Below are 230,686 nucleotides of genomic sequence, written 5' to 3' on the forward strand. Positions count from 1 at the left end.
TGAAAGTCATCGTCAAAAATAACTGATTAAATTTTCCAGAGGAGAATAAAGATAAAATACTACTTTCATCTTCATCCTCTTCTCCTTTAATCCACATTTTCACACCTAAGTAAAGTGGTAAAAGTCCAAGTAGTCCGATAACCCATTGCTGAGGAATTAAATTTACAACCCCCTGTGCAACTAAAAGACTTGCTCCTATAACAATTGCAGTCCCTATATATTGTCCTATCCAAATATGTTTCACCTGACCTTTTTTTACTTGCGAAAACAAAAGAATTAATATAACGAGATAATCAATTCCTGTTGCTACATATACCGCAGCTGCTGTAAGTATCGTTGCGATCATTTTTCCATCTCCAATATTTTATATTTTAGGGGTAGGACTTTTCTTCAAATTGAAAAGCCCCCTTGAATTGCGCACAGCGTGACCTTACTATTCTGTTTTCTACCTATTTATCCTTCACTCTCATCAGTCGTAAACTATTTAATGCTACCAAAATAGTAGCTCCCATATCGGAAAGAATCGCTATCCAAAGGGTTAACCATCCCGGGATAACTAATAGTAAGGCAATTATTTTAATTCCGATAGCAAAAGTGATGTTAGCTTTAATGATATTTAAAGTTTTTCGACTGAGTCTTACTGCAAATGGAAGCTTACTTAAATCATCTCCCATTAATGCAATATCAGCTGTTTCAATTGCAGTATCCGTTCCAGCACCGCCCATTGCAATTCCAACAGTAGATGCAGCAAGTGCTGGAGCATCATTAACGCCATCGCCAATCATAGCTACATTATCATACTCCGATTGCATTTTTTTAATATAATCTAATTTATCCTGTGGCATCAATTCAGACTGAATATCAGAAACGCCTACATGTGTACCGATTGCATTTGCAGTACCTTGATTATCACCTGTCAGCATAATTGTTTGCTTGATACCTAACTGATGAAGTTTTTGAATCACATTTTTACTTGTTTCACGAACCTCATCTGCAACGGCAATTACGCCGAGAATTGTTTTTTCCGTTCCAATAATCATGGCTGTTTTTCCTTGGTTTTGTAGGATTTTCACATTGTTTTCAAACCCAAGGCTAAAATCGGAAACATTTAATTCCTTGAAAAGTTTTGGGCTTCCAATATAGTAAGTAGTTCCGTTTACAATCCCTTTTATACCTCGCCCAGTAATCGAAGTGAATTCTTCCACTTGTACATTAGAATAAGGGATATTATCTTGCTCTGCCTTTTTCATTATTGCTGAAGCAAGTGGATGTTGTGAACGATATTCTAAAGCTGTAATGGTAGAGAATAGCTCTTTTTCTTCCACTTGGTCATTTAATACTTCAAAATCTGTTACCACTGGTACACCTTTTGTCAGTGTTCCTGTTTTATCAAATGCGACTGTCTTAATGGCTCCTAATTTCTCGAGATAGACACCACCTTTAACCAACACACCTTTTTTCGCTGCATTTCCAATTGCCGAGACAATCGAGATTGGAGTAGAAATAACTAATGCACAAGGACATCCAACTACAAGAACTGCTAATCCTTGATAAACCCATGTATCCCAACTGCCACCAAAGAATAGGGGTGGAACGACTGCAACCAAGGCTGCAATAACCATAATGATCGGAGTGTAGTATTTCGCAAATTTATCAACGAATGCTTGGGCTGGAGCACGCTCCCCTTGTGCTTCTTCAACAAGATGAATAATCTTGGCAATGGTTGTATCTTCTACGTATTTGGTGATTTTTACTTCAATTAGTCCCTCTTCGTTAAGCGTACCTGCAAATACTTCGTCATCTACCGCTTTGGAGACGGGAACAGATTCTCCTGTTATAGCTGCCTGATTGACAGCCGACAAGCCATTCACAATGATTCCATCCATGGCAATTTTCTCCCCTGGTTTGACAATCATGATATCACCCACAGCGATATCGTCCACATGGATTATTATTTCCTGACCATTTCGTCTAACTAGTGCTTCTTTTGGGGCGATATCCATCAATGAACGTATGGATTGTCTTGCTCTGTCCATAGAGAAGCGTTCAAGTGCTTCACTGATTGCAAAGAGAATAACAACAATAGATGCCTCTGCCCATTCACCAATAATGGCAGCTCCAATAACGGCAACGGTCATCAGGGTTTTCATGTCGAAATCAAAGCGTATCAAATTTTGAAAACCGACTTTAAATAATGAATATCCGCCAATTACAATAGAACCTACAAATAACATGGAAGTTACGAGGTTATCTTCTCCATTTACAAAGTGAGAAAGGTAACCAAAAGCAATTAGTAGTGTGGCAAACAGCAATGTACTATGTTTTTTATAAAATGGTGTTTTCTCTTCTTTATGAGCCTTAGTGTCATCTTTAACCCTTTGTATCGTTTGATTCGCTAGTTTTTCAGGAGATACTTTTAGATTCTCAAAAGCACCTGCTTTTTCAAGTTCTTCAACCGATGCATTTCCATATACATCAATTTTAGAAGCGCCAAAGTTTACTTTTGCATCCTCAACTCCAGCTATTTGTTTTACATTTTTTTCAAACTTCCCCGCACAATTTGCGCAGGAAAATCCTTCCACACGGTAAACGTTTTTATCTTTAATTACCACAGGTTCTACCCGTCTTTTAGGTTTCTCTGGTGCCACTTTAAGATTTTCAAAAGCACCAGCCTTTTCTAGTTCTTCAACAGTTGCACTGCCGAAGACATCAATTTTTGAAGCTCCAAAATTTACTTTTGCGTCCTGAACGCCTGGAATCTTTTTAACATTTTTCTCAAACTTTCCTGCACAATTTGCACATGAAAATCCTTGGACCCGATAGACGTTCATTTCTTCTTCCATTAGTTTAACCTTTTGTTCAGACATTGACCTTCACTTCTTTCTTATGTGCTAGGGCGATCATCATTATCTGCCTGATATGTTCATCATCTAAAGAATAGAAAGCTAGTTTTCCTTCTTTTCTAAAGTTGACCACCCCTTGCTTATAAAGCGTACGTAAATGATGAGATGCATTTGCTATCGTAATACCTAAGATATTTGCTATATCACAAACACACAACTCTTCATCCTGACACAGAGCGTAAGTAATTTTTGCTCTATTTTCATCGGCAATAGCCTTTAACATTTGGCTAACACCAGAAATATCAACTGTTTGTAAATCCCCTTGTATTCGATTAACCTTTTCTTCGTCATAACAAAAAATTTCACAAGTATCTTTCTTTTTCATATTATCATCCCATCTTCATTCAAATATTTATTTGAATATATTATAACCATTTTCGACTCATCATGCAAGCAAATATTTGAATGAAAATAAAAGAAGTAAGTAGGGCATAAAATTCTAGTCTCAAAAACGAACAAAAAAAGAAAATCGAAACCCATACAAATGAAATTGTTGAAGAAATTCATGCTAATAATAAAAATAGAAATGAATTAGATGTTCTTTTAAGCAAGAAACTAGTGACGGGTGATAAGTTATATATTACGGATTTATGTATACTTGCAGATTCTACGAAGCATTTAGTAGATATATTAGATTATCTTTCACAAGAGGAAATATCTTTATATGTAATCAATTTAAATCGATATATTTATAAAGATATCAAAGGGGAATTTCTAGAAATATTACATAATATTACAGACTTTCAAAGTGACATCGTTAAATTTAGAACACGAGCAGGATTAGAAAATTACGCAAAAAAAGGAAAAACTTTAGGTAGACCCAAACGCGATGATAATAACCTTAGAGATGCTATTGAGATGTATATGAGCAAAAAATACACTTTAGATGAGATAAAAGAACAGACAAATATAAGTAGAGCAACCTTGTATCGTCATCTAGATAAATAAGAGGTGATGAACGTTGTTAAAACAAGATTTAGTGTATAATGTACTGTTATCGATTAGAGAAGAATAAAGTGTAGATTTTAAAACTTTAGATGTAAGCGAAAAAATTTTTTATTAGCACTTGAAAGCATAGCGAGGCAAGATTTAGCAAAAAATATAGAGTTATTCTACAATGGGTGTTTTCCTATATGTGGCACAACAATATATGCAGAACTAACAGAAAAAGGTAAGCAGCAAATATCATTATATAAAACAGAGGATAAGCACATATAACAATGCTTATCCTCTGTTTTTGAATTTTATATTAACTTAATTATCATAAAATTGCTTGATCTTTTGACCTATTTCATCTCTTACACGTTGAAATTCTGACCAAGATTTACCTGCCGGGTCATCAAAGCCCCAATGTTCTTTTTTTACATTAGGCGGGATGACTGGACAATTCTCATCAGCATCACTACAAAGTGTAACAACTAGGTCTGATTGTCTTAAAATTTTATTATCAATTAAATCAGAAGTATGGTTTGATATGTCAATATCCACTTCTTTCATAGCTTCTATCGCCTTAGGATTTACGCCATGCGTTTCGATACCTGCTGAGTAAACATTCCATTCTTCGCCGAGTATTTCTCTTCCCCAGCCCTCAGCCATTTGACTACGACAAGAATTACCAGTACATATAAAGTAAATTGTTTTCTTATCCATTTATTATTACCTCTCTTTTAAAAAATTATTAGTGTTAAATATAGACCTAATAGGGTTACAAATAAAACAGGGATTGTGATAATAATTCCGGTCTTAAAATAGGTTCCCCAAGAAATCTTGACACCTTTTTGAGTTAGTACGTGTAACCAAAGAAGTGTGGCTAACGAACCAATTGGTGTTATCTTAGGCCCCAAATCAGATCCGATAATATTCGCATAAATCATACCTTCTTTTAATATTCCTGTAGCACTCGATTGACCAATTGCTATTGCATCTATTAAAACGGTTGGCATGTTATTCATAATAGAGGATAGGAATGCAGCTACAAAGCCCATACCCATAATGCTGCTAAATAAGCCATAACTTGAAATGTTTGTTAGTACATCACCAAGAAGTGTTGTAATGCCCACGTTTTTCAAACCAAATACGACGAGATACATACCAATAGAGAATAAAACAATATTCCATGGCGCACCTTTAATTACTTGTTTCGTATGCACGGCTTTAGATTTACGCGCTAATAATACAAATATTAAAGCAATGATACCAGCAATAATGGATACTGGAATATTTATAAACTCACTTATTAAATAACCAATGAGTAATATACCAAGTACGATCCACGAGATGTTAAAAAGTTTTTTATCTTTAATCGCTTCTCTTGGTTCTCTAATGTTTACTGCATTAAATGTTTTTGGAATAGACTTTCTAAAATATAACCATAAAACAAGAATACTTGCGATCAATGAGAATATATTAGGTATAATCATTTTACTGAAGTATTCAATAAATCCAATATCGAAATAATCTGCGGAAACAATATTAACTAAATTACTGACAATGAGCGGTAATGATGTAGAATCAGCTATAAAACCACTAGCAATAATAAATGGAAATATCGCTTTTTTATCAAATCCTAAACTACGAACCATAGCTAAAACAATAGGAGTAAGTATTAAAGCTGCTCCATCATTTGCGAAGAAAGCTGCTACAACTGAACCTAATAGCATGATAAAGATAAACATTTTCAATCCGCTACCTTTTGATGCTCTCACCATATGTATAGCAGACCATTCAAAGAAGCCAATTTCATCTAATATGAGTGAAATAAGAATAACTGCAACAAAAGTTAAGGTCGCATTCCAAACAATTCCAGTAACTTCTAGTACGTCTGAAAAGCTTACAACCCCAGTGATTATAGCAACTACAGCACCAATTAATGCAGTAATACCAATATCTAGACCTTTAGGTTGCCATATAACAAAAATTAACGTTAATACAAATATTGTGATTGCTAATATCGTCATCATTAACACTCACCTTTCTCTACTGTTTCACATATACATGGGACAGTACTGGAACTCAATAGAGTCAGTCGTGATGTAACGTCATCCAATACGTCATGATTCAATTTGTATAAATTTTTATTACCATCTTTTCTGGATGTAATTAAATTATTGTCTTTTAATACTTTCATATGATGACTTAATGTGGGTTGAGAAAAAGAAAAATGCTCTAATAAATCACAAGCGCATAATTCACCACAAGATAACAAATCTAATATTTCAAGACGGCTACTATCAGCAATCACTTTCAAGTATTGTGATATCTCATTATAATTCAATTTTTCTTCTCCCTTTCTACTTGAAATCTTTTATATCGTTGATAATTTTTATTGCCACCTGATAAATTATATACTTGTTTAAAGCCTAAATTAATAAGTACGTTTTGTGCAGCATTACCAGTAGTACCTTTATTACAATAAGTCACGATTGTTTGATTTTCATCTAACGTTTTTGCATAACTTCTCAACGTTTTCAATGGGACGTTAATCGCTCCATCAACATGATCAACTTCAAATTGCTTTGGAGAACGTACATCTAAAATCAATAAATCATTTTTTTGTTTTACGACTTCTTCAGGCGTTATAATTTTACGTCCCCGAGTAATATTGTGACCAATCATCCCTGTATAAATAACAGGATCTTTAGTTGTAGAAAAAGGAGGTGCATATGCTAAATCTAAATGAAATAAATCTTCTGCTTTGGCACCAAATGTTATAGCAGTAGCTAGTACATCAATTCTCTTGTCTACGCCCTCATACCCAACTATTTGCGCACCAAGTAATTTAGAATTATTTTTATCAAATATAGCTTTAATTACCATTTCTTGACCTTGCATATATTCTGGACGATTCGGTTTCACATTGTGTAATACATCAATATCAATTTCTAACTCAACAGCTTCTTTTTCGGTTAAACCTGTCTGGGCAATTGTCATATCAAAGATACGGACAATGCCTGTGCCTAAAATGCCTTTATGTTCTAGATTTCCACCAGTTAATCGATCTCCTAAAATACGACCCATTTTATTTGCTGTAGAACCTAGCGGTCTATATATAGGATTACCAGTAATTAAATTATAACTTTCTGCTGCATCACCAATTGCATATATATGAGGAATATTTGTTTCCAAATACTTATTGGTTTGTATTGCTCCAGATTCTCCAATATTAATACCAATTTCTTTAGCTAATTTAGTATTTGGTGTGACACCAATCCCAATAATGATTAAGTCTGTATCAATTAATTCGCCAGTTTTTAAGCTGACTCTATTTATCGTATGATTCTCATCATAATCAATAATGTCAATTTCATTATAGGTATATACGTTAGCTTTATCTTCAATATATTCTTGAATCATAAAACTCATATCGTAGTCTAAATGAGGCATAAAAGTGTTACGTTGAACAATTGAAGTGTTGTAATTAGATAATTGTTCTAACATCTCTAAACCAATAAATCCACCGCCAACGATTGTTATATTCTGAACATCATGGTCATTAATATAATTATAAATTGCTTTGGCATCATTAATATTTTTAACTTTAAACACATTATTATATTCTTCGCTATTTAATTGAGGGAGTTCTTTAGGCGATGAACCTGTTGCTAATACTAATTCGTCATATTTTTGAATCATCTTTTCATCATTTACTAAATTAGTAACTGTTATTGTTTGATCACTATCATTTATCTTATTCACTTCATATTCTGTATAAATATCTATATTAAAGCGTTCTTTAAACCATTTAGCATTTCGTGGCGTGAGTTCATCAATATCAGATACATTACCTCCTATATAGTAGGGGATACCACATACGGAATACGAAATATCACTACCTTTATCAAAAACGGTAATTTCAACATCTTCACTATTTCTTCTTGCTTTAGCCGCGACACTCGTACCGGCAGCAACTGAACCAATGATAACAATTTTTTTCATTATTCTAACCCTCCATAAGGTATGACAAAGTAATTATTAAGACTTTCATTTTTAATCTTGTTTATCCAAATCGATTCATCTTCTTTTTTGTTACTAAAAAGGTCATCACGTTGATTTAGCGTAACTAATGATTGATTAACGACCCACCAATTATGTCCTATATCGGCTCTATTTAAATCTTCTACTAAACGTTTAGATTCTAAATAAGGTGTTTTTTCTGCTAGTGTTACGATTATCATCTGTGTTAAATCTTGATTTTGAATTTTAGGTAATAACGTTTCAACATTACTGGTAGTTTGAGTTGATTTTTTCTTTAGTTCTTTATGGTGATTTTCACTAGAATCAAGTAACAACAAGGTATGGCCTGTAGGAGCTGTATCTACAATTACGTAATCCATGTCTTCTTGATTCTCCATAATGTCACTAAAGGCTTTGAAAAATGCTATTTCTTCTGTACAAGGTGATTTTAAATCTTCCATAATATAATCAATATCGTCTTGTGGTGTATCATCATTCACTGTGGCTAATATTTCTTTTTTATACTTTTCTAATGCTTGTTCTTCATCAATATAAGCAGTATTTAAATTACTTGTGGTTTCAACATTAATTTCTTTAGTAGGGTCAGTCGTTGCTAAAAGAATACGATGTCCTTTATTAGATAATTCTGTAGCTAATTGCGTTGCTACTGTCGTTTTACCAACGCCACCTTTTCCCATTGTAAATAAATATTGAACTTTACTATTTTCAATTTCATCTATTAATTTATTGAATTGCGGATGATCTTCAACAATAAAGTCATCATTTTCAATTAAGTTATCATCATTTAATAGATTAGTTAAACTTTCTATACCTTCTTCTTTCTGCTTTTTATATGGAACGTAATAAGCATGATTGTTATTTAACCATTCAGTAAAATGATTAATGTTTTTATCTTGTTCTGATTTCATCTGACTCGAAATTAAACCGTGACTTTCTTCTATATAGTTGTTAATGACTACTTTGAATTTAGAAATTGATAGTTGTTGTAATTCTTGTTGCGCTCTTTGAATTTCATATATAGAAGAGTGGTTAGGTTTCGCAACTAAGATCATGGTCGTATCGTCTTGGTTACGTAGTTTTTCAAGTGCTGAATTATATTTACCTCTATTTTCATTTAAACCCGATAATTGACCTAAGCAAGAAGCGTCATTACTCGTTGTATTTAAATAATCTGTCCATGCAGAAGGTAATTCAAGCATTCTCAAGGTGTGACCTGTTGGAGCTGTATCAAATATAATGAAATCAAATTCTTGTTCTAAAGTTTTATCGGATAAAAAATTTGTAAATTCATTAAATGCTGCTACTTCAACTGTACACGAACCACTTAACTGTTCTTTCATCTCAGAAAGCACATCTTCTGGTAGAATACCCTCATAAGGTTCTATAGCTTGTGCTTTATAATCGTCTGCAGCAGCAATCGGGTCAAAATTGGCTATAGAGAGATTAGGTATAGGTTGATATGTAGTTAATTTATTAGATAATTCCATTTGAAATACATCTTGTAAATTACTAGCTGGATCAGTACTTACTAAAGCTACTTTCTTTCCATTCTCTGCTAAGTTTAAAGCAATAGAACTTGATATCGTCGTTTTGCCTACGCCACCTTTACCAGTAAAAAACAAATATTTTGTTAACTCAACATTATCTAAATTCAATTTATTTAAGTATTTAACAGCATCCATCTCCACCACAGCATCCTCCATTTCTCATCTGATTAACCGTAATAATTTCATCGGCTTCTTCTTGGGTAATATAAGTACCCGTTTTAGCTATATTGCCTTCTATAAAAGTGATTGGTAAAACTTCATTACCTTTTTCTTGAATTAAACGAATAGCTTCTTTATTTTTAATAAATTCATTCGGATTATTACTCATATTATAACGTTGAACTTCTATTTGATTTTGTTTTAAATATTCATTGATTTGGTTCGTCTTTATTAGTGTTTCATCCGGTTCTGGACCACATACGCCAGTAGAACAGCACATAGCTTCTTCGTATATTTCAATATTTAACATTATACTCACCTCATTAATTATTTTACTACCATAGATTAGCATCTATATAGATCAGTGTCTATGTATTGATTTGGATTTTTAAAATTTAACTTAATTTGAGTTTCTAATAATATAGTTAGGAAGAAAATATTTTTACTATTGCTGTGAAGCATGTCTAAGTTTATGTGAAATTATAGTTTTTTAATCTTGCAATAATGTATATATTGATTTATATTTAATATATCAAAAAAATTGATATATTAAATGGAATAAAATTATTTAGACAATAAGGAGGTGTGCCTGATTGCGAGTAAACCACGCAAGTACTTTATCTGTTGGTTACTTTGTAAGTTATTTAAATCTTGTTATGGTATCAAGAGAAGTCACTTTAAAAGAAGCTACAATATATATGGAGAAGGAGTTCTTTAAAGGTAATATTCATCAGTATGGTGAATCAACAGAAAATAACTACAAACAAGCAATACAAGAATTGAAATAAAAATAATATAAACTCTAATCAAATATTATAAAAAAGAGGTGTTCTTTTTATGGAAGTTATTAAAGCAAAAACTGATATGAATGAAGATGAACAATTAGCTTTTTATGAAAGCATGTTTAATGCACTTGCTGACAAAAATAGATTAAAAATACTTAATCAAATTAGTCAAAGCCCTAATAAATCACTATGTGTATGCGACTTAGAGGAGTTATTAGATTTAAAACAATCTAAAATTTCATATCATTTAAAAAAACTAGTAAGTGCACAGATTTTAATACCTGAAAAATACGGTACTTGGAACTACTACAAAATCAATGAAGCACAAATTCAAGTTGTATTAACTGAAGATACTTGCTGTAAAATATTATAGGATTTATCTTATTACACATCATATTAATCAACTTTTTTTAATTTATATATCAAAAAAAGTTGATTAAATAAATTCAGAGGAATTATACTAATGACAGATTCAATCATAGAATTCATAAAAACATTTTTAATGTTATTTTTTGAATTGTTAGCATTATTTATAGTTGTAAGTTTTATTGTAAGTTTAATTCAACAAGTAGTATCAGAAGATAAAATACAAAAGCTTTTAAGCAAACCAAATAAAGCAACCAACTATGTATTAGGAATGATTTTTGGTGCTATAACACCATTTTGTTCTTGTTCTACTATTCCTATACTTGCAGGTTTGTTAAACTCTAAAGTTCCGTTTGGTCCAGCTATGAGTTTCTTAATCGCTTCGCCACTCATGAATCCACTCATGATATTTATGCTATGGATTTTATTAGGGTGGAAAGTTGCTGTTGTTTATTTTGTTGTATTAGCGATATTCAGCATTTTAACTGGCCTTGTTTTTTCAAAAGTGAATTTAGCAGAGAGTTATAAAGGCGTTAATGTCAAAGGTGATGGATTTTTCACTAATAAATCAGGATCTCGTGTTAAGCAAGCGCTAAATGATGCTTGGGCTTTCCTATATCCAATGTTACCTTATTTAATTATTGGTGTATTTATCGGTGCATTTATTTATGGATTTATTCCAGAAAGCTTTATAACACAATATGCGAGTGGCGATAGTATTATCTCTGTTATTATTGCTTCTGTTATTGGTATACCTATGTATATTAGACCAGAAACAATGCTTCCTATAGCTGAAGCTTTAGTATCTAAAGGGATGTCACTGGGAACAGTCGTAGCATTAATTATAGGTGGCGCAGGAGCAAGTATTCCTGAAGTTGTATTGTTATCTAAATTATTTAAAAAGAAATTTGTAATATCTTTTGTTATAGCAATTTTAGTCGTAGCTATTGCTACTGGTCTAATTGTTAACTTAATCATTTAAGGAGGTGAAGTAAATGGGTATCAAAGACGCATTAAAAAAATTAAAACCTCAAGAACAGTCATGTTGTTCAGTTGAAATTGAAGAGAAAACAGACAAAAAAGACGAAAATAATGAGAAAAAAGAAAATGGTAATAAAAATTGTTGCTAACATTAAAAAAGTTCTGTTTGATTTTGCATTTATTAACATAATCGATGATTATCAGAAGTACAAAATAGACTCCTTTATGCATAAGGAGTCTATTAATCGTTTCAAAATGAAATGTTGTTTTAATAAAGAACGATTTTTCTAACTAGAATTTTAATTATAGACATAAATTTACACTCTTTGTAATTCTAGGCTAGTTATTTTATGAATTAATCATGAAAATGTAGATTAGTATTCTTATAAAATAATTAACTCATAATCAGTATTTAAAACAAGCTGAACTCTATTTTTTCTTTGTTAGTGTTAACTGAACAAGCAAAGTATCAACTAATGAGATGATATAAAAAATACGATTATTATAAGAATCATTAGCATATTTTATGATTAAAAAGCATTTTGTTAAAGAAAGACCTTACTATTAACTATCTTATTTTTCATTCATTTTATTACTTTAAATAAACTGTAATTCATAAATGTTCTTATCTTCGTAGTTATTGAATTCATCTATATGCCCTTTTAAAAATATTTCTTGTTTTTTTCTACTCACATTATGATAATAGGATAACTTAATATTCATATTGGATTCGTAACCGTTATTTTTTATAGTATCTTCTAATTCATCAAATACTGTCTTATTTATAGGTAACATATAACCTTCTTTACTAGGTAACATATTAACATACTTTTTTTGAATAACTTTATCTTCACCTAATAAAACTTCAATGGTGATTTTTTTTGCTGCACCGCCTCCTAAATTATATAATTTCAAATAATCTTCATTTTCTTCCACATTGGAAGTGGTGTTTTTTAAAATTAATTTTTGGTCTTTATCTCTAATTAATAAAATCTGATTAAATCCTAATGCAGGAATAAAACTTATTTTCATTTGGTAAAGTTGAACTGATACTGATACAAAATAAAATAACGCCATAATAAATGTTCCAAGCGATCCTATCGCTGATATAATATTAATCATATTTAGCTCCTTTTCTTTTTTAAGAAATAGTAGTAGGAAATTAAACATAGCATAAAACAATTTATATTCAACAATCTACGAATATAAATTTCATATTAACTATATAAAAACGAGCATTGGATACCAATTTTTTAGTATTGGATAAGAACTTCCCTTAGCACTTATAATTAGTCCAGCTCTCAACGTAGTTACTGGCACACCATATGCTCCTAAAATGTCTTTACACTCTATGCGACTTCTTAAACATGGTGGTAATTCATTCGTATTTGGAATTAGGTCACTCATAAATATGATATGTTTAACTTTATTAAAACCTTGATGCTTTAGCAAAATTATCTGCTAATATTTCATCTATATCTTCAAACCTTGCTTGTGTTAACTTAGATGAAGGTATGATCGAATGAACAAGATATATAGCGATATCTACGTTTTTCATTATTTCTGTTATCTCATTTAAATCAAATAAATCTGAAGATTTCCATGTAACATTTTGTTCATTAGACTTATTTTCTATATATGCTGAAGCACCTGTTAATAGAATTTTTTCGTAAATTTAGCCTCCAATTTTAAAACGAGCAGGTACATGCTTGCCTCAGCTCATCTTTTTCATAATAAGCTAAATTGCTCATTACAATTAAATTAATTTGATATAAGTGTGGCAAGAGTTCCACGTCTCTTAATAAATAATACCCAATTTTATTGATAAATGAACTTAAATTTAAAATTAAATTGATGAGTATCAGAAGTACGATTCACATAAAAAGGTACGACAAGTTTATGAGCTTGTCGCACCTTTTTAATTACAATTAGTTACTAACAAACGACTCCAAAAGCCTTTTTCAGTTGTGTTTATTCACCCTTTTTTCTTCCTGATGTTGATTAATATTTACAGCGTCTGTAGTATATGATGCTTCTTACACATCCACGTTTTATCTATCATTAGTAGGTGTATCAAAGGAATAATTAAGCAGCCTCTCTTCCTCTAATTGATTTTTGAATCTTTTTTATTACTCTCTAACGCCAAAACTTGCTGATTCTTAAGCAATCTTTAATCTTTCCTGCAACTCTTTTCTATTCTGGCTCATATATGCGTTTTAAGAAACAAATGTAATTGAATAGGTTAAAAATTATATATTTTTAAAGTTTCCTTTAAACCAACTGTTAAAGTGTATAATAAGGATATTGGATTACCATATGTAAATTTGTTTTTAGCACGACGTTTTTTAGGTGTGTAAGTGTGCCTTTAGATATAAAAATAAAAGTCAACCTAGAAAAAGTAGATTGACTTTTTCTTTTGATGCAGTATCGTCAATGTAAATCTAAAAATTATGGCTATAAATCTACATCACTTTTCAAAAATGTAGTAGTGATATTCAATACTAATTAATTTTTATAACTACTAGGAAATATCTCAAGGCGTTTCTTTAAATTAAAAATACTCCACAAATAAATGTGGAGTATTAAAGTGAATTATCTTTTGTAGGTTTTATTCCAGATTAGCATGATTTTGCTGCATTGTTTCTTCATCAACGTTTATCTCATTCATTAAATCTAAAACAATACTATCTAAAAACACTTGTGATGCTTGTTCAAATAAGCTACCTAGAGGTTGTGCTGAACCTTCAGCATCATATTTCGTTCCCGCCGGTAATTCAATCACTGCATTTGCAAGTTCACCAATCTTTGACGTTGGATTTGTTGACAATAATACAACTTCTGCACCTACAGCTTTAGCTTTATCTGCTAATAATCTTAAATGCTCTGTCGAACCTGAGCCAGAAAGGATAACAAACAAATCTTTTTCGGTAATGGAAGGTGTAGTGGACTCGCCAACTACATGTGCACCCTTCCCAAGCTGATTCAATCTCATCGCAAAACTATTTGCTACAAAACCCGAACGTCCTTTTCCAGATACAAAAACTTGCTCTGCTTTAATAATTTGCTTTAAAAACGTTTCGGCTTCACTGTCTTTCACATGTGATAATGTGTTGTCTATTTCATCTAGTATTAAACGATAATTTGTGATTTCTGTCATCATTATTTTCCTTCAATCGCAGCTCTACATTGTTTAGCAGCTTCTACAGGATCATCAGCATTTGCAATGCCGCCACCAACAATAATTAAATCAGGATTTTCTGCAACAATATCTTTAATTGTATCTGGTTTAATACCACCTGCAACTGCTACTTTAGAATTACTAATTACAGATTTAACTTTACGTAAACTTTCTAAAGGAGATTGACCTTCAGCTTGTAAGTCATAACCAGTATGAACAGCGATATAATCTGCGCCTAAATCATCTAAATCTTTCGCACGTTTTTCTAAATCTTGTACTGCAATCATATCTACTAATAATTGTTTGCCATGTTTATGTGCTTCATCAACTGCAGCTTTAATTGATGCATCTTCTGCAACGCCTAAAATTGTTACTACGTCTGCACCAAATTTAACTGCTTGGCTTACTTCGTAATCGGCAGCATCCATAATTTTTAAATCTGCTAATACTTTTACACCATCAATATTATCATTTAAATGTTGTACAGCTGGTAATCCTTCATTTATAACAATTGGTGTTCCAATTTCTACGATATCTACATAATCTTTAACTTTATTTGCTAATTCTGCAGCATCCTCTTTATTTAATAAATCAATTGCTAATTGTAATTCCATATGTTATTACCTCCTATATATTATATATTCATTATGCTATAATAACTTAGGAAATACAATACTGACAAATACGTCACTGAGGAGAAGAAATTGTTAATAGAATATAATAATAAATTATTTTACACTTCTAAAGATTTAGCTTTATCAGTAATTGGTGGTAGATGGAAAATCCCTATTATTTATCATTTATTACAATCAGAAGTACTTAGGTTGAGTGAATTAGAAAAAAAATTACCAGATATTAATCAAAGAATGTTAATTAGACAATTAAGGGAGCTTGAAAAGGATATGATAATAAAAAGAACTATATATCCAGTAGTCCCTCCAAAAGTTGAATATCGATTAACTAGTGTTGGTTTGTCTCTCGACAATGTGGTCTATGGTATTTGTGAATGGGGAGATGAATATTTGAAATTAATTAATAATGAAAATTAGTTAATTTTTTAAAGAAGAAAAATTGAACCGAACTTTATATAATCTCTTTCAGGAATATTGATATGTTTTTATATTGACTAGTAGATTGATATAAATAGAGAACGACTCAGAGACATATAAGTACACCCTAATCATACGTATATAGCTGTTGAATTTATAGCAACTTGCCATTGCTATATGAGAATGTTTTAACTTTATAAATAAGAAATTTGAATAATTGCAATAATAATTAAAATACTGATGATCCACTTTTGTACAAAACTAGGTACTTTTTTACTTAATCTGAAACCTAAAGGAGTGAAGATAATACTTCCTATTATTAAAAATAACGCGTCTTCTAAAGGAATGTAACCTTGTATGAGTTTAATAATAAAGGCGCCAATTGAAGATATAAAAGCAATTACTATACTATTAGCAACTACCATATTCATTGGTAATTTGAATAAAACTAGCAATATAGGAATAATAATAAAAGCGCCGCCTGCTCCAACTATACCCGAAATGATACCAACGAAAAGACCAACCATAACTAATAATGGTTTGTTAAAGGAAGACTGATTTAAATTCGGTTTTACGTTAATAAACATTAAAATTAATGCGATTAAAGCAATGATAATATATATTGCATTTACAAATTCAGCATTAAATAAATTTGCTAGGAGTGCGCCTAACATGCTCCCTGTAATCATACCTCCACTCATATAAATAACTAATGGTGGGGAGAATTCGGTTTTTTTTCGCGCTTTTAATGACCCAGTTAAAGTACTGAAAAAGACTTGACTGGAAGTAAGTCCTGAAGCGATGTATGCACTGTATGCAGGAACACCAAATAGTGGTGGTAATAATAAAATAGCTGGATAAATAATGATAGAACCACCGATACCTACTAGACCCGAAATAAAGCCTCCGAATACCCCAATAAGTAACATCATAATAACAGTTGAAATATCCATTATTTACTTTTTACCAATAAGTTAACGGCTTCATTAATCAATTCTTCAGAATTTTCACCATTATCCTCTGCTGTCTTTACACATTCTATTAAATTTTCACTAATGATAATCCCCATCAAACGTTGGATTGAACTTTTTGATGCACTGATTTGAGTAATGACATCTTTACAATCTTTTTCTTCTTCCATCATTTTAATAACTCCATTGAGTTGACCTTGTATTCTATTAATACGATTAATCATTTTTTTATCATAATGCATAGTTATTTCCTCCACTTTTAATTGAATAAAGTCATAATAATAGATAGAACCAAAAATGTCAAATACCCCATTGGGTATTTGACACGCTATAAAAAATCAGTTAATATACCCCTATAGGTATTTATTAGGAGGATATTATGAAACAATATAACGAAAAGCATATCAACAAATTCAGTAAACAAGAATTAGAAAAATTAGGTGCACAAGGTCAACTGATTGACGTAAGAACAGAAGAAGAATATGAGCTAGCACACATAAATGGTGCGACATTACATCCTGTAGATAAGATTGAATCGTTTAATAAAGATAAAAACACAACCTATTTTGTACACTGTAAAAGTGGTACCAGAAGTACTAAAGCGAGCGAGTATTTAGCTGAACAAGGCTACGATATCGTTAATTTAGACGGTGGCTATAAAGCATATGAAGCAAAAAACGAAGATAATAATACATTAGAAGAAAATACAAATGTAGAAATTAAAGCAGAGCGTAAACAACTTAACTATAGTGGTCTTCAATGTCCAGGTCCAATTGTAAACATCAGTAAAGAAATGAAAAATATTGAAGTAGGCGAGCAAATTGAAGTTACAGTGACTGACCCTGGTTTCCTTAGCGACATTAAAAGCTGGGTGAAACAAACAGGACATACGTTAGTTGAATTGGATGAAAGTAACAATGGAATTAATGCTATCATTCAAAAAGAAAAACCAAAAGACTTACAAGTGAATCATACTGCTAAAGGTACGACAATTGTACTATTTAGTGGAGAGTTAGATAAAGCAGTGGCAGCAATGATTATTGCAAATGGCGCTAGAGCTGCAGGAAGAGATGTAACTATCTTCTTTACTTTTTGGGGACTTAACGCGTTGAAAAAAGAGCAAACAGTTAACGTTAAAAAGAAAGGCATTGCAAAAATGTTTGATTTGATGTTGCCGAAAACACCTTTACGCATGCCACTTTCTAAAATGAATATGTTTGGTTTAGGTAATATCATGATGCGCTATGTAATGAAGAAGAAAAATGTTGATTCATTACCATCGCTTATCAATCAAGCTATCGAACAAGATATCAAATTAATTGCTTGCACGATGAGCATGGATGTTATGGGCATTCAGAAAGAAGAGCTCAGAGACGAAGTTGAGTACGGGGGCGTAGGTACTTATATTGGTGATACAGAAAATGCGAATCATAATTTATTCATCTAATTAAATCTATTAAAAAAGGAGTTTCAACATGTTTTTTAAACAATTTTACGATAATCATTTATCTCAAGCATCTTATTTAGTTGGCTGTCAACGTACAGGAGAGGCGATAGTAATTGATCCTGTTCGTGATTTAACAAAATATATGGAAGTTGCAGATAGCGAAGGGTTTAAAATTACACAAGCTGCAGAAACACATATTCACGCTGATTTTGCTTCTGGAATTCGGGACGTGCAAGAACGTTTAAACGCCAATATATATGTATCTGGCGAAGGTGATGATCAATTAAGTTATAAAAATATGCCGGAACATACAAATTTTGTTAAAAATCAAGATATTATTCAAGTAGGTAATATTAAATTAGAAGTCTTGCATACACCTGGTCATACCCCGGAGAGTATTAGTTTCTTACTCACGGATGAAGGTGGCGGCTCAAGTGTTCCAATGGGTTTATTTAGTGGTGACTTTATTTTTGTTGGTGATATCGGTAGACCTGATTTACTAGAAAAATCAGTACAAATGGAAGGTACTACAGAGATTGGTGCAAAACAGATGTACCAATCTATAGAAGGTGTTAAAAATTTACCAGATTATATTCAAATATGGCCTGGACACGGTGCTGGAAGTCCTTGTGGTAAAGCATTAGGTGCCATACCAATGTCTACGCTAGGTTACGAAAAAATTAATAACTGGGCATTTAATGTAACAGATGAATCTAAATTTGTTGAAACATTAACATCAAATCAACCAGCGCCACCCCATCACTTTGCACAGATGAAAAAAATTAATCAGTTTGGTATGAACATGTATCAACCATACGACGTTTTTCCTAGTTTAGATAATGCAAGAATAGCCTTTGATCTTCGTAGTAAAGAAGCCTTTCATGGTGGTCATACTGAAGGTACAATCAATATTCCTTACAACCAAAACTTCATTAACCAAATCGGTTGGTATTTAGACTATGAAAATAGTATAGATTTAATTGGTGATAAATCTACCGTTGAACAAGCAGCGCATACTTTACAATTAATTGGCTTTGATAATGTAGCAGGTTATCGTTTACCAAAATCAGAAATTTTAACCCAATCCATCCATAGCGTTGATATGACTGGTAAAGAAGAATATATACTTGACATACGTAATGAAGAAGAGTGGAATAATGGGCACTTAGATCAAGCAGTCAATATTCCGCATGGTAAATTATTAAATGAAAATATTCCATTTAATAAAGAGGATAAAATATACGTACATTGTCAGTCAGGTGTTAGAAGTTCAATCGCCGTGGGTATCTTAGAAAACAAAGGATTTGAAAATGTCGTAAATATTAGAGAAGGCTATCAAGATTTTCCAGAATCATTAAAATAATTTAAGAGTGTACAGAAAATAACTATTTTCTGTACACTCTTGTTTTATGTCTAAATAAGTAAGTATTACATAGAATTATGTGTTCAAAAACCCAACAAAAAATCTATGTTCACAAAAGACCTCGTAATCAAGTTATGGTACACTAAAGGTGTATATAGGAGGTCTGTATTTTGAAAATAGGTTATGCAAGAGTTTCAACTGGATTACAAAATTTGAATTTACAGGAGGATCGATTAAATACATATGGTTGTGAAAAGATATTTAATGACCATATGAGTGGTTCAAAAAGTAAGCGACCTGGTTTAGATAAAGCAATTGAATTTGCGAGGTCAGGAGATACGATTGTTGTTTGGAGATTAGATAGACTAGGACGGAACATGGAGGATTTAATCACGTTAGTTAATGAACTTAACGAACGAGGTGTGAGTTTTCATAGTTTAGAAGAAAATATAACGATGGATAAATCAAGTTCTACAGGACAATTATTATTTCATTTATTCGCAGCATTTGCAGAGTTTGAACGTAATTTAATTTTAGAGCGATCTTCAGCCGGTCGAATTGCAGCACGTGCTAGAGGCCGATATGGAGGTAGACCTGAAAAATTAAATAAACAAGATTTAAACTTACTTAAGACACTTTATGATAATGGTACGCCAATTAAAACAATTGCAGAGCAATGGCAAGTTTCACGTACAACTATTTATCGTTATCTCAATAAATTAGAGAGACAAGAGAATAAACACAAGTAGAGTAACCAATCAATTTTATGAAAAAGAATCTAGTAAATAATTATATATATCGTTAACATATAAAACACCTTGTTTCAATATTGTTCGATGCAAATGAAGCCTTCTCTCAGCGTCTAGAAAGCTTGTATTGTTGTTAAAACGATATTTTATATATAAAAAGTAAGCTGAGCAATTTTTGGCTCAGCTTTTAAAATTTTCATCATCTAGCGACAAGTGAAACTTTAATACATTTATGAAATTATAAGTAACTTTAGTTTTACATAATACTTTATTTTTTATGTTATTTTAATAATAATTCTACCGGCATCGCCATTTGCTAATTGATCAAAACCTTTATTTATCTGATCTAATGAGATGACATCACTAATTAATGGATCAACATTGAGTCTGTTTTGACGGTATAAACTCACGAATCTTGGTATATCACGATTAGGAACACAACTTCCGACATATGAACCTTTAACCGTTCTCTCTTCAGCAGCTAAAGTTACTTGTGGAAATGAAAATTCTGCTTTTGGATCAGGTAAACCTGTCGTCACTGTTGAACCACCACGTTTTGTTATCGCGTATGCTACTTGCATTGCAGGTACTACCCCTGCTGTTTCAAACACATATTCAGCGCCACCTGTTATATATGCTTTAACATCATCAATCACATTTTCATCACTTGAGTTAAACACTGCTGTTGCACCTAAATTTTTAGCAATTTCAAATTTATCTTCGTTAATATCTAAAGCAATAATTTCATTAGCTCCAGCCAGTCTCGCACCTATTATAGCGTTGAGACCAATGCCACCAAGACCCACTACTGCTACATTACTACCTGGTCTAACCTGAGCTGTATTTATAACAGCACCTATGCCTGTAATGACAGCACAACCAAACACTGCTGCCCGTTCATAAGGAATTTCTGGGTCTATTTTCACTATTGAATTTTCTGAGACAACAGCATATTCTGAAAATCCAGAAACACCTAAATGATGATGTATGCCATCTTCTTCTTTAGATAAACGTAACCCACCTTCTATCATTTCGCCTTTCTCATTGGAAACTGCACCATTTTCACATAATGCAGGTCTTCCTTCACGACATGGTATACATTTACCGCAGCTAGGGATAAAAGTACAGACAACGTGATCTCCAACTTCAAAATCACTAACGCCTTCACCTAATTCTATAATTTCCCCTGCAGCTTCATGGCCCAGCGCCATAGGCATTGGTCTTGGACGACTCCCATTAATCACTGATAAATCAGAGTGACATAAACCCGCGGCATGAATTTTAATTAGCACTTCATTTTGTTTAGGGGCATCAAGGTTTAAAGTTTCTATTTTTAAAGGCTCTGTTTTTTCATATGGCCCTTCACTACCCATCTCATATAATACTGCAGCTTTTGTTTTCATTGCTTCACACATCCTTTACTCATAATAACCATCCGTAGACTTTCTAAAAGATTCAAATTGGTTGCCATCATGGCCAAACCAAATTTCTGCATTCTTTTCTTGGGCAAGTCGCTTAATATATTCCACTGAATTTGCCCAACCAACTGAATCATAAAGAATACCAGGCGGTTGTAATTTAGGTTCCATACTTTCTTGTGTGTAAATGGCATCAGAAGCTAAGATGAGTGTCCCTAACTCTTCAGTTTCAATTTCCAAACCAATCATTCCCCAGGCATGTCCACTACCAAAGTTGAGTACTTTCACACCATCTACAAGGTTTAGATGTGCTTGATCTCGCGCTATAGTTTGCCAAGTCAAATCATTTTTAATCCAAGCATCGATATCACTCCAAATGTACGCACCTTCTTGTTGATTACGAGCATAGCACTTCATCGCACCACTAAATTCATCATCATGAACAATAACCGTTGCGTTTGTAAAATATTCTAAACACCCAGCATGATCAAGATGTAAATGGGAAGCCACTACTATATCTACATCTTTAGGATGAATACCTAATTGTTCTAGTCTATTTGGTAAGTGACATGATTCATCAGAAAAATAAGGAAAAGCTTTTTGTGTTGAATTAATCCATCGCCCTTCCTCGCCCATTGAATTTGGATTACAAGCAGTATCAAATAATATCTTAGCATCAGGATGATCTATAAAAACAGTATAAATCGGAAATTCATGTAGTTCATTTTCTTTATTTGGATTATCTAATGTCGCTTGGTTTGAATTTGCAATCATTAAATTTTTGTCCATTTTCATTTGCCCATTATCTAAAACATAAATTTTCATTCGTTCTTTTTTTATATTCAGCATATATATATCACCTCAAATGTAACTTTACACTTAAATGGAAAGGTTTTCAAATTTTAATAATAATTAGATTAATTTGCAAAAGATAGAAGATAAAAGTGATTTTCATCTTCTACCAATTATAGAAAAGCTAAATATTTGGGTATATAAAATTCTTTATTATTATATTTAATTAACAACAAAACATCTTTAATTTATATAGTGACAAAAATGTCAGTATTGTTATTTATCGTAAATAATACCATAATGAATATATAATATATAGGAGGTAATAACATATGGAATTACAATTAGCAATTGATTTATTAAATAAAGAGGATGCTGCAGAATTAGCAAATAAAGTTAAAGATTATGTAGATATCGTAGAAATTGGAACACCAATTGTTATAAATGAAGGATTACCAGCTGTACAACATTTAAATGATAATATTGATGGTGTAAAAGTATTAGCAGATTTAAAAATTATGGATGCTGCCGATTACGAAGTAAGCCAAGCAGTTAAATTTGGTGCAGACGTAGTAACAATTTTAGGCGTTGCAGAAGATGCATCAATTAAAGCTGCAGTTGATGAAGCACATAAACATGGCAAACAATTATTAGTAGATATGATTGCAGTACAAGATTTAGAAAAACGTGCGAAAGATTTAGATGATTTAGGCGCAGATTATATCGCTGTTCATACTGGTTATGACTTACAAGCTGAAGGTCAATCTCCTTTAGAAAGTTTACGTAAAGTTAAATCTGTAATTAGTAATTCTAAAGTAGCAGTTGCAGGTGGTATTAAACCAGATACAATTAAAGATATTGTTGCAGAAAATCCTGATTTAATTATTGTTGGTGGCGGCATTGCAAATGCTGATGACCCTGTAGAAGCTGCTAAACAATGTCATGATATTGTAGATGCCCATACAAATGCATAATCAGTTACAATTAATATTAAATAAGATTAAACTAAACAGATAAAAATGCACATGTAGTTGGTGAAAAAATTAGAAACCATTTTATGTTTAAACCTCCTTATTCTAGTGTATATAATACTTAGGTTTTAAAATATAATTGAAAGGTATGTTGTATTATGACTAAAAAAGTAGCAATCATTTTAGCAGATGAATTTGAAGATATAGAATTGACTAGTCCAAAAGAAGCATTAGAAAATGCTGGATTTGAGACTGAAGTTATTGGAGATACAGCAAAACATGAACTTGTTGGCAAACATGGGGAGAAAGTAACTGTAGATGTTAGCATTGCAGATGCGAAACCAGAAAATTATGATGCATTATTAATTCCTGGCGGATTCTCACCCGATCATTTACGTGGTGATGAAGAAGGTCGCTATGGTACATTTACTAAGTATTTTACTCAAAATGATGTGCCTACATTTGCGATTTGTCATGGTCCACTTCTACTAGTTGATACTGATGATTTAAATGGTCGCACAATAACTGGCGTTATCAATGTACGTAAAGATTTATCTAATGCTGGTGCACACGTTGTTGATGAATCAGTTGTAATAGATGACAATATTGTAACGAGTCGTGTCCCAGATGACTTAGATGATTTCAATAGAGAAATTATTAAAAAGTTAAAAGCATAATTTTATAATATCAATCAGTATTTATTATCTAAGAGACTAACAGCAAAGTTTATAACTTTGCTGTTAGTCTCTTGTTGTTAGGTTTTTATAAAAATAAAATGAACTTAACTTCATTAAGATAACTTATAATCTACGATAAAATATTAGATATTCTACATACTGTTTTTGTAATGTAACCTATTTCGAAATTCTACTAATCTTTTAACTTCATCTATACTATTAATTGTTAAAAATTACAATGGAGGGCAATTTAATTTATGAATGATATTACCATTATAGGAGCTTCACAAAATAATTTGAAAAATATAAATATAACTATACCTAAACATTTAGTTACAGTATTTACAGGTCGTTCTGGTTCAGGTAAGTCATCACTGGTTTTCAGAACAATAGCTGCTGAATCTGAACAACTTTTAAATGAAAGTTATTCTAGCTACATTCAATTTCATTTAAATAAGCAGCCTAAACCAAAAGTAAAAGCAATTAAAAATCTTCCTGTAGCAATGACGATTAGTCAAAAAAGATTTAATGGTAATTCTCGATCTACTGTAGGTACAGTATCTGATATATACGCCTCTGTTAGATTGTTATGGTCAAGGATAGGTGAACCTTTTGTCGGTTATTCAGATGCCTTTTCATTTAACAGTCCCAATGGTATGTGTGAAACATGTGAAGGATTAGGTTACATTGAAGACATTAATTTAAATGAGCTCTTAGATTGGAACAAATCTTTAAATGAAGGTGCTATTAATTTTCCATCTTTTGGACCTGATAAAGAAAGAGGGAAAGCTTATCGTGATAGTGGTCTGTTTGATAATGATAAAAAATTAAAAGCATATACAAAAGAAGAATTAGATTTGTTTTTGTATCAGGAGCCAATAAAATTAAAAAAACCACCTGAAGAATGGCGGAAATCAGCAAAATATGTGGGACTTATACCTAGGTTTAGAAGAATATTCTTGGGAGATAAAGAATTTAACAAAAAACGTTATGCTAAACATCTTAAAAATGTTGTGGAAAATAAAATTTGTCCAACTTGTAACGGTCAACGTTTAAATTCGAAAATTTTGAGTTGTAAAATTATGGGGAAAAATATTTCAGATTTTACACAAATGACTGTAAAAGAAAATTTAGCATTTCTTAATAAATTAAATAATTCAACAGCCCAGTTTATTATTGAACCACTCCGAAAACAATTAGAAGCACTTGATTATATAGGATTAAGTTATTTAACTCTTGACCGTGTAACCACTTCTTTATCAGGTGGAGAAGCACAACGGCTTAAATTAATACGACATTTAAATAGTTCGCTATCTGATTTGGTTTATATCATTGATGAACCAAGTGTTGGTTTACATCCAGAGGATATTGCAAAAATAAATGAAATTTTGAAATCTTTAAAACATAAAGGTAATACAGTATTAATTGTAGAACATGATCCTGATGTAATTAAAGAAGCAGATTATATCATTGATATGGGACCAAGTTCAGGGGCGCAAGGTGGAGAGATAACGTTTAAGGGAACATACAAAGAATTATTGTCTTCAGATACATCTACTGGGGAAGCACTACGTATCAAACATCACTTAAAAAATGAGATACGTGAAGCAAAGAGTTTTTATCATCTTGGACCAGTGACCCAAAACAATTTGAATAATGTGACAGTTGATATACCCAAGTATGTTTTGACAGTATTAACTGGAGTAGCAGGTTCTGGGAAAAGTTCACTTGTTAAGGCAGGTTTTGCAAAAAATGATAATGCAGTATTTATGGATCAAAAAGCGATACAAGGTTCCAATCGGTCTAATTTACTAACTTATTTAGGTGTTTTTGACAGAGTCAGAAATTTTTTCAGCAAAGAAACTGGATTAAATAAATCTATGTTTAGTTATAATTCGAAAGGAGCTTGTGCCAATTGTGGTGGTAAAGGTTATATTGAAACAGAACTTGCATTTATGGGTGAATTTTCACAAATATGTGAAGTGTGTCACGGTAAACGTTATAAGCCAGAAGTGTTGAATGCAACTATAGATGGCTATTCTATTGCTGATTTCCTTGAATTGACTGTTGACGAAGGTATAAGATTTTTTGATAAAGAAAATGAAATTCAGTCTAAGTTACAAGCTATAAGTAAAACTGGATTAAATTACGTAACCCTTGGCCAACCTCTATCTACATTATCAGGTGGTGAAATTCAACGCGTTAAATTAGGCCAATATTTAAATGATGATGTTACAGATAGTATTTTTATATTTGATGAACCTACGACAGGTTTACATGAAGCTGATATTCCTATATTGATAAACTGTTTTAATGATCTTATTGAACAAAATAACACTGTTATTTTAATTGAACATAATTTATCAATTATGTGTGATGCTGATTGGATTATAGATGTAGGGCCAGGCCCTGGTCTAGATGGGGGTAAAGTACAATTTAGTGGCTATCCTATAAACTTTGTTAAAGAGAATAAAACATTAACATCTAAGCATTTGAAACTTTATATAGCAAATGATTAAAATTGTTTCATATTTTCATATAGCATTGGTTAGATTTAGAAATTTTGTAACTTAGCGATTCTGAAAATTATCACATGAAATTAATAAAGAAGTCTATATACTGGTTATAATCTGTATATAGACTTCTTTATATATTTATTATTATGGTTTTAGAATTACTTTAATATTATTATCTTTTTTCTGATCGAAAATATCATACGCTTGTTTTGCATCTTCTAAAGGCATTGTGTGAGTTATAATTTCTGTTGGATCAAAAACTTCATTTTTAATCATTTCATATAATTTTGGCATTTGATGAATAACTGGCGCTTGTCCACTTTTTACTTGGACATCTCTATTAAAAATTAAATCTATTGGATAATTGTCTGCAGGTGTACCGTAAATACCAGTTAATTGAATCGTTCCAAATTTTCTTACTGATTCAGCTGCTGTAATAATTGGACTAATATTACCTCGTTGTGCTGAATTTGAACTTATCTCTAAATCATCTTGAGCAACTTGTCCATCCATTCCAACACAATCTATAACGACATCTGCACCACCGCGTGTGCTTTCACGAAGTAATTTTCCTATATTATCTTCTTTAGAAAAATTATATACTTCAGCGCCATTGGATTTTTTGGCATGGTTTAATCTATGTTCTACATTGTCAATGGCAATCACACGTTCAGCGCCTTTTAATTTAGCAAATTTTTGTGCCATTAAACCGATTGGGCCACAACCAAGAACAATAACGGTATCTCCAGATTTTACGCCTGCATGTTCAACACTCCAATAAGCTGTTGGGACAACATCAGATAAAAATAATACTTGTTCGTCTTTCAAATCACTATCTGGAACTTTGAAAGAGGAGAAATCGGCAAATGGGACTCTTAAATACTCTGCTTGACCTCCCCAGTGGTTTCCGTGCATGCCACCAAAACCGAAAAGTCCACCATTATCCATTTTCCAACTTGCCGGTGATGGGTTAGAATTATCACACTGAGACTCCATTTCATTATTACAATAGAAACAATCGCCGCAACCTATGTTAAAAGGTATAACTACTCTATCTCCCTTTTTTAAGGTTTTAACGTCTTTTCCTACTTCTTCTACAATTCCCATTGGCTCATGTCCAATAACAAAACCAGGATCCATAAATAAATCGCCTTGATGATAAAGATGTAAATCAGAACCACATATACCTGAAGCTGTTATTTTTATTATTGCATCCGTTGATTCTTCTATTATTGGATCATGTACTTCACGAACTTCCATATTTTTATGACCTTGATAAGTAACTGCTTTCATTTAAACCACACTCCTTTAAAAAACTTTACCCTTGATATTATAATGTAAACTCAGAAGAATAAATTGATTTATTACTCTTTTTAGAAAATTGTTAGTTTATATGTTGCAAAATACCAAACATCGCATTTATTTAGCCAAAATTAATAAAAAAGTAATTATAGATAAGTTTAATACACGTAAGCAATATACTATATTAGAATAAAATTAAAGATTTATCTAAAAGTAACTATACAGTTTTGAACTATTTATAAGTAACTGCTGATTTTAAAGAAGAATTTGTGCGTGTTTTCTTAAACCGAAATAAAAATCTGAAAAAGCAAAGGATTTTGATGTTTATTGCTTTTAAAAGCTAGTAATTTAAATGAACATTATGTTATTGCTACTTTTTGGGAAATTAAGTTACTTACAAACTATGGCAAGATTCTCGAAAATATAAAGTATCTCATAAGAAAAGAGAGATAAAAAATGTATAGATCAAGATATATTCGTTAACGAGCATGTTTTGAAATGATTAAGACACTCTTTATAAAGAAGTATCTTTTTTATACTACTTTATAGCTTAAAAATTTTGAAAAATTTGTTTAATTTTCATACTTACTTTTTTCGGTGTAGTTAAAGCTACGACAGCTATAATAATAAATAGTCCGCCTACTAGTTGATAGTATCCAAAGGATTCATTTAACCAAGTAATTGAAATGATGATGGCAACAAGAGGTTCTATACTGGATAAAATGCTTGTTTCAGATGGGGATAAATACTTTAAACTTCCGATATAAAGAAGAAATGAAAGAGTTCCACTTATAATCACACCTAATAACATAACAGTTGTTGTGATTGTTAAGCCTTCAATAAAACTTTGAATACTTAAATTTAAATTTAATAAAAAGGAAAATACACTTGCGATTAACATCCCCCACCCAATTACAAGAATGACGCCCCATTTTTTGATTAAAGAAACCGGTTGTATAGTGTAAAATGTAAAACCTAGCATTGTAAGAAGTCCAAAAATAATACCCTGTTTGGTTAGAAGAATGTTTTGATACGAACCATTTGTGATTAAAAAATAGAGACCAATTAAAGCTATAACTATAGAGATAAATTGTCTGGCAGTTGGTAGCTGCTTGATTTGTATGGATACATAAATTGTAATAAGGATTGGAGCAAAAAACTGAAACAACATAGCCGTGACAGCATTGCTTACATTGATTGTCTCGATAAAAAAGTATTGAGCACCGAGCATACCAATAGCGCCAAATAATATGAGTTGAAATCTGTGACCTGGGTACTTCCAAATTTCAAAGATTTGTTTTTTTGAAAAAGAAAGATACAAGAGAAGAAAAATTCCAGCTAATAGTAAACGAAAAACAAGAAAATCTATGGATGAAATGCTGGAATGTTGGAAAAGCCACTGTATCATCGGACCCGATAGGCCCCAAAGAGTTGCTCCACTAATAATCATAATATATCCTATATGTTGATTTTGCTGATTCATTTTAACCCTCCATTGTTAGTATTATTATTGCTATGATGTAAAAATTGTACTCTTAAGGTATTATAGTGAATATCTGACTCTTTTATAAGCGCCAGTATTTTATTAGTAGAGGGGACCAGATTTAATGTTACAGTTAACACCGAATTTTGATATTCAAGACAAAGATCCGATTTATATCCAGTTATATTCGTATATTAAACAAGAGATAAAGAAAAAAAGATTATTACCTGAAATGAAGTTGCCTTCAAAACGAAAACTTTCTCAGCATCTTTGCGTTAGTCAAAATACTGTTGAATCTGCCTATGGGCAATTAGTTGCTGAAGGCTACTTAAAAGCGCTTCCTAGAAAAGGATATTATATTTGCGATATTGAAGAAAAGGATTTTAATATAAATTATCAAAATCCCAAGTATGTGGAGGAAAAATTAAATAACAACGATGGTTATACCTATGATTTTGCATACACTGGTGTTGATCCAGAATCTTTTCCTTTTAACCTTTATAGAAAGTTGGTAAATGAAGTATTTCAAAGTGATAACAAACAAATATTACAGTTAGGCCATCCTCAAGGAGAGCTATATTTACGAAGAGCAATTGCGGATTATATTTACGAAGCAAGAGGAGTAAAATGTTATCCAAGTCAAATTGTTATCGGATCTGGCACACAAACTTTAATGAAGATACTTTTTCTATTATTACCAAAGAGCAAATTTGCTGTTGAAGACCCTGGATATCATAGGAAAATGATGTTATTTGAAAAAGAAGCAAATCAAGTAGAATTCATTCCAATCGATTCAGAAGGTATGCTTGTTTCTCATTTAATTAAATCTGATGCAAATGTAGCAATTGTGACGCCGTCCCATCAGTTTCCTAGTGGTATGATTATGCCGGTTTCAAAACGCTTACAAATATTGAAATGGGCAAAAGAACAAAAAGACCGTTATATTATTGAAGATGATTATGATAGTGAATTTCGATATAGTGGTAAACCAGTACCTGCGCTTCAAGGGTTAGATACCGGAGAAAATGTAATTTATATGGGTACTTTCTCCAAATTACTATTACCTTCTCTGCGTATTAGTTATATGGTTTTACCAATTTCTCTAATCAATATCTACCAAGAAGACTTTTTCTTTTATGCTCAAACAGTCTCTCGCATAGACCAAAATATCTTAAAAGAATTTTTAAATAGAGGACATTGGGAAAAACATATTCAAAAAATGAAAGTGGTTTATCGAAAAAAAAGAGATGTTTTAATTACAGCTATTTCAAAACATTTCCCAGAAAGTGTTGAAGTTATAGGCGAAGACTCTGGTTTGCATTTAACCCTACGTTTAAATAATGGTATGACAGAACAAGAGGCTATTGATCAAGCAGCAAAATTTGGTGTAAAAGTAAATTCTGTTTCTGAATACGGGGAAAATGATGGCCAAACCGTCCTCCTTGGCTTTGCAGTACTATCCATAGAACAAATAAAAGCAGCAGTTAAACTGCTTGAAAAAGCATGGTTTGAAAAAAATACAAGTAATCATTATTAAGATTTTCTTTTTCAATAATGACTCTAAAGGTAAGTATATACAAAGTATTGTATATAAGAATGATGCTAAAAGAGACTTTTGTTACTCATACTGTGATATCAACAATAGTTTCGATAGCAAGGTTAGTATTTATACTAATATTCCATTATTTTTAATATTAATTTTATTATAAAGATTAACTTAAAGCGAAGTATAATTATACTTCGCCTTTTTAAATATATAATCTAATGACCCTATATACACTATTAATATCAGAAAAAATATTTTGTATGTTTAGAGCGTACCTTAAAAATACATAAAATACAATTTCTCAATTAATTATGTCATTTTAATTGCTCTATGAGAAATATATTACCTGATAAATTAGACAATTTTAATATTAAAAAATCCTTCCTTTATATAAAGGAAGGATTACATAAAATAATTATTAATATAGAAAACAGGGGCTATTTATTAAAATCTATAACAATTTTACCAAACGCGCCTTCCATTTGATGTTCATATGCTTCTTTTGCTTGGTCAAATGAATAAAACGTATCAATTACAGGATCTATATTTATTTGATCTAAAGCTTTATTGAAATCTTCAAATGCTCTATGGTGTCCTAGATTGATACCTTGGATTCTTACTTGTTTAGCAAGTAATGCGAATAAATTAACATTTGCTTCCATATTTTCAAGAAATCCAACAACATATATATGCCCTTGAAAAGCTAAAGCATCTATAGATTTAGCAATACTTGACCCACCAACCACTTCTACAATATGTTCTACACCTTTACCATTTGTTAATTTTTGCACTTCTTTTTCCCAATCAGGGTGTGTTTTGTAGTTGATTACTTTAGAAGCGCCAAGTTCTTTGGCTTTTTCTAATTTTTCGTCACTGCTACTTGTTGCAATAACTTCTGCTCCTAATGCTGATGCTATTTGAATTGCAAATATAGAAACGCCACCTGTGCCTTGAACAAGAACTTTATCACCTGCTTTAATATTTCCATACTCAACTAATGAGAACCAATTCACAAATGCTGCTACTGGCAAAGTTGACGATTGATTATCTGTAAGTGTTTCAGGAGAGAATACAGCTGCATTTTCATTCAATACCATGTATTCTGAAAGTCCACCATCTACTGTAGCACCTAAGGCATGTGATTGTTCATCGCTTTTAGGTTTTCCATCTAGCCACTTGGTAAACATATGTGAAGTAACACGATCACCTTTTTTAAATTTGGTAACTTTTGAGCCGATTTCTACAACTATTCCTGAAGCATCTGAAACAGGAATAAACGGAAATTTTAATAATTCAGGCGTATATATACCTTCGACAATTGCAGTATCTCGATAATTAAGTGAGACAGAGTTAACTTTAATTAAAATTTGATCTTCTGCAATTTCGGGTTTCTCTAGTTCAACTTGTTTAAGGTTATCTAAACCAAAATTTTCTAATTGCCATGCTTTCACTATTAAAACTCCTTTTTATTAGTATTATGGAAAAATTTACAAAACACTCAAATCGTCATATCGTTAAACGACGATATATAAGTATGAAAAAAGAACTAAATTATAGTTCTTTTTTCAATTACTTTACGTATATTTTTAATGACTTGTTCATTCCTCTTTTAAATAATACCCTGAAACCATAAGTTTTACGCACTATTTTTAAAATCGAAATCAATTTGCACAATTGATGAAAAATTTTAAAAGTTAGTAATCAAATAAACAAACGTATGTGGTTCATTATAAGTTTGTTTATTTGATTAATCGTTTGCGATTGATTATTCTTTAATGAGAATAGGAGTGATTAAATTGATTGATGATGAAATGAAATTGGCACACCAACTATGCTTTTCTGCTTATAATGTTAACAAATTATTCAGCAAATTTTATGAAAAGCAATTAAGTCAATTCGGTTTAACTTTTTCTCAATATCTAGTGCTATTAACATTATGGGAAGAGAACCCTCAAACTTTATTATCCATTGGTAAAAAGTTGAATCTAGCAAGTAATACCCTAAGCCCATTACTAAAAAGACTTGAGAAAGCTGGCTGGGTTCAAAGAAATAGAGATGAAAGCGATAAACGTAACCTTATCATAACTTTAACGATAAAAGGTCTAAATGAGCAAGAAGCAGTACATGAAACTATTGCTAAATGCATTTCTTCACAATTTGATGTAGATGAATATATGAAAGCCAAAAGTATTATGGATAATTTAGAAGAAACGTTGAAAATTATTACAAAGGATGATTCAAATGAAACAATATGATGTTGTATTTTTAGGTAGTGGACACGCAGCTTGGCATAGTGCGCTGACTTTAAACAAAGCGGGGAAATCGGTTGCTATTGTCGAAAAAGATCGTATAGCAGGTACTTGTACAAACTATGGGTGCAATGCCAAAATTTTATTGGAAAACCCTTATGAAGTACTAGAGCAAGCTTCACACTATCCCAACATAATTAATACTGAAGCATTATCAGTGAATTGGGAAAACCTTATGTCTTATAAACATAAAATCATTGACCCTATGGCAAATACTTTGAAAGGTTTATTTGAACAACAAGGTATTGATATTATTGAAGGAGCAGGAAAATTAGTAGATGAGCATCACCTCGTAGTAGATGGTGAACAATATTACGGTGAAAACATAGTTATTGCAACAGGTCAACACAGCAATAAGTTAGATATTGAAGGGTCTGAATATACACACGATAGTAGAGACTTCTTATCCTTAGAGCAAATGCCAAATAGTATCACATTTATAGGTGTAGGTATTATTAGTATTGAATTTGCTAGCATAACAATTAAATCTGGTGTAGAAACTCATATGATTCATGTTGACGATGAACCGCTCAAAGGTTTTTATTCAGCACATATTGCTAAATTAATGGATAAATTGGCAACAGAAGGAGTTCAATTCCATATGAATGAAAATACTACTGTAATTAAAGAGCAAGGTGACAATTATACTGTATCAACAGAATCAGGATTAGAGATTACTACTAACTATGTGTTAGATGCTACTGGACGTAGACCAAATGTCAACGGTATTGGACTTGAAGAAGCTGGCGTTAATTTCACTACTCGAGGTATACAGGTAGATGAATATTTACGTACAAATATCCCTAATATTTATGCTAGTGGTGATGTGTTAGATAAAGTAATTCCCAAATTAACACCTACTGCAACATTTGAATCTAACTATATTGCTGCGCATATTTTGGGTATGGATAAAAATCCTATTACCTATCCTACAATACCTTCAGTTTTATATACACTACCAAGATTGTCTAATATTGGAGTTTCTGTAGATGAAGCTAATACTAGTGAGGACTATAAAGTGATAGATATTCCTTTTGGTAAACAAATGGTGTTTGAATACAAAAATGAAACTGAAGCTGAAATGACAATTGTATTAAATAATGATAAACAATTAGTGGGAGCTGCTATATATGCTGATGATGCACCAGATTTAGTTAATTTATTAACTTTCATTGTAAACCAAAAATTAACGGCTCAAGATTTAAATAAAATGATTTTTGCTTTTCCTGGATCATCAAGTGGCGTTATAGATCAATTAAAATTAGCAATGTTATAAAAGGAGTGCTATAAAATAACTAATAATATTTATGGTTCTGTTGCAAAGTAAAAAATATAGCTAACCACTAATTTATCATGTCAGTGTTCGCTTAACTTGCTAGCATGATGCTAATTTCGTGGCATGGCGAAAATCCGTAGATCTGAAGAGACCTGCGGTTCTTTTTATATAGAGCGTAAATACATTCAATACCTTTTAAAGTATTCTTTGCTGTATTGATACTTTGATACCTTGTCTTTCTTACTTTAATATGACGGTGATCTTGCTCAATGAGGTTATTCAGATATTTCGATGTACAATGACAGTCAGGTTTAAGTTTAAAAGCTTTAATTACTTTAGCCATTGCTACCTTCGTTGAAGGTGCCTGATCTGTAATTACCTTTTGAGGTTTACCAAATTGTTTAATGAGATGTTTGATAAACGCATATGCTGAATGATTATCTCGTTGCTTACGCAACCAAATATCTAATGTATGTCCCTCTGCATCAATGGCACGATATAAATAGCTCCATTTTCCTTTTATTTTGATGTACGTCTCATCAATACGCCATTTGTAATAAGCTTTTTTATGCTTTTTCTTCCAAATTCGATATAAAATTGGGGCATATTCTTGAACCCAACGGTAGACCGTTGAATGATGAACGTTTACACCACGTTCCCTTAATATTTCAGATATATCACGATAACTCAATGCATATCTTAGATAGTAGCCAACGGCTACAGTGATAACGTCCTTGTTAAATTGTTTATATCTGAAATAGTTCATACAGAAGACTCCTTTTTGTTAAAATTATACTATAAATTCAACTTTGCAACAGAACCAGTTATAAGCTAGAAGACTCAACATCATTCTTACCTCGTTCACTTGAAAAAAATGACTATTCATTTGATCGAATTTGAAACCATTCTTGGCCTCCTTGATATAGTTCTCCATCGTCCCTCTTTTTTGATACGCACGGACGATATCTTTTGGAGAAAAGGCAACTTCTAAATTGGTCACAAAAAATGTTATGTGATATATTAATGGATGAAGTTTCTAATTTGAGGAGGAGGTAGAAAAATGGTTAATGTAGCGCTATTGGTTCGACTTGAAGCAAAACCTGGAAAAGAAGAGGAAGTTGAAAGCTTCCTACGTGGGGCCCTACCTGTGGTTCAGGAGGAGTCAGAAACGATCGCATGGTTTGCGATCCGACTTGGACCTACGACATTCGGCATCTTTGACGCATTCCCGGACGACACAGGTCGTCAAGCACACCTTTCTGGTCAAGTGGCTGCGGCATTGACGGAGAAATCTCCTGAACTTTTCGCAGAGCCACCAGTGATTGAAAATATTGACGTCCTTGCTTCCAAGCTTCCTAAATAAAGTGGTTCTGTTGCAAAGTAAAAAATATAGCTAACCACTAATTTATCATGTCAGTGTTCGCTTAACTTGCTAGCATGATGCTAATTTCGTGGCATGGCGAAAATCCGTAGATCTGAAGAGACCTGCGGTTCTTTTTATATAGAGCGTAAATACATTCAATACCTTTTAAAGTATTCTTTGCTGTATTGATACTTTGATACCTTGTCTTTCTTACTTTAATATGACGGTGATCTTGCTCAATGAGGTTATTCAGATATTTCGATGTACAATGACAGTCAGGTTTAAGTTTAAAAGCTTTAATTACTTTAGCCATTGCTACCTTCGTTGAAGGTGCCTGATCTGTAATTACCTTTTGAGGTTTACCAAATTGTTTAATGAGATGTTTGATAAACGCATATGCTGAATGATTATCTCGTTGCTTACGCAACCAAATATCTAATGTATGTCCCTCTGCATCAATGGCACGATATAAATAGCTCCATTTTCCTTTTATTTTGATGTACGTCTCATCAATACGCCATTTGTAATAAGTTTTTTTATGCTTTTTCTTCCAAATTCGATATAAAATTGGGGCATATTCTTGAACCCAACGGTAGACCGTTGAATGATGAACGTTTACACCACGTTCCCTTAATATTTCAGATATATCACGATAACTCAATGCATATCTTAGATAGTAGCCAACGGCTACAGTGATAACGTCCTTGTTAAATTGTTTATATCTGAAATAGTTCATACAGAAGACTCCTTTTTGTTAAAATTATACTATAAATTCAACTTTGCAACAGAACCTTTAATAGTATATCAATTTAATGATTTTGCATTCCTAACCACTATGATGTTATAATGCAATTAACAAAGATGTCGTGCATGTATGCACCAAATCCCCTAACTATGCCAGTAGTTAGGGGATTTTTTGGTGTGACTAGTCGCCTATTTATCATTGCGTTTGCGTAGCCAGTTCGCAAATAAAGCAACGATGCAACCACTTGCTGCTGTGGTCATGATGTTTACAAAGATGTCGGTCATTGCGTATGCACCTCCTCTCTACGTCAAATTGACGCCAGAGATAGGCGACTCTATTATTATATCATTTGTAAATACATAAGCATATTCACTTCCGATAAGTTGAACTATGTTAATTAAAGCTCCAAACTATTAACACAAACTGCTAATACAAAAGGAATAAACACTCTAAGTAGATCAGAAAAAAACTTAATAAATCAATTTAAAATAATAAAGAGTACTTAAAAAGTGTGAAAATCATAATTTAATATTTAATTGCAAAAAGTGCTTCTTAAAATTTTAAGATCATTCTAGAATTAAAATAAAAACTACTGCTAGCAATTAATGCTAACAGTAGTAAGTGTGAAACAAAGAGTTAAGCCGAGGTGGCTATTATATTAATACCTTTAATTTATTTAAGTAAACAAATTAAGATGATTAAGTAAAGGAAAAGCTTTAACCTGTTTTGACCAAGCCCTTTAATAGTGTTATATAAAACATAAGTTTTTTTATTTTATAGAATATCAAGTCCAGAAGAAAATTGTTTATACTCGTTTCAAACACAACAAAAATATTCTAGAAATGTAACCCCTTTTACTCATGAAAAATACGAATTATTTTTTGTTCAACACTTTTCTTAAATAAATAAATTCCATTAACAAGCATCATAATAAAATAACATTCAACAAATTTCCTAATAAAAGTTTACTCAATGAAAACTCCTTTTTATTTAAACTTTTCGAATTATTTTTTATCAAATTCAACTGCATATTTAAGTCCCTATCCGATAGTTCGATTCATATTAATATGAGCTAACCAAATCAATCCAATTTCTAATAAAAAAGCTTAAATATATTTTAAAATAATTTGAAATTATCCCACTTTGGATAATAAATTCTTATATTTCACTTTATACTTTTTGAAATTATTAAAGAAGAAATTCCAAATAAACATATATGTAAATCCCTTTATTGATCGATGCAAATAATACTATTTTTTTGTTTTTACTATGTTGCACAATGTGTGCAACAATACCATTTAATGCATTTCATATGTTTTAACTTTTTATTTTTGCTAAAATTTAGTCAATAGCGTTAAGGAGGAATGAAATATATGTTCATAGCACAAGCCAATTTTACAGCTTCTTTAGAAGATAGAGCGATTTTGGATAACAAAATAAGCCATGCTAAAGATGATTTTTCAGGATATGATGGTTTAATAGACGTAGAAATTTGGAAAAATGAAACAAAATCTAAAATTTCATACTCTATTGTATCGAAATGGAATGAAAAAAAGGATTTCCAAGCATGGGTGTCACGTCCAGCACATGTTGAAGAACATAAAAATATGCGCAAGGAAGAAAAAGAAAATACTAAACCTACAAGTATTGAAAAACAAATAAAACAATTTGAGTTAATAGATATATAAAATATAACCAATAATTATCATAAGAGACACAGTTTCTGACTGTGTCGGCATTTTTTGCACGTTTTTCTTAGGACCAGATTCTGTAGTATTAGTATAGTGCTTTATTAACTGTTCAGAAATAAATATGAAGTGCTTTCTATATCCGTATTAATTTCTAGTAATCACTTACTACGTATAGTAGAAACTATCTTATATTTAATTTTCATTATTTAAAAAGTATATTTATCCCCATCGTTTGGTACTTTAAGTTGTGAAGAAAATTGTTTTTCTTTTGCGAATTGCTTTAAATACTCTCTTGAAAGGTTCCAATGATTTACAGCTTCCATATGAACAACGATGATCTCAGATGATGGCATTAATTTAGCCACTTCATAAATATCATTTTCATCCATAACCAACGAACCGCCTTCATTAAATTGGTTATCTCCACCATTAACAACTATGATTTCAGGGTTAAAAGTTCTTAAAGTTTTTTCAACTTCTTCATACCAAACTGTATCCCCAGCAATGTATAATGATTTTTCATTATCATGTTGAAATATCAAACCACACACTTTACCTGCAATTTTCACTATATCACCACGACCGTGTTGACCTGGTGTTTTAATCACTTGGATATCTCCGATTTGATTTGTATCTTCTAAAGCTTCAACATCTGTGAACCCAACATTTTTTACTTCTTCAGCATCTTCACTGTTCTGTGTGTAAATTTTAATATCTATAGGTAATGATTTTTGAGCCGCTTCATCGAAATGATCTAAATGTAAATGGGTCAAAATGACTGCATCTGCACCTGTAATGATTTCATTTACTGACATAGGTAATTCTATTAAAGGATTATTTTGATTATCTCTAGGTGCATTTGGAAATGGTGGGAATGATCCTTTTTCTCCCAACATTGGATCTATTAGAAATTTTTTATCTGCGTATTCAACAATAAGTGTCGCATTTCTTACATGAGTTATATTCATTACAATTCCTCCTTTATGTGATACTTTTATTCTAATGGTATAAGTATCAACAATAAATAACTTAGTGAAAGAGTTTTATCGTATTTAATTGATATTTGAAAAAGGAGTAACTAATATGACTATAGACAATACTGATAAGATGATTATTAATGAGCTACAACAAAATGCAAAAATCACAATGAAAGACTTGGGTAAAAAAGTGAATTTAACTGGTCAAGCTGTAAATACAAGAGTCTCTAAATTAGAAAGTGATGGTGTTATTCAGAACTACACAATTCAAGTAAACCAAGAAAGTTTAGATTGTGCTATCCACGCTTTTATAAATATTTACATGAATAAAATATCACACCTACCCTTTTTAGAATTTGTCGATACAAAAAGTAGCTATATCCTACACAATTATAAAATAATAGGCGACGGATGTTATTTATTAGAATGTCGATTCCCTAATAATAAGCATTTGAATACATTTTTAGAAGACCTAAATGTTTTTGCTAACTATAATATTTCTACTGTTCTATAAGTTATAGAAATATTTAAGTTTTATTTTTTTATTCTCAATAATTATAAGTAGACATGTTAAGAAGAGACTGCTTTTTTGTGTCTCGTAAACTTTAAGTTAAAAAAACATTAGCAAAAAGGAAGTTCTATTTTTATAGAAATCACTTAATCATTTAATATATCATTAAGCTTTTCAGAGAATATTGGTGTATACAAATATCGGTAACCCTTTTGTGGTGGATGGGCATCATCTGCCATCATCGTTTTATCATCTTTAGCTAGTTTGTTTATTATTTTGTCTCCCCATACATCAATAATATGGATATCCCATTTATTTTTTATTTCTAATAGTTTGTTAATCAAAAATTCATAATAAGGGTCTTTATCACGTATACAAGTATAAAATACAATAGGACAATCCCAATTTTCTTTAATATATGAAATAATAAATTCGATGGCACCTATGATTGTTTCCGTATCAAAATCATTAATACTATAAGAGTCACTAATTGATCCTATAGGCTTGTTGAATCTTGCGTCATTTGTAGATAACTGACATACAAAGGCATCTAATTTGTTATCTGTAGAAACATTGCTTTTTAATCTTTCTACATAACTTGATTTTTGTTTACCAGCTAGTGTTGTACCTGATTGAGCTTCTTTAATTGTATCCACACCATATTCTTTATTTAAAAATGCTACAAATGAATTACCTTTAGCTGCAGCACCATAAGTAATTGAAGAACCTAAAAACAATATTCTTTTATTATTCAAATTACTGTTTTTATCTAAATAACTTTCATTTGGTCCAAATTCATCTTTGTTACCTTTAATTATATTCGGTGTATTTTTGATTAAAGAGACTAATGTGCCTGTCGTCTGCAAAATTGTTCTGAGTTTATTCATCTATATGCCTCCTATTTTTCCTGCTATTGTTCTTGAATTTCCTTTTTTATTACTTTGTCGTTAATTTCTGCTGAATGCACTAGCTACTTTCTTCGTAGAAAAAAACACCTCCGCATAAATTCATTTTAAGATGAATTCAGCGAAAGTGTCTTTTTTTACTGCCACTCATTGGAGTCCGTTCACATCACCAAATAATATACACATATACCGGTCTCAGTAGTCAGTAATTTCCGACCCTGTTTCTGCACCAATAACTCATACTTTTTATTTTGTACAAAAATAATAAATCCATTCGCTATATTAAGCACATATGTAAATCCTACACAAGTAGCGTTAATATCAAGCACTCCTGCATTTTTATCTAGTTTAGCTTATACATATGAACCCTGTGCAGTTATTTTGGCAATTTACTTTATTAATAAGTACCCATGATAGCATCTTTGACTTTTTCTTTGTAAAAGTTTTTAATTTTTAAATTTTCGTCCTCTGTGAAAGATTTAGTATCTAATGCCTCTAAATTTTGTTTCACTTGTGTCACATTTCTAAACCCTGGATTAATATAAGATATTTCTTTAGCATCTAAAATCCATCTTAATGCTGCACTTGCCATGGAAGAACGACCTTCTTTAATCCATGTTAGTTGATCGGATAATTCGACCCCTTTTTGAAAACCTAGTCCAGAAAATGTTTCACCTACATTAAAAGCTTCGCCATTTTCATTAAATTTACGATGATCATCTTCAGCAAATTGAGTTTTCGTTGTAAATTTTCCTGTCAACAATCCACTTGCAAGTGGCACTCTCGTAATGATGCCTACACCTTGTTGGTAAGCTTTAGGAATTAATTCCTCTAATGGTTTTTGGCGGAACATATTAAAAATAACCTGCAAGCTTGCTACATTAGGATATTCTAAACATATTAAACCTTCTTCAACTGACTCAACACTCACCCCATAATGTCTTATGAGACCTTCTTCTTTTAATTGGTCTAATACGTCAAAGACACTACCCTCTTTTAAAATTTCAGTAGCAGGGCAATGGATTTGAAACAAATCAATTGTATCTCTGTTTAATCGACGAAGACTATCTTCACAGTATGACTTTACCGTTTCATAACTATAATTTTGTGGGTCAGCAATATCCCCTTGTCGACAGAATTTTGTTGCAATATAAATTTCATCTTCTTTGCCAGCAGTCGCCTTAGCTAATAATTCTTCACTATGACCATCTCCATAAACATCAGCTGTATCAAAGAAATTCACGCCTTGATCAATTGCATATTCTAAAGCACTTAATGCATCTTCATCATTTGTTTCACCCCATGCACCACCTATTGCCCATGTACCAAAACTAACTTCACTGATCATCATACCTGTATTACCTAACTCGCGATATTTCATAAAATTTTCCTCCCCTTAAAATAAAAAAATAGTTCACCATCTCTATTTATATGCTTAATTTCATTTTTGTATAATTCTATGTTTTACACATGTTCTTTACCCTTTATTAGTAAAAGTAATAAGTATTAACTATTATTTTATATCTTTGTATAAATTAAAGTTATATTGTATTTTTTAAAGTATGATACATTAAATTTTGAAAAACAGACAATATAATTTGAATTACTAGATATATAAAATACAAAAGGCGCTTCTTTTAAAAGAAGCGCCTTTTGGTTATTTATTAATATCTTGGTACAACGACTCTCCAACCTTGTGGGTCTTCAAGTTTACCACTTTGGATACCAGTGTAGTTGTTATATAAATCTTGCGTGATTTTACCAGTTTCATTGTTATTAATTACAATTTCAGTTTCGCCATATTTCAATTGTCCTACTGGAGAAATGACTGCTGCTGTACCTGTACCGAATACTTCAGTTAACTCACCTTTATTATGTGATTCAATCAATTCATCAATTGATACACGACGTTCTTCTACTTCATAGCCTAAATTGCCAGCTAATTCAATGACTGTTTTACGTGTAATACCAGGTAAAATACTACCGTTTAATTCTGGCGTTACAAGTTTGCCATTCTCTACGAAGAAGATGTTCATACTACCTACTTCTTCTACATATTTTTGCTCTACACCATCTAACCAAAGCACTTGGTCATAACCTTGTGCAGAAGCATTTGTTTGTGCTAATAAACTTGCCGCATAGTTACCTGCGACTTTAGCGTGACCTACGCCACCACGAACGGCACGTACATATTCATCTTCTACATAAATCTTAGTTGGGCTTAATGACTCGCCACCATAATAAGAGCCTGATGGTGATAAAATGATAAGTAATTTATAAGAGTATGAAGGACGTACGCCTAATATACCTTCAGTCGCGAAAACGTATGGTCGTATGTAAAGTGATTGACCTTCACCCTCTGGTACCCAGTCACGTTCGATATCTACTAATTGTTTTAGACCTTCTAATACAACTTCTTCATCAACTTTCGGCATATCTAAACGAGATAAAGAGTCATTAATACGTTTAAAGTTCTCAGATGGACGGAACAAATCAACTTCGCCATCATGTTTATATGCTTTTAAGCCTTCAAATACAGCTTGCCCATAATGAAGTGCTTGAGCTGCTGGAGAAAGTTCAATTGGACCATAAGGCACAATCTTTAAATCATGCCATCCTTGATCAATATCGTAGTCGAAACTTAACATATAATCTGTGAAGTATTTTCCAAAACCTAAACCACTTGGATCCGGTTTTTCTTTAAGTGTTTCTCGTTGTACAAATTCAATTTTTTCTGACATGATTTTTCCTCCTAATGTTATTTCCTTGAGTATTACTTTAAATTATACCAATCCACAGGGCACTGTTCAATAATTTTCAAATAATTTAAAATATACTAAAAATGCACACTACTTACTTTCAAAAGTATTTTGTGATTAATAATATCCCAATATGTCTATAAAGCACTCGTATATCAACAATACCTATGCAAATATTGATGAATAATTTTTGTTTTAAAAAATGGCAGAGATTTGGGTCTACTCTTGCGTAAAAGCACTAAGCGAAGACTACAAGCTTAAAGCCCCCACTACTGTATGAGTGAGGGCTTTAAATTAGATTATCTTACTGTTTCTTTATCTTCTATAGCCTTTAACATCGTTTGAGTCATTTTAGTTAAATCATATTGTGGATTGAATCCCCATTCTGCACGTGCACAGCTAACATCTATACTGTTTGGCCAACTATTCGCGATAGACTGTCTTATTGGGTCTACATCATATTCTAATTGAAACTCAGGATAAAATTCTTGAATTGCTTCTTTCACCATTTCTGGTTCAATACTCATTGCACTTAAGTTATATGCATTACGATTAATTAATTTAACGCCGTCCGCTTCCATAAGTTGAATAATGGCATCTATGGCATCTTCCATATACATCATATCCATATATGTGTCTTTTTCGATAAAGCTAGTATAACGACCTTCTCTCACAGCTTTGAAATAAATATCTACCGCATAGTCTGTCGTACCGCCACCTGGTTCTTTTATGTGAGAAACTAAACCTGGGAATCTCACACTACGTGTATCGACACCAAATTTATCGAAATAGTACTGACATAATAACTCTCCAGCAACTTTATTCACTCCATACATAGACGTTGGTCGTTGAATCGTCACTTGTGGTGTATTCACTTTAGGTGTTGAAGGTCCAAATGCGCCAATTGAACTTGGTGTAAAGAATTGCAAGTTGTGTTCACGTGCTGTTTCTAAAGCGTTCATTAAACCACCCATATTTAAATCCCAAGCAAATAATGGATTTTTTTCAGCAACGCCTGACAATAATGCTGCCATATGCATCATTGTGTCTGGCTTAAATGTCTCAACTAACTCAAACATACGCGCTTTATCAGTAACATCTAATATTTCAAACGGCCCATCTACAATCGCTGAATCTGCTTCTGGTTGTTTAATATCTGTAGCTAAAACATTATCATTTCCATATAACATTCTACATTTCACTACGAGTTCGGTTCCAATTTGTCCTAAAGCACCTGTAATCATAATTTTTTTCATATTTCTATCTCCCCTTGTGCATTACAGAAACTGTAATGTTTTTCTAGTGCGTACACAGTACTTATTTTCAACTAAATTATACAATAAAAGCGCTTTATTGTATACATTGAGTGTACAATTTTTAAATGTTTTAGTATTTTAAATTTAAAATAAACTTATTCAAACGTAAAAACCCCCTTGCTACCATTAATAGCGAGGGGGTAATGCACAAATGTCTAAACTATATTATTGGATTAAACACACAGTATAATTGAGTTCTGTTCATTAGCTATGCAAACATAAGGTTGAGTACCTGTTAATATAGATATTTTGATCATCTATACCACTTTCACAAAATTCATCTCAATAACAAGTACTTTAATGTATATTTTGGTCAATAACTGATATTATTAATAAATAAATATGCAGTGAGAGGGATGACATAATGACTTATTTAATCATTATTTTATTCGCTGTTTTAATCATGTCATTAGTTTTAAGTTATTTTTGTTTTAAAGAAAGTAAAGCTGAAATTGACCAAAGTAAACAAGCGAAACGTAGTGAAAACGAAAGAATAGGTGTAAAGCAACAGTCACATAAAGTACTAACCTTAGGCATCGTGTTACTTGTTTTCAGTGTACTCGTTTTAATAGGTATTATTTGGATTCTAATAGCAATGTAGATTCATTTATAAAAATTTAAAATGATTTAAATTTCCAAATATATTTAAAAAGACGACCTTTTAGTTATAAGATCGTCTTTTTTGTATGCGATAAGCAGCTTTTTCACTTGTCATTTTCTAGTTTTATTTGTGCTTCGATAGCTTCATTTTTACTATTAAAATCATAATCTCGAGAATTGAGCGGTTTCCCCGTTTCTACAATACTTTTTATACTTTCCATATGGAATTGCCAACCTGCAAAATCTATGATGATGTGTGGAAATTCAAATGGTAAATATTCAATAAATGTTAGTTCCGTTTGTTGAACTTTGTTATTTAATTCAAACTTCACATTCCCAATATCCCATGTAAAGCCAATTGTCTTATTTTCTTCAAGATGTGTGATTGTCATTTCTAAATCGTCTTCTTCCTCTAAATGGAAGTACATTTTGCCATTCATTTCTCTTTTTTCAAATGACAATTGTGGAAACCATTGCTGTATTCCTTCAGTAGTACTCAAATAATTAAATATTGTTTCCTTATCTCCATCTATATCTATTTTCAATGTTTGATAAACACCTTGTCCATCTTTTGAATATTGTGTTTCCATCTTTAAAGTTCTCCTCTCAATTCAAAGATTATCTAGGAAAAATTTAAATTTCTAATTCTTCATACTAATTTACCTAGACTCATTTAATTCGTTTTACCCTTTTTCGTTATAAACTATTACTGATTCACATATATTTATTATATGTCTTAAGCAAATTTAATATGAGTAATAAAAACTGAAATAACGCTATCTATGATCATTTATTTAGCTGCAACAGAGAATTAAATTCACCTACATTTTCCTGTTTAAATCCTTATTCAATGCGTTTTTTGCATTTTCAAATTTCTCATTATTTTAAATTTTTCAATTTTTTGTGTATAAATGTTTGTAAATTTCTATTTATTTATATACACTTAGTGAAATACTGGTGAGAGTATGTACTCTATTTTCAACTTATTCAGTAAAAGAAAGTTAGGTGTATATGGAAAAAGATAAGAAAAAGATGTTGAACAAAATGGTAAAACCTTTCGCAAAAACTAACTACACGAAAAGTACAATACAAATTATAAATACATTACTTCCTCTTATTGCAATTTTAGTAGTAAGCGGACTTTTATATAATGTGCATTGGTCATTAGCAATTATTAGTAGTATATTCGCGTCTATATTTTTAATTAGAACATTCATCATTTTTCACGATGCTTGTCACGGATCATATTTAAAAAAAACAAAAGCACAATGATTTACTCGGAAACGTAACTGGTTTCCTTACGCTGTTTCCTTACAGAAAATGGCGTAGAGAACATTTAATTCACCATGCTGGTAGCGGTAATTTAGAAAAACGTGGTATCGGTGATATCTGGGTTATGACAGTAGAAGAATATACAGAAGCATCTAAATTCCAACGTTTAACGTATAGAATTTATCGTAACCCACTTGTGATGTTTGTATTAGGACCGTTCTTCTTAGTATTTATTTCTAATCGCTTTAATTCTAAAGACGCTAAAAAGAAAGAACGTATCAATACTTGGATGAACAACATTTTATTATTAGTCGTATACGGTGGTCTAATTTATCTATTAGGCGTAGGTCATTTCTTTGCAGTATTTGCACCAATGATCTTCATTGCTGGCATGTTAGGTATTTGGTTATTTTACATCCAACATACATTTGAAGATTCTTATTTCGAAGAAGCTTCTGAATGGGACTATGTAAAAGCAGCAATTGATGGTAGTTCGTACTATAAATTACCAAAAGTACTACATTGGGTTACAGGAAACATAGGTTATCATCATGTACATCATTTGAATCCTAGAATTCCTAACTACTCTTTAGAGGAAACACATGAAACTGTTACACCTCTACACCATGCAACATCTATTACGCTTAGAGAAAGTCTGACATCATTAAAATTCAAATTATATGATAAAAGTCATAAACGCTTTATCACTTTTAAAGAATTTTCACTTAGAAATAAACAACCATCATAAACACTTAATATTTAAACAAACAACAAAGGAGAAGTGCTTGTTAAGGCACTGAACCCTTAAAATGGGAATTTAATAAAAACACTGTTTTCTAAGCTGCTGATTTCCTGAATTCTATAGGAGCTAAGTAGCCTAGTTTTTGTTGAATTCTAACTTTATTATAGTTTTCAATGTAATTTTCGACAATATCTATTACAATGTTATTAGAGCTCTTGAGCTCTTTGTTTAAGTAGAATGTTTCAGACTTTAGTGAGGAATGAAAACATTCGATCGGGGCATTATCGGCTGGCGTTCCCTTACGGGACATGCTTCTGGTAATGCCTTTTTCTTTGCACAATTCATAATATTCATACGACGTATAAACACTACCTTGATCAGTATGAAGAATACAACCATCAGGAATTTCCACTTGATTAAGCGTATCGTTTACTAAACTTTGATTTTGGTGATTATCTATAGAATAAGCTATAATTTCTCCGTTATAGACATCCATAATTGATGAAAGATACAACATTGTATTACCGAAAGGTAAATAAGTAATATCAGTTACAAGTACTTCTAATGGACAGTTTGCGTTGAAATTTCTCTGTAGTAAATTATCTGTTTTATAAAATGGATTACCTGGTTTTTTAGATTTCTTAGGTTTAACGCGACAATTCAATCCATTTTCCTGCATAATTCTTTGTACTTTTTTGTGGTTAACTATTATTTCGCTAAATTTATTTAATTCAGCAGTTACTTTCCTATAACCATAGGTATAGTTGTGTTTATGACAAATATATTTAACTTTTTCTTCAATTGAATCTAATTCATAATTTTTACATTTCCAACGATAATAAGTGGATTTGGGAATCTTAAAAACATCTAATATTACCTTAACTGGGTACCTTGATTTCAACGCATTAACCACTTGTATTATTACTTTTGGCGCCACTTCCTTTCCAATTCCTTGTACTTTTTTAAAACATCAATTTCAGCTTGTTGACGTCTAATTTCTAATTTCAATTTCTCTTCATTACTGAATTCTTCAATTCCCTTTCCATATGAATATTGTTTTCCGACTTGTTGAGGAAACCTGTTGCTTTCACCATCTCTATACCATTTCCACCATCTTTGTACTTGAGTCTTATTTTTAATATTTAAAATGTCCATAATATGTTTAGTAGAATAACCTTGAATTTTCATTTCTATTACTTTGTTTTTAGTTTCTACTGAATATGCTACTTTTTTCATAGAAAAAAACACCTCCGAATAAATTCATTTTAATATGAATTCAACGAAAGTGTCTTTATTTTACTCCCATTAATTGGGGTCAGTTCAGTTAACCCAAGCACTTCTCCTTTTTCTATTTTGAAACTTCAATTTTAGTTAACTCATGCTATGTCTAATTTTTTTAATGTCCTCTGGTGTTGTTTGACAACATCCCCCTATAATTTGAACACCTTCCATTAACCACTTCGGAACTTGTTCAATAATTTCATCACTGTTAGCATCATTTTCCCATTTTTTGCTATCCGCATTATAATGAGAACCTCCATTAGGATACAACGCAATTGTCTGACTCAAACTAGCTAATCCTTTGTCTAATGATCGATTGATTCCTTTAACTGAAGAACAATTAATACCAAAAATTGGAATAATAGTGCCCTTCTGTTTAATATAATTTATTAGTTTCTCGAATTCTGTTCCATCTGATAAATTTCCTGTGTCATCGACAGTTACAGAGAGCCAAAATGTTTGGTCTTCAGTATAACTCGGTATAATATTTTCTATAATTGCTTGAATCTCTTCAAAATTAGGAACAGTTTCAAACACAAAATCATTTATCCCTCTTGAAATCAAAGCGTTTATGCGTTGTTCATGAAATTTAAAATAGGCTTCTCGACTTATTACATAATTCCCTGTATATTCTGAGCCATCGCTTAAATATGCGCCATATGGACCCAAACTACCTACAACCACTTGATTATTATTTGTTGCATCCATAACTTGCTCTACCGCTATTGTAAAAAGGTCATCAATTTCCTCATTCTGCATTCCTATATCTGTAAATGTTTGATAACTTGCTTGATATGTACTTGTTAAAATAATGTCGGCACCCGCATTTGTAAAATCTTGATGGGCTTGCTTTATTTTAATTGGTTGATGTCTAAGTACTTCGCTAGACCATAACGAAGAATTCAAATCACAACCAGCTTGTTCTAATGTAGTTGCTAGTCCGCCATCTAAGACAATTGGAGATTGTGTTTTCACTTTTTCTAACAGTCTCATCTATACTCCTCTTTTCTTATTAAATTTAACAAAATAATAAAGTAACGCAATCGCTGCAAACGGTAGCCCGAAATAAAGTGCAGGTGCTTGATTAGGGTCAAAAAGCATTCCAACACAAGAAATTAAGCATAATATAAACCCAATAATTGGAATCGATTGGTGTACTTTTAAGCTTCGGTCAATTTTTTTAGCATTAAAATATGCAATACAGATACTCATCCACACGATAACAACTGCTAAACCAGCAATTGAAACTAGAATTACATATAATGAATCTGCTACATACACGCTAGAAAATAAAGCCAATAAGCCACCAATCATGCTAAATAATGTTGCATTCACTGGCATATGATGTTTATTTAGTTTTCCAAACCATTTAGGAAACACACCTTCATTCGACAAACTCCAAATCATTCTGCTCGCAGCATATAATCCTGAATTAGCCGCAGATAACAAAGCTGTTATAATCACTAAATTCATAATGTCACCTGCATAAGGGATTCCCATTTTTTGAAAAATAACAACAAATGGACTTTCTAATGACTTACCTTGATAACTTGGTATTAAAATAGAAATAATAACCATTGTACCTATAAAAAAGACAATAAGACGCCATAACGTTGCTCTAATCGCTTTGGGTATTACTTTTTCAGGATTCTCTGTTTCACCAGCAGCAATGCCGATTAATTCAGTGCCACTAAATGCATAATTCACAGCTAGCATTGTTAAAAACACAGAACCTATACCATTAGGAAAAGTAGGATTCGTATACCTATCTGCAATTGTGTTTAAACCTTCATAACCATCGTAGTGAATAAATCCGATAATTACCAAAAGACCTAAAATAATAAATACGATAATCGCAATAACTTTTACTAAAGAAAAATAAAATTCAACTTCTGCATAAAACCGTGTCGATATAATGTTAAATAATAAAATTAATATAATTGCAATCGTAGCAAAAATATAAACGGGGGTTTCAGGCATCCATTTCTGCATCAAAATACCCACTGCTGTAAATTCAGAACCTAATGCTACGGTCCAAGTTAACCAATAAAACCATGCTACGATATATCCAACAGATGGATGAATGTAAAGACTTGCATATGTATGAAATCCACCTGTAACAGGATGTTTGATCGCTAATTGCCCTAGACATAACATAACGAGATAAACTAAAATTGAGCCAATTAAATAAGATAGTACCGTTCCAAATGGACCTGTTTGTTGCAAAGTATATCCAGAACTTAAAAATAATCCTGTTCCAATAACACCACCAAAGCTAAGTAACATAAGATGACGTTGTTTCATTGCACGTTTAAATGATGGTTGTTCCATTAATGTTCTCCTTATCTTCAAGTTCTACACTTTTTAAATATAATTATTCATTCTATTAATTTCTGAAAATTTAGTCAATGTATTTTTTTCTCAATTCACTTCCCGCTCATATATATTGTCTTTAATGATTCTTTCGTTTTCAAAGAGAATTTCATCTATTTATTCACTGAATTTTCAAATTTTTATAAAAATTCAATCTCTAGTATTGATTTTCAGTCGTAAAGTCTATAACATTTATAGATAAGTAAGTACAAATATTATAAGTAATAGATAGAGGGGAAAATATAATGACAGAACATAATGACTTAGTGAAATCTACCCAAGAAATTACAAAAGAAGCATTACATAAATTAGGCTTTGACGATGGCATGTATGATTTAATCAAAGAACCTTTAAGAATACTAGAAGTCCGTATACCCGTCCGCATGGATGATGGTACTGTTAAAACTTTTACCGGTTACCGTGCGCAACATAATCATTCTGTTGGTCCTACTAAAGGTGGCGTACGTTTCCATCCTGATGTAAATAAAGAAGAAGTTAAGGCACTTGCAATGTGGATGACGATGAAATGTGGTATTACTAACTTACCATTTGGTGGCGGTAAAGGCGGCGTCATCTGTGACCCACGTCAAATGAGTAATCAAGAGCTTGAAAATCTATCTCGTGGTTTTGTTAGAGCTATATCACAATTCGTAGGTCCTGCGAGTGATATCCCAGCACCAGATGTTTATACTAATCCACAAATCATGTCTTGGATGATGGATGAATATAGTAAAATTAATCGTTCAAATGCTTTTGCCTTCATCACTGGTAAACCACTCTCTTTAGGTGGTTCAGAAGGTCGTAACCGTGCCACTGCGCTTGGTGCTGTAATTACTATTGAAGAAGCAACTAAACGTAGAAACATTGATATCAAGGGGTCTCGTGTTGCGATTCAAGGATTTGGTAACGCTGGTAGTTTTATTGCCAAAATCTTACATGATATGGGAGCAAAAATTGTAGCTATTTCTGAAAGTTATGGCGCTTTACATGATCCAGATGGTTTAGATGTTGACGAGCTTGTAGAGCTTAAAGAAAAACATGGCCGTGTTACACACTTATTTGAGGGCGTCATCCCTAATAAAGAATTATTTGAAGTCGACTGTGATATTCTTATCCCAGCTGCATTATCAAATCAAATTACTGAAGAAAACGCACATGACATTAAAGCAAGCATCGTTGCAGAAGCAGCAAATGGTCCTACGACAAAAGAAGCGACACGTATATTAACAGAACGTGGTGTGTTACTTATACCTGATGTACTTGCGAGTGCTGGTGGTGTAACTGTTTCTTACTTCGAATGGGTACAAAATAATCAAGGCTATTATTGGTCTGAAGAAGAAATAAACAGTCTACTCCGTGAAAAAATGGTAGAAGCATTCAATAAAATCTATGACTTAGCTGAAAGTAGAAAATTGGATATGCGTTTAGCTTCCTATGTTGTAGGTATCAAACGTACAGCTGAAGCTACACGTTTCCGTGGTTGGGCATAAATTTTCACAATATATCAATGTGATAAACATTGTCTTTTCAAAAGCTACACCTTCATTGGTGTGGCTTTTTATTATTATATTTATCTATACAGCTTCCAACAATTCTTCCTAATCCTTTTCACCCACCCTTTCCTCTTCATAATCTAATAAAAATTTATAAATAATCCTCTAATTCATATGTATTTTGAATTATTCAATCAGTGAATTTTCTGATTTATTTGAAAAATAAAAAAATACTCTATATAATTATCTACAATAAAGGGGAGGATATAAATTATGAAAAATAACATTTATGGGAATACACCATGTTTTTTAAATAGTAAAAATTTAAATCAATCAAATACTTTAGATACAGATGTAATTGTATATGGAGTACCTTTTGAAGGCGAAAGCACTTGGGGAGATTATACAGGTGTAGAACTTGGTCCAAAGCAAATTAGACTGTCCTCTGCACGTTACAGTCAATATCTACCAGAACTAAACCACATTGATATTAGTGAACACTTATCTATGGGGGACGTCGGTGATGTGCCATTTGTCGCTCATGACAATAAAGAAAGCTATGATAACATTACAGATTTCACTAAAAAACTATGGGAAAGTGAAAAATTCTTAGTTGGCTTTGGCGGCGAACACGGTGTCACTTATCCTATTCTTAAATCATTAACAGAAACTGGTAAAAAAGTCGGCATCATTCATTTAGATGCACATTATGATAATATGCCAGATTATGAGGGTGAAGCTTATGCCCGTAATACACCTTTCATGAGACTTTATGAAACAGACGGTGTACGTAACGAAAGCATTATTCACACTGGTATTCACGGCCCGAGAAATCATCCATCAACAGGACGTTACGCTGAAGAAGCTGGTGCCGTAACGATAACAATCAATGATATCCGTGAATCAAATAATATAAAACAGTTTGCCCGTGACATCTACGCTCAAGCAAGTGCCGATGTAGATGTCGTATATTTAACAATATGTAGTGACGTATTGGATTTCGCTTATAATCCAGGTGGACCTGTCGATGGTAATGGTCTAACGTCCTATGAATTATTAACGATGATTCACGAATTTGGTGCGCTCGGCCTATGTGGTATGGATTATGTAGAAGTTTATCCTATGAAAGATGCCAATCAGAATTCTGCCCATTTCGTTTCTACAGCAGTATTATATGTACTTGCTGGCCACGTCGCTTATTTAAATAAATTAAAATAATCTGAGGAGTGGTTAAATGTTTAAACACGCGGGTAAGATTTTACGATCGCTTGGCCCTGGTATGATTATCACTGCTTCATTCATTGGCCCTGGTACAGTAACAACCATGACTCAAGGTGGCGCAGGATTTGGCTATAGTTTACTATGGGCAGTTGTCTTTTCAATCATCGCCACGATCGTGTTACAAGAAATGATTATTCGTTTATCTCTCGTTACACGTGAAGGCTTAGGTGAAGCAATTCAAGATTTATTTTCTAATAAAATTGGTAAGCTAATCATCGTGTGGTTCACACTCATTGCTGTAACCATTGGGTGTGCTGCCTATATTAGTGGTGACTTGATTGGAACCTCACTTGGGGCATCTTACTTACTTAATTTACCTGAGAATTGGGTTGCTCCAGTTATCGGCGTTATTATATTACTCATTGGATTATTTGGTAACTATAAATTTTTAGAAAAAGTTATGCTTGTACTTATGGTTATCATGGGCGCAATATTTATCACTACGATGATTGTTATAAAACCAGATGTTATGGGCATTTTAAAAGGTGCCTTCATTCCAACAATACCAGATGGTTCTATTCTTACTGTTATCGCTCTAATCGGTACAACCGTTGTGCCATATAACTTTTTTATCCACTCAACAGCTGTACACGAACGTTTTAATGGTGTTAAGGAGTTGAAATTTGCACGTTGGGATACAATTATTTCAATTACTGTCGGTGGTGTGATTTCTGCTGCAATATTAATTTCAGCAGCCACTTTAATTAAAGGTGAAGAAGTATCAAGTGTCATTCAACTTGCTGGACCGTTAGAACCTGTTCTTGGCGATGCTGCACCTATAGTGATTAGTGTTGGGTTATTCGCTGCAGGTCTGTCATCAGCCATTGCTTCTCCAACGGGTGCCGCTGCAACAATTAGTAGTCTACTCGGTTGGAAAGGCGGCATGCAAAGCAAGAAATACAAACTTGTCTTTGTTGTGATTATCATTATTGGAATTATTACTTCAGCACTTGGTTTTGAACCGCTTCAAGTCTTACTTATTGCGCAAGCGTTAAATGGTATGATTTTACCTATTATTGCAATACTTATCTTTATTATTATTAATAAGAAAAATCTAATGGGCCGCTTTGTAAATACACTTTGGCTCAATATTATCGGAGGACTCGTTGTTTTAACCGTTTCCTTCTTAGGTATCTATAGTTTTATCGATGCTATAACAAGTTTCATTTCAGGCTAAATTTATTTATAACAATAACCCAGATGTAAAGTATCATCACTGATATATTACTTCTGGGTTATTTTAATTAAACATTTAATTCTCTTACATCAATTTTGCAACATCACGCATAATGCTCGCTTTTTTATAGCCATGTAAGTCATGCAGTGATTGATATGCGTTAAATAACTTTTTATAGATTTCCACTTTATCCGGTTGAGGTTCAACAGTATATAATACGGGTTCTTTCATTGCTTCGACCGCCTCACTAAAGTCCGTATGCGCCCCACCACATATTGCGCCTAAAATAGCTGCGCCAATTGCTGGTGCATATTCGCTATCAATAACCGTCACTCGTTTGTTCAGCACGTTCGCATAGATATCCATGAGTAATGTATTCTTTTTAGGAATACCACCACAAGCAAATACATGATCCACTTCCATATGCCATCCTTCATACTGTTGCATAATCATTTTAGTACCAAATGCGGTTGCCTCCATGTACGCACGATAAATTTCTTCATGTTTCGTATGTAATCCCATGCCAAATAAGCAACCTTTCAAATTACTATCACTAAGTACACTTCTATTGCCGTTGTGCCAATCTAATGCGATAAGTCCACTTTCGCCAGGGTATAGTTTAGCGGCCTTTTCATTTAATAATTCAAAAATTGAAATATCGCGTAACTTCGCCTCTTTGACATCATCATACGGCGTTTGTTTCGCCACGTACTCAAATAAGTCACCTACAGCAGTTTGTCCTGCCTCGTATGCATAAAGTTCTGGAATAATGGCACCTTTAACTGAACCAGAAATACCAGGCACCTTATGTTGTTCTTTATTAAGCATTAAATGACATGTACTTGTGCCCATAACCATAGTCATTTCTTTATCTCTTTCTGAACCTATCCCTAATAAGCTTGCATGTGCATCTATAATAAATGGACTAACTTGCGTTTCTGGTGAAAGTCCCAGTTTATCTGCCATTGTCTGACTAACCTTACCTACAGTTTCACCTATATTAACGACCGGTGCTTCCACTTTCTCTCTTACAATAGTAGATAAATCATTATCTACTTTATCAAACAAATCATAATGGAATCCTGTGTCCGCTTCCCAAAACGATTTAAACCCTAAGCCACAATTTGATCTGACGTTTTGATCAGTGAGTCGATTGACAATCCAGTCCCCCGCCTCCATGATATACGCACTCTCAGCTATCACTTCAGGCGCCTTATTGTTTACTTCCATAATCTTAGGTATCATCCACTCACTACTCACATTAAAGCCATAAAAGCCTAACCAACGATTCTTCTCTTCAAGTGCAGTCTTAAATAATACATCTGCCTCGTCTTGCGCACCATGATGCTTCCATAATTTAACGTAAGCGTGTGGATTATCTTTAAATCCTTCCTTATTATGAATAGGCTCCATATTTCCATCCACAAATACCACAGTTGACGATGTAAAATCTATACCGATACCGACAATTTCGTTTGGCGCAATTTGTGTTTTTGCTAAAATAGCTGGAATGCCTTCTTCAATGACTTCCATATAATCATTCGCATTTTGTAATGCATAACTTTGAGGTAGTTTTTGACCATCAAGTTCTCCTTCTATCGTGCCATGTGTATATGTTTTAATAAATTGCTCTACAATTTCACCATTCTCTGTATTTATAAGAAAGGCTCTACCTGAACCTGTTCCAAAATCTATCCCTATACTGTAAGCCATACTTTAACCCTCCAGATCTTCCCATACGAAAGAAAGCGCTTTCTTAAATCATAATTAAGATTCTCTAAAAATACAAGGGAGTGGGATAGAAATCATAATTTGATTTCTATCCCGCCCCCATAACACTCACTATTATAATCACATTAAAACATTTTAAAACGTTTCAACTTCATTAAACTGTGATAAATAAAGTTGTTTATAGTGTCCATCTTGTTGCATTAATACTTCGTGACTACCTTCTTCTAAGATTTCGCCATCTTTGATAAAGATAATACGGTCTACATCTTTAATTGTTGATAAACGATGCGCAATAATGAGCGATGTTCTATTTTCAGACAGCTTTTTAAATGCCAATTGAATTTTATTTTCTGTTTCTATATCTAACGCACTTGTAGCTTCATCTAAAATAATAATAGACGGGTCTTTTAAAAACATTCTAGCGATGGAAATACGCTGTTTCTGTCCACCAGATAATTTCGTACCTCTTTCACCTACGAGTGTATCCAAGCCAAAGGGTAAGTCCTCGATAAATGTTTCTAATTGCGCATTTCTAACTGCGTCCCATATTGCAGTTTCGTCAGCTTCTAAATGACCATATACAATATTATCTCTTAAAGTACCAGAGAAGAGGAATACATCTTGCTGTACGACACCAATTTCTGCACGTAGTGATGCTAACTGAATCGATTTGATGCTTTGGCCATTAATTAAGATATCACCGTCATCTACTTCATAAAATCTCGGCAATAAAGAACTGATTGTCGTTTTACCACTACCACTTGGTCCAACCAATGCAATCTTCTCACCATGCTGAATATCTAAATTTAGTTTTTTTAGAATTGGTGTTTCGCCATATCCAAATGTTACATCTTTATATTGAATCGTCTTAGGATCACTCGGCATTTGAATCGCATCTGGTGCATCCTGTATTTCTGGAGTAATGCTTAATATTTCGCTAAAGTTTTTAAATCCTGCAATTGCTTTTGGAAATAGCTCTATAATCATATTAATTTGTTGTAATGGTTTAAAGAGTACATTCGTAATCATGATAAATGCAACGATACCACCATAAGATAAATCACCATTCAACACAAAATAACTTCCGACTACTAACACAATAATTAATGTCAGATTTTGGGCAATATGACTAATTGTAATATTCCAAGACATATAATTATATGCTTTTAATTTTGTAGCTCTAAAATTATCGTTTATATTTCTGAATTTCGTTTGCTCATGTTTTTCATTTGTAAAGGCCTGTACAAGTCTTATGCCACCCACATTATCTGCGATTAATTCATTAAAACGTGACACATTTGTAAATAAGTTCTTAAATGCACGAGACATTTTTTGGCTGAAAAATATAGCCAAGATAAAAACAATAGGCACCACACAAAACGTAATGAGTGCTAACTTCACATCAATCGTTAACATGATGACAAATGCACCAATCAGCGTCATGATAGATAAAAATACATCTTCTGGGCCATGATGGGCAGCTTCACCAATATCCATCAAATCATTCGTCAGTCGACCAATGAGCTTTCCGGATTTTTGGTTATCAAAATACTTAAAATTCAATTTCTGAATATGACTATATAAATCATTACGCATATCACGCTCTATATTCGTACCTAACTTATGTCCCCAATATGTCACGATAAATTTAAGTACCGCTACAATTCCAAAGACAAACAGCAATGCAATTCCAAAAATCACTATGAGATTCCATTGATTAGTAGGTAATAAACGGTCAATATATATACTTGTAATAAGCGGGAAAATTAATTCCAACAAACCTACAACAATTGCCGAACCAAAATCTAAGAAAAACAAACCCTTATATGGTTTGTAATAGCTAAAAAATGCTTTCACAACACCCCACCTATTCTATAATTCAATATTTTATTTATTCTTTACATATACTTTATATTATGGAGTAATTGATATGGATTATCAATAACATTCAAATCATATTTGTGACATTTTAAAAAGTGAATTTATAACACTTAAATAAATTTTTATTTCATTCCTTTTCATCTTTACCATATAAAATAGCAACAAAAAATAAACTCCTTAACCAATGTTGAATTAAGGAGTTTATTTTAAATTTTATATCTATTCTATACGCCAGAATAAGACGAGAAGCCGCCATCTACAGGAACGACGATACCTGTAACGAATCCGCTTAATTCTTTATCCATCAACCAATAAAGTGTGCCTAGAATATCTTCTGGTACACCGAAACGATTCATTGGTGTTTGTGAGAGAATTTTTGAAGCACGTTCTGAATAAGAACCATCTTCATTTCTAAGTAAAGCTTTATTTTGAGCTGTTTCAAAGAATCCAGGTGCAATTGCATTCACTCGAATGTGACCGGCAAAGTAAGTGCTCAACCATTGCGTAAAGTTACTTACAGATGCTTTTGCGCCACTGTATGCTGGAATCTTAGTCAGTGGTGTAAATGCGTTCATTGATGAAATATTAATAATTGTACCTGCCTCAGATGAAACGACATCTTTACCAAATACTTGAGACGGTAAAAATGTACCTGTGTAATTTAATTTAAATACTTTATCAATACCATCTTCTGTTAAATCAAAGAATGTTTTATCACCCTGTTCATCATACATTTCATCATTTGTTGTGGCATTCGGGTTATTACCACCTGCGCCATTAATCAGAATTGTAACTGCACCAAATGTATCGTTATATTTAAGTTTCGCTTGTGTTAAAGCATCTTTATCCAACACATTTGCCACTAATGCGACTGTTTGTTGTCTTTCTTTATCAATTTCATCTTGTAACTCAACAATTTTATCTTCAGAACGTCCTAAAATACCTACGTTGGCACCTTTTTCTACAAGGCCTTTGACGAACGTTGATCCAATAACACCTGTTGCACCAGTGATTACTACATTTACTCCTTCAAATTGTCTTGACATCATTTGCTCACTCCTTCAATTAAACCATTAATATAAGTTGCGCCTAATGCTCTATCGAACAATCCATAACCCGCTTTACCTGTTTCGCCCCAAATCATACGTCCGTGATCTGGTCTGATTGTGCCCTTGAAGTTAATATCTTGCAGTGCTTCTACCACTGCTTTCATATCTACTGAGCCGTTTTTAGATAAATGACCTGTTTCCAAGAATGAATGTGAATCTAGTCGTTTCACGTTACGCATATGCACGAAATGGATATGCTCGCCAAACGTTCTAATCATGCTTGGTAAATCATTTTCAGCTAATGAACCTAAAGATCCAGTACAGAAACAAATACCATTATTTTTACTATCATTTATAGAAAGTAAACGTTCATAGCTATCTTTATTTTTAATGATACGTGGAATACCAAATATAGGCCATGGTGGATCATCCGGATGTATCGCCAAATCAATGTCATGTTCTATTGCAGTTGGTAATACACCATCTAAGAAGTACTTCAAGTTCTCCCACAATTGTTCATCTGATATTTCACGATAAGATGTAATTAAATGATTCATTTCTTCTCTCGAATAACTTTCGTCCCAACCTGGTAAGTTTAAATCGGTAGTTAATGGATCAATATCTTTTAACTGATCATGTTTATAAATCAACGTATTAGAACCATCAGATAATTCATAGTCTAATTGTGAACGTGTCCAATCAAAGACAGGCATGAAGTTATATGTCACTGTCTTAACACCATTTTCAGCTAAATTCACTAATGATGTCTTATAATTTTCAATCAGTTCATCACGTTTATCTGTACCTAATTTAATTTCTTCACCTACAGGTACATCATAAATTGCAGAAACGATATGCTTCATGTCTGGAATTTGTTTAATGTTCTCTAATGTAACTGGATCATCTTCACCGTACCAACGAAATGATAATTCCATCGTTATACCTCCTTAACGCCTTCTATTTTGAATAAATTCACTGCATTGTTATAGCAAATATCTTTTAACATTTGTTCAATTGTTGCATCTGATAAGGCAATCTCACCTTTTTCAATCTTGTCTCCTAAGAAATTACATAAAATTCTTCTGAAATACTCATGGCGTGTATAAGAAATCATGCTACGTGAATCTGTCAGCATACCTACAAATTTAGCTAATAAGCCGACGTTCGCATAATCTACTAAGTGCTGTTCCATGCCTTCTTTCGTGTCATTAAACCACCATGCAGCACCTAATTGCACTTTATGCTCGCTGTTAGTAAAGTTACCTGCAGTAGCTTGAACCATAAGATGATCATTACCATTATTAGGATAAATAATCGTATCTGATAGGGCATTGTGTTGTTCAAGGTGATCTAGCATCGCGTTCAATGTTTTAGCGCTTAGTTGTTCACCTACACTATCGAACCCACTGTCAGTACCTGCGACTTCTAACATTTTCGAATTATTATTTCTAGTTGGTCCTAAATGGAATTGTACGACCCAATTTAATTCTTTATATACTTTACTAATTTCAGTTAGAATGTAACCCGCTAATTCGTATTGTTGCGTTTCGGAAACTGCTTCACCCTTCATCATGGACTCATAGATTGCCGTAGCTTCTTCTGTTGTCGCATACATTAATGGTGCTTTTTCAAAACTTTGGTCAGAACTTCTTGCACCTTGTCTATTAAAATAATGAACGCGTGTTTTAAGTGCTTCGATATAACTGTTTAAATCTTTAATTTCACCGTCAATCGTTTGATCAAGCTGCTTAATCTTGTCTTTAACTGTTGTTTCACTTAAGAATACGTAACTATCTGGTCTGAACGTAGGAATCACTTTAAATGTTACTTTTTTATCTTGATTTAATAATTTGTGATATTCCAAATCATCACATGGGTCATCCGTTGTACAAACTACAGAGACATTACTTTGTTTAATTAAGTTTTGAGGTGTATGTGATGATTTCGCTAATTTACGATTTAAAGATTTATATAGCTTTTTAACATTCACTTTATCTAAATCAGCTTCTTCGTTAAAATAGCGTTTTAATTCAAGTGAACACCAGTGATACATTGGGTTAACGATTGAATAAGGCAACATGTTCATAAATGCTTCAAATTTATCGAAATCATCTGCATCACCAGTAATTAATTCTTCTTCTATACCGTATGCTCTCATTAAGCGCCATTTGTAATGATCTCCGGCTAACCACAATTGCGTAATGTTTTCATAGTTTTTATTTTCATAAATTTCTTTTGGGTCTAAGTGACAGTGAAAATCATAAATTGGTAGATCTTTAACCTTTTGATATAACTTTACTGCTGTTTTATTATTTAATAAAAAATTGTCATTAATTAATGCCATGTTATTGCCCCTTTTCTATAATCCTAATAATTTAGGAAGGAATAATGAAATTTGCGGAATGAACGTTACGATTAACAATAAAATAATGAGTGCGATAAAGTAAGGCACTAAATATTTGAATACTGATTCCACACGAACACCGCCGACACTCGCACCAACAAATAATGCACTACCAACTGGTGGCGTGATATTACCAATACATAAATTAAATGCAATTAAGATACCAAAGTGAATTGGATCTAAACCTAAAACTTCTGAAATAGGTAAGAAGATCGGTGTGAAAATCAATACTGCTGGTGTTATATCCATAAATGTTCCGATGACTAATAAAATTACGTTCATCATCAGTAGTAAAATGATTGGATTATCTGTCATTGATAGAATGCCATTTGAAATGGCTTCAGGTAGTCCTGTATAACTCATTACGAGTGAAAATAGTGCAGAAGCTGTAATCAAGAACAGAATCATACCACTAATTTCTGCCGTTTCTTTGATGACGTTAGGTATTTGTTTGAGTGTCAGACTTTTATATATTAGTGATAACACTGTAGCGTATAACACTGCTACTGCTGCACCTTCTGTTGCTGTGAATATACCTGACACAATCCCGCCAATGACTACGATAATTAAAAATAGACTTGGCAAAGCATCTAATGTTAAAAATAATTTATCTTTCCAACTAATGCGTTCAGATACTCTGTAACCTTGTTTCTTCGCCATAACATAAGCCACGATCATACAAGCAACGCCCCATAAGATACCTGGTATATAGCCTGCGATAAATAGTGCTGCTATTGAGGTGCCACCACTCACAAGTGAATACACAATCAATAGTGAACTTGGTGGAATCAATAAACCAGATGGCGCAGATGCTATATTTGCCGCTGCAGAGTATTCTTTTTTATAGCCTTGTTTTTCTTCCATTGGTCCCATGATGCGTCCCATTGCGGCCGCCGCAGCGACACTAGAACCAGAAATAGAACCAAATAGCATATTACCTACAATATTCGTATGTGCCAGTGAGCCAGGTAATCTACCTACTAACACTTTGGCAAAGTTCACTAATCTAAAGGCGATACCACCGTTATTCATAATAATACCTGCCAAGACGAATAACGGAATGGCAAGCATTGTAAAATCATCAATGCCCGTAACCATACGCTGTGCTGCCGTTATAATCGTTACATCGAATGGTAATATCATTAATAACGTTATGATAGAACTCAAAATAATAGCCAATGCGATAGGCAAGCCGAATATCAAGAAAGCGAAGAATGTGATGAACAATACTAAACCTGCTGCAAGTGTCATACACGCTCACCCCCGTCTTCTTGATTGGCTTCTTTAACTGCTTCAAGTTCTCCTTTATCTAACAAGTTATATATTGCGTAGAAAATGATAAAGATGCCCGAAACAGGTAATGCGCCGTACATCGCTGCCATAGATAAGCCAGTAGATGGTGCAATTTGTGACCATGTTAAATTCACAACTTCATAGCCACCCCAAATCATGAGTACGAGTGCTACGATAATGATTATGACGTCTGAAGTCTTTTCCATAATAAGTTGTATTTTTCAGGAAATCTTTCTCGAATAAATAAAATGGCTATATGTTGTTTTACACCAAATACATAACTGGCACTGAGCAAACCAAACCAAATCAATAAGAATCTAACGATTTCTTCACTCATTGTACTTGGACTATTCAAGATAAAGCGTGTAGCAACTTGATAAACGGATAATATAACCATTACAAAAAGTGCAATACCGGCTAACGTGAGGAGGAGTTTATCAATGATCTTTTTTGCTTTCTTCATAAAGCTGCTCCTCCTTCTCGATTAGTTTATAATCATCTTTTGTATCTGGGTTCTCTTTAAATTCATCTTGTAGAGGCTGAGAAGCTTTTTTGAAAGAAGATTTATCTACGTTATGGAATTTCACACCCATGTCTTCTTTGGCTTTCTTTTTAGCCTCTTTCACTTCTTTATCCCAAATTACTTCATGTTTTTCAGTAGAATAAGCTGCTGCATCTTTCAACCATTTCTGCTGTTGTTTCGTTAAGTCATCATACGTATCTTTGTTCATAATCAAGATATCTGGAACAATTGCGTGTTCCGTATAATGATAATTTTTAGCAACTTCACCGTGGTTGTTTGTTGTGAGTGAAGTTTCATTATTCTCAGCTGCATCAATCACACCCGATTGTATCGCTGTATATACTTCACCGTAATCCATTGGTGTCGGTGTGCCGCCTAATGACTTAATTAAATCAACACTCGTTTTGCTTGGTTGAACTCTTATTTTCATACCTTCTAAATCACTATTATCTTCAATTTTTTATCTTTCGTGTATATATTACGCACGCCAGCGTCATAGTATGTGATCCCTAGAAACCCCTTATCTCCAGTGGATTTGAAAAACGCATCTTGTACTTCTTGTTTTTTCATAACATGACGATAATTCTCTTCTGATTCAAATAGATAAGGCATGTTAAACAATGAATATGTTGGAGAAAAGCTTTCCAATGCAGCCGATGACACTTTAGTCATTTGTATTGCATTGGTCTGCGTCATTTCAATTGCTTCACGTTCACTACCTAATTGACCATTCGGATAAATATTAACTTTAAGTTGACCATGAGATGTTTCTTCTAATCTTTCTTTAAAAATCTCAAGTGATTTATGAACCGGATGGCTCGTCGGTTGATTATGCGCTAACATAATTTCTTTTTGCTTCTCTTCCGCATTAACATAACTATGAGGAAGTGATAAAGCTAACATTCCCGCTATAAAGAATGCGCTTACAAATAGTGTTAAAAATTTTTTCATATATCTCTTATGCCCCTTTGTTTAAGGTTCTATCGACTAAGCCCACCGAAATGAGAGGATAAATTATGCACATCGCTTTCTTCTACACTTAATGCATCCTCGTTTGTCGTATGTTGTAAGACTGAACATTTCGTCGCAAAATCTATAGTCTCGTCTAATTGCCAATTACGAATCAGTCCATGTAAGACACCAGCCATAAATGCATCACCGGCTCCAATGCGATTCAATACCGTATATTGATAAGCTTGGCCTTCAATATAGCTTTGTTGCGATAACATAATACCTTGTAATGTACTTTGCTCAATATCTCTATTACTGGAAGCCATTAATGGTATCTCATATTGTGATTGAATCGTTTCAGCACATGTCTTCATATCATCTTCTTCAGAGTTTGTCTCAAGTAAATGCGTCGCATCCTTTTTACCAAAGAAAAGTACGTCAACAAGTGGCAGTATCGACTTGATTACTGGTACGGCTTCTTCTTTAGACCACAAGTTACTTCTGAAATTAATATCAAATATGATTTTAACGCCTTGTTGCTTTAATTTAGATAGTGCATCAACGATATGTTGTCGTACTGTTGTATTAACTGCCAATGTAATACCAGTCAATACAAAGTAATCACCACTTTGAATTGGTAAGTCATCGATGACGCTTGACCCATATTCTGCGAAAGTTGAATGTTCGCGATCATAGATGACTTTACCACTTCGGAAGTCAAAGCTCTCTTCCATATAATATGTGCCTATTCTACCGTCTTGTTGTTTCAAAAATGTTGTACCTACTTGTGTCTGATACAGCTTTTTCATAGCTAAATTGCCTAATGCATGTTGTGGTAATACCGTTAACATTTCAGTAGCGTGCCCAAATTGAGATAAGGTCACGAGCGCATTTAATTCTGCACCTCCAACATTAACACCAAAGGTATTGGCATCTTTCAGTTGTTTGTAATCAGGTGGAGTATAGCGTAGTAATACTTCTCCAAATCCAAATACCGTCATAGTTATACCTCTCTTTTTAGTTCAGAAATATATTGCACTAAAGCTTCTTGTCCTTGTTGTTGATAAATTTTTGTAATTTCACTGCCAATGCCTACTGCAAAACTACCTGCGTCTAACCATTCTTTTTGATTATCTTTACCCACGCCACCAGTTGGAATAATCTCAATTTGTGGTAATGGACCTTTGAAATCTTTGATAGATTTAGGTGAAAATTGTGTTGCTGGGAATAGTTTCAATACTTTACAACCATAGCGTAACGATTCAACCATTTCTTTAACCGTCATACATCCTGGAATATAAGGAACGTCATACAAGTTAGCGATTTTAGCTGTTTCCTTATCAAAAGATGGACTTACAATAAATTTAGCACCGTTTAAAATCGCTGTACGTGCTGATACACTATCAAGTACAGTACCTGCACCAATGAGCGCATCTTCTCTCTTAGATAATTCAGCAATAATTTCTATCGCGTTTGGTGTCGTTAACGTTACTTCGATAATATTAAGCCCTTGTTCTATAATTAGATTCGAAATATCTAAAAACGTCTCCGGGTTGTCTGTACGCATTACTGCAATGTGTTGACCTTCTTGAATATACTTCATCGTATCTCTTGAATTCATCTTTACATCTCCTTATAAATTTCATCTTTTGTGTTTGACTTCTAAAAATAACAACGTTGTTATTAAGATTCAAAAAAATATTCTAACGCTTATCTCTATGGTATAATTAATTCTAACTTAAATCAATCTATTTCAAGGAGAACTTTTATGGCTGTTACTTTAAAAGACGTTGCCGAAGCCTGTGGTGTCAGTTATTCCACGGTCAGTAAAGCATTAAAAAATTCCCAACTCGTTAAACCAAAAACAAAACAAATGATTCAACAAAAAGCGCTTGAAATGAATTACATACCTAATCATTCGGCCCGAGCACTCGTTTCTAAAAGAAGTGGCACGATTGGATTAATCTGGCCTTCCGTAGATCGTGTTGCCGTGACCCATCTCATTTCAGAAATTAATAGAGCCATTAAATCACTCGGTTATGTCATGTTTGTTTCAATCGATGACGTTGCGGCCGCTTCAAAGAAATTTGTTGAATTTGGCTGTGATGGTATCGTTATCTTTGACGAAGGTGACAATTCAAACTTACCGCCTGAAATTTATAATAACGTACCGGTAGTCGCATATGGTGTAGATAGAGATATTCCCTACCCGATTATCAATGTCAATCATGCAGAAGCGATGATTATGGCTATTAACGCCTTATTAGAACAAGGTATTCAAACGATTGATTACATAGGCGATATTAATACAAATGATGCCCGTCAAATCGCTAAAAAAGATGCGATTACTGATTACTGCAATGCACAAAACATTACCTATCGTATTATCGATTCTAATGGATTGAACGCGATAGAAGCAGAAGCATCCGTGAAGCAACATTTAAAAACCGACACGCTTTCTCCTGGCGTGATTTGCGGAAGTTACGATATTACTGTAGGGACGATTAATGCCATTGGACCTGAGAATCAACCAATGATTTACTCTTACGATAATATTCCACAAATTAAAAAATTAGATTATCCTGTCAATGCTATCGGTGTTCCTACATCTGAAATCGCTCAACAAATCGTGACTACGTTAGATAAAGTTATTAAAAATGAACCAACCGATGCAGCATATCATTTACATCCATCATTACAGAATAATATTTAATACATGCAAATTTCATTAAATTAACAAAGCGACCCTAGCTACATTGGACAGTGTAGTTAGGGTCGCTCTTGTTTGAGAGATATTTATCTAGAGGGTTATTACTTTTTAATATTACTTCAACTGAAGCATAAGCTTTCTTAAATATATGAAGGCATCTAGCAAGTGATTTTTATAATCTAGGAATGCCATTACCAAATTGCATGGTGCCTGTCTTGTTGTCTGTTATACAACATCGCGTACACCTATCACTTTATAATGCAATGACATGCTACTTGCTAAAATACCGTTAATATAACGCGCGCTTTATATATTGCTTGCAAGTCACGTGTTACAACACATCTTGTTTGTACAGAAAAAAGTTAACCAATATTTAGAGAGATAGGGGTTGTTTTCAGTTTTTTAATGGGAGAACTGATGAATTTTATTGGTTTTAACTATAATTTCTAAAACACGCGACTGTGCAAGCATTGGTTAACATACGATACATTTGTATCTATATTACAAATGCATCACGTATCTAATCCTACTTTCATCTCTGATTAGTACGTTATGATTACCATCTTTATAAAATTTGAGGACTCCCTTAGTTATCTTCTGCCGTTATGAGTCCTGAGTTGAATTATCATTTATTATAAAAGCTATCATATATTGATTGTACGTGGATATTCATACATATTGAAAACTCAACTTATAATCATTTTGCAATGATCAGTTAATCAGTACTCATAACCCTCTACAACTTCTATTATATTACGCCTTTATCTATGATTAAAATACATAGTTGGAATATTTGACATTCCTTAGTGGAATACTTTAACTTTAATGACACTTTTTTATTTCAAATCCTTTAAAAAATTAATCCATTCATGCGTAACGTGATTCATATAACTTTCTTTCTTCCATATAACACCTAAATTCCACGCTACATCAGCACCACTTATTTCAATGCCGACAACACCATCATTTAAGATATTGACGATACTTTCAGGTAATATACTCACGCCAATACCATCACGAATCATATTTTCTATAAAAGTAATTTGAGACATTTTAGCTACTGTTTTAGGATGAAATCCTACTTTTCTACAGCTTTCTATAATTTGATCTTTCAGGTAATAGTCATCATGAAACATAATAAAGCTCTCATCTTTCAAATCACCTAAATAGATAGATGATTGTTGGGCTAACTCAGAATTTTTATCAACGATAAGTAATAACTTCTCCTTATATAGAGGTACCGCATGATAGATATCCTCATCCACTGGTAAAGTTGTAATACCGACGTCAATTTCATCGTTGTTCAAATAAAATTCGACCGCTTTCCCGCCGCCTTCAATGACTTCATATGTCACATTAGGATACTGGGAATGAAACTGGTTTAAACTTTCCGTAAACAACCTGACATTCATAATTGCCGATATGCCGATGCGGATATGACCTCTTTCTAAATTCGTGACGTCGCCCATTTCTAATGATAAATCATCTAAGACTGCTAATGCTTCAACACACTTATCATAAAAAATCTGTCCTATATCCGTTAGAATAATATGTTTTTTTCTTCTATCAAACAAAGTAATATCAAATTCGTTTTCAATGCTTTTAATATTTTTACTAATTGTAGACTGTGCGATATATAAATGTTCTGAAGCTTGTGTCATTCCACCATTTCTCACAACTTCTACAAAATATTTCATTTGTTTTATTTCCATATTCTGCTCCTCTTAATAGCCCTATCATCATTTTATCAACTTAGCGTAATTGCGCAATTGCTTCTTCAGCAGCATCTGCGATCACTTTATCATCTGGCTGACCATCTTTGTCATCTTGTTTTGTATAAATTGCAAGAATGATTGGTTTTTTATGTTTATCTGGATAGATAAATGCCAAATCATTACGCGTAGCATATGTTAAGCCCTGACCACTTTTATCTCCAACGATATAGTTGTCTGGTACACCTGCTTTAATTAAACTATCGCCTGTTTCATTTTCAATCATAACTTGTTTCAGTAAATCTAAATTCCCGTCATTTATTTGGTCACTTGTTAAAATTGTATTTAATGTCTGTGCTGCAGCTCTAGGTGTTGTAGTATCGGCTGTACTATTTGGATCATAAAGATTTAACTCCGGTTCTAAGCGTTGTGGATTAGATATATTGTCACCCAATTGCTTCAACTCATGTTTAAAGCCTTTAACGCCACCAAGTTCTTCCATTATTTTATTATTAGCCGTATTATCACTTTGTAACATAGATGCTTTAATTAAATCTTTAAGTGTCATCTGTTTGCCTATGTAATTTTCAGTTACAGGTGAATATTCTACAATATCTGCTTCATTAATTGTTATTTTTTTATTTAAATCTTTTTCAGAATAATTATTTAATAACACACCGCTCGCGATGGATTTAAAAGTAGAAGCAAATGCAAAACGTTCATTCGCATTGTGTTGAACTTTTTTACCATTCTCAGTATTAATACCATATACCCCAACTGTTGTATTATTATCTTTTTCTATTTTATCAAATTCATTCGCTGATACCGTACCATTGCTCATCATGAAAAATAATGCACTAAACACTAAAACCCAAAAAAATTTTTTCATAACTATCCATCTCCCCTTAATTTAAATATACCCTTATGCTTATGCTAACTATAATTATTATATTACAAAAATACAATTATTTATAAATCCCTAAATTTTTGCTTCTACAATAAAAACCCCTCATTGTCATAATCACTAACAATGAGGAGTGAACGAGTCATACTTTATAATAACTGTAACTCATTATTCTGTATGGCTATTGGCTTATAGTCATTTCCATTAAATTATCTTTTGTATCAAAGAACGCTGTGTAGCTGCCTTCATTTGTTTTATATTTTACAAACGTGCCATCCTCGTTACCAAGTTTTCCTTCTTCAGTTATTTCATTAGAACTGTGTGCATCTTTAAACGTATCCTTTGAAACTGAATCTGGTTTAGTGAAGAAAGTTGTTTGAACAACTTCATCATCTTTATTAAATGATGCTGTTGTATCATAAGTTGTTTCGTTATATTCAACTTTAGAGCCTGCTTTTGGATCTACTTTATAGCCATCGATTGAGACATTATCATATTTTAACGCTCTTACAAAGTTGTAATCTTGTGTAAATGAAGCATCATATGTTGTATAACCTTCGTAGTTATACCATGGTGTTTCAGCTTTTAATTCTACACCACTCGCACTACTTTCAGTGTTGGCACCACTAGCGCCACCTTCACCGTGCCCCCATTTCTGTACTTGCTCTGACTGCGCTTTGACTTCTTGATTATTACTCGTGATATACGCTGCGGAAGAACCTACGACAAGTGTTGATACTATGACTGTGGAAGATAGTAACTTTACTACTTTATTCATAATAAATCACTCCTATTTTGTAGTTTCCCTTTTGGCAAGTGTAATTATTCACCTTCATCATACTCCAAATCATGTTAATTGCAAGGATTTTCTCTTTTATATATTAAAATTATTATCAGAATTAAATTAGATTTTTTAACTTAAGCAGTTGAAATTTTACCAGTATACGAATTAAACATGTATAGTGAATATATGATTATGAAATTAGAAAGGATGATTTTTTATGGTACATATCTTACAAGTCGATTTTCCTTTAGATGGTCCGTTTGGAGATGAAATGGCACGACAATTCGAGGATTTAGCAAAATCGATTAATGATGAACCAGGATTTTTATGGAAAATTTGGACCGAGAACGAAACAGCCAAAGAAGCAGGTGGTATTTACGCCTTCGACAGTAAAGCGCATGCTGAAAGTTACTTAAATATGCACAGCGAACGACTCAACGCTATGGGAGTGACGGAAATCAACGCCAAAATATTCACTATAAATGAAGGATTAACACAGATTACACACGGTCGTGTTGAGTAGATTTTTGACAATAGCGTATTAAAAATACCCCAGCAATAGCATCACATGAAAAGTGTGCGTATTGTTGGGGTATTTTGTGTGAATTTTAAAATTTCCTAGGTAATAACTTTAATACATCTTTGCCATTTCTTCTGTAAATGTTCGGTAAGTTATTTCATTCTTAGATAATCGTGCTACTAACATATACATTTGTTCACTCTTTGTATATTCTTTTTTATATAATAAATGATCTGCTTTCTTTTCATCTGGTAACGGGTCTTTAATGTTGTCACCTTGTGAAAATGCTGCATAATATCGCATACCGAATAAGCGCTGTGACTGGGCATCGATATGAATCTCATCAGGATTGGCTGTTAAACCTTGTGCCGTTACGTAAAAACAGTTATCTTTTGCTTCTGCTACAGTTTTAATCACTTCATTAATTTGAGTGTATTCTGATGCACTTTGACCAAACGCTGCTTGGCCTAAGAAGTCTCCTAGCAAGCCCATTACGAATGGCAGTTGAGGTGCATTAAGCGCTTGTCTAAAATGATCCACAACTTGATTTAACTTAATTTCGTAGTCAAGATGCTTACCTTCTAAACTATCACTTTCACCTTGATGCCATAATATACCGATAAGTTCACTGCTTTCCATCGCAAATTCAGCTTCAGAAATCGCATGTCGTGTTAACACTTGATCCTCTGCCCAATCATCAATCGTTGTACCACCATCTGCACACGGGATTAAGCCAATTGTTTCATCTGGATGATCATCTAACCACAATTTAGCAAACGATGCTGCGGGGCCTATACCTGCAACAGAACGATCACTATGTATCGGTTCGTCCATCATTTGCCATCTACCATTTTTCAATACTTGAATGCGCTCATCTAAGATTGGCTTCACGCTATCGATAAAGCCACGCCCGGCCATATTAGACTGCCCTATAAGTAAAATTGATTTCATATAAATTTCCCTTTCCGCTTTTGGAATGTATGTACTATTAATCATAAATATCATATCGTATGTATGTATTTGATTGAAGTAAAAAGGGGTTTTAGTATGTATAGACATAAAAATGACTACCAAATTAATGATAGTCACTTTTATTTTATTCGTTTTGTTGTTTCAATAATTTTTGATAAAAGTAATTGGCTACTACGATATCAACGATGGCTACGCCTACAGATTTGAAAATTGTAATTTCATCTTCAGATAGTCTGCCTTCTAATTTTGCAGAAACAATGTTCCCGAGTTCTCCGTATAAACCATCTGCTTTAAATACACCTTCTGCTACCGGGTTGATTAAGTCTCCTGTTTCTTCCATGACCGCTTCTACGGCTTCTACAACAACCTTGTCTGCATCTGCAATGGCTTGAGATGGTAATTCTTGCATATCTGGTTTAAAGGAACCGACAGCATTTAAGTGAACGCCTGGCGCTAAACGCTTATGAAATACTGGTTCTGATGCATTGGTAGCAGTTACAATGACATCCGCGTCTTCTATGGCGTCTTCTATGGCCTCGTCTACGTTATCAAACACTGCTAAATCTAGATTTGGATATACACTTTGTACTTCTTCAGCAAAGGTCACAGCTTTTTCATACGTGCGATTGTAAAACTGTATACGGTCAATCTGTCTTACTGCAAGGACTGCTTTAATAAGACCATCCGCTTGATCTCCTGTGCCTATGACACATAATGTTTTAGCATCTTCACGTGCAAGGTATTTCGTTGCCACACCTGATATCGCACCTGTACGTATCTTCGTTAAATAAGAGCCTTCGAGTACCGCTAGTGTTTCACCTGTTTCATAATTAGATAAAATAACAGATCCTACAATGGTTTTCTTACCGACTTTAGTATTATTTGGTGCCACGGTCACTGTCTTAAGTCCGACAATCTTCAATTCATCTGACAATGCCGGCATCACGAGATAACGGTTATCCTCGTTAAAAGGTAACGAATAGCGCAAAGGTGTATCAGTCTTGCCCTCTGAATATGCACGTAAAGATTCCGCTACTGCTTCAACAATTTCTGACATATCTAATAATTGTGCTTGTTCTTTTGCGCTTATAAAAAGCATAAAACACCTCTATTCCATATCATTTGTTTCAATAATGTCAGTTTTCTTTTCAAATTTATTCTCAAATAGTATTAAGAGTCCAAATAAAATGACGATTATCAATAATATAAGCAATGCCAAACTATTTTTTATAAATAAAAAGTCAAAAAAGATTGCTGCCATCAGTCCATAACCAATCATATCTTTAATGTATAAAATCCAATAGTCAGCTTTCACACTAATAAACGTGTTTATATTGTTATCTTGTGTTTGTATATCATATAAAGTCACTTTCAATCTACGAATTACAATAAAAATCAATATTAAAATCATAACTGCAGTGAGCATTTTATTATACAAACTATTTTCTAGTATTTCCGACATTGCAAGACAAGCAATGGTAAAAATAATAGATACCCAACTTGTATCATTTGCGTCTGGACCTTTCATCAGTAATTCACCCTCAAGTCATCAATATATTAAGTTATCTATAACGTAACATATTTTTATTGAAAATTATCACTGAATTAAGATTAAATATTTTTTATATTTTTTGTTTATTGAACAGTATAACCACCATCTATTAAAACAGCCTGCCCGGTGACACTTTTAGCGCTGTCGCTACACAAGAATAATGCATATTCTGCGATATCTTTAATATCTAATAAACGTTTTTGTGGAATCAACGGATATAATACGTCTTCTAACACTTGCTCTACCTCGACGCCTCTACCTTTAGCTAAATCTGCCATTTGATTACGTACGAGTGGGGTATCTATGTAGCCAGGACAAATCGCATTGACTGTAATGCCTTCCGACGCCGTTTCCAAAGCTGAGACTTTTGTTAAACCGATAATGCCATGTTTAGCGCTGTTATACGCTGCTTTTCCAGCAAAACCAATCACGCCATTAATTGAAGCCATATTTAAAATACGACCAAATTGTTGTTCTTTCATAATCGGCAATGCATATTTTGTACCAATAAAACTGCCAGTTAACATGATATCAATCATTTGTCTGAACTTGTCAGTTGGGAATGATTCGATACTTTCAACATGTTGTAAGCCTGCATTATTAAATAAAATGTCTAAACGACTATACTTTGCTACAGTTACATCTACCATATTCTTAACTGCTGCTTCGTCAGTGACATCTACTTGAACTGGCATGCAATCGTAACCTTGGTCTTTCAAATCATGTGTTTCCTGAGCTAATTTTTCATTGTTTAAATCAGCTAACACGACTTTAGCGCCATTTTCTAAAAATACTCTAGCAATCCCTAAACCGATGCCACTTGCTGCACCTGTAATAATGACTACTTTATCTTTGACCATTCTACCCACCTACTTCAAATGATTTTCAAATTGCGCTTCTGTATTGGCTTCAACTTCTTCCAAAGTAACACCATCTTGTAATTCAATAAGCTTCATCACTCCGTTTTCAAATTGAAATACTGCTAAATCTGTAATTAATGTATTGACGACGCCAGCACCAGTGAGTGGTAATTCACATTGTGCTTTAATCTTAGATTCACCATGTTTATTCACGTGATCCATGATTACGACGACCTTTTGTGCGCCGACGACTAAATCCATCGCCCCACCCATACCTTTGACTAATTTACCTGGAATCATGTAATTGGCTAAATCTCCTGTTTGTGAGACTTCCATGCCACCAAGGATTGCTAAGTCGATATGTCCGCCACGAATCATAGCGAAGGATTCCGCATTATCAAAATACGACGCACCTTTCGCAGCAGTTACTGTTTCTTTACCTGCATTGATTAAATCGGGATCCACTTCGGCGTCTGTTGGATAAGGTCCGATACCTAGCAATCCATTTTCAGATTGGAAAAAGACATTCTCTACGTGGTCATTGATTTCATTGGCCACAAGCGTAGGCATACCGATACCTAAATTAATTACCATATCGCTTTTAATCTCTTGTGCGGCACGTTGAATAATCTTCTTACGTTGTAATTGTTTATCCATGATTAGCCTCCTTTACAGTGCGTTTCTCAATGCGTTTTTCAAAATGCTTTCCTAAATAAATATAGTCGACGTAAACGCCTGACATATGTACTTCATCCGGATCAATTTCGCCAACTTCAACTAATTCTTCAACTTCAACGACAGTCGTTGTGGCAGCCATTGCACATAATGGATTGAAATTACGCGCAGTTTTTTCAAAAACTAAGTTACCAAAGGTATCTGCTTTCTGTGCTTTTACAATACCAAAATCACCCTTAATCGCACGTTCCATGACATACGTTTCACCATCAAATTCACGCGTTTCTTTACCTTCAGCGATTAACGTACCGACACCTGTTTTCGTATAAAAAGCAGGTATACCTGCACCACCTGAACGTAATTTCTCAGCTAATGTACCTTGTGGTGTTAATTCTACATCTAATTCACCATTAATTAATTGTTGTTCAAATATTTTATTTTCACCCACGTAGGAACTAATCATTTTATCAATTTGTTTTTTCTCTAATAAGCGGCCCAAACCAAAATCATCTACACCACAGTTATTACTTACTACTGTTAAAGCTTTCGTACCCTTCGTACGAATTGCTTCGATAGCATGTTCTGGTATGCCACATAACCCAAAGCCACCAGCTAGTACAGTCATGCCATCCTCTAATCCATCGAATGCTGTATGTATATCATTAATTACTTTCGACATAAATAAACCTCATTTCTATCTATTGTTTTAATACCTAGTACTAAAAACGATTATACTTGAAACTGCTAGTGAAGTCTTTTATTTATGTTTGCGGTTACATTTAAATTTATAGTTCAATTAGCAATAAAAAAATGAGTCTGAGACAACATACATGTTTCAGACTCATTTATTAAATTGGCAGTGGCTGATTGAATTGAAAATGCGCTTATATCAAGCTTTTAAAGAAATACTACTTCATTCATGAAGACAAGTAGTTCTTATGCAAGAACTTCAGCGCTTGTATTCCATTTTCTAGTCAGCTTTGTCAGGCTGGCTCATACGACGAAATGTTGTTGAAAAATAGATTGCTATCCTACTCTCATCTATCCTTACTATAATTGCTATGTTTTATTTATTTAATAACATCTTATTCAACAGCATTAACTGCTCTGGTATACTATTTCTAGAAACGTCTGGATGACTTTTAATATGCTCATCAACTCTATTGATTTTATTAATGTTATTTCCTTGAATCTTAGAAATCATAGAAAAATTAAATTCAACATTTTCAGAACCAATTATATGTTTTTCTTTTGTACTCTGTTTTGATAAATTATTGTTAATATCTTCGCTAATATCTTCTTTCCTTAATCCCTTTAAGAAGTGATCGTCTTTAACGTTATATTCGCCCAAGCTTATAATTGGGTCTATCGCTAAACATTTCAAATCTAATTTAGCACCATAATATAACGAACCTGTACCGCCTTTTGACGCCCCATATAATACGATATCATCTTCTTCAATACCTAATTCATCTTTTACGCGGTGAATTGCATTTGAAATATCCGTTTCCAAATCGTGATTATTAGTACTATTTATATAATGAGAACCATGTGAACAATTTAAATCCATAATTCTCATAGTATGAACATTCTTCACCAAACTTCTTTCTATACCGTTAAAGAATTTCGGAAACATTCTGTCCGTCATTAAATAATTATCATAGACATCTGCTGCTGGCATACATGTGAAAATAACAAGTAATTTTTTATTATCTTCGCTCTTATTATCTTTTTTATCTTTGGGTTCATCTAGTGTGTAAAAACTACTACCTTGTTGCATTAAATCATTTCTTCTCCATAATTCCTTTACATAACTTCTCTTGTATAATTTAGAAACACCTTCAGTGTGAAAATACAAAATATAATCATTCGCCAATAAATCTTTATATAGATGATAAGCGTCTTCATTTTTTCTAGCTAATTCAATGATATTTTTCTCGGAATTTAAAATAACTTCAACAACTTTAGTGTTTAAAATTTCATATTCATCATCTAAATACATTCTTTGAATTGTTCTATGACCTTCTTTTAATATTGCATCTTTTCCTTTATGGTTTTCCACATTTTTAATTAGTTTATTTAAAAATGCATTATAAAATTTATCTTCATAATGTAAGTAATATGGCCCCCACAAATGGTCTTTATTGAGGAAATATTGTTGTTCTGTCATATCTAACTCAGAGACCTTATAGTTATTAATAATATAATTATCTAAGCTATCCCACACTTTATTCATCTCACTAAATGCTTGTAGCGCTATTCCTTTTTCTTCTCTCATTTTTGTTAATGAAGTACCATCTGTAAACACGTCAGAGAATCTAGCTTTCACTAATATGATTTCACAGTTAGGTACTTCTGTCTTCATGAAGTCAAAGAATTTAGCCACCGCTTCTTTCCAAATATTAATATATGCTTTGTAGTTCTCAATTATATTGATATGCTCTAGATTTTTAAATTGTGGTAAATCTTTAAAGTTTGGGTTAGCAGTTATATATTGATTATCTTCTATTTTTAGTAATCCAAACTTAACATCGGGATCTAAATCCATTAATAAATAATCTGGTTCTTTTTCTTTTAATATAGATAAGAACTCTTTACTGTACTCCTTATATAATAAACTTTGCACATAGGGTGATTTATCTAAAAATGCTTTATTTACATTAAGCTCTAACTCATTAGACATTAAACTCGGTAACGTAGTCTGATTTTGGTGCGCTATTACATCAAAGTAGCTTTTATAATTAGGGTTGAACTTTGTATTAAAGTTATCTCTTGTAATACATGAACCAATAGTTGCTATTTTCACAGTCATTTTATCACTTACTTTCGTTATATAGTATGTAATAAACCAGCCTGATATAAATACCAGACCGATTCTTGATAAATAATATCGAATCATTCTATTCTTTAAGCATCGTTATTTAAATAGTGAATTCTAGTTTTCACTTGGACTATTTGTACTATTTTCATTATCAATAGAGTCACTAAATACTTCAGACAATATATTTTGCCCACTACCTACCTTATCGTTTGTCATTAAGCGATCAATCAAATTTGTATAATCTATGTGGTCAATACTTTTAATTTGAAGTGCTAATTTATATTCGTCTAACGATGCAATTGGGAAATTTCCTAATTCAAAAATATCGAAATAAAAACCAATATCTTTTTGGTATATTTCTGCATCTTCTTGTAAAAGTAATATAGGTTTATTTAAATGTGCAAAGTCGAAAATTGTTGAAGAATAGTCTGTTATCATAGACTCACATAGTATATAAAGCTCTTGTATATCTACAAATTCATTATAAAAACAGTGAATTCTAGCATCTAAATTATTATATTTACTTCTCAACATCCCTTCATTAGGATGGAGTTTAATGATAATTTCATATTCTTCAGGCAAGTGACTTAGTAATTTTTTTAAATCAATACTTGTCAGATGCTCTCTTTTATCTTTTCTCCAAGTAGGACAAAATAAGACATATTTTTTATCGTCATTAACTGTAAATAAATATTTTCTTTGTAATCTCTTTCTTTCTTCATAATTATTATTTTCAATTAAATATTCATTTCTAGGTGCACCTTGTTGTAAAATATTTAAATTTGGATTTTCTTCCAACGGAAATGCAGATTTCAGAAGCATTGTATTAGTATTTGAAGAAGTAATTAAGTAGTCCCATTTCATCATACGAGGTCTAAATTGCATTAATTGCGTTGTCTTTTCAATGTCATCACTTAAATCTTTGACCATTTTTTTCAACGGAAAACCATGCCATGTTTGAATAAACACTTGGTCATTATGCTTATACACTTTATCCCATGAATTACCGTTCATAAAAATATACTTAGAATTTCTGAATTTTTCAATATAATTTTGAGTGCCAAATCGTACTGGTGTGAAACCACAATTTCTAATTTCAATATCTACTAATGAGTTAGAAGAACTCACAAAAATTTCTTTATCGTTATAATATTTCTGAATACTTAAAGCAATATATTTAGGGTCACCGCTAAAATTATTACCATGAAATGACTCAATAAACACCTTGTTCTCTTGAGGTTTAATGTTATCTAATAATTTCTTACTTAGATTTTCTTTTCTTTTTTTATAATAATTTTTAAATCTTCTGAAGAAAAATTCATTTTTAAAGATTCTACTTAAAAACGGCTTTTCTTTTAACTTTTTATATAATACTTTACCGCTATTCAGTTTCTCTATTTTATTTTTAGATTTAAAAGTATATTTGCCCTTATATTTTTTAATATCTAATGAATGACCTTTTGCCGCTTGGTTAAAATTAGCTATATATTTTTCACTATATTCACTATCAATAAATTCTTTATTTAAATTATCAAAATCAATATCTCTTTCTTGTTGCGTATATTTACTATCAATTAATGATATTAATTTTTCACTATCATCTATAATATTTTTTTCTAAAAATCGAACTGCATAGTATTTTGAATAAACATCTTTTAAGACATTATCATTACCAGGATAAACTAATGCTCTATTCCCATGAGCAATTGTTTCTAAAATAGAATAACCTAATGTTTCATAAGGAGATGAAGATATATAAATATAGTTAAACGGTTCTTTCTCATTAATATGAACATTGCTTTGTAAATTGTAATACTTCACAAGATTTTTATATAAAATCTCTGACGGACCGTAACCTATAATATAGAGTTGTATATCATTTCGTTTTGAATTTTTAACGATATAATTCATTAGCTTAATCACATATGATATATCTTTAATACTATCTTCAAATCTAGCTTTAATTAAGAAATTTCTTTTAGTATTGATCGGTTTTTCCTTAATATCTATGTGTTCTGCATTAACATACTGAGAGAATACCGACTCATAATTATATTTATTGATAAATTTGTTCTTTATCCCTTCGGTACTAACTCTAATACTATCAATGACATCTAAAGATAAATCTAAAGTTTCATCTATATACTCTAACGGACCATGTATTTCTCCAATAATTTTAATGTCCTGATTTTTATTTTTAACGTCTTTAGCACAAATGAATAATTCTTCTCTCGTAATAATCAACATATCTCCATCTGATATTTCATCTAAATTACCAAATTTCAATATATTTAAATTCGTATTATCAATGTTTTCATGGATAATTAAACGCGTTATTTCATCATCTTTAAAATCTAATTTATTGAAATAATTTATATGATGGCCATTATTTAAAAATGACTTTATCAAGTTTATGTTACTTCTTGATGTTCCTCCTTTGGCAAAAATATTATGCCCTAAAATATTAATATTCATTCTCTCACCTTTCATTCACTCAGTATTCCCCACTTGTTCAACTGTAATTCAAGTCGTTATTTTCCCTTGCCGCTCATATAAAAACTAGGACCATTATACTTCACTAAAATATTTAAATCTATACTACTTAAATAATAATCAGATTAAGTTATTATTACATATAAATACAAAATTCATTTTATTAAATATAAATACTTAGCAAGCACAAAATCAAAGTATTTCGTCATTATATTCTTATTAATATAATGTGTTTTTGCACAACAAAAAAGAGCGTAATAAATCACGCTCTTCATTGAAATTACCCATTAACTATTTTTATTTTAAATTGTCTTTGTAATCTTTTAATATTTTTTCATTATCACCTGGATAGAAATAATAAAGCCCATCATCACCCATTGTATTTTCACCTTTTAATGTATGACGATTTACAGTCTCTTGTGCTGATTGATAATCAGATCTAATATCATTAAGTTCAGTTAAACTTAAATCTGTCATAATATTATCTTCTACTGCATCAAATATAGTGTTAATTTTAGGTATAGAACTTGGTTTAAGTGATTTTTGGGCAACCGCTTCTATTACCAGTTGTTGACGTGCTTGTCTTCCCTCGTCACCACCTGCACCTGCTTCTTTTCTACTTTTCATAAAGGCTAAAGCCTCTTTCCCATCCATATGGTATTTTTCACCTTGTTCAAAATTATAATTACTTTTTGTAAAATCACCATTACTAACGACATCTACACCATTAATTTCATCGATAAGAGTAGAAACACCATCCATATCGATTGAAGCGTAATGGTCAATAGGTACGTCCATCAATTTTTCTACTGATTTCACTGCCATATCTGGACCACCATAAGCATATGCATGGTTAATTTTTTCTTCTGTATCTTTTCCAACAATTTCAGCATGCGTATCTCTAGGTACACTAATCATTTCTGTTTTTTTGTCTTTCGGATTTATAGATAGTAACACAATAGAATCTGATCTTTGTCCACCATTCTGTTGCTTCCTATCTTCATTATCATCAATACCAAAGAGTACAATTGAAATTGGATCGCCTTTCTCTCTCGGCTTATCTCTTAGTTCTGAATGTTCTCTATCTAGCGGATTATTGATAGAGCTATTTAAAACAGTTAGTTTATAAAATATAAATGCTGCTGTAAAAATTATAACTAAAGCTAGAAAAATTAATACTGCAATAACAATTTTAAAGGTTAAAGACTTTTTCTTTTTTCTCTTTCTCTTCATAACACACTACTCCCTACCGCTTGTCCTGCAATTTTTTTATTATTTGAATAACTTTCTCTTGGTCTTTATTTTTCATATCAGACCCCGATGGTAAACAAATACCTTGTTCAAATAAATATTTAGCATTATCTTTATCAGCAGAAATAAACTCATATTGGCTGTACAATGGTTGTAAATGCATAGGTTTCCATACTGGACGAGCCTCTATATTCTCTTTACCTAAAGCATCAATTACGTCATTTGCTGAAAAACCAGATTGTTTTTCATCTATCGTTAACGCAGTTAACCATCTATTTGACTTAGAATTTGGCAATTCTGGTTGAAATTCAATACCTTTTATATCTTGCAAGTTTTTCTTGTATTTATCGAAAATAGCTCTTCTTCTTTGAACACGTTGATTTAGTACTTCCATTTGTCCTCTACCAATACCAGCAGATATGTTACTTAATCTGTAATTATAGCCTATTTCACTATGTTGGTAATAAATTGCTTTATCTCTGGCTTGTGTTGACAAGAATAAGGCATGTTCTCTTGACTGTTTATCATTAGTTACTAACATGCCCCCACCACTAGTAGTGATAATCTTATTGCCGTTAAATGAGAATATTCCATAATCACCAAAACTTCCACTCATTTTACCTTGATATTCAGAGCCTAATGATTCTGCAGCATCTTCAATTAAGGTAACTTGATAGTAATCACAAATTTTTCTAATTTCATCTAACTTTGCTGATTGGCCGTATAAATTGACTACAATAACTGCCTTAGGCTTTATTGACTTTTCAGCGTATGCTTTAAAAGCTTTTTCAAGAGCTTGAGGAGACATATTCCAAGAGTCTAATTCAGAATCTATAAATACTGGAATTGCTTTTTGATATAAAATCGGATTAGATGTTGCACAAAAAGTTAATGATGTACAAAAAACAATATCTTTTTCAGTAACTTCACTTTCGATTAAAGCGAGATGTATAGCAGAGGTACCACTACTTAAAGCCAATGCTTCATCAATATTGATATAATTTTTTATAGTATTTTCAAACTCCGTTACGTTTTCTCCTAATGGTGCAATCCAATTCTGTTCAAATGCTTCATTGATATATTTTTGTTCACTTCCACCCATATGTGGTCTAGATAAAAATATTCTTTCATTTTCCAATTTTGCTCACTCCTTAGGTTTCGCTGGTGTACCAATAACAGTAGTATTTGTTTTAACGTCACTAATAACAGTAGCTCCCGCTCCGATTATACAATTTTCGCCTATAGTTGTTTGTGGCAAAACTGTAGCACCTATTGCAATATGTGATTTTAAATCAACCATTACTCCACCTGCTAAAGTAGCATTAGGTGAAATATGTACATAATCTGAAATCATATTATCATGTTCAACTACGGCACCAGAATTAACAATTACATGATGGCCAATTTTAGTATCCGCATTGATTGTCACATTTGGCATGACAACCGTACCTCGTTCTATAGTTGCACTTGTGCTAATTGATGCCGTAGGATGTATTAGTGTTGGAAACCTCTCAATTTCTATATTTAATTCTTTAAAAATATTCTCTCTCACAAAATTATTACCAATAGCTATATTAAAGTAATATTTATTCGCATATTTGTGATAGTTAGTTAAATTATCATAAAATAGCCCTTCACTTTCATAATATGAATCAATTTTATTATCTAAATAACCTACAAGTTGATATCTTTGTTGTTCCAGAATAATATCTTTAATAACTTTTGAGTGACCGCCTTTACCAATTAGTATAATCTTTTTCATCATGCGTTACCTTTGAACTTCTCAGTTGTAACATGAGATTGTGCGCTTACGTCTTTTTTTCGAAGAACATTTTTAATAGTTTTATATAGGATATACATATCTAATTGGAAAGATTGGTTTTCGACATATAAAACATCTAATTTAAACTTTTGGTCCCAAGAAATTGCATTTCTACCATTTACTTGAGCCCAACCAGTAATTCCGGGTTTTACATTGTGTCGTTTTTTCTGCTCATCACTATAGAGTGGTAAGTATTCCATCAATAAAGGTCTTGGTCCTACCAGACTCAAATCGCCTTTCAAAACGTTAATTAATTGCGGTAATTCATCAATACTTGCGCTTCTTATATTTGAGCCTAATTTTGTCATGCGGTTTTCATCAGGTAACAAGTCGCCGTTTACATCTTTATCATCAGTCATTGTACGGAACTTGTATATTTCAAATGGTTTTGCATGTTTACCTGGTCTTGTTTGTTTAAATAAAACAGGTGTTCCTAATTTTTTGGAAACCAAAAAGTATGTCCCAATTAAAATTGGAGCAGTAAGTACTAACCCAATAAAACTAATTAAAAAATCAAATAAACGCTTAATCATTGAATAATACACCACACTTTCTTAATACTTAACTTTATTAAATATATCTAATTGCTTTTGAACAACATTAATCTCATTATAGTTCTTTTTAGCTCGTATATAACCAGATTCTTTAAATTTATTTAATTTATTTTTATCATTTACTAATTCGTCAATTTTATTTGCTATATACATACTTGCTTGTAAAGGGACTAAATAACCTGTTTCATTGTTGATAACTTCTTCTCTTGATCCTCTAATATCAGTTGCAATAACAGCATTTTTCATAGACATTGCCTCTATTATTGATCTCGGCATTCCTTCTCTATATGAAGGTAAACAATAAATGTCACTGATAGCTAGGTACTCATTAATATTAGTAACTTGACCAGTGAAAATTATATTTTCTTCTTTCCTGTATTTACTTATTAGCTTCACGGTCTCATTATCTCTTTCACTTTCAGGTAAGTCACCAATAATAATAAATTTCACATTCTCAGAAACGAGTTTATCGTATGATTCTAAAAGATCAAGAATGCCTTTTTCTTTTACAAGTCTTCCAATAAAAGATACTACGATATCATTAGATTTTATATTTAATTTTTGTTTTAATTGTTTTGTTTTTCCTGGGTCTATTAATTCAATATTAAATTGTCTATCCATATCTATTCCGTTGCTAATATGAAGATAATTATCTTTTTTAGAAGCTTTCAAAAATTTATATTGAACCGCAGTGTGATAATCTTCTTCACTTTGAGTGAAGATATAATCTGTAAAGTATCTTCCAATAAGTTTCTCGACATTAAAATAGAACTGATATTTTCTTAATGACATACCTTCATGAAAATAAAAACCATGAGCAGTATATATAATTGTAGGTACTCCCGCAATTTTTGCGGCAATTCTACCTAATACTGCCGCAACTGGCGTATGAACATGAACAAGGTCTGGCTTGATTTTTTTGAATAGTTTAACCATTTGTAAAATTGATTTAAAATTATTAACAGGATTGATTTTTCTATCAATTTTTATATTATGATAATATACTCCTTGATTTTCCACTTCCTTTTGTTGAGTACCGAAAGTACTAACACAGTGAACTTCAAACCCTTGTGCAACACTTGACTCGTTTAAAGCTTTTAAAAGTTTTATATGTGTCATTTCAATTGCAGCAATTTGGACAATCTTCAACTTTATAGCCTCCAAAGTCCTTGATTTGACGTTAATTCATCCTTATTAATATTTCCTTTAATATCAAAAACAACACCCTTATCTTTCACTAAGTTCAAATATTCTTTTTTATTATCTAAATATTCTCTATGTGGAACAGCAAATAATAAAGCATCTGCTTTATTTAACTCTTGTTTACTTTGTAAACTAAAACCAAATAATTTTTCTGCTTCACTTCCATCAGCTTCTACATCGTTTACATTTACATTTAGCCCATAATCTTTTAGTTCTTCTACAATGTGAATGACTTTTGTGTTTCTAAGATCAGGACAATTTTCTTTGAATGTTAAACCAAGCACATTTATTGTTGCACCCTGTACTTCTAATCCTTGTTTTAGCATTTCTTTTATAATCGTAGATGCTATATGTTTTGACATATTATCATTTATTCTTCTACCTGCTAAAATTACTTCAGGATGATGACCAACTTCTTGTGCTTTATGAGTTAGGTAGTAAGGGTCTACACCTATACAGTGTCCGCCTACCAATCCTGGTTTAAAATTCAAGAAATTCCATTTAGTTCCTGAAGCTTTTAACACTTCATTTGTATCAATATTAAGTTTTTCAAAAATAATTGCTAACTCATTCATTAAAGCAATATTAACGTCACGTTGTGTGTTCTCAATAACTTTTGCAGCCTCTGCTACTTTAATTGACGAAGCTTTATGAACACCTGCTGTTACTACTGAACTATACACATCAGCTACGATATTTAAAACTTCAGTTGTTTGACCAGATACGACTTTCGTTATTGTTTCAAATGTGTGTACTTTATCTCCTGGATTAATTCTTTCTGGAGAATAACCTACAAAAAAGTCTTTACCACATGTTAAACCTGAATGTCTTTCTAATACCGGCACACAATCTTCTTCTGTTGCACCCGGATACACTGTAGATTCATATACAATTATTGTGTCTTTCGTAATTACTTTCCCTACTGTTTCACTTGCTTTTAATAAAGGAGTTAAATCAGGTTTATTGTTTTTATCAATAGGGGTTGGTACTGCAACAATAATAAAATCCGCTTTTTTTAAATCATTTGAATCAGAGGTGAAATCTATACTAGTTTCCCCTAAATTTTCAGAAGTCACTTCATTTGTTCTATCGTATCCATTTTTCAATTCTTGAATTCTTTCTTCATTAATATCAAAGCCAATTACTTTGTGTTTATTTCCAAATGTAACTGCAACGGGTAATCCCACATACCCCAAACCGACAACTGCTATATTTCTTCCCATAATAACATCTCCTAATTTTATTTATAATATTCTAAATACCAATCAACAAATTTATTCACGCCATCTTGTATAGTTGTTTCTGGTTTAAAGTTAATGTCTCTAAATAAATCATCTACATTTGCGTATGTTTCTGGTACGTCACCTGGTTGTAAATCCATATAGTTCTTTTTAGCTTCTTTGCCAAGTTTGTTTTCTATAGCTTCAACAAATTCCATTAATCTAACAGGACTGTTATTACCAATGTTATAGACTTTGTACGGGGCGTAAGATGACCCAGGATCTGGATTTCCACCAGTCCATTCTGGATTTGGTGTAGCTGGTTTTTTAACTAAACGGCTTATTGCTTCAACAATGTCATCTACATATGTGAAATCACGCATCATTTTTCCGTGATTATAAACATCAATAGTTTCATCCTTAACGATGGCATCAGTAAATTTGAAAAGTGCCATATCAGGTCTTCCCCATGGACCATAAACAGTGAAAAATCTTAACCCTGTTGTTGATAGGTTATATAAATGGCTATACGTATGTGCCATTAACTCATTAGATTTTTTAGTTGCGGCATATAAACTTAATGGATGATCAATATTATCTGAGGTGCTAAATGGTTTTGAGGTATTGGCTCCATATACAGAGCTTGAAGAAGCATAAATAAGATTTTTTATATTAAAATGTCTACTACATTCTAATACATTCATAAAACCTACAATATTAGAATCTATATAGGCTCTTGGGTTTTCTATACTATATCTCACACCTGCTTGTGCTGCTAAATTGACTACAACTTCCGGTTGTTCATCTGTGAATATTTTTGTTAATTCTTCATAATTTTCTAACTTCGTTTTATAAAAAGTGAAATTATCATTACCAATTGACGCTAAGCGGTCTTCTTTTAATGTCACTGAATAATAGTCATTAATACTATCGACACCAACAACTTCGTGTCCTTGACTAATTAATTTTTTTGCTAAATGAGATCCGATAAATCCTGCAGTACCTGTAATTAAAATTTTCATATTATATCTCCTTCACTTTTTTTATTGGTACGCCAACATACACACTGCATTTTTCAGTATCTTTATTTACAACAGCTCCTGCACCTATTACACATCTATTTTTTATAATACTTCCACCAAGAACCCTAACTCCTGCTGCTATCCATACATCATCTTCTATTATTATTTTTTTAGGCTCGACAGGATTATACTTGATAGGTAAGTTGCAGTCTTTCCAAGTATGGTCAGACGAGATTAACGTGCTATGATTTGCAATTGAAACACTATTACCAATAGTTATTTGACCATATGCATCAATATAGCTATAAGCATGAATGCTTACATCTTTACCTATAGATAAGGCATGTATATTCTTTATAGAAACATATTTACCAATAAATACATTATTTCCAACGCTCTTAGCATACTTCTTGATATATAAATAGCGAGATAATATTGCTACTTTAGATTCACTAACTGATAATGTATCCCACAATATATTACAAACTATTTTCGGTAAAAAATCATACGGTTTTTGCATTAAGTTTATAATATGGTGCAATTTATTTTTACCTTTCATAACTATACCTTCTTTCGAAAATGGATTTTATAATATACGTAAAGCATTGCTGAAAGTGGCAAACAAAGTAATGAAGCTAGTAAAGATATCTTGTTCTTAAATTTAAAATCAGGATTCAATTTAGTGTCAATCCAAGAAATATCATATAATAAAATGTTTTTAAGTTTCTCAGAAATATTTGGTAATTGACTATGTGCGAATTTTCTATATTCACAATAATTTTCAGCAGATTTAAAATAATTTACTTTTACTTTACTACTAATTCCATCTTCTAAATATTCAACATATTTAGTTCTTACATTTGCTAAATGACACACATAAATTTTACTAAAATCAAATAGTTGATATGATGGTGGCATATGCTGAGAATTACCGTGTTGTGGAAACGTCATGTGCCGAACTATTGAAGTTCTAAAAACGTAACATTTGTCTCCTTTAACTGCATGTTTATACCTTAAATCAACCCAATTTACTGTCGCTGTTTCTGGCAACCTTTCACCTACAACAATTCCATTTTCAAACATATCTAAAGTAATCAATGCATTCATTTTTGAATTATTTTTGAATTTTCTAAGAAAATATTCGACTGCTTCAGTATGGAACCAATCATCACTATCTAAGCAAGTAAATAATTCACCTTCAGCACTTTTTAATCCTAGATTAGTCGCCACATGCTTTCCTTGATTCGCTTGTTTAATATATCGTATTCTGAATTTATTTGTTTTAAAAGTTGAAACTAATTGTTCTGTATCGTCCGTTGATCCATCATCAACAATTAGCCATTCAAAATCATGACTTGTTTGATTGATTAATGACTGAAAAAGTCTAGATAATGTATGCGCCCTATTATATGTAGGCGTAAATATAGTTAAACTACTCATTTTTCATCTCCAATTTTATGAATCAATTTTAGGAACTCTTCACCTTTGTTTAGTTGTGAATTTTGACTATTCTCAAGATTATTTTTGATTTCGAAATAGAGTGTTTTATTTTCATATAAATTTTTGATTGATTCTGCTATTTCTTTACCGTTCATATTTACAATAAAGCCATTTTGACCATCTTCTATTTGTTCATAGACTGTTTCAAAATTAGTTGCAATAACTGGTTTTTGATAAAAAAGCGCTTCATCAATAGTATTTGATTTGCCTTCAAAGCGAGAAGGATGTATTAACACATCCATTTTTTTCAAAATACTACCAGTATTAAATTTAAAGCCAAGAGGTATTACTATTTGACTTAAATCATTTTTGTGAATTTCTTCATGTAACCAATTTTCAAGCTTTCCAGTACCTACTACGTACCATTTTATATTTAGTTCATCCTCTTTCAGACATTTAGCGGCGTCAATCAGCAAATCTAATCCTTTACCTTCGTCCAATCGACAAATAGTACACAAGTTTGTAGCATTTGGATTATAGTTAAACTTATCTTCTTCTATATTTTCATATAACTTAATTGGCAAACTATTATAAAATACAAATGGCTGAATTCCAAATAACTCATTAAAACTATTCGCGGTCATATTAGATACTGCTAACATACCATTCATATACTCAAAATATTTCTGATCTAAATCATTATCTCTTTTTAAAACTTTATAATCGGTTCTAATCCACCCAATTTTATTTTCAGCTTTAATATAGTCTTTAATAAAATAAATAGAATGTCCTCCAGATACACCAATTGCATAATCATAATGTCCGGAAAATTCATTCGATTTCCATTTATTTTTCAACCAAAATTTTTGTTTGCTTTTCGTATTATCGTGTAATTTCAACTGACTTTTTATTATAAATAATAAAACTTTTATATTTAATATTGGTTTTTTTAAATTTTTAAGCATTTTTGATAGCAAGTTATTTTTATCTAGCATTAATAACGAGTATTTATCAGGCAATGGTATAACATTTACATAACGTGGTAAATATTCACTAAGTTTATCTTGTTGATTCATAATCATTAAATCTACTTCTACATCTTGTTCTTCAAGTTCATAAAGTAAATTCACTAAACTTTTTTGCGGCCCACCAAAATTAAAATTATTTACTACAAATAGTAATTTCATCATTCCACTCCTTTGGCTGGTATGCCAACTACAGTCGTCCCCTCGTCCACGTCTTTCAATACTAAAGTCATAGCACCTATTGTCACATTATCTCCAATTTTTACATTTCCAATGATAGTTGATCCAGCACCGATGAACACATTATCACCTATAATTGGTGTGCCATGTTTACCTCGTCCACCAATAGTTACGTTTTGTTGTATTTTACAGTTTTCACCAATAATAGCACTAGAATGTATAACACATCCTAATCCACTATGGGCAAATATAGTATTTGCCCCAATTTTTACACTTCGTGGAATATCGCATGCAAATACTAACCTATTAATCTGTTGCATCAGTCTTGGTATAACTGGAATATTCTTAGCATAAAGTTTAGTCATTATAGTAATAGATTTATTCATTAATGATTTCTTTATCATGCTTATCACTCCTTATATCTTTAATAACATATAGAACCCAGTACCAGTTGTTGTGTACTAACTGTATAACTAGAAGTGGCAATATTAAAATCAATAAACTACTTTCGAAAACTTGTAACGCTATAATTTGAACTACTACTGTTAATATTGCTGATATAATAAACTGTCTATAGTGAGGTATTTTATTTTTAGTAGTTAAAAATGTAGTGAATAAAATTTGGTTATTATATAAAAATCTATAAATAATTATAATTAGCATTGGCGCTAGCGTTAATAGTTTATAGTCAGCACCTATGATGTCTAAAATAAAATTTCCTAATAGTAAGAAGAGTGCGAACGCCACAATATTAAATATATAATTAGTTATCATTGATTTTGTGAATAACTTTATTAATTCATCATATTGATTTTTTATTCTTAGATAGTTAAATTTCGATAAATATGTATTAAAATACGAATTAGATAACGTTAGTATTAAAGTTATAATTTGATTTATCAAACCAAATTGTCCCGAGATTTTTAAGGATAAAAAATATGAACACAGTATTATAGGAAAGTTAACTATTAAATAATTAGCTAAAGACAGTATTCCTGTTTTTATTGTATTCGGAATTAAAGCTGTAAATATTTCTTTATCATAACTGAACCTGATTTTACTTCGAGTTTGTTGAGTCTCAGCTGAATATTTGTAATAACAAACTGATTGTAATACTCTATTCACAATTACTGATAATAAATAAGCAAGAGATACACCTATCAATCCATATCCCCACACTAAAAATAGCACTGACATTACGAGTTGAACAACTTTTGTAACGACAAGAATTTGGTTATACGTTTTTATTGCCCCAATACCTTTTAATATTGCATTCCAAAATGAAAATGAAATATTTAGTACTATTGACAACATATAGAACGCCCAAGCTATTAGAGCTGTCTGCACGTCAATTTCTCCATTGGTGATTTCAAGCAAATAAAGTGTCCCTAAACTGATAAATAATAGAAATATTATAAGTCCCATCACATAATAAATAAATTTAACTGTAGATAACACTTTTATAAAATAATCCAAGTGTATACCTGAGGGTTTAATTTCACTTGCGTCAAAACCTTCACTTTTAACACTTTTTGCTCCTGACCATAAATAACTAATATTTCTAGATATAACTGTTTGAAAACCAAAATCAATCAACATCGCCAAACCATAAAGTGATGTAAAAGTGTACCACAAACCTAATTCTGAAGAATTCAAGTAATTAAGTATAACTGGTAGCAATAATATATTTACACCTTGAACCATCGCTAAGCTAAAATAGCTCCATGCCACGTCCTTTTTTCCAATATTCATTTCTTACCCCTCTTTAATATTAACTTTTTATTTAAATAGCTTATAACCAATAAGATTACAAAGAAGTTAGTAAAGAATGATATTTGAATTGTTGCATTAGCCATATAAAACAAAGCAAATTTAATGCATAAATACGCCATAATATATACTTTGAATACGGAGTCACCATTAAAAATTTTCTTATCTAGTAACATAACAATTAAAATACTAATTACTGAAAATAAAGGAGCCAAGTAAGGTCCAAAATATAAAAATCCTTGGCCTATCATAGGCAAAATTTGATCTGATACTAAACTTCTATTATAAAATGTCCCATTAAAATCACTTAGTGCGCTTTGATGGTCACCAAATAATGAATTCAAGAAAACAACAGATCTAAACAACTCTGATACTATTGCATCAAATTGAAATGGAGAGTAAACATGACTTGTATTAATGGCATGAGTAACATTTGCAACACCAGAAAAATACAACTGTAAATCACTATTTAAGCTTTCAAACATACTGCCTGAAGCATCTAATGCTCCAGGACCATTAGATGCAATTGTATTCTGTTTTAGTAAGGTTGATACAAATATTAATGCTAAAGTCATAATTACCGAAACCATCATAATTATCTTTCTATAATTTTTATACAAAATAAAAATTGTAAAAAGCCCTGTAGCTAGAGGGAGGATTACACTAAACCTACTTGTTCCCGTAATAAAAGATGAAGAAATACCAACTACTATAAAAGAAAGTATTAAAAATACAATACTTTTTCTTTTTTCGTAAAATTTATAAATCCAATTTATAAGTCCTATTGTAAATACAATTTGTGCAAGTTGTATAAATAAGAAAAATACTGAAACAGATTCAACTACATTCTTACTTTTAAGTTCTGAAGCAGTCCATATAAATGTATACCTTCCTAAAATTTCTGGATTAAATAATAATATTAAAATACTGAAAGCAACAAAAATCCAACCGAATAAGTTAGGTTTTGATTCTATGCTTTTAAAGTTATCAGTATATGAATAAAAGCGCTTATGAAATATGCAGAATGTAATAATTACCGCAGCCATTTCAAATAACATTAAATTCACTGCTCTACCTTGGGTTACTATTGATGTTGACATCCCAGTATTTAAATTTACACCATATATTGACATCAAAAACGGGGAAATCACATATCTTATTAGCATAGTTACATTAACTATAGTTATACCAATGTTTGTAAACATAAATTTACTGAACATAGGAAGTAACAAAAATAAACATATAAATAAAAGAGGTAAAGCTATTAAGTTTTGTGGGATTTGTGCTTTACTTATCAAAATTGAAATAATACTTATGATAGATAAAGCAACTACTGTAATTCTATAAAAAAATGTCATATTAAAACTTCCTATTAGCAAATTGTATTAATTTTTCTTTAGATTTATCTTTATTAGTTAACAATTCTTCAATGATATTTCTTAATTCTTCGCTAGAAACTTTGGTTGCTTTTCCGCGATATATTTTTTTGTATACTTGTTCAGAATGAACCTCATTTTCATTTAATAATTCTTCAAATAACTTCTCACCAGGTCTCATACCAGTAAACTCAATACCTATATCTTCTTCTTTCTTGCCACTTAATCTAATTAAGTTTTTGGCTAGATCAACAATTTTTACTGGTTCACCCATATCTAATACAAATATTTCGCCCCCGTTAGCTAATGCACCAGCTTGAAGCACTAATCTTGAAGCTTCTGGTATTGTCATAAAATAACGTGTCATCTCTGGATGAGTTACAGTTACAGGACCTCCACCTTCTATTTGTTTTTTAAACAAAGGTATAACTGATCCTCTTGAGCCCAAAACATTACCAAACCTTACTGCTACAAGATCTGTTTCTGAATCGTTGCTGTTCAAATTTTGGATAATCATTTCAGCTACTCGTTTTGTAGAACCCATCACATTTGGAGGATTTACTGCTTTATCAGTAGAAACCATCACAAATTTATTCACTTTCGCCTTGATTGCAGCTTGAGCTGTGTTTCTAGTACCTAAAATGTTATTTCTTATTGCTTCTAACGGATTATACTCCATTAAAGGTACATGTTTATGTGCTGCAGCATGATATACAACATAAGGTTGATATATTTCCAGAACTTCTTGCATTCTCATTTCATTTTGAACATCTGCAATAATTGGAACAATTTCTATTTTCCCTTTATATAAGTTTGATAATTCTTGATTTATTAAATAAATACTGTTTTCTCCATGACCTAATAAAATTAGTCTCTTAGGTTCAAACTTACAAACTTGTCGACAAATTTCTGAACCAATTGATCCACCCGCCCCAGTGACCAATATAGTCTTGTGTGATAATTCATTAGATATCATCGCCATATCAAGTTCAACTGGCTCTCTTCCTAATAAATCTTCAACATCAACTTTGTTAAGTTGATTTACTTCCAAATCTCCCGAAAGCACATCTTCAATATTTGGCATTTTAAACAGTTCTATTCCTTCAATACCACAAATATAATTTATTTCCTTAAGTCTTTTTGCATTTAAAGTTGGTATTGCAATTATAATTTTCTTTATTTCAAATTTATTGACTAATTCTGGGACATCTTTTATATACCCCTGAACTTTAACACCTTCTGATATCGCAATTTTTTGTTTATTATCATCGTCATCAACTGCTAACACTGGCTCTAAGTTCATATTAGGACTTCTTAGCATTTGTCGAATTAGTAAAGAGCCACCTTGGCCTGCACCAACTATTAAAGTAGGTTTCTTTTTAATTGATTTTCCTACTATATATTTTCTATAAACTCTCCAAAACAAACGGGAACCACCAATTAAAATTAAGTGCATCATCCATGTAATGAAATACAAACGAAAGAATGGATTACTCCAAGTGATTAATGAAACTATTATTATTGTTGCTATTATAGAGCTAGTTACCGCTTTAACAACTAACATTAACTCATTAACACTTGCATATTCCCAAGCTCGATGGTATAAGTTGAAAAACCAAGCAAAAATATGATGTGAAAGTAATAATACAATTGATGATAAAACTAATAAATTGAAAGTATAATTTGCAAAATATGGTTCTAAAATATAATATCCCAAAAACACTGAAAACGTTACTATTAGTGAATCTATTATAATCAACATTAATAATCTTGATTTTGAAGAAAACTTCGTCACTTATCATCCCTCATTCATTTTTCTATAATAATCCAAACCATTTTTTTTGATTATAATTTTGTGTCGGTATTTGTTTGGAGATTTTCCCATCTTGAATAACTGATTTTGCATTTCCCATAAGCGTATTTATTTCATTTTGAAAGTTCTTCAACTTTTTATCATTAATTAATGACTTCATTAAAAATGGTCTATTAATATGATTATGTGCATCTGAGGCAATAAAATGTGTTAAGTTATTTTCTATCATTTGTATCGATACCTTTTTTGTATTTTTCCCAAAATTCCCACTTAGTGATGAAGATGTTAATTGACTTAACGCTCCTCCATTTATTAAATCATGCAGTAAATCTAAATTTTGACTAATCGCTTTATTTCTTTCGGGGTGAGCAATGATTGGTGTATACCCCATTGTTTGTAGTTCATAAAACAAATTTTTTGTGTAATGTGGAACTTCGTTCGTTGGTAATTCTATTAATAAATATCTAGAATCGTTAATACCGACAATATCTCCATTTTTTATATCTTGAACCATTTGATCAGTAATCCTTATTTCTTGTCCATGGTATAACCTGACATTAGATTCTTGAAATTCAACTATCGCTTGTAGTTCTTGTATCTTTTCTTTTACTTTTTGTATTGGATTATTGTATCTCGTGTGCAAATGATGAGGTGTAACAACTATTTCACTAACACCTTCTTCTTTTGCTTGTTTAACCAATTCAATTGCATCTTGATTGGTTTGAGGTCCATCATCAACGTCTATTAATAAATGATTATGCAAATCTATCATTGTTATTCATCTCCATAATAATAGTAATAATTAGACCCTTTATCTATGGTTGCTTTATTAAGCACTGCGCCTATTACTTTTCCTCCAGATTTCTCTAGTAATTCTTTTGCTTTTTTCACTTCACTCTTATCATTCGCTGTAATGTCAATAATTAGTATGCAATCTCTAACATTTTGTGCATATAATTGTGCGTCCGTTACTGTCGTTACAGGAGGTGTATCAATTAAAATACAATCAAATTCTTCACTTAATTTATTAAATAATTCCGTGAATTTTTCAGAGGTAATTAATTCTGATGGATTTGGTGGTACTGGACCTGAAGTTAAAACACTTAAATTTTCAATATGTGTTTCTTTTATTGCATCTTTAGATAGCGCTTTACCAATAATGAAATTTGAAAGTCCATTAAAATTTGTTAAATCAAAAATATATTGCTGAGTTGGTTTTCTCATGTCTCCATCTATGATTAAAGTTTTATATCCTGCTTGTGCATATGTAGTTGCAATATTAGCAGTTACTGTACTTTTACCAGAAGATGGTTTTTCAGATGTAATTAGCAAAGATTTAATTTCACTATTTGCATTTGAAAACATAATATTAGAACGAATTCCTCTGAATTTCTCACTGATAGTTGATTTCGGATTATCATGAACATACAAAGGTGATATTACCTTATTTTTTTATTTTTTTTAGCCAATATAAATCCTCCTTATTTAAATTTTTGTATTGTACCTATTACTGGTATATTTAGTTCTTCTTCTACATCATGTTCAGTTTTTATTCGAGTATCGAAAATTTCTTTTAATATAATAATAATACTTGCTAAAACCAAGCCTAAAATTAAGCCTAAAAGAGCGTTCACAATTATTTTCGGTTCTGTTTGAGTTGATGTCCCATCAGCTTCGGATAAAATTGAGACATTATCAATATTCATTATTTTCGGTGTTTCATCACTAAAAACATTAGCGAAAACGTTTGCAATTTTTTCCGAATCATTCTTATTTGGACTTTCCACCGCAATATTTAGTATTTGGGATTCTGTTTCATTTGCAGCACTAATCATACTTGATAGTTCTTTTGCCGAATATGCATTATCTAATTCTTTCGAAACTTCATCTAGCATACGAGGACTAGTTGCAATTTCAGCATATGTATTTACTAATTGAATGTTACTCTGTACTTCTTGTGGTCTTGCTGCCGAATCACTTTCATTTTGGTTCACTAGCACTTGAGTAGATGCTTGATATTTTGGTTGTACTAAAACTAATGAAAACAAAAGTCCAATAATCAATCCTAATATTGGTAAAATTAACAAAAACTTCAAGTTATTTTTAATAATTTTCCAAACTTTTAATAAATCTATCGAGTTTTCCATGTAATCCTCCTAAATTTCAATAATCTATACCATTATAAAAATAAAAAGCGTAAATTACAACATCTTTTAATAATTGTAAAATAAACTTAACTTATAATTTACAACTAGAAAATATTACACAACATTTTAATTTGTCAAGATATATAAAATTTCAATATTATTACCATACAAAAAAGAGAACGTAATAAATTACGTCCTCTTCTCTCTAAATCTTATTCTATTATTATGCTATCTCAATCTGGAAACGGCGTATGACTGTACCATCATCCAACGTGGATGGTTCGATTTCTTCGCCACCGTTATGCTTAATTACTGCTACGGAAACTTCATTATCTTGATCACAAGTAATTAAAGCTTCTTGAACACCAATTCTTGATAAGTAGTCTAAAGATTTCTTCAACAACTTGTTGCCAAAACCTTTGCCACGGTATTTTTTGCGAATGCCGTAGCCAACATGGCCGCCGACTTTTTTCAGTCTATCGTTTAAGTTATGACGAATATTGGCAGCACCGATGATTTCATCATCATCTATTAAAAACAATGTCGTATTATCTACAGTTTGATCGTGTGACTTGTTATCTGCTAATTCGTGAACTATTTCTTCAAAATTACTATATTTTGTAATATTTGTAATCTCGGGTACTACCTTTTCATCATGATCAATCCATTCTCTCATATAATCACAATATAATGCTTCGTCACCCATTGTTAATTCTCTAAATTCAACCATGTTGACACTCCTTCCTTCTAAGTTATTACTCATCTATGATTTCGTTGTGTGTATTTAAATAGTACACATAATGATCTGTCCATTCGCCATTCTCAAATATGAAACCTTTGCGTACACATTCAAATTGAAAGCCTACTTTTTCAATCAAACCAATTGAGGGCACATTATCTATATTGATATGTGCTTCAAGTCTGTGAAAATGCAGTGTATCTCGTGCTTGCTTAACTAATTCTGTTACTGCTTCATAAGCAAAGCCTTGATTCCAATACTGATTGTGAATAAAATAACCAATTTCAGCCCACTGAAAATTGTCGCGGCTCAAGTTCTTAATATCAAGCATGCCTAAATGATTCATCTCTTTATCAAAAATCCCAAAGATATATAAATCATCTGCTTCAATAGCTTGTTGTTGCCTTACTATAAGTGCTGCAAACCACGGTTCAGTCGATTCTGACATGTCTACTTGACCTTTATCATATTTAAATTGAGACGGCTTGCGGTTTACAAAACCACGCAACCATGTTTCGTAATCATTTTCTTCCAACGGTCTAATGATAAGGCGTTGTGTAGTAAAATGCAACCCTAAATTTTTTGTCATCTAAAATCCCCTTCATACCGCTATCTATTATCTAAACTATAACATTTTTCACCATGAAAGCGTATCTTTCACTACGCTTTATACCTTAGTGCTTGTTACGATATTAGCTCTATAGTTCGTTGTCTATTATTTTGATCATGATATTTGAAAAACATCGCACTTCTTCTTAAGTAAAACTTGCTCATTTTGAAGTTATTTTTTCTAACTTTAACGACTTCTTTTACTAATGAAGTTACATCATAAGTTACAGGGCCAAATCCATTTTGTACATAGTTGAAATAGCCTGGAGTATACACTGAATATGTATAAATTTCATCAATATCAAATTGATAATAAATGATTGGTTTTCTTAAATAAGCAATATCAAATGCGATAGACGATACATCAGTTATTAATAAGTTAGTATTGCTAATGATATCTTTATAACTAAAGTGATTAGGGATGTTGATATATGTAATATGCTTAAAAAATTTCGAAAATCGGTCTTGCATTCTCGGATGTAAGCACAAATTAATTTTATTGTTTTTATGTTTGGCTATTTGTTGAATCTTAGGATGAGTTAAAAATGCATAAATGGATTTATAAAAATGACTTTCTACGAATTGTTTATCACTTACTTCAAGTAGATGAGGTCTCCAAGTAGGCATGACGGTTATCACTTGCTCAGTGCTTTTTTTATTGTGACTTAATAAATCGAACCTAGATAATCCTGAAAGTATCACTTCTTGTTCACTAAAACCGTATTTTTCTATAATTTCTCTTTTCTCTGCTTCAGCACTTGTAATAAAATAATCTATTGGTTTGTTCCGTTTATGTAATAACGTAGATAAGTCATTCTGAATGACACCATGTTGTAAAAATATGAATTCAAAGTCTAAAAGCTCTCTGATAAATTTCCCATTGATGCCACCAAACGGATTAAACAGATATGCTTCTGAGTGTGATGTAAAAAATTTGTTTGTTTTAAACATGAGTATATGGTGTCTTTTACTATTAAATGCAACAATCTTATCTCCATATTTTTCACGTAACTTTACAAAGTCTGGGCTAGAAGGATAAATAAGAAAATATGCTTTAACGTCAGGTTTGTTTTTTACCACAAAATCAAATAATGCTTCTGCGTTATCACCTGCCTTATCTAATCTATCGACGAATAACCATACTTTGTCATTGCTTCTTTTTTTATTAATAGTGCCTATGATTTTATATATAGCTGACTTTCTCGTTTTTTTATTTTTTAGTAAGCCAAGTATATTTTTCCATATAATAAAACGCTTCTTTTTGATATTGAGAATCTTCTTATTATCTTCAATTCTTAACATTCTATTAGCATATTGTTTAAATGGAATCCTCGTATTACTAAAATTCGTATGCCTTGTTTTACTGACTTGGTTAATCTTTTCTAAGCTGCTATGATTCACAAGATATTTTAATTCTATCTGCTTAATGTCGTCATTTAAACTTATATCAAATCTGTAAAATTTATTATAACTGATGTTTTTATTCAAAAATTTTTGTGATGTTATTATCGATTCTTGAACAGGTCGAACGATTTCTTCTTTATTAATGATTGCTAGTGGAATAACATCAATATTCATATTAATATTTGGTAGACTATATCCGCACTTTAATAGTTTATTTTTTTCATAAAGATATTCTGTCTTTAAATACATATCACTCACATTTTTAATGAAAATCTGGTTTGAATATATTTTATATTCTCCGTTTTCATGCTTTATATTTAAATTTGTCCCTTCATATTTCACTGATAAAATAGCGATTTGATACACAGCATTAATTTGCTTTAGATGCGCATTAGAGATTACGTCGTCATCCATTCGTTTAAGTAACTGAATGATTTGGTTTGTATATTTTTCTAGTTGTTTACTGTTCAGGGTTGAAAGCGTAATATTTTGATAACTTAATCTATATTGTAAATCATATAAAATCATCATTTGTACGTACTTAGGAATATTATTGTCACGGTTGTCATTGATTAAGTAATTATGAAATTTTTCGATGGTTGGACTATAAAACGTTGGGTTAGATAATGCTTTATCTATAGCTGATGATTCGTCTCTTCTTTTCCTATACCAATAACAACCTTGCGTGTAGCTCATTAAACCAATTTTAAAAGTTTGTTTAATGACATTGTAAACAAATTTAGCATCTTCACCATATTTTAATGAAGTATCAAAAGTTACATCTTTAATAGCTGACGTTCTAAAAAATACAGAAGCAACATTCATTTGAATATGATCATAATCTTGTTTTAAATCTACGACTTTATTTACTTTATTTTCATATTTAAAATTCAAGGGATGTTCTCCAACAATATTGTCAAAAAACCTTAACCTTGTAGAAATAACTTTAAGCGTAGGATTCATCTCAAAATAATTATATACATGCTTTAAAGTTGTAAGTCCCCATTTGTCATCCGAATCAAGAAAGTTTACATATTTACCTCTTACATACTTTAAACCTGTATTTCTAGCGATAGAAACCCCTTCATTTTGTTTACTTATATAATAAATATTATTAGGATACCTATTTCTATATTTAGTTAATATAGCCTCTGAATTATCCGTCGATCTATCATTCACAAGAATAATCTGTATATCCTCTAAATTCATATTTTGTTTAATGATACTTTCTAATGTTTCTTCAATGTATTGCTCTGTATTATATACAGGTATTACAATACTCATTTTAAAATCATATCTTTCATATAAAAGTTCATTTAAGCTTATAATTTGAAAATCTTCAGTTTCAAATATAGCCAAGTCACTTAAATTTTTATATTTTAGTACGAGGTCAATACCATGACTGTTTTCAATATCAGCTTGTATCATAGATTTTATATGATAAGCTATAATAATTTTTTTATATTCATCTCTACAATGTATTACGATTGCATCAACTTCCTTCGTTGATGAAAAACTACCATAAACCACTAATTTCTTCATATTTTAGCCGCTCCTGAAAATTCGACAATAGCTCCAATGTTTGATAATTCCACTTTAACAATTCATCATTAAACAGAGCACAGTCTAATACAATATATTACAATTATATTAAGAAAAATATGTGTGGAGGTAAATATAAATTTATTAATATTTTTGTCTAAAAATCGACTCCTTAATGCTAAAAGTATAGTTTTATTAATTATATTGAGAGTGATTCTTAAAAATTAATATTTAAAAGTACTTTCTTGTTATTAGAAAAATCATCAATCCATAGTGTAAAAATACTATTTTATGGGTATATGAATAAGTGAAAGCATTGGATGAATTATATTGTACTTAGCCATTTAGAATTACCTCTAGTAAAAACACATCTCTTAACTATAAGATGACATGGGTTTGGTATCTTAAGGAGGTTGTTACTATGACTCATAATAGATCTAAAAAATTATTTTTGTTGTTTGGTGTACTGGCATGGTTATCAGTAATAATTTTATTCATTCTACCAATCTTAGCGCCCTATCAAAATTTTATTGAATCTGATACTGGTTTGGCGCTCGGTTGGATTATTGTACTACTTGCCTTTATCACTCTATTTTATGTGGCTATTGTCATACTAGATATATATAGCCCTATCGCAACACAAGTATTACAATTTGTACTGTTAACAGTAGTGATTATTTGTGCAGTACCGTCTATCACTGCGTTTATTCTGGCATCATTCGTTGTAGATATTAGTATAGTTGAAATATTTATTCCAATTGTACTTGTTATATTAGCAAGTATGCTTCATATCTTATGGTTCACAATTCCATTTATCCAAAATAAACAAACACGTAAACGTTTAAAGTCTAAAGCAGGACTTTAAACAACAGTGAAAACCCTGCTCATTTTCACATAATTATGTTTGATAGCCATGTTACTAAAAAGTAGCATGGCTATTTTAGTTATTTACTATTTCTTCCCTTTTCTGGTCATAAAAAAACGGGAGTGAAAAAGAAATCAAAATTTGATTTCATCTTCCAACTCCCATAATGGTTGAGTCTGAAACACGTGTTGATGTGTCAGACTCAAGTTTAAATCATTACTATTTAATTGTTCCTAGTTCTTTGCCTACTTTTTCATAAGCAGCTAGTGCTTGGTCTAACATTTCTTTCGTATGCGCAGCTGTTGGCATGTTACGCACACGTCCTGTGCCTTTAGGAACTGTTGGGAAGACAATTGACTTCACATAGATGCCTTCGTCTTTCAAACGACTACTGAACGCTTGTGTTTCCTTTTCATCCCCAATAATAACAGGTGTGATTGGTGTTTCTGAGTTACCAATATTAAATCCTAGATCTTTTAATCCAGCTTTTAAATAATTACCATTATCCCAAAGTTTATCGTGTAACTCTGTAGATGCCATTAATTTTTTCACTGATTCAGTGATTGCTTTCGTATCTCCAGGCGCTAATGATGTAGAGAATAAAAATGGTCTTGATTGTACTTTTAACCAATCAATTAATGATTGTGTTCCAGCTACATAACCACCTACAACACCAATCGCTTTTGATAACGTACCCATTTGGAAATCAATCTTGTCTTGCAAGCCAAAATGTTTTACTGTGCCTGCACCTTTACCCATCACGCCTGAACCATGTGCGTCATCAACATAAGTAATTAAGCCAAATTCTTCAGCGATTTCAACGATTTCTGGCAATTTCGCAACATCACCGTCCATGCTGAATACACCATCAGTAATGTACATAACTTTATTATATTGACCTGACTCCACTGCTGCTTTTGCTTTTGCGCGTAAGTCTTCCATATCTGAGTGGTTTACACGAATAATTTTCGCTTTAGATAAACGACAGCCATCTATAATAGATGCGTGATTTAATTCATCTGAAAGTATCGCATCATGTTTATTCATAACAGCAGAAATTGCTGCCATATTACAGTTGAAACCTGATTGATACGCTACTGCTGCTTCTGTCCCTTTAAATTCAGCTAATTTTGCTTCTAATTCATCATGTAAATCTAATGTCCCATTAATCGAACGTACTGCACCCGCACCAACACCATGTGTATCAATTGCATCTTTCGCAGCTTGCTTTAAATCTTCATCTGTTGCTAGTCCTAAATAATTGTTCGAAGATAAGTTAACGTAATTCTTTCCCTTGATATTAATTTCAGGCCCATTCGCACCTTCAATTGTATCGATTTCATTGTATAAACCGTTATCCTTTAAATACTGAATATTTTCATCTAAAAAGCCATGTAGTGATTGTACCACTGCAAGTCCCCTTTGGATTGTCTTTGTGTTTAAGTTAATCATAACCTATTTTTAAAATACATGGAAGTAGAATAATGATTAAAAAGAAAGCGTTTTCTACAATTGAATTTGTGCGTTAATAATTGGTGGTACAGTTAAGTTATTTTAAATGGTATACTGGATAAAAATGACTAAGGAAGAAGGGTTGAAGTTGTTTGATTGGTTTCAACTAGCGCAAGAAAAAGAAAGTAAAATGATACAAGTACGTCGTTACTTACATCAATATCCCGAATTATCGTTCGAAGAATACCATACTCATGATTATATTCAAAATCAATTGAGTCAATTGTCATGTGAAATACGTACACCCGTAGGTCGCAATGGTATCGTGGCGACTTTTAAAGGTCGTGGCGATGGGCCAACAGTAGCATTACGTGCAGACTTCGATGCACTACCTATAGAAGAACTTACAGAAGTAGATTACAAATCTAAAAATCCAGGTGCCATGCACGCATGTGGTCATGATGGTCACACCGCAACTTTATTAGGCGTGGCGGAAATTATAGAGCATCATCTACAATTTTTAAATGGTAACGTGGTACTCATCTTCCAATATGGCGAAGAAGTAATGCCAGGTGGCTCTCAAGAAATGGTAGACGATGGTTGTTTACAAGACGTAGACAAAATATACGCTAACCATTTATGGAGCGGTTATCCTACAGGTACGATTTATTCTCGTGCTGGTGCAATGATGGCTTCACCGGATGAATTCAATATTACAATTCAAGGTAAAGGCGGACATGGTGCCAAACCACACGAAACCATTGATCCTGTAGTAATCATGGCTGAATTTATTATGAGTGCACAAAAAATCGTTTCAAGAACGATTGATCCTGTCAAACAGGCAGTGATAAGTTTTGGTATGGTCCAAGCAGGATCTGCAGATAATATCATCCCTGACACTGCATTTTGTAAAGGCACTGTACGTACATTCGATACAGAAGTTCAAACTCATGTCATGACTAAAATGGATAAACTCTTACAAGGTCTTGCTGTGGCAAACGACATCACATACACAATGGATTACATTAAGGGCTATCTACCTGTCCATAACAATCCAAATAGCTATGAAGTTGTTAAACAAGCAGCAAACGATATTAACTTAAGATTCAACGAGTCAGAATTAATGATGATTGGTGAAGACTTCTCTCATTACTTAAAAGTTCGTCCGGGCGCTTTATTCCTAACAGGATGCGGTAATCCAGAAAAAGATACAACACACCCACATCACAGTCCAAACTTCAATATTGATGAAAAAGCAATGAAATACACCGTTAGTCAATTCCTCAAAATTCTAGAACTCGAAAATGTGATTGTTAGCGCCACTTAGGAATGAAATGAGTTAGTGGCGCTTATGCATGCGTGTCAACGCAGGCGTTCCTCTCCCACTTCGTAATTTTATTACGTTAGTGGTTTTTATGCATAAAGACTTACTTTCCAATTCATTTGGATTAGTAAGTCTTACGCATATGCTTCAGCATATGTGATCTACTACAACAGCTCAGGCGTTCTATTATTACTTATACAAACAAGCACAATGTCGTTTTGACATTGTGCTTGTTTGTTTTCATTATTATTTTTATTTTCGTTAATTCAATTATACTATTTGCTTAAAACGGCAGTTATTTTCGCTGATACCTGCGGGAAGACTACAATATGGAGACAACAAGCTAGGGCGATGTCCGCGTAAATAATGATAAAAAAGTGCTAAAGAAAATTATATTAAGAAGCCCTAATCCATTTCAGGTTTCTATGGTTTACAATAGCTTTGCTATTGCATTAAGAAGCCCTAATCACTTTTTGTGATAAGGGCTTCTATATAAAAAAAGAGCCTCCATAAAGGAGACTCCTAAAATATCTATCAAAGATAGAAATTATTTATTATTTAATAATTGAAGTTACAACGCCTGATCCAACAGTACGTCCACCTTCACGGATAGAGAAACGAGTACCATCTTCGATAGCGATTGGTGAAATCAATTCAACTTGCATTTCAACGTTATCGCCAGGCATAACCATTTCAGTACCTTCTGGTAAAGTAACAACGCCTGTTACGTCAGTAGTACGGAAATAGAATTGCGGACGGTAGTTAGTGAAGAATGGAGTATGACGTCCACCTTCTTCTTTTGATAAAACATAAACGTCTGCTTTGAAGTTAGTATGCGGTGTAATAGTACCAGGCGCAGCTAAAACTTGTCCACGAGAGATGTCATCACGTGATACACCACGTAATAAAGCACCAATGTTGTCGCCAGCTTCAGCGTAGTCTAGTAATTTACGGAACATTTCAACACCTGTAACAGTTGTCTTAGTTGATTCCTCTTGCATACCGATGATTTCAATTTCAGCACCGACTTTGATTTGACCACGTTCAACACGGCCTGTAGCAACAGTACCACGACCAGTGATTGAGAATACGTCCTCAACTGGCATCATGAATGGTTTGTCAGAATCACGTTCTGGTGTTGGGATAAATTCATCAACAGCGTCCATTAATTCTAAGATTTTGTTTTCATATTCTTCAACGCCTTCAAGCGCTTTTAATGCTGAACCAGCGATTACAGGAACGTCGTCGCCAGGGAAGTCATATTCGCTTAATAAGTCACGAACTTCCATTTCAACTAATTCTAATAATTCTTCATCGTCAACCATGTCAACTTTGTTTAAGAATACAACTAATGCTGGAACACCAACGTTACGTGATAACAAGATATGTTCACGAGTTTGAGGCATTGGACCATCAGCAGCAGATACTACTAAGATACCGCCGTCCATTTGAGCAGCACCAGTGATCATGTTTTTCACATAGTCAGCGTGACCTGGGCAGTCAACGTGAGCATAGTGACGAGAATTAGTTTGGTACTCGATATGTGAAGTATTAATTGTAATACCACGTTCTTTTTCTTCTGGAGCGTTATCAATCATGTCATATGATTGAGCTACAGTGTCACCATTTTTTGCCATTACAGTTGCAATTGCAGCTGTTAAAGTAGTTTTACCATGGTCAACGTGTCCGATAGTACCAATATTGGCATGGGTTTTTGAGCGGTCAAATTTTTCTTTAGCCATTATAAAATCTCTCCTATTCGTTAGAAAATTATTTTTTTAAATTTATCTCTCATGACAGTTACTCACTGTCACGAGAAGAATATTTGTTACTTGTAATAAAGGACTATATAGTACCTTTATAATGCATTTCAGCTAAAAAATCAATTGATAAAACTGTAAGCTACATAATTAAGCATTACATGCAATTAACAGATAGACTGCTATCTTACAAAATAAATTTAATTACTCTGCTGAATTACCACTGTTTTTCTTGATAATTTCTTCAGCAACTGATTTTGGAACTTCTGCATAGTGGTCAAAGTACATAGTATACGTACCGCGACCTTGAGTGTTAGAACGTAATGATGTTGCATAACCGAACATTTCTGAAAGTGGTACAAAAGCATTAACAACTTGTGCATTACCACGAGGTTCCATACCATCAACACGTCCACGACGAGATGTTACGTCACCCATGATGTCACCCATGTACTCTTCAGGCATTTCGATTGTTACTTTCATCATTGGTTCTAAGATAACTGGGTTACATTTTTTAGCAGCTTCTTTAAGCGCTAATGATGCAGCAATTTTGAAGGCCATTTCTGATGAATCGACATCATGGTATGAACCGTCATATAATTTAGCTTTAACATCAATTAAAGGATAACCAGCTAATACACCGTTTTCCATTGAATCTTTAAGTCCGGCTTCAACTGATGGAATGTATTCACGAGGAACTACACCACCAACGATAGCGTTTTCGAATTCAAAACCGCCACCAGTTTCGTTAGGCGCGAATTCAATCTTAACGTCACCATATTGACCACGACCACCAGATTGACGAGCGAATTTACCTTGAACTTGAGCTGATTGCTTAAATGTTTCACGGTATGAAACCATTGGAGCACCAACGTTACATTCAACGTTAAATTCTTTCTTCATACGGTCTACTAAGATATCTAAGTGAAGTTCACCCATACCACCAATGATAACTTGTCCAGTTTCATCGTCTGTGTGTGCATGGAATGTTGGATCTTCTTCTTGTAACTTAACTAAAGCTGTAGTCATCTTGTCTTGGTCAGCTTTAGATTTTGGTTCAACAGATAAGTGAATAACAGGTTCTGGGAAATCCATAGATTCCAAGATAATGTCATTCTTCTCACCACATAAAGTATCACCAGTAGCAGTATCTTTAAGACCTACCGCAGCAGCGATATCTCCTGAGTATACAGTGTTAAGTTCTTGACGAGAGTTAGCGTGCATTTGTAGTAAACGACCTACACGTTCACGTTTGCCCTTCGTAGAGTTCTTAACGTATGAACCAGATGACATATGTCCTGAATAAACACGGAAGAATGTTAACTTACCAACATAAGGGTCAGTCATTACTTTGAACGCTAAAGCAGCGAACTCAGCATCGTCATCAGCTTTTGCGATAACTTCTTCTTCTGGATCATCAGCACGGTGGCCAACAATTGGTTTAACGTCTAATGGTGATGGTAGGTAATCAATTACTGCATCAAGCATTAATTGAACACCTTTGTTTTTGAATGCTGTACCAACAAGAACTGGATAAAATTCAATATCATTTGTTGCTTGACGGATAGCATCTTTCAATTCAGCAACAGAAATATCTTCGTCAGCTAAATATTTTTCCATTAATTCATCATTACTTTCAGCTACAGCTTCAATTAATGCTGAACGAGCTTCTTCAGCTCTTTCTTTATGATCTTCAGGAATTTCAATTTCATCAATTTCAGTTCCTAAGTCATTGTTGTATTTGAAACATTTCATTTCAACTAAGTCGATAATTGCTTCAAATTGATCTTCAGCACCAATTGGTAATTGAATTGGTTGTGCATTAGCTTGCAAACGGTCATGAATAGTGCTAACTGCATATTCAAAGTTAGCGCCCATTTTGTCCATTTTGTTTACGAAGACAATACGAGGCACACTATAAGTTGTTGCTTGACGCCAAACTGTTTCAGTTTGCGGTTCAACACCTGATTGTGCATCAAGTACTGTTACTGCACCATCAAGTACACGTAATGAACGTTCAACTTCAACAGTGAAGTCTACGTGTCCTGGTGTATCGATGATATTTACACGGTGATTATCCCATTCCGCTGTTGTTGCAGCAGAAGTGATTGTGATACCACGATCTTGCTCCTGTTCCATCCAGTCCATTTGTGAAGCTCCTTCATGAGTTTCACCAATTTTGTGGATGCGTCCAGTATAGTAAAGAATACGTTCTGTCGTAGTTGTTTTACCAGCATCGATGTGGGCCATGATACCGATATTACGAGTTCTGTCTAAACTAAAATCTCTAGCCATGTATTTTTCTCCTTCCAGTATAACTGCGAATAAATACTATAAATATGGCGATGCCCTAAGCACGCGCCGTAGATAGTAAACTATCAATGTGGAACATGCTCAGGGATAAAGCTACTATCCTACCAACGATAGTGAGCGAAGGCTTTGTTAGCTTCAGCCATTTTGTGAGTGTCTTCACGTTTCTTAACTGCGCCACCTGTATTGTTGGCTGCATCTAAGATTTCGTTAGCTAAACGCTCTTCCATAGTTTTTTCACCACGGTGACGCGAATAATTAACTAACCAACGAAGTCCTAAAGTCGTACGACGTTCTGGACGAACTTCAACTGGTACTTGATAGTTAGAACCACCTACACGGCGAGCTTTAACTTCTAATACTGGCATGATATTGTCGATAGCTTCATCGAATACTTCAACAGCTTCACGACCACTACGTTCTTGAACTAAGTCGAAAGCAGAATAAAGAATTCTTTGAGCTGTCCCACGTTTACCATCTAACATGATTTTGTTGATCAATTTTGTAACTAATTTAGAGTTGTGGATTGGATCCGGTAATACGTCTCTTTTTGGTACTGATCCTTTACGAGGCATAATGTAAATCCTCCCTTCCTATTATAGTATATTTTTTAAATTTATTGCGAAAATTTACGGAATCTTAAACTTATTTCTTAGGTTTTTTAGCTCCGTATTTTGAACGGCTCTTTCTACGTCCATCTACACCTGAAGTATCAAGCGCACCACGTACAACGTGATAACGTACACCAGGTAAATCTTTTACACGTCCACCACGTACAAGTACAACACTGTGTTCTTGTAAGTTATGTCCGATACCAGGGATATACGCATTAATTTCGATACTGTTTGACAAACGTACACGGGCATATTTACGTAACGCGGAGTTAGGTTTTTTAGGAGCCATAGTACCTACACGAGTACAAACACCACGTTTTTGTGGAGAGTTTAAACTAGTGTATTTTTTCTTTTTGCTGTTAAAGTTTCTGTTCAAAGCTGGTGAACCATATTTTTTTGATTTGCTTTGTCTAGGTTTACGTACCAATTGATTAATAGTTGGCATTGAATGTTTCCTCCTCTCATCATTTATAATCCCACACATCCAGGTGGTTCATTTCAAGGGCAAATAAAATTTAGTAAGAATAATTCTTACTAATCTCATTTTAATAACGCAACAATTGTTGCATTAACGTTAATACCTACATATTCTCCTAAAGCTTGCTTGCTTTTGAAAAATGAAACAGGTATTTGTTTATGATTGATTTGACTTAACACGCGAGTCAGTAAATGAACTTCAACGTCTTCAGCAATAATCAATGATGTAACTTGGTTCTTATCCAAAGCCTTAAGCGTTTGTTTAAGTCCAATAACATGATGTTGTTTGTTAAAGCGTGCAACTTTTTCATTAGACATTAAAATATCCTCCAAAGTTCTGCTTGCATCAACCTTAATAATAATAACATCTTAGCTACTGTTGAGTCAACTTTAAATACGATAAATTCTTCAAAAAACATAAAAAACAAGTGATCGAAATATAATATCTCGATCACTTTGTTTATTCAATAAAAAGAATTATATCTTAGTTGTCTCTGATTCTTCTGAAACTGTTGTATTTGGTGCAACTGTGTCGTATTTAACGTCTCTGTAACGTCTCATACCAGTACCAGCTGGAATTAATTTACCTATGATAACATTCTCTTTAAGACCAAGTAAGTTATCGCGTTTTCCTTTAATTGCAGCATCTGTAAGTACACGTGTTGTTTCTTGGAACGAAGCTGCTGATAAGAAGCTTTCTGTTTCAAGAGACGCTTTCGTAATACCTAGTAAGACTGGTTTAGCTGTTGCTGGACGTTTACGTTCTTTAAATGCGTCACGGTTTGCATCAGTAAAGCTGTGAATATCTACTAATGAACCTGGAAGTAACTTAGTATCTCCAGCTTCAATAATGCGTACTTTACGTAGCATTTGTCTAACCATAACTTCAACGTGTTTATCATCAATTTCTACACCTTGCATACGGTAAACTTTTTGAACTTCTTTTAATAGATAACTTTCTGTTGCATTTAAACCTGATACAGATAAATAGTTCTTAGGCTCGATTGAACCTTCAGTTAGAACTTCACCACGTTCAACGCTTTGACCAACCTCAACTTTCAATCTTGAAGTACCTGAAGCTAAATATGATTTAGATTCGTTAGCACCTTTAATAACGATTTCTTGTTGACGGTCTTTCGCAATCTTGATGTCATCAACGACACCTTCGATTTCTGTAATCACGGCTTGACCTTTAGGATTACGTGCTTCGAAGATCTCTTGAATACGTGGAAGACCTTGCGTGATATCACTACCTGCTACACCACCTGTATGGAATGTACGCATTGTAAGCTGTGTACCTGGTTCACCAATTGATTGTGCAGCAATTGTACCAACTGCTTCACCAACTTCAACTTTTTCACCAGTAGCAAGGTTTTTACCGTAACATTTTTCACAAACACCGTGACGTGTATTACATGTAAATGCTGAACGTATATACATTGATTCAATACCAGCGTCTGTAATTTGTTTAGCAATGTCTGCAGTTACTAATTGATCTGGTTTTACAATTACTTCATCAGTCTCTGGATGACGGACAGTTTCTTTAGAATAACGTCCTTCAATACGTTCGATGAATGGTTCGATCATTTCTGTACCTTCTTTGATATCAGAAACAAGTAGACCACGGTCAGTACCACAATCTTCATCACGAACAATAACATCTTGAGCAACGTCAACAAGACGACGAGTAAGGTAACCTGAATCGGCTGTTTTAAGTGCTGTATCGGCAAGACCTTTACGCGCACCATGGGTAGAGATAAAGTACTCTAACACTGTTAAACCTTCACGGAATGAAGAAGTGATTGGTAATTCAATAATCTTACCTGATGGTGCAGCCATAAGTCCACGCATACCTGCTAACTGTGTAAAGTTAGATGCGTTACCACGGGCACCAGAGTCACTCATCATAAAGATTGGGTTTGTTTTATCAAGTGAGCCCATTAATTTTTGCTGAATTTGGTCTTTAGCGTCAGTCCAAATTTCAACGACAGCGTTATAACGTTCAAATTCAGTGATTAAACCACGATTAAATTGTTTCGTAATTCTCTCAACTAATTTTTCGTGTTCATCTAAAATTTCTTGTTTATCTGGTAATACTACGATATCAGATACACCAACAGTGATACCTGCTTTAGTTGAGAATTTGAATCCTAAGTCTTTCATTCTGTCTAACATCATAGAAGTATCTGTGATGCTGAAACGATTGAAGACTTCTGCAATAATATTTCCTAAGAAATTTTTATTGAAAGGTTCAATTAATTCTTGATTATCGAAGTATTCTTTTAATCCGCCTTCACCTAATTCAGTAGCAGATATGAAATATCTAGCTGGTGTTTTATTTTCTAAATTAGTTTGTGTTGGTTCGTTAATATATGCAAATGAATCCGGAATGATTTCATTGAATATAACTTTACCAACTGAAGTTAACAAGATTTTTTTGTTTTGTTCTTCAGTAAATGTTGGATTATTAAATGATTTAGCATGTACACCAATACGTGAATGTAAGTGTACGTAGCCATTCGCATAAGCTTTTAACACTTCATTTGTATCATTAAAAATCGCACCAGTATTCACTGATTCTTTACGCTCTAAAGTTAAGTAATAGTTACCTAGCACCATATCTTGTGAAGGTGTTACAACTGGTTTACCATCTTTAGGGTTTAAGATATTTTGTGCTGCAAGCATTAACATACGTGCTTCTGCTTGAGCTTCTTTAGATAATGGTACGTGAACCGCCATTTGGTCACCATCAAAGTCAGCGTTGTAAGCTGTTGTAGCAAGTGGATGTAGACGAATTGCACGACCTTCAACTAATGTAGGTTCAAATGCTTGAATACCTAATCTGTGAAGTGTTGGTGCACGGTTTAAAAGTACTGGGTGTTCTTTGATAACATCTTCCAATACGTCCCAAACTTCATCATCCATGCGTTCAATCTTACTTTTCGCATTTTTAATGTTTGTAGCAATTTCACGTTGAACTAATTCTTTCATGATGAAAGGTTTGAACAATTCTAATGCCATCTCTTTAGGTAGTCCACATTGGTACATTTTCAAGCTAGGTCCAACTGCAATAACTGAACGACCTGAATAGTCAACACGTTTACCTAATAAGTTTTGACGGAAACGTCCTTGTTTACCTTTTAACATATGAGAAAGAGATTTTAATGGGCGGTTACCTGGTCCAGTAACTGGACGGCCACGACGACCATTATCGATAAGTGCATCAACAGCTTCTTGTAACATACGTTTTTCGTTTTGGACGATGATGCCTGGAGCACCTAAGTCTAATAAACGTTTCAAACGGTTGTTACGGTTAATAACACGACGATACAAATCATTAAGATCACTTGTAGCAAAACGTCCACCATCTAATTGAACCATTGGTCTGATTTCTGGTGGGATAATTGGAAGTACGTCTAACACCATCCATGCTGGATTATTACCTGAATGTCTGAATGATTCAACTACTTCTAAACGTTTGATTGCACGTGTAAGTCTTTGACCTGTTGCTGATTCTAACTCATCTCTTAGTTGTTTAAGTTCAGCGTCTAAGTCGATTTCTTGTAGTAATTCTTTGATACCTTCAGCACCCATTTTGGCGTTGAATTTACCTGGGAATTTATCATAGTACTCTCTGAATTCTGCTTCAGATAATAATGTCTTTTGCTCTAAACCAGTTGGACCTGGGTTAACAACAACATAAGAAGCGAAGTAAATAACTTCTTCTAACGCTCTTGGCGACATATCTAATAAAAGACCCATACGACTTGGAATACCTTTGAAGTACCAAATGTGTGATACAGGCGCAGCTAATTCAATATGGCCCATTCTTTCACGGCGCACTTTTGACTTAGTTACTTCTACTCCACATCTGTCACAAACCATACCTTTATAACGTACACGTTTGTATTTACCACAACTACATTCCCAGTCTTTCGAAGGTCCAAATATTCTCTCACAGAATAGACCATCTTTTTCTGGTTTTAAAGTACGATAGTTAATTGTTTCTGGCTTTTTAACCTCACCAAAAGACCATGAACGGATTTTTTCGGGTGAAGCAAGTCCTATTTTCATATAATGGAAATTATTTACATCAATCAAGGAGCCTACCTCCTTCAATTTAGATTAGCTGTGCAAATTGATTGATTGCTCTATATCAATAATGGAATAACCAAGATTAAGGCAAATACGAACAAGTATTGTACCTTAACTTGGTGTATTCTTTTATAAACTTAAATGCAATTAGTCTGTAATTTCTTTCTGTGATTGTGGCGCTTCTTTTTGTTGAAGATCCACTTTACGTTCAACGACATCATCATCTTCATTGTCTTGCATGTCAATTTCATTGTCATGCTCGTCCATAATCTTAACGTCTAACCCTAAACTTTGTAATTCTTTCATCAATACTCTGAATGATTCAGGAACACCTGGTTTAGTGATGTTTTCACCTTTAACAATAGATTCATATGTTTTCACACGACCTACTGTATCATCGGATTTGTAAGTTAAGATTTCTTGAAGTGTATATGCAGCACCGTATGCTTCAAGTGCCCATACTTCCATCTCACCGAAACGTTGTCCACCAAATTGTGCTTTACCACCAAGTGGTTGTTGCGTAACAAGTGAGTAAGGTCCTGTTGAACGTGCGTGTAATTTATCGTCAACCATGTGAGCAAGTTTCAGCATGTACATTACACCAACTGAAATTCTGTTATCAAATGGTTCACCTGTACGTCCGTCATATAATACCGTCTTACCATCACGAGCCATACCAGCTTCTTCAATTGTTGACCATACATCATCATCACTCGCACCATCAAATACTGGTGAAGCAACGTGAATACCTAAGTTTTTAGCAGCCATACCTAAGTGTAGCTCTAATACTTGTCCGATATTCATACGTGATGGAACACCAAGTGGGTTCAACATGATATCGATTGGCGTACCGTCTGGTAAATAAGGCATATCTTCTTCAGGAACAAGTTTAGAAATTACACCCTTGTTACCATGTCGACCACACATTTTGTCACCAACGTGTATTTTACGTTTTTGAACGATATACACACGAACTAATTGGTTAACACCTGGTGATAATGTGTCGTCTCCTTCTTCACGGTTAAAGACTTTAACATCTAGAACAATACCACCTGCACCATGAGGTACGCGTAATGATGTATCGCGAACTTCACGTGCTTTTTCACCGAAGATTGCATGTAGTAAACGTTCTTCTGCAGTTAATTCTGTTACACCTTTAGGCGTTACTTTACCGACTAAGATGTCACCATCATTAACTTCAGCACCTACGTATACAATACCGCGGTCATCTAAGTTTTTAAGTGCACTATCTGAAACGTTAGGAATATCACGAGTGATTTCTTCAGGTCCTAGTTTTGTATCACGTGCTTCAGATTCATACTCTTCAATATGAATAGAAGTGTATACGTCATCTTTAACTAGACGTTCACTCATGATTACGGCATCCTCGTAGTTATAACCGTCCCAAGTCATGAAACCAACAACTAAGTTTCTACCTAATGCCATTTCACCAAGTTCCATTGAAGGACCGTCAGCTAAAATTTCGCCTTTAGTCACTACATCGCCAGTAGCAATGATAGGTCTTTGGTTATAACATGTACCAGTATTTGAACGTTTGAATTTAGCTAATGGATAGCGATCTAATTCGCCTTCATATTCTTGACCATCTTCTTCAATAAGTCGACGTACAAGAATTTCATTAGATTCAACGTGTTCAACACGGCCTTTATGTTTTGCAACAATTGCTGCACCAGAGTCACGTGCTGCCACGTGCTCCATACCAGTTCCTACGAATGGTGATTCAGGATTCATCAATGGCACTGCTTGACGTTGCATGTTTGCACCCATCAATGCACGGTTAGAGTCATCGTTTTCTAAGAAAGGAATACATGCTGTCGCAGCAGAAACAACTTGTTTAGGTGAAACATCCATGTAGTCCATTTTTTCTTTAGCCATAACTGTGTTATTACCACGGAAACGACAAACAACTTCGTCTTCTACGAAACGACCATTTTCATCTAATACAGAGTTTGCTTGAGCTACTACATAGCTGTCTTCTTCGTCAGCTGTTAAGTAGTCAATTTGGTCTGTTATTGAATGTGTTTCAAGATCTACTTTACGGTAAGGTGTTTCAATGAAACCAAATTCATTCACACGCGCATAACTAGATAGTGAGTTGATAAGTCCGATATTCGGACCCTCTGGTGTTTCGATTGGACACATACGACCATAGTGAGAATAGTGAACGTCACGTACTTCCATTTGAGCACGTTCACGTGTTAAACCGCCGGGTCCTAATGCTGATAAACGACGTTTATGTGTTAACTCGGCTAATGGGTTAGCTTGGTCCATGAATTGTGATAATTGAGAGCTACCAAAGAATTCTTTAATAGATGCAATAACAGGACGAATATTGATTAATTGTTGAGGCGTAACAGAATCAGTGTCTTGGATAGACATTCTTTCACGTACAACACGTTCCATTCTTGATAAACCAATACGGAATTGATTTTGTAATAGTTCCCCTACTGAACGTAGACGACGATTACCTAAATGGTCAATATCATCTGTAAAGCCAATACCACTTAACAAGTTAAAGAAGTATGACATTGATGCAATAATATCTGCTGGTGTAATACATTTCACTTCTGAATCAGGGAAAGCATTACCAATCACTGTAGTTGTACGTCCTTCTTCATCGTTCGGAACGTATACTTTGATTGATTGAATCTCAACAGGTTCATCAATAACAGTACCTTCTAATTCAAAGACTTCACTATTTGCATTTGCTTCTAGTACATCCATAACCTCATCTAAGTTACGACGATCTAAGACTGTACCTTCTTCAGCTACAATTTCACCTGTTTCAGTATTAACAATTGGTTCAGCTAATTTCTGATTGAATAAACGGTGTTTCAAATGAAGTTTTTTATTCGCTTTGTAACGACCTACACTAGCTAAGTCATAACGTTTCGGATCAAAGAAACGAGAATATAATAAGCTCTTAGCATTTTCAACTGTAGGCGGTTCGCCAGGGCGTAAGCGCTCATAAATTTCTAATAATGCTTGATCAGTATTTTCAGTACCATCTTTTTCTAAAGTATTACGTAAGTACTCGTTTTCACCTAAAAGATCAACAATTTCTTGATCAGTTGAGAAACCTAAAGCACGTAATAATACTGTTAATGGTAATTTTCTTGTTCTATCAATACGTACATAAACAACATCTTTCGCATCAGTTTCATATTCTAACCATGCACCACGGTTAGGAATAATTGTTGCATCGAAGTTTGTACGACCATTTTTATCTAGTTTTTCATTGAAGTATACGGATGGTGAACGAACTAATTGTGAAACGATTACACGTTCAGCACCATTTATTACGAATGTACCTGTATCTGTCATTAATGGGAAATCGCCCATAAATACTTCTTGCTCTTTCACTTCGCCAGTTTCTTTGATGATTAGACGTACTTTTACACGTAGAGGTGCAGAATACGTTGTATCACGGTTTTTTGATTCTTCTAAATCATATTTCGGTTCTCCGAGTCTATAATCTACAAACTCTAAAGAAAGATTGCCTGTGAAATCTTCAATCGGAGAAATGTCTCTAAACATTTCTAATAAACCTTCTTCTAAGAACCACTCGTAAGACTCAGTCTGAATCTCAATTAAATTCGGTAATTCTAATACCTCTGAAATTCTCGCATAGTTTCTACGTTTACGATGTCTTCCATATTGGACAAATTGACCTGCCAAACAGATTCACCCCTCAAAAATTGCGTGTTTACTTTTACTAAATGAGCCAATATAATGAGATAAAAAGAAAACGGTAGCATACCAAATGACACCATTTTCCATTTTACCTCATATACATTGTTCATTTACACGTAAAAGTACACACTTATTGAACATAAATTTTTACATTCTATTACTATATCAGATTGATACTTTTAAATCAAGCTTTCGTGCTTCTTAAAATGTAGTAACCTTTGTCTTTTGCTAAGACTTCTACATTGTTAAAAGTGTCTTGCATTTTTTGCTTTGCTGATGGCATGCCTTGTTTTTTTTGAATTACGACATACAGCGCGCCACCTTGCTTTAATACCTTATATGCGTCTTCTAAAATGCTGTGAACGACTTTTTTTCCTGCTCTAATCGGTGGATTAGTCAGCATAAAATCATAAGCGTCGGCTTCTACCTGCGATAAACCATCACTTTCTTTGATTTCCACGTTGTCTATACGGTTCTTTTTTCTGTTTTTTCTTGATAATGATAGTGCACGCTGATTAACATCAACCATCGTCACTTCATGATGTGGGGAAGTTTTTGCAATCATTAAACCGATAGGGCCATAACCACAACCAACATCCAAGATGCGTTTAGTAGGGCCAGGAGGATATGCTTTCAAAAAAGTTTTTACTAATAAATCTGATCCAAAGTCAATCTTTCCTTTTGAAAAGACGCCTGAATCTGTTACTAGCTCTAATTTACAGTTATCGTAGGAGTACGTAAAAAGCAACTCATCACTTTCTACTTCAGGATTTTCATCATAATAATGACTCATGACTACACCTCTTTTAATCTAATTCTTCTTAGATTAATACTATACCCATGTTATATGTCACATTGTGGTCGAACCACAGTAACGACCATAGATATAGATCAAATAAGAGAAAACCCCGTTATACTAATAACGGGGTTTTCATTTCTCAAAGATTTCAGATAAAATACATTTCACTTAAAATCAGCGTACCGAAGTAGCGATGCATTAAGCTGCTTGTATCATCTTCACTATATAATTATTAACTGTTAGACAGCAAAAATTATTTGATTTCTACTGTAGCGCCAGCTTCTTCTAAAGTTGCTTTAAGTTCTTCAGCGTCTTCTTTAGCTAGTCCTTCTTTGATTACTTTAGGAGCATCGTCAACTAAACCTTTAGCGTCTTTTAATCCAAGACCAGTTGCTTCTTTAACAGCTTTAACAACTTTGATTTTAGATGATCCAGCTGATGTTAATTCAACGTTGAATTCAGTTTGTTCAGCTTCAGCGTCTCCGCCACCTGCTGCGCCTGCTGCTGCTACTGGAGCTGCTGCAGTTACACCAAATTCTTCTTCAATTGCTTTTACTAAGTCGTTTAATTCTAAAACTGACATTTCTTTGATTGCTTCAATGATTTGTTCTTGATTAGCCATTTTAATATTCCTCCATTAATTGTTATTAGTTTATGCGCAATTATTCAGCGCTTTCTTCTTTTCCTTCTTGTTCTTCTCCAATTGCTTTAACCGCATAAGCGAAGTTGCGTACTGGAGCTTGTAATACTGATAAAAGCATAGAAACAAGACCGTCGTGTGATGGTAATGTACCAACAGTGTTAACTTGCTCTGCTGAGATAACATTGCCTTCCATAACACCTGTTTTAACTTCTAATGCTTTATGTTCTTTAGCGAATCCCGCGATTACTTTCGCTGGAGCAACTACATCTTCAGTTGAAGTTGCGATTGCTGTAGGACCTACTAAGAATTCGTTTAACCCGTCAATACCAGCTTGTTCAGCTGCACGGCGAACCATAGTGTTTTTGTAAACTTTATACTCAACACCAGCTTCACGTAATTGCGAACGTAATTCAGTTACTTCAGCAACGCTTAGACCACGATAGTCAACGATAACTGTAGATACTGAGTTTTTAAGTTGTTCTGCAATGATATCAACTTGTTGTTGTTTTGCATCGATGATAGCAGACATTTAGACACCTCCATAGATTTAGTTTGGTGCTTTTTATCTTGAGTTATTGTCCTTATAAACATTACTCAATAAAAAAAGCACTTTCTACCCGTGGCAAAAAGTGCTTGAAAGATCTAAATTCTTCACGTTCAAGTCAATTTTAGCCTCGGCAGGATATAATTTTAAGTTATCACTAACTCCTACTGTCTTAGGTAAAATAATACATTAACCAATATAACTGGTTTCATGTGTTATGTCAATATTTATTTAAGGCTGAAAGCAAGACTTTCAGCCTTAAAATATTTTATGTTAAAAATTATAGTTTAAAGCCTGATGTGTCAACTTTAACTCCAGGACCCATTGTTGTTGTTACAGCAACAGATTTGAAGTAAGTACCTTTAGCTGATGCAGGTTTTAATTTAGTTAAAACGTCTTGTAAAGTTCTGAAGTTTTCAACTAATTTTTCAGTATCAAATGATGTTTTACCAATTGATGCATGAACGATACCTGATTTTTCAGCACGGTATTCAACTTTACCAGCTTTGATTTCTTCAACTGCTTTAGTAACATCCATAGTTACTGTTCCAGTTTTAGGGTTTGGCATTAAACCTTTAGGTCCTAATACGCGACCAAGTTTACCAACTTCGCCCATCATGTCTGGTGTAGCTACTACTACGTCGAAATCAAACCAACCTTGTTGGATTTTTTCTACGTATTCACCTTCACCAACGAAATCAGCACCTGCTGCTTCTGCTTCAGCTGCTTTTTCGCCTTTTGCGAATACTAATACACTTTGTGATTTACCAGTACCGTTTGGAAGCACTACTGCTCCACGGATTTGTTGATCATTTTTACGTGTATCAATACCTAAACGGAATGCTACTTCAACTGATGCGTCAAAGTTAGCAATGCTTGTTTCTTTAGCTAATGCAATCGCTTCTTCAACACTGTAGTGTTTTTCACGATCAATTTTGCTAGCTACTTCTTGATATCTTTTGCTTTTTTTAGCCATTTCATGTTCCTCCTTCAGTGGTTTTAGCGGAATTCCCTCCCACATTTACTTGTTTTCACAAGTTAAGAGCAGATAACAGAGAGGTTTAATTGTATTTTATCGTTGGAATGAACTTCCTTAATAAATGACATTTATTCCTCATATTACGACAATATTGAATGCTGTCATCATGTTTGTCTTTTCTGTCATCTGCTTCTATCGTCAATCTATGTTTTCATTACTAATTTTTAATTATTGAACTGTAATACCCATACTACGAGCAGTACCTTCGATAATACGCATAGCTGCTTCTTCGTCTGCAGCGTTTAAATCTTGCATTTTTTGGTTTGCAATTTCACGTACTTGATCTTTAGTTACTGTTGCTACTTTGTTTTTATTAGGTTCGCCTGAACCTTTTTCAACGCCAGCAGCTTTTTTAAGTAGTACTGGAGCCGGTGGTGTTTTTGTAATAAATGTAAATGAACGATCTTCATAAACACTAATTTCTACCGGTATGATTAAACCTACGTCTTCTTGTGTACGTGCGTTGAATTCCTTACAGAATCCCATAATATTCACACCTGCTTGACCTAATGCCGGACCAACTGGTGGTGCTGGATTTGCTTTACCTGCAGGAATTTGTAATTTAACTACTTTTTCTACTTTTTTAGCCACGATGTGCACCTCCTTGATATCGTGATGTGGTCACAGGACTCAATTTTGTCCTCCCACTCTTCTACATTTCGTGACGAAATGAACGCTCTATGAGCGCGACCACAGTATTATACCATTAACCCGTTTGATAACGCAATGGTAAAGTGTAACTTTTTTTAAAGAAGACCTTATCAATTTCATTGATTAGGTCTTCTTATGCATGAGCTTTAGCTCAGGTAATCCTCAAAACTTTTATCACTTTAGTGATTAGATATTGTTATGCATGAGCTTTAGCTCAGGTAATCCTTTTACTAGACCTTATCAATTTCATTGATTAGGTCTTCTTATGCATGAGCTTTAGCTCAGGTAATCCTCAAAACTTTCATCACTTTAGTGATTAGAGGTTCTTAATGCATGTAAAGTGGCTCTTCTCGCTTTAGCGAGATTAGTGCCACTTATGCAAGTGCCTTAGCACTTGTAATCATTTACAGTTTTTCAACTTGATCAAATTCTACTTCTACTGGTGTTTCTCTACCAAACATGTCTACGAGAACAGTAAGTTTGAATTTATCAGCCTCAATTTCTTGAACTTCGCCAACTTGATTAGCGAATGGACCTGATTTAACTCTCACTTGTTCACCTAAATCTAATTGAACATCAATTGTTTTCTCTTTCATGCCCATTTGTTTAAGAATGAAACGTGCTTCATCTGGAAGCAATGGGTTAGGTTTAGATCCAGAACCAGCCGAACCAACAAATCCTGTTACGCCAGGTGTATTTCTCACAATATACCATGACTCATCTGTCATCACTAATTCAACTAATACATAACCAGGAAATGTTTTTTTAGTTAATGTTTTGGCTTTACCATCTTTAACTTGTGTTTCTTCCTCTTCCGGTATAACTACTCTGAATATTTTTTCTGTCATATTCATAGATTCAACACGTTTTTCTAAATTCTTTTTAACTTTATTCTCATAACCAGAATAAGTATGCACAGCATACCAACGCTTTGCGTCAACTTCTTCAGACATGTCGTCACTCCTATCTATTTAATTAACTCTATAATTCTACCAATTCCTAAGTCTAAGGCATAGAAGAACACTAAGAAAAATACTACTGTAGCTACAACAATGACTGTGTACTTAAATAATTCTTCTTTCGTTGGCCAACTTGTCTTTTCCATTTCTGACTTTACGCCTTGGAAGAAATTTTCTTTTTTAGCCATTAACAAGACCTCCGTATTATTTCGTTATTCCTTATTTGCTTATTCCATACAACAAATCAAGCAAATACAATACTCTCAACTTAGTTGGAAAGATATATTCACTCAACTGATTACTTAATATGTCATCTTATTATTTTGATTCCTTGTGCATCGTATGTGCATTACATCTCGTACAATGTTTTTTTAATGTCATTCTAGATGTAAGGTTACTTTGTTTCGGAACATTATAATTTCTACTGCCACAGACTTCACAATTCAGCGGTACTTTTTTCATTAGACTTCACCTTACTCATTATAATACCAATCTACTATACAGAACTTCTGAGTCAATTGTCAATTGTCAGCAATCCATTCAAACATGCTATTTTCGTGATACTGGCACTACATACAACTTGGTTTCAATACATATTTTCATTTTTCCAAACAACGTCTTATCTTTATTTTACAACGATGTATGGCATTGTAAACTACTTTGGTGTTTAAATTTAAAATTTGTGCAATTTCCTGTGGTTTATAGTCTATTAAAATATAACTTATAATACGTTGTTCTAAATCGGTTAGTCTTTTCAAGCACTGCTTTAATTGCGAAGATATTTCCCGTGCAATGATGTATTTGTCTATAGGTTGTTCAGATTTTGAATTATTATAAGTAACTATAAATTCATTCACAAGCACTTCTTGACGGCGTTGTGTATACATTTTTTTGCGTATATAATCATTTTTTACATTTTTTATGACGCAATTGACATAATGTTCTAAAGGCGTCGCTTCTGTAAAATCAAAACGGCTTAACACACTATACAATTTCAAAAGTACTTCTTGGCATAAATCTTCTTTGTCACTCGGGTGAACTGAAAAATGATTTAATCTTTTATTAATCAATGGTGTCATTTCATCAATAATTTGTTCCACATCAATTTCATTTTGTAATCGATTCTTCGAATAAGTTGTACATTCTTTGTTGTGAATTCTATCAAACATGTCCGTAATCCTTTCCTTAAAGTAAGCATAGGATACAGAGTTTGCTATAAAAAAATCAAGGTGCAAAATAGTTATTTGTGATTATCTCCGCGTCTTAATTTTTCAAATTCTTTAAGAATCTCATGAGAGAGCTCGATTCGTGTTCGTGGCTTTTGTTCGTTGAAGCCATCGAGCTCTTTAGATACAGATACTTCGTTCTCTCTTAAGTCTCTCCACATCTCTCTTGAAGATATACGATAAGCTCCCGCACCGAATATCGCATGCTGTTCACTCATATCACTCGTGACAACCGTAATATGTCTAGTATGTTTCTCGTATAAATCATAGACATAACGTTCTATATAACTGTCTGCCGTTTCTTTTTCTTTTGTGAATATCGTTTTAACCCCGTGGTACATATATTCTGTAGGTGGGCCGGATTGTTCATAAGCATCAAAAACGCAGACAACTTCATCAGCTATTACAGCATTGTAATTCGCTATAGCTGTAAGTAATTGATCACGTGCTTCCTCGAGATTGTCTTTTGCTATTCGACTTAAGTCCTGCGATTGCCCTATCATATTATAACCATCAATGATTAAGTAACGATCCTTCATCTCTTATCTCCAATCTGATGACGTTTGCGGTAAACCTCATACATCATCAGACTTGCTGCTACTGACGCATTTAAACTATTAACATGACCAACCATAGGAATATTGATATAGAAGTCACATTTATCTTTTACTAAACGGCTCATACCTTGTCCTTCGCTTCCAATCACAATCGCTAAAGGCATAGCTGCATCCATTTCTCTATAATCCGTTGAATTCTCCGCTTCAGTACCAACAACCCAATAACCATTGTCTTTTAAAGTATCAATCGTATTAGCTAAGTTCGTCACACGAATAACAGGTATGTGCTCTATTGCACCTGTAGAGGCTTTAGCTACCGTTTGTGTTAGTGCAACTGAACGTCTCTTTGGAATGATAACTGCATCCACACCTGAGGCATCAGCCGTTCTTAAAATCGATCCTAAATTATGCGGATCTTCTAAACCATCTAGTATAAGTACTGTAGATAATTTGTCTTGTGCTTTTTGCGTAACTAAAAATTCGTCGAAATCTGCATATTCATATGGTGCAATATATGCTGCAATCCCTTGATGAGGTGACTCTGACAATCCGTCTATTTTAGATTTCGGCACTGTTTGTACAATGATTTTTTGGCTATTTGCTTTTTTTAAAATTTCATTTATTTGACCTTTTTTGATAGTATCTTGAATTAAAATCTTATTAATTGTATGTCCTGAGACAATCGCTTCTTTAACTGCATGGCGACCGACTATAACTATCTCTTCCACAGTACCACTACCTTTCATCTACATTTTTTACGATACATTCTAACAATGATGTTAAACGTTCATGTTCTTTTTCTAGATATAAAAAACCAATGACGGCTTCTAATCCTGAACTTTTACGATATGTTTGTATATCTGTATTCTTCGCTTTTGTATAACTTTTAGCATTTCTACCGCGACGCACAATATCTTGTTCACTTTCAGTAAACCAATTGTTTTCCATTAAAAACTCAAGTGTCTCTGCCTGACTCTTAGCAGACACATAGCGTTTTGCTTCTTGATGTAATCGGTTAGGTTTAGCTTTCAATTTCAACACGATATATTCTCTCACGTGTTGATCTAAAACAGCATCGCCCATATATGCCAACGTCAAAGGATTCAATAATTTGTTATCCATATTAGCCACGTTTAAATCTCACACCCTGCGCTGTATCTTCTAAAATAATATTTTGTGCTTTTAAGTCATCACGAATTTCGTCTGCACGCGCAAAGTCTTTATTTTGTCTCGCCTTGTTTCTTTCTTCTATTAACGCTTCGACTTGTTCATCTAAAAGCATGTCGCTCTCTTTACCTTTAAGTGGCACACCAAGTACGTCGCTGAAAATTTCATATACTTGTTTAAAGCGTTCAATTACTGTTGTAGAAGTAGTGTTTTCTAAGATGTATTTATTAGCTAGTTTTGCTAAATCATACCATGCAGTAATTGCATTGGCTGTATTAAAATCATCATTCATTACTGTTTCAAATTGTTTTAAAATATCATCAATTGCTTCTACATATGCAGATTGATCTTCAATATTTGTCGCAATCGCTTCACGTTCTTCAATCGCTTGATAACTGTTACGTACACGCTCTAACCCACTCTTAGCTGCTTCAACAAGTTCAACATTATAATTAATTGGACTTCTATAATGTACACTGATCATAAAGAAACGTAATACATCAGGGTCGATTTGTTTTATAATATCGTGAACAAGCACGAAATTACCTAACGACTTACTCATTTTTTCATTATCTATGTTGATAAATCCATTATGCATCCAATAGTTAGCAAACGGTGCATGGTTATGTGCTTCTGATTGTGCAATTTCATTCTCATGATGAGGGAATTGTAAATCTGTGCCACCCGCATGAATATCAATTGTTGCTCCTAGTTCATGATATGCCATTACAGAACATTCAATGTGCCAGCCTGGTCTACCTTTACCAAATGGACTATCCCAGCTTATTTCTTCTGGTTTTGCTTGTTTCCATAATGTAAAATCCAAAGCGTCTTCTTTTTGTTCACCTTGTTCTATACGAGCGCCTACCTTCAAATCATTCAATGATTGATGACTTAATTTACCGTAGTCTTCAAATTTACGTGTTCTGAAGTATACATCGCCACCGCTTTCATAAGCATTGCCTTGATCTACAAGTTCTTTAATAAACTTAATAATATCATCCATATGGTTCATGACACGTGGATTAGATGTTGCTTTTTTAACGTTTAGTGCACCTACATCTTCGTAAAAGGCATCGATATAACGATCTGCTATCGTTTCTACAGATTCACCTAATTCTTTAGAACGCTTGATTAATTTATCGTCAACGTCAGTAAAGTTCGACACATATACCACTTCGTATCCTTGATATTCGAAATATCTTCTTACCACATCGTAATTAATTGCAGGTCTTGCATTACCAATATGAATATAATTATATACTGTTGGTCCACAAACATACATTTTAACCTTACCTGGCTCAATAGGCTCAAACGTCTCTTTTTGACGTGTTAACGTATTATATAATGTAATCATCTTGTATCTCTCCATTTCTTGTTTTCTCAAGTTGTTTTTCTAATTCTTTCAATTGTTCATAAACAGGATCTGGTAAGTTACGGTGATCGAACGTTTTACCAATACGTCTACCATCTTGCTTAACGATATGACCCGGTATACCTACGACTGTTGAATAACTTGGTACAGAATTTAACACAACTGAGTTTGCTCCTATGTTCACATTCGAATCAATTTTAATATCACCTAGTACTTTGGCGCCCGCAGCTATTAATACATTGTCCCCTATATCAGGGTGACGTTTACCTCGTTCTTTACCAGTACCGCCTAATGTAACACCTTGATAAATCGTGACGTTATTTCCTATATTACATGTTTCTCCAATAACAACACCCATACCGTGGTCAATAAATAAACGTTTGCCTATTTTAGCCCCAGGATGTATTTCAATACCTGTGAAAAAGCGTGCAACTTGCGAAATTAATCTTGCTAATATATATTTCTTCTTTTTATATAATTCATGCGCAATCAAATGACTCCACACTGCATGTATACCTGCATAAGAAGTGACAACTTCCAATGTAGTGCGCGCAGCTGGGTCTTGTTCAAACACCATGTTTACATCATCTTTTATTCTTTTCAATATCTTAAACAAGGTTGCTACCTCCTTATTAAAAAAGCACCTCTAACTGACTTGTTAGAGGTGCTTTGCACGGTTCCACTCTTATTTTTAAATATAAGTTGATTATCTTAACCATAAGTATGGTTAAAAATATAAAACAACTTATCTTCACTCATTAAAGTTTATTTAGTTCATTAACACAAAGGTGCATTCAGCAATTTCAGTGGTGTGCTCACAGCAACCGCACACTCTCTTGACACATTTCATCGCTTACTAATCCTAAGGCCATTTCAATTTTAATAATAGGTGGTTCGATGTAATTTTTCAAGTATTTTCATCTTGAGACAATATCATCGCACGCAACCCTCTTTATTTAACGTAGTTTTTCAAACGTAGTAACACTTTTTCTTTACCTAATACTTCAATTGTATTTGGTAATTCTGGTCCATGCATTTGGCCTGTTACAGCAACACGAATTGGCATGAATAGTTGTTTGCCTTTAATACCAGTTTCTTTTTGAACTTCTTTGATTGTTTTTTTAATTTCTGCCGCTTCAAATGGTTCAAGTGCTTCTAACTTTCCATATAAGTGGTTCATTAGTTCTGGCACTTGTTCACCCTCGATGATTTCTTGTTCATCGTCACCTAAAATTTGTTCGTCACGGAAGAATAGCTCAGATAAAGGAACGATTTCTCCAGCATAACTCATTTCTTTTTGATAAAGCGCAACAAGTTTACGACCCCATTCCAAATCTGCTTCGTTTGGATTTTCAGGTAGTAATTCTGCTTTGATAAGGTGTGGTAAAGCTAATTCGAATACTGTTTCAGTATCTTTTTGTTTCATATATTGGTTATTCACCCATGCTAATTTTTGCTTGTCGAAAAATGCAGGTGATTTAGATAAACGTTTTTCATCGAAGATTTTAATGAATTCTTCTTTAGAATAAACTTCTTCTTCGCCTTCTGGTGACCAGCCTAACAGTGTAATAAAGTTAAATAATGCTTCCGGTAAATAACCTAAATCACGATATTGTTCGATGAATTGTAGAATTTGTCCGTCGCGTTTACTTAATTTTTTACGTTCTTCATTAACGATAAGTGACATATGCGCAAATCTAGGCGCTTCCCAACCAAACGTTTCATAAATCATTAATTGTTTTGGTGTATTAGAAATATGATCATCGCCGCGAATAACATCTGAAATTTCCATGTAGTGATCATCAATAGCTACTGCAAAATTGTACGTAGGTACACCATCTTTTTTAACAATAACCCAGTCACCCATATTATCTGAATCAAATGAAATTTCACCTTTAACCATATCTTCAAAAGTGAACGTTGTGTCTTTAGGAACACGGAAACGAATGGCAGGTTGACGACCTTCTGCTTCGAATTGTTGACGCTCTTCTTCAGTTAAGTGTGCATGTTTCCCACCATAACGTGGCATTTCTCCACGTTTGATTTGTTGTTCACGCTCAGCTTCAAGTTCTTCTTCAGTCATATAACATTTATACGCTTTGTCTTCATCTAATAATTGCTGAATAAGCGGATTATAGATCTCGCCACGTTCTGATTGGCGATAAGGGCCATAACCTTTATCTTTATCGACAGATTCGTCCCAATCGATGCCTAACCATTTTAAATTATCAAATTGTGAAGATTCGCCATCAGTTAGATTACGTTTACTGTCCGTATCTTCTATACGAATTACAAAATCTCCATCATAATGTTTAGCAAATAAATAGTTGAATAATGCAGTTCTTGCATTACCGATATGCAAATAACCTGTTGGACTTGGGGCATATCTAACTCTTACACGATCACTCATTATGTTCACTCCCGTTTTTAATATTAATTAGTAATGTTTTTATAGCGTTTTATGTTTCATCACTTGTTACGTTCATACACACATCAAAAAAAGCTGAACGTGTATCAACTTAACTTTATGTCGTTAACAATAATAATGACGCTCAACCATTAATAAGTTTGTTATTCTACGCTTATTAATAATACCATAGCTTATAATTTTTAAAAGTATCACTATCCAAAAAACTGTGTACTTTCACACACATGCTACACACTCGTCATTCCTTTTATAGTAATACAATTTCGCTATCTATTGTAGCACTTTAAAGCTTAATATGAAATCACTGTGCTTAAATCCAAAGTGATCAGCACACAATTTTTATAAAAATTATATTCAACTATCAAAAAAAGGTTTCATGTGAAACTGTAACAATTTTAGCTACATTTCATATAAAACCTTTAGTAGTTTATTTAATTAATCTTTTTTGCAAAAATAATTCTTCCTGATGACGTTTGTAATAAACTGATTACTTCTAAATCAATATACTCACCGATATGTTTCTTGGCATTATCTACAACAACCATTGTTCCATCATCTAAGTATCCAACTGCTTGTCCTGATTCTTTACCCATTTTAGTAAGTAATAAGTTAAAACGGTCACCTTGATGTACTGAAGGTTTAATCGCTTCGGATAAATCATTAACATTTAACGCTTGAATACCTTGCACATGACACACTTTATTGAGGTTGAAATCAGTAGTGATAATATGCGCTCTGTAGTGCTGTGCTAACTTAATTAACATTGCATCGATGTCACTATGAGACTTCGTCGGATGAATAATACGCGTAGGATGATTAGTATCATATAGTGAATTCAAAATATCTAACCCTCGTTGACCCTTTTCACGTTTCACACTGTCATTTGCATCAGCAACAACTTGCAATTCATTGATGACACCTTGTGGTATGAGTATTTCACCATCAATAAAACCACACTCTATAATATCTAAAATGCGACCATCTATAATAGCACTTGTATCAATAATTTTTGGCACTGCATTACGTGCGTTAATAGACATCGAGCGCGCCATATTTTCCGGGAAGAATAATAACATTTCATCACGTTTGCGTAAGCCAAATTGAAAACCGAAATAACCTAAAATAATTGTAACAATGATTGGCACAAAATGGTTCAACACATTATTACCTATAATTTGAAAAATAAATGATATCATAACAGAAATAACTAAACCGATCATCAGTCCAATTGTAGCAAACAAAATTTCTACAGCACTTTGACGCATTATAGTTTGTTCTAATTCTTTCAACGATAATGTCGCTTTTTTAATAAACCAACCAAAAATTAAAAAGAAAATAACAATACCAAGTAGTCCATTGAAATAGTTATTAGTTAATAACATATAATCACTTAACCCAGTATCCACAGCAATTTCTGGAATAAGGTATACGCCTAAACTAGCGCCTAAAATAACATAACACAAAATAACAATGATTCTTATCATGTTCAAGTTCTAACACCCCTTTCTCTATAAAGTTATACAGATTAAATGTTTTCTCATCTGTAAATTTTGGGAATTTAATTTATTGTTTTGTCAAAGCGTATTTTAAGGCTTCGTGAACACTTTTCACGCCAATGACCTTAATATCACTAGGGAATTGCCATCCGCCAATATTGGATTCTGGAATAATAATACGTTTAAATCCGAGTTTCTCTGCTTCCTGTACACGTTGCTCTATACGAGATACGCGTCTCACTTCTCCAGTCAGTCCAACTTCTCCTATAAAGCAATCTAAACCATCTACTGTTAGATCTTTAAAGCTTGAAGCAGTTGCCACAATGATACCTAAATCAACAGCAGGTTCTGTTAATCTTACACCACCTGCAACTTTAATATACGCATCTTGTTGTTGCAGTAAATAATTTTCTTTTTTCTCCAAGACTGCCATCAACAGACTCAAACGATTGTGATCAATACCCGTTGCCATCCGTCTAGGATTATTAAATGTCGTTGGCGTAACAAGAGCTTGAACTTCTATGAGTAAGGGTCTCGTGCCTTCCATTGTAGAGACGATAGTCGAGCCAGGCACATTTGTCGAACGTTCTTCTAAAAACATCTCGGATGGGTTTTTAACACCTTTCAATCCGCTTTGTTTCATTTCAAAAATACCCATTTCATTTGTAGAACCAAAACGGTTTTTCACCGCTCTCAAAATACGATATGCATGGTGTTCGTCACCTTCGAAATAAAGTACTGTATCTACCATGTGTTCTAATAAACGTGGACCAGCAATTTGACCTTCTTTTGTTACATGTCCCACAATAAATGTTGCAATATTCATTTGTTTAGCAATGTTCATTAAGCTTTGTGTACTTTCTCTTACTTGAGACACTGAGCCTGGTGCTGAACTAATTTCCGGATGGAATATCGTTTGGATTGAGTCAACTACAAGTAAATCCGGTTTTAATTGTTTTACTGTTTCGTGAATGACTTCTAAATCAGTTTCTGCAAATACATTAAGTTCGCTTGAATCTTCATCCAATCTTTCAGCTCTTAGCTTAGTTTGATTTAATGATTCCTCACCTGTTATGTATAAGACGTTATGCGATTGTGATAGTGCCGCACATATTTGTAATAGTAATGTTGATTTCCCTATACCAGGGTCTCCACCAATCAATACGAGCGAACCATTAACGATACCTCCGCCGAGCACACGATTAAATTCGTCTGACTTGGTTTTAACACGTGGTGTCGTTTCTTGTTTAATTTCATTTAACTTCTGTACTTTTGAAACGTTGTCGCGATCACGACTGCGCACGCCATGTTTTGGACTTGCCGCCTTTTGCTCAACAATTTCTTCCATTTGGTTCCAGCCACCACAATTTGGACATTTACCCATCCATTTTGCGGACTGATAACCACATGCCATACATTCAAAAACAACTTTCTTCTTGGCCACTATTGCACCTCCATCTTTCATTGAACAAATCTATTTTATACCTCAACCTGTTTAAAAACAAATTTTAATCTTATTTAACTCACTGCGGTCTTTACGATTAGTCTTTTCAATTACATTTGCTCATACCTGTCTCTAACTTCACTTACATTAAAGCTGTTTTTATAAAATACCATGCATAGATATATACTACCAATAATATTATAAATTTATCGAATGAAAATGATATCCTAGTTTTTAAAGAATGATTTAAATTTTCTATTATTAAATAAAAAGCGCCTCTCAAAGGCGAACTAACACATTTGAGAGGCGCTATAATCTAAAAAGTTCACTTTTAGTGATTAAACTTATGATTCTGTTGTTTCTTTATCTTTCTTTTTTTCTTTTCTATCTTGAATATTATATTTAAATTCTTTGCCATCATGATCAATTTCGACTTTTTTACCTTCAATTTGATTACCGTCTAAAATTAATTCACTTAGGTTATCTTCTACTGTTTTTTGAATTGCACGAATTAATGGTCTAGCACCATACTCTGGATCGTAGCCTTCTTCAGCAATTTTTTCTTTTGCGGCATCTGTAACTTCGATGTTGATATCTTGTTCAGATAGACGATCTGTTAGTTTGTTAATCATCATTGTTACAATTTCTTTCAATTCTTCTTTAGAAAGTTTGTGGAATACAATAGTATCATCAACACGGTTTAAGAATTCTGGACGGAAAGCATTTTTCAATTCTTTCATCATTGTGTTACGAATTGTTTCGTAATCTTGGCCTTCTGATGCGCCACCGAAACCTGCAAAGCGTTGATCTTGTAATTCTTGTGCACCAACGTTTGATGTCATAATAATTACTGTATTACGGAAATCTACACGACGTCCTTTTGTATCAGTAAGATGTCCATCATCAAGCACTTGTAACAAGATGTTAAATACATCTGGATGTGCTTTTTCAATTTCATCAAATAAGATAACTGAATAAGGTTTACGTCTTACTTTTTCAGTCAATTGACCACCATCATCATGTCCTACATAACCTGGAGGCGCACCAACTAAACGACTGACTGCATGTTTCTCCATAAATTCACTCATATCCACACGAATCATTGCGTCATCTTCACCAAACATAGACTCTGCTAAAGCACGAGCTAATTCAGTTTTACCTACACCTGTAGGACCTAAGAAGATAAAGCTACCGATAGGACGTTTAGGATCTTTCAATCCAGCTCTCGCACGTCTAACTGCTTTACTGATAGACGTTACAGCAGCTTTTTGTCCAATAACTCTGTTATGAAGTGTATCTTCTAAGTTTAATAAACGATCTGATTCAGTTTCATTAATTTTCGTTAATGGAATACCAGTCCAGCCAGCGATAACTTCTCCGATATCTTCTTCTGATAAAGAAGTATTGTCGCCATTTTGTGCGTTCTTCCAATTATTATTAGCTTCTTCGTATTGTTTTTCTAATTTCGTTTGTTTATCACGAAGATTTGCTGCATTTTCAAATTCTTGTGAATGTACTGCAGCATCTTTTTCATTTTTAACTTGCTCAATTTCTTGTTCTAATTCTTTCAAGTTCGGTGGTGTAGTATGACTTCTAAGTCTAACTTTAGAACTTGCTTCATCAATTAAGTCGATTGCTTTATCAGGTAAGAAACGATCTGAAACATAACGGTGACTTAAAGTAGCTGCTGAAATTACTGCTTCATCAGAAATGTTAATACGGTGATGTGCTTCATAACGATCACGTAATCCTTTTAAGATTTCAATTGTATCTTCAACTGTTGGTTCATCGACTTGAACTGGTTGGAAACGACGTTCAAGCGCCGCATCTTTTTCAATGTTTTTACGGTATTCATCTAATGTCGTTGCGCCGATACATTGTAGTTCTCCTCGTGCAAGTGCAGGTTTCAAGATGTTTGATGCATCAATAGCACCTTCCGCACCGCCTGCGCCAACTAATGTGTGTAATTCATCGATGAATAGTATAACGTCACCTGCTTGATGAATTTCTTCCATTACTTTTTTCAAACGCTCTTCAAATTCGCCTCGATATTTCGTGCCAGCTACAACTGTTCCCATATCAAGTGACATTACGCGTTTGCCTTTAAGTGTCTCAGGCACTTCATTTTTAATAATCGATTGAGCCAGGCCTTCTGCAATTGCAGTTTTACCTACACCTGGTTCACCAATCAGTACTGGGTTATTTTTAGTACGACGACTTAAAACTTCAATTACTCTTGTAATTTCTTTGTCTCTACCAATAACTGGATCTAGTGTGCCATCTTTTGCAATAACAGTTAAGTCACGTGCAAGGCTATCTAAGGTTGGTGTGTTATTAGATTTATTAGCTTGTGCATTTTTATTACTTAACTCTGGACTACCTAATGCTTTAACAACTTGTGCACGTGCTTTAGTTATATTTAAGTCTAAGTTTGCAAATACACGTGCTGCTACACCTTCATTTTCTCTAATTAAACCAAGTAAAATGTGTTCTGTTCCCACGAAATTATGGTGTAATTTTCTCGCTTCATCCATTGATAATTCAATGACTTTTTTCGCACGAGGTGTGTAGTGTAAAGCGCCCATTTGTTCTTGACCATGGCCGATTAATTTTTCTACTTCTTCTACTACTTTTTCTTCAGTAATTTCAAATGATTCTAATACTTTAGCTGCAATACCTTCAGGCTCTTTCATCAACCCTAAAAGTAAATGTTCTGTTCCAATATTTGAATGATTTAAGCGAATTGCTTCTTCTTGAGCATGTGCTAATACACGCTGTGCACGTTCTGTCAGTCTACCAAATAGCATAGCATGACCTCCTAATTTATATGTTCTCTTAATATATCTGCTCTTTTTTCATTTACTACTCTGTCATCTTCATCATCTAATAAGAATGGCGATTGTATTGCTACCATTAACTCATTAAATTTGAAGTTTTCTAGTTCAATATAGCCTAAATCAATACCGAGTTTCACTTCACTTAATCTCAGTGATGCTTCCTCCATAGATATCAGTCTACTATATTTTAATATTCCTAACGAACGATATACTCGGTCCAATGTTTCAATGTGATTGTGACGGTTCATACGTTCGCGAATTTGCATTTCTTCATTAATGATTTGTTGTACAACTTCAGTTAAACTTTCGATGATTTCTTCTTCCGTTTTTCCTAAAGTCAGTTGATTTGAAATTTGATAAATATGGCCATAAACTTGCGAACTTTCACCAAATATTCCTCTTATCGTAAAACCAAATCTGTTAATCGTTTGAGCGATGCGATTCATACGCTTCATAATTGTTAAACCAGGTAAATGAAGCATCACGCTCGCACGCATGCCAGTTCCAATGTTTGTCGGACAAGTTGTTAAATAACCTAATGTTTCATCAAAACTTACATCCAACTCACTATCAAGTGTATCATCTATAGTAGAAGCATTCTCGTACAATGTTTGCAGTGATAAATCATTTCCCATAGCTTGAATTCGAATATGATCTTCTTCATTCACCATGATACTCAATGATTCATCATCGTTGAGCAACACTGCTGAGGCAGGTTGTCTGATTAATTCAGGACTTATGAGATGTTTCGCAACAAGTTTATACTTGCTTTGCTGATCCATAGTATCTAAGCGTTGCATAAACAAGTCAGGAAGCGCATCCTGTACCTCATTAATCACTCTATAACCATCCTGCTCTGACGGAAACATTAATGGATGGACATGATTTTCTAAGTTTCTAGCCAATCGGATTCTTGAAGACATCACGACAGGGCTTTCTTCTTTATCGCGCATCCATTCACTCATGTATGCACTAATATCATTATCACTCATCATGTTTCACCTCGCCATCGTCTTTCAATGCTTTAATTTCATCCCGAACAATTGCAGCTTCTTCAAAATTCTGATCTTCAATAAGCTGATTTAAATATGAATTTTTTCTTCAATTTGTTTTTTTAGTGCTAATTTTCTATGCGAAGATCGAGGTGTTTTTCCTGTATGTTCTATTTGACCACCCTGCACACGACGCACAATGTCGACAATGTCATCTTTAAAAGTTGCATAGCAGTTTGCACAACCAAATTTACCAACATGTGCAATATCTTTTAACGTCATATGACAAGTAGGACATCTTTTTTCTTCTTTAAAAGCAATTTCATCAAAATCAATACCATGTTTAGCTGCTAAGTGCTGTAAAATTTGTTTTACCACAAATGCGCCTTCAATATCATCTTGGGATTGTAACTGTTGATTTTGTGTCCAAGGATTGCCACCCTGAGCACATGTCGAACAAACCCATTTTTCATTTACACCGTCTTGTCCTTTTACTGCTAATTTAACTTCTGCTTCGTTTAAATGACAATTTTCGCATAGCACGACTAAACACCTCGCTTTAGTAATAATTTATTACAGGTAATAAACGTTTAATAATATTAGCCCGTATAATATCTCTCGATAATACATCCATTTTTAATGTTTCTCTATCAATGACAGCATAAATCATTTTTGCTTCACGTTCATTGATATATTTTTATCTAATAAACCATCTATAATGTAATATGCTTGTTGCTGAGAAATGGATGGTCCTATTAATTGAAGTAAGTGATTAATGTAACCTGTTTCATCTTTATTTTCAATTTTGGTGATTCGGATGTACCCACCGCCACCCCTTTTACTTTCAATTTCATAACCATGTTCATTTGTAAAACGTGTTTTAATTACATAATTCAGTTGAGAAGGCACGCAGTCAAAGCGCTGTGCAATATTTGCACGTTGAAGTTCTACAACGTCTTTATTGGTGTCTTCAAATAATTTCTTAATGTACTGTTCTATGATGTCAGACATATTGTGCATGATTATCACCTCTTTTGACCTTCTTTGACTATATTATATGACCAACTTTGACCTTTTTCAACCAATATGATTAAAAAATATTAGTTTAAGGATGTAAGTGCTCTCACTTTTATTGTATTATAGGTAGTAAGAAAAAATAAAAGGGATGAAAAATATGCATATTATTATCGGTTTAATTGGGATTGTAGTATTTCTTGGGTTAGCCTTTCTTTTCAGCTCCGACAGAAAAAATGTTCGCTGGCAATATGTTGGGTTATTACTTGTAATACAACTTATCATGGCGTTTATTTTGTTAAAAACACAATTTGGGATTACAGTCATTAGTGGTATTTCAGCAGGCTTTAATTACTTATTAGCACAAGCAGCAGAAGGTGTAAATTTCGTATTTGGTGGATTTGAATACATAGATCCAGAGAATCCTCCATTCTTCTTTAACGTATTATTACCAATTGTTTTCATATCAGCATTAATTGGTATTTTACAATATACTCGTATTTTACCTGTAATTATTAATGTCTTAGGTTTAGTTATATCTAAAATTAATGGTATGGGTCGTTTAGAATCATATAACGCTGTTGCAGCAGCAATTTTGGGACAATCAGAAGTATTTATTTCGTTGAAAAAGGAACTTGCTCATATTCCAAGTCAACGTCTTTATACTTTAACTGCTTCAGCAATGTCTACCGTGTCTGCATCTATTATCGGTGCTTACTTCGCGTTAATTGAACCACGTTTTGTTGTTACAGCAGTCGTGTTAAACCTCTTCGGTGGTTTCATTATTGCTTCTATCATCAACCCTTACAAAGTTGATCCAAAAGAAGATAAATTAATTCTTGAAGAAAGTGAAACAAATAAGCAATCCTTCTTCGAAATGTTAGGGGAATACATTTTAGATGGGTTTAAAGTAGCAGTCATCGTAGGCGCAATGTTAATTGGTTATATTGCTATTATTGCTTTACTAAATGGCTTAGTTAGTGCCATTTTCACTGGTATTTCAGGTGGTAGTATTACTTGGGACTTCCAAACACTAATCGGTTTCGTATTTGCACCATTCGCATTCTTAGTAGGTGTGCCATGGAATGAAGCTGTACAAGCTGGTTCTATTATGGCAACGAAATTATTATCAAATGAATTTGTAGCAATGCAAAGTCTAAGTGAAGTTAAAAACATGAGTGAACACGCAAAAGGTGTTATCTCAGTATTCGTAGTATCATTCGCAAACTTTAGTTCTATCGGTATTATCTCTGGCGCAATCAAATCGCTTAACAACGAAAAAGGCGATGTAGTAGCACGATTCGGTATAAAATTATTATTCGGTGCTACTTTAGTTTCATTTATTTCTGCAGCCATTGCAGGGTTCTTTATTTAAAATTTAATATAAAAAAGAGCGATAAGGTATCAACACCTTATCGCTCTTTTTTATACTTTTTCAATTACGGTCGGTTTAACAATCGCTTCAATGAAGTATTGTGTGACTCTATAATCATCCGTTAATTCAGGATGAAATGAAACTCCTAAATAACAGCCTTGTTGAACAGCTACAATTTTGTCACCCTCTGTGCTAAGTACACTAGCCTCACCATGCACACTTTCTATATGAGGAGCTCTAATAAATACACCTTCAATATCTTTGGCAATTCCTTTCACATCTAACTCACTTTCAAAGCTATCAACTTGTCGGCCAAAAGAATTCCTTTGAACAGTAATATTCAGTTTATCTAAATAACCTTCTTCGCCAACAATATTCGCTGCTAAGATAATTAAGCCAGCGCAAGTACCAAACATAGGTAATGTGGATTGTTGCAAAGCATCTTTGAATCCATATAGATTCATTAAGCGTCGTAAGGTAGTAGATTCTCCGCCTGGTATAATCAATCCATCAATGTCATCCAACTGTTCGATACGCTTAACTGCTACACCTTCATGACCACTTAGCGCAATATGACGTATATGTTCTCTCACAGCGCCTTGTAAGGCTAAAACACCAATTTTCATATTACCATCCACGCTCTTGCATACGCTCTTCTAATGATAACTCATTGATATCTAAGCCTTTCATTGCTGTGCCTAATTCTTTAGCTAGACGTCCAATTAGTTCGTAGTCTTGGTAATGTGTAGTTGCTTGTACAATTGCTTTAGCAAATTTTTCTGGATCTTCTGATTTAAAAATACCAGATCCTACAAATACTCCGTCTGCACCTAATTCCATCATTAAAGCAGCATCTTGAGGCGTTGCTACACCACCAGCTGCAAAATTAACTACTGGTAATTTACCATTTTCTTTAATGGATTTTAAAATTTCGTATGGTGCACCAATATTTTTAGCCTCAGTCATAATCTCATCGTCATGCATAACTGTTAAACGACTCACTTCTGAATTGACCTGACGCATATGTCTAACTGCTTCTACGATGTTCCCAGTACCTGGCTCACCTTTAGTACGTAACATTGCAGCACCTTCACCAATACGGCGTGCAGCTTCACCTAAGTTACGGCAACCACATACAAATGGTACAGTGAATGTATCTTTACGTAAATGATACTCTTCATCAGCTGGTGTTAATACTTCAGATTCATCGATATAGTCAACACCCATAGATTCTAATACACGAGCTTCAGTTATATGACCAATACGTCCTTTAGCCATAACTGGTATAGAAACAGCATTCATAACTTCTTCTACAATTTTAGGATTAGCCATACGTGCCACGCCACCTGCAGCTCTAATGTCAGAAGGCACGCGCTCTAATGCCATTACTGCAACAGCACCTGCATGCTCAGCTATCTTAGCTTGTTCAGCATTTACAACGTCCATAATGACGCCGCCCTTTTGCATTTCCGCCATTCCTCTTTTAACTCTTTCAGATCCAATTACTTTAGACATATTTACTTAACCCCTTTACTTAGTTGATTAAATTCATTTTAAAAGATAAACTGGTATTTAAAAAGGGACAATTATAGATTAATTTAGGAGGTCAGTTGTAATGACAAAAGAGCATTTATACATCAATCTATACGAGAATCTAAAAAAACAAATCATTGAAGGCCAATATAAATCAGGAGATAAATTTCCTTCAAAACGCGCGTTAGGGCAACATTTATCTGTAAGCAATACAACAATCGAACATGCTTATCAAATCCTATCAGATGAGGGGTACATATTCGCCAAGCCACGATCAGGCTATTTTGTATCTGACGTTGAAACTTTACCAATTATTACCAGAGAAATACATGCATCAAACACACATCATGAACAAAATAACGACAATCAAACTCAACAAACATATGAATTTGCCTTTAACTTATCAGAAATAGATGCAGAATACTTTCCTATGCAACAATTCAGAAAATATGCGCGCGATGCTTTTGAAGATAGCCAATTAAACTTACTACAACATGCAAATCCCAAAGGAGAATGGACATTACGCCAAGAAATAGCGCATTATTTATTTAATAGTAGAGGCGTAGCATGTCATCCAGAACAAATCATTATTGGTTCTTCTACAGAACAACTTATTAATTTAGTGACTGATATATTGAATAAAGGCCGCTTTTTAATTGAAAATCCTAGCTATCCACCCATCAAACAAGTTTTAGACAAAAAACAAATTACTTATCTTCAAGTACCTGTGAACAATACAGGAATTGAACTAGAATATTTCAACGAATCTAATAATAATATTGCTTATGTTACACCTTCTCATCAGTTCCCTACCGGCTATGTGATGAATTTAAAAAAGCGTACTCAACTTATTCATTGGGCACAGCAATTTGAAAATAGATACATTATTGAAGATGATTATGATTCGGAATTCCGTTACTTTGGAAAGCCTATTCCTGCATTACAAAGTTTAGATACAAAAGATAAAGTCATATATATTAGTACATTCTCAAAATCTTTATTCCCAAGTTGCAGAGTTGCCTACCTAGTATTACCTAAAAAATTGTTAAAATTATATAATACACTAGAAAATAAAGAAGGTAATACAGTGCCTTCACATATACAAAAAATGGTGGCAAGCTTCATGCAGTCAGGTAGTTTTGAGAGACATTTAAATAAAATGAGAAATGTTTATAGAGACAAACTTAAATTTATATTAGATGCACTCAAACCCTATGAAGAACAATTAGAAATTGATGGTACATTAGCAGGCATGCACTTTACACTAACTGTAAAAAATGGCTTGACTATGACGCAATGTTTAAAAAATGCAGAAGAAAACAAATTGAAAATTATTCCTTTTAGTAAATATGATAAATCACAACAATCTGTAAAATTCATTTTAGGTTTTGGTGGTATACCTTTTTCACAACTAGAAGGACATACCAATGCACTAATTCGTTCTCTGACAATTTTAAAGCATGACTAATATCTAAAGCACTATTTTCTTGCCAGCAAGATTAGTAGTGCTTATGCAAGTAAAGTATCATTTTTTAATTTATAAAGAACCACTTTTTCGCTTGCGAAATTAGTAGTTCTTATACAAGAGCACCAGCTTTTGTAATCCTTAAATTAAACTCATCTCTATCGGACCATCCTCTCTTTTTTGCGCATAAAAAAAGAGACCTCTCGGTCTCGGCTCATCGCATCCTATAATGCTGCCTGTAAAGCCCCACTTCTCAATTTATTGAGTCTAGTGAGACTTACAAATGAGTTAAAACTCATTTGTCTCTTTACCTACTCTTGCGAAACGTAAGTCGGCTACCATCGACGCTAAGAAGCTTTAAAGCACTACTTTCTTGCCTGCAAGATTAGTAGTGCTTATGCAAGAGCCACAGCTCTTGTAAACACTTAATATTTCCCTTACTCACTTACCGCTTGTAAGCTCGTCTCGTCTTTCGCTCAGTTCGTCAGCTTCTAAAGAACTACTTCTCAAAATCATTGGGATTAGTAGTTCTTACACATGAGCTTCAGCTTATGTGCTCATGGCTTAAACCAGCTATTTTTGGAAGTTAAGCTCCTTTTGCGCACAAAAAAAGAGACCTCTCGGTCTCGGCTCATCGCATCCTAAATGCTGCCTGGCAACGTCCTACTCTTGCGGAACGTAAGTCCGACTACCATCGGCGCTAAGGAGCTTAACTACTGTGTTCGGCATGGGAACAGGTGTGACCTCCTTGCCATTGTCACCAGACAATGAACTGTATAAAAAATTATACATTCAAAACTAGATAGTAAGTAAAATTTGATAATGCCAAACAAAACACTTTTAAATTTGATTAAGTCTTCGATCGATTAGTATTCGTCAGCTCCACATATCGCTATGCTTCCACCTCGAACCTATTAACCTCATCATCTTTGAGGGATCTTATAACCGAAGTTGGGAAATCTCATCTTGAGGGGGGCTTCATGCTTAGATGCTTTCAGCACTTATCCCGTCCATACATAGCTACCCAGCGATGCCGTTGGCACGACAACTGGTACACCAGAGGTATGTCCATCCCGGTCCTCTCGTACTAAGGACAGCTCCTCTCAAATTTCCTGCGCCCACGACGGATAGGGACCGAACTGTCTCACGACGTTCTGAACCCAGCTCGCGTACCGCTTTAATGGGCGAACAGCCCAACCCTTGGGACCGACTACAGCCCCAGGATGCGATGAGCCGACATCGAGGTGCCAAACCTCCCCGTCGATGTGAACTCTTGGGGAGATAAGCCTGTTATCCCCGGGGTAGCTTTTATCCGTTGAGCGATGGCCCTTCCATGCGGAACCACCGGATCACTAAGTCCGTCTTTCGACCCTGCTCGACTTGTAAGTCTCGCAGTCAAGCTTCCTTATGCCTTTACACTCTATGAATGATTTCCAACCATTCTGAGGAAACCTTTGAGCGCCTCCGTTACTCTTTAGGAGGCGACCGCCCCAGTCAAACTGTCCATCTGACACTGTCTCCCACCATGATAAATGGTGCGGGTTAGAAATCCAACACAGCAAGGGTAGTATCCCACCAACGCCTCGACGTAAGCTGGCGCTCACGTTTCAAAGGCTCCTACCTATCCTGTACAAGTTGTACCGAATTTCAATATCAGACTACAGTAAAGCTCCACGGGGTCTTTCCGTCCTGTCGCGGGTAACCTGCATCTTCACAGGTACTATGATTTCACCGAGTCTCTCGTTGAGACAGTGCCCAAATCGTTACGCCTTTCGTGCGGGTCGGAACTTACCCGACAAGGAATTTCGCTACCTTAGGACCGTTATAGTTACGGCCGCCGTTTACTGGGGCTTCGATTCGTAGCTTCGCCGAAGCTAACCACTCCTCTTAACCTTCCAGCACCGGGCAGGCGTCAGCCCCTATACATCACCTTACGGTTTAGCAGAGACCTGTGTTTTTGATAAACAGTCGCTTGGGCCTATTCACTGCGGCTCTCCTGGGCGTTAACCCTAAAGAGCACCCCTTCTCCCGAAGTTACGGGGTCATTTTGCCGAGTTCCTTAACGAGAGTTCGCTCGCTCACCTTAGAATTCTCATCTTGACTACCTGTGTCGGTTTGCGGTACGGGCACCAAAATTCTAGCTAGAGGCTTTTCTTGGCAGTGTGAAATCAACGACTCGAGGAAACAATTTCCTCTCCCCATCACAACTTGACCTTAAGAGTGCCGGATTTGCCTAACACTCAGTCTCATTGCTTGGACGTACAATCCAATAGTACGCTTCGCCTATCCTACTGCGTCCCCCCATCGCTTAAAACGAAATTTGGTGGTACAGGAATATCAACCTGTTATCCATCGCCTACGCCTATCGGCCTCAGCTTAGGACCCGACTAACCCAGAGCGGACGAGCCTTCCTCTGGAAACCTTAGTCAATCGGTGGACGGGATTCTCACCCGTCTTTCGCTACTCACACCGGCATTCTCACTTCTAAGCGCTCCACATGTCCTTGCGATCATGCTTCAACGCCCTTAGAACGCTCTCCTACCACTGTCCTTACGGACAATCCACAGCTTCGGTAATATGTTTAGCCCCGGTACATTTTCGGCGCAGTGTCACTCGACTAGTGAGCTATTACGCACTCTTTAAATGATGGCTGCTTCTAAGCCAACATACTAGTTGTCTGGGCAACGCCACATCCTTTTCCACTTAACATATATTTTGGGACCTTAGCTGGTGGTCTGGGCTGTTTCCCTTTCGAACACGGACCTTATCACCCGCGTTCTAACTCCTAAGATAAAATTGATTGGCATTCGGAGTTTGTCTGAATTCGGTAACCCGATAAGGGCCCCTCGTCCAAACAGTGCTCTACCTCCAATAATCATTACTTAAGGCTAGCCCTAAAGCTATTTCGGAGAGAACCAGCTATCTCCAGGTTCGATTGGAATTTCTCCGCTACCCACAACTCATCCGCTCACTTTTCAACGTAAGTCGGTTCGGCCCTCCATTCAGTGTTACCTGAACTTCAGCCTGGTCATGGGTAGATCACCTGGTTTCGGGTCTACGACCAAATACTCAACGCCCTATTCAGACTCGCTTTCGCTACGGCTCCACATTAACTGCTTAACCTTGCATCAAATCGTAACTCGCCGGTTCATTCTACAAAAGGCACGCCATCACCCATTAACGGGCTCTGACTACTTGTAAGCACACGGTTTCAAGTTCTATTTCACTCCCCTTCCGGGGTACTTTTCACCTTTCCCTCACGGTACTGGTTCACTATCGGTCACTAGAGAGTATTTAGCCTTGGGAGATGGTCCTCCCGGATTCCGACGGAATTTCTCGTGTTCCGTCGTACTCAGGATCCACTCAAGAGTGAACAAACTTTCGACTACAGGATTATTACCTTCTTTGATTCATCTTTCCAGATGATTCGTCTAATTTGTTCTTTTGTAACTCCGTATAGAGTGTCCTACAACCCCAACAAGCAAGCTCGTTGGTTTGGGCTCTTCCCGTTTCGCTCGCCGCTACTCAGGGAATCGATTTTTCTTTCTCTTCCTGCGGGTACTAAGATGTTTCAGTTCCCCGCGTCTGCCTTCAGATATGCTATGTATTCACATATCGATAACACGACATAACTCGTGTTGGGTTTCCCCATTCGGAAATCTCTGGATCAAAGCTTACTTACAGCTCCCCAAAGCATATCGTCGTTAGTAACGTCCTTCGTAGGCTTCTAGTGCCAAGGCATCCACCGTGCGCCCTTAATAACTTAATCTTTTCGACCTTCAACACGATAAAATCGGTTGAAAACCTAAAATGTTATTAATCTGTGAGTGTTCTTTCGAACACTAGCGATTATTTCTATTTTTTTGAATTCAAGCTTTTTAAAACTCTAATTCACTCGGTTTTGCTTGGTAAAATCATAAATTTTACTTACATATCTAGTTTTCAATGTACAAAATAACGCAATGAATACTCGTAATGAGCATTCAAAACTGAATGCAATATGTCAATATCATTCCTCTTCATCTTCTCAAGGAAGATGTTCCGAATATATCCTTAGAAAGGAGGTGATCCAGCCGCACCTTCCGATACGGCTACCTTGTTACGACTTCACCCCAATCATTTGTCCCACCTTCGACGGCTAGCTCCATAAATGGTTACTCCACCGGCTTCGGGTGTTACAAACTCTCGTGGTGTGACGGGCGGTGTGTACAAGACCCGGGAACGTATTCACCGTAGCATGCTGATCTACGATTACTAGCGATTCCAGCTTCATGTAGTCGAGTTGCAGACTACAATCCGAACTGAGAACAACTTTATGGGATTTGCATGACCTCGCGGTTTAGCTGCCCTTTGTATTGTCCATTGTAGCACGTGTGTAGCCCAAATCATAAGGGGCATGATGATTTGACGTCATCCCCACCTTCCTCCGGTTTGTCACCGGCAGTCAACCTAGAGTGCCCAACTAAATGCTGGCAACTAAGTTTAAGGGTTGCGCTCGTTGCGGGACTTAACCCAACATCTCACGACACGAGCTGACGACAACCATGCACCACCTGTCACTTTGTCCCCGAAGGGGAAGGCTCTATCTCTAGAGTTTTCAAAGGATGTCAAGATTTGGTAAGGTTCTTCGCGTTGCTTCGAATTAAACCACATGCTCCACCGCTTGTGCGGGTCCCCGTCAATTCCTTTGAGTTTCAACCTTGCGGTCGTACTCCCCAGGCGGAGTGCTTAATGCGTTAGCTGCAGCACTAAGGGGCGGAAACCCCCTAACACTTAGCACTCATCGTTTACGGCGTGGACTACCAGGGTATCTAATCCTGTTTGATCCCCACGCTTTCGCACATCAGCGTCAGTTACAGACCAGAAAGTCGCCTTCGCCACTGGTGTTCCTCCATATCTCTGCGCATTTCACCGCTACACATGGAATTCCACTTTCCTCTTCTGTACTCAAGTTTCCCAGTTTCCAATGACCCTCCACGGTTGAGCCGTGGGCTTTCACATCAGACTTAAGAAACCGCCTACGCGCGCTTTACGCCCAATAATTCCGGATAACGCTTGCCACCTACGTATTACCGCGGCTGCTGGCACGTAGTTAGCCGTGGCTTTCTGATTAGGTACCGTCAAGATGTGCACAGTTACTTACACATTTGTTCTTCCCTAATAACAGAGTTTTACGATCCGAAAACCTTCATCACTCACGCGGCGTTGCTCCGTCAGACTTTCGTCCATTGCGGAAGATTCCCTACTGCTGCCTCCCGTAGGAGTCTGGACCGTGTCTCAGTTCCAGTGTGGCCGATCACCCTCTCAGGTCGGCTACGTATCGTTGCCTTGGTAAGCCGTTACCTTACCAACTAGCTAATACGGCGCGGGTCCATCTATAAGTGATAGCAAAACCATCTTTTACTTTAGAACCATGCGGTTCCAAATGTTATCCGGCATTAGCTCCGGTTTCCCGAAGTTATTCCAGTCTTATAGGTAGGTTACCCACGTGTTACTCACCCGTCCGCCGCTAACTTCAAAGGAGCAAGCTCCTTTGAAGTTCGCTCGACTTGCATGTATTAGGCACGCCGCCAGCGTTCATCCTGAGCCAGGATCAAACTCTCCATAAATGAATTATGATGTTTGATTAGCTCATAAAATACTAATTTGTGTGTTATCTCTAACACGTTTGAACCAACAATTTAATGTTGTGTTCGGAATTAACGTTGACATATTGCAATTCAGTTTTCAATGTTCATTTCTTAATCACAAGACTTAATTCTACAGGTTATGACTTAAAAAGTCAATAACTTTTCGAAATTAATTTTTGTTTTCTTTAATACTTCCATAAAAAAACGACCCAAAGGTCAAAATGCTGCCTGGCAACGTCCTACTCTTGCGGAACGTAAGTCCGACTACCATCGGCGCTAAGGAGCTTAACTACTGTGTTCGGCATGGGAACAGGTGTGACCTCCTTGCCATTGTCACCAGACAATGAACTGTATAAAAAATTATACATTCAAAACTAGATAGTAAGTAAAATTTGATAATGCCAAACAAAACACTTTTAAATTTGATTAAGTCTTCGATCGATTAGTATTCGTCAGCTCCACATATCGCTATGCTTCCACCTCGAACCTATTAACCTCATCATCTTTGAGGGATCTTATAACCGAAGTTGGGAAATCTCATCTTGAGGGGGCTTCATGCTTAGATGCTTTCAGCACTTATCCCGTCCATACATAGCTACCCAGCGATGCCGTTGGCACGACAACTGGTACACCAGAGGTATGTCCATCCCGGTCCTCTCGTACTAAGGACAGCTCCTCTCAAATTTCCTGCGCCCACGACGGATAGGGACCGAACTGTCTCACGACGTTCTGAACCCAGCTCGCGTACCGCTTTAATGGGCGAACAGCCCAACCCTTGGGACCGACTACAGCCCCAGGATGCGATGAGCCGACATCGAGGTGCCAAACCTCCCCGTCGATGTGAACTCTTGGGGGAGATAAGCCTGTTATCCCCGGGGTAGCTTTTATCCGTTGAGCGATGGCCCTTCCATGCGGAACCACCGGATCACTAAGTCCGTCTTTCGACCCTGCTCGACTTGTAAGTCTCGCAGTCAAGCTTCCTTATGCCTTTACACTCTATGAATGATTTCCAACCATTCTGAGGAAACCTTTGAGCGCCTCCGTTACTCTTTAGGAGGCGACCGCCCCAGTCAAACTGTCCATCTGACACTGTCTCCCACCATGATAAATGGTGCGGGTTAGAAATCCAACACAGCAAGGGTAGTATCCCACCAACGCCTCGACGTAAGCTGGCGCTCACGTTTCAAAGGCTCCTACCTATCCTGTACAAGTTGTACCGAATTTCAATATCAGACTACAGTAAAGCTCCACGGGGTCTTTCCGTCCTGTCGCGGGTAACCTGCATCTTCACAGGTACTATGATTTCACCGAGTCTCTCGTTGAGACAGTGCCCAAATCGTTACGCCTTTCGTGCGGGTCGGAACTTACCCGACAAGGAATTTCGCTACCTTAGGACCGTTATAGTTACGGCCGCCGTTTACTGGGGCTTCGATTCGTAGCTTCGCCGAAGCTAACCACTCCTCTTAACCTTCCAGCACCGGGCAGGCGTCAGCCCCTATACATCACCTTACGGTTTAGCAGAGACCTGTGTTTTTGATAAACAGTCGCTTGGGCCTATTCACTGCGGCTCTCCTGGGCGTTAACCCTAAAGAGCACCCCTTCTCCCGAAGTTACGGGGTCATTTTGCCGAGTTCCTTAACGAGAGTTCGCTCGCTCACCTTAGAATTCTCATCTTGACTACCTGTGTCGGTTTGCGGTACGGGCACCAAAATTCTAGCTAGAGGCTTTTCTTGGCAGTGTGAAATCAACGACTCGAGGAAACAATTTCCTCTCCCCATCACAACTTGACCTTAAGAGTGCCGGATTTGCCTAACACTCAGTCTCATTGCTTGGACGTACAATCCAATAGTACGCTTCGCCTATCCTACTGCGTCCCCCCATCGCTTAAAACGAAATTTGGTGGTACAGGAATATCAACCTGTTATCCATCGCCTACGCCTATCGGCCTCAGCTTAGGACCCGACTAACCCAGAGCGGACGAGCCTTCCTCTGGAAACCTTAGTCAATCGGTGGACGGGATTCTCACCCGTCTTTCGCTACTCACACCGGCATTCTCACTTCTAAGCGCTCCACATGTCCTTGCGATCATGCTTCAACGCCCTTAGAACGCTCTCCTACCACTGTCCTTACGGACAATCCACAGCTTCGGTAATATGTTTAGCCCCGGTACATTTTCGGCGCAGTGTCACTCGACTAGTGAGCTATTACGCACTCTTTAAATGATGGCTGCTTCTAAGCCAACATACTAGTTGTCTGGGCAACGCCACATCCTTTTCCACTTAACATATATTTTGGGACCTTAGCTGGTGGTCTGGGCTGTTTCCCTTTCGAACACGGACCTTATCACCCGCGTTCTAACTCCTAAGATAAAATTGATTGGCATTCGGAGTTTGTCTGAATTCGGTAACCCGATAAGGGCCCCTCGTCCAAACAGTGCTCTACCTCCAATAATCATTACTTAAGGCTAGCCCTAAAGCTATTTCGGAGAGAACCAGCTATCTCCAGGTTCGATTGGAATTTCTCCGCTACCCACAACTCATCCGCTCACTTTTCAACGTAAGTCGGTTCGGCCCTCCATTCAGTGTTACCTGAACTTCAGCCTGGTCATGGGTAGATCACCTGGTTTCGGGTCTACGACCAAATACTCAACGCCCTATTCAGACTCGCTTTCGCTACGGCTCCACATTAACTGCTTAACCTTGCATCAAATCGTAACTCGCCGGTTCATTCTACAAAAGGCACGCCATCACCCATTAACGGGCTCTGACTACTTGTAAGCACACGGTTTCAAGTTCTATTTCACTCCCCTTCCGGGGTACTTTTCACCTTTCCCTCACGGTACTGGTTCACTATCGGTCACTAGAGAGTATTTAGCCTTGGGAGATGGTCCTCCCGGATTCCGACGGAATTTCTCGTGTTCCGTCGTACTCAGGATCCACTCAAGAGTGAACAAACTTTCGACTACAGGATTATTACCTTCTTTGATTCATCTTTCCAGATGATTCGTCTAATTTGTTCTTTTGTAACTCCGTATAGAGTGTCCTACAACCCCAACAAGCAAGCTCGTTGGTTTGGGCTCTTCCCGTTTCGCTCGCCGCTACTCAGGGAATCGATTTTTCTTTCTCTTCCTGCGGGTACTAAGATGTTTCAGTTCCCCGCGTCTGCCTTCAGATATGCTATGTATTCACATATCGATAACACGACATAACTCGTGTTGGGTTTCCCCATTCGGAAATCTCTGGATCAAAGCTTACTTACAGCTCCCCAAAGCATATCGTCGTTAGTAACGTCCTTCGTAGGCTTCTAGTGCCAAGGCATCCACCGTGCGCCCTTAATAACTTAATCTTTTCGACCTTCAACACGATAAAATCGGTTGAAAACCTAAAATGTTATTAATCTGTGAGTGTTCTTTCGAACACTAGCGATTATTTCTATTTTTTTGAATTCAAGCTTTTTAAAACTCTAATTCACTCGGTTTTGCTTGGTAAAATCATAAATTTTACTTACATATCTAGTTTTCAATGTACAAATAAAAATGGTGGCCTAAGTGGACTCGAACCACGACCTCACGCTTATCAGGCGTGCGCTCTAACAGCTGAGCTATAGGCCATTCATTTATAGAATACTCTAATGAGCATTCAAAACTGAATACAATATGTCAATATCATTCCTCTTCATCTTCTCAAGGAAGATGTTCCGAATATATCCTTAGAAAGGAGGTGATCCAGCCGCACCTTCCGATACGGCTACCTTGTTACGACTTCACCCCAATCATTTGTCCCACCTTCGACGGCTAGCTCCATAAATGGTTACTCCACCGGCTTCGGGTGTTACAAACTCTCGTGGTGTGACGGGCGGTGTGTACAAGACCCGGGAACGTATTCACCGTAGCATGCTGATCTACGATTACTAGCGATTCCAGCTTCATGTAGTCGAGTTGCAGACTACAATCCGAACTGAGAACAACTTTATGGGATTTGCATGACCTCGCGGTTTAGCTGCCCTTTGTATTGTCCATTGTAGCACGTGTGTAGCCCAAATCATAAGGGGCATGATGATTTGACGTCATCCCCACCTTCCTCCGGTTTGTCACCGGCAGTCAACCTAGAGTGCCCAACTAAATGCTGGCAACTAAGTTTAAGGGTTGCGCTCGTTGCGGGACTTAACCCAACATCTCACGACACGAGCTGACGACAACCATGCACCACCTGTCACTTTGTCCCCCGAAGGGGAAGGCTCTATCTCTAGAGTTTTCAAAGGATGTCAAGATTTGGTAAGGTTCTTCGCGTTGCTTCGAATTAAACCACATGCTCCACCGCTTGTGCGGGTCCCCGTCAATTCCTTTGAGTTTCAACCTTGCGGTCGTACTCCCCAGGCGGAGTGCTTAATGCGTTAGCTGCAGCACTAAGGGGCGGAAACCCCCTAACACTTAGCACTCATCGTTTACGGCGTGGACTACCAGGGTATCTAATCCTGTTTGATCCCCACGCTTTCGCACATCAGCGTCAGTTACAGACCAGAAAGTCGCCTTCGCCACTGGTGTTCCTCCATATCTCTGCGCATTTCACCGCTACACATGGAATTCCACTTTCCTCTTCTGTACTCAAGTTTCCCAGTTTCCAATGACCCTCCACGGTTGAGCCGTGGGCTTTCACATCAGACTTAAGAAACCGCCTACGCGCGCTTTACGCCCAATAATTCCGGATAACGCTTGCCACCTACGTATTACCGCGGCTGCTGGCACGTAGTTAGCCGTGGCTTTCTGATTAGGTACCGTCAAGATGTGCACAGTTACTTACACATTTGTTCTTCCCTAATAACAGAGTTTTACGATCCGAAAACCTTCATCACTCACGCGGCGTTGCTCCGTCAGACTTTCGTCCATTGCGGAAGATTCCCTACTGCTGCCTCCCGTAGGAGTCTGGACCGTGTCTCAGTTCCAGTGTGGCCGATCACCCTCTCAGGTCGGCTACGTATCGTTGCCTTGGTAAGCCGTTACCTTACCAACTAGCTAATACGGCGCGGGTCCATCTATAAGTGATAGCAAAACCATCTTTTACTTTAGAACCATGCGGTTCCAAATGTTATCCGGCATTAGCTCCGGTTTCCCGAAGTTATTCCAGTCTTATAGGTAGGTTACCCACGTGTTACTCACCCGTCCGCCGCTAACTTCAAAGGAGCAAGCTCCTTATCCGTTCGCTCGACTTGCATGTATTAGGCACGCCGCCAGCGTTCATCCTGAGCCAGGATCAAACTCTCCATAAATGAATTATGATGTTTGATTAGCTCATAAAATACTAATTTGTGTGTTATCTCTAACACGTTTGAACCAACAATTTAATGTTGTGTTCGGAATTAACGTTGACATATTGCAATTCAGTTTTCAATGTTCATTTAAATAATATGGTGGAGACTAGCGGGATCGAACCGCTGACCTCCTGCGTGCAAAGCAGGCGCTCTCCCATCTGAGCTAAGCCCCCATATAAATTTTAAAGAGTCGGGAAGACAGGATTCGAACCTGCGACCCCTTGGTCCCAAACCAAGTGCTCTACCAAGCTGAGCTACTTCCCGTACATAATTTAATTGATTAACACTTTTAAAGATGGTGCGCCCGACAGGGGTCGAACCTGTAACCTCTTGATTCGTAGTCAAGTACTCTATCCAGTTGAGCTACGGGCGCTATATTAAAAATGATGGTGCCGAGGACCGGAATCGAACCGGTACGGTGATCTCTCACCGCAGGATTTTAAGTCCTGTGCGTCTGCCAGTTCCGCCACCCCGGCAAAAATAATGGAGCAGAAGACGGGATTCGAACCCGCGACCCCGACCTTGGCAAGGTCGTATTCTACCGCTGAACTACTTCTGCAAATGAAACTGTATGAGCCATAGTGGGCTCGAACCACTGACCCTCTGATTAAAAGTCAGATGCTCTACCAACTGAGCTAATGGCTCATGAAATGGTGCCGGCCAGAGGACTTGAACCCCCAACCTACTGATTACAAGTCAGTTGCTCTACCAGTTGAGCTAGGCCGGCTATCATGAAGTGATGGAGAATGACGGGTTCGAACCGCCGACCCTCTGCTTGTAAGGCAGATGCTCTCCCAGCTGAGCTAATTCTCCACATAATTTTTAATAAAAGCCTGGCAACGTCCTACTCTTGCGGAACGTAAGTCCGACTACCATCGGCGCTAAAGAGCTTAACTACTGTGTTCGGCATGGGAACAGGTGTGACCTCTTTGCTATTGCCACCAGACAAATTAACTTACTCAATTAATAATACATTGTTTGTTAATCTTTTGCAATAGTCAATTTTACACTATCTTAAAGATTTGTTTACAAGACTTTTACTTGAGTTATGTATATAGTGCTTGTCGTTTTTGACGACTTTTATATATTAATTCATTTTCACTTTAATGTCAATGCTTTTCGAATATTTCTCGAAAAGAAATATTTTAAATGCTTATATATGTCTTGTTTCGTTTCCTTAACTCGACTTGAATAATCTTATCACATAGAATCTATCTTTACCATACCTTTTTTAGTATATTATTATATTTTAATAGCATTATAATACTTAATTGTATCTTATTACTAATTTAATTAATTTATTTAGTACTTAAACCCTCTATTCTCTCTTATTTTTAGTATCTCTATAGAGATACTAAAACAAAAAACAGACCATATATTACGTCTCACCAGTGTGAAATCGTAACATATGATCTAGTTTAAATGATTAAATCAATTATCTCTTAGTTTAAACCAAGCTTTAAATAATCTATTTTTGTTTCATATAAGGGAATAACAATACATCACGGATAGAAGCAGAATCAGTAAGTAACATTACTAATCTATCAATACCAATACCTAAACCACCTGTTGGAGGCATTCCGTACTCTAATGCTTCAATGAAATCTTCATCCATTTCGTGCGCTTCATCATTACCTTCTTCTTTTTCTACTAATTGCGCTTCAAATCTTGCTCTTTGATCAATAGGATCATTTAATTCTGTGAATGCATTACCGTGTTCTCTACCTACTATGAATAATTCAAAGCGATCCGTAAATCTTGGGTCCTCTGGATTTTTCTTAGCTAGTGGTGAGATTTCGATTGGGTGTCCATAAATAAACGTTGGTTGAATTAATGTTTCTTCAACTTTTTGCTCAAAGAACTCATTTAAGATATGACCATATTTCATATTATCTGTTATTTCAATGCCATGTTCTTTAGCTAATGATTTAGCTTCTTCATCAGTTTGCACCTCGAAGAAGTCCACACCTGTTTCTTCTTTAACAGCATCAGCCATATGAACTCGTTTCCAATCAGATTCTAAATCTATAATTTCTTCGCCATAGTTTACTTTAGCAGTACCAAGTACTTTTTCAGAAATATGTCTAATCATATTCTCAGTTATATCCATGATATCGTGATAGTCAGCATACGCTTCATATAATTCAATCATAGTGAATTCTGGATTATGTCTTGTTGATACGCCTTCGTTTCTGAAAACACGTCCAATTTCATAAACTTTTTCTAATCCACCTACGATTAAACGTTTCAAATGTAATTCAATTGCAATTCGCATATATAGTGTTGCGTCTAAAGCATTATGATGTGTTTCGAAAGGACGCGCAGCAGCTCCACCAGGAATTTGGTGCATCATAGGTGTTTCTACTTCTAAAAATCCTCTTTGATTTAAGTAATTACGCATTTCTTGTAATATCTTACTGCGGTTAATAAATGTTTGCGTGCTATCTTGATTTGTAATTAAGTCAAGGTAACGTTGACGATAACGCTGTTCGATATCTTGTAAACCGTGGAATTTATCAGGTAATGGACGTAATGCTTTAGTCAACAACGTGAATGTTTTAGCTTTAACAGACAATTCACCTGTATTCGTTTTGAACATTACACCTTCTATACCTACAATGTCTCCTAAGTCTGCAGAATTCCAAACTTCAAATTGTTCGTCTCCTACTTGGTCTTTTCTTACGTAAATTTGTATTTGACCAGTTAAATCTTGAACATGAGCAAATCCAGCTTTACCTTTTCCACGTTTAGTCATTAGACGACCGGCGATACTTACGTTGCTTTCATCTTCTTTGTCATGTAATTCTTCTTTTGTATATGCGTCCCAATCTTCATGCAATGGGGCAGCCGTAGAAGTACGTTCAAATTTTTGACCAAAAGGATCGATACCTAAATCGTATAATTCTTGTAATTTTTGGCGGCGGACTTGCATTTGGTCGTTCATTTCTTCTGACATTACTTTCTCTCCTTTATGCTTCTTGTTCTAATTTTTATTATTCTTTAGCTTCAATCTTCACTTGGAACGTTTGATAGTTATCTATCATTTGTTGTTCTGTTTATTTCAAAGCTTTTCTAGTCTTACCATATAGATACAGCACACATTAAACCCACACCCATTTTTAACTGTACGTTTAAATGTAACGTTATCTACATTAGCCATAGGAGCAAGAATTACTCTATTATATATCTATACGACTCCCGTTTTCCACATATTTTATAACTATAAACCTTTATACTCTTTGACTGAATCGTCTGCCGTTACTATACTTCCAATTTTTTTATTGGAATGAGGTTCTACACAATCTGATGCTATATCATTTAACGGTATAAGTACAAATGCACGCTCTAGCATACGTGGATGCGGAACGTTCAGATTTTCTTCATCAATAATATGATTACCAAACAATAAAATATCAACATCTAAAGTTCTAGGGCCCCAACGTATATCTCTTACTCGGTGTAACTGCTGTTCAGTATGGAGACACTCTTTTAATAAATCTTGTGGAGTTAAGGATGTATAAATTTCAATACATTGATTTAAAAATTGTGGTTGGTCGACATAACCTACTGGCTCTGTTTCATATATCGGGGATTTTTGCGTTACTTGAATGCCATCTGTATTATCTAATATACGGATTGCTTCATCAAGTTGTGACGCTCTTTCTCCAACATTACTTCCTAATCCTAAATAAGCATATTCCATTAGAGATTCTCCCTCACTATTTCAACGCCTACACCATCATAATGGCCAGGTATAGGTGGATTTTCTTTAGTGATTCTAACTTTCGTTTCCATTACACGATTATAGTGTGAATTTATACGTTTTGCAATACGTTCAGCTAGATGCTCTAATAAATTTACAGGCTTGCCTTCCATGATTGCTTTTACTTCTTCAAAAACTTCACCATAATGGACTGTATCTGTAACCTCATCAGATTGCCCAGCCATACTCAAATCAACTTTCATTGTGACATCGACAATAAATATTTGTCCAATATCATTTTCAGCTGGCAGCGCACCATGATAACTATAGAATCTCATACCATTAAGAAATATTGTGTCGCTCATCGTCATTCTCCTTTAAATAGTCCATGCTTTGTCCTAATCGAACATTTAATGCGACATTATGAACTCTTACCGCTTTTACGCCTTTCATTATACCATACGCAGTAGTAGCTGCCGTACTTTCATCACGTTCGGTAGGCGTTGTTTCTGTACCTATCATTTCTTTTATGAACCTTTTTCTACTTGTTGCTAATAGCACTGGATAACCTGTAGCTACCAATTCATCTAAACGTGACATAACTTCTTTTTCTTCTTCACGTGTTTTGGCAAATCCAATTCCTGGATCAATCCATACTTTATGTTGAGGTATACCTGCCATTTCCGCTTTATTTGCTTGTTTTAATAAATACAGCAACATCTCATCCACTACCGGTTCTGTTCTTTGACCATCTCCATTGTGCATGAGTACGATCTCACCATTGTATTTCGCTACTACATTGAAAATACGTTCATCATAGTGTCCTGCCCATTGATCATTAATCATCGTGGCACCTAATTTCATTGCAGCTTCTGCCACTTCACTTCGATAGGTATCTATAGATAGTTGTACATCTAATTCAGCCAACGCACTTACAACAGGGACAACACGCTCCAACTCTTCCTCAACGCTTATCTCTTCAAAACCTGGACGGGTAGATATCCCACCAACATCTATAATATCTACACCTTCATCCATCATTTCTTTTGCTCTCTTAATCGCTTTTTCAACTGTATTATATTTACCACCATCAGAAAAAGAGTCAGGAGTTACATTTAATATGCCCATAATTTTTGTATGCGTCATAATTATTCTTCTTCCTTTCACTTTATAAATGATTTCTCTTATGTATTATATTTACTATTCTATAATAACGTTAATTTTCAATTTTTTCAGTAATCAAAACTTGAAATCACATATGCTAGTGTATTGTTTTTACTTTGCTTACTTATGTTTCTTTATGTATACACAAAAAAACCGACTCACATGAATATGTGGCCGGTAATTGTTAAATATATATCATTTAGTCATCAAATGAATATAACGGTGTAGAAAGATAACGCTCACCATTACTTGGTAATACAGTAACAACTGTTTTACCTTTACCTAATGATTTTGCTTTTTCAATCGCTGCAACAATCGCAGCACCTGAAGAAATACCACCTAAGATGCCTTCTTCTTTAGCAACTCTACGTGACATATCCATAGCAACTTCATTACCTACTTTGATAATTTCATCGTATATGTTTGTATCTAAAGTATCTGGTACAAATCCTGCACCTAAACCTTGTAATTTATGTGGACCTGGTTCGCCGCCACTTAAGATAGCTGAGTCTTCTGGTTCAATCGCTACAAGATTAATGTCTGGGTATTTTTCTTTTAATACTTTACCCGCGCCACTAAGTGTTCCACCAGTACCTACACCAGCTAAGAATGAATCAATCGTTTTGCCTTCAAATTGTTCAACTAATTCTGGTCCAGTTGTTAATTCGTGTACACGAGGGTTTGCTGGGTTTTCGAATTGTTGCGGCTCATAATAACCGAATTCTTCTTTTAATTCTTTAGCTTTTTTGATTGCACCTTTCATTGCTTCTGATCCAGGTGTTAATACTAATTCTGCGCCGTATGCTTTTAACAAGTTACGACGTTCTTGACTCATTGTTTCAGGCATCGTAAATACTGCTTTATAACCTTTAGCTGCACAAACAAAAGCTAAGCCAATTCCTGTGTTACCACTTGTCGGTTCAACAATTGTATCACCTGGTTTAATTTTACCTGCTTGTTCAGCTTCTTCAATCATTGCTAATGCAATACGGTCTTTCACAGAGCCACCTGGATTTTGATATTCAAGTTTCACATATACGTCTGCAGCATCTTCCCCCACAACGTTGTTTAACTTAACAACAGGTGTATTGCCAATTGCTTTTACGATATTATCTACTGGTTTATTTGTCATTTAGTATTGCTCCTTTTCATTAAAAAGTTTAAAACCTACTTTTTCTCTCGGATATACTTTATATTTTATCAGATTTTTCAGCAAATACAACTATGAAGATTTAATATACCAACTTTTTTATTCAATAGCCTAGTTCAATACCTAGTGTAAACCTTTTAGTTACTTTTTTCTATTAATCCATGTAACTCATCTTCTGAAAAATTATATTTATTTCTACAGAAATGGCATTCAACTTCTGCACCATGGTCTTTATCAATCATATCTTGAATTTCAGCTTCGCCTAAACCTTTAATAGCAGTTAAGAATTTTTCATGCCCACAATTACAATCGAATTGTGTAGGAAGATTTTCTAATAGTTGTACGTTTTCTTCCCCTAGTATTTCGAAAAGAATTTCTTCAGGCGTTAAACCTTGGTCAATCAGTTTCGAAACTGGTGTCATTTGATTGATTGCAGCTTCGAGTTTATCAACTGTTTCATCGTCTGCACCTGGCATAACTTGTATTATAAAGCCACCTGCAGCTTTAATTGAATTGTCAGGGTTTACTAATACGCCTAAACCTACTGATGATGGTACTTGTTCACTTTTAGCAAAGTAATAAGTGAAGTCATCTCCTAATTCACCAGAAACGAGTTCACTAGAACCAGAAAAGAAATCTTTCATTCCAATATCTTTTACAACTGTCAATGCACCTTCTGAACCAACTGCACGGCTAACATCTAATTTACCAGCATCATTTAAAGGGAAATGTGTCTGAGGATTCGTAACATAGCCTCTTATATTCCCTTTAGCATCAGCGTCAGCAATTATTTTACCAATTGGGCCTTTTCCATCAACTGTAACTGTTAATTTTTGATCGCCTTTGAGCATTGCACCCATCATCACTGTTGCTGTCATCGTACGTCCAAGTGCTGCTGAAGCAGTTGGCCACGTATAATGTCTTGTTTGTGCTTCTTGAACACTTTCAGTTGTTAACGCACTATAAGCGCGAATTTGTCCTCCAAAAGCTAATGCTTTAACTATATAATCGTTCGTCATTTTGTTTATTTCTCCTTTAATATCATCTAGTTTTGAAAATGTTTTTCTATCTTTACTCTAAGATTGTTTTTACACTTTTTATCAATGCAATTTATTGTAATCGTTCGAGGTAAAAATTGCGAAACATCTGTTTATAAATTATTCTGTTATATTTTGCTATTAAAAAAGCTTCCTTCTACTATCAATATGATAGCAGAAAGAAGCTTTAAGTTCAGTTATTAATTTCTATTGCTTGGATCATTCGGATCGTTCGGATTGCTAGGTTTATCGATATTAGGTGCTTGTTCATGACCTGTTTCTTCAGTGTCATTGTTGTCTTGTTGTTCATTTTCTTTATCGTTATCCTGTGTTTCATCATCTGAATCTAGTTGTTCTCTACGAACGTCCTCGTAAGATTTACCGTATTTTCCTTCTTCAAAGTCATCATCTTTATGTTCCACAACTTTGGCACTATCATAATCTACTTCTGGTAAGACACCATCGTTAAATAATGATTGGATTTGTTCGGCAACTAATGTTTCTTCAGTTAATAATGATTCAGCTATTAAATCTAACTGTGATTTATGCTCTAACAAGATAGCCTTACAACGCTCGTATTGTTCTTTAATAATACGTTGCACTTCTTTATCAATTTCGTATGCAATTTGTCCTGAAAACTCAGTGTCGCCTTGCATTTCTTTTCCTAAGAAGACTTGGCCACCGTTGCTATTTGTGAATTGAACCGTTCCGATTTTTTCACTCATACCATATTCAGTAACCATTTGACGTGCAATTTGTGTCGCACGTTCAAAGTCATTAGATGCACCTGTAGATACTTCATTAAAGGTAATATCCTCAGATACACGTCCACCAAGTAGACCACAGATTTTATCTAATAATTCTTTTTCTGTCATTAAGAAGCGATCTTGTTTAGGTAACATCATTGCATAACCGCCGGCTTGTCCACGAGGTACGATTGTAACTTTGTGAACAACTTCAGCTTCATCAAGTACCATACCAATAATTGTATGACCAGCTTCATGGTGCGCTACAATATTACGTTCTTTTTCTGAGATTACGCGAGATTTCTTAGCTGGACCAGCGATAACACGGTCTGTCGCTTCTTCAATATCACGCATATCGATTTTTTTCTTACCTTCACGTACAGCAACTAATGATGCTTCGTTCAATAAGTTTTCTAAATCTGCACCAGAGAAACCAGGTGTTCTTTCTGAAACTGCTTTTAAGTCAACTGTTTCATCAAATGGTTTGTCTTTCGCATGAACATGAAGAATTGCTTCACGGCCTTTCACATCCGGACGACCTACTTGAATTTGTCTGTCGAAACGACCTGGACGTAATAACGCTGGGTCTAAAATGTCTGGACGGTTTGTAGCAGCTATCATAATGATACCTTCATTATCACCAAATCCATCCATTTCAACTAGTAATTGGTTCAATGTTTGCTCACGCTCATCATGGCCACCACCTACACCGGCACCACGTTGACGACCAACTGCATCGATTTCATCAATAAAGATGATACAAGGCGCGTTTTTCTTAGCATTTTCGAACAAGTCACGTACACGACTTGCACCAACACCCACAAACATCTCAACGAAGTCTGAACCACTGATTGAGAAGAACGGCGTACCGGCTTCACCAGCAACTGCACGAGCTAATAATGTTTTACCTGTACCAGGAGGGCCAACTAAAAGAACACCTTTAGGAATTCTAGAACCCATTTGTTTGAATTGTTTATTGTCTTTTAAGAAATCGACTATTTCAATTAATTCTTGTTTCTCTTCATCTGCACCAGCTACATCAGTGAAGCGTACACGTTTTTGTTGATTATCGTACGTTTTCGCTTTGGATTTACCAAAGTTCATCATACGATTACCACCGCCACCGCCGCCACCTTGGGCTTGGCTAAGGAAGAATATAAATAAAAGTGCGATAATTAATACAGGAATTAATGTTGTTAATATACTTACAAATACACTTTGCTTTTCTTCTTCTTTAACTGTAAATTTCAATCCATCTTGACTTTGTGCTTTATCAGTTATTTTTTCTAGCTCTTTATCGTTGTTATATAAAATAGTTGAAGAATACTCTTCATCTTTATCTGTTTTACCACTTACCATATATACGTTTTGTTCAGGTTGTATTTCCAGTGATTTTAACTCACCTTTATCTAACTGCTTAACAAATTGATTATATGTAAGCTGCTTTGGCATATTCCCATTTCCGTTAAGCCACGAAAACAAGCCAAAAATAATAACGCCAATGATTGCGATAACTAGCACGTTACGAAAGGCTTTCTGCATGCGTTGTTTCCTCCTACTTCAATTATAAAACTAACAAAAATTGTAACACAACACTCGAGTTTTCGGCTACTATTTCAACTTTTGCGTTATGTTTACAATTCTTATTGTTTTACCCTTTAGTTTTATTTTTCTATTATGCTTAAAGTTAAATGAATATTATATATTGTCACGTACCCTCAAGTTTATGTATTAAATTTCAAATGATTTAAGTGTAACCCTACTTTTCACATTCACCAACTTAATTCGACTGTAACTTACAGTATATAACAACTTTTCCGCGAATAAATTGTACTGCTTATTTTGAATAGATTTCTGGTTTCAATGTACCAATATAAGGTAAATTTCTATAATGTTCAGCGTAATCTAAACCATAGCCTACTACAAATTCGTCAGGTATCTTTTTACCTACGTATTTTGCTTCAATGTTTGCTTTACGACGGTTTGGTTTATCAAGTAGTGTAACAATTTCAAGTGAATTAACACGACGTGATTCAAGTAATTCAGTAATTGATTTTAATGTAGTACCAGTTTCTAGAATGTCTTCAATAATTAAAACATCTTTATTTTCAATAGATCCACTTAAGTCTTTCAAGATTTTTACTTCTCCTGTTGACTCGGTGCCTCCGTGATAACTAGAAACATCCATAAAGTCGATAGCTAAATGCGTATCAATGTATTTAATTAAATCTGCCATGAACATAACAGACCCTTTTAATATCCCAATACAAACAAGTGGCTTCCCTTTGTATTCCTCTGTTATTTTCTTACCTAGCTCTTCACAAATTTGATGTATATCTTCCTCTGACAATAAAATGTCTTTTAAATCATCTCGCATGTTTTCATTCCTCTCCCATATTTCGTATAAAAATTGATTGATTGTATCTATTTTTTAAATATAATGTGCCAACAGCAATAATCTCATTATATGCATTAACTATAACTGGCATTTGGTTACGTTCAGTTTGCATAACCTTTTCATCAATAAGCAGTCTACTTATCTTTTTATGCCCTTTCATACCATTCAGTTCAAATTTGTCGCCGTCTTTTCTTGTACGGATAACTATAGGATACTCGAATGTAGGAAATTCGTTAGTAATATCAATGCTATAGCGACCATAGTTGTATACACCTGGTTGATCAATCTTAGTCGGAGCTAGTTTTTCTTTACAATTTGCCATTATTATAAATTTATCATAAGCGATGTGAATTATCCATTCATGTGTCGCATATAATGTGCATTGTGTTACATTTTCAGTAAGTTGCTGAAACCATTCATCGTAAGTTTTCTCAGTAATCGACTTATCTAATGGTAATTCAGCAAAAAGTTTATCCAAGACTGCCATTTTGACACTATGTCGTAAATTTAAAAATTGTTTTCTCGAAAAAGTAACTTCATTGTCATCATTACAAAAATCAACGAATGCCGAGATAAATGTTGTAGCTTCGTTTCGCACAACTTCTAATTGTTCATCATGCCAGTCTTTTAATTTTAGCAATTGTTCTGTAGATAAGTGTTTATTACTTTCAATGTCAGGTAATATACGATTACGAATATCATTTCTGACGTAATGATTTTCTGTATTTGATTCATCTTCATAATATGGAACGTTATGTTTTGTTTGATAATTACGTATTTCTGATTTCGTGGCTTCTAAAAAGGGTTTACATAAATTATAGTGACCTCTTGAAGAAAGATATGTCATACCCAAGCTACTTCTCGTAGAGCGTCCAGTCATGAGTCGATAAAATATCGTTTCAATTTGGTCATCTTGATGGTGTGCCGTAAGTAATACATCTGCCTTTAACTCGGTCATCATATCATCAAACCAATGATAACGTTCAGCTCTCGCTGCACTTTCAATACTATTACCTTTTTCAATCACAGCAGACAAGTCTAGATGTTGTACATGCAATGGAATCTGATGCTTTTCACAATACCCTTTAATAAATTGTTCTTCTGCTGCTGCAGCAGGACGAATATTGTGATTTACATGTAGACAAGTCAACTTAGTATATGAATCAGCTAAATGCGTAATCAATTGATGCAATAACACCATGCTATCCACACCTGTAGAAACTGCCAATACAATGTGATTACTTTTATTCCAGCCTTCAGTATTTACTCTCAACTTATCTACCTCCTTGACCATAATGTTACCTTAACGATGCAAATGCTCGTAATATTATGACTTATATACAACAAAAAAAAGAGACTGTTTCCTCAAGTAAGAAAACAGTCTTAGATTGTTACGATCAAACTTAATTTTGGAAAAATTATTGTACTTTGTTTTCAAGTCGTTAAATTAATTCCTATTTCAACAGTCTTATGATATATATTTATTAACGTTTCGCGCCTTTTCCACCACGTCTAGATTCTGTTTGACGTTTAATGGATGTTAATTTATCTTCACTATCTTTCAAGAAATCTGTTAATTTCTTTTCAAAGTCCTCACCTTTTGGTTGAGGTTTTTTATAATTGGGTTTACTTTGAGGTCTACGTGGACGATCTTTTGCTTTTTTAATTGATAAACTAATTTTACCATCATCAGCAATTGAAAGCACTTTAACTTCAACTACATCTCCAACAGATAAATGATCTTCTACGTTTTCCACGTAATTATCTGCAACTTCACTTATGTGAACTAAGCCACTCTTTCCTTCAGGAAGTTCGACGAAAGCGCCAAACTTTTTAATACCAGTGACTTTACCTTTAAGCTTGTTTCCTACTTCGATTGACATATTGTAAATAAATCCTCCCGATTTGTTTCGATTTTAACCCTATTATATGCCTGTTTGCATAAATTAACAATGGTATTGTTACTTAAATGATAAATTTCACTATTTATCCTCTTTTGATGATTTAGATTTCTCTTCAGATTTCTCACCAGGCAACTTGAAAATCACTTCTCCATCATTACTCAAATAATAATCATCTCGCGCAACTTTCTCTATATAACTTTTATCATTAAGATTGTTTAATTGTTCTTTTAATGCGAGTTCTTCATCTTGTTGCTTTTGATATTGTTGTTCTTTTTCTTGACGCTCAGCTGCGTCGTCTATATTACTTTGTTTTTGAGTGACAAGCATTACAGTTAAAATAATAATGAGGATAAGTAATATGCCACCAAATAAAGTAATACGTTTTCGTACGACTCTTCTTCTCATTTTTTGCTGTTGTTTCTTTTTATTTTCAGCAGAAGTGAACGTATTCCCTATGTTCTCAACTTTTTTACTCATTGCTTGTCACCTCCTTTTCTAGTCTCCACTAACCTTTTCTTCTTTGACTAATTCATACATACCTTTCGCATTTTCCTTAGTCGCATGTTCACTTAAACCAGTAACTTCAATTGTAATCACTTTTTGTCCAAATCGGATTACAAGTTCATCTGTTACTTTTACGTCAGTGCCTGCTTTTGCTACTGAACCATTCACAGTAATACGTCCTTGATCACTAATTTCTTTAGCTAAAGTACGACGTTTTACTAACCGTGATACTTTGAGATATTTATCTAATCTCATGATTTGTTTCCTCCTTGCTCTAAAATTTTTCTTAAAGCATCTGCGTCTAATGACATATTTTTTGTTTTATCATACAACTTCAAGAAATGCTCTGCAAATACTTTTTCAAATTTAACACGTTTCGTTTTACCTTCTTTTGCTTTTGCTTCTGACCATATCTGTTTTAAATCTTCTTCGTTTTCCGCTTCGGCGTCACCAAAAATGTGGGGATGTCTACGTATCATTTTTTCTGAAAGACTTTGAACCACTTCATTTATATCAAGGAATCCATCTTTTTTGCCAATACTTGTATGCAATAGTACTTGTAAAAGTATGTCCCCCAACTCTTCAATAATATGCCAATCGTCTTCGTTATCTATTGCTTCAAACAATTCAAATGTTTCTTCTAATAGATAACGTTTTAATGTGTGATGTGTTTGAACTTTATCCCAAGGACAGCCTGTTTCGTCATCAACAAGCTGGTCTATTATGCTCGCAGCAAAATAAAAATCACTATAATATGATTCTTCTTTTTCTACTTTCGGAATGAATACACTTGTCAAATTACTGAAAATAGATGCATGATGGTCTAATTCATAAAGCGGTGTTTCTATTACATTTGCAGCATTATTTTGTGCGCCATCGACGATAAACACTGTTTGCTCATCATGGTAACGTTCCATCAATGTCACTTTTAAATCGCCTGCAGTCATAGGACTATAGACTTGAGTAATGAGCGTATGGGTACGAATATTTAACTGCTCTTTTGTTATAGCTGTCGCATCGAGTAATGTGAACCCGTCGTTAGGATCTATCTTCACCGCTTCAAATATATCATCGATAAAGCTTTTGCCTCCCAAAACTTCAACCTGAAGATCATTATGTTCTTGCGCATGAGCTTCTAATTTCACAGTTGTCGTTTCAGCTACACGTGGATGTCCAGGCACTGTATAAATGACATCATCACTATGGGCCGCTTCAATGAGTTGCGACACGATACGTTCATAGACGCCCTCGAATGATGCTTGTGCCTCGTATTCACTATCAAAACTTTTGAATTGTATATTTTCTGCAGTTAATTCTTTAATTACAGGATGATCCAATGTACGCGTGTAAACCATTGTTTGTTTTTTAAGAAATTTGTAGATACCTAAAGGTAAATCATCAATACCGTAGTTACCTAAGCCAACAATTGTTATTTTACCTGACATTAATGTTTCCCTCTTTTCATATGATAAAGTTTATCGCCCAATGGTAAATGTTTTAATTCTCTATAACTCAATAAATGCATACGTACAATAGCGAAAATAATTACTAATACGCCAATAATTGCTGCGACGACTAATTCAATCAAACCTGTGATTCTACTTTGTGTAGGTACGAGCCACATTCCTAGTTGAACAGCCACTGATAGCATCACCATCGTAGCACCCAATTTAATCACGAATTTTTTCATCATCTGGAATTTATAGTGTTTTAGTACGTGATAATGTAGAACGAGCGTAAATATAATGAGTGAAATAACCGTACTGATACTGCCACCTAGCATTAATAATTGTGGTATTAACATCACATTGAGAATTACTTTACTGACCACACCAGTGATAAATGCAAATAGCACAGGACGCACTTGGTTTTTCACTTGTAATAAAGCAATGTCCATCATTATGAGCGAGACGCATATAACTGTAAGCATATAGAGAGATAATGTACCAGTCAGACTATCGTTTTTAAAAAACACACTATTCATGACTGGCAGTAAATTAATTAATCCAATACCAGCTGCCACACTAAACATCACTGTAATCTTGATAGAGGCATTCGCATATCTATTAATCAGAATGTTGTTGCGTGCTTTAATCGCATCGGTAAGCATCGGTATAAGCACAAAACAAAATGTCGTTGTCACAATTAAACCCATTTGTATAAATGAAGCACCACGATCAAAGATACCTTTTTGTGTGGTTGCTTCTTGAAAATTTAAGCCTGCATTCTGAAGTGCATGTATAACCGTAAAGCTATCTATCACTTGCCAAACGATGACAATAAGCTGGCTTACAGCAAAGATGATAATAGCCATTGATAACTTTTTCCACTCTACTATTGTCTTGTCATTTGGTTTCTTCGCTTGCTTGAGCTTAAAAGGCTTGCCTTGCATTAGGAATATACTAGATGCTAAAAAACCTACTGCTGAACCGATAATAGCTACTGTACCAGCAGTGTAAACAGACCATTGTTGTGTCATAAATAATACAATAGCAATGATGATGATTACAACACGTATCACTTGCTCTATGACTTGTGATATCGCTGGAACAGTCATATGTTGATGCGCTTGGTAGTAGCCTCTATACACTCCTAATATACCAACAAACAAGAAACTAAAACTTGCTGCTCTTAACATTGGTGTGAGGTTAGTGTCACCCATTAGGAGTGCCACCCACTTAGCACCTATAAAAACAACCAAGAAAAATGCAGTACTAATGAGTTGTAACCTAAGCAATACTTTAGTGTAATGTCTTGATTCCCCATGTGTGCCAAACGTTTGAGTGACAGCACTAGGAATTGCATTCATTGTTAAAATAACACCTAAAGCAACAATCGGATATATTTGTTGATAAGCATATAATCCTTCGTCTCCAAGTATATTTTGATACGGGACACGATAAATTGCGCTTAGTATTTTAACAATAACAAGTGCAATTGTAAGAACAACTACGCCGTTGAAGGCCGTATTCTTATCGTCCTTAGATTTCATCTGATATAACCATACTTTCTTCTAGACATTTCGCTAAGAATTTCAAACTATCTAACCAGTTACTTACTTTATTTAAAGTCACTTTCATTTTACCATCTTGAACGCCAACTTTCATTGCACGGCCTAATGGTTGCGTTTGTTTAAATAACGTTTCTCCATTAATATCTGTCGTTCCCTTTTCAGACAGATAAACTTCTACCTTTTTGCCTACATCTTTAATAAGTGCCACTCCAGCGTTTAAAGCATGAACTTTTATCTCCATCATATCCAACAGTCTTTCCACTTCTATTGGGTAATCATTGAAACGATCAATTAATTCATCTTTAACATCCATGAGTTGTGCTTCAGTTTCAATCTTACGTAATTTTTTATAGATTTCTATTTTAGACTGTTCATTTGGAATATATTCAGCAGGTAAATAAGCATCAATATTGAGTTCAATTTCAATTTCAGGTGCATCTTGTTTCTCATCTTTAACACCACGTTTTTCATTCACTGCTTCTTCTAACATTTGTGAATAAAGGTCGAATCCAACAGAATCAATAAATCCGTGTTGTTGTTTACCCAAGAGATTACCTGCGCCTCGAATATTTAAATCACGCATAGCAATTTTAAAGCCTGAGCCTAACTCAGTAAATTCCTTAATTGCTTGCAAACGGTCTTCAGCTGTTTCTGACAATACTTTATTCGTAGGGTGTAAGAAATAAGCATAGCCAATACGGCTTGAACGTCCAACACGACCTCTCAATTGGTATAACTGGCTGAGTCCGAAACGATCCGCATCTTCGATAATAAGTGTGTTGGCGTTTGGAACATCAACTCCCGTTTCAATGATTGTAGTCGTTACGAGAATGTCGTATTCATGATTAATAAAACTTAGCATTGTTTCTTCTAAGTCTCCTTCTTTCATCTGTCCATGTGCAATACCAATATTCGCTTCTGGCATTAACATTTGTAATTGCTCTCGTTTTTCATAAATAGATTGCACTTTATTATATAAATAAAAGACTTGTCCTTCTCTAGATAATTCTCTTTCTAGTGCTTCTTTAATAAAATTCGTATTCTGTTCTAATACGTAAGTTTGTACTGGAAAACGATTTTCTGGTGGTGTTTCAATCACTGATAAATCACGAACGCCCAACATACTCATGTGTAATGTACGTGGGATAGGCGTTGCCGTCAGTGTTAAAACGTCCACATTTGTTTTCAATGATTTGATTCTTTCTTTATGACGCACACCAAATCGTTGTTCTTCATCCACAATTAATAAGCCTAAATCTTTATAATGAATATCTTTACTTAATAGTTTATGAGTACCTACGACGATATCAACGAAGCCTGATTTTAATTTTTCCTTTGTTTCTTTAACTTCTTTTGTACTTCTAAAGCGACTAATGAGTTGAACTTCGATTGGAAAGTCCTGCATACGCTCAATTAATGTTTCATAATGTTGTTGAGCTAAAATTGTCGTTGGAACTAAGAAGGCAACCTGCTTTCCTTCCATAACAGCTTTAAACGCTGCACGTACTGCAACTTCTGTCTTACCATAACCTACATCACCACATAGCAATCGATCCATTGGACGTTCAATTTCCATATCCTGTTTAATTTCTTCGATTGATTTACCTTGGTCAGGCGTAAGTTCGTAAGGGAAATCTATTTCAAATTCGTTTTGTTCTGCCGTATCTGGGCCATATTTATAACCTACAGACATTTCACGTTCTTTATATAGATCAATTAATTCATCAGCCATATCTTCAACGCTTTGTTGTACTTTAGCTTTTGTTTTTTTCCATTCTGTACCACCAAGTTTATTTAACCTAGGTGTCTTATCCTCTGATGCTACATATTTTTGAACTTGATCCATCTGATCAACTGGTACAAATAATTGGTCTGTCCCTTTATATTGAAGTTTAATATAATCTTTATGTACGCCACCGACTTCAAGTGTTTCAACACCTAAATATCTACCGACACCGTGGTGCACATGTACGACATAATCTCCTACTTTTAAATCTTGGTATGATTTAATTTTTTCAGCGTTTGTTAGTGTTTTTTGTTGTTTTGGTTTTTTCTTTTGTTTAGATTTGAATAGTTCGCGTTCCGTCACGACAACAAGTTGCATATAAGGTAGCTCAAATCCTTCTGACAAACTACCCTCTGTAATGATCGCATTGCCCCCATCGTTTCGTTGACTTGGCGTATCGATAAATGTTGGGATATGCATTTCATTAAGCATAGATTGAATACGTTCTTTTCTCACTTCAGTTTCAGCAAGAACAACGACAGTATAATCATTTTGGATGAAGCGCTGAAATTCTGAACGCATAATATCGTATTGACCATAAAATTGCTGTACTGGCTTACATGAAAACTTGATAATTTCATTGAGTTGAACAGGCATTGTCGCCGTGAATAATGTGAAATACGTCACTGGATAATGTTTCAATAACGCTTCAAACCCATCATATTGTAAGAAGTTTTGATCAATAAATCCTTTACCACTTACTATCAGGTTTTGCATAAATTCATCAACTTCAGTAATAAGTGTTTGCTCAGTTTCTTTAATTCTATTATGTTCATCAACTGCAACAATAGCGTCATCTTTAAAATAATCCATAATAGTCGCTGGTTGTTCATACATAAACGACACAAGTCGACGCAATACTTGATGATCAAACATCGTTGATTCAAAAAGTTCGAAACTTTCGTAAGTTTCTTTTAAATCATTACGTGCTGATTTTTCAATTTTGGGGCGTGTATTTTCATAAGCCTCTTTTAATTTTAATTTTGTATGTTTAAGCACATCGTCGGTGATAATATAATCACTTGCTGTCGTAATATTGACTTCTTCGATGTTCTCTTTTGATCTTTGTGTCTCCACATCAAAATCACGAATCGAATCCACTTCAGTATCGAATAGTTCAATTCTTACTGGCTTCCCAATTAACGGGTAAATATCAACAATGCCCCCGCGTAATGAAAATTCACCTATATGTGACACTACACTTTCCCTACGGTAGCCCATATTTACTAATTTATTTAAAAATTCATCAATTTCAATATCGTCACCAACAGATAGTGTTAACTGATGAGATTTCCACATTTCAACTGGAGTGAGCCATTTTTTCAAACCGTTTAATGGTACGATAAATAACCCTCTCTTTTCTTGAGCAAGTGCCGTTAGTGTACGTACACGCTCGCTCATAAATTGAGGGCTTTGTGTTGAGAATTCTTCTGTCATGATATCTTGCATTGGATATTTGTAGACTTCGTCTGCATCTACAAATTGCAGCAAATCACTTTCCAATTTATCTGCTTGATATAAATTATTTGTAACAACTAATAATTGTTTAGTACTGTGCAAATATTTTTCGGCTATAATTGTTGATTTAGCTGCTCCAGATAAGCCAGTTACTAGTACATTTTCTTTACCAAATACGTCGTTTAATTCTTGGTATCTTTTGTCTTCATTTATATATTGTGTAATTATTGATTTCACTTGACTTCACCATTGTATTCATTCATCACACGATCAAAGCGAGAACTTTCTATATAAGCCTCAACTGCACGTGCAGAATGTTCTATTACTTTATTCATTATTTGCATTTCCTGTTTTGAAAATTTTTGTAACACATAATCGACAATTGACATACCATTTGACGGTCTATCTACACCGATTCTAATACGTTTGAATTGGTCTGTACCTAGTACTTGAATCATTGATTTGATACCATTATGGCCACCAGCGCTGCCTTTTTGTCTTAGACGAATCTCCCCTTGTGGTAAATCTAAATCATCATATAAAACGACTAAATCATCTATATCTATGTCATAATATTTCATTAACGGGCCTACCGCTTCGCCTGACAAATTCATCATTGTTAGTGGTTCAATAAACATGACTTTTTCTCCACCGATGCGTTCAATCGTATAGGCACCTTTAAATTTTTGTTTATCTAATGAGAATTGATTTTGATCTAACATGTAGTCTATAACTTCAAAACCAATATTATGTTTTGTTTGTTCAAAACGTTTACCTATATTGCCTAGGCCTACAATACATTTCATTATGTTACCTCCAATTGTTGTTGTCACTTAACTATATATATCATTTTCATGTATTTGAATTAATAAACAATTAAAAATTATTTTTTATATCATTCACTATAATAACATAAAAAAGCACCTGCTTAACGTATTAAGCACGGTGCTTTTTATAAGATATTACAATGTTGGTATCATCAACTTATGTTGACAATGAAGCGTGAAGTATATTATTTTTCTTCTTCGTCTTCTTTATCTTCGTCTTCTTTATCTTCGCCTACAACTTCTGGCTCTTCAGTTTGTGCTTCGCCTTCCATTGCTTCGATTTCTTCTTCAGTTGGTTCTTCAGTCGGAGCTACTACTGTAACTACTGAATCAGTAGCTTCGTTTTCAATAGTAAAGTCGCCTGACACTTTAATATCTTCAACTGAAATAGTATCACCGATTGCCAATTCACTGATTTCAACTTCGATTGCTTCAGGAATATTGTCTGGAGTAGCTGTAACTTCAAGGTCGAATAATGGTTGTTCAACCACGCCACCTTCTTTAGCACCTGCTGCTTCACCAATTAAGTGAACAGGTACTTCAACAGTACGTTCTTCAGTCATATTGATTGCTAAGAAGTCAATGTGAGTGATTTGGTTTTTAAGTGGGTCGAATTGGTAGTCTGAAACCATTACTTTAATTGTTTTAGAACCTACGCCTAATTCGATAACACCGTTACGTCCAACTTCACGGATAACTTTAATAAATTCTACTTCGTCTACTTTAACAGAAGTATTTTTTGTACCATAACCGTAAACGATTGCAGGTACTTTACCAGTATTTCTTAGTGTTTTAAGGTCTGAACGTGTTTGTTTACCTTGACGAATAATTGACTTTAATGCAGTCATATTCATTTTCCACCTTTCGTTTTGCTCTAATATGAGCCCCTCACTTGCCCATCAACATAATGTTGCTTGCAAGCGTTTATTTTGCTCGTGAATTCACGAACGAAACCATTATACATTTATCTAATATTTTAGTCAAATAGCACACTAACAGATTCGCGTTCATAAACACGGATAATTGCTTGTGCTAATAAACCAGCTACAGATAACTCTTTCGTATTGCTTGGTTTACGTGTTTCATCTAATTGAATTGAATTTGTTACGATTAGTTCTTTGATTGCTGAATTTTCGATACGCTCTTTAGCTGGACCTGATAATACAGGATGTGTACAACAAGCATATACATCTTTAGCACCTTTATCTTTTAGTGCTTGTGCTGCCAATGTGATTGTTCCTGCTGTATCAATGATATCATCAATAATAATAGCCGTACGTCCTTCTATTTCACCAACAATGTTCATCACTTCTGCAACATTGGGTTTTGGACGACGTTTATCAATAATAGCAATTGGTGATTTAAGTATATCTGCAAGTTTACGCGCCCTTGTTACGCCACCGTGGTCTGGAGAGACTACAACACACTCTTCAAGATCAATACCTGACTCATTCTTGAAGTATTCTGCTAAGATTGGCACACCCATTAAGTGGTCAATTGGCATATCGAAGAAACCTTGGATTTGAGGTGCGTGTAAATCTAACGCTATCATACGATCTGCGCCTGCAGTTTCAATTAAGTTTGCTACAAGTTTAGCTGTGATTGGTTCACGACTACGTGCTTTTCTGTCTTGACGCGCATAACCATAATATGGAACAACTATATTAATATTAGCTGCTGATGCACGTCTACAAGCATCAACCATAATTAATAATTCCATTAAGTGTAAATTTACAGGATTCGACGTTGGTTGAATAATAAATACATCACAACCACGAATACTTTCCTCTATATTGATTTGAATTTCTCCATCGCTGAAACGTTTTACGGAACATTTTCCTAGTTCAATTCCAACATGATCTGCTACTTCTTGGGCTAAAGGTTCGTTACCTTTTAAAGAAAATATTTTCAAAGCAGAATTCTTATACTCATTGTTTAACATTTATAGTCCTCCAATTAATTCATTCAATTAGTTTTCATTTAAAGACAAGCGCAAACTTACATTGTTTATCAATATAAAGCATTTTGTGGCTAACAACTTACTCAATTACATTAAGTTTAACAGTTCAAGCATGCATGTCTAAACATATACCTTTTATTTTTTTAAATAACCTTCTTTGGTTGTTTGTCTAGCTCTCGCTAATGCTAAACTGTCTTCTGGTACACTATCAGTAATTGTAGAGCCAGCAGCAATTAGAGAACGCTCGCCTAACGTAATAGGTGCTACCAAATTCGTATTGCACCCTATAAACGAATCATTACCAATAATCGTCTTGAATTTGTTAATACCATCATAGTTTACTGTGATTGAACCACAGCCAAGATTCACACGTTCACCTATTTCTGCGTCACCAATATAACTCAAGTGAGGTAATTTAGCTCCTGCTTTTACGACTGATTTCTTAACTTCAACAAAGTTGCCGACTTTCACTTTTTTGCCTAAGTCTGTACCTGGACGAAGTTGCGCAAATGGTCCAATTATCGCATAATCATCAACCATTGCTTCATTGATCACTGAATGTTTAATTGTAACATTATCACCTATTTTACTATTCGTGATTTCTGTATATTGTCCTACAACTGTATCTTCTCCAATTTCACTATGTCCTGAAAGTTTAACTCCAGGTTCTATAATTGTGTCTTCTCCAATAGTTACATCTGCACCGATATAAGTATTGGATGGATCTACAATTGTCACACCATTTTTCATATGAAATTGGTTGATACGTTTTCTATATGCTTTTTCTGCTTCGCTTAACATCACTCGATCATTTACACCCATAATTTCTTCAAAATCATTCGTATGGTAAATGCCGACTGTGCCTTTATCTTCTAAAATTAATGAAAGTACATCAGGCAAGTAGTATTCGCCTTGCACATTATTGTTGTTCACTAACTCTAACTTTTCAAATAGCATTTGATTATCAAATGCGAAAATACCTGAACTAATTTCATTAATTTGTTGTTCTGCATCTGTTGCATCTTTTTGTTCGACTATTTTAACTAATTGATTGTCTGCATCACGTATAATTCTGCCATAACCATATGGGTTCGTTGCTGTAGCTGTTAATACGGTAGCTAGTGATTGGTTATTTTCGTGATGTTCAATTAAAGATTTAAGTGTTTCTGTCGTAATTAATGGTGTGTCTCCACAAACTACTAACGTTGTACCTTGTTTATCATTTAAATGTTCACTAGCCATTTTAACGGCATGAGCAGTACCTAATTGTTCTTCTTGAAAACTATAAAGAGATGCATCGCCTAACTTTTCTTTCACGCTTTCTGCGCCATGACCTACGATTGTTACAAGCTGTTCTACGCCAGATTGTTTAACGTTATCCACGACATGTTCAATCATTGATTTGCCAGCGACATCATGTAGTACTTTGTATTTCTTTGATTTCATACGTGTACCCTTACCAGCTGCGAGTACTATTGCATGTCTTTGCATGTATGTTAACCCTCCATTAAAATATACACTTCTTTATTATTATAATTTAACGCTAGTCACACTTTCAAGGCTCAAAGTGCCAATGTTTTTTATTAAAGCGTTTTTTATTACGATTGTTAAAAATAAAGTGCATAGTATTTGTCATCTATTTAGGTTTTGTAAACCGCTTCATTTCCTGAAGTAGTTTTTCTTATTATCGATAATTTTCAACATATTATTATGAACGAAACATACGCTATCACTTCTTTATGTAATTGTTTCATTCATAATAATATAGTTAAGTAAAACGATGTAAGTTTGAGTTATTTATTATAAATTTCAAAATTATAATTTTTGTCACCTTTACATTTTATAAATAATTTTAATATTTTATATTTTAGTCACGCTTACATAAATAAAGAAGATTGAATTCCCCAATTTTAGAAATTCAATCTTCTTTAAAACGATATTAAATTCACTATAATAATCTCAAATAATTAAATTAAGCTTCCTCATTAGTATCTTCTGATGATTGAGCATTTTTATCAGGGATGACCTCATCAGTTTCTTCATATACTTTCATCACAGCATCCTGTATTTCTTGTCTCATCTCTGAATTGATCGGATGCGCGATATCTCGGAATTCACCATCTGGTGTACGTTTACTTGGCATTGCGACGAATAGACCTGTGTTGCCTTCAATAACGCGTAAATCATGTACCACAAATGATTCATCTAAAGTGATTGAAACAAGCGCTTTCATTCTACCGTCTGTTTGTATTTTTCTAAGTCTTACATCTGTCACTTTCATGTAGTGAGCCCCCCATAGTATCTCTTTGTTAGAAGCTTAACAATTTTATTAAAAATTATAAATCCTTACTTCACTTGTGCAATTACTTCTATTTCTACTTTAACATCTTTAGGTAGTCTCGCTACCTCAACACAACTTCTAGCCGGTTGATGATGATTAAAATATTTGCCATAAACTTCATTTATATTTTGAAATTCATTCATATCAGCAATAAAAATAGTAGCTTTTATAACCGAATCTATATCCGATCCAGCTTGGTCTAGTACAACTTTTAAATTTTCTAAGACTTGTGTCGTCTGTTCTTTTACATCATCGCTAACAATCTCTCCATTTAAATTTAATGGGATTTGTCCAGATGTGAATACTAGACCATTTATTTCTGTTGCATGTGAGTATGGCCCTAACGCTTCCGGTGCTTTGGTTGTATTAATCGTTTTCATGATGTCGTAATCGCTCCTTTAAGAAAATTTAGTTAAACTGTTGCCTTTCTCCACTTTAAATTCCTGATTGTATTCATCTACATCAGATAATCTAACTAAGGAAGTATAATCTTCAATTAATCTTTGTTTAACTTCTTTTGATTCTACTAGTACCGATACCCCTTTCACATGTGCTTTAAACTCGTTCATTAAATTCATCACACCATTGATGGATCCGCCTGCGCGCATAAAATCATCTACTACAAGGACATTAGAATTCTCTGGTAATGTTCTCTTAGATAACACCATTGTTTCAATTTTTCGGGAAGATCCTGACACATAATTGATAGATACCGTAGAACCTTCAGTCACTTTGTTATCTTTTCGAATGACAACTACCGGTAAATTCAATACGTTCGCTACTGAATTAGCAAGAGAGATACCTTTCGTAGCAATCGTAACGATTGCATCTAATTCTTCGTCCATATAAAGTGTAGCAATCAGTTTTCCGACACGGTTAAGTAACGTCGGATCCCCCATTAAATCAGATAAGAATAAATACCCTCCTGGTAGCAAACGATTCTTCTCTTGGAGTTGTGCGATAACGTCATCGATGACTTCACTCGCTTCTTCTTTACTCATTTCTGGTTTATACGTCACACCGCCACTTGCCCCAGCTGTGGTAATCACTGTCCCTAATTTTTCTTTTTGGAATGTGGTTTTAATAATTTGAACATCTTCACTTATAGATGATTTCGCTTGTTTAAATTTTTGTACGAAATAAGTTAATGGTATCAATTTATTAGGGTTATTCATCAAGTATTGTGTCATATAAACAATTCGTTCGCTTCTTTTATAGCGCATTTAACTCATCCCTTCTCACTAGCCTAATAATCTTACTATATACACTTCATTACAACAGCCATTGACTGCATTGTAAACATGTCTTGCCTGGCGTTCTTTTTGTGTTAGTCCATAAACAGATGGGCCGCTTCCACTCATAACAGCACCATCCGCACCATTCTCTAACATATTTTCTTTTATTTTTAAAATCTCACTATGCATTTTACCCGAAACAGGTTCCAATCGGTTTGAAAGACTTTTGCAAAGTAATTCATAATCTCCTGAAATTAAAGCTGATTTACAAGCTGTTGTATCCACATGATGTGACTGATTTAAGTCTAATTTTTTGAAGATACTCGGAGAAGATATACCTAAATTTGGTTTTGCCACCACAACCCATGCTGATGGAGGTTTATTCAGAAACGTAATATGTTCACCTTTACCTCTGCATAATGCTGTTTTACCAAAAATACAAAAAGGGATATCTGTACCTATCTTAATACCAAGCTCACACAACTCGTTTAACGGTCTATTTAGCTCATACAGGCGATTCATCCCTCTCATCGTAGCTGCAGCGTCAGTAGAGCCTCCTGCAAGCCCTGCTGACACCGGTATGTTCTTATCTATAGTGATTGTAATACCTTGCTTTAGATTATAAGTTCTTTTCATCAATTCTGCAGCTTTATACGCTAAGTTTTTATTATCGGAGGGAACATAAGTTTGCTCTACATCAACAACAATTTTTTTGTCATTGCGTAGTTCAAATGACAAGCGATCATTTAAATCAATCGTCGTCATAATCATTTCAACTTCATGAAAACCATCATCTCGTTTAAAGAGTGTATCCAGCGTTAAATTAATCTTAGCCGGAGCCGTTTCATAGATCATATTCCCACCCTCTTCCAATTCGATATGGTAATAAAATGATTTTAACATATTGTTATAGTTGCATTGGCTGTTTTCAAAAACTTATTTTCGATATTTTGATAAATATTTTTATAAATATACATTTAACTATATTGGACAATAAATCATTTCTTAATTTACTATTCTACAATATAGTACGTCTCTATTAAAATTATATCCATTCCCTGCATCCTAAATTGTGACACAGAAAAAGGTATGTTGGCGAAGTTACACCAACATACCTTTTTCATTTAATGATCTTAATATTAAAGTTTAAATTAAAAAGTATGGCTCCTAAGAGACAAACTTTATTTAAATCACTTTTATTTAGTGTGCAATTGCTTCTTGCTGATTATCATCTTCAAAAGAAACTTGTACGTTTTCAGTTAAAACGTCAGCGTATGTATAAGATACACGCTCAAAGTTGTAAATTTCTTGATCTAGCTCAACAATGAAAACAGAAGGGTACGTTTCTTTTAACACACCACTACGCTCAATTGTTTTCTTACGACCACCATTCGCTTTAAGTACGATTCGGTTTCCTAATTGACAATCAAGTGAATTTTTGATGTCTCCAATAGATTTTGGCATATTGCTCCACCTCGCTACAAGTTGTATAATAACACAAATAGCGCGCTTTTGTCAAACAAAACATCAATTTTAGCAATTTAACTCAAGCTTGTCAATAATTTAAAATGCTAATTCTGTGAAATTTTGCAATTCATTGTATAATTTTGCAAATTCTTTTATTGAAAGCGTTTCTCCACGTCTTCTTGGATCTATACCACTTGTTTCTAACCATTTTTTAATAATTTCTTTGTTCGCTTTACCATCTACAAACAAACTTTGATAGTTATTGCTAATTGTTTTTCGTCTTTGGCTAAATGCAGCTTTTGTCATTTTGAAAAATTTATCTTCGTTATCTATATCTACTTCCGGTGTCTGACGCTTCATCAATTTTACAACAATTGAATCTACATTTGGCGGTGGCAAGAAGACAGTCTTCGGCACTGTTAACACTTTACTGGTTTCAGTATAATATTGGGTAACTATTGAAAGTGATCCATAAGCTTTTGTACCTACTTGTGCATTCAATCTTTCACCGACTTCTTTCTGCATCATAACTACGTAGCCATCGATAGGTAAAGTTTGTTGCATTAGATTCAATAATATCGGTGTTGTAATATAATATGGTAAGTTAGCGACCACCATGATATTGTCACAATCTGCTAAATGCTCTGTAACATAATGTGCAATATCAGCTTTTAATATATCTTCATTTATAATTTCCACGTTATCATAAGGTCCCATTGTATCTTTCAACACTGGTATCAAACGTTGATCAATTTCAAATGCAACAACTTTCTTTGCGTTTTTAGCTAATTGTTCCGTGAGCGAACCCATACCAGGCCCTATTTCTATAATACCTGTATTTTCACCTATGTCGCTGGCATCGATAATTTTTTGTATAATGTTAACGTCAATCAAGAAGTTTTGTCCTAAACTTTTTTTGAAATTAAAACCATATTGATTGAGCAATGCTTTTGTACGCGATGGTGTTGCAACATCTTTAATATCCACTTATCATTCACTTCCTTCATTATCACTTAATGCATTCCTAACATCTTCTTCAGTATAGCCAAACGCATTGAGCTTATTTATTAATTGTTTGCCGTTAGAATGTCCTATATGTAGCTTACGTCCAATTATTTCTCTTTTTTTGCGTGCATCTTTCCCAATTATTAATCCTAAATCAATTAACACTGATTTACTTATTGTTTCGTGTCCTTCTTCGAATGGTGTACTCACATTTATTAAGGCATCTTTAATATCTTCAAGTTGTGCATGTTCTACACCAATCTTGCCTCGTTTACTTTTGGCTTTTTCTCTATCGATATATGCGTGTTTAACGCCTGGTACATGTTTTTGAATTGTATTACGTATTTTATCACCCGGGAAATCAGGATCTGTTAATACAATGACACCTCTTGTTTCAAATGCTTGTGCTATAACACTTAGCGTTTGCTCGTTAATCGCACTCCCATTTGTTTCAATCGTATCACATTCTACCGCTCTTTTAACGCGTTCCGTATCGTCTCTACCTTCTACTACAATAAATTCGTTAATCTTCATTTATTGTTACACCTTTCATCTCTTTAATTCGATTTTAGATAAAAATAAAAAAGGTATCGTCGCAAATAATGGTTACTACTTAGCATTTACTCTATGAACTAAGCCCTATTTCAGACCGATACCTTTTTTGTAATGTGTCTATCCTTTTAATTTAAACAATTGTTCTGCATTTTCAGTTGTTTGCTTGCATACTTCCTCATAGCTCACACCGCGTAATTCAGCAATTTGTTCTGCAACCAATGTCACACGAACAGGTTCATTTCTTTTGCCTCTATAAGGATGTGGTGATAAGAATGGTGCATCCGTTTCAACTAATAATCGATCAAATGGAACATGCTTTGCTACTTCTTTAGGTTGTTTCGCATTTTTAAAAGTGACTGGACCACCTAAAGATACATAGAAATTCAATTTATTAATTACATCATCCGCAATTTCAGGAGAAGCGCTGAAACTGTGCATGATACCACCAATTTCTTCCGCATGTTCCTCTTTAAGAATATCTATACAATCTTGCGTTGCTTCCCTATTGTGAATAATAATTGGTAAATTGACGCGTTTAGCCAATGCGATTTGTTTTCTAAATAATGCTTGTTGTACATCTTTCGGCGACTTGTCCCAATGATAATCTAATCCCGTCTCACCTATGCCAATCACTTTAGGGTGTTCTGCAAGCTTTTCTATCCATTCTAACCGTTCTTCTGTGCAATCAACCGCATCTACAGGGTGCCATCCAATAATGCCATAGATAAATTCGTATTGGTCAATCAATTCCATCGTACGTTCGACTGTTGGTGTATCAAATCCAACAACAAACATTCGATCTACACCGTTGTCTCTTGCACGTTCAATGACCGCTTCTAAATCTTCATCATATTGTTCTGCATTTAAATGAACATGTGTATCAATAAGCATGTTATACCGCTCCCTTAATTTGTGATTACTTAATTATTGCACCATTTGGAATTGCGCTTGGTAAACTTACAAGTGTCAGTACACCATCTTTTTCAGCAGATAAAATCATACCTTCTGATTTTCTACCCATCAATTTAGCAGGTTTTAAATTTGTTACAACTGCAACTTTTTTACCTATAATATCTTCTGGTTGATAGTATTTTGCAATACCAGAGACGATTTGACGGTGTTCACTATCTAAATCAACTTGGATTTTCAATAATTTATCAGATTTTTTAACTTGCTCAGCATCTGTAATCGTAGCAGCTTTAATTTCTACTTTATCAAAATCTTTGATATCGATTGGCGACTTACTAGGTACTTCTTCTTCAGTTTCTTCTGAAACTTCTGCCGCTTTTTCTGGCTGCATAGATTGTTTAATATAATCGATTTCTGCATCACTATCTAAACGCGGGAAGATTGGTTGTGGTTTATCACTAACAACGATTGGCGCAGTTAAGGCACCATATTGTTTCACGCTATCAAATTCATATAATTCAGGTGAATTAATATTCAACTGTTCAAAAATTTGTTTTGGTGCGTGCGTAAGGAATGGTCTTAATAACACTGCTACAATGCGAATGTTTTCTACTAAATGCGCCATTACATTACTTAGCATGTCTTTTTGATTTTCATCTTTAGCTAATACCCACGGCGATGTTTCGTCAATATATTTATTAGTACGGCTGATTAACTTCCAAACCGTTGAAAGTGCTACTGAGAATTGTAAATCGTCCATATTTTCATGGAATGTATTCACTGTGTCTATCGCCATTTGTTCCATATCTTCATCCAACTCGTGTTTTGGACCTTGATATGCTGGTAATTCGCCATCAAAATATTTATTGACCATAGAAATTGTACGATTCACTAAATTACCTAAGTCATTTGCTAAATCATAATTTGTACGTTCAACAAAACCTTCAGGCGTGAAGACACCATCTGAACCAAATGGTAATTCGCGCATTAAATAATAACGCGTAGCATCTAGACCATAACGATCTATAAGTACATTAGGATCGACCACGTTACCTTTAGATTTACTCATTTTGCCATCTTTCATAAGTATCCAGCCATGCGCAAAGACTTTCTTAGGAAGTGGAACATCTAATGCCATCAACAAGATTGGCCAGATAATTGAGTGGAAACGCACAATTTCCTTCGCCATGATATGAATATCTGCTGGCCAATATTTTTTGAATAAGCTATCATCATCTGATAAGTAACCTAGTGAAGAAATATAGTTCACAAGCGCATCAATCCACACGTAAACGACGTGTTTAGGATTTGATTTCACATGAATACCCCAATCGAATGACGTACGTGAAACTGCTAAATCTTCTAATCCTGGTTTGATGAAATTGTTAATCATTTCATTTTTACGTGAAGGTGGTTGAATAAAATCAGGGTTTTCATCGTAAAATTCTAATAAACGGTCTGTATATTTAGATAAATTGAAGAAATAACTTTCCTCTTTAACTAATTCTACTTCGTGACCAGAGTCTGGACTTTTACCGCCAACGATTTCACCATTTTCAAATACCGGATCCACTAATTGCGTCTCAGTATAATAAGTTTCATCTGGTACAGAATACCAACCTTCATATTCGCCAAGATAAATATCCTCTTGCTTTAATAAACGTTCAAATATTTGTTGCACCACTTCTTTATGTCGCGCTTCTGTTGTACGAATAAAATCATCGTTTGAGACTTCTAATTTATTCCATAAATCTTTAATTCCAGCAATCATTTCATCCAAATATTCTAATTCAGATTTCCCAGCTTTTTGTGCTTTTTCCTGTATTTTTTGACCATGTTCATCCGTACCTGTTAAATATCGAACATCATAGCCTTGCATTCTTTTATAACGTGCGATTACATCACCAGCTGTTGTTGTATATGCGTGACCGATATGTAAATTCCCACTTGGATAATATATTGGTGTAGTGATATAAAATGTTTCTTTCGCCATCAATGTTCCTCCTCGTTTCCTACGCTTTAAATATATCTAAATTCATTTTTCCCTCAATGAAACAGATGTATGTTTTATATTTCATTTTCTAATTTAGCCACTTTTATAATGATATGATTAGATTACTATTCATATCGAACTTTTCATGACTTAATTCTTCTGAAATTTTAATATGATTAATAATCTCTATCTTGTCTACATTACCATAAATCACGCGTGTTATGGGAGTTTTTCAACTCATTTTTCTTGATTAAACGTGATTTCATCCTATGAAAGTTCTTCACTTTACCTTAGAAGCTTTATCTTAAGAATTATCAATCCAACCTGGATTAATTATTGGAAACCTCATGATAAATATCATAAACTTCGCCAGTCTTCATATGACGCATTTCAGCAACTTGTTTAATTGCAGCTTTAGGTTTCATATTTTCGTTTATATAATAATCCACATGTGCTTGTATCGACATATCTTCAAACCACGACGTATCTTCTTCAGCTATTGCACCTTCGATGACTATGACAAATTCACCCTTAGTTGGAATACGATTTTCATTAAGTTGGTTTAGTAATTCTCCAACTTCTCCTGTGACAATTTGCTCAAACTTTTTAGTTAATTCTCTACCTAGTGAAACTTTTCGCGTTTCATCTACTTTTTGAATTGTTTTCAACGTCTCCTTCACACGATGTGGGGACTCATAAATAATCAGTGTACTATCTTCAAACATCCGTTGCTCTAAAATATCTAATTTTTGCTTTTCTTTTCGTGGCAAAAACCCTAAAAATGTATAAGTAAATGATGGTAACCCACTCGCCATCAGTGCCGTCAATCCAGCATTAGGGCCTGGCACCGTTTCAACTCTGATTTCACTTGCCCTCGCTGCCACGACAAGCTCGTAACCGGGATCGCTAATCAATGGCAATCCTGCATCTGATACAAGTGCGATGCTAACATCCTGCTGCAGTTGTTCTATTAGGTAATCCGTTTGTTGTTCCTTATTGTGATCATGATAGGACTTCAGGGGTGCTTGTATATCATAATGTGCACATAACTTTTTAGTCACTCTTGTATCTTCACAAGCAATCAAATCCACCGATCTTAAAATGTCTACAGCTCTATATGTAATATCTGCTAAATTTCCTATAGGTGTTCCTACTAAATATAATGTCGCCATGAGTTATCCCTCGCTTATTAATACTAATTTTTGTTGCCTAGAATAGGTTTTTATTTCGTATTCTCGTTTTAAAGCTTCTGACTTCGTATCAAACATTTCTTGATAAACTAACTCTACCGGACGTCTTATTTTAGTATATTTGGCGCCTTGTCCTTTATTATGCTTTTCTACCCTTTTTTCTATGTCTTTTGCATAACCAGTATATAAACTTCCATCTTTACACTTAACAATGTATATATAATGTTTATCCATAATATATTTCTCTCATTTCTTTAGTATACGTTCCATCATTATTATATATGTAAAATGGTGTTTGAATGTCTAACCCTTGATTACCGCCTTTTCTACCTTCAACAACAATTGTTTGCGCCACTTTACCCTGCTTACTATAGATGAAATGAAGTTTCTTGGGTTCAATCTGGTATGCTCTCATATAGGTTAAGACATCCATAAGACGTTCTGCTCGATGTACCATCACAAAACGTCCGCCTTGTTTCAGTAAATGTCTGGCTGCAAAACAACAATCCTCTAGTGTACACATGATCTCATGTCGTGCGATCTTATGTGCTTCCTTCTGATGTTGGAACGCTTGATTCGCTTTAAAATAAGGCGGATTACAAGTAATAAGGCTATATTTTGCAGGACTAAACTGTTTGTGCGCCTCTTTCAAATCCATATGATGCATCTGTATTCTATTTTCTAAATGGTTATGTACGATACTACGTTGTGCCATATCTACAAGTTGTTGCTGTATTTCGATTCCATCTATAGCTTGCTGTCCTTTATCAGAAAGTAATAAAGGTATCACACCATTACCCGAACACAAATCCATAATCGTATCTTGTTTTTTTACTTTTGTGAAATGTGCAAGTAGTAAAGCATCTGTTGAAAAAGAAAACACATCATCATTTTGAATAATTTCTAGTTTTTCTTTAATTAAAAAATCTAACCTTTCATTTTCCATATGCATATTCATTATATCCTCCAAAAAAAAGACGAGACTGCGATGCTTAATAACCAAGCCTATCGCTACATCTCATCCTCAATCACATTTCATCCATATTGTTTTATAGGCAATTTCGTTCTTTAATTATTCACTCAGCACTTCTAAACAAAATAAACAGTCGTCACCTTTTCTATGTTTTCCGAATAACTCACCATTACAAATATGAAAACCCTCTTTATAAAGCATTGCTAAATTATCTTTACTGCGAAGTGGTCGCTTATATTGTGCTTTATGACCGCTTTCTATTTTTTAGGTTTTTCTTCTTTATCTATTAAAGTTTTCAGATTTTCATTCTCTATTTGTAAGGCTACATTTTCTTCTATGAGTTCGACAGTAAGATTTTTCAAATTAACCATATCACCGTTGATTTGATTAATATTTTCTTCTAAATGTGCTAACTTTTCAAATATCTCGCTTCGATTCAATGTTGTAACGGCCTCCTAATTAAACGTTTCTAATTCTTCCATCTTATATTCAAGTGGTTGCTCTAGGCCTTCCACTTTAATTTGCATGGAAATGTCTAAAATATTTAACCCTATCACTTTACCGTTACCTTCTGGTGTTTCAATCGGATCACCAACATCAGGTAATTGTGCACGTGCCTCTTCATAATAATCATTTTCATACTTGAGACAACACATCAAACGTCCACAGGCTCCCGAAATTTTAGTTGGATTTAAAGATAAGTTTTGATCCTTAGCCATTTTTATAGATACTGGTTCAAAATCACCTAAAAATGTTGAACAACATAAAGAACGTCCACATGGCCCAATGCCACCCAATAATTTTGCTTCGTCTCTAACACCTGTCTGTCTTAATTCAATACGTGTTTTTAACTTCTGTGCCAAGACTTTTACGAGTTTTCTAAAATCAACTCGTTCATCTGAAGTAAAATTAAATATTACTTTTGATTTATCTAATGTGAATTCACAGTTAACCAAACGCATTTCTAATTGTTGTTGCTGTATTGTATCTTTACACAATTGCAAAGCTTCTTTTGCAGCTTGCTCATTTTGTTCATATCTGATTAAATCTTCTTCAGTTGAAATACGTACAATTTCTTTTAATGGTAGTGTTACATCTTGATCCGCAACATTTAAAGGTTCGTATTTTACACGACCCATCTCTAACCCTCTTTTAGACTCTACAACTACCCAGTCTCCTACAGTTAAATTAAAGTGTTGAGGCGAATAATATTCCATTTTCCCTGATTTTTGAAAATCAATACCTACTACATTTTGCATAACTAATTCACCCCTTTTATTACGATTTGCTCAAACACTAAAGTTGGATTCACATTTTGATTCAACTTTTTATGTGCTTCTGTTATTTGATCATACATCAAAATAATTTGATTATATGTTAGTTTTTCCGTATATTCTTGTACATCGACTTGTAAATCTTGATATATCATATCATCAGTCATCCCTACTTTAGCATGCATAACATCTTGAAAGAAACCATTAACTGCAGCTAATGTGACCATTTGTAGCCTTCTATTTTTAGCCTGTTTCAATAAATCGACAATAGCAATCAATGCCATAGGTCGATTTGTTAAAAGTAATTGGCACCATTTAATGACACTTTTACGTAGCGCCATTAAATCTGCTTCTTCGTTTAGCGTAACTGCCGTTTCAATTTGCGTAGTATATGTACTTAATAATTCAGCTACTGGACGAGAAATATCACGTTCTACTAATCTATTTATAAAATTAGCTTTATTAATAGGTTTAAAATAAACATGCTGACATCTCGAATGGATTGTGTCTAAAATTTGTTCAGGCTTCGTAGTTAATAAGATGGCGATAGTATTTTCAGGAGGTTCCTCTAAAAATTTCAAAATGCTATTTTCACCTTGAATGGTTAACTTTTCAAAGGATTCAATAATATATACTTTATAGTCACCTTCTATTGGTAATTGATTCATATGATGTAATAACTGTTCTATTTGATCTTTCTTTATTGTATTCTCTTCAGAGGATATATACATAAAATCAGGATGATTAAATGTTTCTACCTTTAACTGACATTGATTGTCTTGATCACATAAAATCAGCTTCGTAAAATCAATAGCGACTTGTTGCATTGTCTGACCATCATCACCCTCAAATAAATAAGCATGTGACAATTTATTTGATTGATAGGCTTTCGTCAGTCTTTCTCGTTCGTCCATTATAAAGTTACTCCTTTATATAAAAAGGCTGCTTATATATAGTTACTCTACAAAAAACATTCCAAAAGATTACCATAGGCACATCTTTTTAGCTAAAATGTAATTTGAGAGGCTACTATATTAAGCAACCATGATTTTAGAATTGATGGAAAGTTTCAACAGGCATTACAAATACCGTTGCTCCTCCAACTTCTACTTCAACCGGATACGGTATATAAGAATCTGCACTACCACCCATCGGTGTAATAGGTGATACAAGCTGCTCTCTGTTACCACAAGTATCATTGATAACTTTCAACATCTCATCCACGCGATCATCTTCAACACCAGATAAGAACGTAGTATTCCCAGCTCTTAAAAATCCACCAGTGGTTGCAAGTTTTGTTGCTCTAAAATTATGTTTAACAAGTTTGTCCGACAGTTCTTGACTATCCTGATCTTGTACAATTGCTATAATCATTTTCATACTAAACACCTCTTCCAAATATTATATCACAATTTTTCTAAGTATTTGTTGATAGATTCATACGTCGCATTTACTACTTCTTCTATACTTCGATTTGCATCAATCACAATAAAACGTTTAGACTCATTATGAATAATTTTCTTATAACCTTCAACTACTTTTTCATGAAATATTACATCTTCTTGATCTAAACGATTCTGATTTCGCTGATTTTTTTGTATACGGTCACGACCTACCTCTACGCTCACATCAAGGTAAATGGTTCTATCTGGATATAAACCATTAATAGCAAATTCATTAATAGATTTCACTTCTTCTATTCCTATACCCCGTGCATAACCTTGATAAGCTAATGAACTATCTATATAACGATCACATAATACTATCTTTCCCTCATCTAATGATGGTATAACTTTACCAACAAGATGTTCACGTCTTGAGGCCGCAAATAATAAGGCTTCTGTGCGCTCATCCATATCGTCGCCTTCAAGTAATACTTCACGTATTTGCTCTCCAGTTTTAACACCACCAGGTTCTCTAGTGAGTACAACATCATACTCTGTTTCTAACCTTTCTGCCACTTGTTGAATGACTGTAGTTTTACCTGAACCTTCTGGGCCCTCAAAAGTTATAAAAGCTGACATTTTATTCATCCTTAATTTCTATTTTATAATTTTTAATTCCTTCTACTCTTATATTATTATCATACCAATAATTCATTAATTCTATCATATTTTCTGTAATTTTTTCTCCTTTAAACATAACAGGAATGCCAGGAGGATATGGAACGATATTTGTTGCTAAAACTTTAGATCCAGCATGACTAATATCGATACTTTTTGTATCAACTATATCACCCGCTTGGTATGTACCTTCTTCAGTCCTAAACGCTGACTGATCAGGTGTTTGTGTGTCTCTCTCTTCCAACTCAATCTGTCGTATTCTTTCAATTAATAAATCAAATGGATAGGTATCCCCTTATGCCATAAAGGCAAAACGAATAATACCTGATGTTCATCAGCAAGTTCAACGTAAATATCTTTAGTTTCAAAATACTTTTGTAATTCAAAACCAGTATAACCATTACAACGTATATTCAATTTCAGAGGATCTTCAACCTTAACGACTTCAGCGCCAATTTCTTTTAACGCTTGAATTAATTGGTCTCTTTTTTTAAAAAAGAGTTTACTATTATAATCTTTATAAAATTGATGTGCTAATTCCAAACTCATCATCAATAAATAGGACGGGCTTGAAGATTGAAAATAGGACAAATATTTAATAACCTTTTCTCTTCTCGGTGCATTCTTATGAATAAATATAATAGAACTCATTGTTAGTGATGGTAATGACTTATGATACGATTGCACCACATAATCCGCCCCCATATTTAAAGTAGAATTGGGAAAACCTTCCAAATCAAAATGGGCACCATGTGCTTCATCTATTAATACAGGTATATTGTGCTCTTTTAGATCTTTGATAGCAATAGATACATCAAAGCACTCACCATAATAATTAGGATATGTAAGAATTGCTAATTTAGTTTGTTCTATTTGAGAAAGCAATGTATCCAAATTCGGCCCTAAATATTGGTTCGTTTTTTTGCTCATTGTCATTTCCAATAGTTGACACTGTTCTGATGTTAAATCCAAAGCATGAAATACAGATTTATGTGCATTTCGAACTATAGAATAATGTCCATGTTGCCCTGAAAACCCTTGGACTACTGATAAAATACCAGATGTAGTCCCATTGACTAAATAATACGCATCATAATCAGGATGTTTCTCTATACCTTCCATACTTTCTGCTATCACTTCTTCAGGATGATGCAAATCATCTAATTCTGTAATCTCAGTCATATCCATTTTAAAATTTAGTTGCTCTAAATAACCAATTGTCATATTTTTATGTCCAGGTACATGCATCGAAATCGAATTTCTATTTAGTATATTTTTAAGTTTATTAGTTAATGGTAATGTCATATGCATCCTCGCTTTTCAAGCAGTAATTTCAACTCTCATATCTCATAGTTCATTATATTTTAACATATAGGCAGTAGGAGATGTATTTGTCCATGCCTGCCTCTATTTCCAAATGTACTGCATATAAAAGACTTTGTCTTTAAACAGGCTTCACTAATTTTCTCACGCATAAAAAAAGAGACCTTTCTAGGTCTGAACTGACCCCAATTAATGGGAGTAAAATAAAGACACTTTCGTTGAATTCATATTAAAATGAATTTATTCGGAGGTGTTTTTTTCTATGAAAAAAGTAGCATATTCAGTAGAAACTAAAAACAAAGTAATAGAAATGAAAATTCAAGGTTATTCTACTAAACATATTATGGACATTTTAAATATTAAAAATAAGACTCAAGTACAAAGATGGTGGAAATGGTATAGAGATGGTGAAAGCAACAGGTTTCCTCAACAAGTCGGAAAACAATATTCATATGGAAAGGGAATTGAAGAATTCAGTAATGAAGAGAAATTGAAATTAGAAATTAGACGTCAACAAGCTGAAATTGATGTTTTAAAAAAGTACAAGGAATTGGAAAGGAAGTGGCGCCAAAAGTAATAATACAAGTGGTTAATGCGTTGAAATCAAGGTACCCAGTTAAGGTAATATTAGATGTTTTTAAGATTCCCAAATCCACTTATTATCGTTGGAAATGTAAAAATTATGAATTAGATTCAATTGAAGAAAAAGTTAAATATATTTGTCATAAACACAACTATACCTATGGTTATAGGAAAGTAACTGCTGAATTAAATAAATTTAGCGAAATAATAGTTAACCACAAAAAAGTACAAAGAATTATGCAGGAAAATGGATTGAATTGTCGCGTTAAACCTAAGAAATCTAAAAAACCAGGTAATCCATTTTATAAAACAGATAATTTACTACAGAGAAATTTCAACGCAAACTGTCCATTAGAAGTACTTGTAACTGATATTACTTATTTACCTTTCGGTAATACAATGTTGTATCTTTCATCAATTATGGATGTCTATAACGGAGAAATTATAGCTTATTCTATAGATAATCACCAAAATCAAAGTTTAGTAAACGATACGCTTAATCAAGTGGAAATTCCTGATGGTTGTATTCTTCATACTGATCAAGGTAGTGTTTATACGTCGTATGAATATTATGAATTGTGCAAAGAAAAAGGCATTACCAGAAGCATGTCCCGTAAGGGAACGCCAGCCGATAATGCCCCGATCGAATGTTTTCATTCCTCACTAAAGTCTGAAACATTCTACTTAAACAAAGAGCTCAAGAGCTCTAATAACATTGTAATAGATATTGTCGAAAATTACATTGAAAACTATAATAAAGTTAGAATTCAACAAAAACTAGGCTACTTAGCTCCTATAGAATTCAGGAAATCAGCAGCTTAGAAAACAGTGTTTTTATTAAATTCCCATTTTAAGGGTTCAGTGCCAGGTCCCTAATTGCCTGTAAAGTGCTCCTTATTCTAATATTTAGAGCTTAGGAGCACTTATACAAAAGACTTGTCTTTTGTATCCCTCTTATCCTACCTTATCCTATTTTTGCGGAACGCAAGTCGGCTACCATCGACGCTAAGAAGCTTTTCTGGTGTAAGGCAAGCGTTCGCATCTTTTCTCACTTTCGCTCTTTCCTTACTCACTTACCGCTTGTAAGCTCGTCTCGTCTTTCACTCAGTTCGTCAGCTTCAAACGCTTTCTTAAACCAGCTTTTTTGGAAGTTAAGCTCCTTTTACGCATAAAAAAGAGACCCTTTCAGGTCCCTAATTGCCTGGCAACGTCCTACTCTTGCGGAACGTAAGTCCGACTACCATCGGCGCTAAGGAGCTTAACTACTGTGTTCGGCATGGGAACAGGTGTGACCTCCTTGCCATTGTCACCAGACAATGAACTGTATAAAAAATTATACATTCAAAACTAGATAGTAAGTAAAATTTGATAATGCCAAACAAAACACTTTTAAATTTGATTAAGTCTTCGATCGATTAGTATTCGTCAGCTCCACATATCGCTATGCTTCCACCTCGAACCTATTAACCTCATCATCTTTGAGGGATCTTATAACCGAAGTTGGGAAATCTCATCTTGAGGGGGGCTTCATGCTTAGATGCTTTCAGCACTTATCCCGTCCATACATAGCTACCCAGCGATGCCGTTGGCACGACAACTGGTACACCAGAGGTATGTCCATCCCGGTCCTCTCGTACTAAGGACAGCTCCTCTCAAATTTCCTGCGCCCACGACGGATAGGGACCGAACTGTCTCACGACGTTCTGAACCCAGCTCGCGTACCGCTTTAATGGGCGAACAGCCCAACCCTTGGGACCGACTACAGCCCCAGGATGCGATGAGCCGACATCGAGGTGCCAAACCTCCCCGTCGATGTGAACTCTTGGGGGAGATAAGCCTGTTATCCCCGGGGTAGCTTTTATCCGTTGAGCGATGGCCCTTCCATGCGGAACCACCGGATCACTAAGTCCGTCTTTCGACCCTGCTCGACTTGTAAGTCTCGCAGTCAAGCTTCCTTATGCCTTTACACTCTATGAATGATTTCCAACCATTCTGAGGAAACCTTTGAGCGCCTCCGTTACTCTTTAGGAGGCGACCGCCCCAGTCAAACTGTCCATCTGACACTGTCTCCCACCATGATAAATGGTGCGGGTTAGAAATCCAACACAGCAAGGGTAGTATCCCACCAACGCCTCGACGTAAGCTGGCGCTCACGTTTCAAAGGCTCCTACCTATCCTGTACAAGTTGTACCGAATTTCAATATCAGACTACAGTAAAGCTCCACGGGGTCTTTCCGTCCTGTCGCGGGTAACCTGCATCTTCACAGGTACTATGATTTCACCGAGTCTCTCGTTGAGACAGTGCCCAAATCGTTACGCCTTTCGTGCGGGTCGGAACTTACCCGACAAGGAATTTCGCTACCTTAGGACCGTTATAGTTACGGCCGCCGTTTACTGGGGCTTCGATTCGTAGCTTCGCCGAAGCTAACCACTCCTCTTAACCTTCCAGCACCGGGCAGGCGTCAGCCCCTATACATCACCTTACGGTTTAGCAGAGACCTGTGTTTTTGATAAACAGTCGCTTGGGCCTATTCACTGCGGCTCTCCTGGGCGTTAACCCTAAAGAGCACCCCTTCTCCCGAAGTTACGGGGTCATTTTGCCGAGTTCCTTAACGAGAGTTCGCTCGCTCACCTTAGAATTCTCATCTTGACTACCTGTGTCGGTTTGCGGTACGGGCACCAAAATTCTAGCTAGAGGCTTTTCTTGGCAGTGTGAAATCAACGACTCGAGGAAACAATTTCCTCTCCCCATCACAACTTGACCTTAAGAGTGCCGGATTTGCCTAACACTCAGTCTCATTGCTTGGACGTACAATCCAATAGTACGCTTCGCCTATCCTACTGCGTCCCCCCATCGCTTAAAACGAAATTTGGTGGTACAGGAATATCAACCTGTTATCCATCGCCTACGCCTATCGGCCTCAGCTTAGGACCCGACTAACCCAGAGCGGACGAGCCTTCCTCTGGAAACCTTAGTCAATCGGTGGACGGGATTCTCACCCGTCTTTCGCTACTCACACCGGCATTCTCACTTCTAAGCGCTCCACATGTCCTTGCGATCATGCTTCAACGCCCTTAGAACGCTCTCCTACCACTGTCCTTACGGACAATCCACAGCTTCGGTAATATGTTTAGCCCCGGTACATTTTCGGCGCAGTGTCACTCGACTAGTGAGCTATTACGCACTCTTTAAATGATGGCTGCTTCTAAGCCAACATACTAGTTGTCTGGGCAACGCCACATCCTTTTCCACTTAACATATATTTTGGGACCTTAGCTGGTGGTCTGGGCTGTTTCCCTTTCGAACACGGACCTTATCACCCGCGTTCTAACTCCTAAGATAAAATTGATTGGCATTCGGAGTTTGTCTGAATTCGGTAACCCGATAAGGGCCCCTCGTCCAAACAGTGCTCTACCTCCAATAATCATTACTTAAGGCTAGCCCTAAAGCTATTTCGGAGAGAACCAGCTATCTCCAGGTTCGATTGGAATTTCTCCGCTACCCACAACTCATCCGCTCACTTTTCAACGTAAGTCGGTTCGGCCCTCCATTCAGTGTTACCTGAACTTCAGCCTGGTCATGGGTAGATCACCTGGTTTCGGGTCTACGACCAAATACTCAACGCCCTATTCAGACTCGCTTTCGCTACGGCTCCACATTAACTGCTTAACCTTGCATCAAATCGTAACTCGCCGGTTCATTCTACAAAAGGCACGCCATCACCCATTAACGGGCTCTGACTACTTGTAAGCACACGGTTTCAAGTTCTATTTCACTCCCCTTCCGGGGTACTTTTCACCTTTCCCTCACGGTACTGGTTCACTATCGGTCACTAGAGAGTATTTAGCCTTGGGAGATGGTCCTCCCGGATTCCGACGGAATTTCTCGTGTTCCGTCGTACTCAGGATCCACTCAAGAGTGAACAAACTTTCGACTACAGGATTATTACCTTCTTTGATTCATCTTTCCAGATGATTCGTCTAATTTGTTCTTTTGTAACTCCGTATAGAGTGTCCTACAACCCCAACAAGCAAGCTCGTTGGTTTGGGCTCTTCCCGTTTCGCTCGCCGCTACTCAGGGAATCGATTTTTCTTTCTCTTCCTGCGGGTACTAAGATGTTTCAGTTCCCCGCGTCTGCCTTCAGATATGCTATGTATTCACATATCGATAACACGACATAACTCGTGTTGGGTTTCCCCATTCGGAAATCTCTGGATCAAAGCTTACTTACAGCTCCCCAAAGCATATCGTCGTTAGTAACGTCCTTCGTAGGCTTCTAGTGCCAAGGCATCCACCGTGCGCCCTTAATAACTTAATCTTTTCGACCTTCAACACGATAAAATCGGTTGAAAACCTAAAATGTTATTAATCTGTGAGTGTTCTTTCGAACACTAGCGATTATTTCTATTTTTTTGAATTCAAGCTTTTTAAAACTCTAATTCACTCGGTTTTGCTTGGTAAAATCATAAATTTTACTTACATATCTAGTTTTCAATGTACAAAATAACGCAATGAATACTCGTAATGAGCATTCAAAACTGAATGCAATATGTCAATATCATTCCTCTTCATCTTCTCAAGGAAGATGTTCCGAATATATCCTTAGAAAGGAGGTGATCCAGCCGCACCTTCCGATACGGCTACCTTGTTACGACTTCACCCCAATCATTTGTCCCACCTTCGACGGCTAGCTCCATAAATGGTTACTCCACCGGCTTCGGGTGTTACAAACTCTCGTGGTGTGACGGGCGGTGTGTACAAGACCCGGGAACGTATTCACCGTAGCATGCTGATCTACGATTACTAGCGATTCCAGCTTCATGTAGTCGAGTTGCAGACTACAATCCGAACTGAGAACAACTTTATGGGATTTGCATGACCTCGCGGTTTAGCTGCCCTTTGTATTGTCCATTGTAGCACGTGTGTAGCCCAAATCATAAGGGGCATGATGATTTGACGTCATCCCCACCTTCCTCCGGTTTGTCACCGGCAGTCAACCTAGAGTGCCCAACTAAATGCTGGCAACTAAGTTTAAGGGTTGCGCTCGTTGCGGGACTTAACCCAACATCTCACGACACGAGCTGACGACAACCATGCACCACCTGTCACTTTGTCCCCCGAAGGGGAAGGCTCTATCTCTAGAGTTTTCAAAGGATGTCAAGATTTGGTAAGGTTCTTCGCGTTGCTTCGAATTAAACCACATGCTCCACCGCTTGTGCGGGTCCCCGTCAATTCCTTTGAGTTTCAACCTTGCGGTCGTACTCCCCAGGCGGAGTGCTTAATGCGTTAGCTGCAGCACTAAGGGGCGGAAACCCCCTAACACTTAGCACTCATCGTTTACGGCGTGGACTACCAGGGTATCTAATCCTGTTTGATCCCCACGCTTTCGCACATCAGCGTCAGTTACAGACCAGAAAGTCGCCTTCGCCACTGGTGTTCCTCCATATCTCTGCGCATTTCACCGCTACACATGGAATTCCACTTTCCTCTTCTGTACTCAAGTTTCCCAGTTTCCAATGACCCTCCACGGTTGAGCCGTGGGCTTTCACATCAGACTTAAGAAACCGCCTACGCGCGCTTTACGCCCAATAATTCCGGATAACGCTTGCCACCTACGTATTACCGCGGCTGCTGGCACGTAGTTAGCCGTGGCTTTCTGATTAGGTACCGTCAAGATGTGCACAGTTACTTACACATTTGTTCTTCCCTAATAACAGAGTTTTACGATCCGAAAACCTTCATCACTCACGCGGCGTTGCTCCGTCAGACTTTCGTCCATTGCGGAAGATTCCCTACTGCTGCCTCCCGTAGGAGTCTGGACCGTGTCTCAGTTCCAGTGTGGCCGATCACCCTCTCAGGTCGGCTACGTATCGTTGCCTTGGTAAGCCGTTACCTTACCAACTAGCTAATACGGCGCGGGTCCATCTATAAGTGATAGCAAAACCATCTTTTACTTTAGAACCATGCGGTTCCAAATGTTATCCGGCATTAGCTCCGGTTTCCCGAAGTTATTCCAGTCTTATAGGTAGGTTACCCACGTGTTACTCACCCGTCCGCCGCTAACTTCAAAGGAGCAAGCTCCTTTGAAGTTCGCTCGACTTGCATGTATTAGGCACGCCGCCAGCGTTCATCCTGAGCCAGGATCAAACTCTCCATAAATGAATTATGATGTTTGATTAGCTCATAAAATACTAATTTGTGTGTTATCTCTAACACGTTTGAACCAACAATTTAATGTTGTGTTCGGAATTAACGTTGACATATTGCAATTCAGTTTTCAATGTTCATTTCTTAATCACAAGAGTTAATTCTACAGGTTATAACTTGAAAAGTCAATAACTTTTTAAAATTAATTTTCGTTGTGTTTCGTATTTCTTTTTGTGTTTGTCGTGTTGTTTCGCTCGACTAGTAATACTATACACGTATAAAAACCTTTTAACAACAGTAAAATTTACACTATCGCTACAAAACTTACATTTATTAAACAAATATAATTCATTAAGGCTATATTATAGACGAATCTCTAGTAACTACAGTTCTTTCAATGCAGAAAATCAAAATATAAGGAAGCTTAATCCCTTTCTAAAATAGCTATATATCACTCTATTCGGAAAATTATTCACTATTCTTTTATCGTTGCTCACTGTGTTTTTCAAACTAATTCTCTAATTTATAATTTATATATTCTATTTCTTCCAAATGATAAACGTAAAAATTCCAAAAATATTGGTGTAATTATTCTTCTAAAAACTATAGATCAAGTAAAAATAACCTATGTCTTTGATTTTCTGAATATCAGAACTATTAAATAAATTCATATTTGCGCATTAAAAATTCACAAAAGGAAATTCCATACAAAAAGGAATGACACCCTACTTCTTATACCAGTTGAAAAGTTGTATATTAACAGGCCATTTTGAATAATATAATCGAAAATTTTTTACTGTATGCAGTAGTAAATTAAGCAAATACTAAACATTAACTAGAACTTTTGAACACTTTATTTAACTAAACCAAAAATAAATCACGTTTAATATAATCTTCAACTCTTTTATTCCTATAAACTACCACTTTTTAATTTATAAAGAACCACTTTTTCGCTTGCGAAATTAGTAGTTCTTATACAAGAGCTGGTGCTCTTGTAATCCTTAAATTATTCTCATATCTCTTGGAACGAGATCCACACTATTTTTTGCATAAAAAAGAAACCTCTCAGTCTCGACTTCTCGTACCTTATGACGCTGACTGTAAAAACTCTACTTTTCAATTTATTGAGGTTAGTAACTCTTACACATGAGCTTCAGCTTATGTGCTCATGGCTTAAACCAGCTATTTTTGGAAGTTAAGCTCCTTTTGCGCATAAAAAAAGAGACCCTTTCGGGTCCCTAATTGCCTGGCAACGTCCTACTCTTGCGGAACGTAAGTCCGACTACCATCGGCGCTAAGGAGCTTAACTACTGTGTTCGGCATGGGAACAGGTGTGACCTCCTTGCCATTGTCACCAGACAATGAACTGTATAAAAAATTATACATTCAAAACTAGATAGTAAGTAAAATTTGATAATGCCAAACAAAACACTTTTAAATTTGATTAAGTCTTCGATCGATTAGTATTCGTCAGCTCCACATATCGCTATGCTTCCACCTCGAACCTATTAACCTCATCATCTTTGAGGGATCTTATAACCGAAGTTGGGAAATCTCATCTTGAGGGGGGCTTCATGCTTAGATGCTTTCAGCACTTATCCCGTCCATACATAGCTACCCAGCGATGCCGTTGGCACGACAACTGGTACACCAGAGGTATGTCCATCCCGGTCCTCTCGTACTAAGGACAGCTCCTCTCAAATTTCCTGCGCCCACGACGGATAGGGACCGAACTGTCTCACGACGTTCTGAACCCAGCTCGCGTACCGCTTTAATGGGCGAACAGCCCAACCCTTGGGACCGACTACAGCCCCAGGATGCGATGAGCCGACATCGAGGTGCCAAACCTCCCCGTCGATGTGAACTCTTGGGGAGATAAGCCTGTTATCCCCGGGGTAGCTTTTATCCGTTGAGCGATGGCCCTTCCATGCGGAACCACCGGATCACTAAGTCCGTCTTTCGACCCTGCTCGACTTGTAAGTCTCGCAGTCAAGCTTCCTTATGCCTTTACACTCTATGAATGATTTCCAACCATTCTGAGGAAACCTTTGAGCGCCTCCGTTACTCTTTAGGAGGCGACCGCCCCAGTCAAACTGTCCATCTGACACTGTCTCCCACCATGATAAATGGTGCGGGTTAGAAATCCAACACAGCAAGGGTAGTATCCCACCAACGCCTCGACGTAAGCTGGCGCTCACGTTTCAAAGGCTCCTACCTATCCTGTACAAGTTGTACCGAATTTCAATATCAGACTACAGTAAAGCTCCACGGGGTCTTTCCGTCCTGTCGCGGGTAACCTGCATCTTCACAGGTACTATGATTTCACCGAGTCTCTCGTTGAGACAGTGCCCAAATCGTTACGCCTTTCGTGCGGGTCGGAACTTACCCGACAAGGAATTTCGCTACCTTAGGACCGTTATAGTTACGGCCGCCGTTTACTGGGGCTTCGATTCGTAGCTTCGCCGAAGCTAACCACTCCTCTTAACCTTCCAGCACCGGGCAGGCGTCAGCCCCTATACATCACCTTACGGTTTAGCAGAGACCTGTGTTTTTGATAAACAGTCGCTTGGGCCTATTCACTGCGGCTCTCCTGGGCGTTAACCCTAAAGAGCACCCCTTCTCCCGAAGTTACGGGGTCATTTTGCCGAGTTCCTTAACGAGAGTTCGCTCGCTCACCTTAGAATTCTCATCTTGACTACCTGTGTCGGTTTGCGGTACGGGCACCAAAATTCTAGCTAGAGGCTTTTCTTGGCAGTGTGAAATCAACGACTCGAGGAAACAATTTCCTCTCCCCATCACAACTTGACCTTAAGAGTGCCGGATTTGCCTAACACTCAGTCTCATTGCTTGGACGTACAATCCAATAGTACGCTTCGCCTATCCTACTGCGTCCCCCCATCGCTTAAAACGAAATTTGGTGGTACAGGAATATCAACCTGTTATCCATCGCCTACGCCTATCGGCCTCAGCTTAGGACCCGACTAACCCAGAGCGGACGAGCCTTCCTCTGGAAACCTTAGTCAATCGGTGGACGGGATTCTCACCCGTCTTTCGCTACTCACACCGGCATTCTCACTTCTAAGCGCTCCACATGTCCTTGCGATCATGCTTCAACGCCCTTAGAACGCTCTCCTACCACTGTCCTTACGGACAATCCACAGCTTCGGTAATATGTTTAGCCCCGGTACATTTTCGGCGCAGTGTCACTCGACTAGTGAGCTATTACGCACTCTTTAAATGATGGCTGCTTCTAAGCCAACATACTAGTTGTCTGGGCAACGCCACATCCTTTTCCACTTAACATATATTTTGGGACCTTAGCTGGTGGTCTGGGCTGTTTCCCTTTCGAACACGGACCTTATCACCCGCGTTCTAACTCCTAAGATAAAATTGATTGGCATTCGGAGTTTGTCTGAATTCGGTAACCCGATAAGGGCCCCTCGTCCAAACAGTGCTCTACCTCCAATAATCATTACTTAAGGCTAGCCCTAAAGCTATTTCGGAGAGAACCAGCTATCTCCAGGTTCGATTGGAATTTCTCCGCTACCCACAACTCATCCGCTCACTTTTCAACGTAAGTCGGTTCGGCCCTCCATTCAGTGTTACCTGAACTTCAGCCTGGTCATGGGTAGATCACCTGGTTTCGGGTCTACGACCAAATACTCAACGCCCTATTCAGACTCGCTTTCGCTACGGCTCCACATTAACTGCTTAACCTTGCATCAAATCGTAACTCGCCGGTTCATTCTACAAAAGGCACGCCATCACCCATTAACGGGCTCTGACTACTTGTAAGCACACGGTTTCAAGTTCTATTTCACTCCCCTTCCGGGGTACTTTTCACCTTTCCCTCACGGTACTGGTTCACTATCGGTCACTAGAGAGTATTTAGCCTTGGGAGATGGTCCTCCCGGATTCCGACGGAATTTCTCGTGTTCCGTCGTACTCAGGATCCACTCAAGAGTGAACAAACTTTCGACTACAGGATTATTACCTTCTTTGATTCATCTTTCCAGATGATTCGTCTAATTTGTTCTTTTGTAACTCCGTATAGAGTGTCCTACAACCCCAACAAGCAAGCTCGTTGGTTTGGGCTCTTCCCGTTTCGCTCGCCGCTACTCAGGGAATCGATTTTTCTTTCTCTTCCTGCGGGTACTAAGATGTTTCAGTTCCCCGCGTCTGCCTTCAGATATGCTATGTATTCACATATCGATAACACGACATAACTCGTGTTGGGTTTCCCCATTCGGAAATCTCTGGATCAAAGCTTACTTACAGCTCCCCAAAGCATATCGTCGTTAGTAACGTCCTTCGTAGGCTTCTAGTGCCAAGGCATCCACCGTGCGCCCTTAATAACTTAATCTTTTCGACCTTCAACACGATAAAATCGGTTGAAAACCTAAAATGTTATTAATCTGTGAGTGTTCTTTCGAACACTAGCGATTATTTCTATTTTTTTGAATTCAAGCTTTTTAAAACTCTAATTCACTCGGTTTTGCTTGGTAAAATCATAAATTTTACTTACATATCTAGTTTTCAATGTACAAAATAACGCAATGAATACTCGTAATGAGCATTCAAAACTGAATGCAATATGTCAATATCATTCCTCTTCATCTTCTCAAGGAAGATGTTCCGAATATATCCTTAGAAAGGAGGTGATCCAGCCGCACCTTCCGATACGGCTACCTTGTTACGACTTCACCCCAATCATTTGTCCCACCTTCGACGGCTAGCTCCATAAATGGTTACTCCACCGGCTTCGGGTGTTACAAACTCTCGTGGTGTGACGGGCGGTGTGTACAAGACCCGGGAACGTATTCACCGTAGCATGCTGATCTACGATTACTAGCGATTCCAGCTTCATGTAGTCGAGTTGCAGACTACAATCCGAACTGAGAACAACTTTATGGGATTTGCATGACCTCGCGGTTTAGCTGCCCTTTGTATTGTCCATTGTAGCACGTGTGTAGCCCAAATCATAAGGGGCATGATGATTTGACGTCATCCCCACCTTCCTCCGGTTTGTCACCGGCAGTCAACCTAGAGTGCCCAACTAAATGCTGGCAACTAAGTTTAAGGGTTGCGCTCGTTGCGGGACTTAACCCAACATCTCACGACACGAGCTGACGACAACCATGCACCACCTGTCACTTTGTCCCCCGAAGGGGAAGGCTCTATCTCTAGAGTTTTCAAAGGATGTCAAGATTTGGTAAGGTTCTTCGCGTTGCTTCGAATTAAACCACATGCTCCACCGCTTGTGCGGGTCCCCGTCAATTCCTTTGAGTTTCAACCTTGCGGTCGTACTCCCCAGGCGGAGTGCTTAATGCGTTAGCTGCAGCACTAAGGGGCGGAAACCCCCTAACACTTAGCACTCATCGTTTACGGCGTGGACTACCAGGGTATCTAATCCTGTTTGATCCCCACGCTTTCGCACATCAGCGTCAGTTACAGACCAGAAAGTCGCCTTCGCCACTGGTGTTCCTCCATATCTCTGCGCATTTCACCGCTACACATGGAATTCCACTTTCCTCTTCTGTACTCAAGTTTCCCAGTTTCCAATGACCCTCCACGGTTGAGCCGTGGGCTTTCACATCAGACTTAAGAAACCGCCTACGCGCGCTTTACGCCCAATAATTCCGGATAACGCTTGCCACCTACGTATTACCGCGGCTGCTGGCACGTAGTTAGCCGTGGCTTTCTGATTAGGTACCGTCAAGATGTGCACAGTTACTTACACATTTGTTCTTCCCTAATAACAGAGTTTTACGATCCGAAAACCTTCATCACTCACGCGGCGTTGCTCCGTCAGACTTTCGTCCATTGCGGAAGATTCCCTACTGCTGCCTCCCGTAGGAGTCTGGACCGTGTCTCAGTTCCAGTGTGGCCGATCACCCTCTCAGGTCGGCTACGTATCGTTGCCTTGGTAAGCCGTTACCTTACCAACTAGCTAATACGGCGCGGGTCCATCTATAAGTGATAGCAAAACCATCTTTTACTTTAGAACCATGCGGTTCCAAATGTTATCCGGCATTAGCTCCGGTTTCCCGAAGTTATTCCAGTCTTATAGGTAGGTTACCCACGTGTTACTCACCCGTCCGCCGCTAACTTCAAAGGAGCAAGCTCCTTATCCGTTCGCTCGACTTGCATGTATTAGGCACGCCGCCAGCGTTCATCCTGAGCCAGGATCAAACTCTCCATAAATGAATTATGATGTTTGATTAGCTCATAAAATACTAATTTGTGTGTTATCTCTAACACGTTTGAACCAACAATTTAATGTTGTGTTCGGAATTAACGTTGACATATTGCAATTCAGTTTTCAATGTTCATTTCTTAATCACAAGACTTAATTCTACAGGTTATAACTTGAAAAGTCAATAACTTTTTAAAATTAATTTTCGTTGTGTTTCGTATTTCTTTTTTGTGTTTGTCATGTTGTTTCGCTCTACTAGTAATACTATACACGCATAAAAACCTTTTAACAACTATAAAATTTACACTCTAACCGGCTCACAACAACCTCTGAACACTAATAAGCATACTTTATTATAATAATTCATATTAAAGTTCGTTTTATAACCAGTAAACATCTGAAATCTATCTTCAAACCATTGGAACACACTTGTTACGCGTACTTTAAATTCTTTTACATATTTTTAATTTTATTTACAAATGATTAAAGCTACCTATATAGGTAGCTTTAATCATTCATATATATGTTTAATAATATACTACATCTCTGTTCGGCCCATAATCGCTTTCGACAATGTAACTTCATCAGCGTATTCTAAATCGCCACCTACAGAAAGACCTTGAGCTAATCTCGTTAAAGTAACACCAATCGGTTTTACTAACCTCGAGATATACATCGCTGTAGATTCACCTTCTAGGTTTGGGTTCATCGCTAAGATAAGCTCTTTAACTTCTTCATCTTTCAAACGATTAATTAAACTCGGTATATTAATATCCTCTGGTCCAATACCATCCATTGGAGAAATAGAGCCATGTAACACGTGATATAAACCTTTATATTCACGCATCTTCTCCATAGCAATGACATCTTTATCATCTTCAACTACACAAATAATTGTGCGATCTCTCTGTTTATCTTGGCAAATGTAACATGGATCTTGTTCAGTTATATGTCCACATTCACTACAATAGGTAAGTTCTCGTTTAACATCCACTAAAGATTTAGCAAATTGGACAACATCGTCTTCTTTCATATCTAATACATGAAACGCCAGACGTTGAGCGGTCTTCGGCCCAATGCCTGGCAGTTTCATGAAACTGTCAATAAGTTTTGAAATCGGTTCAGGATAGTGCATATGATCACATTCCAGGAATGTTTAAGCCTTGAGTGTGCTTGCCTAAGCGTTCTTGTGTAAGTTCATCAGCTTTATTCATTGCTTCATTCGTTGCAGCAATCACTAAGTCTTGTAACATTTCAATATCGTCTGGATCTACCGCTTCTTCTTTTATTTCTACATCTAGTACTTCTTTATGACCTGATACCGTTACAGTAACCATGCCACCACCAGCTGTACCTTGTACTTTCTCTTCTTTTAATTTCTCTTGCTCTTCGCCCATTTTCTTTTGCATTTTTTGCATTTGTTTCATCATTTGTTGCATATTTCCGCCACCGCGCATAAATTTTTCCTCCTTGAATCTTCTATATCATTTTTATGATTATTCTTTCGTTTCATTATACATGCCTTTTTATTCATTGTCATGTATCACTCTTCATCTATTACATTTACAGTACTCTCACCAAATAAATCTTTAGCTTTTTGAACAACGTCAACTTCTTCCGTTACTTCCGGAGTAGAGGATTGGCTATTACTTTCACCTTCTGTTGCTGTGCTACTCTTTCTATTTTGTAGATATTCCGTTCTAACTTTCATCCATTGATCGGCAGGCACACCTACAACTTTGACTGTTTTATCGATGATTTTACAAACAACATTCTCAATATTCTCTCGTTTTTCATCATCTTTATTAACAATTTCACAGTGTATTTCTTCTTCAAACTTAATCAGAACGTGCGTTTCACTTGCTGCAACTGGTTCTGAATTTTGCAAGAGGCTCACTAACGATTTCATATCATTGCTTTTCGCGTGATTAATGACCTCTTCCCAATGGTCTTTCAATTGCTTAATATCATCTTTATTGGCTTTGTCTAATACTTTAGCAATTTGTTGCATAGAAAAAGTGTTCTTAGACTGCCCACCTTTGTTGGTAGTTCGTTTAGTTTGTTGAGGCGTGTTGCTCGTAGTCACACCTTGCGCTTTTATAGTCTTCAATTCACTTTCTAACTGTTCCATTCTTTGCAACAGAACGTCATTATTAGGTTCTGTTGCAATACCTGTAGTCGCTACTGTTTGAACGCTCTCGGGTTTTTCTTTTATCATTTCAGCGATTTTAACTAGTAATACTTCGAAATGTACACTTTGATTTACACTGAATCGAATCGAAACGAGTGTATCATTGATGATATCAATCATTTTATAAAGAACATCTAAATCAAAATGCATTAATGCATCATATTCAGTTTCTACATTAGAAGTCTTATTCATTATCGTATCTCTCACAAAATAAATCATATCGTTAATCAAACGATTGACTTCTTTCCCTTGTGATATGAATTGGTGGTAAGTTGAAAAAGCACTTTTCACATCTCCTTGAACTACTTCTTTCAGTAATTCATTTAAGGCACTAGCATCTACACTACCAGTTACGTTCAGTGCATCTTGTAACGTGAGGTGCTCATCTCCAAAAGCAATGGCTTGATCCATGATACTTAACGCATCACGCATACCGCCTTCTGACGCTTTCGCAATAAATTCCAATGCAGCAGTATCGTATTCAATTTCTTGCGAGTTTGCTACAAACTTTAAACGTTCAACAATTTCATCTTCACTAATTGCTTTAAAATCAAACCTTTGTGATCTTGAAATAATCGTCGGGGGTATTTTGTGAGGTTCTGTCGTCGCTAATATAAATATTGCATGTGCTGGTGGCTCTTCTAACGTTTTAAGCAACGCGTTAAAAGCACCCGTTGTTAGCATGTGTACCTCATCTATAATATATACTTTGAATTTCGATTCACTAGGTGCATATTTAACTTTATCTCTAATGTTTCTTATTTCATCTACACCGTTATTACTTGCTGCATCAATTTCAATGACATCTGAATTCGTTCCACGCGTGATTCCCTTACATATTGCACATTCATTACAAGGTTCACCATCGGTACGTTCAAGACAGTTTATGGCTTTTGCGAACACTTTTGCAATACTCGTTTTACCTGTTCCTCTAGGCCCGCTAAATATATAAGCATGAGATTGTTTACTTTTAGCAATCGCATTACGTAGTGTCTTAGTTACATGCTCCTGACCCACAACATCTTCAAAGCTTTGCGGTCGGAACATTCTATATAAAGCTTGATAATTCACTTTCGCACCTCCAATAGCATTCATCAACTATTATAGCATTGTACTTTATACTTTGAATATCAATTAAAAGATTCTGGATAAACCACTTTTCCATTAGGTTGCTCCGTTAGTTGTTCCCAAAGGAATTTGACCATAAAATTTTTCGAAGGTAAATCAAACGGACTGTATATATGGTATTGTTCCGCTTCTTCATAACCTAATTTGCTGTAATACTCCGTAGCTCCTAAGACAATAATCGTTGTATAACCTTGCGCTTTTGCTCTCTCTTCTGCTGCTTGCACGAGTGCTTTTCCCAACCCCATATTTCTATATGCTGGTAAAACAGATAGTGGCGCTAATGCTAATGCAGTAAAACTTGTTTCTTCATTAACGATTTGGATTTCTGATAACAAAATATGACCGATTACTTCGCCGTCATCATTTTTCGCGACAACTTCTAATTCATAGTTATATTCTAAAGTTTTTCTCAATTTCACAACTAACGCTTGCTCATCATGCTGTGACTCAGCGATATCTTCAAACGCAGATTTTATTGTTTCTAAACTTGTATCATAATCATTTTCAGTTAAAGTACTTAAGTATATTTGCATCGACATCCCCCTTGTAACGTTTAATTTCCAAACTTTGACTCAACAACATCGGCTTTGTGAGAAGTTTTAAACGATACCAACATCCTATCAAAGTATTCCTTATATTTTAATATAAAAAAAGAGCGACTGCTATCAAAAGATACGTCGCTCAGTATTTATATAAGTTTATTTCATTCTTTAAAAAATTAAAACCGTGCACCTTCACTTCGAATGTGTATCACAAACGTAACCAAAGTCGTTAGCTAAATCTCGGCAACCCTACGGCACATACGATAATCCACTTAATGCTGCTTCCGTCAGGACCTGACATGGTTCGTGGGTTCATATTGCATAGGACCGAGATTTTCAAACACTACGTGCTTTGGGCAGACTTCACAAAAACACACCCTTAGCAAAGGAATTCAGTCTCGCGTAAAGCGGATTTCGAGTACAGGGAACCGCTACCTCCCCACTTAGCACGGCAAAATATATCATACTATAATTTAACAACTGATTGCAAGTATAACCTATCCTGGATACTATATCTTCATTATATAAATCACATTTTAGTCATTTTTACGATAAAATATATTACCTTTTGTGACGTCTAGAAAAATCATTGAATTTAAACTCTGTAGCTAAGTGTTTCGAAACATTATATTGGAATATTGTAGTATCTTTCAAATGTACAATGCCTCGAACTGTTGCCGTATATGGTGGTACCACATCGCCAAATATTTCTTGTTCTCTTTCTCCGAAGCCCTCAAACGTAATCGACTTATTAGAGTAGCTAATTTCTAAACCTAATATATCTTCTATATACTCATATAGTGATGCTTTAGCAATCTCCGTAGTAAGGTTCGGGACAATTGCTTCTATTAAGTAATCTTCATCTATAATTTTTACTCTGTCTTCTATTTTTCTAATTCGAACGATATGCCACAATACTGTTCCTTGTCGAACATTCAAGGCCTTTTGTACTTTAGGAACTTCACCTGCAGTTATCTTTTTAAACACCTTGACGTCAGTTTCATGTCGCAAGCCTAATCCTTGTTGAACTTCTCTAAAACTGGTTAAATCTGCAAAAGGAAATTCTGTTAAGCCTTGATAGATAACAACCGAACCTTTGCCGCGAATCTTCTGAATCATACCGTCTCTCACTAATAAGTTCAGTGCTTTACGTACTGTTTCACGAGAGGCACTATAGGTTTCTACTAACTCATGCTCAGATGGCAATTGAGTGCCATACGATATGCGTGACTCTATGATGTCTGTACGTATTGTTTCATATATCGTAATAAATTTTTTCTGTGTCATGCGCGCTCACTCACTGCCCTTTTCTAAATTATTGTGCAATTACAATTGCGCCAAATCCATCAATTAATTCATTTGTTACTTCACCATGTTGGATAATAATTTCTCCCTCAATAGCTAAATCTTCTGGAATCGTTACTTGTTCATTTGAAAAGTTTGCAATAACAAGCCACGTTTCATCATTGTAATGGCGTTTATAAACAAACAACTCATTATGCTCCATATATAAAGGTACTATACTCCCATACGTAATAATATCGTGTTCATGACGTAATTGAATCAAATGTCTATAAGTGTGCAATATAGATGATTCATCTTTAATAGCCGCTTCAACATTGATTTTATCAAAATTATTTGGAACATCAATCCATGGAGTACCAGTAGTAAAGCCCGCGTTCTCTGTATCAGTCCATTGAACTGGTGTTCTTGAAGTATCGCGAGATTTTTGCCCTAATATAGTAATAATTTCTTCTTCTTTATAACCTGCATCTTTCATATTTTGATAAGCATTTAAAGATTCAACATCACGATACTGGTCAATGTTTTCAAAATCTGGATTTGTCATACCGATTTCTTCACCTTGGAAAATATAAGGCGTGCCTTGTAACATATGCAGTACAGTAGCTAACATCTTAGCACTTTGTTTACGCATTTGTTCAGACGAGTCATCACCAAAACGAGAAACAACACGAGGCTGGTCATGGTTACACCAGAATATTGCGTTCCAACCGCCCCCTTCATATATACCAAGTTGCCATTCCATAAGTATATCTTTTAATTTATGGAAATCTAATTTAGCATTCGTCCATTTTTCACCATCGGCATAATCTACTTTTAAATGATGGAAATTAAAGACACTACTTAATTCTTGGCGCTTAGTATTCGTATATTTAATACAGTGATCTATTGTAGTTGAGGACATTTCACCAACCGTCATTATGTCTTTGTCTCCAAACGTACGACGATTCATCTCATGTACATATTCATGTACGCGTGGTCCATCTGTATAAAACTCTTTGCCGATTTTTTCAGAGTCTTTAAACTCACCTTTAGAAATCAAATTAAGCACATCAAATCTAAATCCATCTACACCAAAACTAATCCAATGGTTAACAATGTCATATAAAGCATCTCGCACCTCAGGATTATCCCAATTTAAATCAGCTTGAGTAACGTCGAATAGGTGCAAATAATATTCATTTGTTTTTTTATCATATTTCCATGCATTACCACCAAATTTTGACTCCCAGTTTGTTGGTGGTTGATTATCTGCTGATCGTCTAAAGAAGTAATAATCTCTATAAGGACTTTCTTTATCTGCATATGCTTGTTTAAACCATTCATGTTTTGTAGAGGTATGATTAATTACAATATCCATCATAACTTTTAAATCACGCTTATGCGCTTCACTTACTAATGTTTCAAGATCTTCTATTGTTCCAAATTTTTCATTAATTTTGTAATAGTTACTAATATCATAACCATTATCGTTCATTGGCGATTCATATACTGGTGTTAACCAAATGTAATCTACACCTAGATATTGTAAATAATCTAGTTTTTCAATAATACCTTGTAAATCACCTTCTCCATTACCTGTTGTATCATTAAATGATTTTGGATAAATTTGATAAACAACTGATTTTCTCCAATCATTATGTGCCATAACAATTACCACCTTTTCTTTTACTGTTTTCAAAAAGAAACTCGCTAATGAATTTTAGCGAGTTTAATTGTACTTATCTATATAACTTAAATTATTTTTCAACCATTTCTTTTGTTTCTTCTTTACTAAATCTTGATAGAACAACAGTTAAAATTGCTGGTACGACAATTGCTAAAAGAGTACAAATAGCATATATTAACCAGAAATCCTTTTGGATAGAAATAATAGCTGGCACGCCGCCTACGCCTACGCTACCTAGCACACGACTTGCACCTATAATACCACCTATCACACAAGATGTTGAAATCGCTGCTAGAAATGGATATTTTAGTGGTAAGTTCACCCCGAATAATGCTGGCTCTGTTACACCTAAGAAACCTGAAATACCTGAAGTCATAGCAAGACCTTGTTCTTTGCCCATTTTACGTCTTCTATAGACAAACCATGCGCCAAATGCTGCTGACCCTTGGCAAATGTTAGATATTGCAAGAATTGGCCATAGGTATGTGCCGCCAAGACTACTTCCCATTAATTGGAAATCTACCGCTAAGAACATATGATGTAAACCTGTGATAACGAGTGGTGCATAGAACAGACCATAAAGTGCGCCACCTAACCAACCAGCATGTTCAAAGACAAATGTCACGCCTTCTGTAATTCCTGTACCAAGCCATAATGCAACTGGCCCAATAACTATAAATGCTAAGAAACCTGTAATCAGTAGCGCTACCGGACCTACAACTAACATTTTAATTGAATCATGAATATATTTATTTAAGAACTTCTCAATTTGAGCTAATACATAAGCTGCAAGTAAAATCGGCAACACTTGTCCTTCATAGTTCAATTGCTTAATTTCTAAACCGAAAATATCCCAAGTAGGAATATTACCACTAGCAATATCATATTGTGAAGCTAGTTGTGGATTCATTAAAATTAAGCCTAGTACTAGACCAAGTATTTGACTCCCACCAAACACGCGCATACTACTCCAACCAATTAATGCTGGTAAGAATATGAATGCTGTACTTGCAATTACATTGATAATATTAGAGATATCTCCAAGTTGAGGAAATTGTTCTACTAACGGTTTAGGACCAAATAGCCCTTCCATCGTAAGTAAATTATTAATCCCCATAAGTAAACCAGCAGTAACAATTGCCGGTAAGATTGGAATAAATATGTCCCCCAACAATTTAATCAATCTTTGGACCGGATTACCCTTTTTAGCCGCTGCAGCTTTCGCGTCATCTTTTGACGCTTCACCTACACCTGTTTCTTCAATAAATTGTTTGTAAACTTCATCGACTGTGCCTGGACCAATGACAATTTGATACTGGTTATCAGCTTTGAATTGTCCTTTTACTAAATCGTTATCACCCAATCGATCCTTATCTACTTTATCATCATCTTTCAAGACAAGTCGCAAACGCGTTACACAGTGTGTTGCTGTGTCCAAGTTGTCTTTGCCCCAATAGCTTCGACTATATCTTGCACATCTTTCTTTTTAACTGCCATGATGATTCACTCCCTTTTTCTTTTAACATCACTGAAAGTATAACTTGTATAGACAAGTTTTGTAAAGGCTTTCATGTTAATTTGAAAAAATAATGTTATTTTCATGTTTTTGTATAATAATTTCAATAAATCCATTTAATTATTATACAATACCCTAAAACGACAAATAAAAAAGACAAGTACTCAATACACGATTGATTACTTGTCTACTCTATTTATTAGTCTTAGTTTTATAATATTATGGCGGAGGAAGAGGGATTCGAACCCCCGCGGGCCGTTAAGCCCCTGTCGGTTTTCAAGACCGATCCCTTCAGCCGGGCTTGGGTATTCCTCCAAATAAATACATTATTTATAATATTATAGCCCGTTTCAAAAGTCAATTAAAATTTCAGCACTATACCAACGCTTTTTCTTTTAAGTAAGCATCTACTGAATCTGCTACAGCTCTTCCTTCTTGAATAGCCCAAACCACAAGGCTCTGCCCCCTTCTCGCATCGCCCGCTGCAAATATATGTGGTTGATTCGTTCTGAAATCTTTATTATCAGCCACAATTTTATTACGTTTGGTTTGAATATCGAAAGCATGAGGCACGGTCGTTTCTGTACCGACAAAACCGATAGACAATAAGACTAGGTCTGCTGGCCAGTGACGTTCTGTACCATCCACCACGACCATGCCATCTTCTGTTTCTTCAAGTATTTGAGTATAAACACCTTTTACATTGCCGATACGATCAACATCGTAACGCATCGTCTGTACGCCATATGCACGTGGTTCAAAACCAAAACGCGACTCATATTCTTTATGCGCGTAGTCCATCTTGAATACAGGCATTGCTAATGGCCAGTATGTGTTCTCATCAAATGTAATCTCTTCTGGCTGCTTTGTGTATTTATTAAATTGAACGATAGACTTACAATTTTCACGCAGTGCTGTCGCTACACAGTCAGCACCTGTATCACCAGCACCAATCACAATAACATTTTTCCCTTTAGCCGAAATTTCAGGTTCGTTAATTTCTCCATTTAAAAATTGCCCTTGTTCAGTTAAATAATCCATTGCAAAGTGAATTCCAAATCCCATGCGCCCTTCCAATGGTAAATCTCTCGCATTTTGTGAACCTGTACAAAGTATAATTGCATCGTGTCGTTCATTTAATTCATCACGACTCACGTCTACACCAATTTCTGTATCTGTCATAAACTCAATACCTGATTGTTTCATCACTTCAATTCTACGACGTACGACATCTTTATCTAATTTCATATTAGGAATACCATACATTAGAAGCCCACCCGCTTCATGTGCACGTTCATATACTGTTACTTTGTATCCTAGTTTATTTAATTCATCTGCCGCTGTTAACCCAGCTGGACCACTGCCGACGATTGCTACTGTTTCAGATTGACGTTGCTTAGGCTTTGTTGGTTTAACCCAGCCATTTTCATAAGCTTCATCAATAATAGTGCGCTCAATACCTTTGATAGCCACAGATTCACGATTAATTTTCATCACACATGAATGTTCGCAAGGCGCAGGACAAACGCGCCCCGTAAATTCTGGAAAGTTATTTGTCTCGCTCAAGCGTTCATATGCTGTTTTAAAATCTTTTCTATAAACGAGATCATTCCATTCCGGAATATAATTCCCAATGGGGCAACCAATTGTTTCTTTTCCATGAGGTTCTCCCGTTTGGCAAAACGGGGTCCCACAATCCATACAACGTGCACCTTGTTCTGCTGCTTCATCTTTCGTAAACCTCTGTTGAAAGGCATCGTGATTACTTATACGTTCAACCAATGACAATTCATCTAATTGCTGTTTGTCATAATTCATAAATCCTTTGAATTCGCCCATGACAAATCCCCCTTTATGGTTAATATACCGCAGTCTGCTGTTGTTCTGATGCTAAGCTTGTACGTTTATCATTAAATGCATTCAACAAAGCTTCATCTAACTCACTCGAATCACGTTTTTGTAATTCTATTTTTTGCATCATCAATTTATAATCTTTCGGAACTACTTTGACTACTTTGTGTGCCACATTTTCAAAATCATTTAAAATAGCTTGTGCTTTTGTGCTCTGTGTATATTTAACATGAGCTTGTAGCATATCGTTCAAAATTTCACGCTCTGCTTTTACACTAATCGTATCGAAATCCAGACTATCTAATTTATGTTCTTTTTTAAAAGCTTCAACGTCTGATGGGAAAATGTAACTCACACCACCACTCATACCTTGGCCAAAGTTTTTACCTACATCTCCAAGTATAACGACACGTCCGCCAGTCATATATTCAAGCCCGTGGTCGCCAATACCTTCGACAACTGCTTGCACACCACTATTACGGATACAGAAACGTTCTCCTGCCTTACCATTAATGTACGCTTTACCATGTGATGCACCGTAAAAACAAACATTACCAATAATAATTTCATTCTCACGGTGTTTATTCGGCGCTTTCACAATAATCTTACCGCCAGATAACCCTTTACCAACGTAATCATTTGAATCACCTGTATGATGTATCGTTAATCCACTAGGCGTATATGCCGCTAAGCTTTGTCCACCATGACCCTGTGTTTGTGCATAAATCGTATCTTCAGGTAAACCTTCAGGTCCATGAATCTTAGTAATTGCACTACCAGTGATCACACCTACATCTCTTTGTTCATTTTTCAATTTATATTTACCTGTAAATGCTTCACCTTTTTCAATAGCCGTTCGTGCGTCAGGATACAATCTTGTTAAATCAAATCCTTCATCAAGATGATGATTTTGTTTTATTTTATTAAATCTGTCACCTTCATGTTGATACAACAACGCTTCAACATTCATAGTAGCTGCTTTAGAGCGACGTGTTGATAACTGGCTACTTCGTTGTAATAAATCCGTTCTCCCTACTAATTCATCGACTGATTTCAAACCGAGTTCAGCTAATATTTCTCTTACTTCTTCCGCTACAAAATGCATGAAGTTAACTACATGGTCTGCTCTGCCATTGAATAACGCGCGTAGATCTTGGTTCTGTGTAGCGATACCTACTGGACATGTGTCTTTATGACATACACGCATCATAATACATCCCATAACTACTAATGGTGCAGTGGCAAAACCAAATTCTTCAGCACCTAACGCACATGCGTAAGCGACATCTTTACCTGTAAGTAGTTTGCCATCTGTTTCCACTTTCACTCTTGATCTTAAGCCGTTCATCATTAAAGTTTGATGCGTCTCTGATAGTCCAATTTCCCATGGCACGCCTGCATGTTGAATGCTTGTTTTAGGTGATGCACCTGTACCACCATCGTAGCCACTGATTACGATTTTATCAGCGTATGCTTTCGCGACACCTGCCGCAATCGTACCGACACCTGTTTTAGAGACAAGTTTCACTGTAATATTTGCATCTTTATTGGCATTTTTTAAATCGTGGATTAATTGTGCTAAATCTTCTATTGAATAAATATCGTGATGTGGCGGTGGTGATATTAAGCCAATACCTGGTGTAGAACCCCTTACTTCCGCAATCCACGGATATACTTTCGTACCTGGTAATTGTCCGCCTTCCCCTGGTTTAGCGCCTTGCGCAACTTTAATTTGTATTTCTTTTGCATGTTGTAAGTAATCACTCGTTACTCCAAAGCGACCTGAAGCAACTTGTTTAATAGCACTTGAACGATTTCTACCTGCTTCATCTATCACAAAACGTTCAGGATTTTCGCCGCCTTCACCACTATTACTTTTACCGCCCATTTGATTCATTGCTTCTGCAAGCGTTTGATGTGCCTCTTCTGAAATCGAACCATAACTCATCGCTCCAGTATTGAAACGTTGCACAATATTACTCGCAGGTTCAACTTTATCGATATCTATGGATTTCTGCTTTTTAAATTCCATCAAATGGCGAATATGATCTGTGCGCTTGTGATTAACTTCATTTGAAAATGCTTTGAATTTTTCATAATCATTTAAGCGACATGCATGTTGTAATAAGTGTATCGAAGTTGGATTAAACGCGTGATGTTGCCCTTGTTTGCGCCATTGGAACGTACTACCTGATTCAATGTACTCACTCTCAGGTGTTTGTCTCGCTTTATTTTCTTTATCAATTAACTCCATCGTTATCCCAGATAATTTCGACTGGGTGCCAGTAAAATATTTGTCTACAATTTCATTTGAAAGTCCTACAGCTTCAAATATCTGTGCCCCTTGATAACTTTGAACTGTAGAAATACCCATCTTAGCCATTACTTTGATGACACCTTCAGACAAGGTATGTGTGTAGGTTTGAACATTTTCATAAATATCCCCTTCTAAACGTTGGCTCAAGACCAATTGTTCAATCGTACGTTGTGCTAAATAGGGTACTACCGCATTCGCACCATAACCTAATAAGCATGCAACGTGATGTACCTCTCTAGTTTCGCCCGACAAAGCAACAATACTCGTACGCATACGTAGACCTTCTCGGATAAGCAATTGATGAATATGACTCACCGCAAGCAATATCGGCATGGCATAACCATTTTCCGTTACAAGTGTACGATCATCTAATACTAAAATTTCACTACCTTCTTTAACAGCAAGTATTGCTTTACCCCCTAAAGCGTCTAATGCTGCTTCTAAATCATCTTTATAAACAGTTGATAGATGTCTTACATTAAATCTACTCTGCTCAATTTCCTCAAGTTGCGCTTCTGTCATCACAGGACGTTTCAATTGAATTCTATTCAATACGTCCGCATCAGGGTTTAACAAATTCCCTTCACTGCCTAAATAAGCTAACTCACTTGTGACAATTTTTTCCCGATAAGCGTCAATAGGTGGATTCGTTACTTGAGCAAATAATTGCTTGAAATAATTAAAAAGTGTTTCATTTTTTTCATTTAATACCGCGATAGGTACATCATAACCCATTGCTCCGATTGGATCTTTTTTATTTTCAACCAGTTCTGTCATGTATTTATCCATTTCTTCCTTTGTATAGACAAATTGTTTTTGCAATCGATTCAATGTTGCACTATCCCACTCGGATGATTTATACGTCACATTTTCTAAATCCAAATCTACTTTAAAATCATTTAACCAACTTTCATAAGGTAGTTCGTCTGCGATGTTTGCTTTTAACTCATTATTTTCAATCACTTTATGTTGGTTAAAATCAACAAGTAATAGCTTTCCAGGATTCAACTGACCTTTAAAAGCAACATTCTTTTCGGGTACATCAACTACACCAACTTCAGATGAAAAAACAATGTAATTATCTTTTGTTATTGTGTAACGTCCTGGTCTTAAGCCATTTCTATCAGTTAAAGCACCAATCTTGTCTCCATTACAAAATGAAATCATCGTCGGTCCATCCCATGGTTCCATTAAATAACTATAAAACTCATAGAAAGCACGTACATTCGCATCATTGGCTTTGTTATATAACCAAGGCTCTGGAATCATGAGCATCGCTGCTCTTTCAGGCTCCATAGCTAACGATAAAAATTCTAAAGCGTTATCGACTATAGCCGAGTCACTGCCATCTTCATCAATAATTTCTTTCACCTTGTCCTTTTCGTCACCAAAGATAGTCGTGATCAGCTCATCTTGTCTAGCGCGCATCCAGTTTACATTACCTTTAATTGTATTAATCTCACCGTTATGCATGAGTAATCTATTAGGATGTGCACGTTTCCAACTCGGAAAAGTATTTGTACTGAAACGCGAATGAACAAGTCCTAATTTCGAAACATAAGATTCATGGTTCAAATCTTGATATAAAGCCTTGATTTGATCTGACCGCAACCATCCTTTATATACGATTGTTCTGTTTGACAGACTTGTAAAATATAAATCTAGCTGTTGCTGATTCGCATAATTTTCAATTTGTTTTCGAGCTAAAAACAATTTACGTTCTACATGTGAAACATCATTTAATGACACGAATACTTGTTGAATAAAAGGCATTGTATCGGCAACATGTGAAGCAATTGCATTGATGTCTACAGGTACATCTCTATAACCAATTACACTTAAACCCTCCGCTTCAAAGTGTGCATTAAACTGCGCCTCGTGCTGAGAACCTGCAATTTGTTCATTTGTAAAAAACATTCCAACGGCATATTGACCTTCTCCAGGCAAATCAAAGTCAGTTTGTTTTGAAAAATAATCGTATGGCACTTCGGTCATAATCCCTGCACCATCACCTGTCACACTGTCCGCACCAAGACCGCCACGGTGATCTAACCTACGTAGCATCTCCAATGATTTTTCGACTATAGCATGGTTCCTTTTATTATCCATATTGGCATAAAAGCCAATACCACATGCATCATGTTCCTCGCGACTATCATATAAGCCAATTTTCTGATTGTATTCGAGCATGATCTTCACCTCTTTTTCAAAAATTCTGAATATTAAATTAGTAAGTAAACTATATAGTAGTTGATCAATCTGTTCAATATATAAAATAGATGATATTATTCTATTTATTAGAACATTTTTGAATTTGGGGGGATACAATGGAAATCAAACAACTAAAATACTTTATAGAAGTCGCAAAAAGAGAGCATTTATCAGAAGCTGCACTTGAATTGGAAATTGCACAATCTGCAATAAGTCGTCAAATAACGCAACTCGAAAAAGAATTACAAGTTAAATTATTTAATAGAGAAGGACGTAATATTTATCTAACTGATGAAGGAAAGCAATTATTTTCAGAAGCAACTAAAATTATAGATCAATTCGACGAAACTGTCCGTTTATTTCACAAACAATCAGAGTCTAATCATTTTATAATTCGTATTGGTTATGTTGAAAGTTATATCTCACAAGTACTCACGCTATTAATACAATCTTTCGAAAACCAAAGCGATTCAATTGTCGAACCTATTCTAATGGAAGAGAGTGAAATTTTAAATGCTTTAACTACTGATCAAATCGATATTGCATTTACCGACCTATCAAATGACATCAAACAAAATCGCGAACTAAAAGTAAATGCTTTGTTCGAGGAAAACTACCACATCTATGCCCCTAAAGATGCACCAATTACTATGGCAACCCATCCGCCTCTAGTCCAGTTTTCGAACAAAACAATTTATGAGCTTTATCCATTACCCTCGCATATCAAGCAAACACTAGCCAATATTGTAATAAAACCTATACGTACCATCACCCATCCACAACTCGCACAATACATTTTAAATAAAGAGCGCGGATATATTATTGCAGCTTCCTATCACCTACTAGATAAGAATCCTGATAAATGGGTGGACATCTCCCTTGGGCACACAGAGCTAAAACGCACAATTTGTAGTGTGATGCGCCAAGATAATCGTAAAAATGACATTCGCTTAATGCTTTCAATGATCGATCAATTGTTGAGTCGCAGTACAACATATCACTAATCCAAAATTTATCCGCAAACCTATAAATCGTTGAATTCAACATATGAGACGCGTATAATCGCATTGTCTATAAAGAGAGGATTGAAATAGAGCGATGCCAATCAAAACACTACTTAAACGCCCTTTCAATTGGGTATTATTGTTGTTTTGCATCATATTTATTGGGTTGTTTATTTTCACATTTGTAAATGCTAAGTTTTACGATACACCTATTGGTCAAATTACAAATATTGAAAATAAATCTACATCTAAAACCATGGATGACCATCATAATAAAGATATAAAACATACAGAAACATTGAAACTTACAATTTTAAATGGAAAATTCGAAGGTCAAACTGCAGCGATTCCACACGAATATTATGAATCTCAAGCAGATAGTGAAAAATTTTCTGAAAACAATAAAGTTTTGCTACATATCGATAAATATCCAAATGATGCATATATATTAGAGAAAAAGCGTGATAGCCTCGTAGTAGCCATGACAGGTTTATTTTTATTAACTGTACTACTTGTAGGTAGGAAAATCGGACTTCAATCCATTTTATCTTTGGCAATTAACACAGCCGTCGTCATTCTAGCGATTTATATTTATAACCAATTTCATATTATGACTTTATTCAGTCTAATGAGTATTGGAGTTATCATATCTACTATATTAACCTTACTGCTAGTTACTGGTTGGCAATGGCGGACACTCATTACTATTGTCAGTACCTTGCTTGGTACATTTATATGCGTTGGGTTAACACAATTAGTAATTCAAATAACTGGTGGCGAAGGCTTAAAATTTGAAACGATGAGTTTCTTAACATTACCACCTAAAGAAGTCTTTCTCGCATCGGTAATGATTGGATCACTCGGTGCAGTGATGGATGTCGCCATTACAATTGCAAGTGGGATGACTGAAATCCTACGTCGCACACCCAATATTAGTATGACGCGTTGGGCACTTGCCGGACGCAATATCGGCCAAGATATTATGGGAACGATGACCAACATTTTACTTTTCTCTTATTTATCTGGAAGCTTACCGATGTTACTTATTTATTTAAAAAATGCAAATACCATTACCTACACAATTTCTATGAATTGGTCATTAGAAATTTCCCGGGCAATTACAGGTGGTATTGGTATTGTCTTAACAATTCCTATTACAATATTAATGATGCAAGTATGGTTCAAAATGCGAGGTGCTAAACAATGAGTGCAATAACAATTTTAGGTATCATACTGTTCATACTTATGCTTATTTTTGGTGGTAAAAAAGGACTCATCTCTTATCTGACATTATTCTTAAACTTTGTCATTCTATTAATAAGCTTGGTTATCATTATGTTTGGTGCGCCAATTTACCTTGTAACCTTAGTATTTTGTATCGTTATCGCAGCGTGTAATCTATTTGTACTTAATAGTTATAATACCAAGACACAAGCAGCTTTTTACGCAACAATTCTAACAACGGTAATCTTGATTGCTGCCATCTACTTGTCTGTATCTATTGGTAACCTACAAGGATTCACAACTGAGCAACAAGATGAAACGTACATTTTCTCTATGAATATCGGTATAGACATGGTTAAATTCATGGTCTTCACCATAGTACTTGCTGTCATTGCTGCAGTTATTGATTTAGCTATTACAATTAGTTCCCCCATGTACGAATTAAGTGAGACCAACCCTGATTTAACTCAAAAAGAACTATTTCATTCAGGGATGCGTGTAGGAAGAGAAATCTTAGCCACATCAGCTAATACAATTTATCTTGCTTATTTTGGAGGCCAACTCACATTATTTTTCTGGTTTTTCAAATTAAATTATTCGTTTGGTCACATTATCAACTCCAAAATATTTGCGCAAGAATTCATCTCTATTTTATTAGGAGGTATTGCAATTGCTATAAGTATCCCTATTACGGCTTGGCTATCCTCAATATTAATTAAAAAGGAACACAAAACAAATCCACCTACAACAAAAACAGTTGATTAAAATAAAAATCACTCACCTGCACTTATCAAAAGGTGAGTGATTTTTATTTTACTTTTTATATTCTTAATTCATTATAAACGCTTATTAAATTTGTTTATCTCTCCACTAAAATAAGCACTTTCTCCATGAACAACATAATCTAAGCCTTTTTCATCTTCAACTTTATCCGTACCTAAAGCACTAAACAATTTTATTGTTTTTGCAATTAAAAATGTCATTGCACCACTAAAAATAACTGTTACGAATACCGCGACAAATTGTACCCAAACTGTTTGAAGCGTCCCACTATATAGCATTCCATCAACAATCTCGTTATTCACTTTATGAGATTGAAATACACCAGTTAAAATTGCACCGACAATGCCACCAATACCATGTATACCAAATGCATCTAAAGCATCATTATATTGTAATTTTACTTTGATATAATTAATTGCAAAATAGCAACTAACACCGCCAATAAATGCAATTACTATTGCACTCATATAGTTTACAAAACCAGCAGACGGCGTAATGGCTACTAAACCAGCTAACATTCCCGATAACATTCCTATCAAACTTGTTGTTTTTTTCATAAAATATTCCATAACAGACCAACCAAGTGAACCTGCACTTGCTGCGAGCACAGTATTCACGAAGGAGGTCATCGCAATATCATTAAAAGTTAAGGCACTGCCTACGTTAAAACCATACCAACCAACCCATACCAATATGCCACCTATTAGTGTAATTATAAGATTATGTGGTGGTCGTTTTTCAAAGTTTTTTCCTGCTCCTATCATAACCGCTAGTACAAGTCCTGATATACCTGATGTAATGTGAACTACTGTACCACCTGCATAATCTATTGCACCTAATTGATCTATCCAACCACCACCCCACACCCAATGTGCAACTGGACTATAGACTATAATGACCCATAAAAACACAAAAATTAAATAAGGTATAAACTTCATTTTTTCTGCAATTGATCCTGACAAAATCGATACAGCAATTGTACAAAACATTAATTGGAATAACATGAAAAGTGCTAGAGGGATATGTGTAGCGATATCCGCTTGTGTATTGAATCCAACTTCCTTTAAACCAAAATACGTAAAGCCGCCTAAAAATATCTCTCCAGAACCAAAACTCAGGCTAAAACCTAAAATAACCCATGCAAATGTCACAACAACAATTGCAGACATACTTTGCATAATTGTATTCAACACATTTTTAGATTGTACAAGCCCACCATAAAATAAACTCAACCCCGGTGTCATTAACCAAACTAATAAGGTACACAAAAATAAAAACAAAACATCATTCATATTCATCCAAATCACTCCTTTGGTCAAAATCATACCCCAGGCCAAAATGAATAGCAAAAATGCGTCATGTAACTTAACACTATATGTTAAGTTACATGACGCATTTTTAAATTTATTATATTTGTTGTTGTAATATATAGACAGGTCTACCTTCTAATAAGGTTTCACCTACCATATTATAATGACACTGTTGATATAAGTTTTGAGCCACTTCATTATTATCATTGACCGCTAGACAAATTTCGTCGATATCTGGAAAGTGATGGTGTATATATTCTGGCAAGGATTGAATAATTTGTTTTCCATATCCGTGCCCTCTATAGTGAACATCTACACTAAACGACCTAAAAAACACCGCATTTTCATTTAACGAATAAGGCGCTACACCAGCACCTTCATGCAGTGTAAAAAAACCTATACATTGTTGCTCATCATTATATACGAGTACAGGATGTCGCTCCGAATCATATTGTGCAAGTTCAATGTTCACTTTCGGCGTTTTAGTAAATTGACGGTCTTCTGGCGTAATAGTAATTTGTTCAATATCTGAAATTAGTTCTGCACTATATGGAATCATACTTATACCTGTTAATTGTTCATTGATCCAAGTCACGACAGCAGGTGCAATTTTATTATACTCTAACTTATGTATCCATCTTATATCCGTAATTTCTTGGTCAGTTTCAACTTTGGACCAATCTATCTGCGCTGTTGTGTAAAAGCAATTCAGTTCAGTCTGCTCATTTTTTTGTGGATAAGCATCTCCAATTACCGTATCCATATAAACAAGCGAAATTTCCGGTACATCAACTTGAAGTTCCTCTTTCAACTCCCTCTGTAATGCTTGTTTATAAGTTTCCCCATCATCTATCTTGCCGCCTGGAAAATAATATTTCTCTCTATTTCTAGCTTGTACTAGTAGCAGTTCGTCATCTTCTTCAACAACTAAGCAAACACATTTAATCATAACTACGCACTCCAAACGTACTTCTTTTATTTTTATACGGAAATAATCGTACCATTTTCATACTAACTGCGCTTATGTTATCATATTTTATTATTCAAGAACATCTCATTTAGAGCTACATCATAGTATTGAACATAATAATCAACTTATAAAATGTTATAATATTAAACAATATATGAGTTTTCAAAATGGAGGATCCAATAAGAATGGCTAAAAAACCAAGAATTAATCGTATTTCTAACACAATCAATTTTGTAGGCATTGCAGTTGAAGGTTTCAACTGGTATGCCTATCAATCAAAAAACAAAAAGTTACTTTACGCTAGCATGGCAATTACAGGCACAGGCGCCATACTCGATTTATATACAGCATTAAAATCACCGCGTAAATTCGTTAAAGTTTTTTCAACTTTTACAGCAGCTAGTACATTATTCACGACTGTTAAACGTGTACAATCTATACGTAAAGAAGCATAATTTGTCATTTTCTGTATTAAAATAGTAACACAATTCAACTGCCCACAGTAAAACATACTCTGTGGGTATTTTTCTATTCATAACAACATAAAAGTGCCTCTAATGTATTATATACTGAATACGTTAGAGGCACTTTTTAAATTAGTGAATATATTTATATGAACTTACTTGTGATGCAGGAATCGTTCTATAAGTTACAATTCCTGGTGACGCACCGTAATTCATTTCTGAAATAGTAATACTACCGTTAGAATTAACAGATTCTACAAATGCAACATGACCATAATAACCTTGATCAGATTGTAAAATAGATCCTACTGTTGCCTTATGGTCAACTGTGTAACCATCAGCTGCAGCACCAGTATCCCAACTATTAGCATTCCACCAATATGTACTAATACCTTTACCAATTTGTGCACGTTTGTTAAATACATGATATGTACATTGGCCCCAGTCATATAAATTAGAATGATTGAATATCGGCGTGTTATAGCCAGTAGAACCTGATGAGCCTGATCCACCAGTTGAAGCTGTTCCCGATACTTTCAACTTCTGTCCCGGATAAATATTAGTATTTGATAAACCATTTAAACTCATGATTTTTTGATAAGTCGTGCCATATCTTGCAGCGATTGCTGATAAAGAATCGCCTGATTTTACTGTATATGTCGTTGTACTACCGCTGCTCGTCCCACCTGATGAACTTGAACCACCAGTTGAAGCTGTTCCCGATACTTTCAACTTCTGCCCCGGGTAAATATTAGTGTTTGATAGGTTATTTAAACTCATGATTTTTTGGTAAGTCGTACCGTGTTTAGCAGCTATACCTGATAACGTATCTCCTGATTTCACAGTATATGTTGACCCTGATGATGTATTCGTTGATGTACTTGTTGAACCAGAAACTTTCAATGTTTGATTAGGAAAAATAACGTTAGACGTCAAATTATTCAACGATTTCAACTTTGAAATTGAAATATCGTATTTATTCGCTATTGACCACAGGGAATCCCCACTCTTAACTTTATAAGTTGTTGCAGCATCAGCATTTGCTGAAGTTACAGCCGCTATCGCGCTTGTCCCTATTACAGTTGCAATTATTTTTTTACGCAATTATGTAAACCTCCCAATATTTCTTTTTACATTTTATCATTCATTGCTCACTATATTATTATACAACTTAAAATTGCGCGTGAGTATATTATTTGTATGACATTCATATTACAAACAAGCACTACTCGTAATATAAACGCCTTCATGATTCCCCATTCATTTAATACTGTTCAAATGTTTGAATCCGAATATCATCTATGCCAAAGTAATCACTTAGTAATGTTTGATAATTGTTTTGTGTTACTGGAATTTTTTGAACTTCCCCATTCTTTGCTATCGTTAAATGTGCATTAGATAATGTAACTCTTCCGTATGTTTTCGCTTTACTAACCAATAATTTTTGAACAAAAATAGAGTCTGAATGATGTTGATTAAATTCAATTCCCGCTGCAAAATCCTTAAGTGTTTTAGAGATATCAATTGCTCTATATTGTGTTTCCCAATCATCTTTTTTATACTTTTGCATTTCAATTGTATATGTATCAATATGTTTAACTCGAAACTTACCATTTACATCTATTACTTCATTTTGATTTGTAATAAGTGGCATCGCTTTCTTAGGAACATCCGCATAACCAACATCGACAAGATATTTATGATGATTCAAACTTACAATCAAAGCCATATGAGAGCCTTCCATTGCCCACTCTTTACCTGTATTAATTGTTGCAGAAACCATATAAACGTCAAAACCTTTTTCCTTTAAAAAGCTGTGAAACAATCTATTTTGTTCATAACAAAAACCACCTCTATGCTCTTGAATGATTTTATGAAGCATAGTTTCATCATCTAGTGCGATGAGTTGCTTATTTTGAACATTAATATTTTCAAACGGCACATGTAGTACATATTTGTGAATATAATGGTTCAACGTTTCTAAATCTACTTTATTGTAATAATCAGAATTAATATTTAAGTACGCTTCCAATCGTTTAAAGTTTGTCATTTACTGATACTCCTTTTAACACGATATTCTATTACTTGTACCATACTATTTTAGCTGATTTAATCCGCATCAGACAAACAGACTGTTTTGACGAGCATGGCATGTTATTTATGTCCAGTCCTTAAAATATTGTTGTCTCATAAATACCTAACATTCATATTCTGCTTTCATATAATAGATGTTATGATGATTTGTATAAATCATTTTAATATTGACACGAAGGAAATATACCGATACTGTGTATATTCAATATCATTTTTTAATTTACTTAGCATATATGGTGTAATTTTCAAAAAATGTGCTTTACGAATGGCTCAACAGCCCTATCTCGCACTTTTATTTTAAATTTATAACCGTTTTATATTCCTATGCAGGTTACATTAGAAAATGTATTAAATATTTTTTAGCGAACAAAACATTTGATTATTTTAAATTTTCAGAGTATTCATACAATATAGACTTATTAATGGGGGTAATTTTTTGACTAAAGAAACAGAACATACAGAAGATAAAAAAGATTTGCGTATACGCAGCAAAGTCATTAGTGAAGGTGTAAGTCGTACACCTAACCGTTCCTATCTACGTGCACTTGGCTTTGAAGATGAAGATTTCAAAAAACCGATGATTGGTGTAGCAAGTACATGGAGTGAAGTAACACCATGTAACATGCACATTGATGGTTTAGCGCGTGCATCTAAACAAGGTATTAGTGAAGCTGGGGCCTCACCTCTTATTTTCAACACCATTACTGTCTCTGACGGTATTTCCATGGGTACAGATGGCATGCGTTTCTCACTACCGAGTCGTGAAGTTATTGCTGATTCAATCGAAACTGTAGTAAGTGCAGAGAATTTAGATGGCGTTGTGGCAATTGGCGGCTGTGATAAGAATATGCCTGGTTGTATGATTGGTATTGCACGTCTTAACTTGCCTGCTGTTTTCGTATTTGGTGGCACGATTATGCCTGGTAAATTAGACGGCAAAGATTTAGATGCCGTTTCAGCATTTGAAGGCGTAGGTCAATACAATAACGGAGAAATCGAAAAAGAAGCATTACATAAAGTAGAATGTGCAGCATGTCCTGGCGCAGGCGCTTGTGGTGGTATGTTTACTGCAAACACTATGTCTTCAGCTATAGAAGCAATGGGCATGAGTTTACCTGGAAGTGCCTCTCATCCAGCTGTATCGACAAACAAAATGAAAGATAGTAGAGCTGCCGGAAAAGCAGTTTATAACTTATTAGAACAAGATATTTATCCTAAAGACATCATGACGAAAGAAGCCTTTGAAAATGCAATCACAGTCGTTATGGCATTAGGTGGTTCTACAAATGCTATTTTACATCTATTAGCTATTGCACATACGATTGAAGTAGATCTGACACTTGATGATTTTGAAAAAATTCGTAAACGTGTGCCACACATTGCTGACTTAAGACCAAGTGGTAAATACGTTATGGCACATCTTGATGAAGCAGGTGGTATTCCTGGAGTAATGAAATTACTTTATGACAACGGCTTAATCCATGGCGATTGCCTAACAGTAACTGGTAAAACTGTTGCTGAAAACTTAGAAAATGAATCTGGCTTAACTGATAATAAAGAAATTATTAATTTTGATAAACCTAAACATGCGACTGGTCCACTTGTTATCTTAAAAGGTAACCTTGCACCAGAAGGCGCAGTTGCTAAAATTTCAGGATTAAGTGTAACTTATATTAAAGGACCAGCACGTGTATTCGATTCTGAATCTAAAGCAACAAAAGCGATTCTTAATGACGATATTAAACCTGGTGACGTCGTAGTTATCCGTTATGCTGGTCCTAAAGGCGCACCTGGCATGCCTGAAATGTTATCCGCATCATCTATTTTAGTAGGTAAAGGATTAGGCGAATCTGTTGCTTTAGTCACAGATGGCCGTTTCTCAGGTGGTTCACATGGTCTCGTAATCGGACACGCTGCACCCGAATCAATGGTAGGTGGACCAATGGCCTTACTAGAAGAAAACGACACTGTTACAATCGATGCTGAAAATCTTGAAATAAGCTTTGATGTATCAGATGAAGAACTTGAACGTCGTAGTCAACAATGGCAAGCGCCACCATCAAAAGCTACTCGAGGTACACTCGCAAAATATGCTAAACTCGTGTCTTCTGCTTCTAAAGGTGCTATCACAGACTAATATATTAAAACATTTCTACCCACTTTAACTAAAGTATTATCATAATGAACATTTATTCCGTTCTTTATGGTAATGCTTTTTATTTTTGAATATTTTAAAAAAAGAATCGTGAAAAACACTTTTGCATGCGTTGTCGTTTTATTTTGCGAATTATTCGCACTTACGAATGATTTGTTACTATATAAGAAATTTTAAACAAAATTAAGCACAATTATATTAAAGTGAAGATAATAAAACGAAGTGAGGTGAATTATATGAGCTTTATCATTGATATCATCAAAGAAATCATCGGTTTATTCACTGGAAAATAATTTCTGAAATCGCTTTAAGGGACTGATATTTAATTAAATATCAGTCCCTTATTGGTAGTGTTAACTGAGTCATATTAAATTTTTATACATAAAACACCTCATTTTAAAGTTATGTTGGTGCATCTTTAAAACGAAGTGTCTTATTTTTGTATGAATTTATATAATTGTCCATTTTTGTAAAGCGCTGACGTCTATCGGAATAGTATGGAATCGGGTGAGAAATCTAATATTCTAATAAGATTTCATCGTACGAACGTAGCCCGTCAAAGAGGACTTGAAAATAGAATACAAGAGCTAAAGCTCTTGCATAAGAACTACTTGTCTTCATAAATGCAGTAGTAGTTCTTTAAAACCTTTATATGAATTGTACTACAAAGATCAAAATAATTACTATAGGTAAAATAAATTTAATTAAGTAATACCAAGGTATAAATAATCTAAGTTTATCTTTGCCAAAATGTGCTTTCAAATCATTTTTATCTAATAATTGACCAACAACTAGTGTTGTTCCTAATGCTCCCAATGGCATTAATATATTCGATACTAAAAAGTCCATATTATCAAAGATAGTACCTGCTGCAAATTGTATATGACCTAAACTCCCAAAAGATAGTGTTGCGGGGATACTGATTACGAACACTAATATACTTACATAAAATGCAACTGGCTTACGTTTTGAATTATCATTTTTTGTGAAGTTCGAAACGTTCAATTCTAATAGTGAAATAGAAGAAGTAAGTGCTGCAAATAAGAATAATATTAAAAAGATTAGGTAAAATCCTTGGCCAAATGCCATTTGATCAAATACTTTTGGTAATACTTTAAATAGTAACCCAGGCCCTTCTGTTGGGCTGTAGCCAAATGCTGAAATCGCAGGAAATATAGCTAAACCTGCCAAAATTGAAACCAGTATATTCATCGCTACAATAGAAATTGCTGAAGTCTTAATAGTCATCTCTTTTGACGCATAGCTCGCGTATGTAATCATGCCTGTTGTCCCTAATGATAATGTGAAGAAGGATTGCCCAAGTGCAAATAAGACACCCTCCATAGAAACTTCTTCTAGGCGTGGTTGCAAAATGTATTTTAGTCCTTCAAATGATCCTTCAAGCGTTAAGGATTTAATAACAATAACAATTAAAAAGATAAACAATAGTGGCATCATAAACTTAGAGGCTTTTTCTAAACCTTTTTCAACACCCATCATCACAATAAACATCGTTAACAATATAAAGATGCCTTGCCCAGTAATCGTTAAGAAAGGATTACTAATAATAGATTCAAACTGTATACTTCCTAATTGATTACCATTAAGGGTTAATATTTGAAGTGCAACGTTAAATATATAAATGATAATCCAACCACCTATCACACTATAAAAGCCAAATAGTATGAATACAGCTAAATTACCGTTCCATCCAATAACGTTCAACCATTTTTTCTTTGTTAACTTTTCATAAATTACA

At 34.9% G+C, this 230,686-nt stretch carries 180 protein-coding genes, 10 tRNA genes, 13 rRNA genes, 1 other RNA gene, 12 pseudogenes and 1 other annotated feature (2 of these 217 cut by a window edge); of the genes and pseudogenes, 35 read left to right on the forward strand and 181 right to left on the reverse strand.

Annotated elements, in window-relative coordinates; genetic code table 11:
- The 3 genes from AOB58_RS06850 to cadC all read right to left on the reverse strand — a co-directional run.
- Positions 1-346, reverse strand: the 5' portion of a protein-coding gene (locus tag AOB58_RS06850; protein WP_064783151.1) for a CadD family cadmium resistance transporter. The gene continues 269 nt to the left of window position 1, outside the view; only the first 346 of its 615 coding nucleotides appear in the window; the start codon lies at positions 344-346; its stop codon lies beyond the left edge, outside the window.
- Between the two features lie 103 nt (positions 347-449).
- Positions 450-2,867: a cadmium-translocating P-type ATPase CadA gene (locus tag AOB58_RS06855; RefSeq protein WP_019467776.1), complete on the reverse strand. Its 2,418-nt coding sequence runs from the start codon at positions 2,865-2,867 to the stop codon at positions 450-452.
- Positions 2,860-3,228, reverse strand: coding sequence for a Cd(II)/Pb(II)/Zn(II)-sensing metalloregulatory transcriptional repressor CadC (gene cadC, locus AOB58_RS06860; protein WP_002510811.1), 369 nt, complete (start codon positions 3,226-3,228; stop codon positions 2,860-2,862). Before cadC ends, AOB58_RS06855 begins: the two co-directional genes overlap by 8 nt.
- Positions 3,229-3,353: 125 nt before the next feature.
- Here cadC and AOB58_RS06865 point away from each other — a divergent pair.
- A pseudogene (locus tag AOB58_RS06865) lies at positions 3,354-3,851 on the forward strand (recombinase family protein); the annotation flags it as partial.
- 306 nt (positions 3,852-4,157) lie between these two features.
- Here the strand turns inward: AOB58_RS06865 and arsC are convergent.
- Genes arsC through arsD form a run of 6 tightly spaced genes read right to left on the reverse strand, consistent with a single transcriptional unit; the run spans position 4,158 to position 9,893 of the window.
- The gene (gene arsC, locus AOB58_RS06870; protein ID WP_002509695.1) at positions 4,158-4,553 is read right to left on the reverse strand and encodes an arsenate reductase (thioredoxin); all 396 of its coding nucleotides are present in this window, start codon (positions 4,551-4,553) and stop codon (positions 4,158-4,160) included.
- 17 nt (positions 4,554-4,570) lie between these two features.
- Positions 4,571-5,863 carry an arsenite efflux transporter membrane subunit ArsB gene (gene arsB / locus AOB58_RS06875; protein WP_002509694.1) on the reverse strand — a complete coding sequence of 431 codons (1,293 nt, stop codon included), beginning with the start codon at positions 5,861-5,863 and terminating at the stop codon, positions 4,571-4,573.
- Positions 5,863-6,177 carry an ArsR/SmtB family transcription factor gene (locus tag AOB58_RS06880; RefSeq protein WP_002509693.1) on the reverse strand — a complete coding sequence of 105 codons (315 nt, stop codon included), beginning with the start codon at positions 6,175-6,177 and terminating at the stop codon, positions 5,863-5,865. Before AOB58_RS06880 ends, arsB begins: the two co-directional genes overlap by 1 nt.
- Positions 6,174-7,838 carry an FAD-dependent oxidoreductase gene (locus AOB58_RS06885; RefSeq protein WP_046466206.1) on the reverse strand — a complete coding sequence of 555 codons (1,665 nt, stop codon included), beginning with the start codon at positions 7,836-7,838 and terminating at the stop codon, positions 6,174-6,176. The genes AOB58_RS06880 and AOB58_RS06885 overlap by 4 nt, the downstream gene beginning before the upstream one ends.
- A complete protein-coding gene (gene arsA, locus AOB58_RS06890) occupies positions 7,838-9,559 on the reverse strand; it encodes an arsenical pump-driving ATPase (protein WP_173020196.1) in 1,722 nt (573 codons plus the stop codon). Before arsA ends, AOB58_RS06885 begins: the two co-directional genes overlap by 1 nt.
- Positions 9,546-9,893: an arsenite efflux transporter metallochaperone ArsD gene (arsD, locus tag AOB58_RS06895; RefSeq protein WP_013730043.1), complete on the reverse strand. Its 348-nt coding sequence runs from the start codon at positions 9,891-9,893 to the stop codon at positions 9,546-9,548. Before arsD ends, arsA begins: the two co-directional genes overlap by 14 nt.
- A 283-nt stretch (positions 9,894-10,176) precedes the next feature.
- Between arsD and AOB58_RS06900 the strand changes: the two genes are divergently transcribed.
- The 4 genes from AOB58_RS06900 (at position 10,177) to AOB58_RS06915 (ending at position 11,864) form a co-directional block, all read left to right on the forward strand.
- A complete protein-coding gene (locus AOB58_RS06900; RefSeq protein WP_002509689.1) occupies positions 10,177-10,371 on the forward strand; it encodes a hypothetical protein in 195 nt (64 codons plus the stop codon).
- A gap of 49 nt (positions 10,372-10,420) precedes the next feature.
- Positions 10,421-10,741 carry an ArsR/SmtB family transcription factor gene (locus AOB58_RS06905; RefSeq protein ID WP_002509688.1) on the forward strand — a complete coding sequence of 107 codons (321 nt, stop codon included), beginning with the start codon at positions 10,421-10,423 and terminating at the stop codon, positions 10,739-10,741.
- Between the two features lie 90 nt (positions 10,742-10,831).
- Positions 10,832-11,716, forward strand: coding sequence for a permease (locus AOB58_RS06910; RefSeq protein WP_002509687.1), 885 nt, complete (start codon positions 10,832-10,834; stop codon positions 11,714-11,716).
- A gap of 13 nt (positions 11,717-11,729) precedes the next feature.
- On the forward strand, positions 11,730-11,864 hold the full coding sequence (locus AOB58_RS06915) for a hypothetical protein (RefSeq protein ID WP_002509686.1): 135 nt from the start codon (positions 11,730-11,732) through the stop codon (positions 11,862-11,864).
- Positions 11,865-12,312: 448 nt separating this feature from the next.
- On the opposite strand, the gene AOB58_RS06920 is transcribed toward AOB58_RS06915, so the two are convergent.
- From AOB58_RS06920 to hxlA (AOB58_RS06935), 5 genes and pseudogenes are all read right to left on the reverse strand, one after another.
- Complete coding sequence (locus tag AOB58_RS06920; RefSeq protein ID WP_021339537.1) at positions 12,313-12,837, reverse strand: hypothetical protein; 525 nt, start codon at positions 12,835-12,837, stop codon at positions 12,313-12,315.
- 129 nt (positions 12,838-12,966) lie between these two features.
- A pseudogene (locus AOB58_RS13315) lies at positions 12,967-13,390 on the reverse strand (NmrA family protein); the annotation flags it as partial.
- 379 nt (positions 13,391-13,769) lie between these two features.
- Positions 13,770-13,885 (reverse strand): annotated as a pseudogene (locus AOB58_RS13320) (DUF536 domain-containing protein); the annotation flags it as partial.
- Between the two features lie 438 nt (positions 13,886-14,323).
- Positions 14,324-14,872, reverse strand: coding sequence for a 6-phospho-3-hexuloisomerase (hxlB, locus tag AOB58_RS06930; RefSeq protein ID WP_064783584.1), 549 nt, complete (start codon positions 14,870-14,872; stop codon positions 14,324-14,326).
- Between the two features lie 2 nt (positions 14,873-14,874).
- Positions 14,875-15,507 carry a 3-hexulose-6-phosphate synthase gene (gene hxlA / locus AOB58_RS06935; RefSeq protein WP_064783153.1) on the reverse strand — a complete coding sequence of 211 codons (633 nt, stop codon included), beginning with the start codon at positions 15,505-15,507 and terminating at the stop codon, positions 14,875-14,877.
- A gap of 90 nt (positions 15,508-15,597) precedes the next feature.
- Between hxlA (AOB58_RS06935) and AOB58_RS06940 the strand changes: the two genes are divergently transcribed.
- Positions 15,598-15,942 carry a winged helix-turn-helix transcriptional regulator gene (locus AOB58_RS06940; RefSeq protein WP_002508649.1) on the forward strand — a complete coding sequence of 115 codons (345 nt, stop codon included), beginning with the start codon at positions 15,598-15,600 and terminating at the stop codon, positions 15,940-15,942.
- A 194-nt stretch (positions 15,943-16,136) separates the two neighbouring features.
- On the opposite strand, the gene AOB58_RS06945 is transcribed toward AOB58_RS06940, so the two are convergent.
- Positions 16,137-16,895, reverse strand: a complete 759-nt coding sequence (locus tag AOB58_RS06945) for a sulfite exporter TauE/SafE family protein (RefSeq protein ID WP_064783154.1) — start codon at positions 16,893-16,895, stop codon at positions 16,137-16,139.
- Positions 16,895-17,155 carry a persulfide-sensing transcriptional repressor CstR gene (cstR, locus tag AOB58_RS06950; protein ID WP_012816717.1) on the reverse strand — a complete coding sequence of 87 codons (261 nt, stop codon included), beginning with the start codon at positions 17,153-17,155 and terminating at the stop codon, positions 16,895-16,897. The genes AOB58_RS06945 and cstR overlap by 1 nt, the downstream gene beginning before the upstream one ends.
- 137 nt (positions 17,156-17,292) lie before the next feature.
- On the opposite strand from cstR, the gene cstA reads away from it, so the two are divergent.
- The 3 genes from cstA to AOB58_RS06965 all read left to right on the forward strand — a co-directional run bounded on the left by cstA (position 17,293) and on the right by AOB58_RS06965 (position 20,472).
- Complete coding sequence (gene cstA, locus AOB58_RS06955; protein ID WP_011867737.1) at positions 17,293-18,360, forward strand: persulfide response sulfurtransferase CstA; 1,068 nt, start codon at positions 17,293-17,295, stop codon at positions 18,358-18,360.
- Between the two features lie 28 nt (positions 18,361-18,388).
- Positions 18,389-19,723: a persulfide dioxygenase-sulfurtransferase CstB gene (gene cstB, locus AOB58_RS06960; RefSeq protein WP_064783155.1), complete on the forward strand. Its 1,335-nt coding sequence runs from the start codon at positions 18,389-18,391 to the stop codon at positions 19,721-19,723.
- A gap of 170 nt (positions 19,724-19,893) precedes the next feature.
- Positions 19,894-20,472, forward strand: coding sequence for a recombinase family protein (locus AOB58_RS06965; RefSeq protein ID WP_021339531.1), 579 nt, complete (start codon positions 19,894-19,896; stop codon positions 20,470-20,472).
- A 275-nt stretch (positions 20,473-20,747) separates the two neighbouring features.
- Here AOB58_RS06965 and AOB58_RS06970 read toward each other — a convergent pair whose 3' ends face one another.
- Positions 20,748-21,875 (reverse strand): zinc-dependent alcohol dehydrogenase family protein, encoded by a 1,128-nt coding sequence (locus tag AOB58_RS06970; RefSeq protein WP_021339530.1) that lies wholly within the window; start codon positions 21,873-21,875, stop codon positions 20,748-20,750.
- Between the two features lie 15 nt (positions 21,876-21,890).
- Complete coding sequence (ahlS, locus tag AOB58_RS06975) at positions 21,891-22,739, reverse strand: AhlS family quorum-quenching N-acyl homoserine lactonase (protein ID WP_064783156.1); 849 nt, start codon at positions 22,737-22,739, stop codon at positions 21,891-21,893.
- 275 nt (positions 22,740-23,014) lie between these two features.
- Between ahlS and hxlA (AOB58_RS06980) the strand changes: the two genes are divergently transcribed.
- From hxlA (AOB58_RS06980) to AOB58_RS06990, 3 genes are all read left to right on the forward strand, one after another.
- Positions 23,015-23,656, forward strand: a complete 642-nt coding sequence (gene hxlA / locus AOB58_RS06980) for a 3-hexulose-6-phosphate synthase (RefSeq protein WP_064783157.1) — start codon at positions 23,015-23,017, stop codon at positions 23,654-23,656.
- 155 nt (positions 23,657-23,811) lie between these two features.
- On the forward strand, positions 23,812-24,330 hold the full coding sequence (locus AOB58_RS06985; RefSeq protein ID WP_064783158.1) for a type 1 glutamine amidotransferase domain-containing protein: 519 nt from the start codon (positions 23,812-23,814) through the stop codon (positions 24,328-24,330).
- Positions 24,331-24,587: 257 nt separating this feature from the next.
- Complete coding sequence (locus AOB58_RS06990; RefSeq protein ID WP_064783159.1) at positions 24,588-26,849, forward strand: ATP-binding cassette domain-containing protein; 2,262 nt, start codon at positions 24,588-24,590, stop codon at positions 26,847-26,849.
- Between the two features lie 141 nt (positions 26,850-26,990).
- Here AOB58_RS06990 and AOB58_RS06995 read toward each other — a convergent pair whose 3' ends face one another.
- Positions 26,991-28,139 (reverse strand): zinc-dependent alcohol dehydrogenase, encoded by a 1,149-nt coding sequence (locus AOB58_RS06995; RefSeq protein ID WP_002508653.1) that lies wholly within the window; start codon positions 28,137-28,139, stop codon positions 26,991-26,993.
- Positions 28,140-28,698: 559 nt separating this feature from the next.
- A complete protein-coding gene (locus AOB58_RS07000; protein WP_064783160.1) occupies positions 28,699-29,631 on the reverse strand; it encodes a DMT family transporter in 933 nt (310 codons plus the stop codon).
- A gap of 124 nt (positions 29,632-29,755) precedes the next feature.
- Between AOB58_RS07000 and pdxR (AOB58_RS07005) the strand changes: the two genes are divergently transcribed.
- Positions 29,756-31,168: a MocR-like pyridoxine biosynthesis transcription factor PdxR gene (gene pdxR / locus AOB58_RS07005; RefSeq protein WP_064783161.1), complete on the forward strand. Its 1,413-nt coding sequence runs from the start codon at positions 29,756-29,758 to the stop codon at positions 31,166-31,168.
- A 446-nt stretch (positions 31,169-31,614) separates the two neighbouring features.
- Here the strand turns inward: pdxR (AOB58_RS07005) and AOB58_RS07010 are convergent, their stop codons facing one another.
- Positions 31,615-32,628: a zinc-dependent alcohol dehydrogenase family protein gene (locus AOB58_RS07010; protein ID WP_064783162.1), complete on the reverse strand. Its 1,014-nt coding sequence runs from the start codon at positions 32,626-32,628 to the stop codon at positions 31,615-31,617.
- A 324-nt stretch (positions 32,629-32,952) separates the two neighbouring features.
- Here AOB58_RS07010 and AOB58_RS07015 point away from each other — a divergent pair, with 324 nt between their 5' ends.
- The gene (locus AOB58_RS07015; RefSeq protein ID WP_371988348.1) at positions 32,953-33,432 is read left to right on the forward strand and encodes a MarR family winged helix-turn-helix transcriptional regulator; all 480 of its coding nucleotides are present in this window, start codon (positions 32,953-32,955) and stop codon (positions 33,430-33,432) included.
- The gene (locus tag AOB58_RS07020; protein ID WP_064783164.1) at positions 33,419-34,762 is read left to right on the forward strand and encodes a dihydrolipoyl dehydrogenase family protein; all 1,344 of its coding nucleotides are present in this window, start codon (positions 33,419-33,421) and stop codon (positions 34,760-34,762) included. The genes AOB58_RS07015 and AOB58_RS07020 overlap by 14 nt, the downstream gene beginning before the upstream one ends.
- 91 nt (positions 34,763-34,853) lie before the next feature.
- On the opposite strand, the gene AOB58_RS07025 is transcribed toward AOB58_RS07020, so the two are convergent.
- Together AOB58_RS07025 and AOB58_RS13325 are read right to left on the reverse strand one after the other, a co-directional pair.
- Positions 34,854-35,528, reverse strand: coding sequence for an IS6-like element IS257 family transposase (locus AOB58_RS07025; protein ID WP_064783165.1), 675 nt, complete (start codon positions 35,526-35,528; stop codon positions 34,854-34,856).
- Positions 35,529-35,585: 57 nt separating this feature from the next.
- Positions 35,586-35,771 (reverse strand): annotated as a pseudogene (locus AOB58_RS13325) (transposase); the annotation flags it as partial.
- A gap of 51 nt (positions 35,772-35,822) precedes the next feature.
- On the opposite strand from AOB58_RS13325, the gene AOB58_RS07030 reads away from it, so the two are divergent.
- The gene (locus AOB58_RS07030) at positions 35,823-36,125 is read left to right on the forward strand and encodes a putative quinol monooxygenase (RefSeq protein WP_002484388.1); all 303 of its coding nucleotides are present in this window, start codon (positions 35,823-35,825) and stop codon (positions 36,123-36,125) included.
- A 61-nt stretch (positions 36,126-36,186) separates the two neighbouring features.
- Here AOB58_RS07030 and AOB58_RS07035 read toward each other — a convergent pair whose 3' ends face one another.
- Both AOB58_RS07035 and AOB58_RS13565 read right to left on the reverse strand, forming a co-directional pair.
- Positions 36,187-36,861, reverse strand: coding sequence for an IS6-like element IS257 family transposase (locus tag AOB58_RS07035; protein ID WP_064783166.1), 675 nt, complete (start codon positions 36,859-36,861; stop codon positions 36,187-36,189).
- Between the two features lie 197 nt (positions 36,862-37,058).
- Positions 37,059-37,154, reverse strand: a complete 96-nt coding sequence (locus AOB58_RS13565; RefSeq protein WP_002510758.1) for a type I toxin-antitoxin system Fst family toxin — start codon at positions 37,152-37,154, stop codon at positions 37,059-37,061.
- Positions 37,155-38,243: 1,089 nt separating this feature from the next.
- Between AOB58_RS13565 and AOB58_RS07040 the strand changes: the two genes are divergently transcribed.
- Positions 38,244-38,558: an antibiotic biosynthesis monooxygenase family protein gene (locus AOB58_RS07040; RefSeq protein ID WP_021339528.1), complete on the forward strand. Its 315-nt coding sequence runs from the start codon at positions 38,244-38,246 to the stop codon at positions 38,556-38,558.
- Between the two features lie 209 nt (positions 38,559-38,767).
- Here the strand turns inward: AOB58_RS07040 and AOB58_RS07045 are convergent, their stop codons facing one another.
- A complete protein-coding gene (locus AOB58_RS07045; protein WP_021339527.1) occupies positions 38,768-39,529 on the reverse strand; it encodes an MBL fold metallo-hydrolase in 762 nt (253 codons plus the stop codon).
- 115 nt (positions 39,530-39,644) lie between these two features.
- Here AOB58_RS07045 and AOB58_RS07050 point away from each other — a divergent pair, with 115 nt between their 5' ends.
- On the forward strand, positions 39,645-40,052 hold the full coding sequence (locus AOB58_RS07050) for an Lrp/AsnC family transcriptional regulator (protein ID WP_021339526.1): 408 nt from the start codon (positions 39,645-39,647) through the stop codon (positions 40,050-40,052).
- A 143-nt stretch (positions 40,053-40,195) separates the two neighbouring features.
- On the opposite strand, the gene AOB58_RS07055 is transcribed toward AOB58_RS07050, so the two are convergent.
- The 4 genes from AOB58_RS07055 to AOB58_RS07070 all read right to left on the reverse strand — a co-directional run bounded on the left by AOB58_RS07055 (position 40,196) and on the right by AOB58_RS07070 (position 44,969).
- Positions 40,196-40,936 carry an SGNH/GDSL hydrolase family protein gene (locus tag AOB58_RS07055; RefSeq protein ID WP_064783167.1) on the reverse strand — a complete coding sequence of 247 codons (741 nt, stop codon included), beginning with the start codon at positions 40,934-40,936 and terminating at the stop codon, positions 40,196-40,198.
- A 415-nt stretch (positions 40,937-41,351) separates the two neighbouring features.
- The gene (locus AOB58_RS07060) at positions 41,352-42,335 is read right to left on the reverse strand and encodes an aldo/keto reductase (protein ID WP_064783168.1); all 984 of its coding nucleotides are present in this window, start codon (positions 42,333-42,335) and stop codon (positions 41,352-41,354) included.
- A gap of 283 nt (positions 42,336-42,618) precedes the next feature.
- A complete protein-coding gene (locus tag AOB58_RS07065; RefSeq protein WP_002508480.1) occupies positions 42,619-43,695 on the reverse strand; it encodes a branched-chain amino acid aminotransferase in 1,077 nt (358 codons plus the stop codon).
- A 317-nt stretch (positions 43,696-44,012) separates the two neighbouring features.
- Positions 44,013-44,969 (reverse strand): NAD-dependent epimerase/dehydratase family protein, encoded by a 957-nt coding sequence (locus AOB58_RS07070; protein WP_064783169.1) that lies wholly within the window; start codon positions 44,967-44,969, stop codon positions 44,013-44,015.
- 424 nt (positions 44,970-45,393) lie between these two features.
- On the opposite strand from AOB58_RS07070, the gene AOB58_RS07075 reads away from it, so the two are divergent.
- The gene (locus AOB58_RS07075; RefSeq protein WP_046465040.1) at positions 45,394-45,630 is read left to right on the forward strand and encodes a hypothetical protein; all 237 of its coding nucleotides are present in this window, start codon (positions 45,394-45,396) and stop codon (positions 45,628-45,630) included.
- Between the two features lie 103 nt (positions 45,631-45,733).
- Here the strand turns inward: AOB58_RS07075 and AOB58_RS07080 are convergent, their stop codons facing one another.
- A complete protein-coding gene (locus tag AOB58_RS07080; protein ID WP_064783170.1) occupies positions 45,734-46,219 on the reverse strand; it encodes an SRPBCC domain-containing protein in 486 nt (161 codons plus the stop codon).
- Positions 46,220-46,640: 421 nt separating this feature from the next.
- Here AOB58_RS07080 and AOB58_RS07085 point away from each other — a divergent pair.
- Positions 46,641-47,649: pseudogene (locus AOB58_RS07085) on the forward strand (fatty acid desaturase).
- Between the two features lie 88 nt (positions 47,650-47,737).
- Here the strand turns inward: AOB58_RS07085 and AOB58_RS07090 are convergent.
- From AOB58_RS07090 to AOB58_RS07105, 3 genes are all read right to left on the reverse strand, one after another.
- Positions 47,738-48,879 (reverse strand): IS3 family transposase gene (locus tag AOB58_RS07090; RefSeq protein WP_102134915.1). Its coding sequence is split into 2 segments (ribosomal slippage): positions 47,738-48,609 and positions 48,609-48,879, totalling 1,143 coding nucleotides; the frame shifts between segments, so codons are not numbered across the junction.
- A 135-nt stretch (positions 48,880-49,014) separates the two neighbouring features.
- Positions 49,015-49,917, reverse strand: coding sequence for a homocysteine S-methyltransferase (gene mmuM, locus AOB58_RS07100; RefSeq protein ID WP_064783171.1), 903 nt, complete (start codon positions 49,915-49,917; stop codon positions 49,015-49,017).
- Positions 49,918-51,255, reverse strand: coding sequence for an amino acid permease (locus tag AOB58_RS07105; protein ID WP_064783172.1), 1,338 nt, complete (start codon positions 51,253-51,255; stop codon positions 49,918-49,920).
- Between the two features lie 287 nt (positions 51,256-51,542).
- Between AOB58_RS07105 and AOB58_RS07110 the strand changes: the two genes are divergently transcribed.
- From AOB58_RS07110 to AOB58_RS07120, 3 genes are all read left to right on the forward strand, one after another.
- Entirely contained in the window at positions 51,543-52,787 is a 1,245-nt protein-coding gene (locus AOB58_RS07110) for a Glu/Leu/Phe/Val family dehydrogenase (protein ID WP_002508488.1), read from the forward strand.
- A gap of 276 nt (positions 52,788-53,063) precedes the next feature.
- Positions 53,064-54,008 (forward strand): agmatinase family protein, encoded by a 945-nt coding sequence (locus AOB58_RS07115; protein WP_002508489.1) that lies wholly within the window; start codon positions 53,064-53,066, stop codon positions 54,006-54,008.
- Positions 54,009-54,024: 16 nt separating this feature from the next.
- Positions 54,025-55,248, forward strand: coding sequence for an Nramp family divalent metal transporter (locus AOB58_RS07120; protein WP_002508490.1), 1,224 nt, complete (start codon positions 54,025-54,027; stop codon positions 55,246-55,248).
- 84 nt (positions 55,249-55,332) lie between these two features.
- Here AOB58_RS07120 and AOB58_RS07125 read toward each other — a convergent pair whose 3' ends face one another.
- The 10 genes and pseudogenes from AOB58_RS07125 to eda all read right to left on the reverse strand — a co-directional run bounded on the left by AOB58_RS07125 (position 55,333) and on the right by eda (position 66,701).
- Positions 55,333-56,961: a ribulokinase gene (locus tag AOB58_RS07125; RefSeq protein ID WP_021339674.1), complete on the reverse strand. Its 1,629-nt coding sequence runs from the start codon at positions 56,959-56,961 to the stop codon at positions 55,333-55,335.
- 153 nt (positions 56,962-57,114) lie between these two features.
- Positions 57,115-58,836: an ABC transporter ATP-binding protein gene (locus tag AOB58_RS07130; protein ID WP_071561977.1), complete on the reverse strand. Its 1,722-nt coding sequence runs from the start codon at positions 58,834-58,836 to the stop codon at positions 57,115-57,117.
- A gap of 248 nt (positions 58,837-59,084) precedes the next feature.
- On the reverse strand, positions 59,085-59,906 hold the full coding sequence (locus tag AOB58_RS07135; protein WP_002508521.1) for an SDR family oxidoreductase: 822 nt from the start codon (positions 59,904-59,906) through the stop codon (positions 59,085-59,087).
- Positions 59,906-60,844: a mannonate dehydratase gene (gene uxuA, locus AOB58_RS07140; RefSeq protein ID WP_064783173.1), complete on the reverse strand. Its 939-nt coding sequence runs from the start codon at positions 60,842-60,844 to the stop codon at positions 59,906-59,908. The genes AOB58_RS07135 and uxuA overlap by 1 nt, the downstream gene beginning before the upstream one ends.
- A gap of 2 nt (positions 60,845-60,846) precedes the next feature.
- On the reverse strand, positions 60,847-62,253 hold the full coding sequence (gene uxaC / locus AOB58_RS07145) for a glucuronate isomerase (protein WP_064783174.1): 1,407 nt from the start codon (positions 62,251-62,253) through the stop codon (positions 60,847-60,849).
- Positions 62,254-62,268: 15 nt separating this feature from the next.
- On the reverse strand, positions 62,269-63,564 hold the full coding sequence (locus AOB58_RS07150) for a TRAP transporter large permease (RefSeq protein ID WP_002508524.1): 1,296 nt from the start codon (positions 63,562-63,564) through the stop codon (positions 62,269-62,271).
- Positions 63,561-64,003, reverse strand: a pseudogene (locus tag AOB58_RS14055) (TRAP transporter small permease). Before AOB58_RS14055 ends, AOB58_RS07150 begins: the two are co-directional and overlap by 4 nt.
- A 40-nt stretch (positions 64,004-64,043) precedes the next feature.
- Positions 64,044-65,080: pseudogene (locus AOB58_RS14060) on the reverse strand (TRAP transporter substrate-binding protein).
- A 29-nt stretch (positions 65,081-65,109) separates the two neighbouring features.
- Positions 65,110-66,081: a sugar kinase gene (locus AOB58_RS07165; protein WP_064783175.1), complete on the reverse strand. Its 972-nt coding sequence runs from the start codon at positions 66,079-66,081 to the stop codon at positions 65,110-65,112.
- A gap of 2 nt (positions 66,082-66,083) precedes the next feature.
- Entirely contained in the window at positions 66,084-66,701 is a 618-nt protein-coding gene (eda, locus tag AOB58_RS07170; protein WP_064783176.1) for a bifunctional 4-hydroxy-2-oxoglutarate aldolase/2-dehydro-3-deoxy-phosphogluconate aldolase, read from the reverse strand.
- 147 nt (positions 66,702-66,848) lie between these two features.
- Here eda and AOB58_RS07175 point away from each other — a divergent pair, with 147 nt between their 5' ends.
- Positions 66,849-67,793 (forward strand): LacI family DNA-binding transcriptional regulator, encoded by a 945-nt coding sequence (locus tag AOB58_RS07175; protein WP_002508529.1) that lies wholly within the window; start codon positions 66,849-66,851, stop codon positions 67,791-67,793.
- An 833-nt stretch (positions 67,794-68,626) separates the two neighbouring features.
- Here the strand turns inward: AOB58_RS07175 and cidR are convergent.
- The 3 genes from cidR to isaB form a co-directional block, all read right to left on the reverse strand.
- Positions 68,627-69,502: a cidABC operon transcriptional activator CidR gene (gene cidR, locus AOB58_RS07180; protein WP_002508530.1), complete on the reverse strand. Its 876-nt coding sequence runs from the start codon at positions 69,500-69,502 to the stop codon at positions 68,627-68,629.
- 40 nt (positions 69,503-69,542) lie between these two features.
- Positions 69,543-70,391, reverse strand: a complete 849-nt coding sequence (gene bla, locus AOB58_RS07185) for a class A beta-lactamase (RefSeq protein ID WP_064783177.1) — start codon at positions 70,389-70,391, stop codon at positions 69,543-69,545.
- A 196-nt stretch (positions 70,392-70,587) separates the two neighbouring features.
- Positions 70,588-71,184, reverse strand: coding sequence for an immunodominant staphylococcal antigen IsaB family protein (isaB, locus tag AOB58_RS07190; RefSeq protein ID WP_064783178.1), 597 nt, complete (start codon positions 71,182-71,184; stop codon positions 70,588-70,590).
- A 223-nt stretch (positions 71,185-71,407) separates the two neighbouring features.
- Between isaB and AOB58_RS07195 the strand changes: the two genes are divergently transcribed.
- Complete coding sequence (locus AOB58_RS07195; RefSeq protein WP_064783179.1) at positions 71,408-71,713, forward strand: monooxygenase; 306 nt, start codon at positions 71,408-71,410, stop codon at positions 71,711-71,713.
- A gap of 108 nt (positions 71,714-71,821) precedes the next feature.
- Here the strand turns inward: AOB58_RS07195 and AOB58_RS07200 are convergent, their stop codons facing one another.
- From AOB58_RS07200 to AOB58_RS07335, 28 genes are all read right to left on the reverse strand, one after another.
- Positions 71,822-72,661 carry a sialate O-acetylesterase gene (locus AOB58_RS07200; RefSeq protein ID WP_064783180.1) on the reverse strand — a complete coding sequence of 280 codons (840 nt, stop codon included), beginning with the start codon at positions 72,659-72,661 and terminating at the stop codon, positions 71,822-71,824.
- A gap of 145 nt (positions 72,662-72,806) precedes the next feature.
- Positions 72,807-73,781, reverse strand: coding sequence for an ornithine cyclodeaminase family protein (locus tag AOB58_RS07205; RefSeq protein WP_064783181.1), 975 nt, complete (start codon positions 73,779-73,781; stop codon positions 72,807-72,809).
- Positions 73,782-73,790: 9 nt separating this feature from the next.
- Complete coding sequence (locus AOB58_RS07210; protein ID WP_021339691.1) at positions 73,791-74,210, reverse strand: hypothetical protein; 420 nt, start codon at positions 74,208-74,210, stop codon at positions 73,791-73,793.
- Positions 74,211-74,317: 107 nt separating this feature from the next.
- On the reverse strand, positions 74,318-75,094 hold the full coding sequence (locus AOB58_RS07215) for a 3-hydroxybutyrate dehydrogenase (RefSeq protein ID WP_064783182.1): 777 nt from the start codon (positions 75,092-75,094) through the stop codon (positions 74,318-74,320).
- A 9-nt stretch (positions 75,095-75,103) separates the two neighbouring features.
- A complete protein-coding gene (locus AOB58_RS07220; RefSeq protein ID WP_064783183.1) occupies positions 75,104-75,751 on the reverse strand; it encodes a 3-oxoacid CoA-transferase subunit B in 648 nt (215 codons plus the stop codon).
- Positions 75,744-76,448, reverse strand: coding sequence for a CoA transferase subunit A (locus tag AOB58_RS07225; RefSeq protein WP_064783184.1), 705 nt, complete (start codon positions 76,446-76,448; stop codon positions 75,744-75,746). The genes AOB58_RS07220 and AOB58_RS07225 overlap by 8 nt, the downstream gene beginning before the upstream one ends.
- A gap of 387 nt (positions 76,449-76,835) precedes the next feature.
- Positions 76,836-78,668, reverse strand: coding sequence for an accessory Sec system protein Asp2 (locus AOB58_RS13465; protein ID WP_107510824.1), 1,833 nt, complete (start codon positions 78,666-78,668; stop codon positions 76,836-76,838).
- Between the two features lie 36 nt (positions 78,669-78,704).
- Positions 78,705-81,065 (reverse strand): CDP-glycerol glycerophosphotransferase family protein, encoded by a 2,361-nt coding sequence (locus tag AOB58_RS07235; RefSeq protein WP_064783586.1) that lies wholly within the window; start codon positions 81,063-81,065, stop codon positions 78,705-78,707.
- Between the two features lie 315 nt (positions 81,066-81,380).
- The gene (locus AOB58_RS07240) at positions 81,381-82,316 is read right to left on the reverse strand and encodes an LCP family protein (RefSeq protein WP_064783185.1); all 936 of its coding nucleotides are present in this window, start codon (positions 82,314-82,316) and stop codon (positions 81,381-81,383) included.
- A 13-nt stretch (positions 82,317-82,329) separates the two neighbouring features.
- Complete coding sequence (locus AOB58_RS07245) at positions 82,330-83,472, reverse strand: aminotransferase class I/II-fold pyridoxal phosphate-dependent enzyme (protein ID WP_269465629.1); 1,143 nt, start codon at positions 83,470-83,472, stop codon at positions 82,330-82,332.
- Between the two features lie 6 nt (positions 83,473-83,478).
- A complete protein-coding gene (locus AOB58_RS07250; protein WP_439895563.1) occupies positions 83,479-84,099 on the reverse strand; it encodes an acetyltransferase in 621 nt (206 codons plus the stop codon).
- Positions 84,096-84,689 (reverse strand): sugar transferase, encoded by a 594-nt coding sequence (locus AOB58_RS07255; RefSeq protein ID WP_021339698.1) that lies wholly within the window; start codon positions 84,687-84,689, stop codon positions 84,096-84,098. The genes AOB58_RS07250 and AOB58_RS07255 overlap by 4 nt, the downstream gene beginning before the upstream one ends.
- 21 nt (positions 84,690-84,710) lie before the next feature.
- Positions 84,711-85,859: a glycosyltransferase family 4 protein gene (locus AOB58_RS07260; protein ID WP_064783187.1), complete on the reverse strand. Its 1,149-nt coding sequence runs from the start codon at positions 85,857-85,859 to the stop codon at positions 84,711-84,713.
- Between the two features lie 2 nt (positions 85,860-85,861).
- Positions 85,862-87,136, reverse strand: a complete 1,275-nt coding sequence (locus tag AOB58_RS07265; RefSeq protein ID WP_064783188.1) for a nucleotide sugar dehydrogenase — start codon at positions 87,134-87,136, stop codon at positions 85,862-85,864.
- Between the two features lie 17 nt (positions 87,137-87,153).
- Positions 87,154-88,155: an NAD-dependent epimerase gene (locus AOB58_RS07270; protein WP_064783189.1), complete on the reverse strand. Its 1,002-nt coding sequence runs from the start codon at positions 88,153-88,155 to the stop codon at positions 87,154-87,156.
- Between the two features lies 1 nt (position 88,156).
- Positions 88,157-88,714 (reverse strand): acyltransferase, encoded by a 558-nt coding sequence (locus AOB58_RS07275; protein ID WP_237283138.1) that lies wholly within the window; start codon positions 88,712-88,714, stop codon positions 88,157-88,159.
- A 2-nt stretch (positions 88,715-88,716) separates the two neighbouring features.
- Positions 88,717-89,595 (reverse strand): glycosyltransferase family 2 protein, encoded by an 879-nt coding sequence (locus tag AOB58_RS07280; RefSeq protein WP_064783190.1) that lies wholly within the window; start codon positions 89,593-89,595, stop codon positions 88,717-88,719.
- Positions 89,592-90,782: a glycosyltransferase gene (locus AOB58_RS07285; protein ID WP_064783191.1), complete on the reverse strand. Its 1,191-nt coding sequence runs from the start codon at positions 90,780-90,782 to the stop codon at positions 89,592-89,594. Before AOB58_RS07285 ends, AOB58_RS07280 begins: the two co-directional genes overlap by 4 nt.
- A complete protein-coding gene (locus tag AOB58_RS07290; RefSeq protein ID WP_081358290.1) occupies positions 90,782-91,204 on the reverse strand; it encodes a serine O-acetyltransferase in 423 nt (140 codons plus the stop codon). The genes AOB58_RS07285 and AOB58_RS07290 overlap by 1 nt, the downstream gene beginning before the upstream one ends.
- Positions 91,179-92,552, reverse strand: coding sequence for an O-unit flippase-like protein (wzx, locus tag AOB58_RS07295; RefSeq protein ID WP_064783192.1), 1,374 nt, complete (start codon positions 92,550-92,552; stop codon positions 91,179-91,181). Before wzx ends, AOB58_RS07290 begins: the two co-directional genes overlap by 26 nt.
- On the reverse strand, positions 92,549-93,928 hold the full coding sequence (locus AOB58_RS07300; RefSeq protein WP_064783193.1) for a hypothetical protein: 1,380 nt from the start codon (positions 93,926-93,928) through the stop codon (positions 92,549-92,551). The genes wzx and AOB58_RS07300 overlap by 4 nt, the downstream gene beginning before the upstream one ends.
- Position 93,929: 1 nt before the next feature.
- Positions 93,930-95,708, reverse strand: coding sequence for a polysaccharide biosynthesis protein (locus AOB58_RS07305; RefSeq protein ID WP_064783590.1), 1,779 nt, complete (start codon positions 95,706-95,708; stop codon positions 93,930-93,932).
- Positions 95,709-95,763: 55 nt separating this feature from the next.
- Positions 95,764-96,531, reverse strand: coding sequence for a tyrosine-protein phosphatase (locus tag AOB58_RS07310; protein ID WP_064783194.1), 768 nt, complete (start codon positions 96,529-96,531; stop codon positions 95,764-95,766).
- A gap of 2 nt (positions 96,532-96,533) precedes the next feature.
- Entirely contained in the window at positions 96,534-97,124 is a 591-nt protein-coding gene (locus tag AOB58_RS07315) for a polysaccharide biosynthesis tyrosine autokinase (protein WP_082920407.1), read from the reverse strand.
- A gap of 116 nt (positions 97,125-97,240) precedes the next feature.
- Positions 97,241-97,906, reverse strand: coding sequence for a YveK family protein (locus AOB58_RS07320; protein ID WP_064783196.1), 666 nt, complete (start codon positions 97,904-97,906; stop codon positions 97,241-97,243).
- 223 nt (positions 97,907-98,129) lie between these two features.
- The gene (locus AOB58_RS07325) at positions 98,130-98,636 is read right to left on the reverse strand and encodes a GNAT family N-acetyltransferase (protein WP_056935259.1); all 507 of its coding nucleotides are present in this window, start codon (positions 98,634-98,636) and stop codon (positions 98,130-98,132) included.
- A gap of 25 nt (positions 98,637-98,661) precedes the next feature.
- Entirely contained in the window at positions 98,662-99,234 is a 573-nt protein-coding gene (locus AOB58_RS07330) for a GNAT family N-acetyltransferase (RefSeq protein ID WP_064783197.1), read from the reverse strand.
- Between the two features lie 95 nt (positions 99,235-99,329).
- Entirely contained in the window at positions 99,330-102,200 is a 2,871-nt protein-coding gene (locus tag AOB58_RS07335) for a bifunctional glycosyltransferase/CDP-glycerol:glycerophosphate glycerophosphotransferase (RefSeq protein ID WP_064783198.1), read from the reverse strand.
- A gap of 421 nt (positions 102,201-102,621) precedes the next feature.
- On the opposite strand from AOB58_RS07335, the gene AOB58_RS07340 reads away from it, so the two are divergent.
- The gene (locus AOB58_RS07340; RefSeq protein WP_064783199.1) at positions 102,622-103,065 is read left to right on the forward strand and encodes a hypothetical protein; all 444 of its coding nucleotides are present in this window, start codon (positions 102,622-102,624) and stop codon (positions 103,063-103,065) included.
- A gap of 219 nt (positions 103,066-103,284) precedes the next feature.
- On the opposite strand, the gene AOB58_RS07345 is transcribed toward AOB58_RS07340, so the two are convergent.
- Entirely contained in the window at positions 103,285-104,475 is a 1,191-nt protein-coding gene (locus AOB58_RS07345) for a glycine C-acetyltransferase (RefSeq protein WP_064783200.1), read from the reverse strand.
- A 190-nt stretch (positions 104,476-104,665) separates the two neighbouring features.
- Between AOB58_RS07345 and AOB58_RS07350 the strand changes: the two genes are divergently transcribed.
- Positions 104,666-105,844, forward strand: a complete 1,179-nt coding sequence (locus tag AOB58_RS07350; RefSeq protein WP_064783201.1) for a M20 family metallopeptidase — start codon at positions 104,666-104,668, stop codon at positions 105,842-105,844.
- Positions 105,845-106,395: 551 nt separating this feature from the next.
- Here the strand turns inward: AOB58_RS07350 and tuf are convergent.
- The 28 genes and pseudogenes from tuf to AOB58_RS07485 all read right to left on the reverse strand — a co-directional run bounded on the left by tuf (position 106,396) and on the right by AOB58_RS07485 (position 137,988).
- The gene (tuf, locus tag AOB58_RS07355) at positions 106,396-107,583 is read right to left on the reverse strand and encodes an elongation factor Tu (protein WP_002508563.1); all 1,188 of its coding nucleotides are present in this window, start codon (positions 107,581-107,583) and stop codon (positions 106,396-106,398) included.
- Between the two features lie 222 nt (positions 107,584-107,805).
- Positions 107,806-109,896 (reverse strand): elongation factor G, encoded by a 2,091-nt coding sequence (gene fusA / locus AOB58_RS07360; protein ID WP_064783202.1) that lies wholly within the window; start codon positions 109,894-109,896, stop codon positions 107,806-107,808.
- A 119-nt stretch (positions 109,897-110,015) separates the two neighbouring features.
- The gene (gene rpsG / locus AOB58_RS07365) at positions 110,016-110,486 is read right to left on the reverse strand and encodes a 30S ribosomal protein S7 (RefSeq protein WP_002508565.1); all 471 of its coding nucleotides are present in this window, start codon (positions 110,484-110,486) and stop codon (positions 110,016-110,018) included.
- Between the two features lie 70 nt (positions 110,487-110,556).
- Positions 110,557-110,970: a 30S ribosomal protein S12 gene (gene rpsL, locus AOB58_RS07370; RefSeq protein WP_057511711.1), complete on the reverse strand. Its 414-nt coding sequence runs from the start codon at positions 110,968-110,970 to the stop codon at positions 110,557-110,559.
- Positions 110,971-111,065: 95 nt separating this feature from the next.
- A complete protein-coding gene (locus tag AOB58_RS07375; RefSeq protein WP_002508567.1) occupies positions 111,066-111,320 on the reverse strand; it encodes a ribosomal L7Ae/L30e/S12e/Gadd45 family protein in 255 nt (84 codons plus the stop codon).
- Between the two features lie 159 nt (positions 111,321-111,479).
- The gene (gene rpoC / locus AOB58_RS07380) at positions 111,480-115,076 is read right to left on the reverse strand and encodes a DNA-directed RNA polymerase subunit beta' (RefSeq protein ID WP_162492977.1); all 3,597 of its coding nucleotides are present in this window, start codon (positions 115,074-115,076) and stop codon (positions 111,480-111,482) included.
- A 168-nt stretch (positions 115,077-115,244) separates the two neighbouring features.
- Positions 115,245-118,796 (reverse strand): DNA-directed RNA polymerase subunit beta, encoded by a 3,552-nt coding sequence (rpoB, locus tag AOB58_RS07385; RefSeq protein ID WP_002508569.1) that lies wholly within the window; start codon positions 118,794-118,796, stop codon positions 115,245-115,247.
- Positions 118,797-118,995: 199 nt separating this feature from the next.
- Positions 118,996-119,604, reverse strand: a complete 609-nt coding sequence (locus tag AOB58_RS07390; protein ID WP_064783204.1) for a class I SAM-dependent methyltransferase — start codon at positions 119,602-119,604, stop codon at positions 118,996-118,998.
- Between the two features lie 259 nt (positions 119,605-119,863).
- Positions 119,864-120,232, reverse strand: coding sequence for a 50S ribosomal protein L7/L12 (gene rplL / locus AOB58_RS07395; protein ID WP_002508571.1), 369 nt, complete (start codon positions 120,230-120,232; stop codon positions 119,864-119,866).
- A 40-nt stretch (positions 120,233-120,272) separates the two neighbouring features.
- Positions 120,273-120,782, reverse strand: a complete 510-nt coding sequence (gene rplJ / locus AOB58_RS07400; protein ID WP_002508572.1) for a 50S ribosomal protein L10 — start codon at positions 120,780-120,782, stop codon at positions 120,273-120,275.
- A gap of 62 nt (positions 120,783-120,844) precedes the next feature.
- Positions 120,845-120,992: a sequence feature (ribosomal protein L10 leader region), on the reverse strand.
- A gap of 85 nt (positions 120,993-121,077) precedes the next feature.
- The gene (gene rplA / locus AOB58_RS07405; RefSeq protein ID WP_002508573.1) at positions 121,078-121,773 is read right to left on the reverse strand and encodes a 50S ribosomal protein L1; all 696 of its coding nucleotides are present in this window, start codon (positions 121,771-121,773) and stop codon (positions 121,078-121,080) included.
- A gap of 231 nt (positions 121,774-122,004) precedes the next feature.
- A complete protein-coding gene (rplK, locus tag AOB58_RS07410; protein WP_002508574.1) occupies positions 122,005-122,427 on the reverse strand; it encodes a 50S ribosomal protein L11 in 423 nt (140 codons plus the stop codon).
- Between the two features lie 464 nt (positions 122,428-122,891).
- On the reverse strand, positions 122,892-123,440 hold the full coding sequence (nusG, locus tag AOB58_RS07415) for a transcription termination/antitermination protein NusG (RefSeq protein WP_002508575.1): 549 nt from the start codon (positions 123,438-123,440) through the stop codon (positions 122,892-122,894).
- Positions 123,441-123,454: 14 nt separating this feature from the next.
- Positions 123,455-123,634 (reverse strand): preprotein translocase subunit SecE, encoded by a 180-nt coding sequence (secE, locus tag AOB58_RS07420; protein ID WP_002484168.1) that lies wholly within the window; start codon positions 123,632-123,634, stop codon positions 123,455-123,457.
- Between the two features lie 130 nt (positions 123,635-123,764).
- Entirely contained in the window at positions 123,765-123,908 is a 144-nt protein-coding gene (gene rpmG, locus AOB58_RS13330) for a 50S ribosomal protein L33 (RefSeq protein WP_071561860.1), read from the reverse strand.
- Between the two features lie 137 nt (positions 123,909-124,045).
- Positions 124,046-124,615: a sigma-70 family RNA polymerase sigma factor gene (locus AOB58_RS07425; RefSeq protein ID WP_002508577.1), complete on the reverse strand. Its 570-nt coding sequence runs from the start codon at positions 124,613-124,615 to the stop codon at positions 124,046-124,048.
- Positions 124,616-124,686: 71 nt separating this feature from the next.
- Positions 124,687-125,211 (reverse strand): NYN domain-containing protein, encoded by a 525-nt coding sequence (locus AOB58_RS07430; RefSeq protein ID WP_002508578.1) that lies wholly within the window; start codon positions 125,209-125,211, stop codon positions 124,687-124,689.
- On the reverse strand, positions 125,208-125,957 hold the full coding sequence (rlmB, locus tag AOB58_RS07435) for a 23S rRNA (guanosine(2251)-2'-O)-methyltransferase RlmB (protein ID WP_002508579.1): 750 nt from the start codon (positions 125,955-125,957) through the stop codon (positions 125,208-125,210). The genes AOB58_RS07430 and rlmB overlap by 4 nt, the downstream gene beginning before the upstream one ends.
- Positions 125,958-125,964: 7 nt before the next feature.
- Positions 125,965-126,351, reverse strand: coding sequence for a Mini-ribonuclease 3 (locus tag AOB58_RS07440; protein ID WP_002508580.1), 387 nt, complete (start codon positions 126,349-126,351; stop codon positions 125,965-125,967).
- A gap of 1 nt (position 126,352) precedes the next feature.
- Positions 126,353-127,753 (reverse strand): cysteine--tRNA ligase, encoded by a 1,401-nt coding sequence (gene cysS / locus AOB58_RS07445; RefSeq protein ID WP_002508581.1) that lies wholly within the window; start codon positions 127,751-127,753, stop codon positions 126,353-126,355.
- Complete coding sequence (gene cysE / locus AOB58_RS07450; protein ID WP_230456586.1) at positions 127,737-128,348, reverse strand: serine O-acetyltransferase; 612 nt, start codon at positions 128,346-128,348, stop codon at positions 127,737-127,739. The genes cysS and cysE overlap by 17 nt, the downstream gene beginning before the upstream one ends.
- 375 nt (positions 128,349-128,723) lie before the next feature.
- Entirely contained in the window at positions 128,724-130,181 is a 1,458-nt protein-coding gene (gene gltX, locus AOB58_RS07455; RefSeq protein ID WP_002508583.1) for a glutamate--tRNA ligase, read from the reverse strand.
- A gap of 449 nt (positions 130,182-130,630) precedes the next feature.
- The gene (locus AOB58_RS07460; RefSeq protein ID WP_021339719.1) at positions 130,631-131,689 is read right to left on the reverse strand and encodes a PIN/TRAM domain-containing protein; all 1,059 of its coding nucleotides are present in this window, start codon (positions 131,687-131,689) and stop codon (positions 130,631-130,633) included.
- A 73-nt stretch (positions 131,690-131,762) separates the two neighbouring features.
- Positions 131,763-133,139: a DNA repair protein RadA gene (gene radA, locus AOB58_RS07465; RefSeq protein ID WP_002508585.1), complete on the reverse strand. Its 1,377-nt coding sequence runs from the start codon at positions 133,137-133,139 to the stop codon at positions 131,763-131,765.
- Positions 133,140-133,483: 344 nt separating this feature from the next.
- Positions 133,484-135,946 (reverse strand): ATP-dependent Clp protease ATP-binding subunit, encoded by a 2,463-nt coding sequence (locus AOB58_RS07470; RefSeq protein WP_046464994.1) that lies wholly within the window; start codon positions 135,944-135,946, stop codon positions 133,484-133,486.
- A gap of 11 nt (positions 135,947-135,957) precedes the next feature.
- Positions 135,958-136,968: a protein arginine kinase gene (locus tag AOB58_RS07475; RefSeq protein ID WP_021339720.1), complete on the reverse strand. Its 1,011-nt coding sequence runs from the start codon at positions 136,966-136,968 to the stop codon at positions 135,958-135,960.
- A pseudogene (locus AOB58_RS07480) lies at positions 136,961-137,511 on the reverse strand (UvrB/UvrC motif-containing protein). The gene AOB58_RS07475 and the pseudogene AOB58_RS07480 overlap by 8 nt, the downstream one beginning before the upstream one ends.
- Positions 137,512-137,527: 16 nt before the next feature.
- A pseudogene (locus AOB58_RS07485) lies at positions 137,528-137,988 on the reverse strand (CtsR family transcriptional regulator).
- A 154-nt stretch (positions 137,989-138,142) separates the two neighbouring features.
- On the opposite strand from AOB58_RS07485, the gene AOB58_RS07490 reads away from it, so the two are divergent.
- A complete protein-coding gene (locus AOB58_RS07490) occupies positions 138,143-139,357 on the forward strand; it encodes a NupC/NupG family nucleoside CNT transporter (RefSeq protein WP_002508590.1) in 1,215 nt (404 codons plus the stop codon).
- 50 nt (positions 139,358-139,407) lie between these two features.
- Here AOB58_RS07490 and pdxT read toward each other — a convergent pair whose 3' ends face one another.
- Positions 139,408-139,983: a pyridoxal 5'-phosphate synthase glutaminase subunit PdxT gene (pdxT, locus tag AOB58_RS07495; RefSeq protein ID WP_046464993.1), complete on the reverse strand. Its 576-nt coding sequence runs from the start codon at positions 139,981-139,983 to the stop codon at positions 139,408-139,410.
- Position 139,984: 1 nt separating this feature from the next.
- Entirely contained in the window at positions 139,985-140,872 is an 888-nt protein-coding gene (gene pdxS / locus AOB58_RS07500; RefSeq protein ID WP_064783205.1) for a pyridoxal 5'-phosphate synthase lyase subunit PdxS, read from the reverse strand.
- Positions 140,873-140,972: 100 nt separating this feature from the next.
- Here pdxS and pdxR (AOB58_RS07505) point away from each other — a divergent pair, with 100 nt between their 5' ends.
- Positions 140,973-142,358 carry a MocR-like pyridoxine biosynthesis transcription factor PdxR gene (gene pdxR / locus AOB58_RS07505; protein ID WP_021340032.1) on the forward strand — a complete coding sequence of 462 codons (1,386 nt, stop codon included), beginning with the start codon at positions 140,973-140,975 and terminating at the stop codon, positions 142,356-142,358.
- 647 nt (positions 142,359-143,005) lie between these two features.
- Here the strand turns inward: pdxR (AOB58_RS07505) and rrf (AOB58_RS07510) are convergent.
- The 53 genes and pseudogenes from rrf (AOB58_RS07510) to AOB58_RS07770 all read right to left on the reverse strand — a co-directional run bounded on the left by rrf (AOB58_RS07510) (position 143,006) and on the right by AOB58_RS07770 (position 191,252).
- Positions 143,006-143,120, reverse strand: a 5S ribosomal RNA gene (gene rrf / locus AOB58_RS07510).
- An 81-nt stretch (positions 143,121-143,201) separates the two neighbouring features.
- Positions 143,202-146,124: ribosomal RNA gene (locus tag AOB58_RS07515) — 23S ribosomal RNA — on the reverse strand.
- A gap of 288 nt (positions 146,125-146,412) precedes the next feature.
- Positions 146,413-147,964: ribosomal RNA gene (locus AOB58_RS07520) — 16S ribosomal RNA — on the reverse strand.
- Positions 147,965-148,211: 247 nt separating this feature from the next.
- Positions 148,212-148,326 (reverse strand): 5S ribosomal RNA (rrf, locus tag AOB58_RS07525).
- Positions 148,327-148,407: 81 nt separating this feature from the next.
- Positions 148,408-151,330 (reverse strand): 23S ribosomal RNA (locus AOB58_RS07530).
- Between the two features lie 193 nt (positions 151,331-151,523).
- Positions 151,524-151,595, reverse strand: a tRNA-Ile gene (locus AOB58_RS07535).
- A gap of 102 nt (positions 151,596-151,697) precedes the next feature.
- Positions 151,698-153,250, reverse strand: a 16S ribosomal RNA gene (locus AOB58_RS07540).
- 139 nt (positions 153,251-153,389) lie between these two features.
- Positions 153,390-153,465: transfer RNA gene (locus tag AOB58_RS07545), tRNA-Ala, on the reverse strand.
- 17 nt (positions 153,466-153,482) lie between these two features.
- Positions 153,483-153,556, reverse strand: a tRNA-Pro gene (locus tag AOB58_RS07550).
- Positions 153,557-153,588: 32 nt separating this feature from the next.
- Positions 153,589-153,665, reverse strand: a tRNA-Arg gene (locus tag AOB58_RS07555).
- 14 nt (positions 153,666-153,679) lie between these two features.
- Positions 153,680-153,768: transfer RNA gene (locus tag AOB58_RS07560), tRNA-Leu, on the reverse strand.
- 8 nt (positions 153,769-153,776) lie between these two features.
- Positions 153,777-153,851 (reverse strand) — tRNA-Gly (locus AOB58_RS07565).
- A gap of 13 nt (positions 153,852-153,864) precedes the next feature.
- Positions 153,865-153,937, reverse strand: a tRNA-Lys gene (locus tag AOB58_RS07570).
- A 6-nt stretch (positions 153,938-153,943) separates the two neighbouring features.
- Positions 153,944-154,019 (reverse strand) — tRNA-Thr (locus tag AOB58_RS07575).
- A gap of 13 nt (positions 154,020-154,032) precedes the next feature.
- Positions 154,033-154,105, reverse strand: a tRNA-Val gene (locus AOB58_RS07580).
- A gap of 18 nt (positions 154,106-154,123) precedes the next feature.
- Positions 154,124-154,238 (reverse strand): 5S ribosomal RNA (rrf, locus tag AOB58_RS07585).
- The 16S, 23S and 5S rRNA genes sit together here with 9 tRNA genes alongside, the layout of an rRNA operon.
- 522 nt (positions 154,239-154,760) lie before the next feature.
- Positions 154,761-156,248 (reverse strand): lysine--tRNA ligase, encoded by a 1,488-nt coding sequence (gene lysS, locus AOB58_RS07590; RefSeq protein ID WP_002508760.1) that lies wholly within the window; start codon positions 156,246-156,248, stop codon positions 154,761-154,763.
- A 264-nt stretch (positions 156,249-156,512) separates the two neighbouring features.
- Positions 156,513-156,995, reverse strand: coding sequence for a 2-amino-4-hydroxy-6-hydroxymethyldihydropteridine diphosphokinase (folK, locus tag AOB58_RS07595; RefSeq protein WP_002508759.1), 483 nt, complete (start codon positions 156,993-156,995; stop codon positions 156,513-156,515).
- Entirely contained in the window at positions 156,995-157,360 is a 366-nt protein-coding gene (folB, locus tag AOB58_RS07600; RefSeq protein ID WP_002508758.1) for a dihydroneopterin aldolase, read from the reverse strand. The genes folK and folB overlap by 1 nt, the downstream gene beginning before the upstream one ends.
- Positions 157,338-158,141 (reverse strand): dihydropteroate synthase, encoded by an 804-nt coding sequence (folP, locus tag AOB58_RS07605; protein WP_002512522.1) that lies wholly within the window; start codon positions 158,139-158,141, stop codon positions 157,338-157,340. The genes folB and folP overlap by 23 nt, the downstream gene beginning before the upstream one ends.
- Positions 158,142-158,358: 217 nt before the next feature.
- Entirely contained in the window at positions 158,359-159,291 is a 933-nt protein-coding gene (gene cysK / locus AOB58_RS07610; RefSeq protein ID WP_002512523.1) for a cysteine synthase A, read from the reverse strand.
- Between the two features lie 155 nt (positions 159,292-159,446).
- Positions 159,447-160,328 (reverse strand): Hsp33 family molecular chaperone HslO, encoded by an 882-nt coding sequence (gene hslO / locus AOB58_RS07615; RefSeq protein ID WP_002512524.1) that lies wholly within the window; start codon positions 160,326-160,328, stop codon positions 159,447-159,449.
- Positions 160,329-160,546: 218 nt separating this feature from the next.
- Positions 160,547-162,634: an ATP-dependent zinc metalloprotease FtsH gene (gene ftsH / locus AOB58_RS07620; protein WP_002508754.1), complete on the reverse strand. Its 2,088-nt coding sequence runs from the start codon at positions 162,632-162,634 to the stop codon at positions 160,547-160,549.
- 295 nt (positions 162,635-162,929) lie between these two features.
- On the reverse strand, positions 162,930-163,469 hold the full coding sequence (gene hpt, locus AOB58_RS07625; RefSeq protein ID WP_002508753.1) for a hypoxanthine phosphoribosyltransferase: 540 nt from the start codon (positions 163,467-163,469) through the stop codon (positions 162,930-162,932).
- Between the two features lie 4 nt (positions 163,470-163,473).
- A complete protein-coding gene (tilS, locus tag AOB58_RS07630; RefSeq protein WP_064783206.1) occupies positions 163,474-164,763 on the reverse strand; it encodes a tRNA lysidine(34) synthetase TilS in 1,290 nt (429 codons plus the stop codon).
- 211 nt (positions 164,764-164,974) lie between these two features.
- A complete protein-coding gene (locus AOB58_RS07635) occupies positions 164,975-165,373 on the reverse strand; it encodes a S1 domain-containing RNA-binding protein (protein ID WP_002508751.1) in 399 nt (132 codons plus the stop codon).
- A 99-nt stretch (positions 165,374-165,472) separates the two neighbouring features.
- Complete coding sequence (locus AOB58_RS07640; protein ID WP_002508750.1) at positions 165,473-165,871, reverse strand: septum formation initiator family protein; 399 nt, start codon at positions 165,869-165,871, stop codon at positions 165,473-165,475.
- A gap of 18 nt (positions 165,872-165,889) precedes the next feature.
- Positions 165,890-166,153, reverse strand: coding sequence for an RNA-binding S4 domain-containing protein (locus tag AOB58_RS07645; RefSeq protein ID WP_002508749.1), 264 nt, complete (start codon positions 166,151-166,153; stop codon positions 165,890-165,892).
- The gene (locus AOB58_RS07650; protein ID WP_002512528.1) at positions 166,150-167,343 is read right to left on the reverse strand and encodes a MazG nucleotide pyrophosphohydrolase domain-containing protein; all 1,194 of its coding nucleotides are present in this window, start codon (positions 167,341-167,343) and stop codon (positions 166,150-166,152) included. The genes AOB58_RS07645 and AOB58_RS07650 overlap by 4 nt, the downstream gene beginning before the upstream one ends.
- A complete protein-coding gene (locus tag AOB58_RS07655; protein ID WP_002512529.1) occupies positions 167,343-168,890 on the reverse strand; it encodes a polysaccharide biosynthesis protein in 1,548 nt (515 codons plus the stop codon). Before AOB58_RS07655 ends, AOB58_RS07650 begins: the two co-directional genes overlap by 1 nt.
- Positions 168,880-172,392, reverse strand: a complete 3,513-nt coding sequence (gene mfd / locus AOB58_RS07660) for a transcription-repair coupling factor (protein ID WP_064783207.1) — start codon at positions 172,390-172,392, stop codon at positions 168,880-168,882. Before mfd ends, AOB58_RS07655 begins: the two co-directional genes overlap by 11 nt.
- Entirely contained in the window at positions 172,389-172,961 is a 573-nt protein-coding gene (gene pth, locus AOB58_RS07665; protein ID WP_002508745.1) for an aminoacyl-tRNA hydrolase, read from the reverse strand. Before pth ends, mfd begins: the two co-directional genes overlap by 4 nt.
- Positions 172,962-173,167: 206 nt before the next feature.
- Positions 173,168-173,830, reverse strand: a complete 663-nt coding sequence (locus AOB58_RS07670; RefSeq protein WP_064783208.1) for a 50S ribosomal protein L25/general stress protein Ctc — start codon at positions 173,828-173,830, stop codon at positions 173,168-173,170.
- Positions 173,831-173,958: 128 nt separating this feature from the next.
- The gene (locus AOB58_RS07675; protein ID WP_002508743.1) at positions 173,959-174,924 is read right to left on the reverse strand and encodes a ribose-phosphate diphosphokinase; all 966 of its coding nucleotides are present in this window, start codon (positions 174,922-174,924) and stop codon (positions 173,959-173,961) included.
- Positions 174,925-175,077: 153 nt separating this feature from the next.
- Positions 175,078-176,433 (reverse strand): bifunctional UDP-N-acetylglucosamine diphosphorylase/glucosamine-1-phosphate N-acetyltransferase GlmU, encoded by a 1,356-nt coding sequence (glmU, locus tag AOB58_RS07680; protein WP_021339906.1) that lies wholly within the window; start codon positions 176,431-176,433, stop codon positions 175,078-175,080.
- Positions 176,434-176,914: 481 nt separating this feature from the next.
- Positions 176,915-177,223 carry a septation regulator SpoVG gene (gene spoVG, locus AOB58_RS07685; RefSeq protein WP_002508741.1) on the reverse strand — a complete coding sequence of 103 codons (309 nt, stop codon included), beginning with the start codon at positions 177,221-177,223 and terminating at the stop codon, positions 176,915-176,917.
- A 65-nt stretch (positions 177,224-177,288) separates the two neighbouring features.
- Positions 177,289-177,663, reverse strand: coding sequence for a RidA family protein (locus tag AOB58_RS07690; RefSeq protein WP_002508740.1), 375 nt, complete (start codon positions 177,661-177,663; stop codon positions 177,289-177,291).
- Between the two features lie 18 nt (positions 177,664-177,681).
- Positions 177,682-178,506 (reverse strand): pur operon repressor, encoded by an 825-nt coding sequence (gene purR / locus AOB58_RS07695; RefSeq protein ID WP_002508739.1) that lies wholly within the window; start codon positions 178,504-178,506, stop codon positions 177,682-177,684.
- A gap of 18 nt (positions 178,507-178,524) precedes the next feature.
- Positions 178,525-179,373, reverse strand: a complete 849-nt coding sequence (ispE, locus tag AOB58_RS07700; RefSeq protein ID WP_002512532.1) for a 4-(cytidine 5'-diphospho)-2-C-methyl-D-erythritol kinase — start codon at positions 179,371-179,373, stop codon at positions 178,525-178,527.
- 345 nt (positions 179,374-179,718) lie between these two features.
- Positions 179,719-179,982, reverse strand: coding sequence for a biofilm formation stimulator Veg (gene veg, locus AOB58_RS07705; protein ID WP_002508737.1), 264 nt, complete (start codon positions 179,980-179,982; stop codon positions 179,719-179,721).
- Positions 179,983-180,081: 99 nt separating this feature from the next.
- On the reverse strand, positions 180,082-180,972 hold the full coding sequence (rsmA, locus tag AOB58_RS07710) for a 16S rRNA (adenine(1518)-N(6)/adenine(1519)-N(6))-dimethyltransferase RsmA (protein WP_064783209.1): 891 nt from the start codon (positions 180,970-180,972) through the stop codon (positions 180,082-180,084).
- A 3-nt stretch (positions 180,973-180,975) separates the two neighbouring features.
- Positions 180,976-181,524 (reverse strand): ribonuclease M5, encoded by a 549-nt coding sequence (gene rnmV, locus AOB58_RS07715; protein ID WP_002508735.1) that lies wholly within the window; start codon positions 181,522-181,524, stop codon positions 180,976-180,978.
- A 138-nt stretch (positions 181,525-181,662) separates the two neighbouring features.
- Positions 181,663-182,436 (reverse strand): TatD family hydrolase, encoded by a 774-nt coding sequence (locus AOB58_RS07720; RefSeq protein WP_002508734.1) that lies wholly within the window; start codon positions 182,434-182,436, stop codon positions 181,663-181,665.
- 25 nt (positions 182,437-182,461) lie between these two features.
- The gene (gene metG, locus AOB58_RS07725) at positions 182,462-184,447 is read right to left on the reverse strand and encodes a methionine--tRNA ligase (RefSeq protein ID WP_021339908.1); all 1,986 of its coding nucleotides are present in this window, start codon (positions 184,445-184,447) and stop codon (positions 182,462-182,464) included.
- 329 nt (positions 184,448-184,776) lie between these two features.
- Positions 184,777-185,619 carry a 16S rRNA (cytidine(1402)-2'-O)-methyltransferase gene (gene rsmI / locus AOB58_RS07730; RefSeq protein WP_002508732.1) on the reverse strand — a complete coding sequence of 281 codons (843 nt, stop codon included), beginning with the start codon at positions 185,617-185,619 and terminating at the stop codon, positions 184,777-184,779.
- A gap of 3 nt (positions 185,620-185,622) precedes the next feature.
- Positions 185,623-185,871, reverse strand: a complete 249-nt coding sequence (locus AOB58_RS07735) for a GIY-YIG nuclease family protein (protein ID WP_002508731.1) — start codon at positions 185,869-185,871, stop codon at positions 185,623-185,625.
- Entirely contained in the window at positions 185,864-186,589 is a 726-nt protein-coding gene (locus AOB58_RS07740; RefSeq protein ID WP_002512535.1) for a tRNA1(Val) (adenine(37)-N6)-methyltransferase, read from the reverse strand. The genes AOB58_RS07735 and AOB58_RS07740 overlap by 8 nt, the downstream gene beginning before the upstream one ends.
- A 120-nt stretch (positions 186,590-186,709) precedes the next feature.
- Positions 186,710-187,050: pseudogene (gene yabA, locus AOB58_RS07745) on the reverse strand (DNA replication initiation control protein YabA).
- Between the two features lie 15 nt (positions 187,051-187,065).
- The gene (locus AOB58_RS07750) at positions 187,066-187,869 is read right to left on the reverse strand and encodes a PSP1 domain-containing protein (protein WP_064783211.1); all 804 of its coding nucleotides are present in this window, start codon (positions 187,867-187,869) and stop codon (positions 187,066-187,068) included.
- 2 nt (positions 187,870-187,871) lie between these two features.
- Positions 187,872-188,798: a DNA polymerase III subunit delta' C-terminal domain-containing protein gene (locus AOB58_RS07755; protein WP_021339910.1), complete on the reverse strand. Its 927-nt coding sequence runs from the start codon at positions 188,796-188,798 to the stop codon at positions 187,872-187,874.
- 136 nt (positions 188,799-188,934) lie between these two features.
- On the reverse strand, positions 188,935-189,264 hold the full coding sequence (locus AOB58_RS07760; RefSeq protein WP_002508726.1) for a cyclic di-AMP receptor DarA: 330 nt from the start codon (positions 189,262-189,264) through the stop codon (positions 188,935-188,937).
- Between the two features lie 26 nt (positions 189,265-189,290).
- Positions 189,291-189,908, reverse strand: coding sequence for a dTMP kinase (tmk, locus tag AOB58_RS07765; protein ID WP_021339911.1), 618 nt, complete (start codon positions 189,906-189,908; stop codon positions 189,291-189,293).
- A 1-nt stretch (position 189,909) separates the two neighbouring features.
- A pseudogene (locus AOB58_RS07770) lies at positions 189,910-191,252 on the reverse strand (lysine decarboxylase).
- 280 nt (positions 191,253-191,532) lie between these two features.
- Between AOB58_RS07770 and AOB58_RS07780 the strand changes: the two are divergent.
- Positions 191,533-192,674 (forward strand): IS3 family transposase gene (locus AOB58_RS07780; RefSeq protein ID WP_102134915.1). Its coding sequence is split into 2 segments (ribosomal slippage): positions 191,533-191,803 and positions 191,803-192,674, totalling 1,143 coding nucleotides; the frame shifts between segments, so codons are not numbered across the junction.
- A gap of 377 nt (positions 192,675-193,051) precedes the next feature.
- Here AOB58_RS07780 and rrf (AOB58_RS07785) read toward each other — a convergent pair.
- From rrf (AOB58_RS07785) to gltB, 17 genes and pseudogenes are all read right to left on the reverse strand, one after another.
- Positions 193,052-193,166, reverse strand: a 5S ribosomal RNA gene (rrf, locus tag AOB58_RS07785).
- A gap of 81 nt (positions 193,167-193,247) precedes the next feature.
- Positions 193,248-196,171 (reverse strand): 23S ribosomal RNA (locus AOB58_RS07790).
- Between the two features lie 288 nt (positions 196,172-196,459).
- Positions 196,460-198,012, reverse strand: a 16S ribosomal RNA gene (locus tag AOB58_RS07795).
- Positions 198,013-199,244: 1,232 nt separating this feature from the next.
- Positions 199,245-199,359 (reverse strand): 5S ribosomal RNA (rrf, locus tag AOB58_RS07800).
- 81 nt (positions 199,360-199,440) lie between these two features.
- A 23S ribosomal RNA gene (locus tag AOB58_RS07805) occupies positions 199,441-202,363 on the reverse strand.
- Positions 202,364-202,651: 288 nt separating this feature from the next.
- Positions 202,652-204,204: ribosomal RNA gene (locus AOB58_RS07810) — 16S ribosomal RNA — on the reverse strand.
- 530 nt (positions 204,205-204,734) lie between these two features.
- Positions 204,735-205,331 carry a recombination mediator RecR gene (recR, locus tag AOB58_RS07815; protein WP_064783213.1) on the reverse strand — a complete coding sequence of 199 codons (597 nt, stop codon included), beginning with the start codon at positions 205,329-205,331 and terminating at the stop codon, positions 204,735-204,737.
- Between the two features lie 4 nt (positions 205,332-205,335).
- Positions 205,336-205,653: a YbaB/EbfC family nucleoid-associated protein gene (locus AOB58_RS07820; protein ID WP_002484224.1), complete on the reverse strand. Its 318-nt coding sequence runs from the start codon at positions 205,651-205,653 to the stop codon at positions 205,336-205,338.
- A gap of 86 nt (positions 205,654-205,739) precedes the next feature.
- Positions 205,740-207,458, reverse strand: coding sequence for a DNA polymerase III subunit gamma/tau (dnaX, locus tag AOB58_RS07825; protein ID WP_002512048.1), 1,719 nt, complete (start codon positions 207,456-207,458; stop codon positions 205,740-205,742).
- A gap of 59 nt (positions 207,459-207,517) precedes the next feature.
- Entirely contained in the window at positions 207,518-208,048 is a 531-nt protein-coding gene (locus AOB58_RS07830) for a GNAT family N-acetyltransferase (RefSeq protein ID WP_002512047.1), read from the reverse strand.
- Positions 208,049-208,239: 191 nt separating this feature from the next.
- An RNA gene (ffs, locus tag AOB58_RS07835) (signal recognition particle sRNA large type) lies at positions 208,240-208,509 on the reverse strand.
- Positions 208,510-208,618: 109 nt separating this feature from the next.
- Positions 208,619-209,344: a trehalose operon repressor gene (gene treR, locus AOB58_RS07840; RefSeq protein ID WP_002505988.1), complete on the reverse strand. Its 726-nt coding sequence runs from the start codon at positions 209,342-209,344 to the stop codon at positions 208,619-208,621.
- 28 nt (positions 209,345-209,372) lie between these two features.
- The gene (treC, locus tag AOB58_RS07845) at positions 209,373-211,007 is read right to left on the reverse strand and encodes an alpha,alpha-phosphotrehalase (protein WP_002512045.1); all 1,635 of its coding nucleotides are present in this window, start codon (positions 211,005-211,007) and stop codon (positions 209,373-209,375) included.
- Positions 211,008-211,098: 91 nt separating this feature from the next.
- Positions 211,099-212,525, reverse strand: a pseudogene (treP, locus tag AOB58_RS07850) (PTS system trehalose-specific EIIBC component).
- A gap of 241 nt (positions 212,526-212,766) precedes the next feature.
- A tRNA-Ser gene (locus AOB58_RS07855) sits at positions 212,767-212,859 on the reverse strand.
- A gap of 60 nt (positions 212,860-212,919) precedes the next feature.
- Complete coding sequence (locus tag AOB58_RS07860; protein WP_002505991.1) at positions 212,920-214,383, reverse strand: glutamate synthase subunit beta; 1,464 nt, start codon at positions 214,381-214,383, stop codon at positions 212,920-212,922.
- A 19-nt stretch (positions 214,384-214,402) separates the two neighbouring features.
- Positions 214,403-218,902 (reverse strand): glutamate synthase large subunit, encoded by a 4,500-nt coding sequence (gene gltB, locus AOB58_RS07865; RefSeq protein WP_064783215.1) that lies wholly within the window; start codon positions 218,900-218,902, stop codon positions 214,403-214,405.
- Between the two features lie 137 nt (positions 218,903-219,039).
- On the opposite strand from gltB, the gene gltC reads away from it, so the two are divergent.
- From gltC to AOB58_RS07880, 3 genes are all read left to right on the forward strand, one after another.
- Complete coding sequence (gene gltC / locus AOB58_RS07870) at positions 219,040-219,927, forward strand: glutamate biosynthesis transcriptional regulator GltC (RefSeq protein ID WP_002505993.1); 888 nt, start codon at positions 219,040-219,042, stop codon at positions 219,925-219,927.
- A gap of 94 nt (positions 219,928-220,021) precedes the next feature.
- Complete coding sequence (locus AOB58_RS07875; RefSeq protein ID WP_002505994.1) at positions 220,022-221,134, forward strand: YibE/F family protein; 1,113 nt, start codon at positions 220,022-220,024, stop codon at positions 221,132-221,134.
- Positions 221,131-221,916 carry a YibE/F family protein gene (locus tag AOB58_RS07880; RefSeq protein ID WP_002512042.1) on the forward strand — a complete coding sequence of 262 codons (786 nt, stop codon included), beginning with the start codon at positions 221,131-221,133 and terminating at the stop codon, positions 221,914-221,916. The genes AOB58_RS07875 and AOB58_RS07880 overlap by 4 nt, the downstream gene beginning before the upstream one ends.
- Positions 221,917-221,987: 71 nt before the next feature.
- Here the strand turns inward: AOB58_RS07880 and AOB58_RS07885 are convergent, their stop codons facing one another.
- Both AOB58_RS07885 and AOB58_RS07890 read right to left on the reverse strand, forming a co-directional pair.
- On the reverse strand, positions 221,988-223,232 hold the full coding sequence (locus AOB58_RS07885; protein WP_002512041.1) for an ammonium transporter: 1,245 nt from the start codon (positions 223,230-223,232) through the stop codon (positions 221,988-221,990).
- Between the two features lie 109 nt (positions 223,233-223,341).
- Positions 223,342-224,193, reverse strand: a complete 852-nt coding sequence (locus AOB58_RS07890; protein WP_002512040.1) for a GNAT family N-acetyltransferase — start codon at positions 224,191-224,193, stop codon at positions 223,342-223,344.
- A 206-nt stretch (positions 224,194-224,399) separates the two neighbouring features.
- Between AOB58_RS07890 and AOB58_RS07895 the strand changes: the two genes are divergently transcribed.
- The gene (locus AOB58_RS07895) at positions 224,400-224,669 is read left to right on the forward strand and encodes a hypothetical protein (protein ID WP_002505998.1); all 270 of its coding nucleotides are present in this window, start codon (positions 224,400-224,402) and stop codon (positions 224,667-224,669) included.
- A 141-nt stretch (positions 224,670-224,810) separates the two neighbouring features.
- Here AOB58_RS07895 and AOB58_RS07900 read toward each other — a convergent pair whose 3' ends face one another.
- Together AOB58_RS07900 and AOB58_RS07905 are read right to left on the reverse strand one after the other, a co-directional pair.
- Positions 224,811-225,782: a LysM peptidoglycan-binding domain-containing protein gene (locus tag AOB58_RS07900; RefSeq protein ID WP_002512038.1), complete on the reverse strand. Its 972-nt coding sequence runs from the start codon at positions 225,780-225,782 to the stop codon at positions 224,811-224,813.
- Positions 225,783-225,942: 160 nt separating this feature from the next.
- Positions 225,943-226,728 (reverse strand): arylamine N-acetyltransferase family protein, encoded by a 786-nt coding sequence (locus AOB58_RS07905; RefSeq protein WP_021339668.1) that lies wholly within the window; start codon positions 226,726-226,728, stop codon positions 225,943-225,945.
- Positions 226,729-227,208: 480 nt separating this feature from the next.
- Between AOB58_RS07905 and ilvD the strand changes: the two genes are divergently transcribed.
- Positions 227,209-228,909, forward strand: a complete 1,701-nt coding sequence (gene ilvD, locus AOB58_RS07910; protein ID WP_002512036.1) for a dihydroxy-acid dehydratase — start codon at positions 227,209-227,211, stop codon at positions 228,907-228,909.
- A 666-nt stretch (positions 228,910-229,575) separates the two neighbouring features.
- Here the strand turns inward: ilvD and AOB58_RS07915 are convergent.
- Positions 229,576-230,686, reverse strand: partial view of a sodium-dependent transporter gene (locus AOB58_RS07915; RefSeq protein ID WP_172457956.1) — the 3' portion only. 221 nt of this gene lie beyond the right edge of the window; the window shows 1,111 of its 1,332 coding nt (coding positions 222-1,332); the start codon falls outside the window, past its right edge; its stop codon occupies positions 229,576-229,578.

It is taken from the genome of Staphylococcus sp. AntiMn-1 (assembly GCF_001663395.1).
GTDB lineage: Bacteria > Bacillota > Bacilli > Staphylococcales > Staphylococcaceae > Staphylococcus > Staphylococcus equorum.

Bases quoted from the DNA above. Each gene is read 5' to 3' on its own strand.
- AOB58_RS07065 (WP_002508480.1), bottom strand. From the start codon at position 43,695: ATGTCAGAAAAAATTGAATTTGTACAACGAGAAACACTTAAAGAAAAA.
- AOB58_RS07115 (WP_002508489.1), top strand. From the start codon at position 53,064: ATGAAAAATAACATTTATGGGAATACACCATGTTTTTTAAATAGTAAA.
- AOB58_RS07830 (WP_002512047.1), bottom strand. From the start codon at position 208,048: ATGCAAATATACTTAAGTACTTTAACTGAAAATGATTATGATACAAGT.
- gltC (WP_002505993.1), top strand. From the start codon at position 219,040: ATGGAAATCAAACAACTAAAATACTTTATAGAAGTCGCAAAAAGAGAG.
- AOB58_RS07030 (WP_002484388.1), top strand. From the start codon at position 35,823: ATGGTTAATGTAGCGCTATTGGTTCGACTTGAAGCAAAACCTGGAAAA.
- AOB58_RS07270 (WP_064783189.1), bottom strand. From the start codon at position 88,155: ATGAAAATTTTAATTACAGGTACTGCAGGATTTATCGGATCTCATTTA.
- AOB58_RS07135 (WP_002508521.1), bottom strand. From the start codon at position 59,906: ATGTCAAGACAATTTGAAGGAGTAAATGTAGTAATCACTGGTGCAACA.
- AOB58_RS07490 (WP_002508590.1), top strand. From the start codon at position 138,143: ATGCATATTATTATCGGTTTAATTGGGATTGTAGTATTTCTTGGGTTA.
- rpmG (WP_071561860.1), bottom strand. From the start codon at position 123,908: ATGAAAAAAGTACCGCTGAATTGTGAAGTCTGTGGCAGTAGAAATTAT.
- AOB58_RS07280 (WP_064783190.1), bottom strand. From the start codon at position 89,595: ATGAGTAGTTTAACTATATTTACGCCTACATATAATAGGGCGCATACA.
- mmuM (WP_064783171.1), bottom strand. From the start codon at position 49,917: ATGAGACTGTTAGAAAAAGTGAAAACACAATCTCCAATTGTCTTAGAT.
- AOB58_RS07200 (WP_064783180.1), bottom strand. From the start codon at position 72,661: ATGAAATCAATTTTACTTATAGGGCAGTCTAATATGGCCGGGCGTGGC.
- folP (WP_002512522.1), bottom strand. From the start codon at position 158,141: ATGACGCATACAAAAATTATGGGCATATTAAATGTAACTCCTGACTCT.
- AOB58_RS07375 (WP_002508567.1), bottom strand. From the start codon at position 111,320: ATGTCTAATGAAAAAGTTGCACGCTTTAACAAACAACATCATGTTATT.
- rplJ (WP_002508572.1), bottom strand. From the start codon at position 120,782: ATGTCTGCTATCATCGATGCAAAACAACAACAAGTTGATATCATTGCA.
- arsD (WP_013730043.1), bottom strand. From the start codon at position 9,893: ATGTTAAATATTGAAATATACGAAGAAGCTATGTGCTGTTCTACTGGC.
- AOB58_RS07335 (WP_064783198.1), bottom strand. From the start codon at position 102,200: ATGAAGAAATTAGTGGTTTATGGTAGTTTTTCATCAACGAAGGAAGTT.
- AOB58_RS07175 (WP_002508529.1), top strand. From the start codon at position 66,849: ATGGCTGTTACTTTAAAAGACGTTGCCGAAGCCTGTGGTGTCAGTTAT.
- cstA (WP_011867737.1), top strand. From the start codon at position 17,293: ATGAAACAATATAACGAAAAGCATATCAACAAATTCAGTAAACAAGAA.
- ahlS (WP_064783156.1), bottom strand. From the start codon at position 22,739: ATGCTGAATATAAAAAAAGAACGAATGAAAATTTATGTTTTAGATAAT.
- AOB58_RS07475 (WP_021339720.1), bottom strand. From the start codon at position 136,968: ATGAGTGATAATGATATTAGTGCATACATGAGTGAATGGATGCGCGAT.
- glmU (WP_021339906.1), bottom strand. From the start codon at position 176,433: ATGCAAAGACATGCAATAGTACTCGCAGCTGGTAAGGGTACACGTATG.
- AOB58_RS07290 (WP_081358290.1), bottom strand. From the start codon at position 91,204: ATGATAAAGAAATCATTAATGAATAAATCTATTACTATAATGACTAAA.
- uxuA (WP_064783173.1), bottom strand. From the start codon at position 60,844: ATGGAATTATCATTTCGTTGGTACGGTGAAGATGATCCAGTTACATTA.
- AOB58_RS07820 (WP_002484224.1), bottom strand. From the start codon at position 205,653: ATGCGCGGTGGCGGAAATATGCAACAAATGATGAAACAAATGCAAAAA.
- hpt (WP_002508753.1), bottom strand. From the start codon at position 163,469: ATGCGAGATGATTTAAAAGACATTTTATTGTCAGAGGAAGATATACAT.
- AOB58_RS13465 (WP_107510824.1), bottom strand. From the start codon at position 78,668: ATGATTCGATATTATTTATCAAGAATCGGTCTGGTATTTATATCAGGC.
- cstR (WP_012816717.1), bottom strand. From the start codon at position 17,155: ATGCATTATGATAAAAAAATGATTAATCGTATTAATAGAATACAAGGT.
- cadC (WP_002510811.1), bottom strand. From the start codon at position 3,228: ATGAAAAAGAAAGATACTTGTGAAATTTTTTGTTATGACGAAGAAAAG.
- AOB58_RS07875 (WP_002505994.1), top strand. From the start codon at position 220,022: ATGCCAATCAAAACACTACTTAAACGCCCTTTCAATTGGGTATTATTG.
- AOB58_RS07080 (WP_064783170.1), bottom strand. From the start codon at position 46,219: ATGGAAACACAATATTCAAAAGATGGACAAGGTGTTTATCAAACATTG.
- AOB58_RS07255 (WP_021339698.1), bottom strand. From the start codon at position 84,689: ATGATTAAGCGTTTATTTGATTTTTTAATTAGTTTTATTGGGTTAGTA.
- AOB58_RS07240 (WP_064783185.1), bottom strand. From the start codon at position 82,316: ATGAAGAGAAAGAGAAAAAAGAAAAAGTCTTTAACCTTTAAAATTGTT.
- AOB58_RS07015 (WP_371988348.1), top strand. From the start codon at position 32,953: ATGAGAATAGGAGTGATTAAATTGATTGATGATGAAATGAAATTGGCA.
- AOB58_RS07210 (WP_021339691.1), bottom strand. From the start codon at position 74,210: ATGAAAGGTCCAGACGCAAATGATACAAGTTGGGTATCTATTATTTTT.
- AOB58_RS07235 (WP_064783586.1), bottom strand. From the start codon at position 81,065: ATGAATATTAATATTTTAGGGCATAATATTTTTGCCAAAGGAGGAACA.
- rsmI (WP_002508732.1), bottom strand. From the start codon at position 185,619: ATGGCGACATTATATTTAGTAGGAACACCTATAGGAAATTTAGCAGAT.
- AOB58_RS07025 (WP_064783165.1), bottom strand. From the start codon at position 35,528: ATGAACTATTTCAGATATAAACAATTTAACAAGGACGTTATCACTGTA.
- AOB58_RS07000 (WP_064783160.1), bottom strand. From the start codon at position 29,631: ATGAATCAGCAAAATCAACATATAGGATATATTATGATTATTAGTGGA.
- AOB58_RS07340 (WP_064783199.1), top strand. From the start codon at position 102,622: ATGACTCATAATAGATCTAAAAAATTATTTTTGTTGTTTGGTGTACTG.
- treC (WP_002512045.1), bottom strand. From the start codon at position 211,007: ATGGCACATAATGATTGGAGAAAATCAGTTGTTTATCAAATTTATCCA.
- AOB58_RS06915 (WP_002509686.1), top strand. From the start codon at position 11,730: ATGGGTATCAAAGACGCATTAAAAAAATTAAAACCTCAAGAACAGTCA.
- AOB58_RS06905 (WP_002509688.1), top strand. From the start codon at position 10,421: ATGGAAGTTATTAAAGCAAAAACTGATATGAATGAAGATGAACAATTA.
- AOB58_RS07070 (WP_064783169.1), bottom strand. From the start codon at position 44,969: ATGAAAAAAATTATGATTACAGGTGCTTTAGGACAAATTGGAACCGAA.
- AOB58_RS07645 (WP_002508749.1), bottom strand. From the start codon at position 166,153: ATGAGATTAGATAAATATCTCAAAGTATCACGGTTAGTAAAACGTCGT.
- AOB58_RS06920 (WP_021339537.1), bottom strand. From the start codon at position 12,837: ATGATTAATATTATATCAGCGATAGGATCGCTTGGAACATTTATTATG.
- AOB58_RS07320 (WP_064783196.1), bottom strand. From the start codon at position 97,906: ATGGAAAACTCGATAGATTTATTAAAAGTTTGGAAAATTATTAAAAAT.
- AOB58_RS07325 (WP_056935259.1), bottom strand. From the start codon at position 98,636: ATGGTTGAATTTAGAGAATTAACAATGGGTGACGAAGCATTATATTGT.
- rplA (WP_002508573.1), bottom strand. From the start codon at position 121,773: ATGGCTAAAAAAAGCAAAAGATATCAAGAAGTAGCTAGCAAAATTGAT.
- arsA (WP_173020196.1), bottom strand. From the start codon at position 9,559: ATGGATGCTGTTAAATACTTAAATAAATTGAATTTAGATAATGTTGAG.
- AOB58_RS07895 (WP_002505998.1), top strand. From the start codon at position 224,400: ATGGCTAAAAAACCAAGAATTAATCGTATTTCTAACACAATCAATTTT.
- AOB58_RS07075 (WP_046465040.1), top strand. From the start codon at position 45,394: ATGACTTATTTAATCATTATTTTATTCGCTGTTTTAATCATGTCATTA.
- AOB58_RS07250 (WP_439895563.1), bottom strand. From the start codon at position 84,099: ATGATGAAAAAGATTATACTAATTGGTAAAGGCGGTCACTCAAAAGTT.
- AOB58_RS06855 (WP_019467776.1), bottom strand. From the start codon at position 2,867: ATGTCTGAACAAAAGGTTAAACTAATGGAAGAAGAAATGAACGTCTAT.
- AOB58_RS06910 (WP_002509687.1), top strand. From the start codon at position 10,832: ATGACAGATTCAATCATAGAATTCATAAAAACATTTTTAATGTTATTT.
- AOB58_RS07125 (WP_021339674.1), bottom strand. From the start codon at position 56,961: ATGGCTTACAGTATAGGGATAGATTTTGGAACAGGTTCAGGTAGAGCC.
- AOB58_RS07050 (WP_021339526.1), top strand. From the start codon at position 39,645: ATGACTATAGACAATACTGATAAGATGATTATTAATGAGCTACAACAA.
- AOB58_RS07020 (WP_064783164.1), top strand. From the start codon at position 33,419: ATGAAACAATATGATGTTGTATTTTTAGGTAGTGGACACGCAGCTTGG.
- lysS (WP_002508760.1), bottom strand. From the start codon at position 156,248: ATGTCAGAAGAAATGAACGACCAAATGCAAGTCCGCCGCCAAAAATTA.
- gltB (WP_064783215.1), bottom strand. From the start codon at position 218,902: ATGCTCGAATACAATCAGAAAATTGGCTTATATGATAGTCGCGAGGAA.
- rnmV (WP_002508735.1), bottom strand. From the start codon at position 181,524: ATGAAGATTAACGAATTTATTGTAGTAGAAGGTAGAGACGATACGGAA.
- pdxR (WP_021340032.1), top strand. From the start codon at position 140,973: ATGACAAAAGAGCATTTATACATCAATCTATACGAGAATCTAAAAAAA.
- AOB58_RS07105 (WP_064783172.1), bottom strand. From the start codon at position 51,255: ATGGAACAACCATCATTTAAACGTGCAATGAAACAACGTCATCTTATG.
- AOB58_RS07905 (WP_021339668.1), bottom strand. From the start codon at position 226,728: ATGACAAACTTTAAACGATTGGAAGCGTACTTAAATATTAATTCTGAT.
- AOB58_RS07310 (WP_064783194.1), bottom strand. From the start codon at position 96,531: ATGATAGATTTGCATAATCATTTATTAATAGACGTTGATGATGGACCT.
- AOB58_RS07205 (WP_064783181.1), bottom strand. From the start codon at position 73,781: ATGCTTTTTATAAGCGCAAAAGAACAAGCACAATTATTAGATATGTCA.
- AOB58_RS07315 (WP_082920407.1), bottom strand. From the start codon at position 97,124: ATGTTTTCAAATGCAAATAGTGAAATTAAATCTTTGCTAATTACATCT.
- wzx (WP_064783192.1), bottom strand. From the start codon at position 92,552: ATGAATATTGGAAAAAAGGACGTGGCATGGAGCTATTTTAGCTTAGCG.
- AOB58_RS06985 (WP_064783158.1), top strand. From the start codon at position 23,812: ATGACTAAAAAAGTAGCAATCATTTTAGCAGATGAATTTGAAGATATA.
- AOB58_RS07215 (WP_064783182.1), bottom strand. From the start codon at position 75,094: ATGGTCAAAGATAAAGTAGTCATTATTACAGGTGCAGCAAGTGGCATC.
- AOB58_RS13565 (WP_002510758.1), bottom strand. From the start codon at position 37,154: ATGACCGACATCTTTGTAAACATCATGACCACAGCAGCAAGTGGTTGC.
- recR (WP_064783213.1), bottom strand. From the start codon at position 205,331: ATGCACTATCCTGAACCGATTTCAAAACTTATTGACAGTTTCATGAAA.
- AOB58_RS07760 (WP_002508726.1), bottom strand. From the start codon at position 189,264: ATGAAAATGATTATAGCAATTGTACAAGATCAGGATAGTCAAGAACTG.
- pdxS (WP_064783205.1), bottom strand. From the start codon at position 140,872: ATGTCTAAAGTAATTGGATCTGAAAGAGTTAAAAGAGGAATGGCGGAA.
- AOB58_RS07740 (WP_002512535.1), bottom strand. From the start codon at position 186,589: ATGCATATGGAAAATGAAAGGTTAGATTTTTTAATTAAAGAAAAACTA.
- AOB58_RS06945 (WP_064783154.1), bottom strand. From the start codon at position 16,895: ATGGATATTTCAACTGTTATTATGATGTTACTTATTGGGGTATTCGGA.
- AOB58_RS07860 (WP_002505991.1), bottom strand. From the start codon at position 214,383: ATGGGCGAATTCAAAGGATTTATGAATTATGACAAACAGCAATTAGAT.
- pth (WP_002508745.1), bottom strand. From the start codon at position 172,961: ATGAAATGTATTGTAGGCCTAGGCAATATAGGTAAACGTTTTGAACAA.
- pdxR (WP_064783161.1), top strand. From the start codon at position 29,756: ATGTTACAGTTAACACCGAATTTTGATATTCAAGACAAAGATCCGATT.
- AOB58_RS07220 (WP_064783183.1), bottom strand. From the start codon at position 75,751: ATGGATAAACAATTACAACGTAAGAAGATTATTCAACGTGCCGCACAA.
- AOB58_RS07265 (WP_064783188.1), bottom strand. From the start codon at position 87,136: ATGGGAAGAAATATAGCAGTTGTCGGTTTGGGGTATGTGGGATTACCC.
- AOB58_RS07275 (WP_237283138.1), bottom strand. From the start codon at position 88,714: ATGAAAGGTAAAAATAAATTGCACCATATTATAAACTTAATGCAAAAA.
- AOB58_RS07655 (WP_002512529.1), bottom strand. From the start codon at position 168,890: ATGAAATCTAAGGACGATAAGAATACGGCCTTCAACGGCGTAGTTGTT.
- AOB58_RS07120 (WP_002508490.1), top strand. From the start codon at position 54,025: ATGTTTAAACACGCGGGTAAGATTTTACGATCGCTTGGCCCTGGTATG.
- AOB58_RS07650 (WP_002512528.1), bottom strand. From the start codon at position 167,343: ATGTCAGGTAAAATAACAATTGTTGGCTTAGGTAACTACGGTATTGAT.
- spoVG (WP_002508741.1), bottom strand. From the start codon at position 177,223: ATGAAAGTGACAGATGTAAGACTTAGAAAAATACAAACAGACGGTAGA.
- AOB58_RS07670 (WP_064783208.1), bottom strand. From the start codon at position 173,830: ATGACTGCATTAAAGTCAATTATTCGTCAAGGTAAACAAACACGTTCA.
- hxlA (WP_064783157.1), top strand. From the start codon at position 23,015: ATGGAATTACAATTAGCAATTGATTTATTAAATAAAGAGGATGCTGCA.
- eda (WP_064783176.1), bottom strand. From the start codon at position 66,701: ATGAATTCAAGAGATACGATGAAGTATATTCAAGAAGGTCAACACATT.
- AOB58_RS07165 (WP_064783175.1), bottom strand. From the start codon at position 66,081: ATGACGGTATTTGGATTTGGAGAAGTATTACTACGCTATACTCCACCT.
- AOB58_RS07635 (WP_002508751.1), bottom strand. From the start codon at position 165,373: ATGTCAATCGAAGTAGGAAACAAGCTTAAAGGTAAAGTCACTGGTATT.
- AOB58_RS07470 (WP_046464994.1), bottom strand. From the start codon at position 135,946: ATGCTATTTGGTAGACTGACAGAACGTGCACAGCGTGTATTAGCACAT.
- AOB58_RS07330 (WP_064783197.1), bottom strand. From the start codon at position 99,234: ATGACAAAAAATTTAGGGTTGCATTTTACTACACAACGCCTTATCATT.
- AOB58_RS07045 (WP_021339527.1), bottom strand. From the start codon at position 39,529: ATGAATATAACTCATGTAAGAAATGCGACACTTATTGTTGAATACGCA.
- cstB (WP_064783155.1), top strand. From the start codon at position 18,389: ATGTTTTTTAAACAATTTTACGATAATCATTTATCTCAAGCATCTTAT.
- rplL (WP_002508571.1), bottom strand. From the start codon at position 120,232: ATGGCTAATCAAGAACAAATCATTGAAGCAATCAAAGAAATGTCAGTT.
- AOB58_RS06995 (WP_002508653.1), bottom strand. From the start codon at position 28,139: ATGAAAGCAGTTACTTATCAAGGTCATAAAAATATGGAAGTTCGTGAA.
- AOB58_RS06885 (WP_046466206.1), bottom strand. From the start codon at position 7,838: ATGAAAAAAATTGTTATCATTGGTTCAGTTGCTGCCGGTACGAGTGTC.
- AOB58_RS07150 (WP_002508524.1), bottom strand. From the start codon at position 63,564: ATGACACTTGCAGCAGGTTTAGTATTGTTCATCACATTCTTCGCTTTC.
- gltX (WP_002508583.1), bottom strand. From the start codon at position 130,181: ATGAGTGATCGTGTAAGAGTTAGATATGCCCCAAGTCCAACAGGTTAT.
- folB (WP_002508758.1), bottom strand. From the start codon at position 157,360: ATGAGCGACACAATATTTCTTAATGGTATGAGATTCTATAGTTATCAT.
- AOB58_RS07425 (WP_002508577.1), bottom strand. From the start codon at position 124,615: ATGTTTGATAGAATTCACAACAAAGAATGTACAACTTATTCGAAGAAT.
- AOB58_RS07285 (WP_064783191.1), bottom strand. From the start codon at position 90,782: ATGAAATTACTATTTGTAGTAAATAATTTTAATTTTGGTGGGCCGCAA.
- cysS (WP_002508581.1), bottom strand. From the start codon at position 127,753: ATGATTACATTATATAATACGTTAACACGTCAAAAAGAGACGTTTGAG.
- uxaC (WP_064783174.1), bottom strand. From the start codon at position 62,253: ATGGCATTAATTAATGACAATTTTTTATTAAATAATAAAACAGCAGTA.
- AOB58_RS07040 (WP_021339528.1), top strand. From the start codon at position 38,244: ATGTTCATAGCACAAGCCAATTTTACAGCTTCTTTAGAAGATAGAGCG.
- AOB58_RS07755 (WP_021339910.1), bottom strand. From the start codon at position 188,798: ATGGACGAACGAGAAAGACTGACGAAAGCCTATCAATCAAATAAATTG.
- arsC (WP_002509695.1), bottom strand. From the start codon at position 4,553: ATGGATAAGAAAACAATTTACTTTATATGTACTGGTAATTCTTGTCGT.
- purR (WP_002508739.1), bottom strand. From the start codon at position 178,506: ATGCGCTATAAAAGAAGCGAACGAATTGTTTATATGACACAATACTTG.
- AOB58_RS07690 (WP_002508740.1), bottom strand. From the start codon at position 177,663: ATGAAAACGATTAATACAACCAAAGCACCGGAAGCGTTAGGGCCATAC.
- rpoC (WP_162492977.1), bottom strand. From the start codon at position 115,076: ATGAAAATAGGACTTGCTTCACCCGAAAAAATCCGTTCATGGTCTTTT.
- AOB58_RS07880 (WP_002512042.1), top strand. From the start codon at position 221,131: ATGAGTGCAATAACAATTTTAGGTATCATACTGTTCATACTTATGCTT.
- AOB58_RS07390 (WP_064783204.1), bottom strand. From the start codon at position 119,604: ATGAGTCATTATTATGATGAAAATCCTGAAGTAGAAAGTGATGAGTTG.
- AOB58_RS07300 (WP_064783193.1), bottom strand. From the start codon at position 93,928: ATGACATTTTTTTATAGAATTACAGTAGTTGCTTTATCTATCATAAGT.
- AOB58_RS07430 (WP_002508578.1), bottom strand. From the start codon at position 125,211: ATGAAGGATCGTTACTTAATCATTGATGGTTATAATATGATAGGGCAA.
- AOB58_RS06990 (WP_064783159.1), top strand. From the start codon at position 24,588: ATGAATGATATTACCATTATAGGAGCTTCACAAAATAATTTGAAAAAT.
- folK (WP_002508759.1), bottom strand. From the start codon at position 156,995: ATGGAATATGCTTATTTAGGATTAGGAAGTAATGTTGGAGAAAGAGCG.
- AOB58_RS07055 (WP_064783167.1), bottom strand. From the start codon at position 40,936: ATGAATAAACTCAGAACAATTTTGCAGACGACAGGCACATTAGTCTCT.
- AOB58_RS07675 (WP_002508743.1), bottom strand. From the start codon at position 174,924: ATGTTAAACAATGAGTATAAGAATTCTGCTTTGAAAATATTTTCTTTA.
- AOB58_RS07305 (WP_064783590.1), bottom strand. From the start codon at position 95,708: ATGTTGATTATAATAGATTCACTAATAGTAACGTTTTCAGTGTTTTTG.
- AOB58_RS07195 (WP_064783179.1), top strand. From the start codon at position 71,408: ATGGTACATATCTTACAAGTCGATTTTCCTTTAGATGGTCCGTTTGGA.
- fusA (WP_064783202.1), bottom strand. From the start codon at position 109,896: ATGGCTAGAGATTTTAGTTTAGACAGAACTCGTAATATCGGTATCATG.
- AOB58_RS07640 (WP_002508750.1), bottom strand. From the start codon at position 165,871: ATGAGTAAAAAAGTTGAGAACATAGGGAATACGTTCACTTCTGCTGAA.
- ispE (WP_002512532.1), bottom strand. From the start codon at position 179,373: ATGATCTATGAAACGGCTCCGGCTAAGATTAATTTAACGCTGGATACA.
- tuf (WP_002508563.1), bottom strand. From the start codon at position 107,583: ATGGCTAAAGAAAAATTTGACCGCTCAAAAACCCATGCCAATATTGGT.
- AOB58_RS07035 (WP_064783166.1), bottom strand. From the start codon at position 36,861: ATGAACTATTTCAGATATAAACAATTTAACAAGGACGTTATCACTGTA.
- AOB58_RS07735 (WP_002508731.1), bottom strand. From the start codon at position 185,871: ATGGATAAACATTATATATACATTGTTAAGTGTAAAGATGGAAGTTTA.
- secE (WP_002484168.1), bottom strand. From the start codon at position 123,634: ATGGCTAAAAAAGAAAATTTCTTCCAAGGCGTAAAGTCAGAAATGGAA.
- cysK (WP_002512523.1), bottom strand. From the start codon at position 159,291: ATGACAAATAAACCAGTAGATAATATCGTAAAAGCAATTGGCAATACA.
- ftsH (WP_002508754.1), bottom strand. From the start codon at position 162,634: ATGCAGAAAGCCTTTCGTAACGTGCTAGTTATCGCAATCATTGGCGTT.
- AOB58_RS07225 (WP_064783184.1), bottom strand. From the start codon at position 76,448: ATGTCGAAAGTAATTAATGATATACATACAGCATTCGATGGATTAGAG.
- hxlB (WP_064783584.1), bottom strand. From the start codon at position 14,872: ATGACAGAAATCACAAATTATCGTTTAATACTAGATGAAATAGACAAC.
- nusG (WP_002508575.1), bottom strand. From the start codon at position 123,440: ATGTCTGAAGAAGTTGACGCAAAGCGTTGGTATGCTGTGCATACTTAT.
- AOB58_RS07440 (WP_002508580.1), bottom strand. From the start codon at position 126,351: ATGGATAACAAATTATTGAATCCTTTGACGTTGGCATATATGGGCGAT.
- arsB (WP_002509694.1), bottom strand. From the start codon at position 5,863: ATGATGACGATATTAGCAATCACAATATTTGTATTAACGTTAATTTTT.
- cysE (WP_230456586.1), bottom strand. From the start codon at position 128,348: ATGGTGTTTGAACAAGACCCAGCTGCGCGCACTACATTGGAAGTTGTC.
- rpsL (WP_057511711.1), bottom strand. From the start codon at position 110,970: ATGCCAACTATTAATCAATTGGTACGTAAACCTAGACAAAGCAAATCA.
- cidR (WP_002508530.1), bottom strand. From the start codon at position 69,502: ATGGAAATAAAACAAATGAAATATTTTGTAGAAGTTGTGAGAAATGGT.
- tmk (WP_021339911.1), bottom strand. From the start codon at position 189,908: ATGTCAGCTTTTATAACTTTTGAGGGCCCAGAAGGTTCAGGTAAAACT.
- hslO (WP_002512524.1), bottom strand. From the start codon at position 160,328: ATGACGAACGATTATATAGTTAAAGCATTAGCTTTTGGAGGACAAATT.
- pdxT (WP_046464993.1), bottom strand. From the start codon at position 139,983: ATGAAAATTGGTGTTTTAGCCTTACAAGGCGCTGTGAGAGAACATATA.
- bla (WP_064783177.1), bottom strand. From the start codon at position 70,391: ATGAAAAAATTTTTTTGGGTTTTAGTGTTTAGTGCATTATTTTTCATG.
- AOB58_RS07885 (WP_002512041.1), bottom strand. From the start codon at position 223,232: ATGAATATGAATGATGTTTTGTTTTTATTTTTGTGTACCTTATTAGTT.
- AOB58_RS07720 (WP_002508734.1), bottom strand. From the start codon at position 182,436: ATGCTTATTGATACACATGTTCATTTAAATGCAGAACAATATGATGAA.
- AOB58_RS07110 (WP_002508488.1), top strand. From the start codon at position 51,543: ATGACAGAACATAATGACTTAGTGAAATCTACCCAAGAAATTACAAAA.
- AOB58_RS07060 (WP_064783168.1), bottom strand. From the start codon at position 42,335: ATGAAATATCGCGAGTTAGGTAATACAGGTATGATGATCAGTGAAGTT.
- AOB58_RS07890 (WP_002512040.1), bottom strand. From the start codon at position 224,193: ATGATTAAATGTGTTTGCTTAGTTGTTGAAGAAGATGACGAACTGCTA.
- AOB58_RS07750 (WP_064783211.1), bottom strand. From the start codon at position 187,869: ATGCAAAATGTAGTAGGTATTGATTTTCAAAAATCAGGGAAAATGGAA.
- AOB58_RS06970 (WP_021339530.1), bottom strand. From the start codon at position 21,875: ATGAAAACAAAAGCTGCAGTATTATATGAGATGGGTAGTGAAGGGCCA.
- veg (WP_002508737.1), bottom strand. From the start codon at position 179,982: ATGCCAAAATCTATTGGAGACATCAAAAATTCACTTGATTGTCAATTA.
- treR (WP_002505988.1), bottom strand. From the start codon at position 209,344: ATGACACAGAAAAAATTTATTACGATATATGAAACAATACGTACAGAC.
- hxlA (WP_064783153.1), bottom strand. From the start codon at position 15,507: ATGGAATTACAATTAGCAATTGATTTATTAAATAAAGAGGATGCTGCA.
- isaB (WP_064783178.1), bottom strand. From the start codon at position 71,184: ATGAATAAAGTAGTAAAGTTACTATCTTCCACAGTCATAGTATCAACA.
- rpsG (WP_002508565.1), bottom strand. From the start codon at position 110,486: ATGCCTCGTAAAGGATCAGTACCAAAAAGAGACGTATTACCGGATCCA.
- metG (WP_021339908.1), bottom strand. From the start codon at position 184,447: ATGGCGAAAGAAACATTTTATATCACTACACCAATATATTATCCAAGT.